Origin of the sequence: Cutibacterium equinum (genome assembly GCF_028021195.1) — a bacterium.
In the GTDB taxonomy this organism is placed as follows: Bacteria; Actinomycetota; Actinomycetes; order Propionibacteriales; family Propionibacteriaceae; genus Cutibacterium; species Cutibacterium equinum.
Map to the genome: position 1 here is coordinate 1,896,882 of NZ_CP115668.1, position 230,686 is coordinate 2,127,567.

194 protein-coding genes, 8 tRNA genes, 6 pseudogenes and 3 riboswitches (2 of these 211 only partly in view) are annotated in these 230,686 nt (G+C 63.0%); of the genes and pseudogenes, 73 read left to right on the forward strand and 135 right to left on the reverse strand.

Annotation, left to right across the window (positions count from 1 at the left end; genetic code table 11):
• The 9 genes from O6R08_RS08645 to O6R08_RS08685 form a co-directional block, all read right to left on the reverse strand.
• Positions 1-865, reverse strand: the 5' portion of a protein-coding gene (locus O6R08_RS08645) for an LCP family protein (protein WP_271417759.1). It extends 332 nt beyond the left edge of the window; the window shows 865 of its 1,197 coding nt (coding positions 1-865); its start codon is at positions 863-865; its stop codon lies beyond the left edge, outside the window.
• A 125-nt stretch (positions 866-990) separates the two neighbouring features.
• Positions 991-2,256 carry an aminotransferase class I/II-fold pyridoxal phosphate-dependent enzyme gene (locus tag O6R08_RS08650; protein ID WP_271417760.1) on the reverse strand — a complete coding sequence of 422 codons (1,266 nt, stop codon included), beginning with the start codon at positions 2,254-2,256 and terminating at the stop codon, positions 991-993.
• Positions 2,257-2,358: 102 nt separating this feature from the next.
• Entirely contained in the window at positions 2,359-3,489 is a 1,131-nt protein-coding gene (locus O6R08_RS08655) for a UDP-N-acetylmuramate dehydrogenase (protein WP_271417761.1), read from the reverse strand.
• Positions 3,486-3,902: a MaoC family dehydratase gene (locus O6R08_RS08660; protein ID WP_271417762.1), complete on the reverse strand. Its 417-nt coding sequence runs from the start codon at positions 3,900-3,902 to the stop codon at positions 3,486-3,488. The genes O6R08_RS08655 and O6R08_RS08660 overlap by 4 nt, the downstream gene beginning before the upstream one ends.
• Positions 3,899-4,327 carry an FAS1-like dehydratase domain-containing protein gene (locus tag O6R08_RS08665; protein WP_271417763.1) on the reverse strand — a complete coding sequence of 143 codons (429 nt, stop codon included), beginning with the start codon at positions 4,325-4,327 and terminating at the stop codon, positions 3,899-3,901. Before O6R08_RS08665 ends, O6R08_RS08660 begins: the two co-directional genes overlap by 4 nt.
• Positions 4,328-4,443: 116 nt before the next feature.
• Complete coding sequence (gene rpmG, locus O6R08_RS08670; RefSeq protein ID WP_271417764.1) at positions 4,444-4,614, reverse strand: 50S ribosomal protein L33; 171 nt, start codon at positions 4,612-4,614, stop codon at positions 4,444-4,446.
• A 56-nt stretch (positions 4,615-4,670) separates the two neighbouring features.
• Positions 4,671-4,745: transfer RNA gene (locus tag O6R08_RS08675), tRNA-Met, on the reverse strand.
• A gap of 63 nt (positions 4,746-4,808) precedes the next feature.
• Positions 4,809-4,881: transfer RNA gene (locus O6R08_RS08680), tRNA-Thr, on the reverse strand.
• 205 nt (positions 4,882-5,086) lie between these two features.
• Positions 5,087-5,167 (reverse strand) — tRNA-Tyr (locus O6R08_RS08685).
• A 173-nt stretch (positions 5,168-5,340) separates the two neighbouring features.
• On the opposite strand from O6R08_RS08685, the gene O6R08_RS08690 reads away from it, so the two are divergent.
• Positions 5,341-6,234 (forward strand): exodeoxyribonuclease III, encoded by an 894-nt coding sequence (locus tag O6R08_RS08690; RefSeq protein WP_271417765.1) that lies wholly within the window; start codon positions 5,341-5,343, stop codon positions 6,232-6,234.
• A 1-nt stretch (position 6,235) separates the two neighbouring features.
• Here the strand turns inward: O6R08_RS08690 and O6R08_RS08695 are convergent, their stop codons facing one another.
• A complete protein-coding gene (locus tag O6R08_RS08695) occupies positions 6,236-7,171 on the reverse strand; it encodes an enoyl-CoA hydratase/isomerase family protein (protein ID WP_271417766.1) in 936 nt (311 codons plus the stop codon).
• Positions 7,172-7,360: 189 nt separating this feature from the next.
• Here O6R08_RS08695 and O6R08_RS08700 point away from each other — a divergent pair, with 189 nt between their 5' ends.
• Genes O6R08_RS08700 through O6R08_RS08710 form a run of 3 tightly spaced genes read left to right on the forward strand, consistent with a single transcriptional unit; the run spans position 7,361 to position 9,956 of the window.
• Complete coding sequence (locus O6R08_RS08700; RefSeq protein ID WP_271417767.1) at positions 7,361-8,281, forward strand: metal ABC transporter substrate-binding protein; 921 nt, start codon at positions 7,361-7,363, stop codon at positions 8,279-8,281.
• Complete coding sequence (locus O6R08_RS08705) at positions 8,278-9,018, forward strand: metal ABC transporter ATP-binding protein (RefSeq protein WP_271417768.1); 741 nt, start codon at positions 8,278-8,280, stop codon at positions 9,016-9,018. Before O6R08_RS08700 ends, O6R08_RS08705 begins: the two co-directional genes overlap by 4 nt.
• On the forward strand, positions 9,015-9,956 hold the full coding sequence (locus tag O6R08_RS08710) for a metal ABC transporter permease (RefSeq protein WP_271417769.1): 942 nt from the start codon (positions 9,015-9,017) through the stop codon (positions 9,954-9,956). Before O6R08_RS08705 ends, O6R08_RS08710 begins: the two co-directional genes overlap by 4 nt.
• On the opposite strand, the gene O6R08_RS08715 is transcribed toward O6R08_RS08710, so the two are convergent.
• Both O6R08_RS08715 and mptB read right to left on the reverse strand, forming a co-directional pair.
• On the reverse strand, positions 9,857-10,537 hold the full coding sequence (locus O6R08_RS08715; protein WP_271417770.1) for a metal-dependent transcriptional regulator: 681 nt from the start codon (positions 10,535-10,537) through the stop codon (positions 9,857-9,859). The genes O6R08_RS08710 and O6R08_RS08715 overlap by 100 nt on opposite strands.
• Positions 10,538-10,553: 16 nt before the next feature.
• Positions 10,554-12,137 carry a polyprenol phosphomannose-dependent alpha 1,6 mannosyltransferase MptB gene (gene mptB / locus O6R08_RS08720; RefSeq protein ID WP_408640158.1) on the reverse strand — a complete coding sequence of 528 codons (1,584 nt, stop codon included), beginning with the start codon at positions 12,135-12,137 and terminating at the stop codon, positions 10,554-10,556.
• Between the two features lie 167 nt (positions 12,138-12,304).
• Between mptB and O6R08_RS08725 the strand changes: the two genes are divergently transcribed.
• The 6 genes from O6R08_RS08725 (at position 12,305) to O6R08_RS08750 (ending at position 22,132) form a co-directional block, all read left to right on the forward strand.
• Entirely contained in the window at positions 12,305-14,257 is a 1,953-nt protein-coding gene (locus O6R08_RS08725; protein WP_271417771.1) for a 2-oxoacid:acceptor oxidoreductase subunit alpha, read from the forward strand.
• Between the two features lies 1 nt (position 14,258).
• Positions 14,259-15,338 (forward strand): 2-oxoacid:ferredoxin oxidoreductase subunit beta, encoded by a 1,080-nt coding sequence (locus O6R08_RS08730; RefSeq protein ID WP_271417772.1) that lies wholly within the window; start codon positions 14,259-14,261, stop codon positions 15,336-15,338.
• Between the two features lie 353 nt (positions 15,339-15,691).
• Positions 15,692-15,807: riboswitch (cobalamin riboswitch) on the forward strand.
• Positions 15,808-15,974: 167 nt separating this feature from the next.
• A complete protein-coding gene (locus O6R08_RS08735; RefSeq protein WP_271419334.1) occupies positions 15,975-18,188 on the forward strand; it encodes a PKD domain-containing protein in 2,214 nt (737 codons plus the stop codon).
• The gene (locus O6R08_RS08740) at positions 18,185-18,748 is read left to right on the forward strand and encodes a hypothetical protein (protein ID WP_271417773.1); all 564 of its coding nucleotides are present in this window, start codon (positions 18,185-18,187) and stop codon (positions 18,746-18,748) included. Before O6R08_RS08735 ends, O6R08_RS08740 begins: the two co-directional genes overlap by 4 nt.
• A gap of 60 nt (positions 18,749-18,808) precedes the next feature.
• Positions 18,809-18,924, forward strand: a riboswitch (cobalamin riboswitch).
• Between the two features lie 263 nt (positions 18,925-19,187).
• Entirely contained in the window at positions 19,188-19,760 is a 573-nt protein-coding gene (locus O6R08_RS08745; protein WP_271417774.1) for a hypothetical protein, read from the forward strand.
• Positions 19,761-19,797: 37 nt separating this feature from the next.
• A riboswitch (cobalamin riboswitch) is annotated at positions 19,798-19,934 on the forward strand.
• 218 nt (positions 19,935-20,152) lie between these two features.
• Positions 20,153-22,132 (forward strand): M13 family metallopeptidase, encoded by a 1,980-nt coding sequence (locus tag O6R08_RS08750; RefSeq protein ID WP_271417775.1) that lies wholly within the window; start codon positions 20,153-20,155, stop codon positions 22,130-22,132.
• Between the two features lie 66 nt (positions 22,133-22,198).
• Here O6R08_RS08750 and O6R08_RS08755 read toward each other — a convergent pair whose 3' ends face one another.
• The 25 genes from O6R08_RS08755 to O6R08_RS08875 all read right to left on the reverse strand — a co-directional run bounded on the left by O6R08_RS08755 (position 22,199) and on the right by O6R08_RS08875 (position 47,618).
• The gene (locus tag O6R08_RS08755) at positions 22,199-23,425 is read right to left on the reverse strand and encodes an ABC transporter permease family protein (RefSeq protein WP_271417776.1); all 1,227 of its coding nucleotides are present in this window, start codon (positions 23,423-23,425) and stop codon (positions 22,199-22,201) included.
• The gene (locus O6R08_RS08760) at positions 23,422-24,042 is read right to left on the reverse strand and encodes an ATP-binding cassette domain-containing protein (RefSeq protein WP_271417777.1); all 621 of its coding nucleotides are present in this window, start codon (positions 24,040-24,042) and stop codon (positions 23,422-23,424) included. The genes O6R08_RS08755 and O6R08_RS08760 overlap by 4 nt, the downstream gene beginning before the upstream one ends.
• Position 24,043: 1 nt before the next feature.
• Positions 24,044-24,922: a hypothetical protein gene (locus tag O6R08_RS08765; RefSeq protein ID WP_271417778.1), complete on the reverse strand. Its 879-nt coding sequence runs from the start codon at positions 24,920-24,922 to the stop codon at positions 24,044-24,046.
• A 234-nt stretch (positions 24,923-25,156) separates the two neighbouring features.
• On the reverse strand, positions 25,157-25,744 hold the full coding sequence (locus O6R08_RS08770) for a hypothetical protein (RefSeq protein ID WP_271417779.1): 588 nt from the start codon (positions 25,742-25,744) through the stop codon (positions 25,157-25,159).
• Complete coding sequence (locus tag O6R08_RS08775) at positions 25,741-26,409, reverse strand: ImmA/IrrE family metallo-endopeptidase (RefSeq protein ID WP_271417780.1); 669 nt, start codon at positions 26,407-26,409, stop codon at positions 25,741-25,743. The genes O6R08_RS08770 and O6R08_RS08775 overlap by 4 nt, the downstream gene beginning before the upstream one ends.
• Before the next feature lie 68 nt (positions 26,410-26,477).
• Positions 26,478-26,807, reverse strand: coding sequence for a helix-turn-helix domain-containing protein (locus O6R08_RS08780; protein WP_271417781.1), 330 nt, complete (start codon positions 26,805-26,807; stop codon positions 26,478-26,480).
• Between the two features lie 126 nt (positions 26,808-26,933).
• Positions 26,934-27,476 carry an LURP-one-related/scramblase family protein gene (locus O6R08_RS08785; protein ID WP_271417782.1) on the reverse strand — a complete coding sequence of 181 codons (543 nt, stop codon included), beginning with the start codon at positions 27,474-27,476 and terminating at the stop codon, positions 26,934-26,936.
• A gap of 47 nt (positions 27,477-27,523) precedes the next feature.
• Positions 27,524-28,351, reverse strand: a complete 828-nt coding sequence (locus O6R08_RS08790) for an HpcH/HpaI aldolase/citrate lyase family protein (protein ID WP_271419335.1) — start codon at positions 28,349-28,351, stop codon at positions 27,524-27,526.
• Between the two features lie 135 nt (positions 28,352-28,486).
• Complete coding sequence (gene cobF, locus O6R08_RS08795; protein ID WP_271417783.1) at positions 28,487-29,269, reverse strand: precorrin-6A synthase (deacetylating); 783 nt, start codon at positions 29,267-29,269, stop codon at positions 28,487-28,489.
• Positions 29,270-29,308: 39 nt separating this feature from the next.
• Positions 29,309-30,283 (reverse strand): polyprenyl synthetase family protein, encoded by a 975-nt coding sequence (locus O6R08_RS08800; RefSeq protein ID WP_271417784.1) that lies wholly within the window; start codon positions 30,281-30,283, stop codon positions 29,309-29,311.
• Positions 30,284-30,473: 190 nt separating this feature from the next.
• Complete coding sequence (nuoN, locus tag O6R08_RS08805) at positions 30,474-32,090, reverse strand: NADH-quinone oxidoreductase subunit NuoN (protein ID WP_271417785.1); 1,617 nt, start codon at positions 32,088-32,090, stop codon at positions 30,474-30,476.
• Positions 32,087-33,580: an NADH-quinone oxidoreductase subunit M gene (locus tag O6R08_RS08810; RefSeq protein WP_271417786.1), complete on the reverse strand. Its 1,494-nt coding sequence runs from the start codon at positions 33,578-33,580 to the stop codon at positions 32,087-32,089. Before O6R08_RS08810 ends, nuoN begins: the two co-directional genes overlap by 4 nt.
• A gap of 17 nt (positions 33,581-33,597) precedes the next feature.
• Positions 33,598-35,484 (reverse strand): NADH-quinone oxidoreductase subunit L, encoded by a 1,887-nt coding sequence (gene nuoL, locus O6R08_RS08815; protein ID WP_271417787.1) that lies wholly within the window; start codon positions 35,482-35,484, stop codon positions 33,598-33,600.
• A gap of 10 nt (positions 35,485-35,494) precedes the next feature.
• On the reverse strand, positions 35,495-35,794 hold the full coding sequence (gene nuoK / locus O6R08_RS08820; RefSeq protein WP_271417788.1) for an NADH-quinone oxidoreductase subunit NuoK: 300 nt from the start codon (positions 35,792-35,794) through the stop codon (positions 35,495-35,497).
• Complete coding sequence (locus O6R08_RS08825; RefSeq protein WP_271417789.1) at positions 35,791-36,651, reverse strand: NADH-quinone oxidoreductase subunit J; 861 nt, start codon at positions 36,649-36,651, stop codon at positions 35,791-35,793. Before O6R08_RS08825 ends, nuoK begins: the two co-directional genes overlap by 4 nt.
• The gene (nuoI, locus tag O6R08_RS08830; protein ID WP_271417790.1) at positions 36,648-37,223 is read right to left on the reverse strand and encodes an NADH-quinone oxidoreductase subunit NuoI; all 576 of its coding nucleotides are present in this window, start codon (positions 37,221-37,223) and stop codon (positions 36,648-36,650) included. The genes O6R08_RS08825 and nuoI overlap by 4 nt, the downstream gene beginning before the upstream one ends.
• A complete protein-coding gene (gene nuoH / locus O6R08_RS08835) occupies positions 37,223-38,545 on the reverse strand; it encodes an NADH-quinone oxidoreductase subunit NuoH (protein ID WP_271417791.1) in 1,323 nt (440 codons plus the stop codon). Before nuoH ends, nuoI begins: the two co-directional genes overlap by 1 nt.
• Positions 38,542-40,980: an NADH-quinone oxidoreductase subunit G gene (locus O6R08_RS08840; RefSeq protein WP_271417792.1), complete on the reverse strand. Its 2,439-nt coding sequence runs from the start codon at positions 40,978-40,980 to the stop codon at positions 38,542-38,544. Before O6R08_RS08840 ends, nuoH begins: the two co-directional genes overlap by 4 nt.
• Entirely contained in the window at positions 40,977-42,311 is a 1,335-nt protein-coding gene (gene nuoF / locus O6R08_RS08845) for an NADH-quinone oxidoreductase subunit NuoF (RefSeq protein WP_271417793.1), read from the reverse strand. The genes O6R08_RS08840 and nuoF overlap by 4 nt, the downstream gene beginning before the upstream one ends.
• The gene (gene nuoE, locus O6R08_RS08850) at positions 42,308-43,087 is read right to left on the reverse strand and encodes an NADH-quinone oxidoreductase subunit NuoE (protein ID WP_271417794.1); all 780 of its coding nucleotides are present in this window, start codon (positions 43,085-43,087) and stop codon (positions 42,308-42,310) included. The genes nuoF and nuoE overlap by 4 nt, the downstream gene beginning before the upstream one ends.
• A complete protein-coding gene (locus tag O6R08_RS08855; protein ID WP_271417795.1) occupies positions 43,084-44,385 on the reverse strand; it encodes an NADH-quinone oxidoreductase subunit D in 1,302 nt (433 codons plus the stop codon). Before O6R08_RS08855 ends, nuoE begins: the two co-directional genes overlap by 4 nt.
• On the reverse strand, positions 44,385-45,215 hold the full coding sequence (locus O6R08_RS08860; RefSeq protein ID WP_271417796.1) for an NADH-quinone oxidoreductase subunit C: 831 nt from the start codon (positions 45,213-45,215) through the stop codon (positions 44,385-44,387). The genes O6R08_RS08855 and O6R08_RS08860 overlap by 1 nt, the downstream gene beginning before the upstream one ends.
• A complete protein-coding gene (locus tag O6R08_RS08865; protein ID WP_271417797.1) occupies positions 45,212-45,769 on the reverse strand; it encodes a NuoB/complex I 20 kDa subunit family protein in 558 nt (185 codons plus the stop codon). The genes O6R08_RS08860 and O6R08_RS08865 overlap by 4 nt, the downstream gene beginning before the upstream one ends.
• A 90-nt stretch (positions 45,770-45,859) precedes the next feature.
• Positions 45,860-46,243 carry an NADH-quinone oxidoreductase subunit A gene (locus tag O6R08_RS08870; protein ID WP_271417798.1) on the reverse strand — a complete coding sequence of 128 codons (384 nt, stop codon included), beginning with the start codon at positions 46,241-46,243 and terminating at the stop codon, positions 45,860-45,862.
• A 97-nt stretch (positions 46,244-46,340) separates the two neighbouring features.
• The gene (locus tag O6R08_RS08875) at positions 46,341-47,618 is read right to left on the reverse strand and encodes an NAD(P)/FAD-dependent oxidoreductase (protein ID WP_271419336.1); all 1,278 of its coding nucleotides are present in this window, start codon (positions 47,616-47,618) and stop codon (positions 46,341-46,343) included.
• Positions 47,619-47,953: 335 nt separating this feature from the next.
• Between O6R08_RS08875 and O6R08_RS08880 the strand changes: the two genes are divergently transcribed.
• On the forward strand, positions 47,954-49,135 hold the full coding sequence (locus O6R08_RS08880; protein ID WP_271419337.1) for an isochorismate synthase: 1,182 nt from the start codon (positions 47,954-47,956) through the stop codon (positions 49,133-49,135).
• A gap of 74 nt (positions 49,136-49,209) precedes the next feature.
• Here the strand turns inward: O6R08_RS08880 and O6R08_RS08885 are convergent, their stop codons facing one another.
• Positions 49,210-50,943 carry a DUF6297 family protein gene (locus O6R08_RS08885; RefSeq protein WP_271417799.1) on the reverse strand — a complete coding sequence of 578 codons (1,734 nt, stop codon included), beginning with the start codon at positions 50,941-50,943 and terminating at the stop codon, positions 49,210-49,212.
• A complete protein-coding gene (locus O6R08_RS08890; RefSeq protein ID WP_271417800.1) occupies positions 50,940-51,593 on the reverse strand; it encodes an ABC transporter ATP-binding protein in 654 nt (217 codons plus the stop codon). Before O6R08_RS08890 ends, O6R08_RS08885 begins: the two co-directional genes overlap by 4 nt.
• Here O6R08_RS08890 and O6R08_RS08895 point away from each other — a divergent pair.
• From O6R08_RS08895 to O6R08_RS08905, 3 genes are all read left to right on the forward strand, one after another.
• A complete protein-coding gene (locus O6R08_RS08895; RefSeq protein WP_271417801.1) occupies positions 51,583-52,368 on the forward strand; it encodes a demethylmenaquinone methyltransferase in 786 nt (261 codons plus the stop codon). The genes O6R08_RS08890 and O6R08_RS08895 overlap by 11 nt on opposite strands.
• Positions 52,365-54,116: a TM0106 family RecB-like putative nuclease gene (locus O6R08_RS08900; RefSeq protein ID WP_271417802.1), complete on the forward strand. Its 1,752-nt coding sequence runs from the start codon at positions 52,365-52,367 to the stop codon at positions 54,114-54,116. The genes O6R08_RS08895 and O6R08_RS08900 overlap by 4 nt, the downstream gene beginning before the upstream one ends.
• Before the next feature lie 131 nt (positions 54,117-54,247).
• Complete coding sequence (locus O6R08_RS08905; RefSeq protein WP_271417803.1) at positions 54,248-56,035, forward strand: ABC transporter ATP-binding protein; 1,788 nt, start codon at positions 54,248-54,250, stop codon at positions 56,033-56,035.
• 1 nt (position 56,036) lies between these two features.
• Here O6R08_RS08905 and O6R08_RS08910 read toward each other — a convergent pair whose 3' ends face one another.
• Complete coding sequence (locus O6R08_RS08910; protein ID WP_271417804.1) at positions 56,037-56,912, reverse strand: 1,4-dihydroxy-2-naphthoate polyprenyltransferase; 876 nt, start codon at positions 56,910-56,912, stop codon at positions 56,037-56,039.
• Positions 56,913-57,118: 206 nt separating this feature from the next.
• Here O6R08_RS08910 and O6R08_RS08915 point away from each other — a divergent pair, with 206 nt between their 5' ends.
• From O6R08_RS08915 to dhaM, 4 genes are all read left to right on the forward strand, one after another.
• On the forward strand, positions 57,119-58,396 hold the full coding sequence (locus tag O6R08_RS08915) for an MFS transporter (protein WP_271419338.1): 1,278 nt from the start codon (positions 57,119-57,121) through the stop codon (positions 58,394-58,396).
• Between the two features lie 91 nt (positions 58,397-58,487).
• Entirely contained in the window at positions 58,488-59,489 is a 1,002-nt protein-coding gene (gene dhaK / locus O6R08_RS08920; RefSeq protein WP_271417805.1) for a dihydroxyacetone kinase subunit DhaK, read from the forward strand.
• A complete protein-coding gene (gene dhaL, locus O6R08_RS08925) occupies positions 59,477-60,130 on the forward strand; it encodes a dihydroxyacetone kinase subunit DhaL (protein ID WP_271417806.1) in 654 nt (217 codons plus the stop codon). The genes dhaK and dhaL overlap by 13 nt, the downstream gene beginning before the upstream one ends.
• The gene (dhaM, locus tag O6R08_RS08930; RefSeq protein WP_271417807.1) at positions 60,127-60,558 is read left to right on the forward strand and encodes a dihydroxyacetone kinase phosphoryl donor subunit DhaM; all 432 of its coding nucleotides are present in this window, start codon (positions 60,127-60,129) and stop codon (positions 60,556-60,558) included. Before dhaL ends, dhaM begins: the two co-directional genes overlap by 4 nt.
• 94 nt (positions 60,559-60,652) lie before the next feature.
• On the opposite strand, the gene O6R08_RS08935 is transcribed toward dhaM, so the two are convergent.
• Entirely contained in the window at positions 60,653-61,111 is a 459-nt protein-coding gene (locus tag O6R08_RS08935; RefSeq protein ID WP_271417808.1) for a deoxycytidylate deaminase, read from the reverse strand.
• A gap of 87 nt (positions 61,112-61,198) precedes the next feature.
• Positions 61,199-62,182 (reverse strand): cation diffusion facilitator family transporter, encoded by a 984-nt coding sequence (locus O6R08_RS08940; RefSeq protein ID WP_271417809.1) that lies wholly within the window; start codon positions 62,180-62,182, stop codon positions 61,199-61,201.
• A 77-nt stretch (positions 62,183-62,259) separates the two neighbouring features.
• On the opposite strand from O6R08_RS08940, the gene O6R08_RS08945 reads away from it, so the two are divergent.
• From O6R08_RS08945 to O6R08_RS08955, 3 genes are all read left to right on the forward strand, one after another.
• Positions 62,260-63,225: a lactate/malate family dehydrogenase gene (locus tag O6R08_RS08945; RefSeq protein WP_271417810.1), complete on the forward strand. Its 966-nt coding sequence runs from the start codon at positions 62,260-62,262 to the stop codon at positions 63,223-63,225.
• 133 nt (positions 63,226-63,358) lie between these two features.
• Positions 63,359-64,324 carry a lactate/malate family dehydrogenase gene (locus tag O6R08_RS08950; protein ID WP_271417811.1) on the forward strand — a complete coding sequence of 322 codons (966 nt, stop codon included), beginning with the start codon at positions 63,359-63,361 and terminating at the stop codon, positions 64,322-64,324.
• Between the two features lie 49 nt (positions 64,325-64,373).
• Positions 64,374-65,876, forward strand: coding sequence for a patatin-like phospholipase family protein (locus O6R08_RS08955; protein ID WP_271417812.1), 1,503 nt, complete (start codon positions 64,374-64,376; stop codon positions 65,874-65,876).
• 60 nt (positions 65,877-65,936) lie between these two features.
• Here O6R08_RS08955 and O6R08_RS08960 read toward each other — a convergent pair whose 3' ends face one another.
• Together O6R08_RS08960 and O6R08_RS08965 are read right to left on the reverse strand one after the other, a co-directional pair.
• Entirely contained in the window at positions 65,937-66,716 is a 780-nt protein-coding gene (locus O6R08_RS08960; protein WP_271417813.1) for an HAD-IIA family hydrolase, read from the reverse strand.
• Between the two features lie 132 nt (positions 66,717-66,848).
• Positions 66,849-66,922, reverse strand: a tRNA-Lys gene (locus O6R08_RS08965).
• Positions 66,923-67,380: 458 nt separating this feature from the next.
• Between O6R08_RS08965 and O6R08_RS08970 the strand changes: the two genes are divergently transcribed.
• The 5 genes from O6R08_RS08970 (at position 67,381) to O6R08_RS08990 (ending at position 70,447) form a co-directional block, all read left to right on the forward strand.
• Positions 67,381-68,802 carry a C40 family peptidase gene (locus O6R08_RS08970; protein ID WP_333907888.1) on the forward strand — a complete coding sequence of 474 codons (1,422 nt, stop codon included), beginning with the start codon at positions 67,381-67,383 and terminating at the stop codon, positions 68,800-68,802.
• Positions 68,803-68,970: 168 nt separating this feature from the next.
• A tRNA-Glu gene (locus O6R08_RS08975) sits at positions 68,971-69,043 on the forward strand.
• Positions 69,044-69,408: 365 nt separating this feature from the next.
• A tRNA-Asp gene (locus O6R08_RS08980) sits at positions 69,409-69,482 on the forward strand.
• 60 nt (positions 69,483-69,542) lie between these two features.
• Positions 69,543-69,616, forward strand: a tRNA-Phe gene (locus O6R08_RS08985).
• 249 nt (positions 69,617-69,865) lie between these two features.
• Positions 69,866-70,447 (forward strand): hypothetical protein, encoded by a 582-nt coding sequence (locus O6R08_RS08990; RefSeq protein WP_271417814.1) that lies wholly within the window; start codon positions 69,866-69,868, stop codon positions 70,445-70,447.
• A 112-nt stretch (positions 70,448-70,559) separates the two neighbouring features.
• On the opposite strand, the gene O6R08_RS08995 is transcribed toward O6R08_RS08990, so the two are convergent.
• The 10 genes from O6R08_RS08995 to purL form a co-directional block, all read right to left on the reverse strand.
• Complete coding sequence (locus O6R08_RS08995) at positions 70,560-71,486, reverse strand: carbohydrate ABC transporter permease (RefSeq protein WP_271417815.1); 927 nt, start codon at positions 71,484-71,486, stop codon at positions 70,560-70,562.
• Positions 71,486-72,382, reverse strand: coding sequence for a carbohydrate ABC transporter permease (locus O6R08_RS09000; protein ID WP_271419339.1), 897 nt, complete (start codon positions 72,380-72,382; stop codon positions 71,486-71,488). Before O6R08_RS09000 ends, O6R08_RS08995 begins: the two co-directional genes overlap by 1 nt.
• 169 nt (positions 72,383-72,551) lie before the next feature.
• Positions 72,552-73,856 carry an ABC transporter substrate-binding protein gene (locus tag O6R08_RS09005; protein WP_271417816.1) on the reverse strand — a complete coding sequence of 435 codons (1,305 nt, stop codon included), beginning with the start codon at positions 73,854-73,856 and terminating at the stop codon, positions 72,552-72,554.
• 146 nt (positions 73,857-74,002) lie between these two features.
• Positions 74,003-74,959, reverse strand: coding sequence for an alpha/beta hydrolase (locus tag O6R08_RS09010; RefSeq protein WP_271417817.1), 957 nt, complete (start codon positions 74,957-74,959; stop codon positions 74,003-74,005).
• Between the two features lie 15 nt (positions 74,960-74,974).
• Complete coding sequence (locus O6R08_RS09015) at positions 74,975-75,178, reverse strand: DUF3073 domain-containing protein (RefSeq protein WP_271417818.1); 204 nt, start codon at positions 75,176-75,178, stop codon at positions 74,975-74,977.
• Positions 75,179-75,312: 134 nt separating this feature from the next.
• Complete coding sequence (purM, locus tag O6R08_RS09020) at positions 75,313-76,380, reverse strand: phosphoribosylformylglycinamidine cyclo-ligase (RefSeq protein WP_271417819.1); 1,068 nt, start codon at positions 76,378-76,380, stop codon at positions 75,313-75,315.
• On the reverse strand, positions 76,377-77,864 hold the full coding sequence (gene purF / locus O6R08_RS09025) for an amidophosphoribosyltransferase (protein ID WP_271417820.1): 1,488 nt from the start codon (positions 77,862-77,864) through the stop codon (positions 76,377-76,379). Before purF ends, purM begins: the two co-directional genes overlap by 4 nt.
• 69 nt (positions 77,865-77,933) lie before the next feature.
• A complete protein-coding gene (locus O6R08_RS09030) occupies positions 77,934-79,181 on the reverse strand; it encodes an MFS transporter (RefSeq protein ID WP_271417821.1) in 1,248 nt (415 codons plus the stop codon).
• Between the two features lie 182 nt (positions 79,182-79,363).
• The gene (locus O6R08_RS09035) at positions 79,364-80,707 is read right to left on the reverse strand and encodes a dipeptidase (protein WP_271417822.1); all 1,344 of its coding nucleotides are present in this window, start codon (positions 80,705-80,707) and stop codon (positions 79,364-79,366) included.
• A gap of 69 nt (positions 80,708-80,776) precedes the next feature.
• Entirely contained in the window at positions 80,777-83,035 is a 2,259-nt protein-coding gene (gene purL / locus O6R08_RS09040; protein ID WP_271417823.1) for a phosphoribosylformylglycinamidine synthase subunit PurL, read from the reverse strand.
• A gap of 140 nt (positions 83,036-83,175) precedes the next feature.
• Between purL and O6R08_RS09045 the strand changes: the two genes are divergently transcribed.
• Complete coding sequence (locus O6R08_RS09045; protein WP_271419340.1) at positions 83,176-84,474, forward strand: MFS transporter; 1,299 nt, start codon at positions 83,176-83,178, stop codon at positions 84,472-84,474.
• 36 nt (positions 84,475-84,510) lie between these two features.
• On the opposite strand, the gene pepN is transcribed toward O6R08_RS09045, so the two are convergent.
• Positions 84,511-87,045 (reverse strand): aminopeptidase N, encoded by a 2,535-nt coding sequence (gene pepN, locus O6R08_RS09050; protein ID WP_271419341.1) that lies wholly within the window; start codon positions 87,043-87,045, stop codon positions 84,511-84,513.
• Between the two features lie 236 nt (positions 87,046-87,281).
• On the opposite strand from pepN, the gene relB reads away from it, so the two are divergent.
• The 3 genes from relB to O6R08_RS09065 all read left to right on the forward strand — a co-directional run bounded on the left by relB (position 87,282) and on the right by O6R08_RS09065 (position 89,280).
• Complete coding sequence (gene relB / locus O6R08_RS09055) at positions 87,282-87,503, forward strand: type II toxin-antitoxin system RelB family antitoxin (protein WP_271417824.1); 222 nt, start codon at positions 87,282-87,284, stop codon at positions 87,501-87,503.
• 248 nt (positions 87,504-87,751) lie between these two features.
• Positions 87,752-88,663, forward strand: a complete 912-nt coding sequence (locus O6R08_RS09060) for an MFS transporter (RefSeq protein ID WP_271417825.1) — start codon at positions 87,752-87,754, stop codon at positions 88,661-88,663.
• Complete coding sequence (locus tag O6R08_RS09065; RefSeq protein ID WP_271417826.1) at positions 88,633-89,280, forward strand: hypothetical protein; 648 nt, start codon at positions 88,633-88,635, stop codon at positions 89,278-89,280. The genes O6R08_RS09060 and O6R08_RS09065 overlap by 31 nt, the downstream gene beginning before the upstream one ends.
• A gap of 31 nt (positions 89,281-89,311) precedes the next feature.
• Here O6R08_RS09065 and O6R08_RS09070 read toward each other — a convergent pair.
• A pseudogene (locus tag O6R08_RS09070) lies at positions 89,312-89,748 on the reverse strand (hypothetical protein).
• Between the two features lie 304 nt (positions 89,749-90,052).
• Between O6R08_RS09070 and O6R08_RS09075 the strand changes: the two are divergent.
• Together O6R08_RS09075 and O6R08_RS09080 are read left to right on the forward strand one after the other, a co-directional pair.
• Positions 90,053-91,405, forward strand: a complete 1,353-nt coding sequence (locus O6R08_RS09075; RefSeq protein WP_271417827.1) for a dihydrolipoyl dehydrogenase family protein — start codon at positions 90,053-90,055, stop codon at positions 91,403-91,405.
• Between the two features lie 136 nt (positions 91,406-91,541).
• Positions 91,542-92,495, forward strand: coding sequence for an N-acetylglucosamine kinase (locus tag O6R08_RS09080; RefSeq protein WP_271417828.1), 954 nt, complete (start codon positions 91,542-91,544; stop codon positions 92,493-92,495).
• Positions 92,496-92,625: 130 nt separating this feature from the next.
• Here O6R08_RS09080 and purQ read toward each other — a convergent pair whose 3' ends face one another.
• Both purQ and O6R08_RS09090 read right to left on the reverse strand, forming a co-directional pair.
• Entirely contained in the window at positions 92,626-93,300 is a 675-nt protein-coding gene (purQ, locus tag O6R08_RS09085; protein WP_271417829.1) for a phosphoribosylformylglycinamidine synthase subunit PurQ, read from the reverse strand.
• Positions 93,301-93,302: 2 nt separating this feature from the next.
• Positions 93,303-94,496, reverse strand: coding sequence for a phosphoribosylaminoimidazolesuccinocarboxamide synthase (locus tag O6R08_RS09090; protein WP_271417830.1), 1,194 nt, complete (start codon positions 94,494-94,496; stop codon positions 93,303-93,305).
• Positions 94,497-94,630: 134 nt separating this feature from the next.
• On the opposite strand from O6R08_RS09090, the gene ahpC reads away from it, so the two are divergent.
• The 3 genes from ahpC (at position 94,631) to O6R08_RS09105 (ending at position 97,821) form a co-directional block, all read left to right on the forward strand.
• Positions 94,631-95,194 (forward strand): alkyl hydroperoxide reductase subunit C, encoded by a 564-nt coding sequence (ahpC, locus tag O6R08_RS09095; protein ID WP_271417831.1) that lies wholly within the window; start codon positions 94,631-94,633, stop codon positions 95,192-95,194.
• A gap of 95 nt (positions 95,195-95,289) precedes the next feature.
• Positions 95,290-96,864 (forward strand): alkyl hydroperoxide reductase subunit F, encoded by a 1,575-nt coding sequence (gene ahpF / locus O6R08_RS09100; RefSeq protein WP_271417832.1) that lies wholly within the window; start codon positions 95,290-95,292, stop codon positions 96,862-96,864.
• A gap of 6 nt (positions 96,865-96,870) precedes the next feature.
• Positions 96,871-97,821 (forward strand): hydrogen peroxide-inducible genes activator, encoded by a 951-nt coding sequence (locus O6R08_RS09105; protein ID WP_271417833.1) that lies wholly within the window; start codon positions 96,871-96,873, stop codon positions 97,819-97,821.
• Between the two features lie 512 nt (positions 97,822-98,333).
• Here the strand turns inward: O6R08_RS09105 and purB are convergent.
• The 6 genes from purB to O6R08_RS09135 form a co-directional block, all read right to left on the reverse strand.
• Positions 98,334-99,767: an adenylosuccinate lyase gene (purB, locus tag O6R08_RS09110; protein ID WP_271417834.1), complete on the reverse strand. Its 1,434-nt coding sequence runs from the start codon at positions 99,765-99,767 to the stop codon at positions 98,334-98,336.
• On the reverse strand, positions 99,764-101,086 hold the full coding sequence (gene purD, locus O6R08_RS09115; RefSeq protein ID WP_271419342.1) for a phosphoribosylamine--glycine ligase: 1,323 nt from the start codon (positions 101,084-101,086) through the stop codon (positions 99,764-99,766). Before purD ends, purB begins: the two co-directional genes overlap by 4 nt.
• Positions 101,087-101,174: 88 nt before the next feature.
• The gene (locus O6R08_RS09120; RefSeq protein WP_271417835.1) at positions 101,175-101,828 is read right to left on the reverse strand and encodes a CE1759 family FMN reductase; all 654 of its coding nucleotides are present in this window, start codon (positions 101,826-101,828) and stop codon (positions 101,175-101,177) included.
• 1 nt (position 101,829) lies between these two features.
• Positions 101,830-103,026 carry an LLM class flavin-dependent oxidoreductase gene (locus O6R08_RS09125; RefSeq protein ID WP_271417836.1) on the reverse strand — a complete coding sequence of 399 codons (1,197 nt, stop codon included), beginning with the start codon at positions 103,024-103,026 and terminating at the stop codon, positions 101,830-101,832.
• Between the two features lie 86 nt (positions 103,027-103,112).
• Positions 103,113-104,399: an adenylosuccinate synthase gene (locus tag O6R08_RS09130; protein ID WP_271417837.1), complete on the reverse strand. Its 1,287-nt coding sequence runs from the start codon at positions 104,397-104,399 to the stop codon at positions 103,113-103,115.
• Positions 104,400-104,568: 169 nt separating this feature from the next.
• Positions 104,569-105,540, reverse strand: a complete 972-nt coding sequence (locus O6R08_RS09135; protein ID WP_271417838.1) for a GNAT family N-acetyltransferase — start codon at positions 105,538-105,540, stop codon at positions 104,569-104,571.
• A gap of 69 nt (positions 105,541-105,609) precedes the next feature.
• On the opposite strand from O6R08_RS09135, the gene O6R08_RS09140 reads away from it, so the two are divergent.
• Positions 105,610-106,344, forward strand: coding sequence for a FadR/GntR family transcriptional regulator (locus O6R08_RS09140; RefSeq protein ID WP_271417839.1), 735 nt, complete (start codon positions 105,610-105,612; stop codon positions 106,342-106,344).
• 72 nt (positions 106,345-106,416) lie between these two features.
• Here the strand turns inward: O6R08_RS09140 and O6R08_RS09145 are convergent, their stop codons facing one another.
• The 8 genes from O6R08_RS09145 to O6R08_RS09180 form a co-directional block, all read right to left on the reverse strand.
• A complete protein-coding gene (locus O6R08_RS09145) occupies positions 106,417-107,106 on the reverse strand; it encodes an N-acetylmannosamine-6-phosphate 2-epimerase (RefSeq protein WP_271417840.1) in 690 nt (229 codons plus the stop codon).
• Positions 107,107-107,139: 33 nt separating this feature from the next.
• The gene (locus O6R08_RS09150) at positions 107,140-108,105 is read right to left on the reverse strand and encodes a dihydrodipicolinate synthase family protein (protein ID WP_271417841.1); all 966 of its coding nucleotides are present in this window, start codon (positions 108,103-108,105) and stop codon (positions 107,140-107,142) included.
• Positions 108,102-109,007, reverse strand: coding sequence for a DUF4862 family protein (locus tag O6R08_RS09155; protein WP_271417842.1), 906 nt, complete (start codon positions 109,005-109,007; stop codon positions 108,102-108,104). Before O6R08_RS09155 ends, O6R08_RS09150 begins: the two co-directional genes overlap by 4 nt.
• A 143-nt stretch (positions 109,008-109,150) precedes the next feature.
• Complete coding sequence (locus O6R08_RS09160; RefSeq protein ID WP_271417843.1) at positions 109,151-109,975, reverse strand: ABC transporter ATP-binding protein; 825 nt, start codon at positions 109,973-109,975, stop codon at positions 109,151-109,153.
• Positions 109,972-112,023, reverse strand: coding sequence for a dipeptide/oligopeptide/nickel ABC transporter permease/ATP-binding protein (locus tag O6R08_RS09165; RefSeq protein ID WP_271417844.1), 2,052 nt, complete (start codon positions 112,021-112,023; stop codon positions 109,972-109,974). The genes O6R08_RS09160 and O6R08_RS09165 overlap by 4 nt, the downstream gene beginning before the upstream one ends.
• 1 nt (position 112,024) lies before the next feature.
• Complete coding sequence (locus O6R08_RS09170; RefSeq protein ID WP_271417845.1) at positions 112,025-112,990, reverse strand: ABC transporter permease; 966 nt, start codon at positions 112,988-112,990, stop codon at positions 112,025-112,027.
• A 157-nt stretch (positions 112,991-113,147) separates the two neighbouring features.
• Entirely contained in the window at positions 113,148-114,794 is a 1,647-nt protein-coding gene (locus O6R08_RS09175) for an ABC transporter substrate-binding protein (protein ID WP_271417846.1), read from the reverse strand.
• 130 nt (positions 114,795-114,924) lie between these two features.
• The gene (locus tag O6R08_RS09180) at positions 114,925-115,440 is read right to left on the reverse strand and encodes a DUF3151 family protein (protein WP_271417847.1); all 516 of its coding nucleotides are present in this window, start codon (positions 115,438-115,440) and stop codon (positions 114,925-114,927) included.
• A gap of 100 nt (positions 115,441-115,540) precedes the next feature.
• On the opposite strand from O6R08_RS09180, the gene O6R08_RS09185 reads away from it, so the two are divergent.
• The 3 genes from O6R08_RS09185 (at position 115,541) to O6R08_RS09195 (ending at position 119,568) form a co-directional block, all read left to right on the forward strand.
• Positions 115,541-115,717, forward strand: a complete 177-nt coding sequence (locus O6R08_RS09185; protein ID WP_271417848.1) for a hypothetical protein — start codon at positions 115,541-115,543, stop codon at positions 115,715-115,717.
• 119 nt (positions 115,718-115,836) lie between these two features.
• Positions 115,837-117,699: a translational GTPase TypA gene (typA, locus tag O6R08_RS09190; RefSeq protein ID WP_271417849.1), complete on the forward strand. Its 1,863-nt coding sequence runs from the start codon at positions 115,837-115,839 to the stop codon at positions 117,697-117,699.
• A 1,515-nt stretch (positions 117,700-119,214) separates the two neighbouring features.
• Positions 119,215-119,568 (forward strand): L,D-transpeptidase, encoded by a 354-nt coding sequence (locus tag O6R08_RS09195; protein ID WP_271419343.1) that lies wholly within the window; start codon positions 119,215-119,217, stop codon positions 119,566-119,568.
• Positions 119,569-119,810: 242 nt separating this feature from the next.
• Here the strand turns inward: O6R08_RS09195 and O6R08_RS09200 are convergent, their stop codons facing one another.
• From O6R08_RS09200 to O6R08_RS09240, 9 genes are all read right to left on the reverse strand, one after another.
• Positions 119,811-120,173: a biotin/lipoyl-containing protein gene (locus O6R08_RS09200; protein WP_271417850.1), complete on the reverse strand. Its 363-nt coding sequence runs from the start codon at positions 120,171-120,173 to the stop codon at positions 119,811-119,813.
• Positions 120,174-120,188: 15 nt separating this feature from the next.
• A complete protein-coding gene (locus O6R08_RS09205; protein WP_004809241.1) occupies positions 120,189-120,431 on the reverse strand; it encodes a hypothetical protein in 243 nt (80 codons plus the stop codon).
• A gap of 26 nt (positions 120,432-120,457) precedes the next feature.
• Positions 120,458-122,032, reverse strand: a complete 1,575-nt coding sequence (locus O6R08_RS09210; protein WP_271417851.1) for an acyl-CoA carboxylase subunit beta — start codon at positions 122,030-122,032, stop codon at positions 120,458-120,460.
• Between the two features lie 15 nt (positions 122,033-122,047).
• Positions 122,048-123,541, reverse strand: coding sequence for a methylmalonyl-CoA carboxytransferase subunit 5S (locus O6R08_RS09215; RefSeq protein WP_271417852.1), 1,494 nt, complete (start codon positions 123,539-123,541; stop codon positions 122,048-122,050).
• A gap of 86 nt (positions 123,542-123,627) precedes the next feature.
• On the reverse strand, positions 123,628-125,763 hold the full coding sequence (locus O6R08_RS09220; RefSeq protein WP_271417853.1) for a hypothetical protein: 2,136 nt from the start codon (positions 125,761-125,763) through the stop codon (positions 123,628-123,630).
• Positions 125,760-126,419 (reverse strand): ABC transporter ATP-binding protein, encoded by a 660-nt coding sequence (locus tag O6R08_RS09225; RefSeq protein WP_271417854.1) that lies wholly within the window; start codon positions 126,417-126,419, stop codon positions 125,760-125,762. Before O6R08_RS09225 ends, O6R08_RS09220 begins: the two co-directional genes overlap by 4 nt.
• A 248-nt stretch (positions 126,420-126,667) precedes the next feature.
• Complete coding sequence (fbaA, locus tag O6R08_RS09230) at positions 126,668-127,693, reverse strand: class II fructose-bisphosphate aldolase (RefSeq protein ID WP_271417855.1); 1,026 nt, start codon at positions 127,691-127,693, stop codon at positions 126,668-126,670.
• Between the two features lie 109 nt (positions 127,694-127,802).
• Positions 127,803-128,393, reverse strand: coding sequence for a hypothetical protein (locus O6R08_RS09235; protein WP_271417856.1), 591 nt, complete (start codon positions 128,391-128,393; stop codon positions 127,803-127,805).
• On the reverse strand, positions 128,390-129,022 hold the full coding sequence (locus tag O6R08_RS09240; RefSeq protein WP_333907889.1) for a TrmH family RNA methyltransferase: 633 nt from the start codon (positions 129,020-129,022) through the stop codon (positions 128,390-128,392). Before O6R08_RS09240 ends, O6R08_RS09235 begins: the two co-directional genes overlap by 4 nt.
• 113 nt (positions 129,023-129,135) lie before the next feature.
• Between O6R08_RS09240 and O6R08_RS09245 the strand changes: the two genes are divergently transcribed.
• Positions 129,136-129,864, forward strand: coding sequence for a VTT domain-containing protein (locus O6R08_RS09245; RefSeq protein WP_271417857.1), 729 nt, complete (start codon positions 129,136-129,138; stop codon positions 129,862-129,864).
• Between the two features lie 85 nt (positions 129,865-129,949).
• On the opposite strand, the gene O6R08_RS09250 is transcribed toward O6R08_RS09245, so the two are convergent.
• Positions 129,950-130,417, reverse strand: a complete 468-nt coding sequence (locus tag O6R08_RS09250) for a hypothetical protein (RefSeq protein WP_271419345.1) — start codon at positions 130,415-130,417, stop codon at positions 129,950-129,952.
• 111 nt (positions 130,418-130,528) lie between these two features.
• The gene (locus O6R08_RS09255; protein ID WP_271417858.1) at positions 130,529-131,320 is read right to left on the reverse strand and encodes a spermidine synthase; all 792 of its coding nucleotides are present in this window, start codon (positions 131,318-131,320) and stop codon (positions 130,529-130,531) included.
• A gap of 208 nt (positions 131,321-131,528) precedes the next feature.
• On the opposite strand from O6R08_RS09255, the gene O6R08_RS09260 reads away from it, so the two are divergent.
• Positions 131,529-133,760: a LamG-like jellyroll fold domain-containing protein gene (locus tag O6R08_RS09260; RefSeq protein ID WP_271417859.1), complete on the forward strand. Its 2,232-nt coding sequence runs from the start codon at positions 131,529-131,531 to the stop codon at positions 133,758-133,760.
• Between the two features lie 84 nt (positions 133,761-133,844).
• Here the strand turns inward: O6R08_RS09260 and clpB are convergent, their stop codons facing one another.
• The 7 genes from clpB to O6R08_RS09295 form a co-directional block, all read right to left on the reverse strand.
• Positions 133,845-136,418 (reverse strand): ATP-dependent chaperone ClpB, encoded by a 2,574-nt coding sequence (clpB, locus tag O6R08_RS09265; protein ID WP_271417860.1) that lies wholly within the window; start codon positions 136,416-136,418, stop codon positions 133,845-133,847.
• A gap of 230 nt (positions 136,419-136,648) precedes the next feature.
• Positions 136,649-138,013 carry an ABC transporter substrate-binding protein gene (locus O6R08_RS09270; protein WP_271417861.1) on the reverse strand — a complete coding sequence of 455 codons (1,365 nt, stop codon included), beginning with the start codon at positions 138,011-138,013 and terminating at the stop codon, positions 136,649-136,651.
• A 98-nt stretch (positions 138,014-138,111) separates the two neighbouring features.
• The gene (locus tag O6R08_RS09275; protein WP_271417862.1) at positions 138,112-139,011 is read right to left on the reverse strand and encodes a carbohydrate ABC transporter permease; all 900 of its coding nucleotides are present in this window, start codon (positions 139,009-139,011) and stop codon (positions 138,112-138,114) included.
• On the reverse strand, positions 139,008-140,033 hold the full coding sequence (locus O6R08_RS09280; protein WP_271417863.1) for a carbohydrate ABC transporter permease: 1,026 nt from the start codon (positions 140,031-140,033) through the stop codon (positions 139,008-139,010). The genes O6R08_RS09275 and O6R08_RS09280 overlap by 4 nt, the downstream gene beginning before the upstream one ends.
• 244 nt (positions 140,034-140,277) lie before the next feature.
• Complete coding sequence (locus tag O6R08_RS09285) at positions 140,278-141,027, reverse strand: HAD-IIB family hydrolase (protein ID WP_271417864.1); 750 nt, start codon at positions 141,025-141,027, stop codon at positions 140,278-140,280.
• A gap of 654 nt (positions 141,028-141,681) precedes the next feature.
• Complete coding sequence (locus O6R08_RS09290) at positions 141,682-142,626, reverse strand: fructose bisphosphate aldolase (protein ID WP_271417865.1); 945 nt, start codon at positions 142,624-142,626, stop codon at positions 141,682-141,684.
• Between the two features lie 29 nt (positions 142,627-142,655).
• Positions 142,656-143,165 carry a flavin reductase gene (locus O6R08_RS09295; RefSeq protein WP_271417866.1) on the reverse strand — a complete coding sequence of 170 codons (510 nt, stop codon included), beginning with the start codon at positions 143,163-143,165 and terminating at the stop codon, positions 142,656-142,658.
• 211 nt (positions 143,166-143,376) lie between these two features.
• On the opposite strand from O6R08_RS09295, the gene O6R08_RS09300 reads away from it, so the two are divergent.
• The 4 genes from O6R08_RS09300 to O6R08_RS09315 all read left to right on the forward strand — a co-directional run bounded on the left by O6R08_RS09300 (position 143,377) and on the right by O6R08_RS09315 (position 148,585).
• The gene (locus O6R08_RS09300) at positions 143,377-144,567 is read left to right on the forward strand and encodes a sensor histidine kinase (protein WP_271419346.1); all 1,191 of its coding nucleotides are present in this window, start codon (positions 143,377-143,379) and stop codon (positions 144,565-144,567) included.
• Between the two features lie 30 nt (positions 144,568-144,597).
• Positions 144,598-145,272 carry a response regulator transcription factor gene (locus tag O6R08_RS09305; protein ID WP_271417867.1) on the forward strand — a complete coding sequence of 225 codons (675 nt, stop codon included), beginning with the start codon at positions 144,598-144,600 and terminating at the stop codon, positions 145,270-145,272.
• 155 nt (positions 145,273-145,427) lie between these two features.
• Positions 145,428-146,165, forward strand: a complete 738-nt coding sequence (locus tag O6R08_RS09310; protein ID WP_333907890.1) for an ABC transporter ATP-binding protein — start codon at positions 145,428-145,430, stop codon at positions 146,163-146,165.
• On the forward strand, positions 146,162-148,585 hold the full coding sequence (locus O6R08_RS09315; RefSeq protein WP_271417868.1) for an ABC transporter permease: 2,424 nt from the start codon (positions 146,162-146,164) through the stop codon (positions 148,583-148,585). The genes O6R08_RS09310 and O6R08_RS09315 overlap by 4 nt, the downstream gene beginning before the upstream one ends.
• Before the next feature lie 51 nt (positions 148,586-148,636).
• On the opposite strand, the gene O6R08_RS09320 is transcribed toward O6R08_RS09315, so the two are convergent.
• Positions 148,637-149,017, reverse strand: a complete 381-nt coding sequence (locus tag O6R08_RS09320; protein WP_271419348.1) for an NUDIX hydrolase — start codon at positions 149,015-149,017, stop codon at positions 148,637-148,639.
• A 139-nt stretch (positions 149,018-149,156) separates the two neighbouring features.
• Between O6R08_RS09320 and O6R08_RS09325 the strand changes: the two genes are divergently transcribed.
• Positions 149,157-150,530, forward strand: coding sequence for an amino acid permease (locus O6R08_RS09325; RefSeq protein ID WP_271417869.1), 1,374 nt, complete (start codon positions 149,157-149,159; stop codon positions 150,528-150,530).
• A gap of 74 nt (positions 150,531-150,604) precedes the next feature.
• Here O6R08_RS09325 and O6R08_RS09330 read toward each other — a convergent pair whose 3' ends face one another.
• The 6 genes from O6R08_RS09330 to dnaK all read right to left on the reverse strand — a co-directional run bounded on the left by O6R08_RS09330 (position 150,605) and on the right by dnaK (position 157,933).
• Positions 150,605-152,182: an aspartate:alanine exchanger family transporter gene (locus O6R08_RS09330; protein WP_271417870.1), complete on the reverse strand. Its 1,578-nt coding sequence runs from the start codon at positions 152,180-152,182 to the stop codon at positions 150,605-150,607.
• 262 nt (positions 152,183-152,444) lie between these two features.
• A complete protein-coding gene (locus O6R08_RS09335; protein WP_271417871.1) occupies positions 152,445-153,488 on the reverse strand; it encodes a zinc-binding dehydrogenase in 1,044 nt (347 codons plus the stop codon).
• 171 nt (positions 153,489-153,659) lie between these two features.
• The gene (locus O6R08_RS09340; protein WP_271417872.1) at positions 153,660-154,121 is read right to left on the reverse strand and encodes a heat shock protein transcriptional repressor HspR; all 462 of its coding nucleotides are present in this window, start codon (positions 154,119-154,121) and stop codon (positions 153,660-153,662) included.
• Between the two features lies 1 nt (position 154,122).
• Complete coding sequence (gene dnaJ, locus O6R08_RS09345) at positions 154,123-155,265, reverse strand: molecular chaperone DnaJ (protein WP_271417873.1); 1,143 nt, start codon at positions 155,263-155,265, stop codon at positions 154,123-154,125.
• Positions 155,266-155,356: 91 nt separating this feature from the next.
• Positions 155,357-155,995 (reverse strand): nucleotide exchange factor GrpE, encoded by a 639-nt coding sequence (gene grpE, locus O6R08_RS09350; protein ID WP_271417874.1) that lies wholly within the window; start codon positions 155,993-155,995, stop codon positions 155,357-155,359.
• Between the two features lie 90 nt (positions 155,996-156,085).
• On the reverse strand, positions 156,086-157,933 hold the full coding sequence (dnaK, locus tag O6R08_RS09355; RefSeq protein WP_271417875.1) for a molecular chaperone DnaK: 1,848 nt from the start codon (positions 157,931-157,933) through the stop codon (positions 156,086-156,088).
• A gap of 249 nt (positions 157,934-158,182) precedes the next feature.
• Between dnaK and deoC the strand changes: the two genes are divergently transcribed.
• Complete coding sequence (deoC, locus tag O6R08_RS09360) at positions 158,183-158,857, forward strand: deoxyribose-phosphate aldolase (RefSeq protein WP_271417876.1); 675 nt, start codon at positions 158,183-158,185, stop codon at positions 158,855-158,857.
• A 428-nt stretch (positions 158,858-159,285) separates the two neighbouring features.
• Here deoC and O6R08_RS09365 read toward each other — a convergent pair whose 3' ends face one another.
• The 4 genes from O6R08_RS09365 to O6R08_RS09385 all read right to left on the reverse strand — a co-directional run bounded on the left by O6R08_RS09365 (position 159,286) and on the right by O6R08_RS09385 (position 165,808).
• Positions 159,286-160,005 (reverse strand): ThuA domain-containing protein, encoded by a 720-nt coding sequence (locus O6R08_RS09365; protein ID WP_271417877.1) that lies wholly within the window; start codon positions 160,003-160,005, stop codon positions 159,286-159,288.
• Positions 160,006-160,162: 157 nt separating this feature from the next.
• On the reverse strand, positions 160,163-161,788 hold the full coding sequence (locus O6R08_RS11340; RefSeq protein WP_333907891.1) for an FHA domain-containing protein: 1,626 nt from the start codon (positions 161,786-161,788) through the stop codon (positions 160,163-160,165).
• 178 nt (positions 161,789-161,966) lie between these two features.
• Positions 161,967-164,618, reverse strand: coding sequence for a pyruvate, phosphate dikinase (gene ppdK / locus O6R08_RS09380; protein ID WP_271417878.1), 2,652 nt, complete (start codon positions 164,616-164,618; stop codon positions 161,967-161,969).
• A 305-nt stretch (positions 164,619-164,923) separates the two neighbouring features.
• Positions 164,924-165,808, reverse strand: a complete 885-nt coding sequence (locus O6R08_RS09385) for a pyruvate, water dikinase regulatory protein (protein WP_271417879.1) — start codon at positions 165,806-165,808, stop codon at positions 164,924-164,926.
• A gap of 80 nt (positions 165,809-165,888) precedes the next feature.
• Between O6R08_RS09385 and O6R08_RS09390 the strand changes: the two genes are divergently transcribed.
• The 4 genes from O6R08_RS09390 to O6R08_RS09405 all read left to right on the forward strand — a co-directional run bounded on the left by O6R08_RS09390 (position 165,889) and on the right by O6R08_RS09405 (position 170,453).
• Positions 165,889-166,890: a class I SAM-dependent methyltransferase gene (locus O6R08_RS09390; RefSeq protein WP_271417880.1), complete on the forward strand. Its 1,002-nt coding sequence runs from the start codon at positions 165,889-165,891 to the stop codon at positions 166,888-166,890.
• Between the two features lie 78 nt (positions 166,891-166,968).
• A complete protein-coding gene (serB, locus tag O6R08_RS09395; protein ID WP_271417881.1) occupies positions 166,969-167,826 on the forward strand; it encodes a phosphoserine phosphatase SerB in 858 nt (285 codons plus the stop codon).
• Positions 167,827-167,842: 16 nt separating this feature from the next.
• Positions 167,843-168,661 (forward strand): aldose epimerase family protein, encoded by an 819-nt coding sequence (locus tag O6R08_RS09400; RefSeq protein ID WP_271417882.1) that lies wholly within the window; start codon positions 167,843-167,845, stop codon positions 168,659-168,661.
• Positions 168,662-168,938: 277 nt separating this feature from the next.
• Entirely contained in the window at positions 168,939-170,453 is a 1,515-nt protein-coding gene (locus O6R08_RS09405; protein WP_271417883.1) for an acetyl-CoA hydrolase/transferase family protein, read from the forward strand.
• A gap of 333 nt (positions 170,454-170,786) precedes the next feature.
• On the opposite strand, the gene O6R08_RS09410 is transcribed toward O6R08_RS09405, so the two are convergent.
• Positions 170,787-173,249, reverse strand: coding sequence for an immunoglobulin-like domain-containing protein (locus O6R08_RS09410; protein ID WP_271417884.1), 2,463 nt, complete (start codon positions 173,247-173,249; stop codon positions 170,787-170,789).
• 236 nt (positions 173,250-173,485) lie between these two features.
• On the opposite strand from O6R08_RS09410, the gene O6R08_RS09415 reads away from it, so the two are divergent.
• Positions 173,486-174,076 (forward strand): hypothetical protein, encoded by a 591-nt coding sequence (locus O6R08_RS09415; RefSeq protein WP_271417885.1) that lies wholly within the window; start codon positions 173,486-173,488, stop codon positions 174,074-174,076.
• A gap of 166 nt (positions 174,077-174,242) precedes the next feature.
• Here the strand turns inward: O6R08_RS09415 and O6R08_RS09420 are convergent, their stop codons facing one another.
• From O6R08_RS09420 to O6R08_RS09435, 4 genes are all read right to left on the reverse strand, one after another.
• On the reverse strand, positions 174,243-175,169 hold the full coding sequence (locus O6R08_RS09420) for an NADP-dependent oxidoreductase (protein ID WP_271417886.1): 927 nt from the start codon (positions 175,167-175,169) through the stop codon (positions 174,243-174,245).
• A gap of 94 nt (positions 175,170-175,263) precedes the next feature.
• The gene (locus tag O6R08_RS09425; RefSeq protein WP_271417887.1) at positions 175,264-176,664 is read right to left on the reverse strand and encodes an amidase; all 1,401 of its coding nucleotides are present in this window, start codon (positions 176,662-176,664) and stop codon (positions 175,264-175,266) included.
• 31 nt (positions 176,665-176,695) lie between these two features.
• On the reverse strand, positions 176,696-177,703 hold the full coding sequence (locus O6R08_RS09430) for a LacI family DNA-binding transcriptional regulator (protein WP_271417888.1): 1,008 nt from the start codon (positions 177,701-177,703) through the stop codon (positions 176,696-176,698).
• A gap of 19 nt (positions 177,704-177,722) precedes the next feature.
• Positions 177,723-179,051, reverse strand: a complete 1,329-nt coding sequence (locus tag O6R08_RS09435) for a glycoside hydrolase family 16 protein (RefSeq protein ID WP_271417889.1) — start codon at positions 179,049-179,051, stop codon at positions 177,723-177,725.
• Positions 179,052-179,234: 183 nt separating this feature from the next.
• Here O6R08_RS09435 and O6R08_RS09440 point away from each other — a divergent pair, with 183 nt between their 5' ends.
• The 7 genes from O6R08_RS09440 to O6R08_RS09470 all read left to right on the forward strand — a co-directional run bounded on the left by O6R08_RS09440 (position 179,235) and on the right by O6R08_RS09470 (position 186,939).
• On the forward strand, positions 179,235-181,322 hold the full coding sequence (locus tag O6R08_RS09440; RefSeq protein ID WP_271417890.1) for a glycoside hydrolase family 36 protein: 2,088 nt from the start codon (positions 179,235-179,237) through the stop codon (positions 181,320-181,322).
• Positions 181,319-182,629 (forward strand): ABC transporter substrate-binding protein, encoded by a 1,311-nt coding sequence (locus O6R08_RS09445; protein ID WP_271417891.1) that lies wholly within the window; start codon positions 181,319-181,321, stop codon positions 182,627-182,629. Before O6R08_RS09440 ends, O6R08_RS09445 begins: the two co-directional genes overlap by 4 nt.
• A gap of 5 nt (positions 182,630-182,634) precedes the next feature.
• The gene (locus O6R08_RS09450; RefSeq protein WP_271417892.1) at positions 182,635-183,537 is read left to right on the forward strand and encodes a carbohydrate ABC transporter permease; all 903 of its coding nucleotides are present in this window, start codon (positions 182,635-182,637) and stop codon (positions 183,535-183,537) included.
• Positions 183,534-184,349, forward strand: a complete 816-nt coding sequence (locus tag O6R08_RS09455; protein ID WP_271417893.1) for a carbohydrate ABC transporter permease — start codon at positions 183,534-183,536, stop codon at positions 184,347-184,349. The genes O6R08_RS09450 and O6R08_RS09455 overlap by 4 nt, the downstream gene beginning before the upstream one ends.
• 266 nt (positions 184,350-184,615) lie before the next feature.
• Entirely contained in the window at positions 184,616-185,239 is a 624-nt protein-coding gene (locus O6R08_RS09460) for a hypothetical protein (protein WP_271417894.1), read from the forward strand.
• Between the two features lie 169 nt (positions 185,240-185,408).
• Positions 185,409-186,389: a hypothetical protein gene (locus O6R08_RS09465; protein ID WP_271417895.1), complete on the forward strand. Its 981-nt coding sequence runs from the start codon at positions 185,409-185,411 to the stop codon at positions 186,387-186,389.
• 476 nt (positions 186,390-186,865) lie between these two features.
• Positions 186,866-186,939 (forward strand) — tRNA-Gly (locus O6R08_RS09470).
• 36 nt (positions 186,940-186,975) lie between these two features.
• Here O6R08_RS09470 and O6R08_RS09475 read toward each other — a convergent pair.
• From O6R08_RS09475 to O6R08_RS09485, 3 genes are read right to left on the reverse strand one after another with little or no spacing between them, the layout of a single operon-like run.
• Positions 186,976-187,515, reverse strand: a complete 540-nt coding sequence (locus O6R08_RS09475) for a hypothetical protein (protein WP_271417896.1) — start codon at positions 187,513-187,515, stop codon at positions 186,976-186,978.
• Positions 187,512-188,486: a nucleoside hydrolase gene (locus O6R08_RS09480; protein ID WP_271417897.1), complete on the reverse strand. Its 975-nt coding sequence runs from the start codon at positions 188,484-188,486 to the stop codon at positions 187,512-187,514. Before O6R08_RS09480 ends, O6R08_RS09475 begins: the two co-directional genes overlap by 4 nt.
• 33 nt (positions 188,487-188,519) lie before the next feature.
• The gene (locus tag O6R08_RS09485) at positions 188,520-188,702 is read right to left on the reverse strand and encodes a hypothetical protein (RefSeq protein ID WP_271417898.1); all 183 of its coding nucleotides are present in this window, start codon (positions 188,700-188,702) and stop codon (positions 188,520-188,522) included.
• Between the two features lie 136 nt (positions 188,703-188,838).
• Between O6R08_RS09485 and O6R08_RS09490 the strand changes: the two genes are divergently transcribed.
• Entirely contained in the window at positions 188,839-189,252 is a 414-nt protein-coding gene (locus O6R08_RS09490; protein WP_271417899.1) for a hypothetical protein, read from the forward strand.
• A gap of 141 nt (positions 189,253-189,393) precedes the next feature.
• On the opposite strand, the gene O6R08_RS09495 is transcribed toward O6R08_RS09490, so the two are convergent.
• The 5 genes and pseudogenes from O6R08_RS09495 to O6R08_RS09515 form a co-directional block, all read right to left on the reverse strand.
• Positions 189,394-190,008 carry a virulence RhuM family protein gene (locus tag O6R08_RS09495; protein ID WP_271417900.1) on the reverse strand — a complete coding sequence of 205 codons (615 nt, stop codon included), beginning with the start codon at positions 190,006-190,008 and terminating at the stop codon, positions 189,394-189,396.
• Positions 190,005-192,524, reverse strand: a pseudogene (locus tag O6R08_RS09500) (phage/plasmid primase, P4 family). The gene O6R08_RS09495 and the pseudogene O6R08_RS09500 overlap by 4 nt, the downstream one beginning before the upstream one ends.
• Positions 192,521-192,919, reverse strand: a complete 399-nt coding sequence (locus O6R08_RS09505; RefSeq protein ID WP_271417901.1) for a hypothetical protein — start codon at positions 192,917-192,919, stop codon at positions 192,521-192,523. Before O6R08_RS09505 ends, O6R08_RS09500 begins: the two are co-directional and overlap by 4 nt.
• Positions 192,919-193,368: a DUF7768 domain-containing protein gene (locus tag O6R08_RS09510; protein WP_271417902.1), complete on the reverse strand. Its 450-nt coding sequence runs from the start codon at positions 193,366-193,368 to the stop codon at positions 192,919-192,921. The genes O6R08_RS09505 and O6R08_RS09510 overlap by 1 nt, the downstream gene beginning before the upstream one ends.
• Positions 193,365-194,150, reverse strand: a complete 786-nt coding sequence (locus O6R08_RS09515) for a phage antirepressor (RefSeq protein ID WP_271417903.1) — start codon at positions 194,148-194,150, stop codon at positions 193,365-193,367. The genes O6R08_RS09510 and O6R08_RS09515 overlap by 4 nt, the downstream gene beginning before the upstream one ends.
• A 181-nt stretch (positions 194,151-194,331) precedes the next feature.
• On the opposite strand from O6R08_RS09515, the gene O6R08_RS09520 reads away from it, so the two are divergent.
• Entirely contained in the window at positions 194,332-194,469 is a 138-nt protein-coding gene (locus O6R08_RS09520) for a hypothetical protein (protein ID WP_271417904.1), read from the forward strand.
• 11 nt (positions 194,470-194,480) lie between these two features.
• Here the strand turns inward: O6R08_RS09520 and O6R08_RS09525 are convergent, their stop codons facing one another.
• The 8 genes from O6R08_RS09525 to O6R08_RS09560 form a co-directional block, all read right to left on the reverse strand.
• Positions 194,481-196,442 carry a DNA polymerase gene (locus tag O6R08_RS09525; protein ID WP_271417905.1) on the reverse strand — a complete coding sequence of 654 codons (1,962 nt, stop codon included), beginning with the start codon at positions 196,440-196,442 and terminating at the stop codon, positions 194,481-194,483.
• Positions 196,443-196,520: 78 nt separating this feature from the next.
• Positions 196,521-196,721, reverse strand: a complete 201-nt coding sequence (locus O6R08_RS09530; protein WP_408640104.1) for a hypothetical protein — start codon at positions 196,719-196,721, stop codon at positions 196,521-196,523.
• A gap of 13 nt (positions 196,722-196,734) precedes the next feature.
• A complete protein-coding gene (locus tag O6R08_RS09535; protein ID WP_456298774.1) occupies positions 196,735-197,262 on the reverse strand; it encodes a DUF2815 family protein in 528 nt (175 codons plus the stop codon).
• 50 nt (positions 197,263-197,312) lie between these two features.
• Positions 197,313-198,449, reverse strand: coding sequence for a DUF2800 domain-containing protein (locus tag O6R08_RS09540; protein ID WP_271417907.1), 1,137 nt, complete (start codon positions 198,447-198,449; stop codon positions 197,313-197,315).
• Positions 198,442-198,858 carry a hypothetical protein gene (locus O6R08_RS09545; protein ID WP_271417908.1) on the reverse strand — a complete coding sequence of 139 codons (417 nt, stop codon included), beginning with the start codon at positions 198,856-198,858 and terminating at the stop codon, positions 198,442-198,444. The genes O6R08_RS09540 and O6R08_RS09545 overlap by 8 nt, the downstream gene beginning before the upstream one ends.
• Positions 198,855-199,109: a hypothetical protein gene (locus tag O6R08_RS09550; RefSeq protein ID WP_271417909.1), complete on the reverse strand. Its 255-nt coding sequence runs from the start codon at positions 199,107-199,109 to the stop codon at positions 198,855-198,857. Before O6R08_RS09550 ends, O6R08_RS09545 begins: the two co-directional genes overlap by 4 nt.
• Positions 199,106-199,729 (reverse strand): sigma-70 RNA polymerase sigma factor region 4 domain-containing protein, encoded by a 624-nt coding sequence (locus O6R08_RS09555; protein ID WP_271417910.1) that lies wholly within the window; start codon positions 199,727-199,729, stop codon positions 199,106-199,108. The genes O6R08_RS09550 and O6R08_RS09555 overlap by 4 nt, the downstream gene beginning before the upstream one ends.
• 303 nt (positions 199,730-200,032) lie before the next feature.
• A complete protein-coding gene (locus O6R08_RS09560; RefSeq protein WP_271417911.1) occupies positions 200,033-200,176 on the reverse strand; it encodes a hypothetical protein in 144 nt (47 codons plus the stop codon).
• Positions 200,177-200,397: 221 nt separating this feature from the next.
• On the opposite strand from O6R08_RS09560, the gene O6R08_RS09565 reads away from it, so the two are divergent.
• Genes O6R08_RS09565 through O6R08_RS09595 form a run of 7 tightly spaced genes read left to right on the forward strand, consistent with a single transcriptional unit; the run spans position 200,398 to position 210,648 of the window.
• Positions 200,398-201,252 (forward strand): NBR1-Ig-like domain-containing protein, encoded by an 855-nt coding sequence (locus O6R08_RS09565; RefSeq protein ID WP_271417912.1) that lies wholly within the window; start codon positions 200,398-200,400, stop codon positions 201,250-201,252.
• Complete coding sequence (locus O6R08_RS09570; RefSeq protein WP_271417913.1) at positions 201,249-201,473, forward strand: helix-turn-helix domain-containing protein; 225 nt, start codon at positions 201,249-201,251, stop codon at positions 201,471-201,473. Before O6R08_RS09565 ends, O6R08_RS09570 begins: the two co-directional genes overlap by 4 nt.
• Positions 201,466-203,430 (forward strand): site-specific DNA-methyltransferase, encoded by a 1,965-nt coding sequence (locus tag O6R08_RS09575; protein ID WP_271417914.1) that lies wholly within the window; start codon positions 201,466-201,468, stop codon positions 203,428-203,430. Before O6R08_RS09570 ends, O6R08_RS09575 begins: the two co-directional genes overlap by 8 nt.
• A 16-nt stretch (positions 203,431-203,446) precedes the next feature.
• Positions 203,447-206,101, forward strand: coding sequence for a DEAD/DEAH box helicase (locus O6R08_RS09580; RefSeq protein WP_271417915.1), 2,655 nt, complete (start codon positions 203,447-203,449; stop codon positions 206,099-206,101).
• Positions 206,102-206,123: 22 nt separating this feature from the next.
• A complete protein-coding gene (locus tag O6R08_RS09585; RefSeq protein WP_271417916.1) occupies positions 206,124-207,059 on the forward strand; it encodes a HamA C-terminal domain-containing protein in 936 nt (311 codons plus the stop codon).
• On the forward strand, positions 207,052-209,706 hold the full coding sequence (locus tag O6R08_RS09590) for a DEAD/DEAH box helicase (protein WP_271417917.1): 2,655 nt from the start codon (positions 207,052-207,054) through the stop codon (positions 209,704-209,706). Before O6R08_RS09585 ends, O6R08_RS09590 begins: the two co-directional genes overlap by 8 nt.
• A 9-nt stretch (positions 209,707-209,715) precedes the next feature.
• The gene (locus O6R08_RS09595; RefSeq protein WP_271417918.1) at positions 209,716-210,648 is read left to right on the forward strand and encodes an AlbA family DNA-binding domain-containing protein; all 933 of its coding nucleotides are present in this window, start codon (positions 209,716-209,718) and stop codon (positions 210,646-210,648) included.
• A gap of 513 nt (positions 210,649-211,161) precedes the next feature.
• Here O6R08_RS09595 and O6R08_RS09600 read toward each other — a convergent pair.
• Together O6R08_RS09600 and O6R08_RS09605 are read right to left on the reverse strand one after the other, a co-directional pair.
• A complete protein-coding gene (locus O6R08_RS09600; protein ID WP_271417919.1) occupies positions 211,162-211,638 on the reverse strand; it encodes an N-6 DNA methylase in 477 nt (158 codons plus the stop codon).
• Positions 211,604-212,143 (reverse strand): type I restriction-modification system subunit M N-terminal domain-containing protein, encoded by a 540-nt coding sequence (locus tag O6R08_RS09605; RefSeq protein WP_271417920.1) that lies wholly within the window; start codon positions 212,141-212,143, stop codon positions 211,604-211,606. Before O6R08_RS09605 ends, O6R08_RS09600 begins: the two co-directional genes overlap by 35 nt.
• 494 nt (positions 212,144-212,637) lie before the next feature.
• Between O6R08_RS09605 and O6R08_RS09610 the strand changes: the two genes are divergently transcribed.
• Positions 212,638-213,114: a cupin domain-containing protein gene (locus O6R08_RS09610; RefSeq protein ID WP_069102387.1), complete on the forward strand. Its 477-nt coding sequence runs from the start codon at positions 212,638-212,640 to the stop codon at positions 213,112-213,114.
• 219 nt (positions 213,115-213,333) lie between these two features.
• On the opposite strand, the gene O6R08_RS09615 is transcribed toward O6R08_RS09610, so the two are convergent.
• The 6 genes and pseudogenes from O6R08_RS09615 to O6R08_RS11460 all read right to left on the reverse strand — a co-directional run.
• Positions 213,334-213,978, reverse strand: a complete 645-nt coding sequence (locus O6R08_RS09615) for a TetR/AcrR family transcriptional regulator (protein ID WP_271417921.1) — start codon at positions 213,976-213,978, stop codon at positions 213,334-213,336.
• Positions 213,975-215,768 carry an ABC transporter ATP-binding protein gene (locus O6R08_RS09620; protein ID WP_271417922.1) on the reverse strand — a complete coding sequence of 598 codons (1,794 nt, stop codon included), beginning with the start codon at positions 215,766-215,768 and terminating at the stop codon, positions 213,975-213,977. The genes O6R08_RS09615 and O6R08_RS09620 overlap by 4 nt, the downstream gene beginning before the upstream one ends.
• Complete coding sequence (locus O6R08_RS09625; protein ID WP_271417923.1) at positions 215,765-217,585, reverse strand: ABC transporter ATP-binding protein; 1,821 nt, start codon at positions 217,583-217,585, stop codon at positions 215,765-215,767. The genes O6R08_RS09620 and O6R08_RS09625 overlap by 4 nt, the downstream gene beginning before the upstream one ends.
• Entirely contained in the window at positions 217,582-218,175 is a 594-nt protein-coding gene (locus tag O6R08_RS09630) for an MptD family putative ECF transporter S component (RefSeq protein WP_271417924.1), read from the reverse strand. The genes O6R08_RS09625 and O6R08_RS09630 overlap by 4 nt, the downstream gene beginning before the upstream one ends.
• On the reverse strand, positions 218,172-219,659 hold the full coding sequence (locus O6R08_RS09635; protein ID WP_271417925.1) for an ABC transporter ATP-binding protein: 1,488 nt from the start codon (positions 219,657-219,659) through the stop codon (positions 218,172-218,174). Before O6R08_RS09635 ends, O6R08_RS09630 begins: the two co-directional genes overlap by 4 nt.
• A gap of 623 nt (positions 219,660-220,282) precedes the next feature.
• Positions 220,283-220,444, reverse strand: a pseudogene (locus O6R08_RS11460) (energy-coupling factor transporter transmembrane component T); the annotation flags it as partial.
• 114 nt (positions 220,445-220,558) lie between these two features.
• On the opposite strand from O6R08_RS11460, the gene O6R08_RS09645 reads away from it, so the two are divergent.
• The 3 genes and pseudogenes from O6R08_RS09645 to O6R08_RS09655 all read left to right on the forward strand — a co-directional run bounded on the left by O6R08_RS09645 (position 220,559) and on the right by O6R08_RS09655 (position 223,210).
• The gene (locus O6R08_RS09645) at positions 220,559-221,956 is read left to right on the forward strand and encodes a tetratricopeptide repeat protein (protein WP_271417926.1); all 1,398 of its coding nucleotides are present in this window, start codon (positions 220,559-220,561) and stop codon (positions 221,954-221,956) included.
• Between the two features lie 166 nt (positions 221,957-222,122).
• A pseudogene (locus O6R08_RS09650) lies at positions 222,123-222,359 on the forward strand (transposase); the annotation flags it as partial.
• Positions 222,360-222,526: 167 nt separating this feature from the next.
• On the forward strand, positions 222,527-223,210 hold the full coding sequence (locus tag O6R08_RS09655) for an EcsC family protein (protein ID WP_271417927.1): 684 nt from the start codon (positions 222,527-222,529) through the stop codon (positions 223,208-223,210).
• Positions 223,211-223,236: 26 nt separating this feature from the next.
• Here O6R08_RS09655 and O6R08_RS09660 read toward each other — a convergent pair whose 3' ends face one another.
• Together O6R08_RS09660 and O6R08_RS09665 are read right to left on the reverse strand one after the other, a co-directional pair.
• The gene (locus O6R08_RS09660; RefSeq protein WP_271417928.1) at positions 223,237-224,508 is read right to left on the reverse strand and encodes a threonine/serine exporter family protein; all 1,272 of its coding nucleotides are present in this window, start codon (positions 224,506-224,508) and stop codon (positions 223,237-223,239) included.
• 212 nt (positions 224,509-224,720) lie between these two features.
• Positions 224,721-225,551, reverse strand: a pseudogene (locus O6R08_RS09665) (IS481 family transposase); the annotation flags it as partial.
• A 144-nt stretch (positions 225,552-225,695) separates the two neighbouring features.
• On the opposite strand from O6R08_RS09665, the gene O6R08_RS09670 reads away from it, so the two are divergent.
• A complete protein-coding gene (locus O6R08_RS09670; protein ID WP_271417929.1) occupies positions 225,696-227,339 on the forward strand; it encodes an IS1634 family transposase in 1,644 nt (547 codons plus the stop codon).
• A 387-nt stretch (positions 227,340-227,726) separates the two neighbouring features.
• On the opposite strand, the gene O6R08_RS09675 is transcribed toward O6R08_RS09670, so the two are convergent.
• The 3 genes and pseudogenes from O6R08_RS09675 to O6R08_RS09685 form a co-directional block, all read right to left on the reverse strand.
• Complete coding sequence (locus O6R08_RS09675; protein WP_016666486.1) at positions 227,727-228,236, reverse strand: GNAT family N-acetyltransferase; 510 nt, start codon at positions 228,234-228,236, stop codon at positions 227,727-227,729.
• Between the two features lie 566 nt (positions 228,237-228,802).
• A pseudogene (locus tag O6R08_RS09680) lies at positions 228,803-229,261 on the reverse strand (ABC transporter permease); the annotation flags it as partial.
• A gap of 84 nt (positions 229,262-229,345) precedes the next feature.
• Positions 229,346-230,686, reverse strand: partial view of a dihydrolipoamide acetyltransferase family protein gene (locus tag O6R08_RS09685; protein ID WP_271419351.1) — the 3' portion only. The gene runs 69 nt beyond the window's last position; 1,341 of the gene's 1,410 nt are visible here — the last part of the coding sequence; its start codon lies beyond the right edge, outside the window; the stop codon is at positions 229,346-229,348.

A 230,686-nucleotide genomic window follows, 5' to 3' on the forward strand; every position in this document is an offset into this window, starting at 1 on the left:
TGGCGGCACGGTCCACGTCGCCACGCTTGAGGGACTTGCGCTCGTGGACGTAGGCCAGGGCACTGTCTCCCTCGAGGGTGACGTTACCCTTGTCGAAATGGTGACCCATGCTGTCGAATTCCTGCGGGTTGTAGACCTGGATGCCGCCAACGTCCCGGCTGAGAGTCTTGAACCCGTTGAAGTCGATGACGACGCCGTGGTCCATCTTGACATCGGTCAGCCCCTCGAGCACCTGGATCGCCAGGGGCATGCCACCCCATGAGTACGCGGCATTGATCTTGGCCTTGGAATCCTTCTTGACGACGTCATTGGCCGGGATCGTCACCCACATGTCACGCAGGAAGCTGATGAGGTAGAGCTTCTCCCGGTTGGCGGGAAGGTAGGCAACCATGAGGGTGTCAGAACGACCACGATCCCATCCGCGGGAGTCCGAACCGACGAGGACGAAGGTCTGCGCACCGGTCTCGACCGAGGGGGGACGGGTACCCTGCACCGCCACCGGGGCGCGATTGACCTTCTCCATGCCGACATTGACCGACCTCAGGTAGTAGGCGACGACGCCGACGACGATGAGCAACAGCGCCAGGACGATCGCCAGGAAAACCTTCGGCCAGCGTCGCTTCCGCTTGACCGCCGTTGCAGATGCCACACTGTCCTCGTCGTCAGGGCGCTCCTCGAAGAGCTCGTCGACGGTCGCATCCTCCGTGTCCGGGTCGTAACCGCGCCGCCCAGCGGTCGGCTCAGCGTCCTCGGCCGGAAGTCCACGCCGAGGTGCGGCGCTGGCGTCAGGGTCGAAACCGTGGTCGCCCTCGACATCATCCGGGTCGTCGAACAGGTTGAGTCCGTCGTCGTCAGCCACGGGCATGCCCCTTCCTGCAACATACAGCAGACTAGTTGGCCTTCAGGATACGCGACGCCACGGCCCCACACACGTCGTGAGATTGTGCGGGGCCTTCCCAGCGGGAGTTCCCAGATCGGGACCAGGCGTGCTCAGGCGGTGAGGAGTTTGTCAGCGGCTGCCAACAGGACACAGGTCGCCACGCCTTCCATGGCCTCACGTAGCTCGTCCATACCGGGGAAGGACGGTGCGAGTCGGATGGTGCGATCGTGGGGGTCATGGCCCAGCGGGTGGGACGCCCCGGCCGGGGTGAGGGAGATGCCGGCCTCTTTGGCCAAGGACACCACACGGGCAGCCGTGCCATCCATGACGTCGAGGGTGACGAAGTAACCGCCGCTCGGGTGAGTCCAGGTGGCGACGCCACGACCGCCCAGACGGTTGGTGAGAATGTCATCGACGAGGGCGAACTTCGGGGCCAGGATCGCCCGGTGAGCACCCATGAGCTTGCGGACACCCTCGGCGTCCCCCAGGTACTTCGCGTGGCGCATCTGATTGACCTTGTCAGGGCCGATCGAGCGGATCCCCGCGTGGTCGAAGTACCAGTCCAGATTGGCCTTCGAGGAGGCCAGGAAGGACACACCGTCGCCGGCGAAGGTGATCTTGGACGTGGATGCCAGCTCGAAGACGCGATCCGGATTGCCAGCCTCCTCGGCCCACTGCAGCACCGGCAGCGGGGCAGGCTCGGCGTCGGTGAGGTGGTGCAGGGCGTAGGCGTTGTCCCACCATATGCGGAAATCGGGGGCAGCAGGCATCGACATCAGGGCGCGGACGGTCTGCTCGTCGTAGATGACGCCGTTGGGGTTGGCGTACATCGGCACCACCCACATGCCCTTGACCGACGGGTCAGCAGCCAACCTGGCGACCTCGTCGACGTTGGGGCCATGCTCTCCCAGTTCCACCGGGATCATCTCGATGCCGAGGTGCTCGCAGATAACGAAGTGGCGGTCATAGCCGGGGACCGGGGCGATGAACTTGACGTTGCGGCCAAACCACGGCTTCTCGCCAGCGATGCCGTGGACGACGGCGTACATCGCGAGATCGTGCATGATCGACAGGCTCGAGTTGTCGGCGGCGATGATGTGGTCGACGTCGACCCCCAGCAGCTCACCGAAGATGCGGCGGATCTCGGGCAGTCCGCGTTTGCCTCCGTAGTTGCGGATGTCCTGTCCATCCTCGGCGTGAGCAGGCACATCCATCGTCAGCAGGTCCGCGTTGAGGTCAAGCTGTGCCGAGGAGGGCTTGCCGCGGGTGATGTCGAGACGGACACCACGGGCGACGAGCTCAGCATGCTCGCTGCTGAGCTGCTCGTGTAGGGCGGACAGGTCATCATGGGACAAGTCGGTCAGCGGAGTCGTCATAGATCAATTCTGACCCTTGGGCCCACCACCACGACAGGCGACCCTCCAAACCACGCCAGGCGCGGTTGGAGGGTCGTCAGTCTGATTGGGTATTCGCCGCCCTCAGATGGTGCACCCGACGAGGCGCGGCTCGGGCACCAGGGTGATGCCGTATGCCTCGCGCACTCCGTCGATGACGGTGCGCGCCAGAGCAGTGAGGTCGTCGGAACTGGCTCCGCCGCGATTGGTCAAGGCCAGAACGTGCTTGGTCGACAGGCTGGCCGGGGCGCCGTGGCGAACCGCGAACCCCTTGCCGAAACCAGCGTGGTCAATGAGCCATGCTGCGCTGGTCTTCACCCGACCATCAGGCTGGGCAAAGGCGGGGGCGCCGTCGGGGACAGCATCGGGGGCCACCAGCGGGTTGGTGAAGAAGGACCCGGCACTCCAGGTGTCGTGGTCGTCAGGATTGAGGACCATACCCTTGCCATTACGCAGCGCCAGGACCGTCCGGCGAACCGTGGATGTGTTGACCCGCTCCCCCGGCTCGACCTCCAGACGGCGCGCCAACTCGGCGTACCGGACCGGCAACGACCGGGTACCGAGGTTGAACTGCATCGTGACGTCCAGGACGACGTAACGGTCTGGCTCCGCCTTGAACCGGCTGGAGCGATACCCGAAGCCGCACTGGTCGGCGGTGAAGGTGCGCTGGGTGTCATCGACGCGGTCCCAGGTTCGCACCCGGGCGATGAACTCGCTGACCTCGACACCATAGGCACCGACGTTCTGGATGGGCGTCGAGCCGACCAGACCGGGGATGCCGGACAGGAACTCCGGGCCTATCCACTCCTGCTCGATGGCATGGACGACGAAATCGTCCCAGACCTGACCGGCGGCAACCGTCGCGAGAGCACCACCGCACGAGGACACCTCGGCAGACAGGCCCGAGGTCGCGACGCGCACGACAGTGCCGTCGAAACCGTCGTCACCGACCAGGACATTGGAACCGCCGCCGAGCACGAGGCAGGGCTCGCCGCGTCGATCACAATCCCGGACGGTCTGCAGCAGTTCGTCATTGGTCGTGGCAATGACGAGGTGACGCGCCGGACCACCAACCTTGAACGTCGTCAGCGGGGCGAGGGGGAGGCCGTCGCCTCCGTTGAGGGTGGGCGTGGCGCCGATCGCCTCATGGTGGATGGTGCTGCAGGCCTCGGTGGGATCGTCGTCCTCGTAGGGGCCGATCACAGTGGTACTCACCGCTCCTCCTGCTTGACGACGACCTCAACTCGTCCGAGCACGGATTGTCCGCCGCACGTGACGTCAACACCGAGGGTCGCGGTGTCGTCGGCAACCTTGCGCACCGTGGCAGCGACCTCGATACACGACCCCTCCTTGGTGTCGGGCACGAGCACCGGGCGGGTGAAGCGAGCTCGCTGGGCCACCACCCGCTCGGGTCCCCCGACCCATTCGATGACGGCTCCCAAGGCTGCCCCCATCGTCCACATGCCGTGAGCGATGACACCGTCCATGCCAGCCTCTCGGGCAGCACGGTCGCTGTGGTGGATCGGGTTGAAATCCCCCGACGCACCGGCATAGCGAACCAAGGTGGTCCGGGTGACGCCGATGGTGCGCGGCCCGAATGTCTGACCCTCGGTCAGGTGCACGCTCATGCAGTGGCCTCCGGGCGGGTGTGCCACAGGGTAGAGGTGGCGTTGCCCAGGTGCTCGCCATTGACATGATCCAAGGAGACGTCAATACCGATGATGTCTGTGTTGCCTCGAGTACGAACTGAGGTGATCTTGAGGGTGGATGTCACCTCGTCTCCCTTGTGGAGCGGGCGAATCCAGTTGAAGGACTGATCGGTGTGGATCATGTGCTCCAGCTCGAGACCAAGCTGCTCGTCATCGAACAAGGCCTCCCACGCCCGGGACGCCAGAACCATGGCGAATGTGGGCGGGGCAATGGGGTCGTCGCCCCGGTAGGCCGGAGCAGTGTCACCCAGAGCAGTGGCAAGCTCCCGAATCTTCTCTGCAGTAACAAGGTAGGGCTCTGTCGTCGGATACGTACGCCCGACGTCATCAGGACTGATCGGCATGTGGTTCAGGCTATCCCAGACCCCCGACGGAACAGAACCCCCGAGAACGAACAACACGACGAGGGGCCACCAACAGGTGACCCCTCGTCAAAGATTGTTGGGTTGACGACCCGACGTCAGCGGGTCTCGCGATGGGCGGTGTGCTTGTGACAACGCGGGCAGAACTTCGCCAGCTCCATGCGATCAGGATTGTTGCGGCGATTCTTCTTGGTTATGTAGTTGCGCTCCTTGCACTCGGTGCAGGCGAGCGTGATCTTCGGGCGAACGTCGCCGGACTTCTTGGCCATCTTTCCTACTTTCGAGCCGTGTGGAGTGTGCGCTCCCGAGTTTTCCCGGTTTGTTTTGGTAGCGGAGGCGGGAATCGAACCCGCGACACAGCGATTATGAGCCGCTTGCTCTACCCCTGAGCTACCCCGCCATGTGATCCTCGACGCCCGTTCAGGCCTTGCCCACCGGGTACGTGGGGCCGATTCACACTCAGAGCCCCCAAGCAGAATCGAACTGCTGACCTTCTCCTTACCATGGAGACGCTCTGCCTACTGAGCTATAGGGGCAACGAATGAGAAAACTACACGAGCTTCGGATCGTTGGCAAATCGTAACCCGACTCTCCTGATTCCCGTGATGACACCCCCGTCGGGGATCGGTTTTCAGGCCAATCGGGCTGTCGCACCTCGGATGTTTCCCTGACCGAACACGTCGATCACGGACCCAGCCGTGGCACAACCAACCCCCAGGTCCATCCGACCCGGGGGTTGTGTGGCAGGTGTTGGATTCGAACCAACGTAGGCGAACCGACGGTTTTACAGACCGCTCCCTTTGGCCACTCGGGCAACCTGCCTCACTGGCGCAAGCCAGCGATCGAAGATCATAGCAGGCATGTCAACGGCGTGACCAATCGAACCTGTCGACCAGCCCGAGAAGGGCCAGCGAGGAGGACTCACACACCGCGACGAGCGACGCCGCAGCCACCGTCACGCCGCCACGTCGTACCCCTGTGACAGACTCTGGCCCATGCGCATCGCCAGCTTCAACGTCAACGGCATCCGAGCCGCCCTGAAACGGGGATTCTCCAACTGGATGGAGGCCCGCGACTGCGACGTCATCGGCCTGCAGGAGGTGCGCTGCCGTCCCGCCGATCTTCCCGAGGGCGCCTTCGGAGATCATCACGTCGCATGGGCGCCAGGTTCATTGGCCGGACGCAATGGCGTCGCCCTGCTCACCCGCACCGCGCCGGCTGAGGTGAGGTCCTGGGGCACCCACCTCGTCATGGCTCGCGGCCAAGCGCCCGATCTTGAACAAGCCCGCACCGGAAACACCGACGGACTTCCCGCCGAGCTGCTTCCCTTCGCTGACGAGGGGAGATATGTCGAAGTCGATCTGGCCGAGGCGCCCCTCACCGTCGCCTGCCTGTACCTGCCCAAGGGAGCCACCCCGGACCCCAAGGACGAGAAGTCGTTGGCGAAGCAGGCCCGCAAGATGACCTTCCTCGCCGGGTTCCGCGAGCACCTGAGCACCCGCCGCCAAGAGTGCGAGGCTCAGGGGCGTCACTTCCTCGTCATGGGCGACTTCAACATCGCCCATGAGAACGCCGACCTCAAGAACTGGAAGTCCAACCAGCGCAACGAGGGATTCCTGCCCGAGGAGAGGCAGTGGTTCGACACCATCGTCTCCCCCGAAACCCTCGTTGACGTCGTGCGAGCCCAGCACCCCGACGCCGACGGCCCCTATTCCTGGTGGAGCTGGCGTGGCCAGGCTTTCGCCAATGACGCCGGCTGGCGTATCGACTATCACCTGGCCTCACCGGGATTGGCGAACAAGGCCGTCGCGGCCACGATCGACCGCGACCCCTCCTACGACCAGCGCACCTCCGACCACGCGGCTGTGGTTGTCGACTACGACCTGTGAGTCACGACGGGTCGAACATGGCCTCGACGCGGCGCACGGGCACGTCAGCCACACTCTTGTGGGACCAGTGCGGGTTGCGGTCCTTGTCGACCAGTTGAGCCCGCACCCCCTCGCAGAAGTCCGAGTCGCGCATGAAGGAGCGCCCCAGGGCGCGGTCGGTCTCCAGCACCTCGGCAAGCCCTGAGGCGTCCTCGGCCTTGATGACGGCTGCCAGGGCGACCCCCACCGACAACGGGCAGCGAGTCGCGATCAGCTCGGCTGCCTGGCGTGCGGCATCTTCCGGGTGATCGGCCAAGCGGCGGCACACCTCGACCGGGTCGTCGGTGTTGTAGCACTCCTGAATCCACACCGCGTCGCAGGCAAGCTGAGACGTCTCGGGATCGACGTTGACGGGGTTGCCGGCAGCGTCGACGACCTCGTCCACCAGACCGGCCCACAGCGCTGAGACCGCGTCGATGGGGGCTCCCGTCATGGCCAGGTGGCGCCCGACAAGGCGCGGAGCGCGCGACAGCTCAAATGACGCCCCGACGTCGGGCCACAGGCCAATTCCCGTCTCCGGCATCGCCAGGACGAGATCCTCGCGCGCCTCAACCCGTTCGAGGCGAAGGGCCAGGCCGAGCCCCCCACCCATGGAGATTCCGTGCAGATGCGCGGTTCCGGTATGGACGTCCGCGATCGCCGCATCGACGTCGTACTCGAGATTCAGCCAGTCGCCGGCGGCGTCGGGATCCTCCAGAGCCAGCGAGCGAAGCTCGCGGATGTCAGCCCCGGAGCAGTAGCCGCGCTCCCCCATACCGGACAGATCAATACTGCGCGGCGAATCCTCGACGGCCTCCTCGATGGCCACCAGCATCTCGCCGGACAGTGAATTGATGGCTCTGGGACGATCCAGGGTGATCGTCACATCGTCACTACCGCTGATCTTCACCTCATTCATGGCCCCAAGCCTGCCACCTTCCCGAGTCATCGCCCACACACGCTGGGCGCGGCATGCGTTGTCCGGCGGCAGCCTTCATGCCGCGTTTCCTGCGCACGTCACAGTGACAGGAGCTCTGGTGAAGATGTACTCTCAACTCGAACTTCGGGCGCCCGAACTTTTGTGTTTCCCCTTACCATGGAGGTCTCCATGCATCGCTCCCCTCGCGCCATCGCCGTCGGCCTCGTCGCGGCAGTCGCGCTCGCCCTGACCGGCTGCGGCTCTGCAAACCCGTCGAAATCCCACGACAAACCGGTCGTCCTCACCACGTTCACCGTGCTGCAGGACATCGCGCAGAACATTGCCGGTGACGACCTGACCGTCGAGTCGATCACCAAACCCGGCGCCGAGATCCACGACTACGAGCCCACCCCCGACGACATCAAGAAGGCCTCGAAGGCCGATCTCATCCTCGACAACGGGATGGGTCTGGAGCGCTGGTTCCAGAAGTTCGTGGAGTCTGCTGACGTCCCGCACGCCGTCGTCTCCGAGGGAGTCGAACCGATGAACATTGCCGAGGACGAGTACGCCGGCAAACCGAACCCGCACGCCTGGATGAGCCCGAAGAACGTGCAGATCTACACCGACAACATCGTCAAGGCCTTCAGCAAGCTCGACCCGGACCATGCCAAGGACTACACCTCCAACGGGGATGCCTACAAGAAGAAGTTGCAGAAGATCACTGACGACATGACCGACCAGTTGTCCGGCCTGCCGCGCAATGAGCGTGCCCTCGTCACCTGCGAGGGTGCCTTCTCCTACCTGGCTCGCGACACCGGCCTGACCGAGAAGTACCTGTGGGCCGTCAATGCCAATCAGGAGGGCACCCCGAAGCAGATCGCCTCGGCAATCGACTTCGTCAAGAAGAACAAGGTGCCTGCGGTGTTCTGCGAGTCCACGGTGTCCCTCAAACCCATGAAGCAGGTCGTCAACTCCACCGGGGCAAAGTTCGGCGGCACCCTCTACGTCGATTCCCTCTCCCAGGCCGACGGACCGGTCCCGACCTACCTCGACCTCATGAGCTACGACGCCCGCACCATCACCACTGCCCTCACCGGAAAGGCGTCATGACCGGAGGCGTCGAGGTCCGCGACCTGTCGGTGCGATACGGGGACGTGGTAGCCCTGTCCGACGTCACGGTTTCCGTCGCACCCGGCAGGGTCACCGGCCTCATCGGGATGAACGGATCGGGCAAGTCCACCCTGTTCAAGGCGATCATGGGGATGGTTCGCCCCGAGCATGGCCAGGTCCTCATCGACGGCGACTCCCCCACCGCAGCTCGCCGTCGCGGCATCGTCGGGTACGTCCCGCAGTCCGAGGACGTCGATTGGTCGTTCCCCGTGTCGGTACGCGATGTCGTCATGATGGGCCGCTACGGCCAGCAAGGGTTCACCAGGCGGCCACGCGCCAAGGATCGCGACGCGGTGGCGGACGCCCTGGAACGGGTTGAGTTGGCCGACCTGGCAGACCGTCAGATCGGCCAGTTGTCGGGGGGCCAGCGCAAACGTGCCTTCGTCGCCCGTGGTATTGCCCAGGGCGCCCGCGTCATGCTCCTCGACGAGCCCTTCGCCGGGGTCGACAAACGCAGCGAGGCGACGATCGTGCGACTCCTGCGCGACCTTGCCGCCCAGGGAAACACCCTCATCGTGTCCACCCACGATCTCCACGCGCTGCCTGACCTCGCCGACGATGCCGTTCTCCTGCTGCGCACCGTCCTGTTCCATGGTCCGGTCGCAGAAGCCCTACGACCAGAAAACCTCGCGTTGACCTTCGGAGTTGACGTCACCGAATCCGAGAGGATGACATGAACGCCTTGGTATGGCTCACTGAACCGTTGAGCTACTCGTTCATGGTGCGAGCACTGACAACCAGCGTCGTCGCGGCCGTCGTGTGCGCCCTGCTGTCATGCTGGCTCGTGCTGGTGGGGTGGTCCCTCATGGGCGACGCCGTCTCTCACGCCGTGCTACCTGGGGTTGCGCTGGCCTACATCTTCGATCTGCCCTTCGCTCTCGGCGCGGTGGTCTTCGGATTCCTCGCCGTCCTCCTCATCGGGGTGGTCCGCGGCACCAGTCGAGTCAAGGAGGACGCCGCCATCGGGATTGTCTTCACGACGATGTTCGCCCTCGGACTCATCCTCATCTCGACGACGCCGAGTCAGACCGACCTCAACCACATCATCGTCGGCAACGTGCTGGGCATCTCACACGGCGACATGATTCAAATCGCCATCCTGGCCGGCATCAGCCTGCTCGTCCTGCTGCTCAAACGCCGGGATCTCACCCTGTATGCCTTCGACCCCGTCCACGCCCACGCCATCGGCTTGTCACCGCGATTCCTCGGGGCTCTCCTGCTCGGGATGCTGGCGCTGACAGCCGTCGTCGCCCTGCAGATCGTCGGGGTTGTGCTCGTCGTGGCGATGCTCATCATTCCGGGAGCGACGGCGTACCTGTTGACCGACCGCTTCTCCCGGATGCTCGTCATCGCGCCGAGCCTGTCAGCGCTGTGCACGGTGGTCGGTATCTATCTCAGCTATTGGTTCGACGTCTCCCCCGGCGGTCTGGTCGTCGTGGTGCAGGGCGTGGCGTTCTTGCTGGTCTACCTTTTCAGCCCGCGCCACGGCATCATCACGCGGGCACGGCACCGCGGTCAGTCTCGTGGCTCGACGCTGACCCAGACGGCGTCAGTGGCCGACCGTCCCAGCGCGATGACCCGATCAGCCACGGTCACCTCGATCGAATCGGAGTAAGGGGCCCCCGGACGCGGCTCCAACACGGTGCCGACGCCGATCCCGCATTCCGCCAGGAATTGCAGCAGACCCGGGTCGCTGTCAGACACCCGCTCGACGCGCACGGCCTCTCCGGGGCCCACGGTCGACAGTTGCATCGCCCCGTCGGGATGTTCAATGTCTCCGGTAGGGCTGGGGATCGGGTCGCCGTGGGGGTCCTTGACAGGGTGGCCGAGCAGTTCGTCGATGCGCTCCACCATGAAGTCTGAGACGACGTGCTCGAGGGCGTCGGCCTCCTCGTGAACCTGGTCCCAGCGATACCCCAGGGTTTCTGCCAGGAAGGTCTCAATGAGACGGTGACGGCGCACCATGGCCACGGCGTGCCGGGCACCTTCGTCGGTCAGGGCGACTGACCCGTATCGGGTGTGCTGGAGCATCCCCTGTTCGGTCAGTTTTCGCACCGCCTCGGAGACGGTCGAGAGACGCACACCCACCTTGCTCGCCAGCATCGAGGTGCTGACAGGGTCGTCAGACCACTCCTGGAGACTCCAGATCGCTTTGAGGTAGGTCTGAGAACTCGCGGTCAGAGTGGTCACAGACATGGCAGTAGGATATCGGTCACAACTCCTCGTGGGCTGTGTGTCGATGTGGAACGTGGACATCCTTGTGCGTCCACCCCTGCCCCAGACTGCGTTCATGCCAGACCAGCCGGGCTGCCAGCACGAGCACGAGGGCGACCCCCAGGGCGACCGCACTGTTGCGCCACGACAGGTTGACCGCGTCGAAGGACAACAGGATGACGGTGGTCCACACCGCCGGACGCACATACCGGGCAGCGTCGTCGATCAAGGGCAGCAACAGCGCCCCCCAGAGCACGTACCAGGAGTGCAGGGCGGGTGCGCACAGTGCGACGACGAGGAATCCCAGTGCCAGGAAGGACAGCGGTTTGCGTGGCAGCAGGCGGATGGCCAGGACGACCAGGAGCACGCCCCCCACCAGCACGCCAATCGCCTGCGCAATGGGAATGACGGCAGCCGCTGCCTGGTGAGCCCCGAAGACCCCCAGAATCATGCGCACCCCCAGGCCGACGAGGGTGAACGGCGAGACCGTCAGCACCATGCCGGGAACATCGACGGCGTGATACCAGCCAAACCCCAGACCTGAAGCCCACGAGATACCCGCGAACACCGCCACCGAGATCCCGAGCGACCCCACCGCTCGTCCCAGAGCTGGGAAGAGGTCGCGGGGACGCCAGGACTCCATGGGATGAGCGATGAATGGCAATGCCACAGCGACCATGAAGGCCGGCTGCTTGACGGCCGCCGCCGCTCCGACGAGGACGGCTCCAATCAGCCACGACCAGCTCGTCATGCACGCCAGCCACAGCCCGATGATGACCAGCCCCATCATGAGGGAGTCATTGTGGGCCCCTCCGATGAAATCGACGACGAGGATCGGGTTGAGGGTGGAGAACCAGGCAGCAAAGTGCGGATCACGACCGATCCTGCGCGCCACCCGCGACATCAACAGGCCAAGGGCGATGACGCCGAGAAGGGCTGGGACCCGCATGAACACCGCAGACCAGTAGGGATTGTCGCCGGTGAGGTGGACGATCAGGTGCTGCACGGCCAGTGCCAGCGGACCGTACGGGGTCTTGGTGTATCGCCATTCCTGGGCCACCTGGTCGGCAAAAGCACCCGGCAGCAGACCTGGGTAACCCTCGTAAGGACTGATGCCGTTCTCCAGCAGCCACCCTTGGGCAGCGTAGGAGTAGGCGTCGTGGCTGAAGATGGGCGGGGCAAGCAGAAAGGGCAGACCCCACACGCCGAGGACGGCCCACGGGTGCAGCCCGGCTCGAATCCCCGGACGAGGCTTGCCATGGCGACGCAAATGTCTGCCACGCGGCTCGGCGGCATGGTCGCTGGGTCCTCGACCGGGACGCAACCGAAGCCAGGAATCCACCACCAGACCGACGCCCACGAGGACGAGCAGGGTTCCGACGATGCGCCAGGTCGGGCCACGCAGCCCAGCTTCATCGAGGCGGGACCACCACGGTGAGTTCAGTGGCAGGTAGGCCGGGGTGAGGGACCCGGCCGTGATGAGAGTCGTCCCGACCAGACCCTCCAGGACCGCCCGGGACCGCCATGCATACAGGTAGGCAAACCACGTGATGCGGATTCTTCGACGACAGCTCACCCCCAACTTCACCGGGCCATCCTACCGGCTGTGGCATCGAGCCAGATCAGCGGAGTGGACAGGCGCTCAACCCGAGACGAGGGCCAACGTCGATGAGCGCATTCGATCCTCAGTTGGGCGATGGTAGCGTTAGAAGCCGGTTCCGAAGCTTCCGGACGCGCATCGCGGTCCACGTGACACGTCCCCAGCGGAGTTCCGCGACGAGAAAAGAGGTCAGAGTGCCTTCCAGCGACACGGCACATCACACCACTGACGAGCGAGAGGTCGAGTCCCTCGACCGAGTCGTCATTCGATTCGCCGGCGACTCCGGCGACGGCATGCAGTTGACCGGTGACCGCTTCACCGCCGAGTCCGCCATTCATGGCAATGACGTCTCGACCCTGCCGAACTTCCCCGCCGAGATTCGTGCCCCCCAAGGCACCATCCCCGGCGTCTCGAGCTTCCAGGTGCATTTCGCCAATTACGACATCGCCACCCCAGGAGACCAGCCTGACGTGCTGGTCGCCATGAACCCGGCTGCCCTGGCCGCCAACCTGCGCGATCTTCGCCGCGGCGGCCTGCTCATCCTCGACTCGGCCGAGTTCACGACGAAGAACCTCAAGAGGGTCGGCTATGACGAGGATCCGCGCAACGACGGCACCCTGGAGTCCTACCAGGTCGTCGAACTGGACCTCACAGGTTTGGCCGTGGCCGCCGTCGAACCCTTCGACCTGGGTCGCAAGAACTCCGAGCGAGCCAAGAACATGTTCGCCCTGGGCCTGTTGACCTGGCTGTACGGACGCCCGCTGAGCCCCTCCGAGAAGTTCCTGGCCAGCAAATTCGCGTCCAAGCCAGAAATTCGCGACGCCAACATCGCCGCTCTCAAGGCCGGGCACGCCTACGGCGAGACCTGCGAGCTGTTCCGGGTCCGCTACGAGGTGGCACCGGCACCGATGCCCAAGGGCACCTACCGTCAGATCACCGGCAACCTCGCCACCGCCTACGGCCTCATCACCGGCGCCAACCGGGCCGGGTTGCAGCTGTTCCTGGGCTCCTATCCGATCACCCCGGCCTCCGACATCCTCCACGAGTTGTCCAAACGCAAGGCCCACAACGTCATCACCTTCCAGGCCGAGGACGAGATCGCCGGGGTCAGCTCCGCCATCGGCGCATCCTTCTCTGGTTCCCTGGGTGTGACGACGACGTCGGGGCCTGGCATGAGCCTCAAGGCCGAGGCCATCGGCCTGGCCGTCATGACCGAGTTGCCGCTCGTTGTTGTCGACGTGCAGCGTGCTGGCCCGTCCACCGGTATGCCGACCAAACCCGAGCAGGCCGATCTGTTGCAGGCATTGTTCGGTCGCAACGGCGAGTCGCCTGTCCCGGTGCTCGCGGCCAAGTCCCCGTCGGACTGCTTCGACACCGCCCTGGAAGCCTGCCGAATTGCCGTGACCTACCGCACCCCGGTCATCATGTTGTCCGACGGCTACCTCGGCAATGGTGCGGAGCCGTGGAAGGTTCCAGACCTCGACGAGATTCCGCGCATTGACCCGAACTTTGCTACCGAGCCCAACGCCACCGCCGCCGACGGCTCGCCGCGGTTCATGCCGTACCTGCGCGATCCGGAGACTCTGGCTCGTCCGTGGGCTCTGCCCGGCACCAAGGGTCTGGAGCATCGCATCGGCGGTCTGGAGAAGTCGGCCCGCACCGGAGCCATCTCCTACGACCCCGCGAACCACGAGGACATGGTCGCCACCCGCGCGGCCAAGGTGAAGGGCATCGCCAAGACGATCCCCCCGACCATCGTTGATGATCCTTCCGGCGACGCCGAGGTTCTGGTGTTGGGGTGGGGGTCCACCTACGGCCCGATCACCGCTGCGGTGCGTCGGGTTCGTGCTCGCGGCCTGTCCATCGCCCAGGCCCACGTGCGTCACCTCAACCCGCTGCCCGAGGATCTGGGCGACGTGCTGCGCCGCTACCGCCATGTCGTCGTCCCCGAGATGAACACCGGCCAGTTCGCCATGCTGCTGCGCTCGACATACCTCGTTGACGTGCACACGATTTCGCGAGTGCGCGGACTGCCGATCTCCCCTGTGGATTTGTGCGAGGAACTGTGCCAGTACTGCAACGACGAGACCAAGGAGGCCTGAGATGACTGACATCACCACCGAGGATCGTCCCGCCGGACTTGCCGGTGTGCCCCTGGCGATCGAGCCGCTGAAACGTCGTGACTTCGCCTCCGATCAGGAGGTCCGTTGGTGCCCCGGCTGCGGCGACTACGCGATCCTGTCGACCTTCCAGGGGGTGCTGCCTGATCTTGGCATCGCCAAGGAGAACGCCGTGGTCATCTCCGGCATTGGCTGTTCCTCGCGTTTCCCGTACTACATGAACACCTACGGCATGCACTCCATCCACGGCCGTGCCCCGGCCATCGCGACGGGAGTGGCGGTGTCGCGCCCGGATCTGGCCGTCTTCGTCATCACTGGTGACGGCGATGCCCTGTCCATCGGCGGAAACCACCTCATCCATGCCATGCGACGCAACGTCAATCTGACGATCCTCATGTTCAACAACCGGATCTACGGCCTGACGAAGGGCCAGTACTCCCCCACCTCGGAGGCTGGGAAGGTCACCAAGTCTTCCCCGATGGGCTCGATCGATGCCCCGTTCAACCCGCTGGCCGTGGCGCTGGGTGCCGGATGCTCCTTCGTGGCCCGCGCCGTCGACTCCGACCGCAAGCATCTGGCCCAGGTGCTCACTGCGGCCGCCAAGCACCGCGGCACGTCGTTTGTCGAGATGTACCAGAACTGCCCGATCTTCAATGACGGGGCCTTCGACGACTACAAGGGGCCTGAGGCCAACGAGCATCTCATCCGTCTGGTTGACGGCGAGCCGGTGCTCCTCGGGGCCGATGGTTCTCGCGGTGTGGTCCGCGACCCGGTCAGTGGCGAGCTGACGGTAGCTGACGTCGCCGAGGTGGGTATGGACCACGTGCTCGTCCACGACTCCCACCGGGCTGACCCGTCGCTGGCCTTCGAGCTGGCTCACTTGGATGACGGCTTCGTCGTCAACCAGACGCCGGTTGGTATCTTCCGTGACGTCGAGCGTCCCACCTATGACGACCAGGCTCGCGCCCAGGTCAAGCTGGCTGCCGGGGACACCACCGACCAGGAGTCCCGCGACGCCGCACTGGCCACCTTGCTGGCCGGAAACGACACCTGGCAGGTCTAGGGCTGCGCACTGACCGGGGACGTTCTCGATGATCTGCGCAACGGACGATGATCCGCTGATATCTCGAGACCTCTGCTGCCGCCAAGCTCATGGTCGCAGAGAGTGAATCAGCTGTCTTGATTGACGAGATCGACCGTTCACGAAGGTGTCCCTGTATCTCATCGAACTAGCGCAGTTCAGGCATGCAGGGCTCCTCGTCGGCCAGAACCTGCGCTCACTGGACGCGTTGCATCTGGCTACTGCCATAGACCTTGGCGTTGTCGCACCCTCGTGAATCCCCAACGGCCGAGACATAGGAGCCGACTCATCATTCCAGTGCGTCTGGAGTAGTGTGTTCGCTGTCAGCTTGGTTGATGGGTTGATGCCTGGGTGGTCTGGGGAAGCCGGTGGGATTCCGGCGCTGTCCCGCAACCGTATCCATGCCGCAAGGTGTGGGAGTCGGAATACCAGCCGCATCGGGGTTTGGTTGTTTGTTCCGTCGTGGATTGCGGATTGATGCCGACGTGTCACGCCTGTGTTGCTCTGTTTCCTCGCCGGAACGTTTCCGCGAAGGAGCGAGACATGACCATACAAACGACGACGAGGCATAGGCGAGTGGTGGGCTCGCTGGTGGCGATTGCGGTGGCGGCTGGCGCGATGGGGGCCCCGGTTTCGGCTCAGGCGGGTGGACCTGGCACCTATACCAGTGAGGCCCAGAAGGCGGCTGGTTACATCGATAGTCACAGTGGTGACCTGACGAAGGGTGATTTGGGTCTGGAGTTGGATGGGGCTCTGGCGTTGATTTCTGCTGGTAAGACTGATTCTCCAACGTTGGCCAAGGTCAAGGATGACATCAAGGCCAAGGGCCCGACGTATTGCACCGATGTGAAGGTGGGTGCGTGTGCGAAGCTGACGATCACCTTGTTGGCGGCTGGCGAGTCGACGACCTATGGCGGGTTCGACTATGCCAATCCAGTGACCTCGGCGACTGAGTTCAAAGAACATCCGATGCATCAGGCGTTGGACATGATTGCGTTTGAGCGGTTGGGTAAGCCGATCCCATACGACTTGTTTAAGTCGGTGATCGATTATGCCTTTCATGGGCTGCCGGAGTATGTCGCAGGGCGTGTTAGTACTGATGGGGTCATGTTGACCGCGTTGTCTCATGTGGTGGCCACGTCGGATCAGCAGAAAACGTTGGCGGCCGCCAAGGCCAGTCTTATGGCACGGTTGGATGCCGCCAAGGTGGGTGATGCTTGGACTTTTTCAGGTGAGGGGAATGTGCGGGCGACCACGCGTGTGGCCCCAGGGCTATATCGGGCTGGTGATGCGGGCCACCAGGATCAGGCGGTCAAGGGTCAGGCGTGGCTTGCCAAGCAGCAGAAGGAGAACGGGTCATTCCCGGGTGCTGTGGTTACCCCTGCTTGGACAATGATGGCGACAGTCCAGGCGGTTCCGGCGTTGTTGGGGCTTCAGTCCTTCGACAATATTGGGGCGTATCCGGCTGGCCCGGTCTCGGTTGACGGCGGGGCGTGGACGCCGCCTCGCCGGTTGATGAAGATGACTGTGCTCGGGGACTCCTACTCGGCAGGTAACGGCACGTTGAAAGATGGGTATCCGGCTGACGGGTCGTATCGCAGCCCTAAAAACTATGGGTTTGTGCTCATGCGGAACTTGAATCGGGAGTTTCAGGCTGACACCACGTTTCAGACGGATGTGCGGGCTTGGAGTGGCGCGCGAATTGCTACCGGAGATCACAATATTGTCGGCCAAGCCGATACCATGGATCCTCACACGAGCGTGGTTCTCATGACCGCTGGAGGCAATGACCTAGATTTCAGCAACGTCGTCGAAAACTGTTTCTTGGAAGCAGCCCATTCGGCAAACCATTGTGGTGACTCGGTTGATGCGGCGCGCAAGAAAATTGATGCCACAATGAAGAACACCACGACGCTGCTGTCGCATGTTCAAAATCGATTAGCCGATCCCGCTGATACACGCGTCATACTGATTGGATACCCCTACCTCATTTCCGCAAACCGTGACACTCCGGGCAGTGACTTACCTTCCACTCGGGTACGCGCCGCCGAGGACGAGTTCACTGCCCGCCAGGCCGCCACGATCAAAGCCTGGAATAAGACCCACGCCCTGAAAGTGATCTACGCCCCCACTACCACACTCTTCAATACCCACGAACCCCGCCCATCCATCGCCTCCATCGGCTCCATCGGCCTGCAGAATGACTACCGATGGATTAACGGCCTTTTCGAAACGGCAGGAAGACTCGGAGACGACGGGAAAACCCACGCAGATCAAGTACCGCCTAGCGACGAGTATAAGCCGAATTTTTATCATCCGAATGTGATTGGTCATGAACAGATTGCTGGGATGGTCCATAATGCGCTCCTCTTCAGGAAGGCCAGGAGTGTGGAAAGCCTGCCAGAGAGCGTTGCGCAATTGGCTGCAGTGCCGGGGGTGCGGATGCGTGCTGCCGTGGTGGGTCAAAGCCGGGTCAGCCAGGGCAGTCGGTTAACGTTAGACGCTTCATCGTCGTACACGGCTTTCGGCCATATCCGGCGCTGGCAATGGGACCTGGATGGCGACGGCCACTACGAAACCACCACCCGCACACCTGAGATTAACCGCACTCTCACCCGATTGGGCAAATATCATGCTCGCCTTCGTATTACTGACGACAGTGGCGCCAGTGACACTCTCACGTTCCCTCTCGAGGTTGTTCGGCGCAGTGAGGATATCCCTGGTACTCGACATACGTGCCCCACGACGGCTAATCACGGTCAATCCAGCCTGACTGATGATGGTTTCGCAGACACCTACAACCCCGACACCACCACGAAGGCACCGCGATGACCACCCACGACAGCACAACCGAAGAGCAATACCGCCGCGCGCCTACTGATGGCCTCGTCATTGGCGCCATTGTCGGAGTACTTTGGGCATTGATAATTCTTGTAGGTCGAATATTTTCATGGGAGAACGAAGAGTTCATTGCCGCCTTGGGCGGGAAGAAGTATGTCTTGGTCACGTCGCTGATATTCCCAGCGATCGGGTGGCTCACTGGACTATGGCAAAAGGCTGCAATATCTCGATACCACGGGGCGCACTATAAACTCAGAGTCAAAGCTATCACCGCTGTCATGGCAATGCTTTGCGGCGTGATCCTGTGTTGCAAAACTATTTATTTTGAAGACTTTGGGGAAGTCAAGGAGGAGATCATCTGGATTTCTGTTGCGGCTGTGGTGTTCTTGTTGGCAGGTTGGATTCTTGGTGCGGCAAGTGTAGCCTGGAGGGGCGATAAGTATTTTCGTGTCGAAATGAGTGTCATCGCAACCATCACCCTATTTACATCTACTATAGCATGGGTTTTTGTAGCCGGCACGATAGATATGATGTTTTTCTTTGAGTTTTGATGAGTGTGGGTATTGCACAACACTGTTGCGATTAGAGCGTAATATTAATATAACGTGATGGAGAATTAATGCCCAGGTGGCCTAGGGAAGCCGGTGGGACTCCGGCACTGTCCCGCAACCGTGACCATGCCGCAAGACGTGGAAGTCGGAATACCAGCCACATCAGGGTGAGGTTTGTGGTTCCGTCGTGGATTGCGGATCAACACCGACGTGCCGCGCCCGTGTTACCCCATTTCCTCACCGGAACGCTTTTCACGAAGGAGCGAGACGTGACCATACAAACGACGACGAGGCATAGGCGAGTGCTGGGCACACATCGAGCCCACCTTCGTGTCACTGATGACAATGACACCAGTGACACTCTCACCTTCCCCCTCAAGGCCACCCACGATGACACAGGACACACCCGCAACCCCCACGCCACCACGAAGGCACCGCGATGACCACCCACGACAGCACAACCGAAGAGCAATACCGCCGCGCGCCTACTGATGGCCTCGTCATTGGCGCCATTGTCGGAGCACTTTGGGCATTGATAATTCTTGCAAGTCGAATATTTTCATGGGATCAATTAGAGCTTATTGCCGCCTTGGGCGGGAAGAAGTATGTCTTGGTCACGTCGCTGATATTCCCAGCGACTGGATGGCTCACTGGACTATGGCAAAAGGCTGCAATATCTCGATACCATGGAACGCACTATAAACTCAGAGTCAAAGCTATTACCGCTGTCATGGCAATGCTTTGCGGCGTGATTCTGTGTTGCAAAACTGATTATTGTGAAGGCTTTGAAGGCTTTCCGGAAGCCAAGGAGGAGATCGTCTACATTTCTGTTGCGGCTGTGGTGTTCTTGTTGGCAGGTTGGATTCTTGGTGCGGCAAGTGTGGCTTGGAGGGGCGATAAATATTTCCGTGTCGAGATGGGTGTCATCGCAACCATCACCCTATTTATATCTACTATAGCATGGTATTTTGTAGCCGGCGCGATAAATTTCGTGTTTTTCTTTGAGTTTTGACGGGTGTGGGTATTGCACGGCGCTGTTGTGATTAGAGCGTATATTCATATGACGTGGTGGGGATTGATGCCCAGGTGGCCTGGGGACGCCGGTGGGATTCCGGCGCTGTCCCGCTGCCGTGTCCATGCCGGAAGGCGTGGACGTCGGAATACCAGCCGCATCGAAGATAGGTTCTTGGTTCCGTCGCGGGATTGCGGATCAACGCCGACATGTCACGCTCGTGTTGCCCCGTTTCCTCGCCGGAACGCTTCCACAGAGGAGCAAGGCAAGGCAGTGGAATCGACCACGACAGTATCGGAGACGCCTGCGACCCCCACACCACCACGAAGGCACCGCGATGCCGCCTCATACAGAAAAGGTCATGACGTCATGGCCCCCGCTATTGTGGGATCATGACGTCAATCTCACTGTTCAGTGACCTCGACCCGAGCATTGCCGCCGGTCAGGACTTCTACCGACATGTCAACGGCACCTGGATCGACCAGGCAGTCATTCCCGACGACCGCGCCGGTGACGGCCCGTTCTACCAGCTCGACGACGAGTCTCGCGAGGCCGTCCACCACATCCTTGAGGACTTGGTGGACGGCAAGGGCGAGGACATCCGCGACAAGGCGACCGAGCACGAGGTGGAGGTCGCCGTCGAGCTCTACCGCCGCTATATGGACGTCGACGCCGTCGAGAAGGCCGGGGCTGAGCCGCTGCGTCCTCTCTTTGCTGAGATCGACGCCATCTCCAGCGTCGTCGACCTGGTGACCTTCCTCGGCAAGGCCGAACGGCGGGGCATCACGGGACTGTTCGACGCTGGCGCCGAGTCCGACCCCGGCGACCCCACCCGCGAGGTGATGTGGATCGCCCAGGCCGGGATCGGTCTGCCTGACGAGGCCTACTACCGCGACGAGGACAAGGCCGAGATTCGCGACGCCTACCTGCGTCACATCCAGGCGTCCTTCGAGCTGGCCGGCTTCCCTGACGCCGAGCAAGCTGCCCGCACCGTCATGGACTTGGAGACCCAGATCGCCTCCCACCACTGGGACCGCGTCCGCTGCCGTGACTTGCAGGCCTCCTACAACCCGACCACCTTCGCCGAGTTCGACGAGGCTCACCCCGGCCTGCACCTGGAGGTCTGGCGCAGCACCGCCGACATGCCGATGACGGTCGTCACGAACCTCATCAACGCTGAGCCGTCCTTCTTCGACGGCGTAGAGACCCTCCTCACCGACGAGCGCATCGACCAATGGCGCACCTGGGCCACGTGGCAGGTCATTCGCTCCTACTCGGAGGTCCTCAGCTCCGACTTCGTCGAGCGCGACTTCGATTTCTACGGCCGCACTCTCAACGGCACCCCGGCCCTGCGTCCGCGCTGGAAGCGGGCTGTCGATTTCGTGCAGTCGGCCATGGGAGAGGCGATCGGCAAGATGTACGTTGCCCGTCACTTCCCGCCGGCCTCCAAACAGCGAATGGACGAGCTCGTCACCAACATCCTGGCCGCCTACCGGGAGTCCATCAGCCAGCTGGACTGGATGGGTGAGGACACCCGCAAGGAGGCTCTGGAAAAGCTGGCGAACTTCCGACCCAAGATCGGCTACCCGGATTCCTGGCGTGACTTCTCCGGCCTGCAGGTCGGCCCGGGCAACCTTGTCGACGCCGTTCAGGATGTCGTCTCCTTCGTCGTGGACCACACCATCGAGAAACTCGGCAAGCCGGTCGACCCCGACGAGTGGATGATGTTCCCCCAGACGGTCAACGCCTACTACCACCCGCTGCGCAACGAGATCGTCTTCCCTGCGGCGATCCTGCAGCCGCCGTTCTTCCATCCGGACGTCGACGACGCCGTCAACTACGGCGGTATCGGCTCTGTCATTGGTCACGAGATCGGTCACGGCTTCGACGACCAGGGCTCGACCTGCGACGGCAAGGGTCTGCTGCGTGACTGGTGGACTGCCGAGGATCGCGCCGCCTTCGAGGAGCGCACCAAGGGTCTGGTCGACCAGTACAACGAGTTGGTGCCCAAGCAGCTGGGCCCCGACGGCCCCCACGTCAACGGCGAGTTGACCATCGGTGAGAACATCGGTGACCTTGGCGGTGCCGGCATCGCCTTCAAGGCCCTTCAGATTTCCTTCGACGGAAATGAGCCAGAACCCATCGACGGCCTGACCTGGCAGCAGAGGTTCTTCCTGTCCTACGCCTCGATCTGGCGCGGGGTTCTGCGCGACGAGGCTGTCCGTCGCCGGATCGCCACCGACCCGCACTCCCCCAGCGAGTTCCGCTGCAACCAGATCGTGCGCAACATCGACGCCTTCCACGAAGCCTTCGGTGTGACCGAAGACGATGAGATGTGGCTGGACCCCGACAAGCGAGTCACCATCTGGTGATGACGAAGCCCCTGGTGAGGGATGCCCCCGAGTTCGGCTGACTCGGGGGCATCCCCCGTCTCCACGTCACTGTGAGCGCAACAGCTCGTAGGGTTTGTGTGATCTCACCGAGGCAACAGTGCGCGGCAGGCACCCCAGAGGCACCCCGACGACAAGGAGAAGCGGGAACCACGCACCCTGCTTCAGCACATCGGGCAATGGCACCAAGGTCATCGCCACCGGCCCCAGGTGCACACCGGCGGCCGTCAATGCCATCGCTGCACCACACAGCACCAGTCCCACAACAACGATGGCCAGCGCCATCACCACGCCCAGCAGAAAAGCCTCCATTTCAAGGCAGCCGAGAATCCACTCTCCGGAACGGCCGAACGCCTTGAACACAGCAATCTGAGAACCGCGCTGGCGAGAAATCGTCGAACCAACACTCACGCCAAGCACCAACGCCGACAAGCAGATGACGACGATGAGGACGATCTGCATCCGCTGAGTATCAGAGGTCATCTGATCGGCATATCCGACCACATCGGCCTGACTGGTTGCAGCAAACCCTGCCTGGCTCAACTGCCGATGGACATCCGCGACGTGGGCACGTGAATCTGCCTCGACATAGGCCCTCGAAACGCCCTGCTTGTCAAAGGCTTGCGGAGACATCCCTGCGTTGGCGGCCTCCCACTTCTTGGCGTCCTCAACATTGATGTAGACCGTGTCGGGACCGTCATTGTTCGGACGGCTGGAGTCATAAAGGCCAACAACCTTGAGTTTCGTCGGGACGGCCTCAGCTTCCGACGCTTTCGTCTTGCGCTGATAGGAGACGTTGATCGTCGTCCCCAACAAGGCTTTGAGGTCACGGCCATTCACAGCGTCGGGAACAATGACCTCCCCGGACCGCAACGGCCTTGTGCGACCGTCAAAGGCCACGGTGACCGGTGGCACGTCGGGGATCTGTGCCGTGGCCCACACGATCTGCGGCAGACCATTGTCGTCATCGCAGAGCAGCCCGGCCTGCGACCACTCGTAAAACCCGGCCACATGGTTCATGGCCATGATCTGCTGACGAGCTGCGGCGTCAATCGGACCGTTGGAACCACGCCCAGAACTGTCGACGACGACGTAGTTGAGCCTCTTGCCGACATCGGCAGCGTCGATCTGGTCACGCACATGTCCTGCGACGATGGTGTTCATCGCCAAGACGCATCCCCCCAACAATGCCAGGATGACGATGAACCAGCGTTGTCGAGGCAGACTGGAGCGTCGTAGAGACACCCAGGCGTGACGCGGCGCTGACATGCTCATCGTGTTGCCTCCACCTCGACGCTCAGGTGTGGCAAGTCAGTCGGTTGGTGCGAGGCCATGATGATGGTTCCTCCGTCGTCCAGATACTTCTGAAGCAGTTGTTCCACGGCCAACCGATTGTCGTCGTCGAGAGATGCCATCGGCTCATCGGCGAGCAGCACTGCGGGTTGGGACGCCAACGCCCGAACCACAGCCACACGCTGCTGCTGTCCGCCGGACAAGGTGTTGGCCTGCTGATCGGACAGGTCTGCCATGCCGCAGGACATGAGTAGCCGGCTCGCCACCTCGGGATCGGCACAGAGCGCAGCATTCTCGAAAACCGTCAGGTACGGCGTGAGGAAAGGGTATTGGAACGCGTATGCCACCAGATCAGCACGTCGGGCGTCGCTGGGGTCCAGGTCATCGCCATCGTGAGTGATGGTGATGTGCCCGCTGGAAACGGGTAGCAGGCCACCAATCATCGCCATCATGGTCGATTTTCCCTGTCCAGATGCTCCCTTGATGAGACACGCCTGGCCTGCCTCGACAGTCGCATCGGCGCAATGAATCGTGCAGCCTCCACGCGCAGAATCCCCCGAGGGGAATGTCTTGGTCACTCCTTGCCACGAAATCGTCATGTCACCACGCCCAATTGCCGGAGTACCTCAGTAGGTAGGCCGATTCGATACTGCACTTGTCCTTGACCGGTTCTCCACCGTATATCGTTGCCGGGCCGAGGTCTTTTCGCGGACATGGTGCACCAGAGAGTCTGTCGCCGATGCGCTGCAAATCAGAGCGAGGCAATGCGGAAACGGTGGTCGCGGCTGACAAGGCCGTCGCGATGGTCGTACTCGGGCCGGTGTAGGTGCCGACATGGCGCAAATACCCGTCCGAGATCGCCTTCCACCCCGATTTCTCGACGTCCTCAGCGTTGACGAACACGTCAGCATTGGCCAGCGCCTGCATCGCCCAGCGAGCGTCCTCGGAGGATGCCGTGTAGTCGGTCACCGTGACCTTCCACGGTGTGAGGCACACCCCTGCGTTGGACAGGCCGATCTCCCGCCTCATCCTCGCGATCGGTAGGTCCGTCTTCACCGTCTTCTTCGTGATGCAGCCCTTCGGCAGGCGAGTGCGCTTGTCGACTTCGGATTTCTCCTTGTCGGACAACGCGTGAAGGGACTTCAGGGATGACGCCGCCATGAGTTGGGTGATGTGGGTCTGCCGGTTGCGTCCGCCTTTGAGCAGGTAGGGGCGCAACGCCGCGACGAGATGATCGTGAGCGTAGCCGTCGTCGTCAGGTAACTCGTGACCATCCATGAGCCGCAGGTACTCATATGTACTCTTGAGCGTCCCATTGGCCGACGCTGCCGCTGGCTCGCGAATGAGAGAGTTAGCGGGGCTGAGGACCGCCCCGAGGTCATCGACAACGGGTGCCTGCGGATCATCGTGCCGAGAGCAGGCAGTAGGCACAAGCAGCATCACCGCTGCCATGCCCGCCAGGAATCGCTGAAAAGACATCGTCTAAAACGATATGCCCCACCAGGCCCACCTTGACAAGGCCCCCGCATGATGGAGAAGGACCGTGACTTTCATAACAGCGGGTACCCGTCATCCACCGGGTCGGGATGCCCACTGGCCCCGCGACGCGATCGCCTCGGCTGCACGAGCCGCCAACATGCGCATCGGAAGGGCGGTCGTCACAGGAGCACGACCCGCACTCCCCCAGCACACCAAGGCCTTCCCCCACCAGGATTAGGACCCGCCCTGCCAGCGCTTTCTATAGTCATTGACGAGGGCATCGTAATCCTTGGCTTTCCGCCCCACTCCATGCCCATCATTGAGCAATGCGGCTAGGTACTGTCTGGCTTGGGCGTGGGTGATGCGACCTTTGATTTCAGCGAAGGCAAGAATGTCCGCCGTCGTGAATACCTTAATCCCTCGCCGTGCGGCTCGGTCCTCGGCATCATGGTCATCAGTCAGAAAAATCGACCTTCCCGCGTGGCCCTCAATATTCGAGAACCTACTCTCAATAATCGCGATGGTCTCAGCCTCTCCCATATGCTTCCGGTGATTGCTCCGCTCCCCTGGCTTTCGCATTCCGTCAGCAATATTGGCGGCATTGATAAGTTCGGCGGGAGTAGGCCGGAGTGGTTCTCCAAAGATGGAACCCCAACTTTTCATCTCCGCCAGCCCTTCATATCTGGCACTTCTACCGCATTCTTGCCAGACCGATTCAGTCCATCGGCCCTGCCCCAGGGTGAACCATTCGACAATGTCGTGACGGCCCAACACGGTGAAGTTGATGAGGACCGTGTTGTCGGGAAATACGAAGGTGGTCATGGCAACTCGCGGAGCAGAACAGTCACATCCTCGTCGCTTGGCCCAGTATTGGGTTCTGCAAGGCCGAGGTCCTCAACAGGAACATCCATCGCCCATGCCAAGGATTCCGCAGGAGCTCGCCCGGTGACGACTGCGTGTTCGAGGTCAGACAGCAAGGTAGCAGGTAGCATCCTGGTTGATGCTGCATCGCGGCGCCGAGTAATCGGATCGGGACTGACATCACAGCCTGCCCAGTGATGGCGCAGAAATGCGAACGTGTTTTCCGTCAGCGCGTTCTCAACCCCACCACAAGGGGTTATGCCCAAAAAACCTAACCTGTTGCTGAGTGCGTCATTCGAGATCCCGAGATCCCACACCAGCTGTGCCACTGTGGACAAATCCACCGTAGCCCAGTCAACTCCTCTGACGACGTCCTCGGGCATGAGTAGCTCGGCAGCAAAAGCGTTGGCGGTTTTCTCCTCCTCGCCGCCCCGGTCGACTTGATGCATGTGTCCCGAGAGGATATGCCCGAGCTCATGGGCTAGCGAAAAGTTCTGGCGGAACCACGACACTGTCCGTTGGACGACGATAACGTCACGTTCTGGCAAATGCAGGGTGTACGCGGCACCGTTGATGTCGAGGACGAGAACGTCGATCCCGAGATTCTCGGTGATGCGTGCGGCCATGTCGTGGCTGTATCCTTCCCCGAGGATCTCACGCACCTGCACCGGGGACATTGCCCTGTGCACCGATGTCACCGGTATGCCTGCCGATAGATCAGGGCGATGTCCTCCAGGACCTGACGGTCCGCATCCATTGCGTCAGAGCTCCACTCCCGGCTTGCAGCGTCATAGCGATGCCGGGCCGCAATGGCCGGGGCGTCTTCTTCGCCAGTCACCAACCAATTCATCGACACACCGAGGGTCTCTGCAAGGTCAGCAACTTCGAGAGCCGAAAACTGGCGATGCCCCGACAAAGATTTCGAAAACTTCGACGGCGACAGCCCAATCGCGTTGGCGACCTCGATTTGGGACCGTCCATCCTGGTCCACGGCCTGGCGGGCTCGCTCACTGATCTCGCTCATACCATGCAGCATACCAGCGTGTTTCGAAAATCGAAACACAGCGAGATTGGCATCACTCCTTCGCCTGGAGCACGTGGCCGGAACCAGCCGCTGAGCACAACCATCCTGTCAGGACGACGAGCTACGCTAGCGCTCCTTGGCGTTCATGAGGTTGAACCCGATCATCGCGCCGATAACCACAGCCCGATGCATCGGAGAGGACCCCGGCGCAAACGTCATGGCATAGTTACCCCGTCTCATCATCAAGTCCTTCGGCGAGCCGCCCCGCTTCACGAAGGCAAGCACGCCGCCCTCACCCTCAACCGTGAATTCAGTCTTCGATCCGTCACCGCGCAGCACCAGACGCTCCCCCGTGACCACCTGTATCTCAATCTTGGGCTTGGACAGCGTGTATATCTGGCTCAGCTCGGCGATCTGGGAACCGTCGGGGCCAAAAATCGACATCCGGTCGCGTCCCAGATTGACCGGGTCCACAACCTTGAGCACCAAGGTGCCGTCCAACTCGCACACATCGAGTTCACGACCGCCCATAAACAGATGTTTGACACCGCTTCCGAGGGTCACCACCCGTCCCACAGGTTGACCGTCCGGAGTCTCGATCGTGAATTCAGTGGTGCGGATAGACTTTAACTGCCGCATGAGAATCTGGTCATAACTGAGCAGGTTCATGGGTCACACGATACCCAACCCTCACCAGCCCCACGTCGCATCCAGCATCATCCCCGCGACGCGATCGCCTCGGCCATCGCCAGTGCGCGTCGGGCAGTCTCGACGTGCAGGTTCTCGATCATCCGACCCCGGTAGGTGACGACCCCGGAACCGTTGCCGTTCTCCCAAGCCTCGATGATGCCGCGGGCCTCCTCGACCTGGCCAGCGTCGGGGGCGAAAACCTCATTCGCCGGGGCCACCTGGCCCGGATGAATGAGAGTCTTGCCATCAAATCCCATGAGCTGAGCCTCGCGGCACTGGGCGGTGAACCCATCAACGTCACGAACGTCGTTGTAGACCCCGTCGAGGATGACAACCCCGGCTGCACGAGCCGCCAGCATGCACATCTGGAGGGCGGTCGTCACAGGGGCACGACCCGGAACGTGGGAAGCGCGCAGCTCCTTGGTGAGGTCATTGGTGCCCATGATGAGCACGGCAAGACGATCGGAGGCCTCGGCGATCTCGAGGCAGTCAAGCACCGCACGCGGGGTCTCGATCATGGCCCACAGCTTGATGTCCTCGCTGGCCCCAGCAGCCTCCATGTCGGCGACGATGGTGCGAACCTGCTCAGCCGAGCCGACCTTGGGGACGGCGATCGCGTCAGGACCAGCGGCGACGGCAGCCTTGATGTCGTCGTGGTACCACTGCGTGTCCATCCCGTTGACGCGGATCGCGACCTCCCGGTACCCGTAGGGGTGCCCCTCGACAACCTCGGCGGCGCGCTGCCGGGCCTCGACCTTGAGGTCGGGTGCCACGGCGTCCTCCAGATCAATGATGATGCCGTCACAGTCAAGGCTGCGGGCCTTCTCCAAAGCCCTGGCGTTGGCTCCGGGCATGAACAGAACGGATCGACGGGGACGCAGTGCACTATCCATGTGCCCCATCCTGCCGCACACACCACGGGTGCAGTCGGTCGGGTCGGCATGTTCAGGTGGAGTCCGCCCCATCTGAGCGTGGTTGAAAGGCGCCTGTCAGCGGCGGCGCAACAGGTAGGTGTCGAAGACCCATCCCAGCCGCTTCTCAGCCTCGGCGCGGGTGGCCAGAATCCCGTCGCGGACCTCGGCCAGGTCGCCACTGATGAGAATCTCGTCGGGTGTGCCGATATAGGCGGCCCAATAAATGTCGATACCGGTCGGGTCGATGAGGCTGAAGGTCTGACGACCATCCAGCATGACGATAACGTCGTCAACCCCCTCGGGCATACCGTCGGCCAGCAGACGAGCCGGGGAAATCTGCAGGGCTCGGCCCTGACGGTTGAGCGGAATCTGGTGGCGGGAGGCCAGGGACAAAGAACTCGAGATACCGGGAATGACGTTGAGCTCGATCGGCACTCCCCCGTCGGCGTCAACAGCCGCGATGAGCTTCTTGACGATGGCCAGGGTCGACTCGAACAGACCTGGATCACCCCACACCAGGAATCCACCACGCTGACCGTCGGCGAGGTTGTCGGCGACGGCGTGGGTCCACTGGTCAAGGCGCTGACGACGCCACAGGGCGACGGCTTCCTTGTAATTCTCGGCGGTCTGCCAGGGGCGCGGCGGGTCCTGAAGCTCGACGATGCGCAGACCGTCGGCGTCGGCCTGCGGACGATGTCGGCGCAACACCTGGCGCCGGAACTCCACGAGGTCGTCGACGTCATGCTCCTTGAGGACGACGAAGAGGACGTCGAGGTGCTGGATGGCGTCGACGGCGGCCAAGGTCAACCAGTCCGGGTTGCCGGGGCCGATGCCGATGAGGTCAAGATGACGTGACACGATGCCTCCTGAAAATGGCGGTTTCGCACGTGCTCCTGGTCAGGACGAACGGGACACGACTTCGTCGCACAGTTCCATGAGGGCCTGCTTGGCCTCCCCGTCAGGAAGCGGTGCCAGATGGGCGCGAGCTCGGTCGGCGCGCCGCTGAATCTCGACGCGGGCCTCCTCGATGACGTGGTTGGCGCGCAATTTCTCGAGCACGTCGGCCAGTATCGCGTCGTCAGACAGGTCGGCGTCAAGCATCCTCTTGAGCTCGGCGTCGGCCGGGTCCTCAGATGCCCGCAGCATGAGGGTCGGCAGGGTCGGGACCTTCTCGCGCAGATCAGTGCCGGGGGTCTTGCCGGTGGCCGTCGAGGTGATGTCGATGAGGTCGTCAGCAAGCTGGAAGACCTCGCCAATGTCCTCGCCAAACCGCTCCAGGGCAGCAATGGTCTCGGGGGAGGCATGGGAGACCATCCCACCGGAGACGGCGGAAGCGGCGATGAGGGAGCCGGTCTTGTCAGCCACGACCTTGAGGTAATGAGCCAGGGGGTCCTCCCCCTCGGAGGGGCCACGGGTCTCGGCGATCTGGCCCTGCACCAGGCGGGAGAAGGTCTTGGCCTGCAGGCGCACGAAGTCGACGCCCAGCCCGGCCACGGCCAGGGATGCGCGGGAGAACAGGTAGTCACCAACCATGATGGCCACGGAGTTGCCCCAGCGCAGGTTCGCAGAAGGAGCACCGCGGCGCTTGGACGCCTCGTCCATGACGTCATCGTGGTACAAGGATGCGACATGGGTCAGCTCCATGACGACAGCGGCGCGCACCAGATCGTCGTCGTCGACCTCGTCACCGAACTGGGAGCACAGCACCACCAACAGCGGACGGAACCGCTTGCCACCTGCGGAAATGATGTGGTTCGCCGCCTCGGTGACAAATGGCGTGTCGGCGCCGGCCTGACGAGTCAGCTCGTCCTCAATGAGGGCAAGTTTCGCGGTCACCAGACCAGTGAACTCGCTGCTGGCGCTGTACGACACGGTTCTCCTCTTCTGACCGGGCCTGTGCTCGGTACTCGTCCGGCCGTCGTCTCTCCATGACACGGCCATACTCCACACTACTGGTTGGACGGGCCTCACGTCTTGCTGAAATGTGGTTGAGACCATCCACAGTTGCGACAAGGCCAGGGTCGCGACCTTTCTGGACGGCGACCCCGGCCCCGTGACTAACTCAGCGCAGGAAAGTGCTCGCCTGGTTGAACAGATCGATGATCGGCTGCGGAGCAACACCCATGACGACGGTACAGACCGCGCACATGATGAGCGTGATCCACCCCGCAACGGACGGATCGGCGACCTCGACGGGATCGTCCTCCTCCTTCGGGTTACCGAAGAACACCACGACGATGATGCGCAGGTAGAAGGCCGCCGCCACGAGGGAGAACAGCACCCCCACAAGCACCAGCCAGGCGTATCCGCCACGCCATCCGGCCAGGAAGACCACCAGCTTGCCGGTGAATCCCGCTGTCAGCGGAATACCAGCGAAGCTCAGCACGAAGATGACGACGAGAACACCGAACCACGGGTACTGACGGCCCAGACCAGCCCAGGAGTCGATCTCGGTCGACTCACCGCCGGCCCGACGCACCATGAGGATGAGCAGCCAGAAGCCGATCGAGGACAAACCGTAGGCCGTCATGTACACCAGCACCGAGGAGACCGAACCGGTCTGTCCCGGGGCCATCCCGGTCTGGATCGTCCAGGCGCCGACAATGCCCACCAGCACGAACCCGGCGTGGGCGATGGCGGAGTAGGCCAACAGACGCTTCATGTCTGTCTGGGCCAGGCCGACGACCGCGCCGACAGCCATGGATGCCACGGAGACCACAGCGAGGATGATCTGCCAGTCCCACCTCATCGCTCCCAGGCCGACGTAGAGCACGCGCATCAAACCGACGAGGGCGACGAGCTTGGTGGCCACCGCCATCCAGCCACTGACCGGAGTCGGGGCACCGGTGTAGACGTCAGGGGTCCAGGATGCGAACGGAACCGCGCCCACCTTGAACAGCAGTCCGACGGAAACCAGCACCATGCCGGCGACCATGAGCTTCGACGAACCCACCTGAGTGACACCCACCGCGGCGATGGCATCCAGCTTGAAACTGCCTGCGCAGCCGTACAGCAGCACAATGCCGTAGAGGAACAGGGCCGAGGACAGCGCACCCAGCAGGAAGTACTTCAGTGCGGCTTCCTGGGACAGGAGTCGACGACGACGCGACATCCCCGACATCAGGTACAGCGGCAAGGAGAAGATCTCCAGGGCGACGAACATCATGATGAGGTCGTCGGCGGCGGCGAAGCACATCATGCCCAGCACCGCAAACATCAACAGCGGGTACACCTCGGTGTGTTCACGATGTTCCTGCTCGGCCTTGGCCTCCAGGGGAGAACCAGGCACCGAGGATGCGCTGGCGACGAACGCGGTCTGGGTGCCACCCGCTCGCTCGGAGAAGAGCACCACGGCGCCAAGGCTGGTCACCAGCAAAAGCACCCAGGTAGCCAGGGTCGGACCATCAAGGGCCAGGGTTGACTGACCGGCGACGATCCGGGTGTCCTTGGCGATCATGGACAGCGTCGAGGCGATGGCCACACCGAGGGTGGCGACCGTCAGGATGATCTGGGTCGGGCGACGAGGCGAGCGGGGCACGAAGGCCTCCACCAGCACCGCCAGGCAGGCGCCAGCCATCAAGGCGAAGACCGGAGTCAGTGGGCCGTACTCGATGTGCGGGGCCGCGACGTCCAGGGGCGCCACAGACCCGAGCGCGGGAATCAACAGGACGGGATTCACTTGAGGCCCTCCTTGACAACGGGTGCCGGATCGGTGGCGTGAACCTGAATCATGGTCGCCGTGGCCGCCGGCTCAATGGCATGCAGCATCGGCCGCGGGAAGAAACCGAAGACCAGCAGCAGGATAATGAGCGGGGCAAGGACCAGCTTCTCCCGACCATCGAGGTCGCTCACCTTCTCGGAAACTCCCTGCACCGGGCCGGTCATCGTGCGCCGGTAGGTCACCAGGACGTAGACCGCAGCCAGCACCATGCCAATGGTGGAGACGGCGACGTACACCGGGTGACGCGACCAGGCACCTGCCAGGGCCATGAACTCGCTGACGAAGTTTCCCGTGCCCGGCAGCGACAGGGTCGCCAGCCCGGCAAAGAGGAAGGTGCCTGCAAGCACCGGGGCGACCTTCTGGACCCCGCCGTAGGCGTCGACCTTCGCCGTCTGGCCGCGACGCACCAGGAATCCGAGCACCAGGAACAGTGCCGCGGTGGAGAAGCCGTGGTTGAACATGTAGAAGATCGAGCCTGTGATCGAGGTCGTCGTCAGGGCGAAGATGCCGATGACCATGAAGCCGAAGTGGCTCACCGAGGTGTAGGAGACGAACCTCATGAGGTCGCTGGAGGTGGCGGCCATCATGGCGCCCCACAGCACCGAGATGATCGCCAGGGTGAGCACGAACGGGGTGGCCCACTCCGAGGCAGCCGGGAACAGGCCGAGACACAGCCTCAGCATTCCGAAGGTGCCGATCTTGTCGAGCAGACCGACGAGCAGAGAGGACGTCCCAGCGGTGGCCTGTTCGGCGGTGTCAGGCAGCCAGGTGTGTACCGGAACCATCGGGGCCTTGATCGCGAAGGCGATGAAGAAGCCGACGAACAGCTCCTTGCCGATGGCCCCGGAGAAGTCCACCGTGGCCAGGTCGCTCAGCAGGAAGGACCCGCCGTGGACACCGACGCCGATGACGGCGAACAGCATCACCAGACCACCAGCCAGGGAGTACAGCAGGAACTTCATGGCGGCACGACCCCGTCGCGGACCTCCCCATCCGGCGATGAGGAAGTACATCGGGATGAGGGTGGCCTCGAACATGAGGTAGAACAGCAGGACGTCGGTGGCGGCGAAACAGTAGATCGCCAGTCCCTCGAGCATGAGGGCCAGGCCGAAGAAGGCTCCGGTTGACCAACGGGCCGTCTCGTCGTCACCCACGTGCCACTCGGCGAGCAACACGACTGGGACGAGGATGACAACCAGCAGGATCATCGTCAGGGACAGCCCGTCGCCACCCAGGGCGTACCAGGCACCGATGGCGCGAATCCAGCGGTGGGTCTCAGCCAGATCAGTGCCATTGACGCCACGGATGAAGGCGTAAACGCCCAACACGAGGGTCGCCAGGGAGAACACCATGCCGGTGGTTCGGGCCGCGGCCCCGCGCATCATCATGGTGATGATGCCGCCGACGATCGGCAGCAGGGCGATCACGGTGAGGATCGGGAAAGACATGTCAGCTCCTCCTGCGCTCAGGCCATCCGGCCCAGGACGACGACGAGTCCGACGACCAGCACGCCGACGACCATCATGAGGCCGTAGCTACGCACGTAACCGTTCTGGACCTTGCGGACGATCTGGGAACAGGCCGTGGTGACCGAGCCTGCGCCGTTGACCAGACCGTCAACGACCGCACGGTCGAAGCCCTTGACCCCACCGGCCAGCCAGCGTCCCGGCTTCACGATGACGACGTCGTTGACATCGTCGCCGAACAGGTCGTGACGACCAGCGATGAGCAGCGGATCGCGGGTGGCAGGCTCCTCGCTCGGCACGTCGTGACGGTTGAGCAGCCAGCCAGCCAGGATGCCGAGGATCACCACGACGAGGGTGATGATGCCGATCACGCCCATGTGCCACATGCCGACGTGCTCGACCTGGGCACCGGTGGCCGGGGCCAACCAGTCACCGATCCAGTTGTTCATGAAGGCACCTGCGAAGATCGACAGGATGGCCAGCACGATGAGCGGGATCGTCATGGTGGCTGGGGACTCGTGCGGGTGGACGTCCTCACGCCACCGCTGGGATCCCAGGAAGGTCAGCACCATGAGGCGGGTCATGTAGTAGGCGGTGATGCCGGCACCGATGAGGGCCAGCACACCGAACACCGCACCCTTGTCGAAGGCGGCCTCGATGATGTGGTCCTTGGAGAAGTATCCCGAGGTGCCGGGGATGCCGATGATCGCGAGGTACCCGCAGGCGAAGGTCCAGAAGGTGACGGGCATGACCTTCGACAGTGCACCGAAGTGGTACATGTCGGTGTCGTCGCCAGTACCGTGCATCACCGAGCCAGCCCCCAGGAACATGTTGGCCTTGAAGAAACCGTGGGTGATGAGGTGGAAGATCGCCAGGGCGGCACCGGCCGGGCCGAGGCCCGCAGCCAGCATCATGTAGCCGATCTGGCTCATCGTCGATCCGGCGAGAACCTTCTTGATGTCCTTCTTGGACGAACCGATCCAGGCACCGAACAGCAGGGTGACGGTACCGACGATCGCGACGGCCAGGGAGGCCGTTCCCGTCTGGGCGTAAATCGCATGGGAGCGCACCACCAGGTAGACGCCAGCGGTGACCATCGTCGCGGCGTGGATGAGGGCCGAGACGGGGGTCGGGCCCTCCATGGCGTCCAGCAGCCACGCCTGCAACGGAACCTGAGCCGACTTGCCACAGGCAGCCAGCAGCAGCATGAAGCCCAGCAGGGTGGCCCAGGTTGACGTCAACCCGGATGCCTGGGCCGAGACATCGACGAAACGCACACTGCCGAACTGGGCCAGCATGGTGAAGATCGCCATCGTCAGACCAAGGTCACCGATGCGGTTCATGATGAAGGCCTTGTTACCTGCCCGGGCAGCGGCCGGACGACCGAACCAGAAGCCGATGAGCAGGTAGGAGGCCAGACCGACTCCCTCCCAGCCGACGAAGAGGATGAGGTAGTTGTCGGCCAGCACCAACGTCAGCATCGCGGCGATGAAGAGGTTGAGGTAGGCGAAGAAACGACGCCGATCAGTGTCGTGGGCCATGTACCCGATCGCGTAGATGTGGATCAGGGAGCCCACGAAGGTGATGAGCAGGACGAACAGGATGGAGAGCTGATCGACCAGCAGGCCCACCCTCAGATCCCACGATCCGACGTCAATGAACTGGTAGACCCCCACCTCGACGGCGCGGGAGGAAGCATCGCGGCCCAGCAGGTCGATGAAGAGGACCAACCCGATGACGAAGGAGACGATCGGGGCCAGGGTGGCCAACAGGTGCCCCCAGGCGTCGCTGCGGCGCCCGAGCACCAGCAGCAGCGCGGCGACGACCAGCGGCACCGCGATCATGAGCCAGGCCACGTTGAACAGGCCAGTTTCCAGGACAGTCACGGTACCTCCCTCAGAACTTCAGCAGGTTGGTGTCGTCGACCGAAGTCGTGCGACGGGAACGGAAAATGGTGACGATGATCGCCAGACCGACGACCACCTCGGCCGCCGCCACGATCATCACGAAGAACGCCCCGACCTGTCCGTCGAGGGAACCGTAAACGTGGGAGAAGGTCACCAGCGCGAGGTTCGCGGCGTTGAGCATCAGCTCCACCGACATGAAGGCCACCAGGGCATTACGCCTGGTCAGGAAGCCCAGAATGCCGATGGCGAAGAGGATCGCCGAGAGCACCAGGTAGTCATTCGGATTCATTCGAGTTCTCCTTGTGCCTCGTGGCGGGCGGCACTGATCGAGGCGAAGGCCCGATGAGTCGGAGCCTTCAACTCCCCGGCGTCGATGATGGCGCCGCGAGTGGCCAGTGTTCCCGAGATCGAATCCTGGGCGACCGTGCCGTCAGGTAGCAGGGCGGGAGCACCGATCTGGTTGGAGCGGGCGTATACGCCGGAGTTCGGGCGAACGCCGGGATGGGCACCGTGCTCGGCGTAGGCAGCCATGCGGTCGGTGAGCCGTTCACGCTGGGACTTCTTCTCGTCAGCCTCACCGTGGGCCAGCACCATGGTGCCGACGGCAGCGGTGATGAGCAGGGCCGAGGTGGCCTCGAAGACGATCACGTACTTGGTGAACACCAGTTCGGCGACGGACTTGACGTTGCCCCCGCCAGCGGCGTTGGCATCGTGCAGCCCGAGCGGCTGATCGGTGCCGAGCACGCCGGTGGTCACCGCATTACCGACAGCCAGGATGAGCAGTGCCAGGAAGGCCAGCGCGGCAATGATGGACGCCACCTTGTGACCCTTGAGGGTCTCCTTGAGGGAATCTGTGGCGTCGACGCCGACGAGCATGACGACGAAGAGGAACAGCATGAGGATGGCGCCGGTGTAGACGATGATCTGCACCACGAAGAGGAATGGCGCCTCCTGACTGGCGTATTGGACGGCCAGACAGATCATGACGACGGCCAGCGACAGGGCCGAGTGAACGGGCTTCTTGGCGAAGACCATCACCAAGGCCGCCAGCACCATGATCGGGGCCAGCAACCAGAACGCCCACTGGGAGGCCGTCACCATCGGGACGAGCCCGCTCGTGGGAGCCGAAAGCAGGAACGCCGTCATCGCCCTGCCCCCTCATCGTCGCGCTGGTCGCGCTGGGCATCGGCGGACGGGCCAGTTCGCACGTCATCCTGACCGGAGGGAGGCAGGCCGTTGAAGTAGTCGTCCTCGTCGTCACCCAGACGGCGCGGATGGGGCGGGGTCTCCATACCCTCCTTGAGCGGGGCAAGCAGCTCATCCTTGGTCCAGATGTGCTTGGCGCGAGTCGTGTTGGCCATCTTGAAGTCGTTGGTCATCGTCAGGGCACGAGTCGGGCAGGCCTCGATGCACATTCCGCACAGAATGCATCGCAGGTAGTTGATCTCGTAGACGCGGCCGTAACGCTCACCGGGCGAGTAACGCTCCTCGTCGGTGTTGTCGGCACCCTCGACGTAGATGGCGTCAGCCGGGCAGGCCCAGGCGCACAGCTCGCAGCCCACGCACTTCTCCAGCCCGTCAGGCCAGCGGTTGAGCTGATGGCGGCCGTGCATGCGCGGCGGCATCGGCTTTTCCTTGCCCTTCTCCGGGTATCCCTGGGTGAAGGGCTTGCGGAACATCGTCTCGAAGGTGATCCCGAATCCTGACCAGGCTCCCATCACAGACCTCCGTTCTCGTCGTGGTCTCGTCGCGCCACCGAGGTGGCCGTCGCGGCCCCCGCCAACGGGGCCTGGACCTGATGTGGCAATGGCGGCACAGGATAACCGCCCGCGAAGGCGTCGAAGGGTTCCTCACTGGCCGCCTCGGACTCGGACTCGTCCTTGCCTCCCGCGAACGCCCAGATGAACAGGGCGACGACGATGACGCCGACGATGACCATGAAGATCGGGTTGCGACCCCAGCCCTGGTTGAGGACGGTTCGCCACGCGGCGACCAGCAGCACCCACCCCAAGGACACCGGGATGAGAACCTTCCAGCCCAGATCCATGAAGTGGTCGTAACGGAACCTCGGGATGGCAGCTCGTACCCACACGAAGAAGAAGATGACGAACTGGGTCTTGAGGAAGAACCACAGCAGACCCCACCATCCGGAATCGATGACACCGAGGTAGTTGAGCGGCCACGGGGCGCGGTAGCCACCCAGGAACAGGGTGGTGCAGACAGCCGACAGGGTGGCCATGTTGATGTACTCAGCCAGGAAGTACATGCCGTAGGGGAATCCGGAGTACTCGGTGATGTAACCACTGACCAGCTCCGACTCGCACTCGGGCAGGTCGAAGGGCAGACGGTTGGACTCACCGAACATCGTGATGACGTAGATGATGAAGCTCGGGATGAGCAGCAGCCAATAATGCCCGGCGATGTGGGTGTCGAATCCGCCGACGACCAGATGGCTGGCCTGGGACTCCACGATCGCAGACGTCGACATGGACCCCGAGAAGATGAACACCGTCACCAAGGACAGGCCCATGGCGACCTCGTAGGAGATCATCTGGGCGCTGGAGCGCAGCGAGCCGAGCAGGGAGTACGTGCCTGCCGACGACCACCCGGCCAGCACGACCCCGTAGATGCCGATGGACGCCACCGCGAGGATGAACAGCACAGCCACCGGCACGTCCGTGATCTGAAGTCTGGTGGTGTGGCCGAACATCGACACCTCACCACCGAGCGGAATGACCGACCAGGACGCGAAGCAGGCGATACCCGCGATCACCGGCGCCAGATTGAAGACGATCTTGTCGGCACCCTTGGGGGTGAGCATCTCCTTGAAGATGAGCTTCAAGCCGTCACCGACGGCCTGGAACACACCACCGGCCCACGCCGAGTTCATGATCGGGCCGATGCGGTTCTGCATCTTGGCCAGCACGCGGCGCTCGAACCACACGTTGAAGATGGTCCAGGCCAGCAGGATCACGAAGAGGATGACAACCTTGACGATGATGAGCCACACCGGGTCGATGGTGGCCTCGAGGGGACTCATGCCACACCTGCCTCTCGGGAAGTATCGGATTCAACGGCACTCAGCGAGACGACGGTTCCGGGAGCGTCGGGGACGGTGGTGCGGGCCTGAGGAGAGGTCGAGTCGCCTCGCAGCGACGGGATCCACACCGCCTCGGCCGACATCGTCGTGTCGATCTTGACCGGAAGTCGCAGGCTGATGGGCCCGGAAACGTCGATGAGCTGTCCGTCGGTCACGCCGAGTTGACTGGCTGTCAGCGGGCTGACGACGGCGACGGGAGCCGGGGCGGTCGCCAGCAGGGCGTCGGCACCGGTCAGGCTCGCCGATCCCTCCAGAAGCTGCCGCCAGGTTTCCACCACACGGCCGACGGAACCCGGCTCGACCATGGGGGTCTGTGGCACGATCGGGGAGGTCGACTCCATCTTCGGGTGCCCGCCCTGCCACTGGCCGAGGTCCCGCCAGGCCTTGTGAGCCTGGGCGACGGTGGCCAGCCCGGAGGCCGATCCCAGTTGCGAACTCAGGGCGTCGAGGACGCGAATCTCGTTCATCGGGGTGGCAGCCTGCTTGTTGACCACGCGCACTCGGCCGGGGCGATGCTCCCAGTTGAGGAAGGTTCCCGAGGTCTCCTCGAGCAGGCACACCGGCAAGACGACGTCGGCGCGTTCGGCAACCTCGGAGAATCGCTGTTCCACCGAGACCACGAAGCCGCAGTTCTCGACGGCTTCACGGGCCCCTGTCGGATCAGGCATGTCAGCCAGTTCCACACCGGAGACGACGAGGGCCGAGAGCTTGCCGTCACGGGCTGCAGCCAGCATTCCAGCGGTGTCGAGGCCGGGTGTGGTCGGCAGGTTGTCGACCCCCCAGGCGGCCGCGATGTCCACGCGAGCCTTGGCGTCGTCGACAAGACGCCCACCGGGCAACAGCTGCGGCAGCAGACCAGCCTCGATGGCGCCGATCTCACCGGCACGGCGAGGCACCCACGCGACGCGCACCGTCGAGTCGAGGGCGGCGATGGCCGAGAGGGTCCCAGGCCGGGTGGCGGCCCTCTCCCCCACCAGCACGATGGTTCCCTCACCGATCATGCCGTCGGCGACCAGTTGTTCCACGACCTGGGGCTCCTGGCCGGGCAGGCAGCGGGCCAACTCGGCCCCCAACTTCGCCGAGCCATTCGACAGGTGAGTGCCGACCACGGTGACGGCAACCTTCTTGCGTCGCCACGCCTTGCGCAGCCGCAGGAAGATCATCGGGCACTCGTCCTCGGGCTCCAGGTCCACCAGGACGACCCGCGAGGCCTTCTCGAGGTCGGCGTAGGTCACCGACTCCTCGAGGCTGCGTCCGGCGACCGTGGCAGCCAGGAAAGCGGCCTCCTCGGCCGAGTGGGGACGGGAACGGAAGTCGACGTTGTTCGTGCCGAGCACGACTCGTGCGAACCGGGACCAGGACAGGCAGGTCTCCACCGGGAGGCGTCCACCGGCCAGGACGCCGACGCTGGTGCCAGCCTCCTTGAGTCCGGCGGCTGCCGCCTGCAGAGCCTCAACCCAGGACGCCTTCTCCAGGACTCCGTTGCGGCGTACCAGCGGGGTCGTCACTCGGTCGTCACCACGGCCGTAGCGGAAGGCGAAGCGGCCCTTGTCGCAGTTCCATTCCTCGTTGACCTCGGGCAGGTTACCGGCGTTGCGACGCTTGACCTCGTAGTGACGATGGTCGGTGCGCAGCTGGCACCCGGCAGCGCAGTGCTCACAGGTCGTCACCGTCGAGACGAGATCGAAGGGACGAGAACGGAAGCGGTACTCGGTGCTGGTGAGAGCTCCCACCGGGCAGATCTGGATGACGTTGCCCGAGAAGTAGGAGTTGAAGTCGTCACCCTCGTAGGCCCCGATCTGGGAGACGGCACCCCGCTCCTGCAGGTTGATGAAGGGATCTCCGGCGATCTGGTCGGCGAACCGGGTGCATCGCTGACACAGCACGCAGCGCTCGCGGTCCAGCAACACCTGGGCCGAGATGTTGATCGGCTTGGGGTAGGTGCGTTTCACCCCGCCGTAGCGGGACTCGCCGCGCCCGTTGGCCATGGCCTGGTTCTGCAGCGGGCACTCGCCGCCCTTGTCGCAGATGGGGCAGTCCAGCGGATGGTTGATGAGGAGGAACTCCAGCATCCCCTCCTGGGCCTTGCGGGCCATCTCGGAGCTGACCTGGGTCTTGACGATCATCCCCTCGGCCACCGGCATGGTGCACGAGGGCTGTGGCTTGGGGAAGCCACGGCCATTTCCGGCGTCGGGGATCTCGACGAGGCACTCGCGGCAGGCACCGGCCGGATCGAGCAGCGGGTGATCGCAGAATCGGGGGATGGCGGTGCCGATGGACTCAGCAGCGCGGATGATGAGGGTTCCCTTGGGGACACTGACCTGCTGACCGTCAATGGTGCAGGTGACGAGTTCGACGGGCTTGTTCTCGCTCATGCTCCGGCCCCCTCCAGGACTCGGCGGTCGGCATCGGTGAAGGTCGAGCTGCGCTCGTAGGGCAGGTACTGCCAGGCGGGGATGCCACGGCAGCCGGCCTCGAACTCCTCGCGGAAGTGGCCGATCGCTCCTCGCAGACAGCCCACGGCACCGTCGGCCAGGGCGCAGAAGGAACGACCGCCGATGTTGTCGGCAATGTCCATGAGCTTGTCGACGTCACCCTCCTGGCCCTCGCCGGCCTCGATGCGACGCAGCATCTGGACGACCCACCAGGTGCCCTCACGGCACGGGGTGCACTTGCCACAGGATTCGTGCTTGTAGAACTCCAGCCACCGCAGCGTGACGCGGACCACCGAGGTCGTCTCGTCAAAGCATTGCAGCGCCTTGGTGCCCAGCATCGACTTGACCCCCATCATTCCCTCGTAGTCGAGCGGGGTGTCGAGGTTGTCCGGGGTGAGAAGCGGGGTCGAGGAACCACCGGGGGTGAAGAACTTCAACTCGTGGCCCTCACGCATGCCGCCGGAGATCTCGAGCAACTGGCGCAAGGTGATGCCCATCGGGGCCTCGTACTGGCCAGGGTGGGCCACATGGCCTGACAGGGAGTACATGGTGAAGCCGTCAGACTTCTCAGTGCCCATCGACTTAAACCATTCCTTGCCATTGCGCAAGATCGACGGCACCGTCGAGATGGACTCGACGTTGTTGATGACCGTCGGGCTGGCGTACAGACCGGCGACAGCAGGGAAGGGAGGACGCAGACGCGGCTGGCCACGGCGTCCCTCCAAGGAGTCCAGCAGTGCCGTCTCCTCACCGCAGATGTAGGCACCGGCACCGGCGTGGACGACGATGTCGAGGTCGTAACCGGAACCGAGGATGTTCTTGCCGATGTATCCGGCCGAGTAGGCCTCGCGCACCGCCTGCTGAACACGGCGGATGACGTGGAGCACCTCGCCTCGGATGTAGATGAAGGCCATCTTCGCCTTGATGGCGTAGGCGGCGATGATGACTCCCTCGACGAGGGTGTGCGGGGATGCCATCATGAGCGGCATGTCCTTGCAGGTGCCCGGCTCGGACTCGTCACCGTTGACGACCAAGTAGGTCGGGTTCGGGTTGTCCTTGGGGACGAAGGACCACTTCATGCCGGTGGGGAATCCGGCGCCACCACGGCCACGCAGGTTGGCGTCCTTGACCAGCGAGACGACCTCGTCTGGCTGCATCGTCAAGGCCTTGCGAAGTCCGGTGTAGCCGCCTTGACGCTCATAGTTGAGCAGCTTCCAGCTACGCTCGTCGTCCCAGTTGGCCGACAGAACCGGAGTCAGCGGATCGGTCACTTCTCCTCCTCCACGGGCTCAGGAGCGGGCAGGTTGTTCGGGTCTGGAGCCTTCCAGCCGTTCTTCTTGGCCAGTCGCACACCCTGCAGGGATGCCTCACCGGCGCTGGGGCCCTCGTCGGCCCGGCCGTCGGGGAAGCCTGCGAGCACTCGCTCGGCCTCACGCCAACTGGTGATTTTCGCACCGCGGGTGGAGTGGACCTCCTCGTCGCGGGCCAGGGCGTCGAGGATCTCCTCGGCGCGGATCGGGGTCATGTTGTCCATGTACTCCCAGTTGACCATCATGATCGGGGCGAAGTCACAGGCGGCGTTGCACTCCAACCGTTCGAGGGAGAACTTGCCGTCGGGAGTCGTCTCACCCTCCTTGATGCCGAGCTTCTTCTCGACTCGGGCGAGCACCTCCTCACCACCCATGACGGCGCACAGCGCGGTGGTGCACACACCAATGTGGTGCTGGCCGGCCGGATGCTTCTTGTACATGGTGTAGAAGGTCGCCACTCCGGAAACTTGGGCGGTGGTGATGCCCAACACCTCGGCTGCGGTCTCGATGCCGACCGGGGAGACACGCCCGTCCACCGACTGCACCAGGTGCAGGATCGGCAGCAGGGCCGAGCGCGCATCGGGATAGCGCGAGGCAATCTGGCGCATCTCCTCGATGGTGTGCTCGTCGATGTTGGTGGAACGGTCCGACTGGTCGACTCCGCCGCTGCCCGAGAAGTCCGAGTGGAAGGACTCGACGTAGGGGTATCCCAGGTTGACGGGTTCGCGATCGCTCATCGGTCGACTCCTCCCATGACGGGGTCCAGGGATGCCAGGGACGGCACCACGTCAGAAAGCATTCCGCCCTCGCACAGGGCGGGCAGGGACTGCACATTGATGAATCCGGGGTCACGCAGGTGAGACCGGTAGGGACGCACGCCGCCGTCCGAGACGAGGTGGCAACCCAGCTCGCCGCCGGCACCTTCGATGGCCTGGTAGACCTGACCAGCGGGCACCCGGAATCCCTCGGTGACGATCTTGAAGTGGTGGATGAGGGCCTCCATCGACTCGCCCATGATGTGGCGAATGTGCTCGTTGGAGTTGCCCTGGCCGTCGGGGCCCAGCGCCAGCTCTGCCGGCCAGGCGATGTGCGGATCCTCCACCATGTGACGATCACCCTGGGTGTCCTCGAGGCGTTTGAGGCACTGCTTGAGGATGCGCACCGACTGGTCCATCTCCTCCAGGCGAATACGGAAGCGTCCGTAACAGTCGCAGGTGTCCCAGGTCGGGACGTCGAAGTCGTAGGTCTCGTAGCCGCAGTAGGGCTGGGTCTTGCGCAGATCCCACGGCAGGCCGGTGGCACGCAAGGCCGGGCCGGTCACGCCGAGAGCCATGCAGGTCGACAGGTCGGCGTAACCGATGCCCTTGGTACGGGCCTTGAAGATCGGGTTCTCGTTGCAGAACAGGCCGATCTCGGGCAGGTACTTCTCCATGCGCTTGATGAGGTCACGCAGCTGGTCCAACCCGGTCTCGGGCAGGTCAGTGGCAACACCGCCAGGACGAATCCAGGCATTGTTCATGCGCAGTCCGGTGACGGCCTGGTTGAACTCCAGGATGATCTCGCGCTCCCTGAGGCCAACCTCGGCCACCGAGGATGCGCCGAGCTCCAGGCCGCCGGTACCCACCGCGATGAGGTGGGAGGACAGGCGGTTGAGCTCGGTGATCATGACCCGCAGAACCTTGGCCCGCTCCGGGACGTCGTCGGTGATACCCAGCAGCTTCTCGACAGCCAGGCAGTACACCAGCTCGTTGAAGAAGTTCGCGACGTAATTGCATCGCGTCATGAAGGTCACACCTTGGGTCCAGGTGCGGAACTCCATGTTCTTCTCGATACCGGTGTGGAGGAATCCGATACCGACGCGAAGGTCAGTCACGGACTCGCCATCGAGCTCGATGATGAGCCGCATGACGCCGTGGGTGGACGGGTGAGACGGCCCGAAGTTCACGACGACGGTCTCGTCGCCCCGCTCGGCAGCCTCGTCGACGATCTGGGCCCAGTCGCCGCCCTGGGACAAGTACTCGTGGTTCTCGCTCATCAGTTGTAGCTCCTGCGCTGGTCCGGCGGTGGCACGACAGCACCCTTGTACTCGATCGGGATGCCACCGAGCGGGTAATCCTTGCGCTGCGGGTGGCCGACCCAGTCGTCGGGCATGAGGATGCGAGTGAGGGCCGGGTGGCCGTCAAAGATGACGCCGAACATGTCCCAGGCCTCGCGTTCCTGGAAGTCCACGTGCGGATAGACCGACACGATGCTGGGGACGTGGGGCAGGGAGTCGACGTCGCTGTGACCGGTACGCACCATATCCTCCTGTCCGGGGTCAGCCAGCGCGACCTCGAGGCGGATGCGACGGTTGTGGGTCATCGACAACAGGTCATAGACGACGTGCATCTCGCGACCGGCCATGTGCGGGTAGTGCACACAGGTCAAACACGAACAGCTCTCGAAGCGCAGGGCCGCGTCGTCACGCAGGGCCTTGACGAGCTCGAGCAGCTTGTCGGGACGCACGAAGAAGGTGATCTCGCCGCGATCAACGAGAGTCAGGCCGTCGGAGAACCCTGGGACGAGCTCCTCCATCCGGTCGGCGACCTCGTCAAACCAGCCACCGTAGGGACGCTCGGAATTGCCCGGCATCTCGACGGTGCGCACGATGCCGCCATAGCCAGAGGTGTCGCCAGGGCCGGAGGTTGCTGCCCACATCCCCTTGCGGGTGTCGATGCGGCGATCCTCCTGGGTCCACTCAGCCCCCTTGGCCGGGGTGTGGGCCTGGTCAGGATTGCCGGCGTCAAGGAAGTTACGCCCGTCGGGAATACGGTCCCCGGAGTCCGAGCCACCGGCGGCACCACGCGGGGTCGGCTTGTCACTCATCGCATGAGCCCCTTCTGCTCGAGGGTGGTCGGGGCCTCGATGGCCCGCTTCTCCTTGGCGGCCTCAACCTCGGACATGTGGCCCATGAGCGGCCAGTGCTGAATCTGCTCACGAATCTTGAACACGGCGTCAATGAGCATGTCGGGGCTGGGTGGGCAGCCTGGCAGGTAGACGTCCACCGGGACGATGTGGTCACAGCCCTGGACGATGGCGTAATTGTTGAAGATGCCGCCCGAGGAAGCGCACGCGCCCATCGAAATGACCCACTTGGGTTCAGGCATTTGGTCGTAGAGCTGACGAACCACCGGAGCCATCTTCTGGCTCAGGCGGCCCGAGACGATCATGAGATCGGCCTGACGGGGAGAGGCACGGAACACCTCGTGACCCCAGCGGGCGGCGTCGGCACGCGGGCCGCCATAGGAGATCATCTCGATGGCGCAGCAGGCCAGGCCCATCGTCAGGGGCCAGAACGAAGTCTTGCGCAGCCATCCGACGATGGCCTCCATCGAGGTCATCACGATTCCAGCTGGGACATCGGCGTCGTACTCAGCCATCTCGTGCGTCCTTCCTTTCAGACGTTGACTGACGCGGCAGCGGGCCGCTCGAACGTTGATGGGGTGCGGCTCACGAGCCGCGACCAGAGATCAGGTCCAGTCCAGGCCACCACGGCGGCGAATGTAGAGGTAAGGGATGAACACCATCACGACGAACAGCACCATCTCGACCAGGGCAAAGACCCCCAGATGGTTGAAATCGACGGCCCACGGGTAGAGGAACATGATGTCGATGTCGAAGACGATGTAGAGCATCGCGACGACGAAGAACTTCACCGGAAACTTTCCGCCACCAGCCGGCTGTGGCGTCGGCTCAATGCCGCACTCATAGATTTCGTGCTTGGCGCGGTTGGGTCGCTTCACCGCAAGAAGGACGTTGACTGTGATCGTCGCGAGCACGAAGATCGCACCCAGGATGATCATCCCCACCAGGGGAGCGTATCCGTTCATCTCACCACCTTTGGTCAGCACCATTGGCTCTGACCCTACGACTCCCGTTTGACAATCGGGTACTTTGGGTACCCTAAGTCTTGATCATGTGTCGTCAGACGGACATCGGCGGCCACTGAGCTCACACTGACGGGGCAATCCTCGTCAGAACGTTGATAATACGATCGTCCACGTCTCCGCCCCGGGAATCTGTGAGATTTGCCAATAATTTGTTGACGAACTTCATGAGTCGACGACGCGGGAGGCCGTAGGTGGTGCAGATCTTCATGACCCGTGGGTCCCCGATGAGCCGCACGAAGATCGTCCCGAGACGGTAGTAGCCACCGAAGCTCTCCTGCAGCGCGCGGGGGTACCCCTGGAGCGCCTTCTCGGCTGCCGGCGTGCCGTGGCCACGGTAGTGAGCCTCCGCAATGGCATCAGCAGCCATCTCGCCAGCCTCCATGGCGTAATCGATGCCCTCCCCGTTGAAGGGGTTGACCATGCCACCGGCGTCACCCACCAGCAACACACCATTGAGGTAATGCGGCTGACGATTGAAAGCCATCGGCAGCGCAGCGCCTCGGATCGGCCCCTCACGGTGCTCCTCGTCGAGGGTCCACTCTGCAGGCATGTGGGACAGCCAGCGCTTCATGAGACGGCGGTAGTCAGTTTTGCCGAAAGCGTCAGAAGAGTTGAGCATTCCCAAACCGATGTTGACCGTCCCGTCCCCCTCGGGGAATGCCCAGCCATATCCGGGCAGCAAGTCCGAGGCATGCGGCGCGCCGTCCCACAGCTCCACCCAACTCTCCAGATGCTGTGACTCCGACAGCGGGGAACGGTAGTAGGCGCGCACCGCCACACCCATCGGACGGTCGTCGCGCTTGCGCAGACCTATGGCCAACCCGAGGCGGGAGGAATTGCCGTCAGCAGCGACGACGACGGGTGCCGAGTACACCCTGTCGTCGTCGGTACGCACCCCGCGGACACGGCCGCGCGGGTCAAGGATCGGCTCGGTGACATTGGCGCCCTCAACCAGGGTGACACCCTGGGACTCGGCGTGGCGAGCCAGCCTCTCGTCGAGGACACTGCGACGACACACCATGCCGAAGTTTGGGTAATCGGAGAGTTCGGGCCACGGAAGGACGAAGGGGGCGATGCGTCCACCATGGATCCGCAGCCCCTCGGTGTGCTTCCATCCGGCTTCCTCGGACACGTCGATGCCCAGTCGGATGAGCTGCTTGACGGCCCGAGGGGTGAGGCCATCACCACAGACCTTGTCACGCGGGAAGGTCGCCTTCTCCAACAAGGTGACGTGCAATCCCCTGCGGGCAAGGTGTGCCGCAGTGGCCGAGCCACCAGGCCCAGCACCGACAACGACGACGTCGGACTCGATCTGGCTCGTCACGTGGGCCCCTCCTATGGAAACCAGGAAATCGCGCCGGGATCCCGGCGATGTGCACCGGTGAGTCTAGACGGTGAAGCTCGCGTGCAGCTCCGCCCAGTCTCCGGAGGCTGACTGGGCGAGGAGAACGTGAGGGCCACCGACGGCGCTGGCGGCTGGTTGGGTCCGCCCCGAGGCCCCACCGGCCGTCCGTTGTCCCTACCGCGAACGCGAAGACCTCCGACCCGCCGTGGACAGCGCACACAACACGGCACGCCCTCAGTTATTCTGCGGAGGTGATCCTCAACCCAGGTTCCACCCGCCTACGCGCTCGCACCGTCTCGATTCCGGACCCCGGACCGCTCGAGACCTACATGACACCCCACGACTCGGTGTGCTTCCTGCACCGCGATTACGGCATGGTCGGCCTGGGAGAGATCACCCGTTTCGAGACCGACTCCCCTACTGCGGCCGACGTCTGGTGGGAGGCCCTGTGCGACGATCTCGAGCACGAGACCGAGATGCCCGGTGCGGAGGCGACGGGCCCGGTTGCCTTCGGGTCCTTCACCTTCGATCCCGACCGCTCATCATCTCGCTCGGTCATGATCGTGCCGCAGACAATCATCGGCCGCTGGCCTGGCTACTCCTGGTTGACCCAGCTGTCCTGGGGATCGGTTGACGAGGACCCGCCTCGCCCGCAGCCCGCGCCGCCGTCCCCCACCGCAGTGACGATGCACGACGGCGTTGTCACTGCGCAGCAATGGCGTCTCATCGCCCAACAGGTCCAAGACATCATGGGCCCTGACGACCTCGAGCAGATCGTCCTCATGCGCGACCTCGAGGCCAAGGCGGCCTCACCCGTCGATCCGCGATGGATCGTCGAGACCCTCCACAGCCGCTTCCCCCATGCGTACACCTACCTCGTCGAGGGTTCTGTGGGCGTCACGTCAAAGCTCACCGTCGGCGTCAGCAAATCCTTGGTCAGTTCCCGAGTTCTGACGCACTCCCCCGCCACCGACGAGAACCACGAGGTTCTTCTCGCCGCCCTGCAAAACGAGGGCCCGTTGGCCGCACACCATGCCGAGATCGTGGAACGCACCTGCGAGAGCCTGGCCCAGTTCTGTGACACCCTCCACATTCCCGACTGTCCGGGGGCGGTGTTCACCGAGCGGTCCAACTACCTCGTCAGCGACGTCACCGGCATCCACTCCCCCGACCAAGGGTCCTGCCTGACCCTCGTCGACGCCCTGTGCCCGCCGGCATTCGTCACCGGTCTGCCACCCCACCGTGCCCAGTTCGTCCTCGCTGAGGTGGAGCACGTTGATCGCGGTCGCGTCTCGGGACCGACCGGATGGGTGGATTCCTTGGGCAATGGTCAATGGGTGACCGATTGTCGGGGCGGTCAGATCGACGGCACCGACCCGTCGGTCGTCCACATCTTCTCCGGCCACCCCATCGGCCATGACGACGACACCGAGATCTTGTCGCGTGCGACCGAGCACAGCATCGATCTGCTACGCGAAATCTTCACGACAACCAGCCAGTCACACTCCTGACGGCGGCGCTGGGGTGGCGAGACGGCGCGTCCCAGCGTGTTCTGCGGGGCCGACGACGAAAACCGTCACCGTCGTCACCGACGTTTACGCTCGATGACCTTCTTCTCGACCTTCTCACCGCGGGCCTCCGCGCGAGCCTCAGCCAGTTGACGCTGGGACTCCTCACGCATCTCCGCCAGGTCCTGCTGGTTCATGCCTCCCATGCGCAGGAACCCGAACACGATGACGGCAATGAACACCGACACCCACGGCGACCATCCGAGCACCACCGGAATCGTGACGAGGGCAACCATGTCGAAGCCACGAATGAGGTTGAACATGAGGCCTGGAGGCATGGCACCGGCCTGGGTGGCAACCATGGGCGAGGAGTAATCAGCCGGCTTGGCGCTCACCCAGCGGATGGCACCGGCCAGGCCAGCGGCAGCCGTCACCAAGCCGTACATGATCGCCTGCCCCCACGGACGAGAGGTCGTCGAGCCAACGCCATGAAAGGCCGGGATGACCGCGATGGCCCAGATGACCGCCGCCACTGCGGGAACCACCGACGCAGCCGAGATGACCTGACTGGTCGTGAACGGAAGGCAGCGCACCAGACCCTTGCTGCGCGTCAGCACACGCAAGCTGGTGAAGAACGGAATAAGGGCAGCGACGAGCACCAGCGCTGACACCGGGACCGTCAACGCCCCGAATCCCAGGGCTGACACGGCGTAGGGCACCACGGCCGTCACGACAAGGGCGAACAGCGGCTTGGGGAAGCGCATGAGGCGCTGCACGTCGCGCCACACCAAGGCGCTGAGCCCTTCCCCGCGTCCACGGGTAGCTCGGACCTGACCGCGCTCAACGGCCTCGCGCTCCTGAAGGATGTCGCGGATGAGGGCGAAGTCAAGGGCGAAGGCCGCACCCTGCATACCCGATGCCAGCGAGCCGCCAGCCATGAGACGAGCTCGTCGGATTCGATTGAGGCGCATCCGGGCGATGACGTAGCAGACGACCAGCAGCACCGCGCCGCCACCGGCGACCGCCCACGCGGATGCCAGGTTGTCATCGGTGGACATCGGCACTGCGTACCAGCCAGACGCCGTCGATATGACTCCCAGCAAGACCGCCAGACCGGCCAGCCCAGCCAGGGCCTCCACGATCTTGACCGGCCAGGTGCGTTCTGCCCCCTGCTCGGCGGCTGCGAAGGAGACAACACCGGCCGCTCCCAGCGCCGTCGCGACGGTCCAGGCAATGACGGCCTTGCCGGAGGCACCAGTCAGAGCGGCCACCAGCGCACCCAGGACCCCACCTCCGATCACCGAGACGAGCACAGCAACACGCAGACGCTTGGCCAGGAATCTCGCCCGGCTGATCGGCGCATCCATGAGCCAGAAACCCTCTGCGGCCGAGGCGAGCACCGGACCGAAGATACGGGCAGCCACGAGGGCGAAGGCCAGGACACCTGACAGTGCCGCCCACGGCAGCAGGCCACGGGCAGTCTGGCATCCCGTCGAGGTACAGCCGGATGCCTGACCCTGGGCCTGCACGATGAGGCTGATGATCATCGCGAGCACGACGACCAGGGAGAAGACGAGCACATAGGCATCCCCCAGGGCCTGCCAGATGTTGCGCGTCGTGCGACCCCTGCGCCAGTCACCCATGAGCAGGGCGAGCTGACGTTCATCGGCTTGGCCGGCGAAGAACTCGTCGGGGCGATGGGTGATGACCAGTTCCGGGTCGGGAACGGCTACCGCCTCCACCGTCGCGGCCTGGGCTGGCTGCGGGTTCTTGGGACGGGGCTTGGAGTGCTTGCTGGTGCGCCGACTCATCCGCGCGGGCCTCCCAGCTCGACGATACGAGCGCCCAGGGCCTCGACGAGGGCCGGCTCGTGGCTGGCCATGATGATCGCCAGGCCGTGTTTCATTTCCTCGCGCAGCCTCTTGCCGAGCCAGGCAACACCCTCGACGTCCAGCCGGGCCTCCGGCTCGTCGAGAACGAGGAGTTTGCGGGGACGCACCAAGGCTGTCGCCAGGCCCAGCCGGCGTCGCTGGCCAGATGACAGGGTGCCGGGCAACTGGCCGGACTGCGGGACGAGCTGGACTTCTTCGAGCACCTCGTCGACGAGGGCGTCGGCGTCAACGAGTCCGTGGGCGCGGGCCAGCAGATCAAGGTGTTCGACCACCGACAGGTCGGGGAAGAAGTCCAGGTCGTCGATGACCGTGGCAACATTGCGACGAAACTCCGGGTTCGTCTCGGACACTCTCTTTCCGAGCACCTCGATCGTGCCCGAGCTGGGACGATCCGCTCCCACCAGCATCCTCAACACCGTCGACTTGCCGGCGCCGTTGCGGCCGGTGAGTGCGACGGCCTCGCCCTCATGGACGGTCAGAGACAGGTGGTCAACGATGGTTCGGTCGCCATAAGACTTCGAGATGTCCTTGACGACGAGGACAGTGGAGCGGGATGCCATGCTGGCCATTCTCCCGCACCGTCGAGGCCGACCCCAAACTGTGTGGAAGACTGGGCGCGTGTTGACGACCCGAGCCACCCTTGACAAGCACCACGCCGATGTCGCTTCCATGTTCGACGGGGTGGCGCAGCGCTATGACCTCATGAACCAGATCATGACGATGGGAGCTGTCGACACTTGGCGCGACCTCGTCGTCGAGGCAGTGGAGCCACAGCCAGGCCAGGTCATCCTCGACCTGGCAGCCGGAACCGGCACCTCGTCGGCCACCTTCGCTGCCCGGGGGGCACAGGTCTACCCCACCGACATCTCCACCGGAATGCTGGCGGTCGGCAAGCAGCGTCAGCCCCATCTGCACTTCGTCGCCGGGGACGCCACCTGCCTGCCCTACGCCGACAATTCCTTCGACGCGGTGACGATCTCCTACGGTCTGCGCAACGTCGAGGACCCACACCAGGCCCTGCGCGAGATGTTGCGTGTCACCAAGCCGGGCGGACGGGTCGTCATCTGCGAGTTCTCCTACCCCACCTGGGCACCGTTTCGCCACGTCTACACCAAGTACTTGCTCGCCGCCATCCCGGCCATGGCGAGGTTGGCCTCCTCGAACCGTGACGCCTACGACTACCTGGCCGAATCGATCCTTGCCTGGCCCGACCAGTCCCATCTGGCCGACATGATGGCCGAGGCCGGCTGGCAGGCCATCGCGTGGCGCAATGTCTGTGGTGGCGTCGTCGCCCTGCATCGTGGGTGGAAGGGCAGTGACCAGAAGGAGGATGTCCTGAGGTGACGGCCTCCTCCCCGATCCTCCTTGATCCTTGGGCGGCGCGTAGCTGCCCGGTCAAGACTCAGAACGCCTACGACCCGGCCCTGTCCCCACCGGTCGGGGATCCGCGCGACGACGAACTCTTCACGGGGGCCGAAACCCATCTGAGGGCCATCGGTGACGCCCTGGCCGCCGTTCCCAACGCCGTCGACCTGCGTTCAGGCGCCGTGAGTGTGGCAGGTCGACGCAGTGCCACCCGCCAAGCCATGGACGCTGGAGCACCCGTCATCGTCGGCCCTGAGTTGCCATCGTCACCCCAGGGTCACCGCACCGGTTCTCCCGACGCCCTGGTGCTGGCTGGGACACGTGCCGACGGTGGGCCTGGTTACCTGCCGGTCATCGTCAAGGACTACCCGGTCCTGGAGAGCCACCACACTCTGGCGGAGTTCACGTGGGTGGCCCCCCTCAACGACCCCGATCCTCGTCACGCCCGGATGTCACTGGAGCAGACTTTCCGCGCCGGTCGGGAGCGCGCCCTCATCCAGGCCGCCCATCACTGGCGGCTGCTGGAGGATCTGGGCCTGGTCGCCACTCCTGACGAGTGCCCGGACCATCGTCGTCTCGTGGGGGTGGTCGGCAACGACGAGATCGGGATTCTCGATGACGCCCTGGCCGTCTCCTGGCTTGATCTTGACCACAAGTTCATTCGCACCTTCTCCCGCTCGGCGGCCTCGAGGTGGCGTCGGCGCAGCGTGCTGGACCGCTATGACCACGAGCACACCTTCCGGGTCTCGGTGGCCGAGCACGCCCTGGCTGGTGGTGAGCCCATGGTCACCCCGATCGTGGTGCGTGAGTGTGAGTCCTGTCAGTGGTGGACCGTCTGCCAGCCGCGTCTTGACGATGCCGATCTGTCCCTACGTATCTCGAAGGCTCCGCTGGATGTCCGGGAGATCTCGACCTTGCGTCGCCTCGGGGTGGCCACCGTCGACGACCTGGCCGACGCCGATCTGGACGAGTTGCTGCCGGCCTACCTGCCAGAAGTGCAGCACCGTCCCCGCCCGGAGCAGCGACTGCGAGCCGCCGCCCGCCGCGCCCGTCTCATCCGTCGAGGTGTGCTGCTGGAACGCAATGACGAGGGCCCCATCGAGGTGGCCTCCTCCCGTCTGGAGATCGACTTCGACATCGAAACCTCCCCTGATGGCAGGGTTTATCTGTGGGGTTTCGAGGTCAGTGATCCTGAGCACCTGCTCGACTCGACGACCGGCGACGAGCCCTATTACGTCGCCTTCAGCGAGTTTGCCGACATGGATGACGATGACGAGAACGAGCTGGCGGCCCGCGCCATCGCCTGGCTCGACGCGGTGGTGTCGGCCCACCCGGAGACGATCGTCGTCCACTACTCCGACTACGAGATCGTCCACCTGCGCCACTTCGGACATGCCTGTCAGGATGAACAGACTCGAGACGCCGTGCGTCGGCTGCTGGACTCGGGATGCTTCGTCGATCTGTTCGCCACCGTCAAGGCCCATTTCTTCGGGGTCGACGGGATCGGGCTGAAGGTCGTTGCCAACGCTGGCGCCGGGTTCACCTGGCGTGACCCGGACCCAGGCGGCCTCAACTCCCAGACCTGGTGGGACCTGGCCGTCCATGACCCCGATCCGCAGGTCCGTCAGTCCTCCAAGACCCGGGTCATGGAGTACAACGAGGACGACGTAAAGGCCACCCTCGCCGTTCGCCGTTGGCTCGTCGAGAAGTTTTCCGGGCAATCCTGACCGCCTGTTCGCGCCACGGCGTCACGACGGTGACGATCGGCATGTGCGGGCAGAGATGATCCCGGTCACACAAAGCGATACCGTTTAGTTGACACGTCCCCGATCATCTCGAAACTCTCGTCTGGAGACCCATGCGTTCTTTGACACGAATCCTTCGATTCACCTCGCAGCTGTGGAAGTTCTACCTCGGGGTCGTCATCTCGGCTGTCATCGTCGCCCTCACCCAGTTGGCAGTCCCCTTCGTCATTGCCCGGGCCACTGATCTCGCCGTGGCGGGCGTGCGCGGCAACGATCATCACATCCGCGACATCATGGTGCTCGCGGTGGTCATTCTCGTCCTCGATGTCGTCAACTCCCTGCTCACCAACGTCAACGGTTGGCTGGGTGACATCATGAGCGCAAAGATGCGCCAGATCCTGTCGACTCGCTACTTCACCAAACTCATGGAGCTGCCGCAATCGTGGTTCGACGAGGAACTCACCGGGTCGATCACCTCCAAGCTCACCCGATCGATCACCAACGTCACCGACTTCGCCAAGGCCTTCTCGAACAATTTCTTCACCCTGCTGTTGACGACGGTCGCCATCCTCATCATTTCGGCCATCTATTACTGGCCGCTGGCCCTGCTGTTGGCCATCGTTTTTCCGATTTACGTCTGGCTGACGGCCTTGACCTCACGCAACTGGCAGACCCACCAGGACGTCATCAACCACCACATCGACACCGCCGGGGGACGATTCCAGGAAGTCGTCTCCCAGATTCGCGTCGTCAAGTCCTACGTCACCGAGGCCAGCGAGCAAAAACAGTTCAATGACCACTATGACGCCACCGTCGAGGCCACTCGACGCCAGTCCAACCACTGGCACTTCATGGACACCGTGCGGCGGGTGGTCCTCAACGTCATCTTCTTTGGTATCTACGCCATCATCTTTGTCCGAACTGCCAAGGGATATTTCAGCGTCGGCGACATGATCCTGCTCATCCAGCTCATGATGCTGGCCCGCCAGCCGGTGCAGATGATGAGCTACATCATTGACGTCGCCCAGCGCGCGGTGGCCGGGTCGAAGGACTACTTCTCAGTCATGGAGACCCGCCCGGCCCACGTGCCGCAGGTCGCGACGACGGCCATCCGTGAGCCCGAACCGGGTATTCCGATGATCTCCTTCGATGACACCGTCTTCAGCTACGACGGCGCCAACCGGGTCATCGACCACGTCACATTCGACGTCAATCCCGGCGAGAAGGTCGCGCTTGTGGGCGAATCTGGGGGTGGAAAGTCCACCCTGGTGAACCTGCTACTCGGCCTCTACCCGGTCACCGAGGGCACCGTCATGGTGGCCGGAAACGACATCTCCCAGGTCGCCCCCGAGGCCCTGCGACGCCGTATCGGCGTGGTCTTTCAAGACCCTGCCCTGTTCTCCGGGTCCATCCGGGAGAACATCGCCTACGGCACCGAGGCCACCGACGAGCAGATCCGCGACGCCGCCCGACGCGCCTACGCCGACCGCTTCATCCAGCGATTCCCTCAGCAGTACGACACCCTCGTCGGGGAGCGCGGCATCAAGCTGTCGGGTGGCCAGAAACAGCGCATCTCGATTGCCCGGGCGCTGCTCAAGGATGCCCCCATCCTCGTCCTCGATGAGGCCACCTCGGCCCTGGACACCAAGTCTGAGCGCTGGGTGCAAGCTGGTCTGGAATCCCTCATGGCCGATCGCACCAGCCTCATCATTGCCCACCGTCTCTCGACGATCTCCAGCGTTGACCGGATCGTCACCCTGGATGCCGGTCGCGTCGACGAGATCGGCACCCCGGCTGAGCTGGCCACATCCGGCGGGATTTACGCCGAATTGCTCGCTCTACAGGCCTCCAGTTCGAAGGCCGACCGCAAGCGGCTGGAGCGCTTCGGCATCAAGCTGTAACTCAGATGAGAGCCGCGACGAACAGACCTATCGAGCCCACCAGCTCGGCCAGGCCAGTGTTCTTGAGAACCGGCACGAGTGCCATTCCGGTTGTCCTGGTGACCATGGCCTTCACCGGGGAGACGAGCAAAGCGATCATGAGCAGCCCCAGCAGGGCCCACCAGGTCGTCAAGGCCGCGACGACGACGACACCGACGCAGGCCAGGAACACCAGAGCGAGGTAGCAGACTCGGGTTCCCTGAGGCCCCAGTTTGGTGGCCAGAGTGCGCTTGCCGCTGATGCGGTCCCCGTCGATGTCACGCAGGTTGTTGGCTACCAGTACCGCGCACGCCAGGAAACCGATGAGGCTGGCCGTCACCCACCCAGCGGCACCAACGTGATCGGTCTGGACGTAGATCGTGCCACCGACGGCCACCAATCCGAAGAAGACGAAGACGAAGACCTCCCCCAGCCCGGCATATCCATAGGGGTGAGATCCTCCGGTGTAGAACCAGGCCGCGAGGATGCACGCCAGGCCCAGGATGAGGAACCACCAGTGCCCGGTGATGATGGTGATGACCAGACCAGCCACCGCCGAGACACCGAAACACCCGAAGGCTGCAGCCTTGACGTGAGAGGGCTCGGCCACCCCGGACCCGACCAGCCGCAGCGGACCGACGCGATCCTCACCGTCGGAGCCGCGAATGCCGTCGGAATAGTCATTGGCGAAGTTCACCCCGATGACCAGCCCCAGGGCCACCACCAGACACAGCGCCGCCAGCCCCCAGCGCGCACCGCCGGTAGCGATGGCGATCGCGGTTCCGGCGAGCACCGGCGCGATCGCGGTGGGAAGGGTGCGCGGACGCGCCCCCTCGAGCCATTGGGCTGGTGTGGCCATGGACAACTCCTAAAGTGGACGGTGAGGACGTGACCGTGACGTCATGACGGCGCTGCACCGCAGACGCCCCGGAGCATGCGCCACCCGCGACGATATCGCCGCTGCACGTTCAACCTCACATCAGCAGGAATTACGGAAACGGTACATACTTTCTGGTATCCCCACACATCCCATCGACCTTGGCAGGAGCCTCTTCCGTGAGAACCATGTTCGCCAGCCTGGCGGTTCCGAACTATCGGATCTACTTCTCAGGCTCCCTCATGACGAACATGGGACAGTGGATGGCCCGTACCGCCCAGTCGTGGCTGGTGCTGGTCATCCTCACCCACGGCAACGCAGCCATGCTGGGCTGGGTGATGGCGGTGAACTTCGCCCCCATCCTCCTCATCACCCCGTGGGCCGGGGCCCTGGCTGACCGGATGTCCAAGCGCCGCATCATGGTGGCCGCCCAGATCGTCCTGGCCATTGACGCCGCGATCCTGTCGGCCCTCGTGCTCACCGGGGCCGTCAAACTATGGATGGTCTTCGTCCTGTCAGTCATGGACGGTATCGCCGGGGCCTTCTACAGCCCTGCTGCTCAGGCCTTCGTCTCCGAGCTCGTGCCACGAAAGAACCTGCCCAACGCGGTGAGCCTCAACTCGGCCTCCTTCAACGGGGCCCGCCTGCTCGGACCTGGCCTGGGTGGACTACTCATCGCCGCCGTCGGCGTCGGCTGGGTCATGGCCATCGACGTCGTCTGCTTCATCGGGTTCATCACCACCCTGCTGTTCATCAAGGCTGAGCGTCTCTACACCTCCCCACCACCGGCGGAGAAGGCCCGAGTGCGCGACGGTGTCCGCTACGTCAGGCGTCGCCCCGACCTCGTCATCCTGCTGGCCATCGGGTTCATGATGGGAACCTTCGGCTTCAACTTCAACATCTCCGATGCCGTCATGGCGACTCAGGCCTTCGGCAAGGGGTCTGGCGAGTACGGTCTGCTCGGGTCCCTCATGGGTATCGGCTCGATGGCTGCCGCCCTGGGATCGGCTCGACGCAGGCCCCGGCTGCGTTGGGTCGAGCTCGCCTTGCTGGTTTACAGCGTCAGCATGGGTCTGTCGGCCCTGGCCCCGAACTACGCCACCTTCGCCGTCCTCAAGATCTTCGTCGGCTGGGGGGCCATCTCGACCCTCATCACCGCCAACGCCATGGTGCAGACCTCGGTCACCCCGCAGATGCGCGGGCGCGTCATGAGCCTGTGGGCGACCCTCGTGATGGGCGGCACCCCGTTCGTCTCCCCCATCGTCGGATGGATCGGCAACGCCGTCGGTCCGCGCGCCACGGTCGCATGGGGAGCGATCAGCCTGGGCATCACCTTCATCGTCATCACCGCCGTCATCATGCACAACGACAAGATCCGGGTCGTGTTTGATCCCTCCAAGCGGGCACCGTGGCTGCGTCAGGTACGTGGCAAGGTGACGATCGACTACGTTCAGCAGACGAAGTGAGCTATTGACTCGTCCAACACCACGTGAACACAGTCCACCATTTACCCAAACCCGTCTGGAAAACCGTGGTCAAGATGGTTCACTGGGTGCCATGAAGAAACTCATCAATGCTGTTGAGGATGTCGTCGTTGATTCCCTGCGTGGCGTGGCGGCCGCCCATTCTGATTGTCTGAAAGTCGATCTCGAACACCGCATCGTGCTGCGCGCCGGCGGCCCGGTCAGCGGGAAGGTTGGCCTGGTCTCCGGTGGCGGGTCCGGCCACGAGCCGATGCACTCGGGCTATGTCGGTCGCGGAATGCTCGACGCTGCGTGCTGCGGCGAGGTGTTCACCTCCCCGGTTCCTGACCAGATTACCGAGGCCACCAAGGCCGTTGACGGTGGTGCTGGCGTGCTTCACATCGTCAAGAACTACACCGGCGACGTCATGAACTTCGACATGGCCGCCGAGATGGCCTCGATGGAGGCCGGCACCCGCGTCGAGTCCGTCGTCATTGCTGACGACGTTGCCGTGCAGGACTCCCTGTACACCGCCGGTCGCCGTGGTGTCGGCCTGACGGTCCTGGCTGAGAAGATCCTTGGTGCCGCAGCCGAGGAGAAGCGCGACCTCGACGCCCTGCTCGAGTTGGCCAGGCGGATCAATGACGGTGGCCGCTCCTTCGGCGTCGCCCTCACCTCCTGCACCGTCCCGGCCGCCGGCAAGCCCACCTTCGACCTCGGCGCCGACGAGATGGAGTCCGGCGTCGGTATCCACGGTGAGCCCGGCCGCGAAACCGTCAAGTTGGGGACGGCCGCCGAGGTGGCTGCCCAGATCGTCGAGCCCATCCTCGCTGACCGCGATTTCACTGGGTCCCCCGTGATCGCCATGCTCAACGGAATGGGTGGAACCCCGCTCATCGAGCAATACCTGGTGTGGGGAGAGGTCGCCAAGATCCTCGAGGGCAAGGGCGTCACGGTAGCCCGCACCCTGGTCGGCAACCACATCACGAGCCTGGAGATGGCAGGATGTTCCTTGACCTTGCTCTCCGCTGACGACGATCTCCTGACGTTGTGGGATGCCCCGGTGGAGACTCCTGGACTTCGATGGGGATGCTGATGCCTGAAATTACTGCCGCGACCGTGTCCGAGTGGCTCAAGGACTACTCGGCGGTCATCTCGGAGCACGCGAATGAGCTCACTGACCTGGATCGCCAGATCGGTGACGCCGACCACGGTTCGAACATGGCCCGCGGAATGAACGCAGTTGCCGCTCTCGACCCGCAGTCGTTCAGCAGCGCCTCCGAGTTGCTCAAGAAGGCGGGAATGACGCTGGTGAGCACCGTCGGTGGTGCTTCCGGTCCGCTGTACGGCACGTTCTTCCTGCGTCTGTCGACGGTCATCAAGACCGACGGCGAGCCCACGGCTCAGCTGCTTGCCGATGCCCTCGATTCGGGTCTGGCCGGCATCGTGGCGCGCGGCAAGGCTGAGGTGGGCGACAAGACCCTGGTTGATGCGCTGTCTCCCGCCGTTGATGCCGCCAAGCAGGTCGCCGCAGACGGTGGCTCTGTCGCCGACGCCCTTGCCAAGGCGTCCACGGCTGCCGATGAGGGCCGTGATTCGACCATCGAGATGGTGGCTCGTCGCGGCAGGGCGTCCTACCTGGGAGAACGAAGCAAGGGACACCAGGATCCCGGAGCCACGTCGATGGCCCTGCTCGTGGAGTCCGCTGCACGCTGCCTGTCAGGAGGTCAGTCATGAGCGAGCCGAACCAGGGAGTGGGCATCGTCATCGTCTCCCACAGTCGGGCGCTGGGACGAGCCGCAGCCGACCTGGCTTCCCAGATGCTGCCCGGCCCGGAGACTCCGCCCATCGAGGTTGCCGCAGGCCTCGACGAGACCACCCTGGGCACCGACGCGGCTGCCGTGAGCGCCGCCATCGAGAAGATGGGTAGTTGTGACGGAATCCTCGTGCTGGTGGATCTTGGATCAGCGATTCTGTCGGCTGAGATGGCCCTGGAGTTCCTCGATCCGACGATCGCCAGCAAGGTGACGATTTCCACCGCCCCGCTGGTCGAGGGGGCTGTCGTCGCCGCTGTCATGGCGTCGACGGGAGCCGAGTTGGAGGTCGTCGCCGCCGAGGCGGAAAAGGCTCTGGAACCGAAAATCTCCCAGCTTTCCAACGACTGAGCGCGTACTCAAACGTAACGGTGGTGTCCGGGTTTTCTGGACACCACCGTTTCCATGATGTGAACGCAGCCGAGGGCTGTGGGGCCGCACACCGTCACAACTGCCAGTCGACCAGCCCGTCCGCGTCGAACTCGCCGGCAGGCCACACCGCCCTCACCACGCCGGCAGCCGCGAGCGCCTTGCGGCATCCCGGGCAGGGCTTGTCGGTGACGTAGGCCGTCGCCCCGACGGTGTCTCGGGTGGCGAAGAGTAGGGCATTGACCTCGGCGTGGATGGCGATGCAAAACCCTGGCGAACCGGGAACGTCGTAGTCGGAGAAGGCTGGCACCTCGCCATATCCCAGCCGACCGCGCGGGCAGGCTCCCTCCAAACAGTCCGGACGACCGGGAGCGGCACCGTTGTAGCCTGTGGCGATGATGCGGTGCTCGTGGACGAGGAGGGCACCGACGCGACGGCGGGTGCATTTGGCCCGGGCCGCGACGGCCTCAGCTATACCCAGGAAGTACTCGTCCCAATCAGGCACCGTCACAACCTCGCCGTTGACCTCAGCCATGGGGGCTCCTCTCGCTCGTCGATCATCGTGGGTCTGCCAGAGATGTGTGTTCGACCATGACTGACCCTAGACCAGCCGTCCACGGACTCAGACGTCCATGTCCTCATAGGACCGGGGGTCCTCGATCGGCTCCAAGTGGCCACTCACCCGCATTTCAGGCCATTCGGCGAGGATGTCGTCAATGAGATCCTCCATGGCGTCATGGCCCTGCTTGACCGTCCAGGACCCCGGCACGAGCATGTGGAACTCGAGGAAGCGTCGGTACCCGGCCTCCCGAGTGCGCACCGCGTGGAATTTGATGTGGTCGTTGGAACGGGCGTCCAGGAAATCCCGAATCGCCTGGTTGTCCTCCTTGGGCAAGGAGACGTCGAGCAGGGCCGTGCCGGACTGGCCGACGAGCCTGGCGCCGGTCACGAGGATGTTCACGCCCACCCCGAAAGCGACGATCGGGTCCAGGCGTTGCCAACCGGTCAGCCAGACCAGAGCGACCCCGACCAGAACCCCAACCGAGGTCCACACGTCGGTCAGTAGGTGCTTCCCATCGGCGATGAGGGTCATGGAGCGACGCTGCCGACCATTCTTGAGCAGCACCCACGCGACCACCCCATTGACCAGCGAGGCCACCACCGAGACCAGCAAGCCGATCCCGGCGTCCTCGATGGGCTGGGGGTGGAGGAATCGCTGAATCGCGGTGTAGATGATGACCGCAGCCGCGATGAAGATCATCATCCCCTCGGCACCGGCGGAGAAATACTCGGCCTTCGAGTGCCCGAAGTGGTGATTCTTGTCCGGCGGACGGATCGAGACCTTGAGAGCGATCAGGGCGATGATGGCGGCGACGAGGTTGACGAGGGATTCCGCAGCATCCGAGAGCAGCCCCACCGATCCAGTGATGCGCCAGGCGAGGGTCTTCAGCAGGATCGTCACAGCGGCCGCAGCGATCGACAGCCATGCGAAACGACTGAGGTCTTCTGGTGGCTGGTGTCGCGGGGGCGCCTCGGGGATGTCGGGAATTGTCGTCACCCACGCATTCTGACAGCCCACACGGTGTTCTTGACAAAGGACGGTCAACGGCGAGATGCCACGTCGATGAATCGGTCAAGGTGCATCATGGATGGACACCACGAGGACGATCTAAGGAGTTCACAATGCCGATCAAGCCGCACAAGTTGGGGATCATCGGAGTCGGTCGAGTTGGAGAAGCGGTGCTCTTCGATGCCATGGCAAGTGGGATCTTCGCCCGCATCGTCCTCATCGACACCAAGGAGGGGCTGCCTGAAGGCCAGGCACTCGATCAGCATCACGCGACTGCCGTTCCCAATATGCCCAACACCACGGTGATTGCCGGCGACTACGACGACCTGACCGACGCCGACGTCATCGTCATCGCCGCTGGGCCGTCCATTGATCCGGCCAAGGGTCCGGCCACGGGCGCCGATCGCCGAGAACTGGCAGCCACGAATGGCCGGATCATGCGCGAGGTCATGACCGAGATCACCAAGCGCAACCATGACGCCGCCATCATCATCTGCTCCAACCCGCTGGACGCCAACGTCCACATCGCCAGCACTGAGTTCGACCACCCGCAGGGGCTCGTCATGGGCACCGGCACCCTCTTGGACTCGGCGCGGATGTGCCGAATCATCGCAGACCACGTCGGGGTGAACCCAGAATTCGTGCGCGGCTACATGATCGGCGAGCACGGCCCGTCGGGATTCCCCCACATCAGCGGGGTCAACGTTGGTGGGGTCAGTTTCGAGGGCCTTCCGAGGGTTTTCGGCGTCGATCCGCTGGACCCCGACGACATCGCCACCCGCACCAACAATGGCGGAACGGATGTGTTCAACCTCAAGGGCTGGACGAACGCCGGGGTTGGGCAGGCCGCGATGACGATCGCGCGAGCCATCGTGCGTGACGAGCGGTCTCTCTACCCGGTCTGCACCACCCTGCACGGCCAGTACGGCCACGACGGCGACGTCTCCATGAGCACACCGTGCATCATCGGGGCCCGCGGCGTCGAGCAGATCGTCGAGGTACCCCTGAGCGAGTGGGAGCAAGGGCACCTGGCGACGACCATCCAGGCCATTCAGGACACCGTGGCTATCGCGTCTTGACGCTGCTGGAACAGCGCACAGAGCCACTGCAGTCGTCGCGACGGGACAGGCCGTCACGAAATTGAAACATCCCCGGTAGATGATGGACGCCGTTGGTGCGTAGTGCACCAGTCGACGACTGCAGGAGGTCCCCATGCCCATCAAGCCGCACAAGCTCGCGATCGTCGGGGTTGGTCGCGTCGGTGACGCCGTGCTCTCAGATGCCATGATGAGCGGCCTTTTCGGTGAGATTTGTGTCATCGACGTCAACGAGGACATGGCTGCCGGTCAGGCTCTCGACCAGCACCACGCCACCGCGCTGCCGAACGTCGCCAACGTCAACGTCTACGCCGGCAACTACGACGACGTGTCCGACGCCGACATCATCATCGTCACGGCTGGTCCCTCCATCACTGCTGGCAAGAACGGTGCAACCGGTGCCGCGCGCCGTGAACTGGCCGCCACCAACGGCACGATCATCCGGGCCACCATGGCGCAGATCACCAGCCGTAACCACGACGCGGCCATCATTATCTGCTCCAACCCGCTGGATGCCGTGGTTCACATCGCCAGCACCGAGTTCGACCATCCTCAGGGGCTGGTTCTGGGCACCGGGACGATCCTTGACTCGGCTCGAATGTGTCGCGTCATCGCCGACCATCTCGGGGTTGATCCGGACTATGTGCGCGGATACATGATCGGCGAGCATGGCCCCTCTGGTTTCCCGATGTTCAGCGGAGTCAACGTCGGCGGTGTCGGCTTCGACGGGCTGGCAGAACTGTTCGACGTCCCTCCGCTGGACCGCGACGACCTCACCGAGCGCATCAACCACGCCGGCATCGCCGTGTTCAACCTCAAGGGCTGGACGAGCGCCGGCATCGGACACTCGGCCCTGACGATCGCTCGGTCCATCCTCCTCGACGATCATGCCGTCTACCCGGTCTGCACCACCCTGCGCGGCCAGTACGGCCATGACGGCGACGTGTCCATGGGCGTGCCCTGCGTCATCGGGGCCAAGGGGGTCGAGAGAATCCTCGAGGTGCCGCTGGATGGCTGGGAGCGGGAGCACCTGGACACCACGATCAAGGCCATCCAGGAGACCATCGCGGCTGCCTCCTGACAGGGCCCATCACGCCATGAGGGTTGACTACGGCCCGTAGGATCGAGGCATGGAACTCCCCTCATGGCTCGGCATTCCCACCCTCCCCTTCGGACTCGGAAGCCGGACTCCCCAACAGGGGCTCGTCCTTGCCGGAGGCGGGTCCAGAGCCTCCTTCCAGATGGGGGCACTGCGACACCTCTATGACGTCGTCGGCATTGCTCCGACCGTCATGGTGGCGACCTCGGCCGGGTCAATCGTGGCCTGCACGCTGGCCCAGTGGACCGATCCGGACCAACAGGCGGCTGCACTGCGTCGATTGGAGACGATGTGGCTGGAGATGACCGACCAGACCGACATGTTCACCCCACGCGCATGGTTTTCCCGGTTGTTGGAGAAGGGTCCGGAATGGATGTCCCTGCTCAACCGAGAGGCCGCCAAACCCAAGAGTCCACGCCCGTGGATGAGCCTGCCCTTCCACCACGGCGAGGAGGAGACGAAGGTCCCCGACCCGGCAGAACCGGTCGCCGGCCGTGACGACGACCGCCTCACCGGCCAGGCGTGGACCCTGGAGATCGCCACCCGTGACGACCCGATTCCCACCGATTCCTGGACGCCGGGCGTCGTCTTGCAGGTGTTGTCCGCCCTGTCGCGGTTGAGTCTGGATGGCGGCGACATTTCCACCATCGTGCGTGGCGCCGAGGCCTCGGGATCGACCTACCGTGCCGGCCCCATTCTGGCCAAGCTCCTGGATCGCAACTTCTTCAAGTCGGAGTTGCTGGCCACCTCCGGGATGTCGATCCGTCTTGCCACGGTGGCCCTGGAGTCCGGGGAGCTGCGCTACGTGACCGAGTCCGGCGAGCTCGTCGACCGGGACAACAACCCCATCGGCTCCTCGACCTTTGACGTCTCCCGTGGGGTGCTCGCATCGTGCTCGATTCCTGGGGTGTTTCGTCCGGTCGACCTTGACGGGGAGCACTATGTTGACGGCGGCCTGCGCGAGAACGTGCCCGCGGAGATGGCCATCGGTCACCTTGGCGTCACGAACCCCTACGTCATCACCTGTTCACCGCAGGGAGCCAGCAGGGAGTCTGATTTCGGGTCGCGCAACATGCTTGACCTGGTGACCAGATCGGTGTCGATCCTCACCGACGAGACCGAGCGCGATGAGGTCGCCTATGCCCGCAACGCCGGTGCGGTTGTCATCGGCCCGGAAATCTCGGTCCATGACTCCATGACGGTTGATCCCGGTCTGCTGCGCATCAATCGCGACTACGGCTGGATGTGCTCGGCCGAGACTCACGTCAAGGCCAGCTCGCAGGACCACGAACTGGTCAAGAATGCGGTTCGCACTCGAGTGCGTGGCTGGGAGTTGGAGCAGGCCTGGCTCAAGGAGGAGGCCACCCGCGACGAGATGACCCAGATGCAGCACGTCAAGGATCATCTGCGCGAGGTCGCGGCTCGAATGCCCGCTGACCTGGCTCCTGAGGGGATTGAGACCTGGGGGTACGTCCTCGAGGGACACGGGCACCCGGCAGCTCCCGAGGACGTCGTCATCCCCTGGCAGGTGTGAGGGGATGACGCGACGACGGCGGCTCCTCAGCGCGCCGCCGTCGCAGTGTCAGATGACCACTCAGATGAGCTCGTGAAGGTCCGCCACCGAGTCCAGAATGATGTTCGGACGGTAGGGGAACTGGTCGACGTCCTCACGCTTGGTGATGCCTGACAGCACCAGGACGGTCAACAGGCCTGCCTCCATTCCGGCAACCATGTCGGTATCCATCCGGTCACCGATCATGGCGGTCGTCTCGGAGTGGGCCTCGATGCGGTTCAAGGCCGAGCGGAACATCATCGGGTTGGGCTTTCCGACGATGTACGGCTTGTGCTTCGAGGCAGCCTCGATCATTGACGCGACGGCACCCGTGGCGGGCAGCGGGCCTTCCTTGCTGGGGCCGGTGGCGTCGGGGTTGGTGCAGATGAACCGTGCGCCGTCGACGATGAACCGGACGGCCTTGGTGATGGCTTCGAAGGAGTAGGTGCGGGTCTCACCGAGGACGACGTAGTCGGGGTCGGTGTCGGTGAGGATGAATCCGGCTGCGTGCAGGGCTGTCGTCAAGCCTGCCTCACCAATGACGTAGAGGCGGGCGCCGGGGTGCTGGTCAGCGAGGAAGTGCGCCGTCGCCAGCGCGGAGGTCCAAATGTTGTCCTCCGGCACCGTCAGGCCCGAAGCCTGCAACCGGGCGGCCAGGTCGCGCGGGGTGAAGATGGAATTGTTGGTCAGGACCAGGAATCGCTTCGAGGTGTCGACCCATCGATTGATGAGATCGCTGGCGCCAGGAACCTCGTGGTTCTCGTGGACGAGCACGCCGTCCATGTCGGTCAGCCAGCACTCGATGTCTGCAGGATCTCTCATGAGGCCAAGGTTACCGAGCGGGAGGCTTGCACAGGACGGATGGGTGACAACACGCACCTCTCTGCACGCGCCGACCGGGTGGCGCGGCACGATGGCCACGGCATGGCGATGATCGGACGGGCTGTGAACGGGTGCCCCCACTGGGACTCGAACCCAGGACCCGCGGATTAAAAGTCCGCTGCTCTAACCAACTGAGCTATGGAGGCCCCCTTAGTGTAGCGAAGGCCCCATGGTGGTGCGAGACTGGCCCGATCCAGCCGATTCCCGAGATTGAGTCCAGCACGCCTCGCACCAGACCTGCCCTCAAAACGTCAACCAGTACTTCAGAGTTGGCAGAAAACTTGAGAGTCCTCATCCCCGACGACGAGGCTCTTCGACGCCCGGACCAGTACCAGCGGAATAACCCCTAGTCAAAGCGCATTTAGGGACCCTCCTCAACGCCAGTGACGCCCAAATGACAACTTTGAGATTCTCAGCCCTTTCTCGGTGTGTCGCGTTGACGTCAGCCGAAAACCCCTTCCCAACAAGTGGACGAATTCACTTTTGCCGCCTTGAATGGCGTTGTCACGAGAGGTGTTCCTGGTTGGGTCGGTGGACGGATCCGGGGAAGAGCCAGGAGCTCCTCGAATGAAGGCGGGTCCACACGCCGAAAGGAGTCAGTCCCATGGGTGTAGTGCGCCCGCTTCGGGCCGGGGTCGCAACCCTGGCCACCGCTGGTCTCGCCGTCGGCGCCAGTCAGATGTTCATTGCCCAAGCAGAAGCCGCCCACAGTTCAGTGGTTGCTCGAGTGTCTGCTCGCACCGCTGTCAACATCAGGTCGCAGGCACGCGCGGGTTCCACGATCCTGGGTGTCCTCGAGAGGGGCCAGCAGCTCAACCAGATCGGCACCCCGGTCAATGGATGGGTGCCCGTCGCCTACCGCGGCCACACTGCCTACGTCGACCACCACTACCTGACCTCGGTGGCATGGCATCAGTCCTCCTCCACTCCCTCTGCATCGACGTCGTCGATCGGCATCGCTCAGGCCACGACCTACGTCAACGTTCGAGCCGGACATTCCGTCCACTCCTCCAAGGTGGGCCTGCTGAGCCCGGGCCAGAAGGTCGGCATCACCGGCCGGACGTCCCAGGGATTCAGCGAGGTCGTCTACAACGGCACCCATCGCTGGGTGGCTTCGCGCTACCTGAGCACCACCGCCAACAAGCCGGCCCCCAAGCCCGCAGCCAAGCCGTCAACATCCACGACGATGTACACCACGGCCAACCTCAACCTACGCAACGGCTCCTCCATGAGCGCCTCGGTCATCACCTCCGTGCCACGCGGCACAGCCCTCACCACCACCGGACACAAGTCTGGAGTGTGGACCCAGGTGACCCACAACGGACGCACCCTGTGGGCCTCCAGCAAGTACCTCACCACCACCGCCGCAGCCAAACCAGCCCCCAAGCCGGCTCCCAAACCCGCAGCCAAGCCGTCAACATCCACGACGATGTACACCACGGCCAACCTCAACCTACGCAACGGCTCCTCCATGAGCGCCTCGGTCATCACCTCCGTGCCACGCGGCACAGCCCTCACCACCACCGGACACAAGTCTGGAGTGTGGACCCAGGTGACCCACAACGGACGCACCCTGTGGGCCTCCAGCAAGTACCTCACCACCACCGCCTCAGCCAAACCAGCCCCCAAGCCGGCGCCCAAACCCGCACCCAACCCTTCAGTTTCGCCCAGTAGTGCCCGGGCCGCCATTGTCAACTTCGCCAAGGCACAGGTGGGTAAGGTCTACATTTGGGGAGGCGAGGGCCCCAACGGCTTCGATTGCTCCGGCTTGGTGATGAGGGCGTACGAGAAGGCTGGAATCAACCTGCCCCACTACTCAGGGTCACAGATCGAGCGTGGTCATCGCATTTCCATGGACGAAATGCAGCCGGGAGACCTCTTCGCCAAACCCGGTGGCGGTCACATCGCCATCTACGTCGGCAACGGGCAGATAGTGGAAGCTGCGAACCCTCGTGCTGGAGTGCGCCTCACCTCCATCCGTTCCTCGTTGTACCCACTTCGCATTAATTCGGACATCCTCAACTGAACCACCACAACGCCGGCAACCCTGAAACGGGGTTGCCGGCGTGTGTCATTTCTTGGGTGCCAGAACCCCGTCGGTCGGCATTTCGCGCCGACGATTTCTCGTCTGTGACGTGCCCCAGATATGATGGCCCAGATCGACAGACGGCCGTCAAGGATGTGCCTTCGTCGAGTCCCGGTCGTCCAGAGGCCTAGGACACCGCCCTTTCAAGGCGGCAACGCGGGTTCGAATCCCGTCCGGGATACCCCCCAAGACCCCGTGTCACCTTCGATACGGGGTCTTTTCCATGCCATGCGGGCCTCATTGTCGCCCCCGCCCTCCTTGTCCTGGCCTGCCATCGCATTGGTCATCGCGAGACCCGAGAACCCTCGACGGAGATGTCGCCGTCAGCCGCGTGGGGTCCACCGCGCACCAGCACCGCCCGAAATCTCCAGCGAGTTCACTCTCGGTGAACACGCCACCCTTCCAGATCAACCCCCAGGGGGCCCGCAAAACACCTAGTCACAGCGATGTTCCAGCCCGCGTTCGCAGTCGATTTCCCTTCTGTCTCGAACTCTTGCTATATTTCTCGAGTTGCCTGAGGCAACGGTCCGGGCTCGAACGAGTCAAGGCCCCGTAGCGCAGTTGGTTAGCGCGCCGCCCTGTCACGGCGGAGGTCGTGGGTTCAAGTCCCATCGGGGTCGCCGAAGCGGTGATGGATTCATCACCGCTTTCGTGTTCATGAACCCTTTCGTGAACACGATGGCCGGGTAGCTCAGTTGGTAGTAGCGTTCGCCTGAAAAGTGAAAGGTCACCGGTTCGACCCCGGTCCCGGCCACTCGCAGAAAACAGTTTCTGCGTTACTGTGAGCCACCGGCCCGCATTTCACCATCAGTAGGCCCGCCAGGTCCTTTGAGTAAAGGGGTGTTAATTGTCCACATCCGAGAACCGCCGCGCAACGAGCAGGCGTACCGTCCTGGCTTCGAGCGCTTGGGCCGCTCCCGCTGTCCTGGCAGCAAACGCCCTCCCCGCATTCGCAGCTAGCAACCCCTCGACCCCTGAGTACTATCTGGGTTCCAGCGGTTCGATGGAGTACAGCTGGGACTCGGCTCAGCACAAACCCACGGCCGTCACTTTTACCAGTAACGTCAGCGCACCGGCAGGCGACGGCTACATCATGCCCCGCGGCTTCAACGTGCTGTACAAGGCAGGTTCCGGTAAATCCACCACCGCAACCCTCACGGGCCCCCTGTACTACTACGTGGCGGTACCCTCCAACCTGGTTTCGAGCTTCCAACTCGTCAACGCGTCCACATCACAGTGGGATGGGCCGGCCCTGGTGAAATCCAGGGTGACCCGATACTCATTCTTCGGCCCCAACAAACCGGTCACCAACCTGGCTAACGGTGCCTACGACGGCCTGTGGAATGTCTACCGCCTCACCTTCAAAGGTTCGAACACGAATACCACTGCGCTCATGACCACAACCTCGGAGCCCTCGTCGTGGCCCGGAAGTACCTTCACTCTCGTCGGGAAAGACGCTCCCGTTGTCGATGACGCTAAAGTCCCCTACTGGTGTGGCGCCGTCGGGTCCTTCACGACTGGAGACGGCGTCTCTGCAACCATGATCGGTAGCGTTATCCCGAAATGGACTAAGCCAGGTCCCTGAGAGGTGGGGTCGATGAGCTGACCCCCCCCCGGATTCCTCTGAAAACACTCAACGAGGGGCAGGCGACAACTCGCCTGCCCCTCGTTGCACCTCTGGGAGATTCGTCAGCGAATCACTTCACCGAACCACTCATGAGACCAGACACGAAGTACTTACCCAAAGCGATGTAAACCAGCAGGGTCGGCAGGCAGGCAACGAGCACACCCGCCATGATCTGCGGATAGTTCGGATTCTGCCCTGACGCCAAGGCGTTGAGGCCGAAGGTGACCGGGCCGTTGTTCTGGTTGGTCAAGAACAGCGCGAACAGGAAGTCATTCCACGCGCTGGTGAACTGCCAGATAAGGGTCACCACGAAGCCAGGAATGGACACCGGCAGCACAATCTTGGCGTAGGTCGAGATCGTGGCAGCACCGTCCACGCGGGCCGCCTCGATGATCTCCGAGGGCACAGCAGTGGCGTAGTAGTTGCGGAAGATCAGCGTGCAGATAGGGATGCCGTAGACCACGTGGCACAAGATCAGGGTAGGAATGCCGGCAAACCACGGGGCTCCCTGCTGAATGTCGAGCATCATGCCCGACAGCGGAATCATGATGGCCTGGTAGGGAATGAACATTCCGAACAGGAACAGCACGAAGATGACGTGCGATCCGGGGAACTTCCACTTAGCGAAGACGTAGCCGTTGAGAGACCCCAGGATGGCCGAGAGGATCGCTGCCAGCACTGCCATGACGAGCGAGCGTCCCATGGCAGGGGCCAGGGCATCCCAGGCGGCCTGCCAGCCTCCCACGGACCACACCCGCGGCAATTTCCATGCCGTCGACTGATCGTAGCCAGACGGCGTTTTGAAGCTCGTCACGAGCAGGGCGTAAGCGGGAGTCAGCACGAGCACTGCGAAGAACACCAGCAGCACGTAGCGGACTGCGCTCCAGGTCTTCTGCGCCGGGGTACGACGGCGACGGCGCTTGGGCAGGTTGGCAAGGTCCTCGCCGGACAACGGCGCGGAGAGAGAGCCCTCGACGGGAACGACGGAGCTGGACATCAGCGTCCTCCCTTCTCGGTGCGGTTGGTGTAGACGAGATACGGGACCACGACGACAGCCACGATGACCAACAAGATCGTCGCGTTGACGGCTGCGGCCGTCGGATTGTTGAGCTGGAACATCTGGGTCCACATCAAGGTGGCCGGCACCTCAGCGGTGTAGGAGCTCTGACCGGCAATGGCGTAAATGAGGTCGAACATCTTCATCGACATGTGGCCGACGATGATGAGGGCGCTCAGTGCGATCGGCGAGAGCTGCGGGAAGAGCACGTTCCAGTACAACTTGAACTCCGAGGCGCCGTCGACGCGAGCAGCCTCACGCTGATCCTCCGAAATCCCCCGGAATCCGGCCAGGAAGAGGGCCATGATGTAGCCCGACAACTGCCAGATCGCAGGGATCGCCATCGCCGCCATGTTGAACTTTCCGGACGAATACCACGACGACTGCAACCCCGGCATCCCCAGATGGACGAAGAGCTGGTTGAGACCAGTGGCCTGACCATCCTTGGCCGGGGACAGCAACCACCGCCAGATGACACCGGCAGCCACGAAGGAGACAGCCATCGGGAACAGGAACACCGAACGGAAGAACCCTTCGCCATTGACCCCGCGCTCCAGCAGGAGTGCCCACAACAGGCCAAAGATCATCGTCCCGGCGACGAAAACCACCGTCAGGACCAAGAGGTTCCACATGGCGTGCTGGTAGCGGTCGTCGGCCAACAACTGGGAGTAGTTCGCCCAGCCACCGGGTGCCTTGATGCGTCCCGACTTGGTCTTGACACGAGCCAGCGACGTGAAAACAGTTTTGCCGATGAAGCCGTAGACGAAGATACCGACGAGAATGATGGACGGTAGTACGAGGAGGAAGCTCGGAAGCCAGCGCTTCACTCTTTTCATCATGAAATCTCCCGATTCTGGGGGTGAAGAGCACGACACAGTGCCCTGACGGTGGGCACGAGCCCCTGGCGCAGTCTCAGTGGCGATGAGGCGTCAGGAGCAGTGCGTCCGGGGCGGTGTGGGGCCCGCGAGCGCGGACCCCACACCGGTCACGCCGACATCGGACGGATCACTTGCCGTACTTGTCGTGGGCGGCCGCCAGCGCGGAGGCCAGGTTGTCGGTGTTCTTGTCCTGGTAGAACTTGCTCATCGCGGTGTTGACCTCCGAGCTCCAGGCCAGGGAGACGGCAGCACCGTGGGCAACCGAGGAGACGATCGGCAGCTCCTTGAAGTCCTTCATGGCGTCCTGCTGGTACTTGCTGAATCCGTCCGGCTTGACGTCGGTACGTGCCGGGATGGACCCCTTGATCTGGTTGAAGGACTCCTGAGCCTCGGCGGAACCGACGAAGCGCAACCAGTCCTTGGTGGCCTCGGGGTTCTTGGTTCCGGTCGGCAGGGTGAAGGAGTCGGCCAGGAAGTCGTAGACGATCTCCTTGCCGGGGACGGCGAAGGCGGTGTAGTCGGTGCCGTACTTCTTGCCCTTCATCTCGAACTCGGCGACGGCCCAGTCGCCCATGACGTTGTAGGCAGCCTGGCCCGAAGCAACCATGTCGGTCGCCGCCGGCCAGTCGTCACCGTCAGATGCGGTGTTGGTGAAGGTGAGGACCTTCTTGTAATCCTCGATGGCCGACTTGACCTCAGGGCTGTCCCACGCCCCTTCCGGGGTGAACAGCTTGTTGTAACCGTCAGCACCCAGATCGGCAGCCAAGATGGACTCGAAAAGTTCGGTCTGGGTCCACGTGCCACCGATGGACAGCGGGGTGGCAACACCGGAGGCCTTGACCTTCTCCATATCGGCGATCCAACCCTTGACGTCGGTCGGGGTCTCGGTGACGCCAGCCTTCTTGAGCAGGGCCGAGTTGGCCCACACGACGTTGGCGCGGTGGATGTCGACCGGCACCGAGTAGATGTGGCCGTCCACGGTCAGACGCTCAGTGAGGGACTTCGGGAAGACCGACTCCCCGCCGAGCTGCTTGATGATCTCGTCAACGGCGTCGATCTGCTCGTTGTCGATGTAGTCGGTCAACTCAGCGCCGGCGTGACCCTGGAAGGAGCCAGGAGGGTTGCCGTTCTTGAGATCAGAGGCCAGCTTGGCCTTGGCGTTCGAGCCAGATCCACCAGCGACGGCCAGGTTCTTGAACGTGTCGTTCGGGTATTTCTCGGCGAACATCTTCTCCAGGGCCTGCAAGCCCTTGGCCTCGGAGCCGTCGGCCCACCAGGTGAACACTCCGACCTCGCCACCGGCACCGCCAGCCTTGGGGGTCGACGAGGACGTCGTCGACTCGTTGCTCTCGCTCTCCTCAGTCGTCGAGCTGCAGCCTGCCAGGACCAGCATTGATGCCATCGCAAGGGCTGCGATCTTCTTCGCGTACATTCCAAACCTCCATGTGGTTCGGTCAGACCCCATCCCCCGGCCTCGGTGCCGCGGTGTTGATCTGCACCTGCTGGGCGACGGTGCCCAGCAGGAAAAGTGTGACACAAAAATGTTAACGGCGCCCAAGAAAGTCGGGATGTGTGCCGTCAGGCCAGATATGCGCCGACCCAACGCTTCATCTCAGCGAAAACACTGGCTCGCACCGAGGGCGCCGACAGCACCAGGTCGTGCAGTCCACCGCGGACACGGACCAGGGTGAGGTGACGTCCCAGATTGACCGAGGCACGTGCCAACCTGTCGACGTCGAGAACGGTGTCAGCCGACGACATGGACGGCTTCCACGTCGTGGACAGATCGCTGCGATCCGAGATGAGTACCAACACCGGGACGTCGATGTGAAGGCCTTGAGCCACCTTCTGGTGACCGTCGAGGATGGCAGCCAGCCAGCCGGCACGAGTCACGAATGGTGCCCATGCCGGATTCTTCATCTCGGGAATGTCCCATTCCCCACCGAACTCGCGACGGATACTGCGGCCAAAGTTGTCCCGCGACGCAAGGGGCAGCACGGTGGTGGGTTCACCGATGCGAACCGTGCGAGCCAGTGGACCAGCCACGGCCCGGGTGAGGAAGGAGCCCTGCAGATCGATCCACGGGGAGTTGAGAATGATCCCGTCGACACGTCCTGGGTGACGTGAGGCCCACAACGGGACGGTAAGCCCTCCCGTGGAGTGACCCATGATCGTCACCGAGTCGTGGTCAGCGCCCAGCAAGGACACCGCCGCGTCGATCTCCTCGTCGTACTCGGCGAGGTCACGCACCCAGCCCGCCATCTGGCCTGCGACAAGATTTCGTCCGTACCGACGCAGGTCGAGCCCCAGGAAGTCATATCCCCAGCTCTCCACCGCCTCGGCAAGGTGGGCTTGGTAGAAGCAGTCTGACCAGCCGTGGACGTAGAGCATTGCGCGACCATGACGTGGCTGGTGACGACGCACCACGCTGGCAGTCAGGAGTCCGTCGGGGTCTCCGACGGCCTTGGCTGCATGTGGCAGCCCGATCCGGGCATATTCGAACCCGTCGATCAGGGGGTCGTTGAGCCACCTCATGGCCGCACGACTGGCTCAGTCGTCCTCGCCGTAGTGGGCGTACTTCTCGGCAAGATCGGCGTACTCGTCAGACAGGCCGTCCTCGTCATGAGGATCCTCCTGCTGCCGATTGTCGCCTCTTAGCTCTCGCTCCAGTGACTCGAGATCCATGTCCACCGAGCGATACTTCAGATCGCGGGCAACCTTGGTCTGTTTCGCCTTTGCACGGCCGCGCCCCATGTGGGTCGACCCCCTCGCTTCTCAATAGCGGCTTTGCCGCCCAAAATCATCAACTGTCGTGGGGCACAGGCTACCCGAGCGAGGACCCTGGTACCAAAGTGGGCCATCGCACGTGTCACATTCGGGTCGACGATTTAGCTGCGAGGATGGCTCGAAACCAGCACCGCCCCAGGGTCGTCGGGTCCGCCACGACGGGAGACATGACCGCATTGCCATGCGGAAAGACCGCGCTCTGCAAGCAGCGCAATAGCCTCAGAGATGTTCGCCTCTGGCATGACGACGACCATTCCGACACCCATGTTGAGGGTCGCCTCGATGTCAGGCTGCGAGACCTCACCCACCTGCTCGACGAGGGTGAAGATCGGGGCCGGGGTCCAGGTGGACCGGTCGACGGTGGCGACGAGATCGTCAGGAAGGACGCGGGCGAGGTTGTTGGCCAGACCGCCACCGGTGACGTGACTCATGGCGTGGACCTCGACCTGACCGATGAGGGCCAGCAGATCAGCCGCGTAGACGGTGGTGGGCTCCAGCAATTCCTCACCGAGGGTGCGCCCCAACTCGTCGACGTGACGGTCAAGGCCCCAGCCGGCGTCGGCCAACAGGACCTTGCGGACCAGGGAGTACCCGTTGGAGTGCAGTCCCGAGGAGGCAACGGCGAGCAGGGCGTCACCCTCCTGGACTCGCTGCGGGCCAAGGATTGCGTCGTACTCGACGGCCCCCGTGGTGGCTCCTGCGACGTCGTACTCGTCGGGAGCCAGCAAGCCGGGATGCTCGGCCGTCTCGCCACCAAGCAGGGAGCAACCGGCCTTGACGCAGGCGGCAGCAATGCCCTTGACGATGGACGCGATCCGGTCAGGGTCGACGTGCCCGCAGGCAATGTAGTCGGTGACGAACCAGGGTTCCGCCCCCACCACGACGAGATCGTCGACGAGCATGCCGACCAGGTCGAACCCGATGGTGTCGTGGACGTCCATGGCCTGGGCGATGGCGACCTTGGTGCCGACACCGTCAGTGGAGGTGGCCAGCACCGGGTGACGGTACTTCCCCAGTGCGGAGGCGTCGAAGAAACCCGCGAAGCCACCCAGGCCGCCGAGAACCTCAGGTCGGCGGGTGGCGGCCACGTGGGCCTTCATGAGGTCGACGGCACGGTCTCCGGCCTCGATGTCGACCCCGGCACGGGCGTAGGCGGACTCGTTGCTCACTGCTTCTCCTCATCGGGATCGGTATGGGTGGCATCGGCGACGACGTCTCGGGCGGACTCGGGCACCTGCACCGGATAGACGCCGTCGAAGCAGGCCCGGCACAGGTTGTCGGCGTCAACATGGGTGGCTCGGATGAGACCCTCCAAGCTGACGTAGCCCAACGAATCAGCACCGATGGATCGGCAGATGTCCTCGACCTCCAGGCCGGGGGCGATGAGCTCGGCGCGGGTGGCGAAGTCGATGCCGTAGAAGCAGGGCCATTCCACCGGCGGGGAGGAGATACGCACATGCACCTCGGCAGCCCCGGCCTCCCGCAACATTCTCACCAGCTGACGCTGCGTGTTGCCGCGCACGATGGAGTCATCGACGACGACGACGCGGCGTCCCTCGATGACGTCGCGCAGCGGGTTGAGCTTGAGACGGATGCCCAGGTTGCGCAAGGTCTGGGAGGGCTGGATGAAGGTCCGGCCGACGTAGGAGTTCTTGACCAGACCCATGCCGTAAGGGATACCGGACTCGTCGGCGTAACCGATGGCAGCCGGGGTGCCGGATTCGGGCACCGGGATGACGAGATCGGCGTCGACGGGGTGTTCCTGGGCCAGGATCTTGCCGATCTTGACGCGGACGTTGTGGATACGTCGTCCGGCAATGACGGTGTCGGGACGGGCCAGGTAGACGTACTCGAAGATGCAGCCCTTGGGGCGGGCCTGACCGAAGCGACTGGTACGGAGGCCGGCAGCGTCGATGGCGATCATCTCGCCGGGCTCGATCTCGCGGACGAAGGTGGCACCGACGATGTCGATGGCGGCGGTCTCCGAGGCGACCACCCACCCGCTGGAGAGGCGCCCCAACACCAGCGGCCTGATGCCCTGCGGGTCGCGGGCGGCGCACAAGGTGTGGTCGTCCATGAAGACGAGACTGAAGGCCCCCTTGAGGTGGGGCAGCACCTGGGCGGCGACCTCTTCGAGGGTGCCGTCGTAGGTCGTCATGAGGGCAGTGACCAGCGAGGTGTCGTTGCTGGAGTCCATCCGGTCCTTGTGAGGGACTTTCGTGTTCGGCGCGCGCTGGGCTATCAGGGCCTCGAGGGCGTCGGTGTTGGTGAGGTTGCCGTTGTGGGCCAGGGCCAGCCCGCCACCACTCTGACGAGAGCGGAAGGTCGGCTGGGCGTTGTCCCAGACGCTGGCACCCGTCGTCGAGTAGCGGGTGTGCCCGACGGCCATGTGTCCCTGCAAGGAGTTGAGGGTGGCCTCGTCAAAGACCTGGGAGACCAGTCCCATGTCCTTGAAGACCATCATTCGGTCCCCGTCCGACACCGCCATGCCAGCGGATTCCTGGCCTCGGTGTTGCAGGGCATACATGCCGAAATAGGTGAGTTTGGACACCTCCTCACCGGGGGCATAGATCCCGATGACGCCACATGCGTCCTGGGGTCCGTGGTCCTGGGGATCGAGGTCTGCGGTAAGCCTTCCGTCTGAGCGTGGCACCAGGCCACGGTACCGCATCGGGGCCCAAGGTGGCTGCCCAACAGGTTTCAGGAGGCTGGCAGACTGCGCTCAGCCCCTGACCGGGGTCACCTTGCGGGCCACCGAGACGGCCAACAGGCTCGCAGCGACACCGACGCCGAAGGTCACCGCGTAGGCCGGGGTGGCACCTCCCCAGTCAGCAAGACGTCCCGCCAGCGTTGTCCCGAGGGCATAACCAAGGCTGGTCATGGACGCCAAGAGGGTCATGACGGTGCCAATCCGTCCAGCAGAAGCCGTGCGTTCTGCAACGCTGTAGAGGGTGATCATGTACGGGGCTGCAGCCATGCCCAGGATGATGAGGACCGGGACCAGCGGCCCGAGGTGATCGACGGCCAGCAGCGGGGCAGCGAACAGCGCCAGGCCCAGGGCGAAGAGTTTCCACCGTGCCACCAGGTCGAGGCGTCGGGCCATCCTCGGCAGGGCCAGACCGGCGGCCGCACTACCGACCGACAGCAGAGCATGAAGGAGACCCGCCATTCCGGGTTGTCCCGCCTGCGTGGCAAGACTGGTCGTACCGGTCTGGACGGACCCGAAAACCATGCCGATGAAGATCATGCCGACGCAGGTGGCCAGCACACCAGCGGTGAGCAGTGGACCGGGGGCACGACGATCCTGCGAAGTCGACTCCCCCGCGCTACCCTTCCCACCGCCATGCCCTTCGACCAGCTGTGAGGTCGGGTCCAGGGCGAACCAGCTGCCCAACACCAGCAACATGACACCAGCGACGACCAGAGCAGGGACGGGACCAGCAAGCACCGCAAGGAGACCGACCAGGGCAGGCCCGATGGCAAAGGATGCCTCGTCAATGGATCCCTCCCAGGCAAACGAGGTCTCCAGCACCCCCGCCTGGATCGTGGGGTTCTCGGCTGCCATGGCGCGCCAGCGGACCCTCGCCATGGTGCCGATCTGGGGCAGGAAGAATCCCGCCACCCCGCCAATGGCGGCCACGATCGGCCATGCGGCTCCCATTGCGCCGGCCCATCCCTCACCGATCAGGGCGAAACCAGCGACGAGGGACTGCACCAACAGCACCGTGCGCTGACCGTGACGGTCAGTCAGGGCACCAAAAATGGGCGAGCCAACGGCAATGGCCAGGGCGACGATCCCTGCAGCTAGACCACCGGGACCCAGACGTCCTGACACGAGTGGGCTGGAGACAAGTAACAGGGTGCCCAGTTGGCTCATGGCCAAGGGCAGGCGGGCCAGGGCGGAGACGGTGACGAAGGTGCCGCCGGGCAAGGCGAACAAAGTTCGGTAGCTCACAGAGCCAGAGAACATGGGCAGACCTCTCGATGACGCGATCACGGGCTGTCCGCGTCTACCCACCCTTCTGACGCGGGCCCCGGTGATCGTCACTGCGACCGGGGATACTCCCGCCGGACGTCCCGGGCCCTGCCTACCGGCACAGCCGATGGCAGGGCCATTCTACGCGGGAACGCCATCGAGTGAAACCGTGCAGGTCACTGAGCCAGGCCGGCGAGCATGAGAGCCTCGGTGACGATGGCCTTGCGGAAGTCACCCAGGTGCAAGGACTCGTCAATACCATGCATGCGCGAATCCGGGTCGGTGACGGCCGTCACCAGGACGGTGGCCTGCGGGAAGGCGTTCTGCAGGTCGGTCACCAGCGGGATGGCACCGCCAGTGCCCATCTCGACAGGCTCGTGACCCCAGGCCAGCTTGAAGGCCTCGTTGGCGACCTCGGCCTTGTCACCGGTGAAGGGGACGATTCCCGGCTGACCGAGCTGGCCGCGGGTCACCGTGACGTGAGCCCCGAAGTCGGCGTGGGACTCCAGGTGTTTGGCGAGGGCCTCCATCGCCTCCCCGGCGTCCTGACCAGGGGCGACGCGCAGACTGATCTTGGCCCGGGCACTGGCCGGCAGGATGTTGATGGCGTCCTTGACCGGGGTGGCGTCGATGGCGACGACGGTGACCGACGGCTTGGTCCACATCTTCTCGACGGCACGCCCCTGGCCAACCCACTGCACCCCGTCGAGGACACCGGTCTCCTCACGCAAGCGATCCTCCGGGTACTCCAACTCGGGGCCCGCGAACCCCTTGAGCCCCTCGACGGTGACCTCGCCGGTCTCGTCGTGCAGGGTGGCGATGAGGCGGCACAGGGTGGTCAGGGCATCCGGGACGATGCCACCGAACTGTCCGGAGTGCAGCGCGTGGTCGAGGGTGGAGACCTCCACAACGCAGTCGACGACGCCGCGCAAGGTGGTCGTCAGGGACGGCACACCCTGGGTCCAGTTCACCGAGTCGGCGATGACGATGACGTCAGCAGCCAACTCCTCCTTGTGGTTGGCGATGATCGCCTCCATGGACGGGGAGCCGACCTCCTCCTCACCTTCGACGAAGAGGGTGACGCCGACCGGGGGCTTGCCGTCGAAGGCCCGGATGGCAGCCAGATGGGCAGCAACGCCACCCTTGTCGTCAGCAGTGCCACGGCCGAAGAGACGCTCACCCTTGGTGGTGGCGACGAAGGGGTCGGTGTGCCACTCGTCAAGATTGCCGGTGGGCTGAACATCACCGTGGGAGTACAGCAGGACGGTGGGCTTGCCCTCGGGGGCAGGCCAGTGGGCGATGACGGCAGGCAGGCCGTCATTCTCGGTGATGACGGTGACGTCGGCGGCGCCAGCCTCCTTGGCGGCCTGTGCGACGAAATCGGCTCCGGACCTCACGTCGTCAGGCTGCTGTGAACTGATCGACTGCACCGCGACGTGACGAGTCAACTGGGCGACGGCATCGTCGAAACCAGCGTCAACCTTGGCGGACAGATCGTTGAGAACATGAGAAAGATCCATGTTCAAAGTCTACGGCTCCCGGCCCGTCCCACCGTCGAATCGTGACGGCAGGACGGCCACGGTCCGGGGTCACTCCCCCATGGCAGTCGGGATCGGCTTGCGCCAGGTGCGCTCGATCTCGTCGAGGGACAGGGTGAACAGCCCGTTGACCTCGAACTCGTTGTGGTCGATGACCTCACCGATGCGAGCGACCGGCACGCCGTGCTCCTGGCACAACTCCTTGAACTCGCCGTACTCGCTGCCGGACAACGAGACGACGGCGCGGGCCGGGGACTCCGAGAAGAGCATCACCGACGGCTCCCCCTCGGGCAGTGTGACCGACACACCGAGTCCGCTCAGCAGGGAGCTCTCCACGAGGGCCTGGGCCAGACCACCGTCGGACAGGTCGTGGGCACTGGACAGCAGACCGCGCTCGGCAGCCGCCACCATCACCGCAGCGAGGGCCTTCTCGGCTTCCATGTCGGGCATCGGGGGCATACCGCCGAGGTGGCCGGCGTGGATGACATCGTCGTAAACCGACCCGCCGAACTCGCACTTGGTGGTACCGAGCAGCACGACGGCGTCGCCACCATGGGCGAAGGCCGAGGGGATGCGGGTGCGAACGTCGTCAATGACACCGAGGACACCAACCAGCGGGGTGGGCCGGATGGACTCCTCACCGGTGCGGTTGTGCAGGGAGACATTGCCACCGGTGACCGGCACACCGAGCTCGCGGCAGCCGTCAACCAGGCCAAGGACCGTCTCGTCAAACTGCCACATGACGTCGGGGTCGTACGGGGAGCCGTAGTTGAGGCAGTCCGTGACGGCCACCGGGGTCGCGCCGCTGACGGCGACGTTGCGGTAGGCCTCGCACAGGGCAAGCTGAGCGCCCAGGTACGGGTTGAGGGTGGTCTGACGACCATTGGCGTCCAGGGACAGCGCGATGCCGAGGTTGGTGTCCTCGTCGACACGGATCATGCCGGCGTCATGGGGCTGGGCCAACACCGTGTTGCCGCGCACGAAGCGGTCGTACTGGTCGGTGATCCAGGAACGATCACACAGGTGGGGAGAACCAACCAGGGCCAACAGGGCACCAGCCAGGCCCTCTCCCGAGTTGTCACGCGGAAGGTCGTTGGCGTCATCCCGATTGATCTCGTCGATCCACCACGGACGGGCGGAGGGCATGTCAAGCACCGGGCCATCGTGGGCGACCGTGCGCGGATCCACGTCGACGATCCGCTCACCATGCCAGTCAATGTGGAGACGCCCGGTGTCGGTGACCTCGCCGATGACGGTGGCGGCCACTCCCCAGCGCTCGCAGATCTCCATGAACGCGTCGAGGCGGTCGGGACGCACCACGGCGGCCATCCGCTCCTGGGACTCGCTCATGAGGATTTCCTCGGGAGCCAGGCTCGGGTCGCGCAGCGGAACGCGGTCAAGTTCGACGTGCATGCCGCCGTCACCGGCACTGGCCAGCTCCGAGGTGGCGCACGAGATACCGGCTGCACCGAAGTCCTGCAGGGCCTCGACGACGCCAGCATTGAACAGATCAAGGGTGCACTCGATGAGCAACTTCTCCATGAAGGGGTCGCCCACCTGGACGCTGGGCCGCTTGGACTCCCCTTCAGCGGCGAAGGACTCGGAGGCCAGGATCGAGGCTCCACCGATGCCGTCACCACCGGTAGCGGCGCCGAAGAGGATGACGAGATTGCCCACACCGGAGGCCTTGGCGAACTGCAGGTCCTCGTGACGCAGCACGCCGACGCACAGCGCATTGACCAGCGGGTTGCCGTAGTAGGTGGGATCGAAGAGGGTCTGGCCGCCGATCGTCGGCAGGCCGAGGCAGTTTCCGTAGTCGGCGATGCCCGAGACGACACCGGGCAGGACGCGGGCGGTGTCGGGGCGGTCGAGAGGCCCGAAGGCCAGCGCATTCATGACGCCGACCGGGCGAGCACCCATGGCCATGATGTCGCGGACGATGCCACCGACTCCGGTAGCCGCACCCTGGTGGGGCTCGACGTAGGACGGGTGGTTGTGGGACTCGGCCTTGAAGGTGACGGCCAACCCATGGCCGATGTCGACGACGCCGGCGTTGTCACCAATACCTGCCAGCAGCGGGCCGAGCGGCGTGCGCTGGGGCAGGTCGCCAAAGCGTCGCAGGTACTTCTTCGACGACTTGTACGAGCAATGCTCCGACCACATCACCGAGTACATGGCGAGTTCGCCACCGGTGGGGCGGCGTCCCAGGATCTCCCGGATGCGCTGGTACTCGTCGACGGACAGCCCCAATTCGGCCCAGGGCTGTTCGACGTCAGGGGTGCGGACGGCGTTCTCAACTGTGTCTGCCACAGGACAAATCTAGCCGCTGTGTGGCGTCAGCGCCGCCCCGGCCACGTATCTCAATGGACTCAACCCCAATCTTGGGCGAGAAGAGTCTTACCATGAGCCGAGTGAGTACCACCCCATCAAGCCCTCGTCGCCGCAGTGCCATGACGTGGGTGGTGTGGATCACCGCAGTCATCGCATACGGATGTGCTGTCATGCAACGCACCTCCTTGGGCGTCATGGGGCTGACGGCAGCCGACCATTTCAACGCCCCCGCATCCGTCGTCGCCACCTTCATGGTGCTGCAGCTCGCGGTCTACGCCGTCCTGCAAGTCCCGGCTGGGGTGGCCGTCGATCGATGGGGGTCACGAGTTGTCATCACTGCCGGATCAGCCCTGATGGCCCTTGGGCAGGTCTCCATGGCTCTGGCCGGGAGCGTCGGTGGGGCCATGATGGCCCGCATCTTGGTGGGATGTGGAGACGCCTTCATCTTCGGCTCTGCCGTGCGTCTGGTGCCTGCCTGGTTTCCGTCTCGTCAGATCCCGTTGATGACGCAGCTCACCGGTCTGTTGGGCCAGTTCGGACAGGTCGTCTCGGCTGTCGGCCTGGTGAGGATGGTGAACAGCCAGGGCTGGCGTCTGACCTATCTGGTCGCGGCGGCAGTGGCGGTAGCGGCCACCGTGCTGGCTGTTCTTCTCATCCGTGACTTCCCACCCGGAGTCGAGCCGGAGCGTACCGACGCCAACTTCAAGCAACTCCCCCGTCAGGTGGCCGAAGTCGTCAGGCATCCCTCGACGAGGTTGGCCTTCTGGGCGCACATGTCATCCAATTTCGCCGGTATCGTCTTCTCGCTGATGTGGGGAATGCCCTACCTCACCCATGCTGAAGGTCGATCAACGGCGACCGCCTCGACCCTCATGACGGTGTACGTCGTCGCGAACGCCGTCTCCGGTCCTCTGGCAGGCATTCTCACCAGCCGCCACCCGATCCGACGCGGCACTCTCATCGAGGGCATGATCGGTATGTCCGCGCTGGCCTGGTTGGTCGTCCTGGTGTGGCCGGGGCATGCACCGCTGTGGCTGCTCTACGTCCTGGTCATCTGTCTGGGCGTTTCCCTGCCCGGTGGAGGTGTCGGGTTCGACGTGGCGCGAACCTTCCAGCCCGGCAACCGTCTGGCGACCGCAACTGGTGTGGCCATCACGGGCGGTTTCCTCTGCGGTCTGCTGGAAATCGAGATCATTGGCCTACTGCTCGACGTGTTGTGCCCCGGCGGCCACTACACCCTCGGCGGCTTCCGTTGGGCCATGGCAACCCAGCTCGTCTTCTTCGCCATCGGTCTGACTGGCTTGCAGGTCAACCAGCGCCGTCTCTACCGGATCATGATCGACCAGGGCGTGACGGTGCCGACGTGGCGCGAGGCCCTGGCGCGACAGTGGCGGGTCGTCCGGCAGCGTCGCCGCTGAACAACCCGCCACGAGCAGGTGCAACCTGGTTGCTTGTCAGGCGTTGTAGTCACGGGCGGTCTCGGCGCGCGAGGCCGTGTCCCGACTCTCCTTGACCATCCGCATCAGGCCACCGGAAGCCGAAGGATGGCTGACCAGCCAGCGATCAGCAGCCGCGGCGACGTCACCGTCGGGGAAGAGCCCGACAACCAGACGCTGGGCCATCTCGATGGGGAACTCCTGCCAGATTTGTTCGAGGTCGTCGAAGTAGGAGCCGTTGAGGCCGGCAAAGGTCTCGGATCCCAGCGGGGTGCGCAGACCGTCGAGGAGGGCCAGGCAGTGCTCGTTGGACAGCTCGCCAGGGGTGCGCAGGCGACGGTAGGCCTCCTGCTTGGCGGCATCGTCGGGACGAGCGGTCAGGGCAGCCATGTGGTGGGCGACGCCGGTCTTGGTGCGGTCGCGTTCCAGCTCGGCATCCAGGTCCTCGACGCTGGCCTGTCCGAGGGCTGCCAGGGCCATCCAGGCCTGCCACCTCAACTCAGGGTCGACAACCAAACCTGTGACGTTGCCGTCCAGGAGTCCACGAACCCGATCGGCCGAGTCCGGGTCGGCTGCCGACAGGGTGAGCGCGTGGCGGGCCCAGATACGCTGCAGGTCGCTGCCGGGCTCGGACCCGTCGAGTCCCTGCCAGGCGCGGGCGGCCTCGGCCCCACGAGCGGTGTCGCGGGCAGAATCGGGAAGGTAGTTCTCGACTGCCATCCGTGTCTGCTGCAAGACGGTGGTGAGGATGGCCGGCTCGGTCTCCTTGGGGCCATGCTGGGCAGCGGCGTCGAGGTAGTCCTGGACCTTGAGCTTGGCGTCACGCACCGCGTTCCACAGCATCGACCAGACCAGGGCGCGGGCCAGCGGGTTCGACAGGCCGGACAGGTGGGCCAGCGCGGTCGCCGTCCCGGTGTCTCCCAGACGCACCTTGGCGTAGGTGAGGTCGTCGTCGTTGATGAGGACGAGATCCGGGGCGGGCTTACCGACGGCCTCACGCACCGGAGTGCGCGGGGAGGACAAGGTGACATCAATGAGGTCGGTGCGCACCAGATCGTCTCCCTGAAGGGAGTACAGGCCGACGCGCAGGGTGTGGGGGCGGTTGACGTCACGACCCGTGCGCACGTCCAGGGAGTCACGCACCACGGTGAGTTCCTGGACGGTCCCGTCGGTGACGGTGAGCTCGGGCAACAGGACGTCGGGGCCGGCAGTCTTGAGCCAGGCATCGACCCAGGAGGTCAGGTCGCGCCCGCAGGCTTTCTCGAGGTGACGGATGAGGTCGTCGAGGGTGGCCGAGGAGAAGGCCAGTTCGCGGAAGTAGTGGCGTGCCGCGCTGAAGAACTTCTCGACGCCGACGTGGGCGACAAGCTGCTTGAGCACCGACGCTCCCTTGGCGTAGGTGATGCCGTCGAAGTTCTGACGGGCCGCCTCCAGATCGACGATGTCAGCGACGATGGGGTGGGTCGTCGACTGCTGGTCGGCGGTGTAGGCCCAGGCCTTGCGACCCACGGCAAAGTTCGTCCAAGCCTCGCGATACTGTGTGGCGTTGACCGAGGCGTGGGCTCCCATGTACTCGGCGAAGGATTCCTTGAGCCACAGATCATCCCACCACTTGGGGGTCACGAGGTCTCCGAACCACATATGAGCCATCTCGTGGAGGATGGTGTTGGTCCGGGCGGCAAGCTCGGAGCGAGTTGCCGGGCCGCGGTGGATGTAGTTCTCGGTGAAGGTCACCAGGCCCGGATTCTCCATGGCGCCCAGGTTGTACTCGGGCACGAAGATCTGGTCGTACTTGCCCCACGGGTAGGGGTAGCCGAAGGCATCGTGGTAGAAAGCCAGGCCCTGCTTGGTGATCTCGAAGATCGCCTCATCGTCGACATACTCGGCCAAGGAGGCACGAGCGAGGATTCCCAGCGGAATGGATTCTGAGCCGTCACGGGAGTGCCATTCGTCCTCGAATCGCACGTACGGGCCAGCGGCGATGGCGGTGAGGTAGGTCGACATCCGCGGGGTCAGGGCGAAGTCGTGCAGGATGCCGTCTTCCTCCTCCCGGGTGTCCTCATGGACCTGGTTGGAGATGACGCGCCATCCCTGCGGTGCGAGGACGTCGAAGTCGACGTGGGCCTTGAGGTCGGGCTGCTCGAAGACCGTGTACATACGGCGTGAGTCGGCGGCCTCGAAGTGGGTGTAGAGGTAGACGTTGCCGTCAGCCGGGTCAACGAAGCGGTGCAGACCCTGGCCGGTGTGCTGGTACGGCAGCTTGGCGGTCACGACGACGAGGTTCTTGCGGCGGGTGTTCAACCCGTGAAGCTGGATACGTGAGCCGTCGTACTCCGGCTCGACCTCCTCATCGTTGACGATGACCGACTCAATCTCGCCGTCGAGCAAGTCCAAGAAGGTGTCGGGCTCCTTGGTCGAGAATCGCACCCTGGTGCTGGAGGTGAAGTGGGTGGCCCCATCAGCGTCAGCACCACGCACGTCGATGCGGACGTGGTATCTCTCGACCGTGATGATCTCAGAGCGGTGACGGGCTTCCTCGCGGGTCAAATTCATCGAACTCACACCACCAGACTAAGACAGTGACACGAGCCGTGAGCATCCAGAGGCAGTATTCGTCTGGATGGAGCGGTTCTTCGCGTTGAGTGCGGCCTGGCGAGTGGAGGCCTCCTGCGATGAGGAACGTGCACCGCTTTTAGCCGGGCACGTCGACGACTGGGCGCACAGGGCAGACAGCACCCACCCCGCGTAGCACAATGAACTACACAGTTATCAGGGGCAGAGGTGACGTCATGGGTTTTTCGATCCGTTTAACCGACCACGAGCGTCGCGTAGCGGACGCCTACGCCCGCCTGCACTCGCAGTCTCTGAGTGAGGCTTTCAAACAAGCTCTGTTCGACCGCATCGCCGACGAGTTCGATCTACAAGTAGCACGCGACGCACTCACTGACTACGCCAACGACAACTACCAGTCTCACCCCATCAGCGAGCTATGGGACGAATGTGACCTATGACCTGGCAGATCGAAACCACCAGCCGGTTCGATAAAGAATTCAAAAGACGGGGTGGTGCGGTGTTCTCATGCTGCGTGACGAACGACCCACAGAACAGCCGACAACCCGTCAACACCGGCGACTCGACCATGATCGTCAACGCACCCAACACAACGACAAAGAGCCGGTACCATTGCGCCACAGGTCAACTGCGAACACAGATCGATCAGGTCAACCGCACCCCTCTTCTTCATTGTTAGGAGGTAGTATTGAGTACGCGTAAATCTGGCATGTTTATTTCTATAGCTGTCATCACCCTTGAACTGATTGGCGGCATGCAAGTCTATCTCAACCAGTTGATTTTGCCCATCCATGCAAAGGATTTGAACAGCCAAAACCTCTACGGCGTGATTCTCGGAGTTTCATCTGTTGCGACTATGGCTGGACTGCCAATAGGCGCCGCTGCGATCAACCGGATGCGGTTGTCCAAGCTTTTGGTGAGCGCCACTCTCGCACTGGTCTTGGGGGCGCTGACGAGTGCCCTTGCGCCGAACATTGTCGTTTTCATGATCGGGTCAGCCATACGAGGCTTAGCTGGTTCCATTCTCGCGATGACGTCGGTCGGCGCAGTAGCACTCGGATTATCGGGACGGGCACGACAGCTTACACTGGCGTTCGCTTCGGCCAGCTGGGTAATCGCCTCTGTGGTTGGCCCAGCCTATGCCGCTTGGGTCACACATCTGTTGTCGTGGCGGTGGGCGATGCTGCTCTACCTGCCCTTGCTCTTGGTCGCCAGATTTGTCATCGCTTTTAACCTGGAGTCCGAGGACAGCAAGAAGGACACTCCAATTTCATACGAGGCCCTCGCTCTCATCGTCGTCGGCGTAACCGCCACCATACTACCCCTGAAGGGGATAGCTAAGGTTATTTTACTCCTCATTGGCATTGCACTTTTGTGGCGAGTTGCTATTTTGCTGATGCCTGAGCACACCTTCTCTCGGAGAACGCCGCGAAGAGCCGCCTTGGCTGGCATGTTTTTCTTAACTGGGAGCTATTTCTCCGCTAATGAACTCGTCGGTTTGACAGCACACGACATTTACCACGCCAATGCCGAGTCGCTCGGCTATATCCTTACAGGAGGTGGCCTCGCATGGGCTTTGCTCGGGTTTTTTGCGGAATGAAGCCCGCGAAAAGCCTGCGTGTCTACCGGAGGAGATCCATCATCGGCTTGACCTTGTTAATAGCCTCTGCTCTCGCGATCAGCTTGCTGACCTTGGACAAATGGCACCTCTCCCACCCGACATTGTATTTCGTAGCGCTGTGGACAGTTGCCGGCATAGGCATGGGACTGACCTACCTTGACACGCTCAACATCTTCTTCGAAGACCCAGATATTCCCGACGGAATCACCATTGAAGAAATGGCCAGCTCGTCAGTTATTGTTGAATCACTGTCTTCAACGATGTTCATCCCACTGACCTCGTCAATTGTCGCAATGGCATTCACCAACAATCAGCTCACATCCAACATTCCTTACGGAGTGTCTTGGTCCATCGTCCTCGTTTTTGGCGGTCGCCGCCTTATATTATCTCAGGCGCGTACGACCTGCGAATCTCACATAAGATTCCCTGATTTTCCGTCAAGACTGCGTGTGATTTGGTCGTTTTTGGCCCATCCCGATCGACAGCGTAATTGGGGTCTAAACCCGCCCGCTTCGAGTAGAAAGCGGGCGATGTCGACCAGACACCTGGGGACGGCTGCACCTCGAACCGATCGGGTGTCTCGTGTTCACGGTTGACGAGTACGAGCCGGCGGCCAAGAAAGCAGCATCACGGCAACTCAGCCAACGATTCCTCGGGGCAGTCAACCTGCTGGACCGTCACCCCATGGGCCACGTCGTAAACCCGACACGCGACCGAGGATGCCGATTTCCCCCGTCAGGTGGCAGAAGAGAGCCTGACTCCACATGCCTGTATAAGTCGACACGAAACCGGGTCCCCTCACGACTACGCACAACCCACCGGTCGACGACGTTAACATCCGGCGGGTTGGTCTCGTTGAACCATGTCTGCGCGGCGTCCGCACGCTCACCGGGCGAGGGAAGCCCCCACGAGTCCAACTCTTTTCGCAGCGCACGGGGCACGGCAACGTCGGCGCTATTTGCTGCTTGCTCATCCGCCTCAGATTGAATCGTGCTGCAACCCGCCACACCGAAACAGAGCAAGACACACGAAGTCATGACGACCACGAACCGAGGACTCCTCATCGGCTCCTCCTCAGTATCGAGCGAGTCAAAGAACATTACCCCTGCCGATTTCTTAGAAGAACACGCTGACCCGGATTTCCCCGTCCGAGGACGTACATATAATCCGCGTCATTTCTATTACCTGGGAAAACACATCACCGTGGCCATCAGAAAAAGAAGCCGACATTCATACCAGCACGCATCGGCATCCATGCGCGCTACGCGAAAAGCGGCTGACCGGGCCGAGCACCGTGACACGATGGCATTAGTCGGCGATGCGATGGGCCACCGACCACCAATCGCGTACACACCGTAAGGAGTACCAGTGTCGAACACAGAGCTCACGGTCGATGTTCTGGTCATCGGATGGGGCAAAGCCGGTAAGACGATCGCCGGACGCCTCGCCGGGGAGGGCCGCAAAGTCGCCCTCGTCGAAAAGTCACCACAGATGTACGGCGGCACCTGCATCAACATCGCCTGCGTACCCACCAAGGACCTCATCGACTCAGTATCCAAGCGCGATGGTCGTGACCCCATCTCCTACTTCGCCTCGGCGGTCGCCGACCGGGACACCCTCATCGCCAGGCTGAACCACGCCATGCTCGAAGACAAGGTGCTCCTCCTTGACGGGGTGGCCAGCTTCACCGGGCCTCACAGCGTGGCAGTCTCTGGTGGCGACGAGGAAATCGCCGTGCACGCCGAGACGATCATCATCAACACTGGAGCCCACCCAGCGACCCTCCCGATTCCCGGCGCCGATGGCCCCCGAGTCCACGACTCCACCACGATCCAGCACGTCGATCCCCTGCCGTCACGGCTCGTCGTCGTGGGTGGTGGCTTCATTGGGCTCGAGTTTGCCCAGATGTTCGCCCGATTCGGCTCCCACGTCACCCTGCTCGAAGCCGGCGAAACCTTCGCCCCGGCTCTGGACTCCGACGTCGCCGACCGCGTTCGCACCATGCTGGACAGCGAAGGGGTCACCATCGTCACGGATGCGCGCGCCACCTCGTTCCACGACACCGGCGACCACGTTGACGTCGTCACAGGCGGCCAAACCTTCACCGCCGATGCTGTGTTGGTCGCAGCAGGCAGGCTCCCCGCCACTGAGGACCTCCACCTTGAGGCCGCCGGAGTGGCCACTGACGAGCGCGGTTACATCACCGTCGACGACCAGCTACGCACCACTGTCGATGGGGTCTACGCAGTCGGTGACGTCAATGGCGGCCCACAGTTCACCTACGTCTCCCTCGACGACAACCGGGTGCTGTGGGACACCCTTCACGACGGTCCGCGTCGTCGCAACGATCGGGTGGCCGTCCCGACGACGACCTTCCTCGACCCGCCGCTGTCCCAGGTGGGCATGACGATGCGCCAAGCCCGACAGTCCGGTCTCAACGTCCTCGTGGCCACCAAGGACGTCGCCACGATCGCCGCCATGCCGCGCCCCAAGATCGTCGGGCAAACCGAGGGCCTCATCCGAGTTCTCGTCAATGCCGACGACCACACCATCCTGGGGGCGACCCTGTGGTGCATTGATTCGCAGGAACTGGTCAACCTCGTCGGTCTGGCCATGCGGCTGGGAGCCCGCTACGAGACGCTGCGTGACGGCATCTGGACCCACCCGTCGTCAACCGAGGCCTTCAACGAAGTGCTCGGGGCACTCGCAACTCTCGACTGAGACACCGGCGACGTTCACTCCCCCCTGGGCCGTGAACTTCCCTGTTCGCCCCTGTTCGCCGTGTTTCGGTCGGACATCGTGATCATCCCGGGTGCTCTGATGGGCACGCGGCGCCCTGTGCCCATACCCTGATGACATGAGTGATGCCGTGCGCAGTGAGTCCTGTCCCGTCCTCGCCGTGGACGCCGGACAGTCCAGTACCCGTGTCCGCTGCGAGCCGGGCCCATGGGGTCCGGGGTGGATGGTCACCTCATCAGGTGTGCGAACCGCCCTCCCCCTCGCCCCGCAGTTCGCGACCGTCATGGCTGACGTCGTGAAGGCCCACCCGCAGGTCATGGGGTCAGACTGCACCGTGGCCATCGGATCGTCGGGAGCCCGCGATGACGAAGACCCCGCTCCTGTCCTGGAGGCCCTCAAACCCTACGGCGTCGCTCGGGTGCTGCTGGCCCATGACTCCATCACCTCCTACCTCGGCGCCCTGGGCGACCAGCTCGGTGTTGTGACGGCAGCGGGAACCGGGGTCATCACGCTGGCCGTCGGCCACCACAATGTCGCCCGTGTCGACGGCTGGGGTTACGTCATTGGCGATGCTGGGTCAGCGTTCTGGCTGGGCCGTCACGCCCTCGATGCCGTCATGCGCGCCCACGACGGCCGTGGCGAACAGACAATCCTCAGCCAGACCATAGGCGGGGACTTCGACGACATCGAGGCCGCTTACCTGGAACTCCACGCCGATCCCCTCATGGTCTCGCGCATCGCCGCCTACTCCGCCAAGGTCACCGCTGCGGCGGAAGAGGGCGATCACGTCGCCCGCGACATTTGCGTGCGCGCGGCTCATGAGTTAGCCCATTCATCGCTGACCGGGCTGCGTCAGACCCATCTGGGTGACGAGGACAGCCCTGCCGTCGGCCTGTTGGGCGGCGTCATGAGGTCTCCCCTCATCCATGCCGCGATCCTCGAGGAAATCTCGGTGGCCATGCCGGGGGCGCGCATCGTCACGCCTCTCGGGGAGGGACTTGACGGGGCAGCAGCCCTGACCAGCGTCAGCCCCGATTCCCCGCTCGGCCAGCGCATCCACGTCGCGCAGTGACGAGACTGTTCGGCGCAGCACAGTTTTGACGACCCTGCTGTGACGACCTTGCCATGACAACACGACGACGGGGTGACCCATGAGGTCCACCCCGTCGCACCACATGCCCGGAAATCCCGGACACCACGTCTTACAGCTGCGCCGACAAGAACGTCAGCAGGGACCGGAAGAATCCCAGCCCATCGGTGCCAGCACCCGTGAGTTCCTCGACGGAATGCTCCGGGTGTGGCATGAGACCGACAACATTGCCCGACTCATTGGTGATGCCGGCGATGTCGTGAACCGAACCATTTGGGTTGGCGGTATAACGGAACACGACCTGATTGTTGGCTTCCATGGCCGCCAAGGTCTCAGCGTCAGCCACATAATTGCCCTCACCGTGCTTGGCTGCGATGCGAATGCGCTGGCTGGGAGAGAAGGCGCAGGTCCACACGGTGTCGACGCTGGCGACCTGCAGTTGCTGCACCGAGCAGTGGAAACGCCGTTTCTCGTTGCGCATGAGGGTGCCAGGCAACAGGTGGGACTCACAGAGCACCTGGAAACCGTTGCAGATGCCGAGCACAGGAAGACCAGCGTCCACCGCACTGCGGATCGACGACATCACAGGCGAAGCTGCAGCCAAGGCTCCCGCTCGCAGGTAGTCACCGTAGGAAAAACCACCCGGAAGGATGACGGCGTCAACCCCGGCCAGATCCGTCGAGGCGTACCACAACGGGACAGGCTGGGCCCCGGCCAGGCGAACGGCCCTAGCGGCATCCTGGTCGTCAAGGGTGCCGGGGAAGGTGACGACTCCGATACGTGCCATCGTCAGTCCTCCACGCGCACGTCGAAGGACTCGATGACGGTGTTGGCCAACAACTCGGAGGCGACCTGACGAATCTCGTCGAGACGGCCCTCCAAGCCCTCACCGGTAATTTCGAAGCGCTTGCCCTGGCGCACGGTCAGGCCATCATGACCGAGTCGGGCGAGGACCGATGTGATGGCCTTGCCCTGGGGATCAAGGATCTCGGGCTTGGGCATGACATCCACCACTACACGTGACATGGCACCAATCTTATCGGCACTACGGCGATCCGGCTCGTCGGGGACGTCGACTGCGCCAGGAACAGTGCCATCGGCAGCGGTCTCATCGTCGGGCATGTGGCCGCCGGTCAGACGCGCCCACGCCTCCTCGTAGCGGCGGCTGGTGGCCTCGACGACCTCCTCGGGCAAGGCTGGAGGCTCCTCGTCGCTGGTGCGATCCCAACCGGACTCCTGGGCCAGCCAGTCCCGCACGTACTGCTTGTCGAAGGAGTCAGCACCCTTGCCAGGCTGCCAGGTCTGCGCGTCCCAGAAACGCGAGGAGTCAGGGGTGAGGACCTCGTCAGCCAGGACGATGGTGCCGTCGGCACGACGACCGAACTCGAACTTGGTGTCAGCGAGGATGATGCCGCGCTGGCGTGCGATCTCCTCGGCGCGCTGGTAGATCCGCAGCGAAAGGTCATGCAACTGGGCGGCGACCTCAGGGCCGACGAGTTTCACCAGATGCAGGTAGTCGATGTTCTCATCGTGCTCGCCCTGGTCAGCCTTGGCAGCCGGGGTGAAGATGGGCTCCTCGAGTCGGGACCCGTCCTGCAGCCCGTCGGGCAAGCTGATTCCACACACTGCACCAGTGCGCTGGTACTCGGCCCAGCCGGAGCCCGTGAGGTAACCCCGCACCACGCATTCGACGGGGAACATCTCGAGTTCCTCGACGACCATGGCCCGTCCGGCGACCTCTGCGGGGACGTCAAGACTGACGAGATGGTTGTCGACGATGTCGGCGAGTTGGTCGAACCACCACAGCGACATGTTCGTCAGGATGGCTCCCTTCCCGGGAACACCCGGGGTCAGGACGTGATCGTAGGCGCTGATCCGGTCAGTGGCGACCATGAGAAGGCGGCCCGGCTGATCGGGGAGGCGGTAGAGGCGACGGACCTTGCCCTCAGCCAACAACGGGAGATCGAGGTGCGGAGTGACCATGGGGGCATCATGCCACGGTTGTGGGCCTTGATGACGCGCAGCGCCCCAATTCTTGCCCGCAATAGGCGTTACCTATAATGAACCCCCTAGCTGATAGGTTCGAGCTATCTTGCCATCGACCAGAGAGGACTGACATGAGTCTCATCAACACCAAGATCCTCCCCTTCACGTCCAACGCCTTCCGCAATGGGGACTTCATTGAGGTCTCCGACGCCGACATCAACGGCAAGTGGGCCATCTTCTTCTTTTACCCCGGTGACTTCACCTTCGTCTGCCCGACCGAGCTGGGTGACCTCGCCGACCACTACGAGGAGTTGCAGGGGCTAGGCGTCGAGGTGTTCTCGGTGTCCACCGACTCGCACTTCGTCCACAAGGCATGGCACGCCGACTCCGAGACCGTCGGCAAGGTCAACTACACGATGATCGGCGACCCGAACCTCCAGCTGACGCGCAACTTCGACGTCGAGCGCGAAGGAGCCGGACAGGCCGACCGAGCCACCTTCCTCGTCGATCCCGACGGCGTCATCCAGTTCTACGAGCTGACCGCCGAGGGCATCGGGCGTAACGCCACCGAGCTCGTCCGCAAGGTCAAGGCTGCCCAGTACATCTACACCCATCCGGGCGAGGTCTGCCCGGCCAAGTGGGAAGAGGGATCCGACACCCTCACCCCGTCAATCGACCTGGTCGGCAAGATCTGATCCGACCCGAGCATCTGTCGCAGGGGCAAACGTCCCTGCGACGGATCCCCGGACCGGCACATTCACGTCCCCCACTTCCCCCATCCAGGAGAACCATGCTTGACAGCGCCCTGACCACCCAGCTCAAGACCTACCTCGAGATGGTGCGCGAGCCCATCATCCTGGTGCCCTCCCCCTACCGGGGAGACGACGCCACGAAGTCGTCGAAGTCAGCTCAGATGGACGAGCTCCTTGCCGAGATCGCCGCCCTTTCGGACAAGGTGAGCGTCGGTGAGCCCGTGGACAATGAGCGCACCCCGTCCTTCGCCATCACCCGACCCGGTTCCCAGATCGATGTCCGCTTCGCTGGTCTGCCGATGGGCCACGAGTTCACCTCTTTGGTGCTGGCTCTGCTCCAGGTCGGCGGCCACCCCGTCAAGGATGAGCAGTCCCTCATTGACGCGGTGCGCGCGGTCAAGGGCGAGCACCATTTCGTCACCTACATGTCGCTGACCTGCCAGAACTGCCCGACGGTGGTGCAGGCCCTCAACGCGATGGCCGTCCTCAACCCGAATATCCACCACACGGCCGTCGAGGGTGGCACCCACACCGACGAGGTCGAGGCCAAGGGAATCGCCTCGGTGCCAGCCATCTACCTTGACGGCGAAGACTGGGGTTCAGGCCGCATGGACATGGCCGAAATCCTCGAACGTCTTGACGCCGACGCGGCTCAGGGAGCCAAGGAAAACCTGTCCGAGCGTGACCCCTACGACGTGCTCGTCGTCGGCGCTGGTCCTGCCGGTGCTGCGGCTGCCGTTTATGCCGCCCGCAAGGGCATTCGCACCGCGATGGTCGGGTCTCGGATCGGCGGTCAGGTGCTCGACACCGAGGCCATCGACAACCTCATCTCGGTGCCTCACACCACTGGCCCGAAACTGGCCGACGCCTTGCGTGCCCACGCCAACGACTACGACATCGACATCGTCGAGCGTCAGACCGCTACTGGCCTCGAAACCGCCGACGGCATGACGACCGTGCATCTGACCGACGGCGACCTGCGCGCCCGCTCGGTTGTCCTCGCGACCGGCGCGCGCTGGCGCAACCTCGGCGTTCCTGGCGAGGAGGAGTACCGCACCAAGGGTGTGACCTACTGCCCACACTGCGACGGGCCGCTGTTCAAGGGCAAGAAGGTCGCCGTCGTCGGTGGCGGAAACTCCGGCATCGAGGCAGCCATCGACCTGGCCGGTGTCGTCGACCACGTCACCGTCGTCGAGTTCCTTGACGTTCTCAAGGCCGACGACGTGCTGCTGCGCACCCTCAAGTCCCTGCCGAACATCGACGTCATCACCTCGGCTCGCACCACCCAGATCGTGGGAGACGGCTCCAAGGTGACCGGACTGGAGTACGAGGACCGCACCAACGGTGAGACCAAGTCCATCGAGCTGTCTGGCGTCTTCGTCCAGATCGGCCTGCTGCCCAACACCGAGTGGCTCGAGGGTGCTGTGGAGCGCACCGGACGCGGTGAGATCGTCGTCGACGAGCGCGGCACCACCTCGGTGCCGGGCGTATTCGCTGCCGGTGACTGCACGACCCAGCCCTACAAGCAGATCATCATCTCGATGGGTGCTGGCGCGACGGCGGCTCTTGGGGCGTTCGATCACCTCATTCGCCAGAACCCCACGCAAAGCTGACCTCGCGTGAACCTTCGTGATCTGAGGTACCTCGTCGCCCTGGCCGAGGAACACCACTTCGGCCGGGCAGCGGCGTCGTGTGGCGTCAGTCAACCGACCCTGTCGACGCAGGTTCATCGGCTCGAGACCGAGCTCGGTGTGCCGCTGGTCGTCAAGGCGGGACGACGCATCGAGATCACGCCGGTGGGCGAGCGTATTGTTCAGACCGCTCGGGAAATGCTGGTGTTGGCTGACGACATTCGGACCTTGGCCTTGGACGAATCGAACCGGGCGACCCACCAGCTTGGGGTTGGGGTTTTCCCCACCCTGGGGCCGTTCCTGCTGCCCCGCGTCATCGCCCGTTTCGACCAGCACGACCCCGGTGTCAACATCCACGTCGTGGAGAAACGCACGGCTCACTTGCTGGAGGCCGTCCACCGAGGGGATCTTGACGTCGCCGTGGTTGCGGCTCCTGTCACCGACGAGACACTGACGGTGATTCCGGTCTTCCGTGAGGAGTTCCTGTTGGTGACAGGTGTTGACGACGAGTTGGCCCATGACGAGGGGCCTATCGATCCCCGTGGCATCCCCACCGATGGACTCATCCTGATGTCGGAGGGGCACTGTTTGCGTGACCAAGTGCTCGAGGTGTGCAGCCCGTCGCATCCAATGCCATCGGATGGTCTGTCGGCAGGGTCGCTATCGACGATCCGCGAGCTGGTGTCAGTGGGGGCCGGACGAACGCTGATGCCACGCAGTGCGGTGTCGGCGCCCAAGCCGAAGGACCCCCGCATCGTCATTCGGGAGTTCACCCCGCCTCGACCCCACCGCGACATCGTCGTGTGCGGCAGGCCTGGGACGATGGCACGTCCATCGGTCCTCGCCCTGGTCAACATCTTGCGGAGTCTGCCCGGCGATATCGTCGAGCCGCTGGGAGTCGATGGGGCGACGCTTTGCTCCCATGGCCTGGGGAACTGAGGGTCCTGGCCTGGTTGCATTCCCCGACCCCGTAGACTTCCCCCGGTCTGATCGCACTCCCCCTTTTCGCACCTGCGCCAGTTGTGCCCCACCTGCGCCAAAAAATCTGGCGCAGGTGGGGCACAACTGGCGCAACTAGGTCAGTGCAGCAGCCGAGGAATGGATGGGCTGCATAGTTTCGGCGCAGGTGGGGCACAACTGGCGCAGGTAATAGGGGTCGGGACCGTCTATAGCAGGGTCGGGACCGTCTATCGCGGGTGAGGGTAGTCGGTCGCGGAGTGGGGATGATCTAGTGAGGATGATCTATAGCGGGCGAGGGCCGTCGGTCGCGGAGTGGGGACCGTCGGCACCGCGACAACGCCCCCATCGTCCTCAGTCTCAGCCCGGACGCGCCCTCACCCCGTGGCCCCGTCCCCAGGCTCGTCCCGGAGCTGGCCGTGGGACAAAGATCGCGGCGGACACGTGGTCCGCCGCGATGCACCGTGTGACCCGAGATCACCCAATCCGCACGGTCACAGCACCAGCCCAGGCAGGTAGCTGGCAGCCTCCGGGTACTCCCGGACGATGTCCTCAACCTTGGCGCACAGCGCCTCGACCTGATCCTGAGCCCCACCGGTGAGATCCAACGGCGAGGAGACGAGACCGCGCAACTGCTCCTTGGTCAGCGGGATCCGCGGGTCGGCAGCCAGACGGGCGAACAGATCGTTCTCGGTCGTGCCGGTCTCACGCATCTCCAGGGCGAGGGCCACGGAGTGTTCCTTGATGGCCTCGTGGGCGTCCTCACGACCGACTCCGGCGCGCACGCACGCCATGAGGACCTTTGTCGTCGTCAGGAAGGGCAGGTAACGCTCCAACTCGGCCTCGATGACGGCCGGGAAGGCCCCGAACTCGCCCAGGATCGTCAGGAAGGTCTCGAAGGCCCCGTCGATGGCATAGAAGGAATCCGGCAGGGCGACACGGCGCACCACAGAGCAGGAGACGTCCCCCTCATTCCACTGCACACCAGCCAGACCCGTGGCCATGGTGAGGTACCCGCGCAACACGACGAGGAAGCCGTTGACTCGCTCACACGAGCGGGCATTCATCTTGTGCGGCATGGCCGAGGACCCGACCTGGCCAGGCTTGAACCCCTCAGTGACGAGCTCGTTGCCAGCCATGAGGCGGATCGACGTCGCCAGGTTCGACGGCCCCGACAGCACCTGTACCAGGGTCGAGATGACCTCAAAGTCCAAGGACCTGGGGTAGATCTGGCCGGTCGAGGTCAGTACCTGGTTGAAGCCGAGGTGATCGGCGACCCGACGCTCCAGCTCGTCAAGCTTGGAGGCGTCCCCGCCGAGCAGGTCGAGCATGTCCTGAGAGGTTCCCATCGGCCCCTTGATCCCGCGAGCCGGGTAGCGCTCGATGAGCTCGTTGACGTGATCCCACGCCACCAGCATCTCGTCGATGGTGGTCGCAAACCTCTTGCCCAGGGTCGTCACCTGGGCGGCAACGTTGTGGGACCGACCAGCGATCGGCTGATCCGAGTACTGGGCAGCCAGTCGGGCCAGCTGGTTGAGGGTGGCGACCATCCTCTCGCGCACCAGCTTCAGCGACTCCAGCACCTGCATCTGTTCGATGTTCTCGGTGAGGTCGCGGCTCGTCATGCCCTTGTGGATGTGCTCATGGCCGGCCAGGGCGTTGAACTCCTCGATCCGCGCCTTGACGTCGTGCCGTGTGATGGCCTCACGCTCGGCGATCGAGTCCAGGTCGACCTTGTCGAGAACAGCCTGGTAGTCGGCCAGCACCTGTTCGGGATCGTCGCCTCCGAAACTGACGCCGAGGTCCGCCTGGGCCTCGAGGACGGCCAGCCACAGCCTGCGCTCGGCACGGATCTTGTTCTCCGGGGTCCAGATGGAACGCATCTGCGAGGACGCGTAACGGGTGGCAAGGATGTTGGGAACGCTCATGAGTTCTCCCCGTCGGTCGGGTTACTGGGATGGGTTGCGGGTTGGGGCGTGAGTCCGTCGGTCATCTCGTCATCGGCCTCGAGCTCAGCTGCGCCAAGGGCAATGTCAGTACGGTGGAATCCGCCGGCCACCTCGAGCTGGTCGACCCTGGTGTAGGCATCGGTTCGGGCTCCGGCAAGGGTCTCCCCGTGACCGAGCACGACGAGGACACGGCCACCGCTGGTGACCAGCCCGTCGCCCTCGATGCGAGTACCGGCGTGCAGGACGTCCTCGTCGTCGACCGGGGCAACGACTCGGCGTCCCTTCACCGGGGATGCAGGATACCCCTCACTCGCCATGACGACACCGACAGCCGCGCCACGACGGAAGCGCAGCCCATCGACTCCCGACAGGTCACCACGGGCGGCCGCCAGCATGATCTGCGCCAGCGGGGACTCCACCATGCTGAGCAGCGGCTCGGTTTCCGGATCACCGAAACGGACGTTGAACTCCACAACCTTCGGACCCTCCGACGTCAGGGCCAGGCCCACGTACAGCAGGCCCATGAACGGGGTGCCGCGATCATTCATGGCTGCCAGCGTCGGGGAAATCACCGTCGTCGCCACCGTCTCGACGAGGTCGTCGGGCGCCCAGGGCAGCGGTGTGTATGCGCCCATACCGCCGGTATTGGGGCCGACCCCGCCATCGCCGACCCGCTTGAAGTCCTGGGCCGGTTGCATGGGAAGGGCGCGCTGCCCGTCGCAGATCGCGAAGAGGCTCACCTCGGGGCCGTCGAGATACTCCTCGACGACCACCTGGTGGCCAGCCTTGAGGCAATGCTCGGCATGAGCCAGGGCCTCGGCACGGTCATCGGTGACGACAACTCCCTTGCCGCCTGCGAGCCCGTCATCCTTGACGACGTGGGGAGCTGCGAATTCGTCGAGGGCTGCCCCCACCGAGTCAAGGTCACCGCAGGATCGAGAGGCGGCAGTGGGAACCCCCGCAGCAGCCATGACCTCCTTGGCGAAAGCCTTCGAGCCCTCCAGTCGAGCAGCTTCGGCGCTGGGACCGAAGCAATCGATCCCGGCGTCACGAAGGGCGTCCGCCACCCCCGCAACCAGTGGGGCCTCCGGGCCGACGACGACAAGATCGGCGCCGACGTCGCGGGCAAGGGCGACGACGGCGCCCTTGTCGCATGGGTCGATCGGATGGTTCGTGGCGAAGGATGCCGTCCCGGGGTTACCGGGAGCGACATGGACGGCAGCAACCTGTGGGTCACGGCGGCACGCCAGGGCGAGGGCGTGCTCGCGACCACCAGACCCGAGGACGAGAACAGTCATGCTGGACACAACCACAAGCGTAGAGGGTCACCACGACAGGTTGACGCCGCCACCGCCCCGGCACGCAAGACGGACGCAGAACCGCCCGTCAGTGGCCCAGAGCGTTGAGCATGTCCTCGAACTCCTCGACAGGGCCGAGGCCATCGTCGAGGTCGGTGTGAGAGGACTGGCCTGGGACGGGTTCCTCGTTGCCGCTGTCACCCTCGTCGCGTCCCGGAGTGTTGGTCCCACCGACGAGCAGTCGGGTGAAGGCCCGGGCTGCCCGGTCGATGCGTCGGTCCAAGGCTGACGGGTTTCCCCAGTCCTCCGTGGCGGCGAACACCGACACGGGCGAGACGAGGGCGTGGTGGTAGTGCAGTGAGGCGACGACGTCGCGGTCCATGACGAGGCTGTGACGGGCTGTCCCTCCGGTGGCCCCCACGAGCATCGGCTTACCCTCCAAGACCCCCTCATCGAGGACTTCGAAGAACAGATGGAACACCGCGGCGGCATGAGCGTTGTACACCGGGGTCACGACCACCAGCCCGTCAGCACCGCTGATGGATTCCTGAGCCTTCGTGACGCTGGCTGATCGCACCCCGGTGAATTCGGCGTTGAGAAGGTCGTGGCCCAGATCACGCACCTCAATGACCTCAACCTCAGCATCGGAAACCTGCTGAGTGATCTGGGAGACCAGACGGTCAACCAGCATTCGGGTCGAGGAGGGCTGTCCCAGTCCTGCACTGATGGCAACAATCTTCATGTCAGTTCCTGTCCGAGGTTCCCGTCACCGCGTCGCCAGGGGTGAAACGGTACTCGTCGCTGTGCTTGCCCTGAGCCGCCACGAGGGACTCATGGGTGGGGGCATCCGGGATGTCAGCGGGGCGACCCTCCGCGAACCCCTTGCGCAGCTCCGGAAGGATCTCGCCCAGCATGTCCATCTGCTCCAGCACCGTCTTGAGCGGCAGACCCGCGTGATCGATGAGGAACAGCTGACGCTGGTAGTGACCGACGTGATCCTTGAACGACAACGTCCTCTCGAGGACCTGCTGGGGCGACCCGACGGTCAACGGGGTGGCCGAGGTGAACTCCTCCAGGCTGGGGCCGTGGCCGTAGACCGGGGCGTTGTCGAAGTAGGGACGGAACTCGCGCACGGCATCCTGGGAGTTCTTTCGCATGAAGAACTGGCCTCCCAGTCCGACGATGGCGTCTTCAGGACGGCCGTGACCGTAGTGGGCGTAGCGAGCCCGGTATCGCTCGATCATGCGCTGCGTGTGGTCCATCGTCCAGAAAATGTTGTTGTGGAAGAACCCGTCACCGTAGTAGGCGGCCTGTTCGGGGATCTCTGGGGAACGAATTGAGCCGTGCCAGACGAAGGGGGCCACGTCGTCGAGGGGACGCGGGGTCGACGTGAACGACTGCAACGGAGTGCGGAAGTTCCCGCTCCAGTTCACGATGTCGTTGCGCCACAGCTGATGGAGCAGGTCGTAGTTTTCCAGGGTGAGCTTGATGCCGTCGCGGATGTCACGGCCAAACCAGGGGTAGACCGGGCCGGTGTTGCCCCTGCCCAGCATGAGATCGACACGCCCGTCAGCGAGGTGCTGGGCATAGGCGTAGTCCTCGGCCAGACGCACCGGGTCGTTGGTGGTGATGAGGGTGGTCGCCGTCGACAGGATGATCCGCTTGGTCATCGCAGCGAGGTGGGCCATGAGGATCGGCGGATTGGCGGGAGCCACGAATGGCGGGTTGTGATGCTCACCGGTGGCGAAGACGTCCAAGCCGATGTCCTCGGCCTTGCGGGCAATGGTGACGGTGTTCTTGATGCGTTCGTGCTCGGTGGGGGTCTGGCCTGTCGTGGGATCGGTCGTCACGTCCCCGATGCTGAAGACGCCAATCTGGACGGGAACCCGATCGGCAGGGGCGGGGGTGTGTTCGGCGTGAGGCTGGGCGTCTGTGCTCATGAGGGAACTCCTATCGACTCAGGTAGTTGACATGACACCTACCATAACGTCACATCTCCCCCGTGTGTTCCCGTCAACGGGAAAAATCAGTCAATGAGGTCGTTGATGAGGATCGACTCGTCGCGTCCTGCCCCCACGCCAATACCGGAAATCCGAGTACCGACCAGCTCCTCGAGACGACGCACGTACGCCTGACAGTTGCGCGGCAGATCATCGAAGGAACGAGCCGTGGAAATGTCCTCACTCCACCCGTCCATGAACTCATAGACAGGCTTGGCGTGGTGCACATCAGACTGGGTGACAGGCATGACGTCAGTGCGTTCGCCGTCGATGTCGTAGGCCACGCAGACCGGGATGCGATCCCAGCCAGACAGCACGTCGAGCTTGGTCAGGAACAGATCAGTGACCGAGTTGATCATGACAGCCTGCTGCACCAGAAGGGCGTCGAACCAGCCACAGCGACGCGGACGCTTGGTGGTGACGCCGTATTCGCCACCGTCACTGCGCAGTCGCTCACCATCCTCGTCGAACAGCTCCGTCGGGAACGGGCCTTCACCGACACGGGTGGTGTAGGCCTTGGCAATGCCGACAATGCGGTCGATACGGGTCGGCCCGACACCGGAGCCGGTACAGGCACCCGCCGCGATCGGATTGGACGAGGTGACATAGGGGTACGTGCCGAAATCGACATCGAGATGATGAGCCTGGGCGCCCTCGAAGAGCACGACCTTGCCGTCGTCGAGGCCCTTGTTGAGGACCCGGGCGACGTCGACGACGTAGGGACGGATGCGCTCGGCGTGGGCGAGCAGATCGTCGGCAACACGCTGCGGATCAATGGAGCGACGGTTGTAGATCTTGACCAGGATCTGGTTCTTCTGGTCCAGGGAGGCCTCGACCTTCTGACGCAGGATCGACTCGTCGAAGAGATCCTGGACGCGAATACCCAGGCGATTGATCTTGTCGGAGTAGGCCGGCCCAATACCGCGGCCAGTCGTGCCGATACGACGTTTCCCGAGGAAGCGCTCGGTGACCTTGTCGAGAGTCTGGTGGTACGGGGTGATGATGTGCGCATTGGCGCTGATGAGCGGATGGGGAATCTCAACGCCGCGCCCTCGCAAGGCGTCAATCTCATCGGCGAGCACGTCAAGATCGATCACGACTCCATTGCCGAGCACGGCCGTGGAGTTCGGGTTCAGCACTCCGGAGGGAAGCAGATGCATGAAGAACTTCTCGCCGCCGACGACGACGGTGTGTCCAGCGTTGTTACCCCCTGAGTACCGCACGCAGTAGTCGACGCGCTCGGACATCTGGTCGGTGGCCTTGCCCTTGCCCTCGTCACCCCACTGGGTACCCATGACGACGATTCCAGGCATCTGTTCCTCCTTATTCCTCGCACCAGTGTGCGGGTTGCCTCCGGTTGCGCGGGCACATGCCGATGCACAACCTGGCACATTTTACGTGGTCGCTACGACAATGACGGCGCCGGACCGGGCAGCGGAAGGTTTCCCCACGTCGGGTGGGCGTGCGTCGTCATGACGTCGATCAGGCCTCGGCCGCCCCGCCCTCACTCGTGGTCCGTTCATCGACATCGTCACCCTCAGAGGGCAGGACCGGGATCTCCAGCAGAATGAGACTTGCCCCTTCGAGAGGCAGACGCGAGGACAGCGGCCCGAAGTGCGGATCGCTGCGGTGCCCGTCAAAATTGACGCGCTTGTAACCGGCATCCTCGGCCCAACTGATGACTGCCGACATTGCCGAGGCGACGGCAGCGTCGCCGTCGGGGGTGTCGGCCTGCACCGTCTCTGCGACCACGGTTGGGTTCTCATCGACGAAGACGAAGGCGACCGCTGCCGGCTGGCCATCGATGAGGGCGACTCGGGTAGCTTCGGCGTCGAGGTCCTCAAGTTCCTGACGCAGGGCCTCGTGGGCGGCCTCACTGTCATCAACCGGTGACCAGGACTCGTGCATCCACACGTAGATCTGTTCCCACAGCGTCTCGAGCACCCCAGGGGCCAGCGTGGCACCTGAAATGGCCCCACCCGGACCCAGACTCACCTCTGCGAGGGACTCAATGGCACGGCCGAAATGGCGGCGCGGCAGCTCGAAAGGCGAGCAGTACGCATAGACCTCACCACCCAGGGACATGATGAACTTCTCGGCGTCGGAACCGGCGATGGCCTTGGTCGCCAGGGGACGATCCACCCGCTGCTGGATCTGGCGCACCAGCCGGGTACCGATCAGACGCCCTCGGGAGTCGGGATGGACCTCGACGTCAATGAATCGACGGGTGCGGTGAACCACCGCCAACCACGACACTGCGTACCCAACAATTCGGTTCTCGTGGAGAGCCACCCTGGCGACGACGTCCGGACGGTCGATGAGATCAATGAGGGCGCCAGGTTCTCCGAAGGTGATCACCGTGACGTCTTCGGGCCGCATGTCGCGGAAAACAACGTGCTCGCTCATGTCGCACTCCTGAGTCTGGGGACGCCTTTGACGTCGCTGTGTCTCCATTCTTCCGCCTTTTGCGCGCTCGCGTCGACCAAGGGGTTAATCCGGTATCGCGATCATGGCGATCATGAGATGATTAACGGCATGTCAGATGAGAAGGACGCGGTCCATCTAGCCGATACCCTCAATCCGGCGGCACAACGGATGTTCGAGTGGATTCTGTCCTCGGATCTGACTCCGGGAGATCCGATTCCGATTGAGCAGGATCTGGCGACCCAGTTTGGAATGGCGCGGGGCACGGTCCGTGAAGCAGTGCGTGAGCTGCGGGCCTTGGGGATCATCGAGGTGCGTCGCGGTCTGGGAACATACCTGTCAACAGCCTCCGCGTCGACGATTCGTCCGGGGCTCGTCTACCGCAGCGTCAAGCAGATCAGTCATGGCGATGACGGCACGAAGGATTTCACGGGACTACGCGAGATGGTGGAGGTGCGTGCGCTCATGGAGTGCTCGCTCATCGCCGAGGTCACCGGTCACATCAGCGCCGAAACTGGACATGCGCTCCATGCCCTTGCGGCGCGAATGGACGACCCGAACGACTCTGCCGCCGCCGATCGTCACTTTCACCGGCTGCTGTACGCGGAGACGGACAATCAACTCGCTCGCGAGCTCATCGACGTGTTCTGGGACTCTCTCAACCTTGCCGGTCTCAGACTGCCGCCGACCAACACCGTCAAGGCAACTCGTGCCGCCCACGACCTCATTGCGGACTGTGTGGTCGGCAACGACCCGCAGGCCAGTCGCGACGCCATGTGGGACCACTTTGACGCCATCCGGGAGCGGCTTGGCAGAGCCGCCAACCAGCAGTGACACACCCACAGCGACATGTTTCGAGCATGGCGAGTAGGGCCCGCCTGATGGCGAGCCCCCTGCGATGATCACTCACGACAGAGCGGCGCTGAACCACCCCGTGATCGACGTCGGATGGGTGATCGCGGTCCCCACGACGACGGCATGGGCGCCCAGATCCATCGCCCGGCGAGCTTGGTCCGGGGTGTGGACACGACCCTCAGCAATGACAGGACGACCACCGTCGAGCTTGTTCACGAGGGTCTCGATGACCTCGTAGTCGGGCCCGTCAGTCTTGGGACGTTCCCCGGTGTAGCCCGACAGCGTGGTGCCGATGAGATCAGCCCCCGCCTCAGCGGCGAACAAGCCGTCGTCAACCGAACCACAATCGGCCATGACGGCGACGTCGTACTCCTCTTTGAGGGCCTTGATCGTCTCAGCCAATGTCAGTCCATCAGCGCGATCACGCCGGGTGCCGTCGAGGGCGACGATGTCAGCCCCGGCAGCTGCCACGCAGCGGGCGTGACGCAGAGTTGGGGTGATGTAGATGCCCTCGTCGCCCTCTTTCCAGATGCCGACCACCGGGACACTCACCCGCCCCTTGACAGCAGAGACGTCGGAGAGCCCCTGGGCGCGCACCGCCACCGCTCCCCCGGCCTCGACGGCCGCGGCCATCTGGGCCATCGTCTCGGGGTGACGCAGCGGTTCTCCTGGGTAAGCCTGGCATGAAACCACAAGTCCTCCAGCCATGGAGGCGATGATCGTGTCGGTGAATGCGCTCATGGTTGAATCCTCCTCAGATCAAGGTCGCGCCATTCACGCCAACTGGCCAACGCGACGCAGTACCTCGGCCACTCTCTCGACGTTGTCACCGGTCAGGGTTGGCAGCGGCACGCTCATGGTGTTGGTCTCAATGATGCCCAAAAGCTGCATGGCCGTCTTGAATGCCCCCACACCGGCGGCGGGACCGACGACACCCTGGGGTGCAAACGCGATCTCCATGAGCTCGGCGGCCTTGTCCTGTTCGGCGCGCACCGTCTCCCAGTCGCCTTGACGGTAGGCCTTGTACATGGTGACGTAGGGGGCCGCGTCGACGTTGGCCAGACCGGGGACGACACCGTCAGCACCCGACATGAAAGCTCCGTCGACGACGACCTCATGACCAGTGAACAGGGACAGCGGAGACCCAGCAGCACGGTTGGCCAGGGCGAGGCGACGGAAGGAGACGTCGTCAGCCGAAGAATCCTTGCACCCAGCGATGACCCCCTCACGGCCCAGTGTGATCATGAGGTCGACGGGGACCTTGACATGCACGCACACCGGGATGTCGTAGACGAACAATGGCAGGTCGGTGGCCTGGTGCAGGGCGCGGAAATGGTTCTCGATCTCGGTCGGGCCGGTGATCGCGTAGAACGGCGCTGTAGCGACGACGGCGTCAACCCCGATCTCCTCGGCCTGGCGGATGTGATGGATGACGCGCAAGGTCTCGGTGTCGATGACACCGGCGAGCAGCGGAACCCGTCCATTGATGATCCGCTTGGCCTCGCCCAGCACCCGGCCGCGCATCTCGTCGTCGAAGAAGGCGACCTCGGAGGTGGAGCCGAGGACGAACAAGCCATCGACCCCTTGGTCGATGAGGCGATTGATGAGTTTCTCGTACGACGGCACGTCAAGATCGCCATCAGCCGTCAACGGGGTGACGACGGGGGGAATGACTCCGTGGAACTTCGTGATCATGGTGTTGTCCTTTGTGGGGGTTGTGAGTGGTGTGGTGGGTGTCATGCCGACGCCATGGCGTCGTGGATATGGGTGATCATGGCCAGTCGCTGTTCGACGTTGGCATCGGCGGGGGTCTGGATCTTGATGCCCTGGTAGGACTGCAACCCTCGGGCAGCTGCCATGAAGGAGCCGACGAGATCAGTCGTCAACAGGCTGGTGGGCTCGTCATCGTGAAGGGGAAGATGCGCGTCTCCCCAAGCCGGACCATATTGGGTGGCCTCGGGGCCAGCTCCTGAGACCATGAGGCCGCCGAGCAGACCGGAATCAGCGAGCCGAGCAGCTTGACGGGCCGGCACATGAGGATCATGGGACTCGACGACGCTGCGCCCCCAGTTGATCGTCACGTGCATCCCCCCGCCACCCACGGCTGCAATCTCGTCGTCCAGGCTGAGAAACTCCTTCTCCCCCGGGCCAACTCCGCCAGCCGCGTCGCAGTGCTCAATGACGCCAATGAGATCAGCGTCTGCGAAGAGGCTTGAGAGTTCGGCCAGGGAGGCCTGGAGTGCAGTCGGCTCGGCATGGTTACTGGGTGCCGAATGGATCTCGACGAAACGGACGACTCGGTGGCCGACCATCTCATGCAAGGCCTGCACATCGGCCACCAGGCCGGTGATCCACCTCATGGCCCGCCGGCGACCCTCCTCCTCAGGTGAGGCGAGCCCGAAGTCACGATCATGGGCCAGACGACCCATCGTCCCTGGAATGGCCGTCACGACGCACTGGGTGAACCGGTCGCCCAACTGGTCTGCCAGCCAGCGCGGGTCGTCGTCAAGACCGTCTCGATACGGGATCTCAATACCGTCGACCCAGCCAGTCTCGCCGAGCTCCCGGTAGAAATCCTCCCGAGCGGCCGTGGCACGCGGCATCGCAGCGTACGCGCCGACGATCGTTGGAACCGTGTTCATGTCATCTCCACTGCATTGTTGGTTCGTCATCAAAGATCACGCTGCTGACCGCTGGTGAGGTCGCGCGCCGTTGGGAGGCCGAGTCGGTCCTGCACAGGCCGCCTTGAAGCGGCTACCGCACCAACCGTCCGACCGTCTCACGGTCAGGTCACCAGCAGGGACGGGACCGCTCCTAGCAACTTCCTCGTGTACGGGTCCTTCGGGTGGTCGAAGATCTCTTCGGTATCAGCCAGCTCCAGAATTCGTCCCGAATACATCACGGCGATCCGGTCTGAAATGTGGCGAACCGTGTTCATGTCATGGGAAATGAACACCAGCCCCAGTCCGAGTTCATTCTGAAGATCATCGAAGAGATTGAGGATCTGAGCCCGCACCGAAACGTCCAGTGCAGAAGTCGGCTCGTCAGCGACGATAATGTCGGGGGCAAGGGCCAACGCCCGAGCGATCGCCACACGTTGACGCTGACCACCAGAAATCTGGCGGGGCAACACGTTCATGACCGACGACGGCAGACCAACCATGCCGAGGAGGTCGCGCACTCGGTCCTCTCGTTCAGCCTTGCCCCCGATACCGTGGACGTTGAGGGGATCCATGAGAATTTGACGGATTGGAAGCCTCGGGTTGAGCGCCGTTGCCGGGTCCTGGAAGACCACCGACACGGCACGTCCGAAATTCTTGCGGTCACGGGCGTGCCTACCACGCGGTTTCCCCCGGAAGAACACCTCCCCAGACGTCGGTTTTTGCAGACCAACCATGACTCGCGCTGTCGTCGTCTTCCCACAACCGGACTCACCGACGATCCCCAGCGTCTCGCCACGATGAACCGAGAGGTTCACTTTGTCCATGGCACGCACCTTGGACGGATGGAAGAGTTTGCCGCCACGACCTCGATGGATCACCGAGACATCACGGAGCTCGATGGCCGGGGTGTCTGACTCGGATCGGCGAGCAATTGCTGTGTCAGTCATCGAACGACCTCCTCGGCCTCGGGGTGGCATGCCCACGAATGGGTCGTGCCTGCCACGGTCTGCATGGTGGCCTTGACGTCTCTGCCGATCTCTGGGTGGGAGGATCGCGGAGCGAACCGGTCGCCAGCCACGAACTCCGATGGTGGAGGCACAACACCGGGAACCTGATGCAGACGCCCCCGTCCAGCCTCAATGGACAACACCGATCCCAGCAAACCACGCGTGTATTCGTGCCGAGGATCAGACATGACCTCGGTAGTGGTTCCAGTCTCGACGACCTGCCCGGCGTACATCACTGTGATGCGGTGGGACAACTGGGCGACGAGGGCCAGGTCATGGGAGACGAAGACCATGGCAAAGCCCAGTTCCTCGCGCAGCTTGTTGAGCAATTCCACCACCTGCTGCTGGACCGTGACGTCCAGAGCTGTCGTCGGCTCATCGGCGATGAGTAGTTGAGGATCACGAGTCAGTGCCATCGCGATGAGAACTCGCTGACGCTGTCCGCCGGACAATTCGTGCGGGTACGACTTCAAGGTGCGCACCGGGTCCAAGCCGACCATCTCGAGCAAGTCCTTGGCGCTGCGTGTGCCCCCACGCTTGGTCAATTGGGCCATCTGGGAACGGATGAGCATCGACGGGTTGAGGGCGCTGAGGGCATCCTGATAGATCATGCTCATCTCGTGGCCGCGCAGGGCATTGCGCTGTGCGGGAGACATGTCCAGTAGTTCCTGACCGTCGAACATGATCGAACCGCGGATGTCAGCAGTCTTGGGAAGCAGCCCCATGATTGCAAACGAGCTGATCGACTTTCCGCACCCAGACTCTCCGACCAATCCCATGGTCTCTCCGGGCCGTACCGCGAAAGAAACCTTGTCGACAATGTCGACGTCGCCGTGAGCCTGCGGGAACGCAATAGAGAGGTCCTTGACTTCCAGCACCGGCTTCTTGGCCGCAAGTTCTGCGGGCAGGACAGGTCGGTCGCTACGAGCCGTCTCTGAGCGTCGCAACTGGGCCAGACGATCCTGTAACTGCGCCTCGGAGCCGCCACGAATGACATGGACCGCAGAATCACTGCGGGTCTGAGCATCGTCGTCCTCGACTTCGCCTGCCTCGTCGGTGATGCCGACGCTCTCCACCGGATCCGCGACGCGCACTCGCGGTGGCGGAGCGACCATGGCGTCGGTCAGCCCCTCGGAGAGCACGTTGAGGCACAACACCGTGATGAGGATCATCATGCCAGGGAAGAAGGTGGGCCACCACGCGCCCGATGAAATGATCGCTTTGCCGTCAGCGAGGATGTTGCCCCACGACGGGGAAGGCGGCTTGATGCCGGCATTGATGAAGGACAACGACGCTTCGAAGACGATCGCGTCGGCGACCAGAACAGCCGCGAACACCAGCACCGGGGCCAAAGCGTTGCGGGCGACCTGGGTAACGATGATCCACCAGGTCGGTGCTCCCATCACGCGGGCCGATGCCACGTAGTCCTCCCCGTATTGTTCGAGGACATTTGCTCGAACGACACGGGTGAGCTGAGGAATGTAGAGGAAGCCGATAGTGATGATCAGCAGTGGTATCGATGGAAGCGACTGGGAGAACACGGCCACGAACACGGCTGCCAGGGCGATGCCCGGGAAGCTCATGATGATATCCATGGTCCGCATGAGGATCTCAGAGACGACCTTGCCGCCAGTTGCAGCGATCGATCCCAGGACAACGGCGATGGCCAGCGCAAACAGAGTCGCTCCCAGGCCAATGATGAGTGATCCCCGAGCCCCGTACAACACGCGGGAAAAGATGTCGCGACCGGAGTTGTCGGTGCCGAACCAGAAATCCCCGTCAGGCGCATGGAAAGGGAAATTGATGCCGTCAACGACAGTCGGCTGCGAGAGACCGGTCTGGGTGGGGCTGTAGCGAGCCAGCACCGGGGCGAAAATCGCACCGAGGGCGACAATGCCCAAAATCACCAGACAGATGCGGGAGCCGACCGACAGACGACCAAATCTCAGGCCAGGACGTTCCAACTTGCGGGTGAGTTCGCGTCGCATGTCATACACTCCTGATCCTCGGATTAACCAGTACGTAGAGCAGGTCGACCACGATATTGATGATGATGAAAGCGATGGCGACCGTGAGGGTCACTCCCTGTACCAGAAAAATGTCGTTGCGAGACACTCCGTCGAGGATCAACTGACCCATGGCCTTGATGTTGAAGATGATCTCGATGATCACGGCACCACCCATGAGATAGCCGAACTTGAGGCCGACCACCGTCAACGGGTTGATCAGGGCGTTGCGCAATACATTGCGGGCGATGACGGTGTGGTAAGGAATCCCTGAACCGATGGCAGTTCGCACGTAGTCCTTGTCGAGTTCCTCGACAACGGAGGTGCGCACCACTCGCGTCAGCGAGCCGGTCACTGGAACCGCCAGTGCGATGACAGGCAGGGCAAGCGAGTTGAAGTAGGCGGCCGGGTTCTCCGACAACGGAATCCACGATGAGACAACTGCGGGGAAGGTACCGCTGCCTCCCGGAATGTCGCCGAGCCACTGAATCAACAGGATGGCCAGCCAGAAAGACGGTGTCGCAAGACTGGCGATCGACACGATACGGATGAGCTGGTCGGGCCAGCGGTCACGGTAGAGGGCTGCGATGACACCGAGGATCGTCGAGACGATGATCGCGATGAGCAGGCCCCACACCGTCAGCTGCAAGGTGATGGGGAAGGCCCTGCTCACCATGTCGACAACGGGGGTGCCACCCGAAGTGGTCCCAAGATCGCCGTGCACCATTCCGACCAAGAACCGCCCGTACCTGACAAGCAGTGGTGAATTGAGCCCGTTCGTTTCCCGGTACTGCGCCAGGGCCTCCGGAGTCGCTGATTCTCCCAGCGCAAGGATCGCGGGGTCTCGTGGCGAGAAGGACATGACGATGAAGACGAGCAGGACCACACCGAGCACCATGATCGGCAGCGCGATGAGTCGTTTCCCGATGACTCGAAGGAGATTCGACATCAGTGTCTCTCCAAGGGGTGAGGATTGGGGTCAGTAGAGGCGTGACCGTATGCCGGGCACGCAGTGACGACGAGATCGTCGAAGATGGCCGGGGCGACTGCGGGCGCCATGACGCGGCGTCTCGGCAGCCTGCCCCGGCACGAGTCGATGGTGGCACTCACTTGGTGGTGGCGACATCGAGGAAGTCGAGTCCGGTGAGGGATATCGGCTTGAAACCAACCAAGGACTTGCCGTCCCATGCCGTTGGAGTCTTGCGATGGAAGAGCGGGTAGAGCGGGACGTTTTCGGCAAGGATGTCGAAGCATTCGTGCCAGCCATTCAACTGCTCGTCGCCGACGGCTTGGGCGGCTTTCTCCAAGGTCTGGGTGAACTTGTCGTAGCCTGGTTGACCCTTCCAGTGCATGCGGGCGTCGACCCACACATCGCCGGCGTACCACCAGCGCATCAGGAGATCAGCGTCGGCACCGAAGACCGAGGGATCGCCAGGGGCCAGAAGAACGTCGAAGGAATCGGGCTTCCCGGTAATTTCGTTATAAACGTCAGCCGACTGCTTCTGGTCGAATTCGACTGTGACTCCAGCCTCCTTGAGGGAGTCAACGAGAATGTTCTCGATGGCTTTCATCCAGTCGTGGTCAGTGCCCATGACGCGGAATTTCTTCAACCCGGTCTCGTTGAACAAGGACTTGGCCTTCTCCAGATCACGGTCGTAGACGGTCTTGGCCTTCCGATAAGCAGGATGGCCATCCTGTACGAAGCTGGTGGCCGGAGTTGCCTGTCCAGAGAGGCCGACCTTGCAAGCTTTCGCGACGTCCATCGCGTACAGGACAGCCTGACGGTTCTTGACGTTGTTGAAGGGGTTCCCGGCCGAGCAGTTGAACATCGCGAAGGCCAGACTGAAGCCCTGTTGAGAGGCTTGCTCGAAACCACTGGACTTGACGCTGGGAATCTTGGTGTACGGCAGCGAATCGATGGCCTGGACACTTCCCGAAGTAAGGGCATTGGTGCGCGCATCGGGGTCCGGCATGATGTTCCAGACCATTTTCGCGGCTTTGGCCGGACGGGGGCCGTTGTAGTGCTCGTTCTTCTCGAACTTGAGACTACCGCTGGAACCGTTATCGGTCATCTTCCAGGGGCCAGTGCCGACAGGATTGGAGTCAAACTTCTTCTGATCCTTCTCGACGATGGCCTTGGGGACGATCTTGAAGGTTGCGAGGCGGTTGGCCAGCAGCTCCTCGAAGGGGAACTTGAGCTTGATGACAACGGTCGAATCATCTTTCTTGGTAATCGAGTCGATGACGAATCCGCTGAATTGGCTGTACAACGAGTTGTTCTTGGGGTCCATGACCCGTTCATAACTGTAAACCACGTCGTCGGCCGTGACCTTGCTGCCATCAGAGAAGGCTGCTTTGTCGCGCAGTGTGACCTCGTAGGTCTTCTCGTCGATCTTCTTCGGCTTGTCGTCGGCAGCCAAGGCAGCGTAGGCCTTCGTCGGGTCGGTAGCCTCGATCTCGTAGAGCCCTTCGAACGTGTGCCAGTTAGCAGCCACGGTCAATGCTGCCGTCGTCGTCATTGGGTCATAACCGTTGGTTCCAAGCTCGTAGGAGATGCCAGCGGTGATGGTCCCGTCGTTCTTTCCTGCCCCGCCCGACGACTGCCCTCCGGCGCCACCGGTCTTCTTGTTCGGGTTGTCCCCACCGCATGCCGACAAGCTAGCGGTCAGACCTGCGGCTGCCGCGATAGCGCCGCTCAACTTCATGAATCCCCGGCGGTCAACGTGGTTGCCCGGCCCGATAGGAGTGATCATCGTCGAAGCCTCCATGTACAAGGACATCCAACGTTGGATGTCCGACTGCTGGTAAGCATAACACCAGCATCGTATCCATGGGAAACACGCCGAGGCCCCCTGAGAGCCAGCGCTGTCGGCGCTCAGGCACCTACTCCTGATCACCGTCGGAGTGCTCGTCGTCCACCTCGACGTCAACAGCACCGTCGGATGGCACCTCGTCGCCACGAAGCGCCCGCCACGCCTCGACGCTCAACTCGCGCAGCAGGGTGTCGGCGTCGTCGGACTCGTCACCAAATCCCAGACGCTCAGCCGCCATCGCGAAGGCATGGAGGCACCGGAAGACCCCCTGGTTGGGCAGGTATCCCCAGTCGACAGCCTCCTCGCCGTCCCATCCGGCGTCGCGCAGCTGTTCCAGACCAAGATCACGTCCCGTGCGCGCATAGGCATAGGCAGCGACATCGGCAGCGTCAGTGCCGCTCAGCAGAGACCCCTCGGCCAGCAGGGCCCAGCACAGAGTCGAGGACGGATGCTCCTTGACGACCGCCATGAACTCGTCTCGTCCCCGCTTGGCAAGTTTGCGAATGGCCGGGTCCGGCGGCAAGTGCACGCCGTGGTCCTGTATCTCGATCTCAGCGGTCGGATCGGTGTTCTGCTCCTCAGCCATGGTTCCAAGCCTAGGGCGAAACGCATGACGGCGCTCGTTCAGGTCGCACACCAGGGTGTGTGGCATAAACTTGATGCAGCAAAAGGAAAGGATCACGACCATGTGCCGACCCGTCAAGTGTGACGTCTGTGGCAAGACAACCTGGGCCGGATGTGGCCAGCACATCGACCAGGTCAAGGCACAGGTGCCGCCCTCCCAGTGGTGCGATGGCCACCACACTGCCGCCGAGAAGTCAGCCGCCACGTCACCGCGTCGCCGCTTCAGACTGTCGCGCTGACCCGCTCATTCGTAGCTCGCCCCTGCCCTGACCTACACTTCACGGTGGCGCGTTTTCGTCCGCCGACACCCCGCGGCCTCGTCGCGGTGTCCCGTCCTCGATCTGAACCGGAGTTCTGCATGCCCGTACGCAAGGATCTGCGCAACATCGCCATCGTGGCCCACGTTGACCACGGAAAGACCACACTGGTCGACGCGATGCTGTGGCAGTCGGGAGCCTTCCGCGAGGGCGCCGACGTCGAAAAGCGCGTCATGGACTCGATGGACCTCGAGCGCGAGAAGGGCATCACCATTCTCGCCAAGAACACCGCCGTCAAGCACGTCATGAGCGACGGCGAGGAAATCACCCTCAACATCATCGACACCCCCGGACACGCCGACTTCGGTGGCGAGGTCGAGCGCGGCCTCGAGATGGTTGATGGCGTCATCCTCCTCGTCGACGCATCCGAGGGTCCCCTCCCCCAGACCCGCTTCGTGCTGCGCAAGGCCCTGGCCAAGAAACTCCCGCTCATCCTCGTCCTCAACAAGGTCGACCGCTCCGACGCCCGCATCGACGAGGTTGTCGAGGAGACCTACGACCTGTTCATGGATCTTTCCGACGACGACGACACCTCCCTGCTCGACGTCCCCGTCGTCTACGCCTCTGCGAAGGCCGGACGCGCCTCTCTCAACAAGCCCGAGGACGGCGGGATGCCCGATTCCCCCGACCTTCAGCCGCTGTTCGACTGCATCCTCGAGAACATCCCGGCACCCACCTACAAGGAAGACGGGGTGTTGCGCGCCCATGTGACCAACCTCGACGCTTCCCCCTACCTCGGTCGTCTGGCCCTGTGCCGCGTCGTCTCCGGAGAGATCGTCAAGGGCCAGACGGTGGCTTGGTGCAAGCGCGACGGTTCGGTGCAGAACGTCAAACTGTCCGAGCTGCTCATGACCGAGGCCCTCGAGCGAGTCCCCGCCGAGAAGGCTGGCCCCGGTGACATCGTCGCCATCGCCGGCATCCCCGACATCACCATCGGCGAGACCCTCTCGGACCCCGAGAACCCGGATCCGCTGCCCCTCATCCACGTCGACGAGCCGTCGATGTCGATGACCATCGGCATCAACACCTCGCCGCTGTCAGGCCGGTCCGGTGACAAACTCACCGCCCGTCTCGTCAAGGCCCGCCTCGATCAGGAACTCATCGGTAACGTGTCCATCAAGGTGGCCGACACCGATCGTCCCGACATGTGGGAGGTTCAGGGCCGCGGTGAGCTGCAGCTGGCCGTCCTCGTCGAGCAGATGCGCCGCGAGGGATTCGAGCTCACCGTCGGCAAGCCGCAGGTCGTCACCAAGACCATCGACGGCAAGCTGCACGAGCCCTTCGAGCGGGTCACCATCGACGCCCCCGAGGAGTTCATGGGGGCCGTCACCCAGATGATGGGCCTGCGCAAGGGCCAGATGATGCACATGGTCAATCACGGTTCCGGCTGGGTGCGCATGGAGTTCATCGTGCCGGCTCGCGGGCTCATCGGCTTCCGCACCGAATTCCTGACCCAGACCCGAGGCCAGGGCATCATGAACCAGATCTTCGAGAACTTCCAGCCGTGGGTGGGCGAGCTGCGCACCCGTCAAAATGGCTCGATGGTCGCCGACCGTCAGGGAGTCGTCACCTCCTACGCCCTGTTCAACCTGCAGGAGCGCGGCACAATGTTCGTCTCCCCCGGCGAGGACACCTACGAGGGCATGGTCGTTGGCGAGAACTCCCGCCCCGACGACATGGACGTCAACCCCACCAAGGAAAAGCACCTCACCAACGTGCGCTCCTCCACCGGTGACGAACTGGAACGCCTCATTCCGGCCACCAAACTCTCAATGGAGCAGCAGCTGGAGTTCTGCCGTGAGGATGAGTGCCTCGAGGTCACCCCGGACGTTGTTCGTATCCGCAAGACTGAGCTAAACGCCCACGAGCGGGCCAAGGCTCGCACTCGCGCGAAGAACAGTTGATGAACCCCTGACCAGATGGCCGTGGCGTTGCAGTTGCCCCTGACTAGGCAAGCTGCAGCGCCACTGCCATATCGCACCAATTGCACCGCCCCCAGGGGGCCGGTAAACCGCGTCGAGGCGTCGACGAAAAGGCGTATTATCCTCTCGCCCACATTCTCGAAAGGTGTTTGATCCATGCAGTCCTCCCGCGCTGCCAGTCTGGCAGCCGCACTGGCCTTATCTTTGTCCGCCGGGATCGTCGGTACTGCTCATGCGGAACCCACCACCCCTCCCACCACCACGGATTCCTCTTTGCGTCCCGCATCGCCCGCTCGCGTTTCTGAGGATCCTGCTGCCCCGGTGACGACGTCTGCCCCCGAGGAGAACTCCCCGTCAGAGCCAACTCTTTCTTCCAAGGCAACCTCATCGGCCACTGAATCGGAAACGCCGAGCGCACCGGCCACCCCGAAGACCTCCGCAACATCGACGCCCCATGAGACAGTGCGCACAGCCGTGCGATCGGTCCAGGGCGAGCAGCCGACGTGGATCTACATCGCTACCGACCTGCGCACCGGCGCCTCGACCTCCTTCCGCTCCATGGGGAAGATCCAGGCAGCCTCCCAGGTCACCATCCGGGGCGACGAGCGCAACGGCTGGACCCCGGTCCTGTACCACGGTAAGAAGGGCTGGATTCCCACCAACACCATGACGACGACCCGCCCGCAGTCGATGTGGATTTACGTGTCCTCCGACCTGCGCACCGGCGCCTCGACCTCCTTCCGCTCCATGGGACACACCCGTGCCACGGCCGCCGTCATCCGCCGTGGCCCGAACAACCACGGCTGGGCCCCGGTCCTGTACCAGGGCAAGCAGGGTTGGGTGCCGGCCAGCACCTTGACGACGACCCGCCCGCAGACGATGTGGGTGTACCTGTCCTCCGACCTGCGCACCGGCGCCTCGACCTCCTTCCGCTCCATGGGACACACCGCCTCGACCCACGCCCTGGTTCGCCGTGGCCCGAACCGCAACGGCTGGATCCCGGTCCTGTACAAGAACACTCAGGGCTGGGTTCCTGCCAGCACGGTGACGACCTGGCACCCGCAGACCCAGTGGATCTACGTCGAGACTGACCTGCGTACCGGCGCCTCGAACTCCTTCCGCTCCATGGGACGCACCCATGCCACGACCGCCATGGTCCGACGTGGCCCGAACCGCAATGGCTGGGCCCCGGTCTTTTACAAGGGCAAGCAGGGCTGGCTGCCGGGCCACACCGTCACTTCCACCCGTCCGCAAACCTTCTGGGTGAAGAAGAACCAGACGATGCGGGCTGGCGCCTCGACCTCCTTCCGCTCCATGGGCACCGCCTACCAGGGCACCCGCGTCGTCCGTCGCGGCCCGAACCGCAACGGCTGGATGCCAGTCGTGTTCAACAAGATGCAGAGCTGGATCCCGGTCTCGGCGGTGTCCTCCCGCCCCGTGTCGGTGCCGGTGAGCCTGCCGATCAACAACTCGGGCGCTCATCTTGACCGTCGCTGCATGACGGGGACCGTCATCTGCGCCTCGAAGAGCCAGCGCAAGCTGTGGATGGTTCAAAACGGGCGCATCCTCATCACCTTGGACGCTCGCTTCGGACGTCCCAGTATGCCCACCACCGAGGGCGTCCACACCGTGTACTGGAAGGACAAGCATCACGTGTCGGGCATCTACGGATCCCCGATGCCGTACTCGATGTTCTTCCACAATGGCGAGGCCATCCACTACTCGTCGGACTTCTCCCGTCGTGGATGGAATGGCGCCTCTCACGGCTGCATCAACATCCGCAACATGAACGGCCTGAAGTGGCTGTGGGACCACACCCCGACTGGTCGCAAGATGATCGTCTTCAAGTGATCTGAATCACGAACGGCCCGCCTCCTCGTGAAGGCGGGCCGTTTTCACGTCCTCGGGCAATCACAGGGCGACGACGGCCGGTGCTGGCCCAGTGTGTCCACGAGCAACGCTGGCCACGCAGCCACGAGTTCCCTCCGACACATGACACCGGACACAGGACACCGGACACCGGACACAGGACACACAAAACAGTGGCGCCGCACCCGAAGGTGCGGCGCCACTGTGGTCTTGCGTACCGGGGGTCAGCCCAGAGCCACCAGGCCCTGGCCACCCTGGACGGCGTCACCGACAGCCACCAGGATGCCCTTGACGGTGCCATCGGCCGGGGCGTTGATCTCGGTCTCCATCTTCATGGCCTCGAGGGTCAGGAGCACCTGACCAGCCTTGACGGCGTCACCCTCAGCCACGAGGATCTTGGCGACGGTGCCGGCCAGCGGGGCGGGAACCTCGCCCTCTCCGGCCTTGCCAGCGCCACCACCGGAGGTCTTCATCGGGCCACCGGAGCCGCCTCCAAACAGAATCGGCGCCATCGGCGTATTAGGGGTCTTGTCAACGTCAACGTCCACGTCGTATGCGACGCCATTGACGGTCACCTTGAGCTTCATGTCAGTTTCTCCAGGTCAACGAATCGAATGGTTCTGCTGAGCCCTGCGTCCCTGACGGACCCAGGTCTCACTCGGGGCGAAACGGACGGCCTGAACCTTTCCGTCGTTGCCCAGGTAAGCCGAAACGGCGGCGCAGATGACGGCGAGCACGTCCTCAGGAACGTCCTTGCTGGTCTTCTTGAGCCGGGAAACCTCGGCCTCCAGCGCCGCGAGTCGCTTGTTCAGCGTCTCGATGACGAGTTCATTGTTCTCACTCATCTTGTCCTCCCATCAGCCTTGTTCACTCAGCACGGCATGACGCCGTGCTTCTTGGCCGGACGGGACTGACGCTTGGTGGCGTAGATCTCCAGTGCGGCGGTGATCTTGCGACGAGTGTCGGCGGGATCGATCACGTCATCAACCTGTCCACGGGCGGCAGCCACGTAGGGGGTGTTGAAGGCGTTGCGGTACTCCTCGATCTTGGCAGCACGGGTGGCCGCGGGATCCTCGGACTCCTTGATCTGACGACGGAAGATGACGTTGGCAGCGCCATCGGCACCCATCACCGCAATCTCGGCGCTCGGCCAGGCGTAAACGGCGTCGGCACCCAAGTCACGGTTGCACATGGCCAGGTAGGAGCCGCCGTATGCCTTGCGCAGCACCACGGTGATCTTCGGGACGGTGGCCTCGGAGTAGGCGTACAGCATCTTCGCACCGTGGCGAATGATGCCGCCGTACTCCTGCTGGACACCGGGCAGGAAGCCAGGAACGTCCACCAACTGCACCAACGGGATGTTGAAGGAGTCGCAGAAGGTGATGAACTCGGCGGCCTTGTCGGAGGCGTTGATGTCGAGGCAGCCCGACATGACCTTCGGCTGGTTGGCCACGATGCCGACGGTCCGACCGTTGACACGGGCGAAGGCGGTGACGATGTTGGTCGCCCAGCCTGCCTTGACCTCGAGGTAGTCGCCCCAGTCGACGATCTTGGCGATGACGTCGCGGACGTCGTAGCCCTTCTTGCCATCCAACGGCACGATGTCGCGCAGTTCAGGCTGCGGGGAGACGTCGTTGTTGGGGTTGGAGATCTGGGCGTCCTCGGTGTTGTTCTGCGGCAGGAAGCTCAGCAGCTTCTGCGCGATGAGCACCGCGGCGTCGTCGTCCTCAGCCACGAAGTGGATGTTGCCCGAGGTGGACATGTGCGCATCGGCACCACCCAGATCGTCAGCACTGACCTCCTCGCCGGTGACCGACTTGATGACTCCAGGCCCCGTGATGAACATGTGGGCCTTCTTCGTCATGATGATGAAGTCGGTCAGGGCCGGGGAGTAGGAGGCGCCACCGGCGCACGGCCCGGCGATGATGGCGATCTGCGGCACGACGCCCGAGAGCTTGACGTTCGCGTAGAACATCTTGCCGTAGCCCGACAGCGAGTCGATGCCCTCCTGGATTCGGGCGCCGCCCGAGTCGTAGAAGAACAGGAACGGGGTGCCGGTCAGCAGGGCCTGCTCCATCGTCTCGACGACCTTGATCGACTGGGTCTCACCAGCGGAACCACCCATGACGGTGAAGTCCTGGGAGGCGACGTGCACCGGGCGACCGTGGATGGTCGCGCGTCCGGTGACGACACCGTCGGCGGGAACCTCGGCCTTGTCCATGCCGAAGAGGGTGGTGCGGTGCTTGCGGAACGCACCCACCTCGTCGAAGGAGTAAGCGTCAACGAGGTTGTCGATGCGCTCACGGGCAGTTTGCTTGCCCTTCTCACGCTGCTTCTCGAGTCGAGCCTCGCCGCCGCCGACCTCCACGTTGTGGCGCTCGTCGGCAAGCTGCTCGATTCGGCCGGCCATGGTGTCGGCCAGCTTGATTGGTTTCTTCTCAGCCATGGTTGGCGATCATCCTCACGCAGGCTCGACGGTCACCTGGTGGCTGTTGCCACCAACCGTCACGTTGTAGTTGACCGGTCCGGTGATGCCGGCAGCGCCGGTGCCCTCCGCCTCGGCCTTCATCTGAGCCTCGGTCATAGCGACGCTCTTCGGGCCCTCCGGGCGCTCCTTGAAGAACTTCGGGGCAACTCCCGGGAACAGGGCGTTGGTGAGGACGTCCTCGTCGGTGCCGTCGAAGCCCTCAAGGCCCTTGGCCTGCTCAACCAACTGATCCCACTCGGGGTCGAGCAGGTCGGCGGGACGGCAGTCGATCGGCTCCTTGCCGGTCTGCTTCTTGGCCATCTCGACAATGTCGGGGTTGAGATCACCAATCGGCTTGCCGTAGTAACCAAGCATGAGGTCAGCGAACTCGGCGGTGAGGTTCTTGTACTCGCCGTTGCCCATGAGGACGTTGAACACAGCCTGGGTTCCCACGATCTGGGACGACGGGGTGACCAGCGGCGGGTAACCGGCATCCTTGCGGACGCGCGGCACCTCCTTGAGGACCTCGTCCATGCGGTCGCCAGCGCCCTGGGCCTCGAGCTGGGACTCCATGTTGGACAGCATTCCGCCGGGGATCTGGGACTGGAAGATGTTGGTGTTGACCAGGGTCTTCGACTCGAACCTCTTGTACTTGGGACGAATCTTCTTGAAGTGGTCACGGATCTTGAGGAGGCGATCCATGTCGAGGTCGGTGGTGTACTCGGTGCCTTCGAGCATCTCGACGAGGGACTCGGTCGGGTTGTGGCCCGGGCCCAGCGACAACGAGGAGATGGCGGTGTCAACGACGTCGACACCGGCCTCGATGGCCTTCTGCAGGGTGACCAGGGTGACGCCCGTGGTGGAGTGGCAGTGCAGGTTGATCTGCACGTCGGGGTGGTTCTCCTTGATGCCCTTGATGATGTCGAAGGCGGGCTGGGGCTTGAGGAGGGCTGCCATGTCCTTGAAGGCGATCGAATCAGCACCCATGTCGATGAGGCGATCGGCCTGCTTGATGAAGCTCTCCGGGGTGTGAATCGGGGAGGTGGTGTAGCAGATGGTGCCCTGAGCATGCTTGCCGGTCTTCTTGACCGCAGCCATGGCGTGCTCGAGGTTACGCGGGTCATTCAGTGCGTCGAACACACGGAACACGTCCATGCCGTTCTCGGCCGACTTCTCGACGAACTTGTCGACGACCTCATCGTTGTAGTGACGGTATCCCAGGAGGTTCTGGCCACGCAGCAGCATCTGCAGCCGGGAGTTCGGCAGCAGCTTGCGGAAGGTGCGCAGACGCTCCCACGGGTCTTCGTTGAGGAATCGGATGCAGGAATCGAAGGTAGCTCCACCCCAGCACTCAACGGACCAGAAGCCTGCAGCATCGATGTCGGCACAGGCATCGACCATGTCCTCCATGGCCATGCGGGTGGCAAGCAGGCTCTGATGCGCGTCGCGGAGCACGAGCTCGGTAACGCCAATCTTTCGCGGACTCATGGCTCCATGATTCCACGTGAGGACCGAGCGCGGACCAAGTGGGTCGGTATTTCAAAGTTGAACAATGTTCAGTCGTTGGCGTTCAGTCATGGCCTCGATGCGCGCTGGGCCCACCACGACGCGACCAGCACACCGATGAGGCTGACGACCACCAAACCGAGGGCGATCCCGAGCAGCATCCCGAGCCGGTACACCGTCACACCCATACCCATCCCGATCATCGCGAACAGCACCGCACCGGCGGCACCGACGGGAACACCGACGAGGATGGGCAGGGTGACGCTCCACAGGTGGGTCCGTGCCGCCTCCGTCGGGGTCAGGCCAACCGGCAGTAGGTTCCTCTCAGTCCACGTCGCCATGATCGCCTGATCACCCAGCTCGCGCAGGATGACGACCGAGCCGACGAGGACCGCGCACCCCAGGCCAAGGGCGAACCAGTCGGTCCCCGGATGCCGGTACTGCTGTACACCCATGACTTTCGTGACGTTGGGCGCAGCCAGACCGTCGACGGCTCCGAGGACATCAACGTCGCGGTTGCCTCGAGGTGCGCTGACGAGAACTCGATCAGCGGCATGCCGACCAGTCCCAGCGCCCAGGATCGCGTCGACGGGGGCGTCCTTGACGGTGGCCCGGGAGGAATCGCAGCGCACCATACCGGTCGGTGCGCCGGTGAGCTGGCCGAACTGCTCACAGGTGAGCCCGATCGCGGTCGCGACCACGGGCTGGGTCACCTCGTCGGGATCGTCGGGACCGACTGCGGCCACCGACATCCCGCGCGCCCGCAACTGTCTAGTCACCTCGGTCACGTCTGTGGGGTGAGGGTCCTGCCAGCGCAGCATCCACACCTCACGCGATGAGTCCGGGAGCTCGAGAGCCGGCGGTTGGGCTGTGCCGAGGAACAGGGCGGAGCCCGACCCCAGGAGGAACATCAACGCCCCGATAATTCCCCCGACCCGGGTGAGCCCTCGTACGCTGCCACGCAGGCGCCGGCAGGCAAGCCACAGGGCAGGCGACCCCGCATTCTCGAGTCTGCGACCAATGATCTCCACGAGCCCACCGACACCCGACGGTAGGGCGACAAGGCTCAGGCCGCCTCCGACGAACAAGAGGATGACCGACAAGGAGGACGCGAACGCGTCAGAGATGAGGAAGGTCACTGCCGAGCCGAGCATCATGATGACAAATCCGCTCGTCAGCAGGAGGATCGGCCACCTTGTACGGCCTCGGTGGACCGTATGACGACGCCGCAAACCTTGACGATCGCGGTCTGGATCGACCCCGATCACCGATGCCAGCACCGTGACCACCTCGACGACGACCAGGACGAGGACGGCTGCCGCCCATGAGGCTCTGAAACCGTTTGGTAACAGTTCGGCGTCAACCAGGGGAAGGTCCCGGATCCCCGAGATCACAAGCAGCCATGCGATACCGCCGACCATCGCGCCGAGGAAGGCCAGGACACCGTTCTCGGCCGCCAACAGAAGCCGAATCCGACCGACCCGAACCCCCTGACGCCACATGCCGTCGATCCGGCGGTCCCGCTGCGGGGAGAAGGATCTCACGGCCCCGATCATGACGAGGACCCCCGGCAGCGCCAGCAGGACGAGGCCGCCCCACCCGGCGACCTGGCGGGTCGGCATGTCCAAGGTCGTCTCCACCCAGGGGTACCGATCCCCCATCGTGTGGTATCCGGAGATCATGACGTCGGCGGTAATGTGGCGACCCAATGGCGGACGCGCGATGACGTACGCCTCACTGCGGGATGCCAAGGCGTCGTCGCCGATCGTCCCACCCGGGCCGGTGCCCACCGTCGACGCGCGAAGCCCGAAGTCCTTGGCAGCCAAGCCATGTCTGACGATGCCCGGCGAGACGACGGCTGTTCCGGGGGCAGGCAGCCGGGAGAGGCCTGGGGGCACCAAGGCGGCGTCGTTCTCATGTCCGGCACGTGGCTCGATCCATATCACCGGCACCTGCCCCAGCCCGGCCTCGACGGGCAGGGTTGTCGTCAGGGCCGCAGCCTCGAGCTCTTTCGAATCGGCCAGGACGGGATGACGAGCCTCGACGTGGTCGCTGACCGTGTTGCCGATGGTCATGAGAGCCGAGGCTGCGAGCAGGGCGACGCTCGCCACAGCGGCAGCAAGCACCATCGCGATCTGATGCCAGCGGTGCGCGCGATGTCGGGAGAAGGCGAAGAGGGCGGCGGTCCGCAGGAAGGTACTCATCGGATCACTGACAGGTCAACGTTCCGGTCACAGCGATTGACGACCCGGGCATCATGGGTGGCAATGATCGCGGCCAATCCGCGAGCTCTCACCTGGTCCACCATCGTCTCGGTCACAGCGTCAACATGCGCCGGGTCCAGATTGGCAGTGGGTTCGTCGGCCACCAGGACGTGGGCCTGCGGCCGGCAGAACGCCCGCGCCAACGACACCCGCTGCGCCTCACCACCCGACAGGTCGGTGGTCCTACGGTGCGCCAAGTGCTCAATGCCGACTCCAGCGAGGCACTCAGTGGCCTCGTGAAGGGCCCTCGAGCGCTCCACTCCGTCGAAGATGCGCACCAAGGCGACGTTCTCGACAACCGTGAGCTCGTCCATGAGATAGGGGTCCTGGTTCGACACCCCAATGTGGCGGCGTCGCACGTCGGCGCGTTGTCGACTCGTCGATGTGGAGTCAAGGACCGTGCGGGCGATCGTCACCCGGCCAGCAGTGATCCTCCGCAATCCGGTGACCAAGGAGAGCAGGCTCGTCTTACCCGACCCGCTGGGACCGGTGAGGGCGATGATCTCCCCGGGCTCAATGCGAAGGTCGAAGGAGTCGATGAGCACCTCCTCACCTGGGCAGACGCGCAGACCCTCAATGACGACGGCATCAACCATTGGCACTCACCCCTTGCGTCAGCCCCTCCCATGACGACGCGAAAGTAGCATGACGCCGTGCCGCAAACCACGACCCACCAGCCGTGTTAACTGAGCGTTCAACGATTCATCCCTCGTCGTCGCCCAAGCCTTGGTCTCGAGGTGTCGGCCCAGCCGTGCCGGAGCACGAAAAATCCCGCCTGGCAAGGAAACCACCCCCACAGGGGCGGAAACCTCGCTGGGCGGGATTTTCCTACCTATCTCAGGTCTCAGGCGTTGACCGAGGTGCCCTTCGAGCCAAGACGCTCACAGGCCTCGATGACGCGGGCAGCCATGCCAGCCTCAGCCTTCTTGCCCCACGAGCGCGGGTCGTACATCTTCTTGTTGCCGACCTCACCGTCAATCTTCAACATGCCGCTGTAGTTGGAGAACATGTGATCGACGACCGGACGCGAGAAGGCGTACTGGGTATCGGTGTCGACGTTCATCTTGATGACGCCGTAGGACACCGCGTCAGCGATCTCCTGAGCGGTGGAGCCGGAGCCACCGTGGAAGACGAGGTCGAACGGCTTGTCCTTGCCGTACTTCTTGCCGCACTCGTCCTGGATCTCCTTGAGGATCTCCGGACGCAGCTTGACGAAACCGGGCTTGTAGGCGCCGTGGACGTTGCCGAAGGTGAGGGCGGTGATGTAGCGGCCCTTCTCCCCCAGGCCGAGGACCTCGAGGGTACGCATGCCGTCAGCGACGGTGGTGTACAGCTTCTCGTTGATCTCGCCCGTGACGCCGTCTTCCTCGCCACCAACAGCGCCCACCTCGATCTCGAGGATCAGCTTGGCCTTCGAGGTGCGCGAGAGCAGCTCCTCGGCGATCTGCAGGTTCTCCTCGACCTCGATGGCCGAGCCGTCCCACATGTGGGAGTTGAACAGCGGGTCCTGGCCCTTGTCGACACGCTCCTGCGAGATGGCGATGAGCGGGTTGACGTACTTGTCCAGCTTCTCCTTCTGGCAGTGGTCAGTGTGCAGGGCCACGTTGACCGGGTAGTTCTTGGCGACGACGTGGGCGTACTCGGCCAGAGCAACCGCACCAGTCACCATGTCCTTGACCTTCTGACCCGACAGGTACTCAGCGCCACCGGTGGAGATCTGGATGATGCCGTCGGAACCAGCCTCAGTGAAGCCCTGAAGGGCAGCGTTGAGGGTCTGGGAAGAGGTCACGTTGATGGCCGGGTACGCGAAGCCCTTTTCCTTCGCGCGATCGATCATCTCGCCGTAAACCTCGGGTGTTGCGATGGGCATATTGGGCCTTCCTGTATGAACTCACGATGACGAAAGCCCATTCTTCCGCATTTCCCCAGTGATGTCAGTCCGGGTACTCGGCGCGCTCACAAGTGCTGCGCAACGGGCGTCAGTCGGCGGTGTCAACCCCCGCGTGTTCTATGCGTACCCGACCCTCGGAAGCCGTTGAGACTGCGGCGTCAATATCGGCTAGTGGGCGATCCAGCCACGACAGCGGAACCTCCCACTGACGGCCGTCGACAGCGCGGACGACGAGCCCAGGCCCCGATCCCACCGACGAGCCACCCACCTTGATCGACGCCATGTCCTTCCAGTCGATCTGGTCCATGGCCGATGTGGCCGAATCACCCTTTCCGGTGCGCAGCATCCGTCGCAGCCCCAATCCATCGGAGGTGACGATGAGGGCTGGCCCTTCCCCGACGTCGAGGAGGTCCTTGCGCGCGGCGTGCAGGCGAAGATTCTGGATGACGAAGAGCACCAGGAACAGCACCACCCAGGCGCCGAGCATCCACATGACGGTGGACAGTTCAAAGGCGTCGGCGGCCAACGCCCACAGCAGGCCGCCGATGATGACGACGACGAGGGCCTGTACAGCCAGGCGGAATCTCGTCGCGTGGTGGTGGGCAACCCGGGAGGCACTTGGTACTGGATTGAACGTCACTACCAGCCGTGTTGGGTCCTCAGTGGGTTGTGTGCTCATGGGACGAGCCTAGGGGGTCTCGGCCTCCCAGGTCTGTCGGTGGGTGGGTTTGGAGCGTCGCGCCACTGGGTCGTCCAGGCGTACATGGCGATCGCGGCAGCGGCCCCCGCATTCATCGACCGCGTCGATCCGTACTGGGTGATGGCGACCAGATGGTCACACCCCGCGACGACCTCGTCGGTCAGCCCAGGGCCTTCTGACCCGAAGACCAGGCAGCAGTCCTGGGGGAGCTGTGCGGTTTCCAGCGGCACCGATCCAGGCAGGTTGTCCACGCCGACCGGGGTGACGCCGTGCTCGTCAAGCCACGCCAGGAAGGTGGGGACGTCCGGGTGATGGTAGACGTGCAGGTACCGATCGGTCACCATCGCACCGCGTCGATTCCAGCGTCGTCGTCCCAGAATGTGCACAGCCGCAACGTTGAAGGCATTTGCAGTACGCACCACGGAACCGATGTTGAAGTCATGTTCCCAGTTCTGGATGGCCACGTGGAGCCGAGAACGCTGGGCGTCGAGGTCAGCGACGATGGCCTCCATCGTCCAATATCGATACCGGTCAATGACATTGCGTCGATCCCCTGACGCCAACAATTCCCGATCGAGTCTTGGGTCATCGGGCCACGGTTCGGGCATCGGCCCGACTCCTACGACTGTGGTCGTTTTCTGGCCGGGAATCTCCAGTGAGGGGGCCTGGGCGAGGTCATCGTCGGTCTGGGCACACACGAACCAAAGATAGTCTTGACCCCATGCCGAGTCTCCTCATGACCCTCCCCGCCCTGCTCACCCCCGCCTGGATGGACCCCCAAGCCATCATCGAGGGCGCCGGTGCTGCAGCCCTGTGGATCGTCGCGCCGATCGTCTTCGCAGAATGCGGCCTGGCCGTGTTCTTCATGCCCGGAGACTCCCTGCTCTTCGCCCTGGGGATGTTTGCCGCCGTGGGCGTCAACTCCTCCGCCCCTCTGGTCCACTACGGACCTCCGGTGACGACCCTCATCATCGTCAACCTCGTCCTCATCATCTGCGCCATCGCCGGAAACATCTGCGGTTACTGGATCGGCTACGTGGTGGGCCCCAAGCTCTTCCGGGAGCGGGAAGGGTTCATGGGCAAGGTGTTCTCGCCCAAGCACGTCGACACCACTCACGACTTCTTCCGCAAGCACGGGTCAGTGGCCCTCATCCTGGCCCGCTTCGTGCCGATCGTGCGCACCTTCGTGACGATGATTGCCGGTGTGGGTCGGATGACCTTCCGCAAATACATCAGCTACACGGCCATCGGTGGCGTTCTCTGGGTGCTCATCGCCGTCCAGGCTGGGTACTTCCTGGGGCAGATCCCCGTCATCCGAGACAACTTCGAGGCGGCGCTACTCCTCATCATCGTGGTGTCGGTGCTGCCGATGGTCTTCGAGTGGCTCAAGGCCCGCCGCAAGGGCCAGGCCAGTCGTCCTCAGTCGGCGGAGCGTTCCAGCGTCGAGTGAGGTTGTCGTGACGAGGAAGGGCTGGTGCACATCATGCTGACCAGCCCTTCTCTTGTTCACTGGGTCGGGTGTTCGTGGGGTTCGCTCACCGCGCTGCGGTCTGCCACGGCTGCGTCTGTCCCGGCTCAAGCCAGCCCCCTTCCGGAGGGTTGGCAATGGCCTTGTCTCGCTCGGCGATGGCCTTGATCCACGTGTTGACCGGACCGCTCCACACGGTCACCAGCACTCCCATCACCATCATGACCCCGAAGACATCGGGATTGGACGCGAACTCGTTGCCTCGCGCCAACGTCCACATCCACAACAGGGAGACCGCCGTGAAAAGGTAACGGTCAATGGCATGGCCGCGACCCATCGTCACCGTGAGAACACAACCCGCCAGCGGGATGAGCAGGTATTGCGCCCACGTACCCGATTCCAGGCCCAGGGTGAACGAGTCCATGGGCCCGTCGGGTGCGTTCCGGCGCCAGCCCCACATGACACAGACGAATAAGATCCACAATGCCGAAATGCCGATGACGACAACCCGCGCCAACACTATGGCCGTCGGCATGGCTGGAGCTACCGGCAGGTGACCGTACTCGGGCTTGTTGTCAGGGCTGGAAGTGGCCATACCGCCATCATGTCACCAGGCACAGACGCCGACGACGGTCAGGCACGCGACTCAGGAGAAGAATGTCGCTCCCCCTGGTGGGCCGGGAGAGGGCTCGACGTCATCGTCACGGAAAGGCTCGGTACCCGCAAGAAGCTTCGTCAGGGAATCTCCACTGATGAGCCGGAACGGGAAGGCGGCCCCGCTACAGCGTCGCGTCAGCTCCTGGGTGTGCAATGGCCCGTTCGAGCCAGCCAGGATGATATTGCCGTAGCGACGCCCCTTGAGGGTCGAGGACTCTGCGGCCAGACAGACGTTGGAGAAGGCTTCCTCGGCTGCCCTGACGACCCGTTTGGTCCAGGTCAACGGGGCCGAGTCAGCCAAGTTCGCCACGACGATGCCGTCAGCGTGCAAGATTCGCAACACGTCGGTGAAGAACTCGACGGTGACGAGGTCAGCGGGCACCCTGGCGCCATCGAAGGCGTCCAGGATGACGACGTCGGCGAAGTCCTCGCGCATCGCAGCGACCCCTGACCGTCCGTCCACGGGGCGCACCTTGATGCCACAACGAGGCGGGAGAGGAGCCTTGAGACGCACTTCCTCAGTGAGCTCGACGTCGGGTTCACAGACGATTTGTGGACTCGTCGGCCGGGTGAACGCCACGTACCGTGCCAGACACATTCCCGCCCCGCCGATGTGAATGACGCGCATCCTCTCCCCCGCCGGACGGTGGAGGTCGAGGTGGTCTGCGATGCGTTCCATGTAGTCGAACTCGAGACGGGTGGGGTCGTCAGGGTCGATCCAGGACTGGTCGGCGCCACCGATCCGCACGATCCATGCGCCAGGCGTGTCGGGATCAGGCACGAGGCGATCGTGCCGCTGGTCGGGGTCAGGGGCAAGCACGGACTCGACCCTATCGAGGCGGTCGACGCACATCACACCCGCACCGACTGTTCGCCCTCTCGTATCCCCGCGTTCACAAGGCCGTGGGACCAACGTCTCGCCCGTCTGGTCAGATCAATGGCGGGGCTGTGACGCAGTGTCCAGCCATGAGTGTCGAGGAGCCATATACATGTCGTCGATCAGTCGTCGCAACCTCATTCTGGGCGGGGCCGCCATCACCGTGGCCGGGGTAGCCGTCCACAAGGGATGGCCAGCCAACGCCGCCCCCTACACCACCACCGGAACGGTCGAGGATGGCCCCGGCATCCGTGGCTGCATCGCCCTGCTGCCCGACACCCAGTTCTACTCACGCTACGGCGTCGCCGACGCCGACCTGTTCACCAAGCAGTACCCCGGACTCCCCAACCCGTATGACTGCCAGACGAAGTGGATCGCCGACAACACCAAGACCTACCGGATCGAGATGACTCACCACCTGGGCGACGTCGTCGACCAGTCCGGCGATGGCCATGAGGACCAGTTCGTCGTCGCATCCCGTGCCATGAAGATTCTGGACGACGCCAAGGTGTCGTACTCGGTCATCCCGGGCAACCACGACGTCGCCGACGACTTCAGGTACTACCGCACGTGGTTCCCGGAGTCTCGCCAGAAGTCGTCGCCCAGCTTCAAGGCCATGGGCCCCAGCGGACTGTCCAACTGGCACTCGTTCTCGGTCGCCGGAGTGCCGATGATGGCGGTCAACGTCCCGTGGGGCTCTGACACCGCCGACCTCGACTGGGCTGAGTCGGTGCTCAACGCCCACCCGACGGTGCCGACCATCATCACCACCCACCAGATCATCGACATCTCGCCGGAGGGCACCGCCCTGTCGACCGCCTTCGGCGAGCGCATCTGGGATCGCCTCATCAAGACCCACAACCAGGTGTTCCTCACCGTCAATGGCCACCACCACGGGGCGACGAACCGCATCCTCAAGAATGACGCCGGTCAGCCGGTGTTCCAGCAGCTCCTCGACTACCAGATGGCCTACCAGGGTGGCAACGGTCTCATGGCACTCATGGAGTTCGACTTCACCCACAACCAGCTGTCGCAGACGGCCTTCTCGCCGTGGGTGCCGCTCAAGGGGGACAAGGCCAACTCCCTGGACCGCGCCCTGCTCGAGGGTCCCGGCGACACGTGGTCAACGCCCTTTGACTTCGCATCCCGGTTCGCATCCTTCGGCGCCGACTTCCACCCGACCGGCGAGGTTCCCTCCGCCACCAAGGCGCTTCGTGACCATCTCCGGGAGGTCTTCACCCCGATCGCCGAATTGCCGCTCGTGCCCCCGGCTGACGATCAGGACTACCCCCAGGTTCCCGGCACCCTGGCCCACTGGCGACCGATGTCGGTCGACGGGAAGCTCATCGAGAAGGACATCACCGACAACGGCAACGACATGACGCTCATGGTGGCCGGAGCCGCCCCGAACTCGGCCGCCCTCGTCGACGATCACATGAACTTCTCGTCCGGTATGCAAGCCATCAAGTTCACACCGGCATCGAAGGGCAACTTCTCCTACTTCGCCACGAGCAAGGACGCCCCCCTCAACAAGGAACACTTCGAGAAGGGCTACACCTTCGAGACCTTCATCAACATCGACAAGGACTACAGCGACCCCAACCACTGGAGCGCCTTCGTGACCCGAGGCGGCAAGCGCGGGGACCTGCCGAACTTCAACGTCCCCGGCGCTGATGACAGTGATCTGGAAGAGCCGCCGATGTCGGGCGCGATCTCCAGCCTCAAGGAGATCCAGTGGGCGTTCACCGACATCGCCGAGGTGGGTATGGGCTACTCGAACTGGTCCGGCGACGTCGACCTGGGCAAGTGGTACCACATTGCGATCGTCGACGACCCTGCCCAGGGCTCGGTCTTCATGTATGTCAATGGCGTTCCCATGCTGCGCAACCAGTACGGCGCCAAGGGCCAGGCTCACGGCATCAACGGCTTCGACGACCTGCCGTGGATCATCGGAGGCAGCATCTATGACAACGCCATGGACAAGGGCTTCTTCGGGCTCATCGGTGAGATGCGCTTCATCGACCATCCGACCACGGCTGAGCAGTGGCTGACGGCGCGCGCCAACAAGCCTTCTGCCACTCCGAATCCCTCCTCGACGCCGACCTCGACCCCCACCGTAACACCAACCTCGACCCCGACCTCGACCGGGACGCCGTCGTCGACCCCCACCGGAACACCGACCTCGACCCCCACCGGAGCCGGGAAGCCGTCGGGAGCAACCCCCTCGACCACCCCGTCGGGAACGACCCCCTCGGCTGGAATCTCGGTGACCAAACCGTCGATCCGCCCGAGTCGCCCGGGCCGCACCCTGCGTCCGCCGAGGTTGCCACGCACCGGCCGCTGATACCGGAACGTCACTGACGCGTGGGGGGTTGGGCTGCACACTCGCGGCCCAACCCCCCACGGGTTCATGGAGTCGGCTGACCCCTCATCGGCTCGTCAGGCCGTCGGAGTCCGTGGCGACATCGAAGGTGATCGTGTCCCCATCGTGCACCTGGCCGGAGAGCACCTTGCGGGCCAACTGGTCCTCGATGGTGGTCTGGATGAGTCGACGCAGCGGTCGCGCGCCGTAGACGGGGTCGAATCCAGTCATCGCGAGCCAGTCCTTGCCGGCGTCAGTCACTGAGACGGTGATCCTGCGCTCGCCCAGCCGGGCGTTGAGCTTGGCCAGGTTGGTGTCGACGATCCGCGTGAGATCGGCGGTCGTCAACGGATCGAACATGACGATGTCGTCGAGCCGATTGAGGAACTCTGGACGGAACGCTTGGCGCACCGCACCCATGACGGCGTCGTGCTTGGCCTTGTCGTCGAGAGTCGCCTCCGAGAGGAACTGCGAACCCAGATTGCTCGTGAGCACCAGGATCGTGTTCCGGAAGTCGACGGTGCGACCCTGGCCGTCAGTGAGCCGCCCGTCGTCAAGGACCTGCAGCAAGATGTTGAAGACATCCGGGTGGGCCTTCTCAACCTCATCGAGCAGGATGACCGAGTAAGGACGGCGCCGCACAGCCTCGGTGAGCTGACCGCCCTCCTCGTATCCGACATAACCCGGAGGGGCACCGACCAGACGCGAGACGGAGTGCTTCTCCATGTACTCGCTCATATCGATACGCACCATCGCGGTCTCGTCGTCGAAGAGGAACTCAGCCAGGGACTTGGCCAGCTCGGTCTTGCCAACGCCGGTCGGCCCCAGAAAGAGGAAGGATCCGGTCGGACGATTCGGGTCCGAGATGCCCGCCCGGGAGCGGCGCACCGCATCCGAGACCGTCGCGACGGCACGATCCTGACCAATGAGGCGTTCGTGGAGGCGTTGTTCCATGTGAAGCAGCTTTTCCTGCTCGCCCTGCATCATCCTGCCGACGGGGATACCCGTCCACGAGGACACGACCTCGGCAATGTCGGAACTGCCGACCTCCTCGGGGACCATCCGCGGGGTCTGTTCCTTGGCCTGTGCAGCCTCCTCCATCTCCTTCTCCAGGCCGGGGATCTGGCCGTAGAGAATCTCGGAAGCCTTCCCGAAGTCGCCCTCGCGCTGGAACTTCTCAGCAGTGGTGCGCAGCTGATCAATGCGGGATTTCAGCTCGCCAACCTCGTTGAGGCCGGCCTTTTCGGCCTCCCAGCGAGTCTCGAGTCCTCGCAGGGTCTCCTCCTTGTCAGCCATCTCGGCGCGCAACCTCTCGAGGCGCTGCTTGCTGGCCGGGTCCTCCTCCTTCTCGACGGCGAAGATCTCCATCTTCATGCGGTCAACCTCGCGGCGCAGGGTGTCGATCTCCTCCGGGGAGGAGTCGATTTCCATGCGCAGCCGCGACGCAGCCTCGTCAATGAGGTCAATGGCCTTGTCAGGTAGCTGTCGGGCAGTGATGTACCGGTTCGACAGACTGGCCGCAGCGACGAGGGCACCGTCGGTGATGCGCACCTTGTGGTGGGCCTCGTAACGCTCCCGCAGACCACGCAGGATGGCGATGGTGTCCTCCACCGAGGGTTCACCGACGAAGACCTGCTGGAAACGACGCTCGAGGGCCGGGTCCTTCTCGATGTGCTCGCGGTACTCGTCAAGGGTGGTGGCGCCGATCATGCGCAGTTCGCCACGAGCCAGCATCGGCTTGAGCATATTGCCCGCATCCATCGCTCCTTCGCCCGACGCTCCGGCACCGACGACGGTGTGCAGCTCGTCGATGAAGGTGATGATCTGCCCTTCGGCCTCCTTGATCTCGTTGAGGACAGCCTTGAGGCGCTCCTCGAACTCGCCGCGGTATTTGGCGCCCGCAACCATTGACGACAGATCCAGGGAGACGACGCGGCGTCCCTTGAGGGAGTCGGGGACGTCACCGGCGACGACACGTTGAGCCAGCCCCTCGACGACGGCTGTCTTGCCGACGCCGGGTTCGCCGATGAGAACCGGGTTGTTCTTGGTGCGGCGTGCCAGCACCTGGACGACGCGGCGAATCTCCTGGTCGCGGCCAATGACCGGGTCGAGCTTGCCAGCGCGGGCACGCTCGGTGAGGTCGACGGAGTACTTGGCCAACGCCGACTGGCCGCCCTCGGACCCCTCCGAGGTGACGCGACGATCGCCACGTCCCTCGTTGAAGGCGGCCGCCAGGGAATCGGGTTTGAGACCGAGATTCGCCAAACCACTCTGGACGTCAGATGGAACCGCCGTCAGGGAGATGAGGAGATGCTCGGTGGCGACGAAGGAGTCTCCCATGGCCTGGGCGCGATTCTGGGCGTCGGCGATGACCCGGGCAAAAGCGCCTGAAAGCTGCGGCTGGGCGACCGATGCCCCCGAACTCGACGGCAGGGCGCGCATGGCGGTGGTGGCAACGGCGTCGACTTGTTGCGGATCAATTCCCAAACCAGCCACGAGTGGGCCGACGGTGTTGTCCGCGATCGTGAAAAGTGCGTGAAGAAGATGCGAGGGCTCCACGGACGGGTTCCCGTGGGCCAACGCGTGCCGGGTGGCGGCGGTGACCGCGTCACGGCTCATCGTGGTGAGATTGGTGTCCATAACCTGCCTCGCTGAAGTTGAGTAGCTATGACTCAAGTATGAACCTTCGTGAGCCACAGTCAAGTGGGTTGAGTCTCAGTGGCTCAACTTTGCTGTGAGCGGATGCAACCTCGTCAATCCCCCGGTATTCCGGCGTCAGGGGCGACAACACGAGCGACGCCGCACCCGAAGGCGCGGCGTCGCCGGTTGTCATCGGATGATCGACGGTCTGGTCAACCGCCGCATCGCGATCACAGGTGAGGCTTCACCTGGGTGTTGTAGATGTTCTCGAGGGTGGAATGCAGCTTGGTCATGGCCGGCTTCAGCTCAGCGCCCTGCTGGATGACCGAGGCGACGGCCTTGGCGATCTCCTGGTCGCCACCGGGCAGGAAGACGCGGGCGTAATCCTGCGGACGGGTGACGTCGAGCTGCTTGATGGCCTGACCGATGAGCGGGTTCTCCTTGAGCAGGGCCGAGGTGTCGGCGTCGTTGCACACCGGCATGTAACCAGTGGCAGCGGAGAAATCGACAGTGTTCTGAGCATTGGTGAGGAAGCCGATGAACTTGGCGGCAGCCAGCTGCTTTTCCTTGCTGGAGCGAGAGCAGATCGCCACGCCGGCGCCACCGGTCGGGCACACCGGCTGCTTGGCGGCCGGGCCACCGGGAAGGAACCCGACGCCCACCTCGAACTTGTCACCGACGGCCTTCTGAACGCCGACCAGCGAGCCAGTGGAACCAATGGTGGCCGAGCAGGCTCCAGCGGCCATGTCGTCAGTGGACTCATTGGAGGACACTCCAGCCCACTTGTCCTTGAGGACGGCGTCGCGGACGACCGTCAGGGCCTCGATGGACTTGTCGGAGTCACAGGTGATCTCGAAGGAGTCCTTCTTGGACCAGCCGCCGCCGTAGCCCCACAGCATGTTCTGCAGGGTCCAGCCGGCGTAGTCGGTGACCGAGGGGAACTGGTAGGCGTGCTGGGCGCCGGTCTTGGCGTCCTGCAGCTTCTTGGCCCAGGTCTTCCACTCGTCCCAGGTCTTGGGGGCGCGGTCAGGCAGACCTGCAGCCTTGAAGTGGTTCTTGTTGTAGTAGAACAGCGGCGTCGAGCGTGAGAACGGCAGGGCGTACAGGCTGTCCTTGTAGCGGTAATCGTCGATGAGGCCCTTGCGATAGGCCGAGACGTCGACCTTGGCAGCCTTGAGCAGGTCGTCCAGCGGAGCGATGGCGTCCTGCATGTAGTAGCGGAACCACCACACATCAGAGCCGATGACGACGTCAGGGGTGTCCTTGCCGGTCAGAGCGGTCTGGAACTTCTGCGCCACCTCCTCGTAGGAGGAGCCGGCCGGGACGATCTTGACCGAAATACCCTCCTTGGCCTTGAAGTCGTCGCAGATCTTCTTGGTGACGTCACCAGATCCGCCGGGGTTGTTGGTCCAGAAGGTGATCTCGCTGGCGGGCTTGACGCCGGAGTAATCAACCTTTTCGGCAGCCTTGGAGCTTCCCTTGTCGGAGCCGCTGACGGCAGAGGGGCCCGAGCATGCAGCCAGGCCGAGGGTTCCGGCCCCGAGGGCCGCCATGGTGAGCAGCCGCCGACGGCTGATCGAGTTGATGTCGGACACGATGATGTTCTCCTTGTGAATCGAGTCGAGGGCGACACGGAATGGATGGAAATTCGCGCCGGAAGAATGCCGGCAGCGTCACGGGGTCAGGAGGCAGGTCACTTGACCGCGCCCTGGGTGAGCCCGGCGACGAGGTATCGCTGGAGCAGGACGAAGATGATGAGCACAGGCAGGATGACGAAGACGGCACCGGCCATGAGGACCGGGTAGACACCGGCATCGGAGTCAACGGCCTGCAGGGCGGTCAGACCCACCGGGAGCACCATCCGAGAGGTGTCGGAGGTGATGACCAACGGCCAGATGTAGTTGTTCCACTCATCGACGATCGTCACCAGGGCGACCGTGGCGATGGCGGGAGCTGACATCGGAATGACCATGCGAAACAGTCGAGTCATGTGGCCCGCACCGTCGACCTCCGCAGCCTCCATGACCTCACCTGGCAGGGAGAGGAAGTGCTGTCTCAACAGGAACGTCCCGAAGGCCGTCCCCAGACCGGGAAGGATGATGCCCCAGTAGGTGTTGACTCCCCCCAGCTCGGAGATGAGGACATAGTTCGGCACCAGGGAGACCTGGGCGGGAACCATGAGGGCGACGAGAACCAGGATGAAGATGATCTTGCGTCCGGGAAAGTGCAGGAAGGCGAAGGCATAGGCGCTGGAGCAGGCCAGTACGAGCTTGACCGTCGCGCCGATCACGGTGACGATCACGGTGTTGACGAACAACTGCGGGAAGTCGATCGCCTGGGATGCCTGCCGGTAGGCGTCGAAGCTCCAGTGGTGGGGCCACCAGACGACATTCTGGCCGACGATCTCGGAGGGTGTCTTGAACGATCCCAGCACCATCCACAGCAGTGGCAGGACGACGATGAGCGCGGCCAGAATCATCGGCAGATAGCCGGTGAAGGCCTTGGAGAGGCCAGACTCGGCTCCCACGACCGACTCGTCGACCTTGCGAGATCGACGGATGTCGGCGCGGCGAACGGCTGCATTCAGGCTCATGAGTAGTGCACCCGCCTTTCGAGGAAGCGCATCTGGATGACGGTGAGGATGAGCAGGATGACGACGAGGACCGTCGACTGAGCGGCCGAGTAACCGGCGCGGTTGTACGTCCCGAAGGCCTGGATGTACGAGGAGTACATGAGGGTCGAGGTGCCCTGCCCCAACGGGGTCATGATCTTGATGATGTCGAAGGCCTGCAGGGAGGACAGCATCGTCGTCAGGGTGAGGAAGAAGGTTGCCGGGGACAGCAGCGGCCAGACCACCGAGTGGAAGGTGCGGCGACGAGATGCGCCGTCCAGGGCTGCTGCCTCGAGCAGGTCGCGTGGCACTCCCTGGAGCGCGGCCAGGTAGATGACGGCACAGTAGCCGAGGTTCTTCCAGACGTAGACGATGATGACCATCACGAGGGCCAGGTGCGGGTTGTTGAACCACTGCGGCACCGGCAGGTGCATTCCTCGCAGGATCGCCGAGAGGACGCCGGTGACGGGGTCGAAGATGAACATCCACACCATGCCGATGCCCACACCGGACAGGACGTAGGGGGCGAAGACGACGGCTCGGGCGATATTGCGTCCCACCAGTTGACGGTTGAGGACCACGGCCAACCCCAGGCCGATGAACAACGACAACCCGACCGTCGCGACGGTGAATATGAGGGTCGTCGTCAAGACGGTGCCGGCGTCGCGAGTGAAGAACTCCACGTAGTTCTGAAAACCGACCCAGGTGGCATTGGTCGAGCCAAGAGTCCAGTCAAGGGCCGAGTAGTAGATGTTGAGGAAGAATGGCCGGTAAACGAACAGCGCAATGAGAATCGCATTCGGGGCCACGAAGGCCAGGAAGAGCAGGGCCTCCCGTCGCATTCTGCGGTTCGGGCGGCGCTTGGGCAGTCTTTGCGTGGCCGTGGACTCAGCTGGTGACGTGGTCACAGACCTGGGCTGCGGCGCTGAATCCGGTGACGGCGACACCACCACCCCAGACGACGTCGCGCCCGCCGGCATGGCTTCGTCGACTCGGATGTTCACCGGTCCTCCTCAGGGTCTCATTGCCGCTTTCTGGCAGGCGGCACCGGGAAGGACGGTAGAAAAGCGAGATGTCGTCATCTGGATGGTCAGATAGCAACACCGAAACCCCAAGATGAACTCTTGTACCACATTGTGGAAAAGGTCACGAATACGGCATCCTTACGAACCATAAAGGGGTTTCCATGTGGTGCTACAACACCGTTCAATGATCGTCGAGAACGGTGTCGTCAATGCGTGAACCGGGTCAGTCAGCCAATAACTTTTCGAGTTTGTCAGCCGTATCTTCCCAGTCAGTGACGGCCACGCAGGGGATGCCCATCGCCTTGACCGGATAGTCGTTGCCGTGCTCGTCGAGACGGTCACCGTAGAAAAGGACATCCTCCTTGGCCAGGTTCGTCATCTCCAGCAGCTTGCCCATCCCGAAGGACTTGTCACGACCGACGCGAGTGATGTCGACAGAGGTGGACCCGCCGGCACGCACTTCGAGGTCAGGAAGTTTCGCCGCGACGGCCTCGCGCAGCGTGAGCTTCTTCTGGCCACTGGGGTCCCATGCCTTCTTGGCGTCAACAGGAGCCTGCTGACCCAGGGCGGAGAAGGTGATCTGAGATTCACGGTCCTCCAACACCGGACCCCAGGTGTGCTCCTCCCAGAATCCCAGGTCCCGGGCGCAGGTCTCGACGGCCTCGGTGGCACGGGACTTCTCGTCGTCGGTCAAGGCCTCGATGTAAATGCGCTGCCATTGACCGTCAACATAGCGGTAGTACTGGGTGCCACAGGCGGGCAGCAGGTGCAGCCGATCGACGTGGGATGCGTTGACGTCGTCCAGAGCCTCGATGACCTGGGTATGGAACTGGCCAAACTGGCCGCCGGAGATGACGCAGACGCTGACACGGTCCAAGAGCCGCGAAAGGATGCGCGCCATGGGTTCGGGCAGACGGGACTTCGAGGGGGCCAGGGTGTCGTCAAGATCGAATGCGACGAGTTTGGGGATCACGGTTGCACTGTACAAGGCGGCTGGGTTCGTGCACCAATGATGACCCCGTTTTCAAGGCTGTTTGCTGCCAATGGCGGGCCCGGGATTCGGGAGGGTTCCGCAGTGTTTCGGGGTGTTGGTGTTTCGGGGTGTTTCGGGCGCGGAGGGGGTGGTCCTGCGCCAGTTGTGTCCCACCTGCGCCACTCAACCAGTCCCCCGGCCACCCAAACTCCCCTACCCCCGCCTACCTGCGCCAGTTGTGTCCCACCTGCGCCACCCAACCAGTCCCCCGGCCACCCAAACTCCCCTACCCCCGCCTACCTGCGCCAGTTGTGTCTCACCTGCGCCAAAAAAGTTGGCGCAGGTGAGACACAACTGGCGCAACTGGATCAGGAACTGCCGACGCGGGCACAGCTGGGCTCGGAAACTGCTGGGGCCTGCCCCGGGACGCGGCAAGGCAACGGGAAACCCAACAGCGGCCGCGACTGTTCCAGTTTGCCCCCGGGATGCGGCAAGGAACCCACAGCTCATCCAGCAGCAGACGGCTTGGATGTTTGCCCCGGGACGCGGCAAGGCAGAACCTGGCGGCATTAAAACGACGTCACTGCTTTCGACGTCCGGACACGGCAACGGGCCCGCGAGGTTCCTCGCAGGCCCGTTTAGCACGATGACGGCTCAGGACACCGACGCAGCGTAAATCGAATCGATGGAGGCGCGTAGAGTCTCGTCGAACTCCTCTTGAGACTGGCCGTGGCTGAGTCCCTCGGCGAGGGCACGCGAGAAGCTCGCAATCAGTCCGTGGTTGCGGGCCAGTTTCTCGTTGGCCTCCTCACGGGAGTAGCCACCGGACAGAGCAACCACCCGAAGAACCTTCGGATCGGCGATGAAGTCGGCGTACAGGTCATCAGTCGTCGGGATCGTCAGCTTCAGCATGATCCTGGCGTCGAGAGGCAGAGCGTCGATGTGCTCACGGATGAGACCGTGCAGCCTCTCCTCAGCCTTCTGCTTGTTCGGGGCGTGAATGTCGACCTCGGGCTCAAGAATCGGGACCAGGCCAGCGGCGCGGACCTGCTCACCGAGTTCGAACTGTTGATCGACGATCTTCTTGATGCCGTCCTGGTCGTCGTCAAGAATGACCGAGCGCTCCTTGGTGCCGAAGATGTGTTTGTCCTCGACAGCACGGTGAAGCAGCTCGTCAAGACCGGGAATCGGCTTCATGACGCGGACGTGGGACTCCTCGTCGGCCAAGCCCTTGTCAATCTTGAGGAAGGGGACGATGCCCTTCTCCTGCCACAGGAAATCGGCGGTGGGGATTCCCTCGATCTCACGATCCATCGTCATCTCGAACAGAATCGCGGCGAGAATGTGGTCGCTGGTGAAGGACGGGCTGGTGATGATCCTGGTCCGCATCTGGTGGACCAGATCGAACATCTTGTCCTTGTCGTCGCCGTAGACCTCGGGCTCGATCCCGTACGCCTTGAGGGCCTTCGGGGTGGAACCGCCAGATTGGTCCAGAGCGGCAACGAATCCAGGCGTGGTGCCCATACGTTCAGTCTGTCGGGCGCGCGCATCAGTAGCTGTCATGGCGACATCTCCTTCGATTTCGATGACACCATCCAACGTACCTGAAAAAGCGGGTCAGACAAGGTCTAGCGAGGTATTTCGTACCACCCTCGCGCCATCCTCACCAGACCGGGAGCGCCACGGTTTCCGCTGTCGATGCGATCAATGGTGACGGCGACGAGGGTGGCCGATCCGGTATCAACCATCGTCTGCACAAAACCGTGCAAAACCGGACCTGGGGTTTTCAGTTGAGGCGCCCCCTCGGCGCTGGTTGTCCACTCGGTCCCGACGAAGTGGTCTCCGCCGGGTACCGCGAACGCATCTGCTAGATCGGTTCGGTCCGCATCAAGCATGTGGACGACCACACGAGACCCTTCTTTGAGCGCAGCCAGGGTCGTCGAGCGGTTACCCATCGACACCGAGACGACGGCCGGTACGACCGACACCGATGCCAGGGAGGAGACAGTCAGCCCCTCTGGGCCAGCCTCGCCCATCGTCGTCAGGATTGCCACACCTGCGGGGTGCCCGCGAAACGCGGTCGCCAGATCAGTGGCCAATTCGTGGCTGGGGCTCGGCGTGGGGTTCGGCGTCGTCACGCCCTGAGTCTGCCACTGACATCCCGAATGACGCCACATCGTCTCACCCAGGGATGATCGACCCGGTGCTCGTCGAGAAAAATCGGCCGACGGAAGGATGCGTCTCCTCCGGCGCAGCCGTAGGGTCGGGAGGGTGAGCAGTACACCGGTCCTCGATCGTCGTCCCCCGGGGCGTTTGCGTCGTGGCTACCGGTGGTTGCATGCGCGTCCGATGATCCTCGACTCGGTGTTCGCATCCGTCGTCGTGGTGGCGATCTCGTTGGTCTGGATCGAGCAAGGTCATGTCAGCGAGCACAAGACGTGGATGCGTGTACTGGTCCTCGTCGTGGCAGTTTCGTGGGTCTGGGCACGGTCCAAGCCGGAGATCACGGCGTCAGTACTGGTCGCCTCGCATCTGGTGCAGCTTGCCGTGACGACCGACCCGTGGCCCCAGAACGCCCTGGTTCCCATCATCGTCTACCAACTCTCGCTGAAAACTGACAGACCACGGCGCAGCTTCTGGTGGGCGTTGTGTTTCATAGCCCCGATCGCGGCGGCAGTGAGTTGGGGATTCGATCCCACATCCGGACTGGACACGCGCACCAAACTGGTGCAATCCGCCATCACTGCGGTCGGGTGTATGGCGTGTTGCCTGGCAGCTTGGTTCGCCGGAAGCGCGGCTCGGGATCGTCGCCAGACCATGGAGGCGTTGCGTCAGCGAGCCATCGACCTGGAACGCGAACGCGACCAGAGCATCAAGCTGGCCACCCAGGAGGAACGCGCCAACATCGCCCGGGACATGCACGACATCGTCGCCCACTCCTTGTCGGTCATCGTGGTACAGGCCGATGGAGGCTCCTATCTCGCCCACCACGAGGAGGTCGGTGACGCGGAGACACGCCTTGCAGCCAGCGGGCAGGCCCTCGACACCATCGCCTCGACCGCCCGCCACGCCCTTGACGAGACTCGGCGCCTCGTCGGTGTGCTACGCGACGATGACTCCACCCCCGAGCTGGCCCCCACCCGAGGCCTTGACGACATTGCCCATCTCGTTGACGAGATGAAGGGCGCACTGTCCATCGACCTGACGATCGAGGGCGACCCAGAATGCCACGAACCCCTCTCCCAAGGTGCCGAACTGGCGTGTTACCGCATCGCCCAGGAGGCCCTCACCAACGCCCTCAAGCATGGCGGCCCGAACACCAGTGCCCAGGTCATCGTCAGTCACCATCCCGACGACGTCACCTTGGAGATCCTCGACGACGGCCGCGGAGCCGGCGTGCACGGTATCAAGAGCGCTGACGGTGCTGGCCACGGTCTGGTGGGGATGCGTGAGCGAGTGTCCGCCTGGGGTGGCACCCTTGACGTGGGGAGTCGCCCAGACCGTGGGTTCCGCGTCCACGCCGTCATCCCCACTCACTGACCACCACGTCGAGTTCTCAAGGACCACGCCATGCCCGACCCCATCAGACTCCTCCTGGCCGATGACCAGCAGATGGTTCGCGCCGGATTCCGCCTGGTCCTCGACGCCCAACCCGACATGTCCGTCGTCGGTGAGGCCAACAACGGCGTCGAAGCCGTGGCCCTCGTCGATGAGCTGTCCCCCGACGTCGTCCTCATGGACATCCGGATGCCCGTCCTCGACGGCCTGGGTGCCACCGAGAAGATCATGACGACCCATCCTGCGGCCAGGATCCTCATCCTGACGACCTTCGACCTCGACGAGTACGTCCATGCCGCCCTGCGTGCCGGGGCGTCCGGATTCATGCTCAAGGACGCCGGCCCCACGGAACTGCTGGCCGCCATCCGCGCGGTCCACGACGGCGACTCGGTTGTCGCACCCTCAGCCACTCGTCGTCTCATCGAACGTTTCATCCCTCGTCAGGGGGAGACAGCCGTGACGATGACCGACCCCAAACTCGTCGATTCCCTGTCCGACCGGGAGCGCGAGGTGCTTATCTGCGTCGGCGAGGGACTGACGAACGCCGAGATCGCCGAGCGGCTCTACCTGGCCGAGACCACCGTCAAGACCCACATCGGCCACATCCTGGCCAAGCTCGGCCTGCGTGACCGGGTGTCGATGGTCATCACCGCCTACGACGCCGGGCTGGTTCGACCCGGCCGGTGACCATTCGCGCGTGAGCAAGCTCACCACGATCCTTCCGTGGACTGGCAGCATCCTCCTGTGGTAGGACGGCCCGAACCACTCCCGGGACTGATGTGTGACGAGGGAGAACACCCGTAGCGTCAACGGTGTTGTTGAACCTCGACACAGGAGTTTCCATGTCTGCCTCGTTGACGGCCGCGTCGACCACGTCCTCGACGACCACCCCCAGTGCGGTCCGTACCCTTGACCTCACCAAGACCTACGGTTCCGGGGCCACCCTCGTGCGGGCACTGCGCTCAGTGACCCTCGACATCCCGGCCGGGCGCTTCACCGCCATCATGGGAGCATCGGGGTCGGGCAAGTCAACCCTGCTGCACTGCATGACGGGTCTGGACTCCCCCACCTCGGGGCGGGTGTGGATCGGCGACACCGAGATCACCCACCTCAACGACGACGCCCTCACCCAACTGCGTCGCGACCACGTTGGATTCGTCTTCCAATCCTTCAACCTCATGCCAACGCTGACGGCCGCCGACAACATCACGCTGCCGTTGCGGCTGTCCCACCGCAAGGTCGACAAGGAGTGGTTCGACCACATCACCGGGATGCTCGGCCTCACCGAGCGTCTGCGCCACAAGCCGTCGGAACTGTCGGGTGGCCAGCAGCAGCGCGTCGCCGTCGCCCGTGCCCTGGTGACTCGCCCGGACGTCATCGTCGCTGACGAGCCCACCGGCGCCCTCGACTCGGAGGCCAGCGACGACCTGCTCGCCTTCCTGCGCCACTGCGTCGACGATCTCGGCCAGAGCGTCGTCATGGTCACCCACGACCGAGACGCGGCTTCCCGGGCCGACGACATCGTCACCGTGGCTGACGGCCAGGTGTCGACAGCTCCCCGTCAGGAGGTGCTGGCATGATTCATGAACGTCGTCGTCTCGTACCCACCATGATCGCCGTCATCATCGGGGTGGCCTTCGTGGCCAGCACCCTCATGTTGATGGATTCGATCAAGGCGTCCACGCTGCGGACTCAGGCTGCAGCCGTCGGGGATGCCGCAGTCGTGGTGACCGCCAAGGACCGGAGCAAGCCCATTCCCCAGGCCACTGTCGACAAGGTCGCCAAGGTCGAAGGTGTGTCCTCGGTGGAGGCCACCCGTAACATCTTCCTGCAGCGCACCGACAACGGGCAATCCGCCTATGTGTCGGGCCATCTGGTTGCGCCCCACCCCGACATCGTCAAGGGGCGCGCCCCATCTGGCCCCGACGAGGTCGCCGTCAACCAGAGCAGTGCGGACAACCATGCCGACGTCGGCTCGACGATCACGGTCAACGACATGTCCCAGGAGAAGGCCAAGCCAGTCACCCTCACCGTGGTGGGCGTGCTCAACCCGAATGCTCGGACCACGAACACCCCGACCTCCCAGGAGATCTATCTGCCTGCCGCCACCCTGGCCCGCATCAGTGGCGAGTCCGGAGCGGACGTGCTGTACGTGAACTCTGACCGTCGCGCCGCCCAGGTCGTCGAGGACGTTTCCGCGGCCACCGGCTCCATCGCCACCGTCCGTACCGCCGACGAGGAGCGGGCCTTCCAGGCCGAGCACGCTTCCCAGGGGTTCGCAGCCATGACGATCTTCATGGGCGCCTTCGCCGTCATCGCCCTGGCCGTCGCGGCGATGGTGATCGTCAACACCTTCACCATCCTCGTCGCCCAGCGCACTCGCACCCTGGCTCTGGCCCGCTGCATCGGTGCCACCCGTAAGCAGGTACGTCGCTCGGTGCTCAGCGAGGCCCTCACCGCCGGTCTCATCGGATCGGTGGTCGGGACGGCTCTGGGGGTTGGTGTCACCAAACTCATGCTCATGGGCCTCAAGGCTGCCGGCTCCCCCGTCGACACGTCGGTCAGCGTCACCGTCATGTCGTGCGTCATCCCGATCGCTGTCGGAGTCGTCGTGACGACCTTGGCCGCCCTGCGACCGGCACGTCGCGCCACCAAGGTCGCCCCGGTTGCGGCCCTGCAGCCCATGACCGAGACTCCCACCCGCAGGATCGGACGGGTCCGCATCGTCCTCGGCACCCTGCTCTTCCTCGCCGGCGCGGCCCTCGTCATCGCCTGCGCCACCGCTGACATGGAGACCAAGGTCGCCGTGCTGTGCGGGGTGGCCGGTGGCTTCATCAGCTTTGCTGGCGTGCTGGTGCTGGCCCCCGTCCTCATTGGCGCGTTGACCCGAGCCATCGGAGCAACCCACGTCGGTGGGGTCCCAGGTGAGCTGGCCGTCGAGAACACCCAGCGCAACCCGAGCCGCACCGCCACCACGGCCTCGGCCCTGCTCATCGGAGTCACCCTCATCGCCACCGTTGCGACGGGAGCTGCCACCGGGCGGGCATCCGTCACCGAGGTCATGAATAGCCAATTCCCCGTCGACGCCACCGTGGAAGGCCAGGGTCCCCTCGACGCGGCGACCATCCAGGACGCCAAGAAGACCAACGGAGTCGCCCAGGTTGCCACCGTCACGACGCTGACCGGGACCGTTGAGGGAGGCGGGAATGCCAAGGAGACGATCGTCCGGGGAGTCTCACCGGAGTTCTCCAAGATCGTTCGTGACCAGTCGGCCACCAAGGGTCTCGACGGCGCTCACGCCGTAGGCTCCGTGCCAGGTGTCTCTGACGGGGACAAGATCACCGTCACCGTCAACGGCAACAAGGTTGATCTGACCTTGGTCGTCAAGGGTCGCGATGATCAAGGCATCGTCGTCACCCAGGACGTCATGACCAAGCTGGCCCCCGAGGCCAAGCCCACCCAGATGCAGGTCCGCTACAACGATGGCGTCGACCACTCCAAGACCACCCAGGCCCTGTCCAAGGCGATGTCGGCCCATCAGGGAGTGACGGTCACCTCGACGGCAGACCAGAAGGCTCAGATTGACAAGATCATCAACACCATGCTCGGCATGGTCGTCGGCCTGCTGGTGATTTCGGTCATCATCGCGATGGTGGGTGTCGCCAACACCCTTGGCTTGTCGGTGGTGGAACGCACCCGAGAGATCGGATTGCTACGAGCCCTCGGGCTGACGCGCAGGCAGGTGCGGTCGATGTTCGGCAAGGAGGCACTCATGCTCTCGGGTATCGCAGCGATCCTTGGCATCGCCCTGGGTATCGGGTACGGCATCGCCGGGTCCCACGCGCTGTTCGACTCGATCATGACTGTTCGGACATCCGTGCCGTGGCTGCAAATGCTCGCCGTGGCCGTCGTGGCGGTGCTGGCCGGATGGCTGGCCTCCGTGATCCCTGGTCGCCGGGGAGCCAAGATCCGCCCCGCCGTCGCACTGGCTGAGGAGTGAGATCAGGACTGGCTGAGAAATGAGATCAGGAATCTGACGACACCGTGAGGTTCACAGCAGGCCTCGCTGTTGCAGAGCCGGGATGACCCGCTCGAGCAGCAGCGGGGCCTGTCTGGCGTCGTCGTGGCAGTGGTCGAGGTCGGTCCACTCGTATTCGACGATCTCAGAGTCGGGGACCGGTTCGGGCCAGGAATCCCGCCAGTGGCACAGGTAGACCGCGCAGCGGATACCGTCGGCGTCGCGGTTGGCGGCGGGGGCGTCGAAGGTGCCCAGATGGGTGAGGTCAGCCGGGTCGAGGACGAGGCGGGTTTCCTCGCACGCCTCACGAATGGCCGCATCGAGAGGGGTTTCGCCGGGCTCGATCTTTCCGCCGGGGAGAATGACGTGATCGGCTCCTCGTTTGCGGACGTTGAGGCATGTTCGGCCTCGCATCAGGCACACGGCGGACAGGTTGAAGATCACCTGGTCAAGGTACCGACTGTTGCCGTCATTGTCGCATCTGGTCTGCGGGAGTGCTCACTTTGTGGTCACCGTCACCTTCTTCCCGCGTCCACCCCCTAGACTCGCCGCCATGACCGAACCCGATCAGCAGCTGCACCGCAGTCTGCGCAACCGACACATCCAGCTCATCGCTCTGGGTGGCGCCATCGGAACCGGCCTGTTCTATGGAGCTGCCGACTCGATCGCTGCCGCCGGCCCCGCCATCGTCCTCAGTTACCTGGTGGGTGGCGCGGTGATCTATCTGATCATGCGCGCCCTCGGCCAGATGAGCGTCCACCACCCGACCTCGGGTGCCTTCAGTGAGTATGCGCACCGATGGTGGGGGGACCTGCCCGGTTTCATCTCCGGCTGGAACTACTGGTTCAACTACATCTTCGTGTCGATGGCCGAGCTGTCGGTGGTCGGAATCTACGTCAACTACTGGTTCCCGGCCATCCCCCGCTGGCTGTCGGCGGCTGTCCTGCTCGTCATCGTGACCACCGTCAACCTGCTTCACGTCCGCGCATACGGCGAGGTGGAGTTCTGGTTCGCCATCATCAAGGTTGTCGCCATCGTCGCGATGATCATTCTGGGCCTGTGGATCATCCTCTTCGGATCGCCTTCCACCCCGGCGACCGGATTCGCCAACATGTGGCGAAACGGCGGGTTCATGCCTCACGGAGTTACCGGGATGCTCGTCGGCATCATCGTCGTCATGTTCTCCTTCGGCGGCACCGAACTCATCGGCATCACTGCCGGGGAGGCCGAGGACCCGAAGCGCTCCATTCCGAAGGCCATCAACCAGGTCGTGGCACGAATCCTGATCTTCTACGTCGGGGCCCTCATCGTCATGTTAGCGATCGTCCCGTGGACCAAGATCGACGGCACCGCCAGCCCCTTCGTCCAGATCTTCGACCTCGTCGGGGTCCCGGGAGCGGCCGCCATCCTCAACCTCGTCGTACTCACCGCGGCGATGTCGGCGTACAACTCCGGGCTCTATGCCAATGGCCGGATGCTGCACGCCCTGGCCCACCAGGGTGATGCCCCCAAGGTCCTCGGCAAGGTCAACAAGGCCGGTTCCCCGTGGGTCGGCGTGCTGGTCTCCAGTGCGGTGACGGCCATCGCGGTCGTCATCGTCGGGCTGCTGCCGGAGCAAGCGTTCATGTACATCATGTCGATCGCCACGATCGCCGGCATCATCAACTGGGCGACGATCGTCATCACCCAGATGCTCTTCCGTCGCCATCTGGACCCCGCAACCCGAGCCGAGCTGACCTTCCGGATGCCAGGGGCCCCGGTCACCAACTGGATCGTCATCGCCTTCCTGGTCCTCATGATCGTCGTCATGTCGATCATGCCGCAGTATCGGATCGCCGTCGTGATCGGCCCGATCTGGCTGGCCGTCCTGACGCTGGGGTGGTGGCTGTCGCGTCGCCACAAGCAGACGGACTCAGCCACAGCCTGAGACAGGTACCCGTTGACACGACGAGGGCCGGTCGGTTGCACAACCGACCGGCCCTCGTGTGTCCTAACAAGATCTCACACCAGGACGATGACCTGCACCAGCAAGATCTTGACGATGGTTCCCAGCGCGAACAGGGCACCATAGGCCGACTCGATGCGCTCGTCGTTGACCAGCGAGTTGGCGTAGCTGAGGATGGCCGGCTGGCCCACGAAACCAGCAAAGGCGCCGGTGGCACGCTGGGCCGACAACTTGTTGAACCAAGCCGCCGCGATGACGATCGCACCGCCGAGAACCAAGGTGATCGCCGAGACGCCGACGACTGCCAGGCCCGTCCAACTGATGGCCTGGGACAGGAAGGCCGGGCCCGACGCCAGCCCGACACAGGCCAGGAAGAGCATGAGACCCAGCTGACGCAAGATCGCGTTGGTGGCGTGCGGCAGTTGCCAGCGAATCGGGCCAGTACGGTGCACCGCCCCCAGGATCATGCCCATGACGAGCGGTCCGGCAGCGGCCCCCAGCTCGAACTGCAGACCGCTGGGCAAGGCCACCATGAGTGCACCGAGCAGGAGACCAAGGGCCGCACCCAGCCCCAGGGACAGGGCATCGACCTGGGAGACGCGGGCCTCGGAGTCGCCGAAGAGGTCGGCGGCGTCGGAGAGGCGGTGGGCCGGCACCACACACAGCACGCGGTCGCCTGGTTGTATGACGATGTCGTCGCGGGCCAGCATGTCGAGGTCGCCACGGCGCACTCGGGTCACCTTGCCGCTGGTACGCCCACGCACGTCGATGCTGCCGAGAGTGTGGCCCACCAGGGCCGGGTTGGACACCACGAAGCGGCGATAGTCGATCTCGTGGCGTTCGTCGGTGAGGGTGCGATCCGAGACGTGTCCAAGGTGTTCGACGGCACGGTCGACGTCGTCAGGGTTACCGATGACAAGCACCTGGTCGCCGACATGGAGGTCGTCGTCAGGGGTGGCCAGCCGCATCTCGCCGTCGCGCAGCAGGTAGGACATGCGGATCTGGTCGTCGTTGAAGCCGGGGGTCTCGCGGATGGAGGTCTCGCGGTCGACGACCGTTGACACCGAGGTCAGTCCGGCCTCAGCCATGGAGGTGTTGTCCTTGGCGGCCGGCCAGTGTCGTTTGGCGACGAGGGCGACCATGATGAGTCCGACGACCACGCCGACCGGATAGGACAATGCGTAGCCGACGAGGGTGTCCCCGGCGCCGTGGGTCGCCGTCGATGCGGCGTCAATGGCTGGCGAGGTGAGAACACCGGCGTACAGCCCTGCGACGTGGGCCGGGCTCAGTCCGAACACTCTGCCCAGCCCGAGCCCTGCTGCGGCCATGGCGGCCAATCCGACGATGCCGGCGAGCATGAGGCTCCACTGACGTTTCAGGTCAGACAGGAAGGTTGATCCAGCAGCCAGGCCGACGGTGTAACAGAACAGCACGACGCCCAAGCCCTTGATCATCCCCAGGTTCTGACCGAAACGCGGGTCGAGGGCACCCACGACAAGCCCCATGAACAGGGCTCCGGCAGCGCCAAATCTCAGCGGGCCGAACTTGATCTGACCCAGCAAGGCACCAGAGGCCAGAACGATGAGGATCGTCAGCAGTTGATGCGTGGCAAGGAAGTCGGTCAGTACTGTCATGAAACTCCTGACGTCGTGCCAGCGATCCCGCCCCGATGGCGGGATGCGTCATCGCGGCAGTCCCGGCATGTCCGGGGCTCAACCCTTGGATTGTAGGACCTTGCTGTGACACTGAGATGAGAGTGTGGCTTCAGGCCCGGCCACAGCGACGCCCCCGTCGTGGCCCTGACGTTGCCTTGAGACGGGGGTGCCGTCGCGACCCATCGCGACGGCACCCTGTGCGTTGAACTGTGCTTTTACGTATGCGTGACGCCTGGGGACGTCAGGGCTTGACGAGGATGCGGATCGGGTTGCCCTTGTGGGACTCCAGCTCCTCGATGCCGCTCTCGATGTCCTTCAGCTCGATGACCCTGGAGATCGACTCGGAGAGGTCGAGGCGGTGGTAGGACAGCATCTCGGCGAGCATGGCGATGTCCTGCGACTTGTAGCCGAGATGGCCCAGAACCTGCTTGCGGTGCAGGTTGAAGTCGAGGAACGGGCCAGCGTCGATGTCCTGGGCGGACAGACCGACGGAGACTGCCTTGCCGTCGACGTCGAGGGAGTCGACGCAGGCGCGCAGGGTGGGCTTGATACCGACGGCGTCGAAGGCGACGTCGATCATGCGGCCGTTGGTGATGTCCTCGATCTTCTGCATGAGCTCGGGGTCGTCGCTACGCAGGGTGTGGTCGGCACCGAGTCGCTTGGCACGCTCGAGAACGGCGTCATTGAGGTCGATCGCGATGACGGGGACGCCACCGGCCAGCTTGGAGAGCTGGACGAGGTGGGTGCCGACACCACCGACGCCCCACACGGCGACGGCGTTGCCCATGTGCACCTTGCCGGTGCGCACGACAGCGGCGTACGGGGTGGAGACGGCGTCAGCGAGCAGGGCAGCCTGGTCCATCGGGACGTTGTCGGGAATCTTCGTCATGCCGGAGGCCTGGGCGATGTGGTACTCGGCCCATGCGCCGTCGTAGGCGAAGGCCATCAGGTTGAGGTCCAGGCAGTCGGTGAAGGCGCCACGGCGGCACTTGCGGCATGTCAGGCAAGGACGGCCAGCAGACGGGATGACGCGATCACCCTCCTTCCATCCGGTGACGCCGGCACCCAGTTCGACGATGGTGCCGGAGGCCTCGTGGCCCTGGGTCACGACAGGGCGCCGGGGAGGGAACGCACCGCTGATGAGGCTCAGGTCGGAGTGGCAAATACCGCAGTAAGCGACCTTGATGAGCACCTCACCGGGACCGGGGTGCGGGATCGGAATGTCCTCAAGGGTGATGGACCGATCCGCGGCGTGGAATCGTTCAGCAAGCATGGTTTCTGTCATCTTTGATCCCTTGTCAGGGCGTCGACCTCGGTGCCGACGCTACTGAGATTCAGGGTAATACGAGTGAGACCATTCAGCATGCAAACGTCAGGTCAGGATGTGTGTTCTCTCACACTGGCCGCCACATGACGTCGAGAGTTTGGCCATGAGCGCAACCGCTACCACGGGCTGTCAGCCACGGTGGGCAGGCAGTGCCAATTGGGCGTGGACGACCGTCCTACCCATGTGGACCCGTCCGGTCGGCTCGGCGGTGAACACTCGCGGGTCCTCGCTGCCCTCGAACCTGGCTGCCTGCATCCCACGCACGGTGTCGGTGAGCTGCTCGACCTGGTCTGACAGTTGTTCGATACGACGCTCCATCAGCAGGATGCGTCGAATACCGTTGAGGTTGATCCCCTCTTCCTGGGACAGGTGCTGGACCATCCGCAGGGCATCGACATCACGCATCGAGTACCGACGGCCCCGCCCGCGGGTGCGCTGCGGGACGACCAGCCCGAGCCGGTCGTAGGTGCGCAGGGTCTGTGGGTGCATCCCTGCGAGCTCGGCGGCCACCGAGATGGGGAAAATGGCGGCGGTCTTGTCGATCACCGCCAGATCGACGGCCTCGGACAGCTTCCTGCTGGGCCGTGCCATGTCACTTCACCTCCCACGGCCTCGGGTTGGGCTGCCGGACGGCGTCACGGAACCTCTCCAAGGCGTGTCGGGCGTTGTCGTCGAGCGTGTTGGGGATGGCAATCTCGACGGTGGCGAGGACGTCTCCCTTGCTGCCGTCGGAACGCGGCACGCCACGGCCACGTACCCGGAAGGTCCGACCGTTCGGAGTGCCGGCAGGGATGCGCAGCCGAACGGGGCTTCCCGTCAGGGTCGGTACCTCGACCTCGGCGCCGAGCACGGCCTCGGCGAAGGTCACTGGCACGTCAATGGTGAGATTGTTGCCATCACGTCCGAAGATCTCGTGCGGACGCACTGCCACCTTGACGTACAGGTCGCCAGCCTGGCCACCGTTCTCCCCCGGGGAACCCTTGCCCTTGATACGGATACGTTGGCCATCCTCCACACCGGCCGGGATGCGAATCTGCATGGACTTGGTGGACTTGGCGCGACCCGATCCGTGGCACACCTGGCACGGATCCTCGACGACCATGCCGCGCCCGTGGCAATCCGGGCACGGTTCAGTCATCTCGAACACGCCACCGGCCGAGGTCGCGTGCATGCCCGAACCCTGGCAGGTCGAGCACACTCGCGGCACGGTTCCGGCCTTGGCGCCGGTCCCACGGCACGCCTGACAGGGGGCCTGGGAGACCATGTCCATGGTGACGGTCGTCCCGGAGATGGCGTCGTCGAAGGAGATCGTCGTCTCCCCCTCGACGTCAGCTCCTCGACGGGCTGCCCTGGTGGTGGTGCGGCGTCCGCCCGTGGAGCCGAAGAGGTTGCCGAAGAGGTCCCCGAAGCCGTCCCCGTTCGAGGCAGTACGGATGAAGTCCTCGACGTTGACGTTGGGCTGGGCACCACCACGCGGGAACCCGAACTTGCCCGCTGCTCCGAAGAGGCTGCGAGCCTGGTCGTATTCCTTGCGCTTCTTGGGGTTCGACAGGACGTCGTTGGCCTCGGAGGCCTCCTTAAAACGGGCCTCGGCAGCGTGGTCGCCGGGGTGGGAGTCGGGATGGTTGTCCAAGGCGATCTTGCGGAACGCTTTCTTGATCTCCTCGGGCTTGGCGTCCTTGGAGACACCGAGAACCTTGTAATAGTCCTTCTCGGCCCAGTCTTTGGCACTCATCGTGGTCCTCCCTCCCTGGTCATCGTGAATTCTTCGGGTCGGTGGTCGTGACCGACCTGGTCAATGGTGTCAGCCTGCTAGAGGTATCGCCTCAGTCAGCCTCGGGGATCTGCTGACCCGGCTCCTGCGACTCTGCCGGTGTGGCGTTCGGGTCAGGATCGGAGACCGCCACCCGCGCGGGGCGCAGCACTCGCTCACCAAGCTTGTAACCGGGCTGCATCACTTGGCTGACCGAGGTGACTGTGGCCCCTTCCAACGGCATCTGCATGAGAGCCTCGTGCAGATTCGGGTCGAAGGCGTCACCCACCTCACCGAAGCTGGTCAGACCGTGGGCGCTGGCCACCTTCTCCAACTCGTCGACGACGAGCTTGAAGCCACCCTCGACCTCACCGTGCTGGCGAGCCATGGCAATCGAGTCCAGAACCGGCATGAGGTCGGTGATGACCTTGTCGACGCCGGACTGACGCGACAGAGCACGATCCCGGTCGACGCGCCTCTTGTAGTTGACGTACTCGGCCTGCAGACGCTGCAAGTCCTCGGTGCGCTCGGCCAACAGAGCCTCGAGCTGGTCCTCCCGGGACAATTCCTCGGGAGCCGGCACGTCGTCAGTCGCCTGGTCGGCGTCGATGTCGACGCCATCGACAATGTCAGCGAAACGCTCGTCGACGCTCTCGCCAGCCTGGTTGTCGTCGGCCTGGCCGTCGTCGGGATTGACGTTGTTGTCAGTCATGTCTTCCTCCACGTGGGTGCCGACCGCCGGGCCGTCATGAGTGGCGACCCGGCGGTCGATGCGGGATTTGGGATCAGGCCGTGACCTCGGTCACTTCTTGTCGTCCTCGTCGTCGACGATCTCTGCATCCACGACGGTGTCGTCGCCAGACTCAGAGGTGGCCGACTCGGCGCCCTCACCCTGCGGGTTCTGGGCCTGCTGGGCGGCAGCGTAGATCGCCTGGCCCATGGCCGACGCCTTCTGGTTGAGGTCGTCCATAGCGGCCTTGACCTCGTCGTCATTGTCGGTGCCCTTGAGGGCCTCCTTCAACGTGGCGATGGCCTCGGTCACCGGAGCCTTGGTGTCCTCGGGGATCTTGTCGGTGTTCTCGTCGAGCAGCTTCTCGGTGCGGAAGGCCAGGGCATCGGCCTCGTTGCGCATCTCGACAGCCTCGCGACGCTTCTTGTCGGCCTCGGCGTTGGCCTCAGCCTCCTTGACCATGCGATCGATCTCATCCTTGCCCAGGGCGGAACCGCCGGTGACAGTCATGGACTGCTCCTTGCCGGTGGCCATGTCCTTGGCGTGGACGTGAACGATGCCGTTGGCGTCGATGTCGAAGGACACCTCGATCTGCGGGATGCCACGCGGGGCGGGCATGAGGCCGGTCAGCTCGAAGTTGCCCAGCGGCTTGTTGTCGCGGACGAACTCGCGCTCACCCTGGAAGACCTGGATCATCACCGACGGCTGATTGTCCTCGGCGGTGGTGAAGACCTCGGAACGCTTGGTCGGGATGGTGGTGTTGCGCTCGATGATCTTCGTCATGACGCCGCCCTTGGTCTCGATACCAAGGCTCAACGGGGTGACGTCGAGCAGCAGCACGTCCTTGACCTCGCCCTTCAGCACACCGGCCTGCAGGGAGGCACCGAGAGCCACGACCTCATCAGGGTTGACGCCCTTGTGCGGCTCCTTGCCAGCAAGCTCCTTGACGAGGTCGGAGACGGCGGGCATACGGGTGGAGCCACCAACGAGGATGACCTCGTCAATCTGCGAGACGTTGAGGCCGGCGTCCTTCATGACAGCGTTGAACGGGGTGCGGCAACGCTCGAGAAGGTCGGAGGTCATGCGCTGGAACTCGGCGCGGGTCAGCTTCTCGTCAAGGTGAAGCGGGCCGGCAGCACCAGCGGTGATGTACGGCAGGTTGATGTGGGTCTCCGAGGCCTGCGACAGCTCGATCTTGGCACGCTCGGCGGCCTCCTGCAGACGCTGCTTGGCCATCTTGTCGGCGGACAGGTCGATGCCATTGGCGTTCTTGAACTGAGTGACCAGCCAGTCGACGATGCGCTGATCCCAGTCGTCACCACCGAGGTGGTTGTCACCGTTGGTGGCCTTGACCTCGAAGACACCGTCGGAGATGTCGAGCAGGGAGACGTCGAAGGTGCCACCACCGAGGTCGAAGACCAGGACGGTCTGCTCCTTGTCGGCCTTGTCGAGGCCGTAAGCCAGGGCAGCAGCGGTGGGCTCGTTGACAATGCGGTCAACGGTCAGGCCAGCGATCTCGCCGGCCTCCTTGGTGGCCTGACGCTGGGCGTCGGAGAAGTAAGCCGGGACGGTGATGACGGCGTTGGTGACCGGCTCACCGAGGTAAGCCTCGGCGTCCCTCTTCAGCTTCTGCAGGATGAAGGCGCTGATCTGCTGGGGCTTGTAGCTCTTGTCATCGACGCCCATCGTCCAGGACTCGCCCATGTGGCGCTTGACGGAACGGACAGTGCGGTCGACGTTGGTGACGGCCTGGCGCTTGGCGACCTCACCGACGAGGGTCTCCCCGGAGTTGGTGAAAGCAACCACCGACGGGGTGGTGCGAGCGCCCTCGGCGTTCGGGATGACGGTGGGCTCGCCGCCCTCGAGGACGGCGACACACGAGTTGGTGGTTCCGAGGTCGATACCGACTGAACGGGCCATGGTTGATTTCCTCCTGATGGACGAATGTTCTAAGAAAGCATCAACGTGAGTGACTTCAACTCAACCTTAGACCCTGAGTCACGGGCACTCAAGTTGATGACGGCATCATTGGCGATGATGTTGAGTTCACCAGACTCAACCTGCTGTGGGCAGCGTCTATTCCCACATCTGTACCGGCCGTCTGTACCGGCCGTCGGAGACAAGAATCCCGGGTAGGGTGAATGCACTTGTTCAAGAGAAGGAGCTGGCATGTCCTCTACCCGCCCGTCTGCCACCGCGCTGGCCAGCATGATCGACCACACCCTGCTGACCCCAGAGGCCACCCATGACGACGTCGCCACCTTGATCGCCGAGGCCAGGGAATACGGGACGTGGTCGGTGTGCGTGTCCCCGTCGATGCTGCCGCTCAACGTCGACATGGGGGATGTGAAGCTGGCCGTGGTGTGCGGGTTCCCGTCGGGCAAGCACACCAGCGCGGTGAAGGCCGCCGAGGCTCGTGACGCCATTGCCGCCGGTGCCGACGAGGTTGACATGGTCATCAACCTCGGCATGGTCAAGGAGGGACGGTGGGCGGACGTCACCGCTGACATCGCCGCCGTCAAGCAGGCTGTCCCGGACCCGAAGATCCTCAAGGTCATCATTGAGTCGGCCGTGCTCACCGACGACGAGATTGTTCGTGCGTGCAAGGCCGCTGAGGGGGCTGGCGCCGATTTCGTCAAGACCTCGACGGGATTCCATCCCAAGGGCGGGGCGAGCGTCGAGGCCGTCGCGCTCATGGCCAACACTGTCGGTGGTCGTCTGGGGGTCAAGGCTTCGGGCGGCATTCGCGATTACGAGACGGCCTGCGCCATGGTCGAGGCCGGTGCCACCCGTCTCGGCGTCTCGTCGACCGCCAAGATTCTCGCGGGAGCTCCCCAGGCGTGACGATGTGCGCGCCAAGGTCGCACTGATGGCTGGGTCGGATCCTCGGGTCCGGCCCTTGCCATGTCCGGGAGCCGGCGACGGAGTGCCCTGGACCCCGTGGTGTGCCGACGCCACCGTCCCCTGCCACCTGCGCCAGTTGTGCCCCACCTGCGCCCTGGATCGAGCTGGTGTGCCGACGCCACCTGCGCCAGTTGTGCCCCACCTGCGCCTCCCCACCAACCCCAAACCACGCCCCCAACGCCCAACCCCTGCCACCTGCGCCAGTTGTGCCCCACCTGCGCCAAAAAATCTGGCGCAGGTGGGGCACAACTGGCGCAACTGCGTTTTGCAGGGGAGCAGGGGGGAAGAAGCGGGACCAGGGCCAAGATGGCAGCAGCCAAGATCGGCCGAGGCCAAGCGAACGAGCGGGAGCTACCTCTGAACCCGCCTCAGACCGTCTGGGGCTGCGGGTTCACCTCAACACCCGCCGCAGCAGATTCGCGTCGCTTCCAATTCAGCAACCACGACACCTCGTTGCACAACAACTGACGTCGCGACGGCGAGTAGTACGACCTCGACGAGTGGCCCAGTCCGTCGTAGACGACGTTGTTGCCCATCACCCAGCACATCACGTGGAACTCCTCGCCGGTTTCATGAAAGAGCAACGGGTTGGCGAGCGAGTTGATGTCCAGGTTGCAGTAACGCTCGTCATAAGCGATCACCTGATCGACACCGCGCAGGATCGGGTGATCCGCAGCCTCCGGAACCGGTTCGAACACGGCGTAGGAGCGCTCCGGATGTCCGCTGGCCCCCAGCACCCACGCACCTCCGAGGATGGCCGGCCACAACTCCCAGTCACAGAAGGTGTTGCATGCGGTGTGCAGGCCGAGGATCGGTTTACCGGCCTCGTGGTGCTCACGGACCTTGTTGTGGGCGCGGGACCACTCGGGCATGTAGTCCCATCCCTCCTCCGGGTCACCTCCGCCGGTATTGACGATGAGCAAGTCCGCGTCATCGAGGTGGTCCAGGGCTTCCGGCTCGGAACGCCTCACCTCCACGTGATGACCACGCTCGGTCAAGATCTGAGAGACGGCCTCGGAGGTCGCGTCAAAGTCGTGAATCTCGTCGGCGTAACGTCCAGCCCCCGACAACACGAGAATGTGTCCCATCGGACTTCCTTCCTGATTCTGGGTGGACCCAATAGATCACAGTAGGAGACTAACCCGCCGAGAAGGAACTCGTTCATGTGGGAGCTCTCGACGGCACTGACGACGACAAGGACCCCCACGATTCCTCGCGGGGGTCCTGATGTCTGGCGGGCTCGAGTCAGCCTTGGTAGGCCTCAATGGTGATGATGACGCCGTCACCCAGATCGACGGAGTCACCGATGGCCAGGTCAATCGTCTGCCCACTGTCCAGTCGCAGCGGCTCCTGGCCGATGCGGCGAACGACGGTGCCGTTCGTGGAATGCATGTCGGTGACTTCGATCCCCCACTGGCCGGGAGCGAATTTCACGTGGGTACGACTGATGTCTTGTCCAGGCGACGGAACGCGCATGACGTCCTCGCCATTGTCAGCTCGCGGGGCGCGACCGGCGAGAACGGCACCCTTGAGGTGAGCGACCTCTCCGGTCGTCGAGACCAGGGTGGCAGCCGCAGAATCTGACGGCGAGGAGAGTCGTCGGATCGTCGAAGCGGACGCGAAGCGCCAGTCCCCGTTGTACCGCGACTCGCCGTGAGGCTGCTCCGACGAGGCGGGCTGCTCCGAGGGCGCTGTCTGCTCAGGCTGCTGGGGTGCCACCACCGGAGCGAGGGCGGAGACGTCGTCGGGCTCGGACTGGACCCCCACCGGCTGAGTACCGGTGTGGAGCTCACCACCGTCGGCAAGCCCAGGCGCCTCGTCGCTCCCCAGGTCCTCGTCGAGGGGGCGGATTGGCGCCATGTCCTCATCAGCAACCGCAACCTCGACGGATTCCGGCTCGGTGACTCGGGCCGGGACAAGGTCCACGGGCTCCTCGGCATCCGGGGCGGCATCGTCAGCACCGGTCGTCGCGTCCTCGCCGGAAAGGACAGATTCCGTCGGAACCGGAATCCCCGTCGGTGCGACCTCAGCAACCGGGTCGGGGACCACAACCGGGTCGGGGACCACAACCGGGTCGGGAATCTCGCCCGGGGCGGGAACCTCGACGAACCCGGGACCTTCCGCCTCGGCGGGCTGACCCTGATGATCGGTGAACTCGCGAGCTTCCGAGCCGCTTCCTGACTCGTCGAGCTTCTGCTCCTCAACCTCAGCGGCCCACGGCTTCTGGTCCTCAGGCTCAGGAGTCCACGGCTTCAGATCATCGTCAGGCTCGGGAGTCCACGGCTTGAGATCAGGCTCGGAGGCCCACGGCTTCTGCTCCTCAGGCTCGGGAGCCCACGGCTTGAGAGCGTCCTCAGAACTGGCCAACACCCTCGGACGGCGAACCTTGTCGCCCTCCTCGACGACGAAGGGCTCGACGTTGCCCGTCGCGTCAATGATGATCTTGCTCGCCTGAGCCACGCCCAACAGCAGCGGCATCGTCAGCCTCTGCTCGACCTGTTCCATCTCGACGACGACGGTCGACGGATCAAGCTTCTTCTCGCTCCACGTCAGCAGACCCTCGCCGTGATTGACGACCTCACCGGTGGAGGCATCCTTGACGACGATCTGGCCGCGGGCCATGGAGTACATCTCCCCGTCAACCCAGAAGAACAGTCCCAGGCTCGGCATCTGCGCCAACCCGATGGCCGTCAACGTCTCCACGAGTGACTGGGGATCAGTCGCATCGGCCACCTGCTGCCAGATGGACGACACCAAGCCGGAATGACGCGGGGCAGCCGGCTGCATGACGACGAGGCTGCTCGGCCCGGCCAGCACCACCCAGGAGCCAGGGGTGTAGGTGGCACGCCAGGCGCCGAAAGTCTGGGACATTGACCCTCCAGAAGTCGAGGCACGGTTGGGGCCATTATTCCGCGCACACGGCCACGAAGTCGACAAAACTCCCCGATCGGACGTGGATCGGGGGTTCTGGACAGACATCGTGCGGCCCCTCCACCGCAATGGAGGGGCCGCACGATTCACGTCAAGGGCGAAGTGACGTCCTCAAACTTCACTTCTCCTTCTGGGAGATGACGGCCTGAGCCGCAGCGAACCGAGCAACCGGGACGCGGAACGGCGAGCAGGACACGTAATCGAGCCCGGTCTTGTTGAAGAAGTGGATCGATTCCGGATCGCCACCGTGCTCACCGCAGACACCCAGATCCAGCTTCGGGTTGGTCTTGCGGCCTTTCTCGACAGCTCCGGCGACGAGCTGGCCGACGCCTTCCTGGTCGATCGAGGCGAACGGGTTGTCCTTGAGGACCTTGGTGCGCAGGTACTCGGTGAGGAAGCCGTTCTCGGCGTCGTCGCGGGAGATGCCCAACGTCGTCTGGGTCAGGTCATTGGTGCCGAAGCTGAAGAAGTCGGCGACCTCGGCGATCTTGTCGGCGATCAGGGCAGCACGCGGCAGCTCGATCATGGTGCCGATCTTGACGTCGACCTTGGTGCCGGCCGCCTCGCACTCCTCGTCAATGGCCTTCTGGACGATACGGCGATGGGTCTCGAGCTCGATCGGGGTGAAGACCAGCGGGATCATGATGTTGATCTGGACGGTCTCGCCCTCCTTCTTGAGCACCGACAGGACGGCGCGGATGATGGCGCGGGCCTGCATGTCGGGGATCTCCGGGTACAGCATGCCGAGGCGGCAACCACGGGTACCGAGCATCGGGTTCTGCTCGTGCAGCTTCTTGACCTGGGCCAGCAGACGACGCTCTTTGTCGAGCTCGTTCGGATCGGCGCCCTGGTCCTCCATCTTCTGGACCTTCAGGGACTGCTCGACGAGGTTCGGCAGGAACTCGTGGAGCGGCGGGTCAAGCAGACGGACGGTGACGGGCAGCCCCTTCATCGCGGTGAAGATGCCCTCGAAGTCGGCCTGCTGCATCGGCAGGATCGTGTCGACGGCGGCCTGGCGCTCCTCCGGGGTGTCCGCGGTGATCATCTGGTGCATGGCCGGCAGACGATCGGCACCGAAGAACATGTGCTCGGTACGGCACAGGCCGATGCCCTCGGCGCCGAGTTCACGAGCCTTGGCGGCGTCGGTGGCGTTGTCGGCGTTGGCCTCGACGCCCAGACGGCGGATGTCGTCGGCCCAGGAGAGGACCTCCTGGAAGTCGGCGTTGATCTGCGGCGGGGTGAGGGGAAGACCAGCAGCGAAGACTTCACCGGTGGAGCCGTCGAGGGTGATCATGTCTCCCTCGTGAATGACGGTGTCACCGATGGTCAGGGTGGCGGCCTTGGCGTCGATCTTGATGCCACGGGCACCAGCAACACAGGGCTTGCCCATGCCACGGGCAACCACGGCGGCGTGGGAGGTCATGCCGCCGTGGGCGGTCAGGACGCCCTGGCTGACGATGACGCCGTGAATGTCGTCAGGGGTGGTCTCGAAGCGGACCAGGACGACCTTCTCGCCCTTGGCGCCGCGCTCGGCGGCGATGTCGGCGTCGAAGACAGCCTCACCGACGGCGGCACCGGGCGAGGCCGGCAGACCCTCGGCGACCGGCTGCTCGGAGTGGTTCGGGTCGATGGCCTCGTGCAGAAGCTGATCGAGCTGAGCGGGCTCGATCCGCATGAGGGCCTCTTCCTTGCTGATGACACCCTCGTCGACGAGGTCGCGAGCCACCTTGAGGGCAGCAGCGGCGGTGCGCTTGCCGTTACGGGTCTGCAGTAGGTAGAGCTTGCCGTTCTCGACGGTGAACTCCATGTCCTGCATGTCGCGGTAGTGCAGCTCCATCTTCTTCATGGTGTCGATGAGGTCGTGGTAGGCCTCCGGCAGCACCTGCTCCATCTCGGCGAGGGAGCGCGGGGTGCGGATGCCGGCGACGACGTCCTCACCCTGGGCGTTGACGAGGAACTCGCCGTAGAGCTCCTTGGCGCCGGTGGCGGGGTTACGGGTGAAGCAGACGCCGGTGGCCGAGGTGTCGCCACGGTTGCCGAAGACCATCTGCATGACGTTGACGGCGGTGCCCAGGTCGTCGGGAATCTTGTTGGCCTTGCGGTAGACGAAGGCGCGCGGGTTGAGCCAGGACCGGAAGACTGCGTCGACGGCACGCATCAGCTGCTCACGCGGATCCGTCGTCCAGTTGCCACCGAGCTGCTCGTTGGACAGCGTCTTGAAGGTGTCAACCAGGCCCTTGAGGTCATCGGCGGTCAGATCGGTGTCGGAGTCGACGCCCTTGTTCTCCTTGAGGGCGGTCAGGGCGTCCTCGTAGATGTGGGCGTCGATACCCTCGACGACCTCGCCGTACATCTGGATGAAGCGGCGGTAGCAGTCCCATGCGAAGCGCTCGTTGCCAGCTTCCTTGGCGACGGCCTCAACGGTGTCGTCGGAGATACCGAGGTTGAGGATCGTGTCCATCATGCCGGGCATCGAGATGACGGCACCCGACCGAACCGAGACGAGAAGCGGCTTGTCGACGTCGCCCAGGCCGCGTCCGGTGCGCTCCTCCAGACGCTTGAGTCCATCCCACACCTGGGAGTCGAGGCCTTCTGGCCACTCTCCCTTCCTCGTCATGGTGTCCACGCAGGCTTCGGTGGTGACGGTGAAACCGTCGGGCACCGGGACGCCGAGACGCATCATCTCGGCAACTCCTGCGCCCTTGCCGCCGAGCAGCGGCTTCATCTCTGCGCTGCCCTCGGACAAGTCGTACACGTAACGGTCGGTCATGACTGATCTCCTTCGATCTGTGTCAGCCTGTTTAGCGATTCACGGCGTTCGGACCCGTGCGACTGCGCAACGAGCCCGACACCCGGCCCTATCGGGCCGGACGTCGTCATTCTCTCACGCTCGCGGGGCATTTTCACGGGGCAGAGCGATCAAGAATGACGAATACTTACGCGCGCACCAGGATCGTCACAACAGAATATGACTTCCCATCTTTGATGCACTGTCTCCCAGCAAACAACCGCCCGCTTGATCGAAAGCGTCAAGTCCACGGGGTCTAGCGGGGTGCCGCTCCGGTGCCACGAGTGTCAGGGCCGGGTGCGATAGGACCCCGCCGGTTTGCGCAGCCTCGTCCCGGCTGTCTTGGCTCGCTGGTCGACGACGTCGATGACCTTCGTCGCCGACTCCTCCAGGGCCAGGCCGGTGGTGTCGATGATGGGGCATCCCAGACGGCGTTGAATCTTGCCCACCTCGTCGAGTTCGTCGTAGATCGCGGCAAGGTCTGCGTAGCCGTCCTCATTGCCGAATCCGCCCAGCCCACGGACGCGACGGCCACGGATTTCCAGCAGCCGCTGGGCGTCGATCGTCAGGCCGACGATGCGCCACCGATCGACGGCGGCCAGTTCGGCTGGCGGGGCGATACCGGGGACGAGCGGGACGTTGACGGTCTTGTAACCCAGGTAGCCCAGGTAGATCGACAGTGGGGTCTTGCCCGAGCGGCTCACGCCGACCAGGCAGATGTCGGCCTCGGTCAGCCGGTCGGGGATGGCGCCGTCGTCGTTACGGACCGCGAACTCCATCGCGGAGATGCGGGTGAAGTAGTCGGCCTCGACACCCACGGGACGGCGCGGTACGGCGTCCGCGTCGAGGCCAGAGGCCTCCTCCATCGCCTCGAGCATGGGGCCCATGAGGTTGACCTCGCGGATACCCATTTCCTCGCATGCATCAGTGACCATGTCGCGCATGTCGGGCAGGACAAGAGTGTGTACCACGCACACCCACTGCCCTGCTTCATGGGATTCCTCTACGGCTTCCAAGGCCGCAACCATGTCCGGGACGGTGCCGATCATCGGGTGGCGCACGATGTGCCAGTGGACCCCCTCGAACTGACTGCGCGCGGCGCGAGCCAGACGAACGGCGGTCTCACCCGTCGAATCGGCGATGACGTGTATTTCCAGGGGCGACTCTGCCATGTCGTCATCCTAGGCTGCGGGCGGGCCGCAACGGCTGGGGACATCACCGTCGAGGTCACGTGGTCTGCCAGACTGCCATCATGGACGCTGCCACCTTGGACCCCGTTGACGAGCTCATCGTCGCCGAATCACCGCAGGCTGAGGCTGTCTGGGTGCTGGGACGCCCTGGCCTGGTGCCACTCGCTGGCGAGCACGCCACCGCATGGTCTGACGACTGCCGCGACCTCGCAGCGATTTCGGAGGGTCGCCGCCGCAACCCCCTGACCGCCAAGGACTGCACCACCCCGGTGGTCTGGATGGGCCTGCCGACCAGCCTCGACGCACTCGATGAACTCCTCGGCGCGCTGTGGCGGCTCCTGGGACCCGACGCCCACATCGTCGCCGGCGGACGCATCAAGCACATGTCCCGGTCCATGAATGACGTCGCAGCCCGTTGGTTCGATGACGTCCACGCCAGTCTCGGGGTGCGCAAGGCCCGTGTGCTGCACTTCTCGTCTCCCCGACAACGCCCTGCCATCACTGGCGAGTGGCCGCGCACCAACACCGTCAACGGGTTGACGATCCGGGCCCACGGCGGGGTCTTCCACACCGCAGGCCTCGACGCGGGGACGTCTCTCCTCCTCGACCACCTCGACGCCATCGCAGCCGACGTCACCACCGAGGTCGTCGACCTGGGATGCGGCAACGGCGTCATTTCCGCTCACCTGGCACACAGGCTCCCCCACGCCACCGTCCACGCCACCGACGTCTCCTGGCAAGCCGTCGACTCCACCCGTCTCACCGCCGAGGCGAACCGATTGCGCGTCATCACCCATTGGTGCGACGGACTGTCAGACCTGCCCGACGGCAGTGTCGACGTCGTCGTCACCAACCCGCCCTTCCATCGTGGCTCCGCCCAGGATCACGCCCCGACCCTGGCCATGCTGGCCGACGCCGCTCGCGTGTTGCGGCCCGGGGGCACTGTGTGGTGTGTCTACAACAATCACCTGCCCTGGGCGTCCCATCTGCGGCGCACAGTCGGGCCGACCCGCCAAATGGCGCGAAACCGTCAGTACACGGTCACGCGGACTGTCCGGGCGTAGGTGCTGTCCGGGCGTAGGTGCTCGCGCCAAAGAGCAGAACTGTCACCGAACGCCCCGAAATCCACCTACCGTGGTGTCATGAGTTCTCGCGTCATCCTCGTCAGTGACGATCGCCCCAGCCTCCGCTTCCCCGGCAGTCTGTTGTGGCCCGATGCCGCCTGTATGCGCGGCATTCACACTGGTGACTGGGCCGCCCACATTTTCGAGTACGCCATGTCCTTCGAGGGCAATATGACGCAGGTGCGCGACATGGCCGCCTCCCACGGGATCGGTGTGCTGCATCCCCACGGCCTCCTGGCCAGCGAGCCGCCGGGGCTCATCGTCTGTGACGTCGACTCCACCATCACGCGCACCGAAGCCATCGATCTGCTGGCCGAGTGCGCCGGAAAGGCCGAGGAGGTCAGCGAGATCACTGCCCGGGCGATGGCCGGACAGCTCGACTTCGCCCAGTCCCTCCACGAGCGCGTGAGGTGTCTGGAGGGTCTGCACGTCGGAGCCCTGGAGGAGGCTCGCAAGGCCACCGTCGTCACGCCTGGGGCGGCCGAGCTCGTGGCTGCTGCACACGAGGTCGGGGCGGCTGTGGGCTTGGTCTCGGGGGGATTCACGGCCCTCGTCACCCCACTCGCCGAACAGATCGGCGCTGACGTCACGGCTTCCAATGAATTGGAGATCGTCGACGACCATCTCACCGGTCGGGTCGTCGGGGACATCGTCGATCGGGCTGCCAAAGCCGCCTGGCTGCGTCGCTGGGCCGCTGAACGCGAGGTCCCCCTGGAACAAACGATTGCCGTGGGAGACGGGGCCAACGACCTCGACATGTTCGCCGTTGCCGGGATGGCGATCGCCTTTTGTGCCAAGCCCATTGCCGTCGAGGCGGCACGAAACACCATCCGGTGTGAGCGGATCGACGCAGTTCGCGCAGTGTGGGCGCGATGACCACGATCATAGGACCATGACCAATCTTCTCGGGAACCTTCACAGCGCTCATGACGGCACGTGGCAAGTGGCCGAGCACGGCTGCCAGGTGTTGGCATGGCAGGCCGACGACAAGCCCGTCATCTGGTTCGACGCCGCGCACACCGACGAGTCCGACGCGGTCATCCGGGGAGGTATCCCGCTGTGTGCTCCGTGGTTTGGTCACGGACCCAACAACGACCAGGATCCCCAGCACGGCCTGGCTCGCCGCACAGACTTCCAGGTGACGGCGGCAGAACCTTTTGCAGAATCCTTTGCAGAGCCCTTTCAGGTTGTGGGAACCGCCGAGACCGATTCCATCGAGATTCGCCATGAGGTCGTCATGACCGACACCCGCCTGAAGATGACGCTCACGCTCACCAACCGTGACGACCAGCCCCGCACCGTCGAGGGAATGTGGCACACCTACCTGCGTGTCAAAGACGCCGAGCAGGCCCGCGTCCGGGGGGTGAAGGGAGCCGACTGGCACAATTTCGCAACCGGTGACAAGGGGTTCTTCGACGCCGGCGAACTTGTCATGGCTCCCGACACTGACACCGTCCTCCAGGGAGTCGGGCCGGAACTGACCCTCGTCGACCCGGCGTGGGGACGCGAGATTCATCTGGCGACGACCCATTGCCCCAGCGCGGTGATCTGGAACCCGCGCTCCTCGTCGGGAATCGGCGACAGCCCGACGGCCCGGGCCTGGCGAGACTTCGTGTGCGTCGAGACCGGTGTGTGCAAGGACAACGCCATCACCCTCGAACCCGAGGGGGACCTCGTCCTGACGACGACGATCAGCGTCACGACCTTGTGATCATGGCCCTGGTTGGACGCCCCACTGCGCGTCCGACAAGGGGTGTCTCAGGCTCGTCGTGCACAGGTGTGCGAGCGCGCCACGTTCCCGAGGAACAGCAGTGCGATTACGGACCCAATAGGTAGGGGTGCCCCATCCCACACCCAGCTCCCCCCTATACAGTGTTGTCAAGGTTTCGGACCGCCTTCACCGGGGACGAAACAGTCTTTCTTCGACGGTTCATGGGTAGTGCCGTGTGCCGTCACCGACAACCAGCCGCACGGCGGCAGGAGGACAGATGTCAGAGCGGATTGCCAACGCAACCCATCGTCAGAAATTGATGAGCGCCGAAGACGCGGCTGCCCTCATCAATGACGGCGACCAGATCGGATTCGGTGGATTCACTGGGTCGGGCTACCCCAAGGCGCTTCCGGGCGCACTCGCCAAGCGCATCAAGGAATCCCACGATCGAGGCGAGAAGTTCACCGTCAACGTGTTCACCGGAGCCTCGACCGCTCCTGAACTGGATGGCGCCCTCGCCTCCGTTGACGGCATCGGCTGGCGCATGCCCTACCAGTCCGATCCCCAGATGCGTAACAAGATCAACGACGGCACCTCTTTCTACACCGACATCCACCTCTCCGAGGCCGGCATGATGGTGCGCGAGGGATTCTTCGGCAACATTGATTTCGCCATCATCGAGGCCGCCAAGATCACCGAGGACGGGCACATCATCCCCACCTCTTCCATCGGCAACAACAACGTGTGGGTGGAGAAGGCCGACAAGGTCATCGTTGAGGTCAACTCGTGGCAGTCCGAGGATCTCGAGGGCATGCACGACATCTACTACGGCTTCGCGCTGCCCCCGAACCGCGTGCCGATTCCGATCACCCACCCCGGAGACCGCATCGGCGAGAAATACTTGCGCATTCCGCAGAACAAGGTGGTTGCCGTCGTCGAGACCTCCGATCCTGACCGCAACACCCCGTTCAAGCCAATCGACGACGACTCCCGCAAGATCGCTGGCTACCTGCTGGACTTCTACGACAACGAGGTCAAGCAGGGGCGTATGCCGAAGAACCTGCTGCCGCTGCAGTCGGGGGTCGGCAACATTCCGAACGCCGTTCTCGACGGGCTGCTGCACTCCGACCTGGAGCACCTGACCTCCTACACCGAGGTCATCCAGGACGGCATGATCGACCTCATCGACGCCGGCAAGCTTGACGTCGCCTCGGCCACTGCTTTCTCACTGTCGCCTGAATACGCGCACAAGATGAACGAGAACGCGGCCTTCTACCGCGAGCACATCATTCTGCGCCCGCAGGAGATTTCGAACCATCCCGAGGCGATCCGTCGTCTGGGTGTTGTCGGTGCCAACGGCATGATCGAGGCCGACATCTACGGCAACGTCAACTCGACCCACGTCATGGGCTCGCGAATGATGAACGGTATCGGTGGGTCCGGTGACTTCACCCGTAACGCCTACATTTCGGCCTTCGTGTCCCCGTCGACGGCCAAGAACGGCGACATTTCGGCGATCGTCCCGATGGTCTCGCACGTCGATCACACCGAGCACGACGGCATGGTCATCATCACCGAGCAGGGCATCGCCGATCTGCGTGGTCTGGCTCCGCGTCAGCGCGCGCCGAAGATCATCGAGAACTGCGCCCACCCGGACTACCGTCCGATGCTGATGGACTACTACGAGCGTGCGCTGCGTGACTGCAAGTTCAAGCACACCCCGCACCTGCTGAGCGAGGCCTACAGCTGGCACACCCGGTTCCTCGAGACCGGCACCATGAAGATGAACTGAGCGCCTAACCTCAATTTGCTGCCCCCGGACCGTCCTGGTCTGGGGGCAGTTGCGTGTGGGCAGAGTTTTCTACCTCCCCACCGGTCGAAGCGGCGGTTTTTGTCAGCCCGGGGATGACCTCAACCCCCACAGATCCCCAACCCCCACCGAGCTGACGATTTTCGTCAGCCCACGGTGGCGTCGAGCAATGGAATTGACCCGGGCCTACCCGGCATGATGATTTTCGTCAGACACGCACAGGCCCGGCCACCCTGAGGTGGCCGGGCCTGTTGGTATCCCCGGTGCCGCTTGGAACTCCAGGAGAGTCCCTCACGGCACCGCGTCAATCATCGATCACACACCGGTCTTGGGCAGAGCCGCCGGGCGGTAACCCTGGCCAGCGGAGCCACCACTCACGACGACGCTGCTCGAGACAGTCGCGGGTGCAGCACTCGGGGTGCTGGCGGAACCGCTCGGAGACGGGCTGGCCGACTCGGACTCACTCGGGGCCGGAGACGCAGTGGCCGACTCACTCGGGGCCGGGGTCGCCGACTCAGAAGGAGACGGGGTCGCCGACTCGGACTCAGACGGGGCCGGAGTCGGAGACGGGGTCTCCTTCTTCTCGACCACGGTCACCTTGCGAACGGCCTTGGCAGTGTTTCCAGCCTTGTCGGTCACCTCGTAGGTCACCTCGTAGTCGCCGAGCTGAGTGGTGTCGACATCTCCGTCAACCTTGATGTTGGCGGCATCGATGTCACCGTCGAGGTCGTCGGCGACGCTGACACCGGCCATCGGGTCGAAGCTGGCACCCTGCTCAACCTCGGTGTCCTCGACACCCTTGAAGGTCGGAGCGGTCTTGTCGACCTGGTACAGGGTGACCTCGTCGACCTTCTCGACCGGGCCGTCACTGCGGACAGCCTGGGCGAAGGTGGAGAAGGTGATCTTGTCGTTGCTGACCTTGACCGCGGTGTAGTTCGGGGTCATCGTCTGTGCGTGCACCGAGACGTACTTGTAGACGTCGTCCCAGTCGGTCGGCTTCTCGTCGTAGAACTTGGAGCCGGAGCCGGAGTTGGCGGTGAGGTAGAAGCCCTCGCCGTCCTGCGGGTGGTACTCGCTGAGGGCCTTGTCATCGGTGCGGTCGGCGTCAACCGGGTTCACCTTCGGGTCGATGAGGTGGGCGCGGGTGTAGACGTGATCATGGCCGTTGAGGACACCGGCGAAGCCGAGCTCGGAGACGACCGGAATCATCTTGCGCCATTCACGGATGTTCTTGTCACGCGAGTGCGAGGCGTTGGAGAACATGTTGTGGTGCTGGATGACGAACTTCCAACGCACGTCAGGATCCTTGCCGTGCTCGGCGTCGATCTTGCGCAGGTACTCAATGTGACCGTTGGCGCCGTCGTAGTTGAGGTCGTTGGAGTTGATGTTCACGAACAGGATGCCGTTGAACTTGAACCAGTAGTCGCCGTTGGCCTGCTCGGGGTTGCCGGCACCGTACTGCTTGTCAACGTTCGGGCGTCCGAAGAAGTTCTCGTAGATGGGCGAGATGTCGTGGTTGCCGATCGTCGTCACCAGCGGCTGGGTGCGCAGGATGTCGGGGCGGTAGAAGTTCTCGTACTGGGTGCCGAGGACGTCGTAGTCGTCGAAGCCGTTGATCTGGTCACCCAAGGACAGCAGCATCGACGAGTTCGGGTAGGCCTTCTGAGCGCGCTCCATCGTCTTGACCCACCAGTCACCGTGGATGTTGGGGTCCTTGGTGAAGCGTCCGCTGGCGCCGATCTGCGGGTCACCGACCATGAGGAAGGTGAAGTCCTTGGTCGGGTCCATCGAGTCGGTGGTGAAGGAGTAGGTCTTGCTCCAGCCACGCTCGGATCCGGCGCGGTAGACGTACTTGGTGTTGGGCTTGAGGCCCTTGACGTCGCTGCGGTGGAAGACGTAGTCGGAGAACTGCTCCTTGTCGATGGTGGAGGTGGAGGCAGGCTCGTCGGCGATGAGCTCGGTCGGGAAGGGATCGTCGTCCTTGGCCGGGGCGAGGGCAAGCTGCAGACGCTCCTGCTCGGTCTCATCGGAAACCCAGGTGAAGATGCGATCATGCTGGTCGCTGCCGATCTGCATCGACAGTTCCTTGATCGTGGGGGCCTGGGTGGTCGAACCCAGAACGACGTCCTTGTCGACGGCGAACCAGATGTCGGAGCTGGTCGGGCGGCCATTGTGGACCTCGACACCGATGACGTTCTTGCCCTCGACGAAGGGCGAGCCCTCGATTGCGGCGTCAGCCAGGTTGAAGGTCTGGGGAGCGGACTTGTTGGAGCCGCCGTAGGAGTTCCAGGCCTTGATGTCCTCGTCGTCAGCACCGGCGATGCGCTTGCCGTTGACGTAGACGGTGATCGAGTCGTCGTAGCTGAGGACGCCGGACAGGGCGGTGCTCTGGGCCTGGTCGGCGGTCAGGTCAACCTCGGTACGGAAGAAGAACCCGGGGATGTTCTCGTTACCGCCGGGCAGGTACTGGTTGAGCAGGACGGTCGGGGTGTGCTCGCTGCTAAGCGGGGCGAGCTTGCCGCGCTTGGCACCGAACTTGCCGGCGTCGGTCTTCCAATTGGAGCCAGGGTTGAAGTCGGTAGTTGCCCAGGCCGTACCGTCGGACGGCTCGGTGCCGTCGTCGAGGTAGGTCCACGTGGTGTCGGGGGTGAGCAGGGTCTTCGATTCGGATGCGGCCTGCGAGGTCGGCGCGAGACCGACCATCGACGCGACGGTGACGACCGCCGCGAGCAGGAACGCGCTGGCATTCCTGCTACGTCGCTGTGACACAAGATCCATGTCTGAATGTCCTCACGGTTGATGGGTGCAGACGATCCTTGCCTGCACCTTCATCGTCAAGGAGAGCTCTGAACTCGACAGCCCCAGTAGGCCAAGGTTCGGTAACGAATGAATGAAACATCCATGAACAACATCGCATTTCAGGGGTCGACCCGCTTGACAAGAGGATTCGACAATTGTAAGGAAACCGAAGGTTCATTGCAGCGCTCCTCGTCGCCCCCCTACCATGATCAACCGTGAGGACACGTGGAGTTCCGGTGCGCATCGCTGTCGCAGGTGCGATCGTTGTGGCCCTGGTCGGCTGTTCAGACCAGGATGCCTCCAACCATGCGACGACTCCGGTAGCCAATGGGACGACGCCGGCGATTGTCGCGCCCACCAAGACTCCATCCAGCGCCAAGACCCCCTCAGTGACCGCCGAAAACGCCTCGGTGACCTACGAGAGCGTCCTCGTCACGCTCACCGGGACATTTCGTGATCCCAACCATCCCTGGCACCTGGACGACAGCAAGGTCGGATTCACGCCGTCGGGGTCGAAGTGCGCATACCGGTCCGTGACGTGGACGACTGACGAAGGGTTGGAACCCCTGCTCAAGGCTTCACATTGGGAGGGCAATATTGCCTACTCCGTGCAGGATCGCCTCGACGAGGTGGGGTTCTTCGAGCAACAGGTGGACGGTACGACGGTCCATGCGACCGATGAGTCCGGGGCCACGTTGATCATGACGTCGAAGGCGTCAACGACGTCGATGCACATCGAGACGACGGTCCCCAAGTCGGGCAGACCGTCGTGCAAGGACTTCCCGGTCGACATCCCCGACCCGTGATCTGAGGCTTCGTCGCTGGCATTGGTCCTGCTGGGCGGTGCCGTGACCTTTCCCATCCGAACGGTGCGCAGAAGGCAACAAGCCGGGGTTGGTTGGCATCCTCGCAGCGTCAGCAGTGGTCCCCGGTAGATACGGGGGACCACTGCCGTTCATGGACTGACGATGATCAGATTCGAACGATGACCTTGCCGCGCACGTGACCGCCGCGCAGAAGTGCGACCGCGTCTTGAATGTCATCGAGGGAGAACACCTGCTCGATCGGCAGCATGACGTCGCCTTGAGCAACGAGATCGGCGATGCGAGCGAGAGCACCCTCGGTGGCCCGGGCTGCGCCGGTCTCGCGGACCCCGGCCGGGTAGTCATCTCCGCCTGCAATGACCCCGATCCGCTCGGGCGAGACTCCGAGGGTGACGGCGGCTTCGGCCGTGTCGGCACCATGAAAATCAAGGGCTGCGGTGACACCGTTCGGGGCAAGCTCGCGGACCCGGTCGACCAGTCCCGGACCGTAAGTGGTGGGGAGAGCACCCAGGCTGCGCAGGTACTCATGGTTCTTCTCAGACGCAGTACCGATCACCGTGGCACCGAGGCGGGAAGCCAGCTGGACGGCGATCGTTCCGACCCCGCCAGCGGCTCCACCGATGAGAACGGTGTCGTCTTTGGTCAGACCGATCGTCGTCAACGACCCGTCTGCCGTCTTCGCGACAACGGGGAGCCCAGCTGCCAGCTCCTCGGAAAGCTTGTCCGGTGTGTGCAACAGGGACTGTTCGGGAGTGTCGATGACGACGTACTGGGCAGCCGCCCGACCTAGTCCGGTCTGTCCAAAAACGCGATCACCGACGGCGAATCCCTCGACGCCCTCACCGACCTCATCGACGGTTCCTGCCATGTCCAGGCCGAATCCTGTCGGCTCATTGACACCGAAGGCAGCCGCCATCTGCGCGTTCGCTGCCACCTTCCAGTCGAGTGGGTTCAAGCCCACTGCCGCAACACGCACCCTGACCTGTCCGGGACCGGCATGGGGCTCTTCTTCCTCAACGACGGTGAGGGTGAAAGGGTCCTCAAATTTGGCGAGCTTCGCATACTTGTTCGTCATGTCAAGGAAACGCGACAGACAGCGAGATATTCCGCAACACGGTCGGCAGCGCATCCTGTGGCGCGACGGATGGTGCGCGCCCGCTCATGGATTGTCAGCAAGTCGACCCGCCCTGGGCCCGTTCCAACGCACATCCAAGTTGCAGCACCGTAGCCTCGTCGTACATTCGACCACCAATCATGATGCCGATGGGCAGCTCAACACCGTCGATCATTGCGGTGTGCAGCGGCACGCTCATCGCTGGACGCCCAGTGATGTTCCACAGGCTCGTCCACGGCGTGAAACGGCACTGGGCGTCAAAGTCGGCCGCCGGGTCGTCGTCATTGCGCAATGCCCCGACAGGTAGGGGTGGTTGGGCGAGGGTCGGACTGACGATGGCGTCGAATTGTTGCCAATGCTGTGCCACGCGGCGAGCCACCATCTGGATACCGGCCAAGGCCTCAGCCAGCTCGATTCCAGTGCGACGTCGGCCCCGGTCGCGCAGCCACCTCGACAGTGGGGTGCAGAACTCCTCGCGTTCGGGTGGCACCGAAATCGCGGCGGCCCCCACTTCCCACACACACTGGAAGGACTCCCATTCAGCACGGCCAAAAGGGGCGGTCGTCGGCTCGACGATGTGGCCCATCGACTCCAAGACGCCAGCCGTTTGATCCAGGGCCGTCATGATGTCGGGATGCACCTGAGTGTCAGTGATGACCGGTTCCCGCAGGATCCCGATGCGTAGTCGTCCGGGGCCGCGGTCACACACGGACAGGAAGGACTCCGTTGGCGACGGGGCGAAGTAAGGGTCCCCCGGCCACGGCTCGCAGAGCACGTCAAGAGCGGCAGCGGTGTCGCGCACTGTACGGGTCAGTACTCCGCCGCTGACCAGACCGGGGCCGTCGATCCCATAGGGCCCAAAGGACACCCGGCCTCGACTGGGCTTGAGGCCGACGACCCCGCAACATGACGCCGGGATACGTATTGATCCTCCGCCATCGGATCCTTGGGCGATTGGCACCTCTCCAGCCCCGACTGCGGCCGCCGCGCCACCTGAGGATCCTCCCGCCATCCGCGTGTGATCCCACGGGGTGACGGTGGCGTCCCGACCGTCCGGCTCGGTGTAACAGGGCAGTCCGAACTCCGGCGCAGCCGTTGTCCCTATCGGGATCGCCCCGGCAGACTTGAGCCGAGTGACGATGCCGTCGTCGTGGTCGGCCACGGATCCTCCGACAGCCCTGCTACCGACGTGGCGCGGCGCGCCATCAAGAGAGTCGAGGTCCTTGATCGGGCAGGGAACGCCGAATAACGGGCCCGGACGAACCTGCTCGGTGTCAAGTTGACGCTGAAGTTCACGGGCCGTGTTCCGGGCTCCGTCGTCGTCGATCCACGTCCACGCATGGCATTGGTCGGCGTGAGCGGCCTCCAACGCAGCATCCACAACCTCAAGGACTCCGAGTTCCCCAGCGGCGATGCGGGTGGAGGTTTCCAGCGCAGTGATTGGCTCCATAGTCATGGTCGTATCACAGACGGCATCACAAGCTGGATCAGTCTTCGGTCGGAGGACACGCAGATGCCCGGACGATGAGCTTCGTAGGAATCTCGACAGTTCCGATCGGGTCTTCTCCCAGGGCAAGACGGGCCGCTGTTTCTCCCACGGCCGCAAAATCAAGCCGCACCGTCGTCAGCGCTGGCCGAGTAGCCACTGAGTGAGGATGGTCATCCATGCCGACAACCGAGACATCTTCGGGGACCCGCAGCCCCAGCCGATCCAGCCCTGTCAAGAGCCCGAGGGCCACATCGTCGTTTCCACACAGGACAGCGGTCACCCGATGTGCTCGCACCGCCTCTGCAACGTGCATACCTGTCTCGACCGACCACCCAGTCGCCAACGGTTGAAGTGGTGGGAGCCCTCGGGCAGACAGGACTGCGCGCCATCCCGCGCATCGTGGATCGGGGTGTCCTGCAGGAGGCACTCCGACATAGGCAATGCGACGGTGACCCAAATCAGCCAGGTACTCGGTAGCTCTTACTGCACCTGCATGATCGTCGGTCCACGCCCGGGACCAAGGTTCCCCCTCCTCGGGTCTCCCTCCGGCAATGGCGACCGGAAGGTCAACGGGCAAGCCAGGCAAGAGGGCCACGCTCGGGGAATCGAATTCGAGGACGACGACTCCGTCGGCTCGAGCATCCAAGGCACATTGCACAGTGGAACGGCACCGCGCTGGCGATCCCGCCAACACATGCAAGGAGGTCTCGACCTCGAGGTCCAGGGCCGCGCTCAGCACACCCGAGAGTGTCGCCCAATAGCCGGTGCGACCGATGTCGGAAACGAGGACATGCAAGCGGGGAATGTCAGGGACTGCACGCCGATAGCCAAGGTCGGCGGCCGCAGTGAGTATCTCTTCAGTGGCCTGTGGAAGGGCACCCTCAGCGCCATTCTGACGTGCCAGAGCGCGAGACGCCGTCGCCAAGGAGACGCCGGAACGCTTGGCGACGTCAGCCAACCGCGGAGGCCACCAAGGCCTCCGCACCATGGACGGATCACGTTCCATGCACCGGACGATACCGGGTTCATACCCCCGACCTCGTCAGGCGCGTCCACGGGAGGTCGCGGCGCGACGAGGCCCCATTCGACACTGTTGGGACAGAGCGATCCGGGGTGGACGGCGCTGGTGCCGATGAGCTGCGGACGGGCGATGAACCTGTCTCGGTGAGCATCCAGACCGCCGCTGGGTCTCCATCAACACCCTCGATCACCCGACTGTCCGCGACGATGATCGGCAAGCCGGTGAACTTTGAGTGCAGGGTACGCCCCGAACGACCCGCAAGCAGGTGCCAGCGATTGAGGCTACCCCCGGCATCCGACGTCGTCAGACGGCCCGACCCGACGACGACCTCGTGCTTCCCGGCCTCGGTGTCGACGCCGAGGACCGCACCGTCAGGTGTCGAGAGACTGTAGGTGCAGTCGTCGTGTCGAACCACACGCCACGTCTGAGGCTGCGCCTGCAAGGTGGGAGCACCGTCGTGGGATACCAAGAATCTCCCGTCCGCACTAGTCAACAGGTAGTCGCCAGATTCCAATGCCGGATTGGGAGCGTACCAAGTGCGGACGTAGTCGATGTCGAAAGTAGCCGGGAGCTGACTGGCAACGGGGGTTCCCAGGTGACCCTCAAGACTGAGAACCATGTGCCGCGACATCCGCCACAGCGAAGAGTCACCAGGATTCGTCTCCCAGGCCAAATGACGGTCAAAATAGAATCGGAGTCGACCGTCACGGCGTTCGACTCCGTAGGTGTGGAAGTCGCGCGAAATGTCGACACCCACCGGGTAGGAGTAGCCCCCAAAGCTTCGGTGAGTGGTTTCCGTGTTATCTGGCCAGACATGGGTCGCGATGTTCATCTTCGTGTGGTCAAAGGTTTCCTCGATGTCAAGCTCTGGGTTTGGCTCGGCACCCGCAAGCAAGGAGGGGCCACCGTCGAGAGCAGACGACTGCATCCAGATGGCCGACAACACGTTGGCGGCAGAGGGCAAGGCCTTGGCGCGCACCTCGACATAGGTACACAGGCCCGGCACGTCAAAGACCGACTCGACGGCGCTGAATGTGTAGGAAAAGGTGTCAATCTGCTCAGCACGGGCAGCTAGACGGAGCTGTCCGTCAGAAAAAGACACATTCGCGTCTCGAAAGAGACCTTTTCCCGAATGCGGGTACCACAGACCGCGATGCCACTGGGAGGAGCTGCGAACTGGATCGGTGAATTCGTCTCCAATATTCAGGAGGGTCCAGCCAGTGAGGTCAATGTCGGCGTCGGCGGCAACAGCTCTGCCGTGACCAACAACCACCGAAGCTGACGCAGTGAGAATGGCGGCTCCTAAAACTGATCTACGCGTCATGAGTGCCATGTGTGCTCCTTTGCAACAGTGCCCCCGCAACGGGATGACACGCAGCCTACGACACATGGCCACGATTGCGAGGACGACGTGAAAACAGCATTTTCACGGCGTGTGGACGACTCGTCTTCCGAATCCTAGGGTGAACGGCATCACGAACGACGGCCAGTGTCGGCCAACCAGGAGTTCACCACCATGCACGACGTCATCCACGGCAGCGAACCGTTCCGGTTCACGACAGCCGCCGACCAACCGATCGGGTTAGCAGTCGGAGCCCTCGACGACGCGGTGGCCCTTCCTCTCGTCGAATGCCTCACGCTCGAACACGGCCGATCCTTCGTCGATCACCGACTCACCCAGACTGCGGTGGGGTCCGGCCTACGCCCCGTTCGCCGCGAACCGCTCGAGTCACCGTGGCCCGGAACCCGCATCATCCAGCATGATCCCGTATCCGGGCTCACCGTCACCGTCGATCTTTGGCACCCCACCCCAGCGACCGTGCACGGGCGAACGACCGTACGCAACGACGGCAAACTCCCGGTCCACCTCACGGCCGTCTCTGTGATGTGTGCCAGCTTGCTGTCTGGGGCCAAGCTCGATGACCTCGATGTGCTTGTGGCACCCAGCGCATGGATGGCCGAGCAACGGTGGACCCATCACCTCCTATCCGATCTTCTCGTCTCCGTCGGCACCGAGGTGCACGGCGAATCTCCACGCGACCGCTTCGTCCTGTCCTCGGAATCCGGTTGGTCATCAGGGCGTTGGGAACCGGTGGGCTTCGTCACTGATCCGGCTTCCGGACGCGCCGTGGGCTGGCAGATTGAGCACAACGGCGGCTGGACCGTCGAATTAGCCCGGCGTTCCTCGACCCTCGGCATTTGCCTCTTCGGGCCGACCGACCTTCAGCATCACTGGATGCATCAGCTCAACCCGGGAGAATCTTTCACCACCCCCACGGTGTCGTTGGTGGTGTCCGATAACGGCTGGCAGGGCGCGGTGGCCGAACTCAGCACATACCGCCGCGTGTTGAGAGGCAACCCGGACGCAGCCCCGATCGTCTTCAACGACTACATGAACACCCTCATGGCTGATCCAACGGCCGAGCGTCTCTCGACCCTCATTCCGGCCGCAGCTCGCACCGGAGCCGAGGTGTACTGCATTGACGCCGGATGGCATTCCGACGCCACAGACTGGTGGGATGACGTTGGCCGCTGGGAGCCCTCGGCCCGCCGATTTCCTGGTGGCCTGCGTCGCACACTCGATCTCATCGTCGCCAACGGCATGACGCCGGGGCTGTGGATTGAACCACTGGCGGTCGGTCTCCGCAGCCCCCTGGTCAACGATTTACCACCGGCGGCTTTCATGCGTCGCGCCGGGATTCCCATCGTTGAACAGAATCGGTTGCGTCTGGATATGCGCAATCCACAAGCTCGTGCTCATCTCGACACGGTTATCGACCGCATGGTCAGTTACGGAATTGGCTATCTCAAACTCGATGACAATTTTTCTGTCGGTTCTGGCCCCGATGAGGACGCGGATTCTCCTGGGGACGGTTTGCTGGAGCACTGCCGCGCTTGGGCTGCCTGGCTGGCCGACCTACCACGTCGCCACCCCGGGCTCGTGGTTGAAAACTGTGCATCTGGGGGCATGACCACCGACTACGCCCTGTTAGCCCAAGCGGCCGTACAGTCCACATCAGATCTCCAGGATTCACTCCGCTACCCGCCCATCGCCGCGAATGCGCCGATGACGGTTTTGCCCGAACAAGCCGCCAATTGGGCTTACCCGCAGCCGAATATGGATGACGAGGAAATCGTTTTTACCGTCACGACCTCCTTGGCAGGCACCTTCTACCTGTCCGGCCATGTCGACCGCATGAACCCTCACCAGCTCGCACTCGTGCAATCAGGCGTGGAGGTGGCAAAGACCTTGCGGTCAGATTTGACCAGCCACATCCCGTGGTGGCCACATGGCCTTGCCAGCTGGGACGACGAGTGGGTCGTCACCGGGCGTCGAGAAAAGTCGTCTCGCGACGGGGTGATCATCGTCTGGCACCGCCCGAGCAATGGATCGACGGTTCTCGAGCTACCGGACCTGGCTGGGACACGGCTTGAACCCCTGTATCCACCAGCTGCTCTGGTTCCCGATGTGGGAATTCACGTTACTGACTCATCGGGCTCGCCTCGGCTGAGTTGCCCCTCCCCTCAACCAACCGGCCGGGTCTTCCGCGTCCGGGACCTTCACAATTGCGTCACTGACGTCGCAGAAATGGAGAAGAAATGAAACATACCCTCAAGGCCGTCGCGATAGGTGCCGCCGCGGCATTGTGTCTAACAGCCTGTTCCGACCCCGGTTCAGGCTCATCGCAGTCCTCAGAGCCACAATCCTGGCCGTCAGCAACCGCCAATCTCGACGGTGTTGAGTTGACGATGTGGGCTGCCCAGTCGTCGGCGTCGATCCCCAAGCAGGTCGCCGCGGACTTCAGTAAGGCCACCGGGGCGAAGATCAAGATCGTCACCATCCCCGATCCCTATGAGCAGGGTGTCCAGACGAAGGTCGCCACCGGAGACGTTCCGGACCTGGCCATGTGGCAGCCGACGACATCCATGCTCACGAGCCTGGGAGCCAAAGAGCATCTGCAGGTGCTCGATAATGCCCCATGGGAGTCGAATACTGACAAGAACGTCCTTGCTGCCGGCGGTTCTCTCGACGGGCACCGCTACGCGGCCTTCGTCTCAGCCCCCTCGGTCATGGGTGTCTGGTACAACAAAGAGATCTTCGCCAAGAATGGCGTCCAGGTGCCAAAGAATTTCGACGAGATGCTCGCCACCGCCAAGAAGCTCAAGGCCGCCGGTCAGACCCCGTTCTACGAGATGGGCGGAGAGTGGTGGGCCTCCCAGTGGGCAGTCCAGGTGCAACTGGCCGACGCCGCCAACAGCGGGCTGTGGGACAGAGTCAACAAGAACGAAGACAAGTTCACAGGCGCTGAGATTCAGGGTGCCATCAACACCTACGACACCATGATCAAGGACGGCCTGTTTAATTCGGACATCAAGACCGCAACTTTCAATGACCAAGCCCAGGCACTGCTCGACGGAAAAGCAGCCATGGCCATTCAGGTTACGAGCCTGTTGGGCAACATGGCAGCCCATGCAGACACCGCCACCCTCGACAAGAAGATCGGATTCTTCCCGATCTCCAAGTCGAGCACCCTCGCTACGTCAATCCCCGACCAAACCAACGCCGTAGTCGCCTTCAAGTCAAAGGACACAAAAAAGGAGGCTGCAGCACGTCAGTTCATCACCTACTGGCTATCTGACGGCTACGAATCCTTCGTCAAGGCACAAAACACCGTGTCCATCATCAACGGTGTTGACACGCCTGATTCCGTACCCAAAGCCCTCATCGATTCGAACGACACCCTCAAGGACTCTGTCGGCTCAATGCAGTCTCTCGCCATCGCTAATCCCGACCTGGCCAAGAACCTTGGTGACATGATCGCCGGCACGAAGACTGCCGCTCAGGTGGGTTCAGAGACTCAGTCCCAGTTCGCCCAACTCGCCAAGGCAATCGGCGCGAAGGGGTTCTGATCGGTATGTCCTCGTTGGCAGCCGCACCGCGACACGGCAGTGCAGATAAGTCGCATCCCTGGGGATTCGTCGTACCCGCGTTCGCCGTGCTCGCGGTGTTCTTCCTCACACCAACGATTTACAACTTCATCTACGCTTTCACCGACTGGTCGAGCTTCAAGACGACCATCAATCCGGTGGGGTGGAGCAACTTCGCCGATCTCATCGAATCAGGGAGCTTGCGGAAATCCCTCATCATCACTCTGATTTACGCAGGTGGCGTGGCCGTCCTGCAAAATCTGTTCGGCCTGATGCTGGCCGTAATGCTGGAGCGCGACACTCTCGTCAACAAGATCGTCCGGGTGATCTTCTTCATCCCCGTGATCCTCTCAGCACTAGCGACTGGTTACATCTTTCAAGCGTTGTTGCGCCCCAACGGAGGGCTTAACCAAATGCTTGGAATGCTCACTGGCACTCCAGTAGAAATCTCCTGGCTGGGATCGACGACGTGGACTCTGTTCGTGTGCATTGTCATTCATGCATGGAAGTGGATGGGCATGTCGATGCTCGTCTACCTGGCCGGACTCAAGACGATCGATGCCCAAGTGCTTGAAGCGGCACGCATCGACGGGGCGTCACGGTGGGCAACCTTCCACCAGATCCGCCTGCCTCTCATTGCCCCAGCGGTAACGTTCAACGTCGCCACCGCCCTACTCGGGTCGATGAACTCCTTCGATATCGTCCAGGCGACGACGGGCGGAGGCCCCGGCGGTTCCACCGAACTGTTCAACCTCTTCATTTACCGAACCTTCGGCCAGGGGCTCTACGCCCAGGCGACGACGATGAGTCTGGTGCTCTTCATAGCTGTCGTCATCTTGGCATTCCCTGTGATCGGGATGCTTCGTCGCCGCGAGGGAAAGATGTCATGATCAAACGCATCATTCAACCAATTTGCGCGGTCTTGCTGGCTTTAGTCGTTGTCGGGATACCTCTGTGGACGGTCGTCGTCACCGCAGGCAAATCGCAGACTGAAGCGCTCACCCCGGACATGTCGCTGCCGCAGCACTGGCAACTATGGGCCAACATCTCCACTGTCATCGATCAGACAAGGATCGGCTGGGCATATCTGGGCTCGCTGCTCCTGCTCGTTCCCTCAGTGGTCATCGTCTTGATCATTGGATCAATGGCATCGTGGGTATTAGCTCGACGTCAAGGCAAGCTCGTCTCGGTGATCTACGCTATCGGAATTTCGGGAATTATCCTGCCTCCAGCAGTTGTCACCCTGGTGTTGCTGTTACGCCAGCTGGGATTGGCTGGCCACGCGATCGGCATGATCTGCGCTTATGTCGGAATGTACCTGTCGACGGTGATTTTCTTCGTCACAGGGTTCATCCGCACCATACCCGAATCCCTCGAGGAGGCGGCCCGCATCGATGGAGCTGGACCGATGCGCGTCTTCGTGACGGTCATCCTCCCCTTACTGCGACCAGTGCTGGCAACGGCGACCATCCTCATCAGCCTGTACGTGTGGAACGACGTCTTCTATGCCTTTTTCATCGTGGGAGGTCGGATGGACACCCTGCCACTTAATCTGTTTTCAGTCGCCAGCGCAGGAGTGCACCTCAACAACTGGCATTTGATCTTCACTTACGTACTGCTCATGAGCCTGCCGATTGTGGCGCTGTTCATCGTTTTCCAGCGCAGCATCATTTCGGGCATTACCTCGGGGGCGGTCAAGTAGCCCCAATTACTGCCTGTCACTGTCGACCATCGTCGGCCCATGGTCGACAGTGACAACGAGTGCCCCGCTCGCGGCGACTGTCGTTGCAAGGTCGTATGCCCCCGACGTTCAGGTGCCGACAAGGCACACACACATGCGCACGGGCCTAGTCTCTGTAGCCGCACCCGTTGACTGCGGGCGCAGACTCACCCTCTTGCTGTCCCTGCATGAGGTTCACGCAATTCACCACTGCGTTTAAGCTGGTGTTCGAGACCACCAGGAGGATCGTGACCGAACAGCCCGCACACCCGCAGCCCCGCCACGGAGAATCGGAAGACGCGTCAGCGCGCGCCGACGATACTCAGCCGGTGCGCGCCAGTGCCGAGACGATCGGCACCCTTCCCCCTCCCGACGACGTGGAGACCCAGACGAAAACCTCGGCCACATGGGGGCACGTCGCCGCTGGTTTGTATTACGTCGCAGCCGTGGCTGCTGCGGTCGCCTTGGTGGTGGCGTGGTGGCAGTCGATCCACATGGCCACCTTCATCGAGGCGACCCACCTCATGACGTGGACCCACCCGAGACCGGGATCGCTGGCGTCGGTCCTGCTGGCGACTGCGATGATGTGCATCGCCGCAGCCATGGTGGCCATGCCGGGAATCCTTGCGGTCAACACCTGGCTGGGACGTCGCTGGGTGCGATGGGGAGCCATCGGCGGCGTCGTGGTCGGATGCGCCGCCGTGACCCTGAACTGGGTGGCGTGGATCGCAATGCCGTTCCTCGTCGCTGCCGGGGCCATCGTCTGGTTGCCCCCGGTGCGCCAATGGATGGATTCGCGGCGCCCGGCACCGCCCGAGATACGCCGCTATGACGCCCCGATCACCTACGGACGCATTCCGCAGCATTACTGACCAGCTCGGCGCGGGGGTGAGTCATCTCGCAACGAGGGCATGCACTAAGGTAAGCCTTGCCTTAGGGCAGATTCAGGCATCGTTCAATGGCTGCGCGCCAGCTTCCCAAGCTGAACACGCGGCTTCGATTCCCGATACCCAGTCTATGTGACTCATAAAGGAGTTGGTAATGAAATTACGGTACACAGTATCGGTAGCCATAACAATGGCGCTAATGTTCGCATCACCGGGAGTGGCGCACGCAGACAGTACGGGCAATTCTTCTGAAATGCCAACGACTCAAACTATCGATCAGGCATCTTCATATGAAGGAATTGACACATCAATCAACCAGAGCCTGGCCACGTCAAGAAATGATATTTTGACTTCAACAGAAGCAGGAACAATCCGGATTTCCAATAATGACGGCCGGGCGACAGTAGAAAGCAACTCAGGATCTCTGGTGATCGAAGACTCAAATGGAGAAACCCTAGGCACAGATGGCCGCAAACTCGCGAGAGTCAACGCATCGAAATCAAATAATGTCACCTATGCCGCCACAGTGACCGATACAGGGAACATCCGCGTCTACAGTATAATAGGCGACCATAGAGCACCAGAAAGCTACTCTTATTCTTTTCCTGACGTGGATTCAATTGTTCTTGATAGCGAGACTGGCACTGCTTTTCTTTTCAAATATACCGGCGGTGAGCCTGAACTTGTTGGTGGTGTAGACACACCATGGGCTCGAGATGCAAGCGGAATGAGAGTTCCCACACATTTTGAAGTCCGAGGAAATACCCTAATCCAAGTCGTCGAACACAAGTCAAGGGCGTTTACTTATCCCATCACCGCAGACCCATCATGGTGGAATAATACAAAGAAATGGTTAAAAAAGACAGGGTCAAAGGTCGCCAGCAAGGCAAACTCCGCTGCCAGCAGAATCAAATCCGCCGCCAAGTGGCTTGGCCCGAAAGCAAAGTGGCTTCATGGCAAAACTTGGCATCCAGGAACCAAAACAGTCGCACGCAAAGCGGGCCGATTTCTCGTGAAAAAAATCGGGCCCGGTGGACTCGCATTATGTGCGATCGGAGGCACTTGGGCTTGGTATAGATCCGATGCTTCTGGATGGGTCCGAGTCGGAGATGCGGTAGCGGGGTGCATCATATGAAGAAGTGGCTTCGTTTCATATGGGACCTCATCGGTGTCTCGTTTGTTTGCCTGCTACTGACAACGAAAACCACCCATACTCTTAACTACTGGAAGATCTCCGCAGGTCTGGCTCTGGCTTTAATGCTCCCAGATTTCATCAGCCTGCTACGAAACGACGAACCCCAAGACAAAGACAAAGGTCAAGATGAAGACAAAAGCCAGGAATAGACCCCGATTAGAATAGTCGATTCTTTCCGATATTAATGCCCTCCCGGTTGCCATGTTCATACCGTCCTTACCTACTCGTTCACCGTCAAGGAGAGGTCTGAACGTGGCAGCCGGTACCAAGTCAGGCCGGTCACCATGTCCAGACCTCCCGGTCGCCCCCGGCCACCTACGGATCCACTCCGCAGCGTTACTGACCCGGTCGACCGGGGATGAGTCGCCTCGAGGCGACTACATGCGCTAGACTGTCCCAAGTCCCTTCAGGGACATGCGGGCGTAGCTCAATGGTAGAGCGCCAGCTTCCCAAGCTGGACACGCGGGTTCGATTCCCGTCGCCCGCTCCATTTTTGGCAGGCGCAACATTTCGTCCTTGGAGCCTACTAACGGTCGGTCAACCAGTCAGGATGGTCGCGTCGTACGTCTTGAATGATCTGGGAATACTCCCCGCTGTACTCGTCGGTACTTATCGCCATGGCAACCGGCATCGGAACAAATCCGAGCGCATGGTCGGAATCGTCGGCAAACTCAACCCGCGTCATTGTGACCGATGATGTCCTGCGGTACATCGCGATGTTGTCTGGGAAGACACGTATGACGTAATAGGTCTCATCGTCCTTGGTGAACGACCCAGCTTCGTCCGCAGTCATGGAGCTCACAATCAGGGCGACGAACCCTACAAGGCAGCTCAATCCCAACGCAGCCACAATGGCGACGATCCGCAAGATACGCCACTTCTTCGTGCGGGTCGGCATGCGCACGCACTCCACGACGACTTCGACAGCAAGGATGACAAGACACAGATCAACGACGGCGAGCTGACTGTTATTGACAACCGGGATGAACCGATGGAACGACCTCGCCACCACGATGGCCGCGGTGAGGACCATTGAGATCCCGGCTGCACATCGCAAGTACTTCACTCGCCAGACCTCACTGTCAACCCCTCCCGCAAGGTCGAGATGAGGTGCTCGATGAACCCCTCGGCGTCGACGTCACACAGCAGATCAACATTGGGCTCCTTGCCCCACCGCCCCAACTCGTCGCCCACAGTCTGGCCACGGGTCAACGTCCCGGCCAACTCGACGTCGACGGCCAGCGGCCGAGTCCGCGCGAACCGACCCGTCACCGCATGGGCCACGACGAGCGGGTCGTGCAAATACGCGCACCATCCCAACCCGTCAGCCTGGTGAAACTCAAAGTAGAACCGCAGCGCGTCAGACAGGACGGCAACAACTGGATGGTCTCCCAGCTCCGCCACAGCCTGACGGTGACCCTCGTCCATCCGGATGACCTCGGTAGCCTGCAAGGCCCCGAGCACGAGCCGCCTGGATGCCTGGCCCCACGCCTCGAAGATCTCGTGGGCAGCTTCCGGGTCCACCGCGATGTTCCACTCGCTCGTCGGGCCGGTGTTGCCACGGTAATTGATCGCCCCACCCATGACGTGCAGCCGTTTGAGCAGTCTCGGTAGTTCCGGCTCCTCCCGCAACGCCAGGGCCAGGTTCGTCAGCGGTCCGGTGACGATGCCAACCAGCTCCCCGGGGTATGTCCGGGCAAGATCAACCCACAATTGCGCGCCGGTGCGCTCATCGGGGCGACGCCCGCACTCCCCCACCTGAGCATGACCAAGGCCGTGGGGTCCATGGGTCTCCTCGGCGGTCATCATCGGCTCGACCAGCGGCTGGTCTGCCCCGCGTGCCACGGGAATATCGGCCCCGAGCAGAGCGGTGAGCCCCAGGGCATTGCGCAGCACGTCGTCTTGACCGACATTGCCAGCCGTTGTCACCACCCCGACGGTCTCGACGTCGCTACGGCAGGCCAGGTAGGCCAGCGCGAACGCGTCGTCAATCCCAGGGTCGCAGTCGAGCAGAACCGGCATAGAGCGTGTCAGCATGGCGTCAGAATAAAGCCCCGGCAGCTTACCTGGTCAGTCACCCACCCAGAAGCCGTTGTTCCGGTGCGAATGACCGTCACGTTGACGACGCTGCCCCCTCGCGGCCGACGCCAGCGACAGGTCCATGACCTCGACGCTCTCTAGCAGTTCGGGGTTTGTGTCCGGACCAGGGAGGAAACCGATGGACTCGGCGTCACTGATCTCCATGTCTGCCATGGCGATATACTGTGTATCATCCTCAGATCGCCCCGGACCCGGCTTGCTCTTGAGCCGGTTTGGAGGACACTTGGCCGTGGTGAGCGGGCTCAGCAGCGAAGTGCTAGCGGCACTGAGGAACGAGTGTGAGGAAGTCATGACCGTTGAGGAGAAGGAACCGTCCCGCGCCGAGAGGATCCTCGCGGGCACTGTCGCGCTGACGCTCTACATGGCCGTGGCGTTCGCAATTGTGGCGATCTTCACTGGTTGGCGCTGGGCCTTGAAGATGTTTATCGGTGTCCTGCTCATCCTAATTCCCGGCAAAGTCTTGCTAGAACTGGTTGGCGAGAACCGAGTATTCCCCCGTGGCGACGGTAAATCGGGCCAAACACGAACCGAGCGTTTGGCCATTCTGATGGCCTTCCTTGCCGCATGGGCTCTCATCGTCCTCGCCCTCACCGCCCTCATACAACCGTGGCATGGCGCTGTCGGCGAGATGGCGTGGACCATGGCGATCGGGATCGTCACGATCCTTATCCAAGAGATCGGGGGCACCAAGAAAAAGTCTTAGTGGTCCTCATGATCACGGTGATGGGAGACGCCAACGCGCGGTGCGCACGTAGCTAGCCGTTTTGGGGGGCTCAGTCTTCGAGATCAACGTCGCGGACGCCCAGGCCCAGGAACCGCTCAACGTGGGCCTTGAGCTTGTCGATCACCCGGCGCTTCTTGTCGTCATGTCCGCCGTCGCGCGAGAAGCGGGAGACGGGCTTGAAGATCCGCGTGATCGCTGTGCCAGAGGTGGTGAGCACGCCGTTGCGCAGACGCTCGTTACGTACAGTTTCAACACCTGGTGGTACAGAACCTTTTCGCTGCTCCTGATGTCACGGATACGTTCGAGGAGTTCTCGCCAATAAGTCCCGCCGCCCAGCTCCTTGAGCCTGGCGTCATCCATCACGAAACCCTTGACGAGGTACTCGCGCAGTCGCTCCGTCGCCCAGATCCTAAACTGCGTGGCCAGCAGGCTCTTCACCCGGTAACCAACCGCGATAATGAGGTCAAGGTTGTAGAAGGGGACCTCGCGCGCAACCTGGCGTCGCCCCTCAAGTCGAACCTGTCGGAAATTCCGACAGGTTGTTTCCTTCGAAAGCTCCCCCTCTGCGTAGATGTTTCTGATGTGCTCCACGATGTTCTCCCTCGATGTCTGGAACAACTCAGCGATCTGCTGTTGGCTGAGCCAGAGGGTCTCGTCAACCAACTTCAGCTCGATGGCCGCCGACCCGTCATCTCGGCGGTACAGCAAGATCTCCCCTCCAGGTGTCTCGCTCATTGGTTCTCACCCTCCAGGTCGGCGACGATCTCGTCGATGGCGGCCCGCAACTCCGCCTGACGGGCGACGATCCGCTTGATCTCCGCGTTCAGCGCGACGATGTCGACCTCTTCGCGAGTGTCCTCCGGCTCCACATAACTGGAGACCGCGATGTTGTAATTGTTCTCTGCGATCTCCTCATTGCTCACCAGCTTGGTGACGTAATCGACGTCTGCCCGGTTCGTGAACCACTCCAAGATCTGCGCCCGATTCTCTTCAGTGAGCTTGTTCTTGTTGCCGAACCGTTTGAACTGGTCTGAAGCGTTGACAAACAAGACACTGTTGTCCGCCTTGGACTTCTTCAACACAATAATGCATGTACCAATAGTGGTACCGAAGAACAGATCATCGGGCAACCGATACGCCTGATACAACTCGCCCGCCCGCTCCGACAGGCCGTCGTCGATATCGCAGTGGGCGTCGAGGAACTGGGCGAACCAGTTGTTCTCCTCCCGATACGCCGCCGATGCCGCCACCACCCGCGCCGGAGCGGTCAGGTGGTAGTTCTCGGCGTGGATGAGCCGGGCACCTTCCATGATCCACGCCAGGATTGCTCCGCCAGCCGTGCGGTAGAGGCGGTCGGCGTAGTTCTTGATGTCGCTACTGCCGTCGATTTTGGCTTCGAAGGGGATGACGATCAGCCTGCGCCAAATACCCGCGTCCATCGCCCCCACCCTGGGCAAATGATTCGTGTACAAAATGAGGGTGTGGGAGGGGGTGAAGGCGAAGGGTGCCTTGTATTTCTTCTCCGCATAAATCTGGTCAGTCGACGCGAGCTGTTTGACCACGGAGGTTGACATGCGCACGCCTTCCTCTGACTCGGCGGAGATGATGAGGCGTTTGCCTTTCGCTTCGGCGAGTTCGGGTTTGACGTTGCGCATCCCACCGATCGTGAGCACGTCAGCGCTCATGTTGCCTGCGTAGGTGCCGAGTACTCTGGCGATGGTGTTCCAGAACGTGGATTTGCCGTTGCGTCCGTCGCCGTAGGCGATGACGAGGGCTTCGACGAACACTTGCCCGATCGCGGCCAACCCCACAATCCGCTGCACATAGTCGATCAGCTCGGTATCGCCTTGGAAGAACACGTCTAGGGCTTCGGCCCAGATCTCGGCACCCTCGCTGTTGGGGTCGAGGCTGGTTTGCTTGGTCGCCAGATCGGCTGGGTCGTGGTCGCGCTTGCTGGCCTGCCCGACGCGTAGGTCGTAGGTGCCAGATGGGGTGTTGAGCAGATAAGGGTCCGCGTCGAGCTGCTCGGGGCTGGTGAGCAGCATCGGGCGAGCCTCTTTCAGGCAGTTCGTGATCGACCGTGACTCCCGCCGTTTCAGCGCATAGGCCGCATACACACGAGCGTCCTCAAATGCCGCGAATGCGTCGCGTTGGGCTTGGGTGAACATGCCTTGGGCTTTGGTTTTGGACATGGAGGCGAGCACCATGTCGGCACCGGTCGTGGCCATCTGGTCTTTCGCGTCCTCGAGCAGGGCGTGTGCTTCGGCGAGTTGCCGTTCGGTGAGTTCCTGAGCAACTGCCTGGGCTGCGGGCGCGGATTCGTACCAAACCCCTGCGTAGTAGACCAGCCAATCGGTGGCCTCCGAATACCGCAACGTGTCAGGATATGCCGCTTTGAGGGCTTGGGCTTGGCCGACATCGCTATAGTCCCCGGGCCGCACCGACTCCAGGCTGGCCTCGTACTCGTCGGGCGGCAGATAGCCCGGCTCGGACTCAACACCCTTCGCGAACCGGGTGGCTGAGCGCCAGATCGACTCGACCTCCGCTTCTGGCAAGGGTGGGTGGCACCGGGCGGCTTTGCGATCAAACAGCGCCCGCGCCTCAGCCGTCATGCCGAGCCGGATCAACAGCTTGCCTGCAAACCTGGACAGGGTGGCGTTTCGCGCCCCTTCCTCGATAATCTGCGTGCCCTCATCCCACTCAGTAAACAACTGCTCATCGAGGGCATCGGCCAGCTACTGGTCAATCAAGACCTCGCCTTCATGGGAGGTGACCTCAGGTGTGGGGTGGCCATAAATGAACCGGCCCGCATCCAGAGCCTGCGTATCAAAGAACCCGAACCGGGCAGCAAGACGACGTTTCAAGCCCGCATACTCATTCGCGTCCGTCACTGGCGTGATCGGAAAATAGGCGTGGAAACGCGGCCGCTCCGACAGGACGCCTTTTACCCGCATGTGGTTACGTGACGTGGCGGTCATGAACGCTACCCCCGGTAGCTGTCCGGCAAGAGCCTCTGGGGTGACCCACTCGTCGGGGTCCTCGGTGTGGTCGTTATCAACATCCATCACCAGACAGTCCGAGGTCACGAAGTTCGCACTCGATCGTTGATTGTGCTCATACTGGGCGGCAACGTGGTCATACCTGGCGGCTTGTTCCAGCCCTGCCGGTTCAGTGATGTCATGGCGCTGGGGATAGGTTGTATTCAGTTCCCTCCCAGCCCCGTGAGCTGTGTAGAGCGTCACTGTTCTCATCGCAGATCACCCCTGGTTGATTGAGCTTGAAGAGTGTCGGCAGCGAACCGGAGCACCTTGATGAGCGTGGCGAGCTCGTCATCGCCGTAACCGACAATGTCCAACGTGTGGGAGCGTGGATCGTGTTTGATCATGAAAGTGCCGCAGCCTTCTTCCGCAGATCGCAGATAGGGTCGACTGCCATGCCCACCGTCACCACCGTGGAAACCGTTCGTGCCAACGGTGGCGGTCATGATCGAACAGCCCACTGATGTCAGTTGCTCACAGGCAAGCACCCGCCCATCAACCACGGCCCCAATCGAGGTGGTGTCATCATCAAAGTTCACACGCCACTGGGCGCGGTTAGCTTCTTCAATACGCTCTTGACGTACAACGTTTCTCACATGGTTACTCATCAGATGCTGACCTCCTCAAAATCGGCCGAAAAGTACTTCACGGGTAGGTCGAGGTGGTGTGCCCACTCGATCTCGGCACGCATCCCCGCCGACACCCGGGCGGTGTACACCCAGATCGCCTCACACTTGGACAGCAGGACCCGGTTGAAAAACATCGCCAACTCCCGCTCAGCAGGATCCTGGTCGTTCATGAATTGGGGGTAATGCAGGTGCGGAGCCAACGGAATCTTGTTAGACGCGACCGCATGCGCGCAGAACGTGCGCGCCACCTCCACGTTCGCGTCCACGTCACCTGAATAGGGCGAGCAGATATACACCAGGGGCCGGTAGCCGTACTCGGCGCGCTGCACGTTCTTGAGCGCTTTGAACGCTGTGGGGTCCGGGTAGCCCTCGGTGTTGCGGGGCGAAAACCCCACGTCCAGGCCGGTCAGAATCGCAGTTGTCGTCATGCGGCGTCACCACCGTTCTGTTCGATGGAAGGCAGGATGCCGAGGCGGTTCTTGAGCTGGTCGTAGATGAACAGTCGGCCCTTCTGTGTCCAGTAGGTGTGGATCTTGGCGTGGTTGCCGTCGTTGATGACGTGGGTTTTCGTGTCGGTGTAGCCGTTTCCCGCATGACCCGCATACAGCAGCCATACGCCTGATTGCTTGTATTGGATACCGAGCTCGTGCAGCAGCTGGTTGAGCTTGCGGCCCGAGAGTCCGTAGTCCTTGGCGATCACGGTGATCGGTAGCGCATCCTTGGACTGGAGCACCATGTCGTAGTAGGACAGTTTCGGTTTCGCTTCGGCCAGGGCTTGAGCTTGCGCGAGATTCTCCAACGTCAATTCAGCGGTCTTGCGGCGTTCGGCGACGTAGGCGTCGAGCACTTTGAGCAGCGCTTCGGGGTTAGTGACCAGCTCGTCGGTGGCATAGAGGCCGTGGCGTCGAATCGATGGCAGCACCTCGTGGGTGACCCAGCGTTTGAACGTTTTCGCCTCGGGTTTTCGTGACGCCATGATCAGGGCGTAGAGGCCGGGCTCGTTGACACACCACGTCGGGCCGCCGGAGAACCCTAAGTTGAACTTAGCCTTCTCATCATCATCATCGAGGCGTGATACTGCAACCGAGGGGTTCGACAGCTCGAGTGCCTGGCAGATGTCAGCGGCGATGAACCACGTCTCATCATCGGCGCTGACGCTTCTCACTTGCCCGAAACGCTCGTGAGCGAACGTCTGGATCGTGTTGCCCATAACAGGCTCCTGTTCTGAGAGCCCGTTAGACGAAAGTTGCACCGGCTGGTGCGAGTGGCTCTCAGCAGAAGGCCAGAATCAGCGCAAGAGTTAACACTCCACACCCGAACGCCGGAAGATCGCTTATTTTCCCGGGTATACCCCGTCGACCCAAGCCACGAAGCGGGCGAGGATCACTGTCATGGATCGACACACTGTCATGGCAGTGTTGGATTTGATGGACGACGAGATGATCTTCGAATGGTCCTACCGGCTACGCACCGATACTCGCCCCGGTGCTGCCGAGTTGTATGCGCTGGTGCGGGAATATTTGGAGTAGGCCTACGCGGATTAGTCTTTGCGGTAGAACTCGCACTCATACCCGTCTGCCGCGAGCGGCAACCCGGCTGCCCAATCTGGTGCGGTGGACATGAGGGCACAGATTTCGTCGACGGTGGCGGTGGTGGTTTCGACGACGATTTCGTCGTGGACGTGCATGACGATCCAGTGCCCAGCCTGGCTCACTCGGTGCATGCCGTAGACGAGTAGGTCGCGGGCGATGGCTTGGACGATATTCTCAGTCAGCTTGCCACCATAGGTCTCCAGAGTGCCCCATTTCCGTCCGGTGGAGATACCGTCATAGAGGATCGAGGTGCCACCGAAACGGTTCTCACCCAGGCGGGGCTTCACATACGCCAGGCGTCGCCCAGATGGCAGCTCGATGAAGAAGATCCCGGACTCCACCGTGAACCTCAGCGGCCCAACTCGGGTGGGCTGACGGGTCGAGATCACGTCGATCGCAGCGGAATTGATCTGCGCCCAGAGGTCGACGATGTTGGGGTTGGCTGCCCGCCACGCATCCACCAACGGCTGCAACTCGTGTTCGGCGAGCCCCATGCGTAGGGCACCCATGGCTTTCAGCGCCCCTGCCGCGCCGCCGAATCCGCAAGCGAGAACTGCAATTTTTCCTTTCTGCCGCAGATCGCCGTTGACGCCATGCTTTTCGACTGGCACGCCGAACATCCTGCTCGCGATCTCGCAATACAGATCCTTGCCTTCCTCAAACGCTTTGAGGGTTGTAGTTTCTCCGGCGAGCCAAGCGATCACCCGGGCTTCGATCGCCGAAAAATCCGCAACCACGAAGCGGTGCCCCTCGCCTGGGATGAACGCGGTACGGACCAACTGGGAAAGCGTGTCAGTCACCGACGGATACAGCAGCTCAATTGCGTCGAAGTTTCCCGTCCGCACGAGCGCTCGGGCCTCATCGAGGTCTGGGAGGTAGTTGCGGGGCAAGTTCTGAACCTGAACCAAGCGGCCCGCGAACCTACCGGTTCGTCCTGCACCGTAAAATTGGAGGAAACCCCGCCCGCGCCCATCACGCCCGGCGACGTGCTGCATCGCCTCATATTTCTTGACTGAGGACTTTGCGAGGTCGCCTCGCAGCTCCAACGCCTCGCGAACCGTGCCGGTGGCTGTTTCCAATGCTGCTGCGACTTCGGTTTTGGTCAGTGAGGTCATGCGGCAGCCGTGGGTGGCGAGCCATTCTTTGAGCTGGATCGGCGAATTGGGATTCTCTAACCCCGTCAATTTCTGCGCCCGCGCGAGCGTGGTGGCGCGGTGTTGCCGGTCGCATTCCACAGCCTTATCCACAAGCACCTTATCCAGCAGAATCCCCGCGTCGTTGATGGTCTGGTCGAGTGTGTAGATGTCCCACTCGGCCTCGGGCAGGGGAAAGGCTGCGAGCCGCTCGTGAATCGCGAGTTCAACTTCCACGTCGCGGCGGTTATAGGCGGTGAATGCTTCCCACCCGGCAGGATCCGATGAGGGCGGGTTCCGCGTTGTCCCACCATTTAACACCGTAGGCTTCGCGGGAGTGCAGAATTGGGTGATGAGCTTCCTGCCCGCCGCATCCTTCCGAACATCAAGATTCAGCACGGTGGCAACCTGCTCGAGGCTCATCGGCAACCCCACGTAGGCCGACCACACCATGGTGCACCGCCACTGCGAGGGATCCAGAAAGGTGTGTCCTACCATCAGCTCTGGGTGGTGGCGGTGCAGCCAGGCTGAGAGACAGACCCGTTCGAAGGCCGCGTTGAACGCCCATTTCGTCACGCCCGGATCCACCAACGCCTCCACCACCTCGCCCGGTAGCGCCTCACCCGAGGCCAGGTCAATGACCTGGACGGGGCCACCGTCGATGGAGTAGCCGAATAGCAGAATGTCGAAGTCAGGGTGTTCGGCATACGGGTAGACCCCGGATTTGTTGAGATTGACGGGACTAAAGGTCTCGAGATCGACGAAAAGCTCATGCACGGTAACGGCTCCACAATGGGTTAAGGGCCGGGAGAACACCCACAGTGGTGGATGTTCTCCCAGCCAAAGGTTGATGATTTATGGGTTGGCGGGCGTGCGGTACTGCTCTCGCTGCGCATCGGCATCAGCCATGAGCTGGTCGATGCACTTGCGATCTTTACGGATCTCGCGCTTCTCTCTGAGCCAGTGGAAGAACCACGCACCCCAGAACGGAATGACCACATACACCAATACGGCCAAAGTGATGGCGTTGAAAACGTCCCACATCATGACGATCACGCTCCCTTTCCGGCTAGTTGAGGAAGTCGTCGCTGGCAGCGAAGACCCCGAAGTCGTCCGCAGCGCTGATGCGGTTGCCGCCGAGCGATTCGCCGTCACGCAGCTTCTGGATGTTGCCCAGCCCGCAGGCGATACCCCGGTTGCCGTTCGTGTTGAACGCATAGAAGGAGACGGAGACGCGGGCGTAGCAGCCCGAATACACCTCGGACGCGTCCAAAATCGGCTGCAGATCGGCGCCAACGACCTGGGGTGGCGTGGTCGAGTTGGCGTTGACGAACATCGCGTTCGCATACGCTTCGTCGTCGCGCTCGATATCGCCGTCACGCAGCGGCAGCTTGAGCGCGGCCTTGTTCGGGCGCTTACCACCAAACTTGCCAATCCCGGCATCGATCGCTGCGTCGATGGCGCGTTCGATCTTGGCCAGGGTCTCGGTGTCGGACTTCGGGATGATGAGCGACACGGAGTACTTGGGCTTACCGCCCTGAATCGACTTGGCTTCGAAAATGTTGGCGTAGGAGAGGCGGACCTCATTGGTGACCACGCGGGTCAGATTGGTTGTAGACATACTTGTCTTACCTTCTTTCTTCGTTGTTACTTGATTTCGCTGAATTCGTCTGTTGCTGACTGGATGTCCAGTGCGGGCCTCTTGTCGGATTCGGGAACCAGGGCAGGTTTGCCTGCCGGTTTGACGACGAGGTCACCGAGGAGTTCGGTGAACCGTTTCTTGCCGAGCTGCTTCTCGAGGGCGGTGATGGTTTTGAGCTTGCGCTCGTAGATATCAGTCACCCCGGCAGCCTCAGCGGCCTGGGCGACGGCTTGCTCGTTGGCGTATTTGCGAATGGAGCGGCCTTCGACGAGCTTGAACCCTGACCAGGTCTTGCCCTGATTGACCGCTAACGACAGTGCGTAGGCTTCGACGTCCGCCGCCCAGGCCTTCAGTTGCGGCAACTGGGCCAGCACGGCCGCGATCTCGGCGTCGTCGAGCTCAGCTGGAGGGGCAAACTCGTGCCGCGCCAGTGCGAGGTTGACCTCGGCTCTCGTGCGGCAGGTTGGGTTGAGTTTGCAGAACCGGCACCACTCACCAGAAGCAAACTCGCCGTTACCACGGGCTGCGAGTGCGGCGGTTGGTTTCACCACCTGCTCAGCCCACGCCTCCAACTCCGCCACGGTGACGTGCCAGGTGGAGATGTTGCCCCTGCGCGGCTGGAAGATCGTCACCGCAACCTCGTCGATGTCATAGAGCGACCCGAACGCGTTCAGCGCACCGAGGGCGTAGAGCATCAACTGTGGGTTGTGCTCGGCCTCGACCAAGACCCCCTGGCCGTATTTCAGGTCGATGATCTGGAGCATGGGTTCGGCGATGATCACGGCATCCCCAGTCCCAAATCCACCCGGCACCACGTGGGAGAAGTCGAGGCGTTGCTCGATGAGTACGGTCGGATCCGCACGTGTGGCACGCACATCACGCAGCCGTTCTTGGATGAACGCCACATAGTCGTCGGTGAGCGCTTCCATTTCGTCGTCGATCCACTCCGAGACCGGCTTGATCGTTGGTGAGTCGTGGAGGGCGCGGCGTAGCTTCCACTCCGCCAACCCGTGCGCCACCGTGCCCTGCTCGGCAACCGCCGACGACGACTCCGGAAGCCCAGCCTCCAACCGTGCTGAGGGCGGGCAGGCCAGCCAACGGTGTGCACCAGAAGCACTGAGCATCGCGTGTTGGTCAGGCATCGGGCATCGCCTCCGCCCGCTCCAACAACCACCCATACTTGGCCGGATCGACCTCGGACAGCTTGCCTGCACCCGCCGCTTGGATCAGTTCGCGCACCTTGGTGGTGTGACCAGCCTGCGAGAGACGTGCGAGTACGGCGCGCACCTGCTCAAGCGTCACCGGCTCCGGTTCCTCAGCCTTCGCAGGCTCTGGGCTGGTCTGTTGGTGGGTGGTGTCGTACTCCTCGGCCGCATCCTCGAGAGCTGGCTGCGCCAGCTGGGCAGCCGCGATCGGACGTGTGCCAGGCATGCCTGCGTGGTCTTCGAAGTTCTCCCAGGCGGATTCTTCGATTGCTTGGGCGAGCATCGTCGCCCCTTCAGCAATCCGGTTCAACGCGGTGATGTACCGGTTGGCTTTGGTGATGTTCATTGCTGATCACCACCACGGGTGGCGCCGACTGCGCGGGCCAGGGCCAGGAGATTGTCATCGGCGGCGTTGGCGATGCGGACTTCGACTTCGGTGGTGTCGGAGCCGGGCAAGATGATGGCCATCTTGTGGCGCGGTGTCGCGGTGCCGAAGATGTGGCGCAGCAGGCGCTTGCTGGCTCGGATTTCCTTGGTTGAGATCGTCGCCTTCGGATCGGGCTTCTTGCCGACCCGGAGCTTGAGCTTGGTACTCATCGGTTCTTTCCTTCCTGAGCGCCACGCTGTGTGTCGCTCAACTGAAGGCCAGGAACCGACGAAGAGTTAACACCCACCTCCCTAAGCCTGTGGATGAGGGTCTCTTTTACTCGCTTCAATGCCTGTGAAACGGCCGCCTTGTTCACTCCACGCTCGACAGCGACCTGGGTCGCCGGGCGGCGCTCTATCAGGATCGCGATCGCCACCGCGCGCTGCACCTCTGGCAGCCCGTCGATCAGGTCGTGCATCAAAGCCATGAGGGCTTCGCGAGTGCGTTCCTCTTCGGCAGCGAAATACTGGTCCTCTGCCGAGGCCGTGACATAGAGGTCTTGGTTGCCGTGGGCGTTCCACACCTCCCAGGAACACAACACATCCTTGTTGCGGTCTTGCCGCCACAGCGTGTGCCACGCGTTGTACTCATCGCGCCCGAGCTCGGTGACAATGTCTTGGGCGGTGCGCGGCTGGAGAGTTGACGGGTCGTCGGCTGCTTGTTGGCGCTGTTTGAGGTCGGTGGCGATCATCGCCGCCACTTCCTCAGGTGAGGCTTCCAAGTCACGGTCGATACGTGCCTTCGCGCCGGTGTAGTTCCTGATGGGTTCTGATGTAATCGTGAGCTTCATGGCTCCTCCGCATTCGTTGCGGAAGACCCAGTGCTCAGGCCGGGATAGGATTCACGAGAGGAGAGCGTTCAAGGCGGATATGACGACGGGCACCCCACCTGCTGCGCTGATGGCAGCGAGGCGAGGTGCCCGTCAGGCCTGAACGGGGTCTCCCAAGTGAAATTGATTGACAAATAGGTCTGCTGGCTTAGCTACAGCCGCAGAGAAGGTGTGCTGACCGGCCAGCTACCGGTACGAGACGGCCAGCAATGAACAAGTGGTGGACTCGGCGCTGTCGACACGCAGACGAACCAACCTCAGGGGCTACTTGCCCTTCTTCGACGGACGTGCCTGCGCCAGAGCCGACGCCGCGACCGACTTCGTCCTGGCAGACGAACGCCCGTCACGCAGTGCAGCCGACGCCTTGCGCGCAACAGCCCGCGACGTTTGCTTCGAGTTCCTCGCCATGGTGATCACCTCCTCCTGCTCGATCCGATTCACCCGTGCCGGGTGCGTGTTAGTGAGCGTTGAAGCGTGGTCTTGTGAGACAATGAAGGGGTCAAACTGAGTCTCAAAGGCCGTGATCTGCTCACATGTTCATTTCACGACATCGTTTTTGGACTCAACGGCTCGAAAACTTGGACTGGATGGACTGGTTCTTGGACTGATCGGCAAAGGAGCGCACAGCGATGACCCTTCGTAGCTTCTGCACAGCCGTTTACAAACGAAACGGCAAAGTCACAAGCCAGACGAAATTTGCCCAAGCGCTCTTTTCAGCGTGCGGATCGTCCTATCAGGTCAGCGATGATTACGGCCCGAAGTTGTTCAAAAGGGAAGCTCCGCTTGACCCAGATATCCGGTCAATGTTCCCCAAGCCAATCGACCGCGAGGCTCTTCGAGATTTCCTTCAAGACCACATCACTCCCGGGCCAGGGCAGCGCAAGGACGTTCAAGACCGCATCCGCGAGATCGCCGAGAAAACGGGGCTCGGCGGAAGGGGACAAGTAGACCAGGCTGCGTTCTTCTTGGCACTAACAGACTGGCTGAACTCGATCATTCACACCCCAGAAAACACTGAACGACTCCTTGACCACTACCTTCGGCGAGTCAATGGGGGTGTCCCCGACGATCAAGCGATCTATCAGCCGCCACCCCGCCCCGGCGACAAAGTAGACGTCTTGTACCCGCCCACGCAACAGGATTATCGTCCGGCATTCTGGGGCGGATTCGAACACCGATGGGTCATGAAGAACCTTGGACACGAACCATGGGTAGGGCGAACTCTTGTCTGCACAAACCCAAAAGACAATGGAATACGGCCAGCAGCAGCGGTGATCCCTATCCCGGATAGCGCACCGTCGAAAAACAACCTCATAGAGATCAGAGCACAATTCACTGCACACGGACGCGAAGGAAAAGCCACCAGTGAATGGCAGATGCACGACGAGAGCGGAACGAACTGCTTCCCCGGATCTTCGAATCAATTCAACGTGGAAGCGACCGTCGTCAACCCGAATGTCTCCATCAACGGAGGGCGCAGATGACAGACCCCTTCGAACCATGGGTCACGATGAAAGACGTCCAGGAGCATTTAGGTGCCCGCAGAGAAACGATCACCCAATGGATCGGGAAACGAAATATGCCCGCCTACAAAGTAGGCAGGCAATGGAAATTCAAACTCAGTGAGATAGACGAATGGGTTCGCTCCGGCGGGGCAGCAGAAACAGACGTAACAAGGCAGAAAGAGGAGGGCGCAGATGCCTGAACTGACATGGGTAGGCAAAGACAAAGTCATCACCCACCACCTCGACGTGCCCTACCGCGTCCTCGACCGCCAGTACTCCTTCGACGAGACCGGCCAACACAATGACAACAACGGCTCCGAGAACATGATCATCCATGGCGACAACCTCGAAGCCCTCAAAGCCCTACTGCCCAAATACGAAGGCAAAGTCGACTGCATCTACATCGACCCTCCCTACAACACCGGCAACGAGGGCTGGGTCTACAACGACAACGTGAACGACCCGCGCATCAAGAAATGGCTCGGCGAAGTCGTCGGCAAAGAAGGCGAAGACCTCAGCCGCCATGACAAGTGGCTCTGCATGATGTACCCACGCCTGCGGCTGCTGCACCGGCTGCTGTCACCGACCGGGGTCATCTTTATCTCGATCGACGATAACGAGGCGGCACCACTGCGGCTCATCTGTGACGAGATCTTCGGTAACCGGTGCTTCGTCGCCGATATCTGCTGGCAACGCACCTACTCCACACGAAACGATTCCAAAGGCATCCCGGCCGAGGTCGAACACCTTCTCGTCTTCTCCAAACAGCCCGGATGGAACCCAAACAAGCTGGAACGCACCGAAGACATGGATTCGATCTACAAGAATCCCGACAACGATATTCAGCCTTGGACCAGCTCTGATGCTTTCGCGCCTGGTGCGGCAACTCACCAAGGAATGGTGTACGCGGTCCAGTCTCCATTTACAGGGGAATTCATTTATCCTGCACGTGGTCGATGCTGGACATTTGAACAATCTGAAGTTCTTCGGCTGATGCGGGGTTGGACTGAATACGAGCTCCGTGATCTCGATGACGCAGAGAAGAGGGCTGAAGTGTGCGGCATCCCTGTCGCTGCCGTTAAGCCGGACGTGCTCGGAATTGTTCTGAGCAAACCCTTGGACGAGGCCCGTGCGGATGCCCAGGCAGTGATGGATCGCGGGCAGTGGCCACGCTTCTACTTCACTAAGGGTGGATACGGAGGAGTTCGACGCAAAACCTATCTCGATAGTGTTGGAGGTCTGTTGCCAACAAATTTCTGGCCCTATGACGTGGCCGGGCACACAGACGAGGCAAAGAAAGAGGTTCGCGCGATCTTTGACGGCCGGGTGGCATTCGATACCCCGAAGCCGACTCGGCTCATCGAACGGATCCTGAAAATCGCAACCGAGCCCGGTGACCTAGTGTTGGACTCGTTTGCAGGCTCTGGCACAACCGGTCAAGCCGTGCTGAACGTCAACAAGCAAGATGGCGGAGAGCGCAGATTCATTCTTGTCGAACTCGGCGACTACGCCGATACGGTGACTGCTGAGCGCGTTCGCCGCACGATTCACGGGTTCAAAGACACACGTACCGAAGAGCACGTGCTGTTCGAGGAGAAACTGACTTTGAGCGCGTTGCGCAAGGGCGAGAACCTTTTGGCGGAGGCCACGGAAATTTTCGAGCAGGCACGGGGCAACTACACGAAAGTGCTGCGGCCGAAGATCGTCACAAAAGTTACCGGCAAGTCAGGCTCATCCTTTGTTCAAGTGGTTGCACGACAGGAGCACGAGGACGATGTTTCGGGTACCGGCGGCAGCTTTTCCTACTACGAACTTGGCTCCCCACTACTTATTGGTGGCGACCTGAATCCTGAGGTTCCGTTGGAGCGTGTGCGTGAGTACATCTGGTTCACGGAGACTGGCCAGGCATACGAGTCAGGCTCGGCCGATATTCATGCTGACTTCCTGGGGCGTTCTGTTACCGGGGTGGCGTATTTCTTTGCTTTTGATGCCGAGGCACCGACTGTGCTTGATCGGGAGTATTTGGCGTCAATCCCGGCGGAGTGTGCGGCTGAGGCGTATGTGATGTATGCCGATACGTGTGTGCTGTCTGAGCAGGAGTTGGCGGCGCATTCGATCACGTTTAAGAAGATCCCTCGGGATATCACCCGCTTGTAAGGCCAGGAGCTCGATCATGGAATTGAAGAAGTATCAAAAGCGTGTGATTGCCGACCTGACGGACTACCTTGCGCAGCTGAAGGAGCACTCGTCACTGAGCGAGGCGTTTACCGCGTTTTGGGAGTCACGCCAGATCCCTGTTGGTAGGGATGGTATCCCTGGGTATCAGAACATCATCGATGAGGTTCCGCATGTGTGTTACAAGGTGCCCACGGGTGGTGGTAAGACGTTCTTGGCGTGTGCGTCGGTGAAGCCGATTTTTGATGCGTTGCCGCTGGTGCGTCGCCGGGCGGTGGTGTGGCTTGTGCCGTCCGATGCGATATTGACCCAAACGTTGGCAGCGTTGAAGGATCCGCATCACCCGTACCGTCAACGGTTGAATGCTGACTTCACTGGCCGCGTGGAGGTCTACTCGAAGGAGGAACTGCTGGCCGGGCAGAACTTCAGCCCCGCTACGGTGGCTGAGCAGTTGTCAGTGATGGTGCTGTCGTATGACTCGTTCCGCTCGGCAAATAAGGAAGGCCGTAAGGCGTATCAAGCTAACGGCAATCTGGCACCGTTCGCGACTGCGTTGGGTGCCCCGGAGCAGCCGATCGAGAACGCTGATGAGACTGCGCTGTTCCAGGTGATTAATCAGCTCAATCCGGTGGTGATCGTGGATGAGTCGCATCATGCCACGAGTAACTTAAGTACCGAGATGCTGGTGAACTTCAACCCAGCGTTCATTCTTGATCTGACAGCGACACCGAAGAAGCAGTCGAACATCATCTCGTACGTTGATGCGTTGGCGTTGAAGAACGAGAACATGGTCAAGCTCCCGGTGATCGCCTACAACCGGTCTTCGCAGGCTGAGGTGGTCACGGATGCGATCGATCTGCGACAGTCACTCGAAACCGCAGCCGCCCAGCAACAAGCTGCGGGTGGGCGCTATATTCGCCCGATCGTGCTGTTCCAGGCGCAACCGAAGACCGGCGAGGATGCCACGTCATTCGAGAAACTGCGTGACAAGCTGGTAGGCACCGGCATCCCGGCCGAGCAGATCGCTATCAAGACGGCAAACATCAACGAACTCAAGGGTGTGGATCTGCTGAGCCCTGAGTGCGAGATCCGCTATATCATCACGGTCAATGCGCTCAAGGAGGGCTGGGACTGCCCGTTCGCCTACATTTTGGCGTCCCTTGCGAACAAGACCAGCCAAGTGGACGTGGAGCAGATCCTGGGCCGTGTGCTTCGCCAGCCTCACGCCGCCCGGCAGCGCAACCAGCTGTTGAACATGAGCTACGTATTGACCTCATCGAATGATTTCAGTGCCACGCTCGAACAGATCGTTGCGGGCTTGAATAGTGCAGGGTTCTCCAGGCGCGACTTCCGTGCCGCAGACGAATCGGTACTTGATTTCACCCCAGGGTCAACCGCGCCAGCTCCTCAACCGCAGCCCGGGAAACCTGTGGATGAATCCGTAACTGCTGACGAAGATTTCCTCGATTTCGATGAGAACGATGTCGCCTCCGGCCTGGAGCAGCGAGGCACGGCTGCAGGCGAGACAGCCGAGCCTGGTGACGCTCATGCCGGGTTGGCGTCGATGCTCGAGCACGCTGCACAGCAAGGAGCTGATTATGAGCATGAGGCAGAGCAGGCGGCGCAGCTTGGTGATGTTTTTGTTCCCTCGGATTTGGAGGACACTGTGGACACTACGGAAATGATCGCCGACTACCGTGACGAAGTCTCCGAGCTGAAGATTCCGCAGTTTGTTATCCAGACTCCTCCGTCGGTGTTGTTCCCAACTGGCGGTGACGGGGTGGATCTTCTGCGCAATGATGCGCTTGCCGCAGACTTCGTGCTGCGCGATAAGGACATTCAACTCGACCTGACGATCGCTGACGAGCAGATGTACAAGATCGATGTGAAGAAACAAGCTGATGTGCCGCGCGCGTTCCGCATGAGTGCCTCTGACCAGAAGATCATGCGGGAACACTTCAGCAGGCTGAGTGTCGAATCCCAGAAACGCAACGCTGCCGAAGCGATCTATGAGCGCCTTAAGCCGATCAACTCTGTCAACGATTCCGACCTGCGTTCCTACATCGGGCGGATTGCCGACAACTTCGGGCCTGAGGATCTGTTGACCTACCAGGAGCGGCCGAACGCTGTGGCCGACAAAATCCGCGACAAGATCAAGGGGCTGTTGGAGGAGTACAAAACCAAGAAGTTCTATGACGCGATCGAAACCCGCCACATCGACATTCGATACACCTACAATCTGCCGGTGGTGATTCAGCCCATCCACTCGACCTCGCTGATCGGCGGTTCGCTTTATGAGGCCGAAGACCAGATGAATAAGGACGAGACGGAATTCGCCGCCCGGTTCTCAGGCATGGAGAACGTGCGGTGGTGGCATCGCAACATTGAACGAAAAGGCTTCGCAATCAATGGCCCGTTCAACCACTACCCGGACTTCATTGTGATGACCACCAGCGGCACCGTGGTGATGGTCGAGCCTAAGGGAGAACAGCTCAAGAACGATGACTCCAGGCGCAAAATCAAGCTCGGCAACAAGTGGGCCTCGCTAGCAGGTAACCAGTTCCGGTACTACATGGTGTTCCAAGACGGTGTTACACCGCTGGAAGGTGCACTGAACCAGTCGCAGTTCTTCTCGATCCTCGAGCAGCTCTAAACCGAAAGAAGGGCGTGAGTCGATGGACGCAGGTGACCAGTTGAGCATGTCGTTGTCTCGCACGTCAAGAGACAGCGGCTTCAACGCGATCTTCACCGAGGTCAGCCACCCTCACACGCTCGGATTGAAGAATGCTGAACAACTACGCTTGTTCCACCTCGCGGTGCAAAACAGTCGGTTCTCTCACCGAGATCTGATCAGCTTCCTACGTCTAAATTTGGGACGTTACGTGTTTTCCCGAGCCGAAATCGCCGACTACACAGTCACTGATAGGACTGAGCTGATCGTCTACGACGCTGCCGGACGAATGGGGACCCAAGACAGCGGACAAGGACTCGGGGAACTCATGCTCTACATCCTGCTCGAGCAGGTCCTTAATGCACCGAAGGTATTAAGCAAGATTGAGCTCAATCAGCAAGCCGGGCACACGCGTAGCCGCTGTGATGCCATCCATCTGCTTACCCCCGATGGTGGCACCCCGGTGAGCAGTATCGTCTTCGGAACCTCCAGCCTGAGCGGAGACATCCAAGACGCAATTGACGACGCCTTTGACAAGATCGTGCAGATCGAGACGAACTCAGCAACAGAATGTCAGCTGGCTGAAGAACAGGTGTTCACAACCTTCCTCGACTCGGGAACAGCCAAGACCATCAAAGAACTTCTGATCCCGCAACCTGGCGGGGCTGTTTCTTACGACAGTTCCTACGGAATCTTCCTCGGCTACAACCTTGGGCTCCTACCCGGCAATTACAGCAACGACGATTACCGGCATCAGTTGGACTGGAAAATGGGCCACGATATCGCCCACCACGCCTCCTATATCGCCAACAAGATCACAACCCTGAACCTAGGCACACACGCCTTCTACGTCTACGTCCTCCCATTCGACGACAGTGACACAGATTCCGTTTCGATCATGGACGCCGTGCTGCAGCGAGGAGGTAAGACCAGTGGCTGAGACCCCTGTCAACGTTGGGGAGCTGGTCTTCAACGATATTGACTCTAATGGCTTTCTCCAGCAGCTTTACGCCAACCTGCTCTACAACTACGGTCTTTACCGGCTCCGACTTCCGAAGCGTGAACCCTACGATGTTGATGTGGAAGCAGCTCTGCGGTTTGCCGACCTGCTGTCAAAATCCACCCATCCTGACAATCGCGACACCCACCGAGTGTGGGCGCAAGAGATCGCACTGCTGTGCCAGATCCTTTATCCAAACGATCCACTCACGCAGGCTTACGTTCCCGCCATCTTCACCACACTGGGCAACTACCCAGGACTACGCCAATTGGGTGTGACTGCAGATACCGGCTTCCTTGATACAGCATTTAACGCTTACCAGGCCCAGTATTTGACGGTTCCTGGGGATCCCGCAATGAAGTTCTTCGTCCCTCAAAAGAAAATCTACGAGCGCCTGACCGACGGCAAGTTCTCGTTCTCGGCTCCCACCTCGTTGGGTAAGTCCTTCATCATGCGTACCTTCATCACGAACCAGATCAAATCCGGGGTCAAGGAAAACTACGCGATCATCGTGCCTTCCAAGGCGCTGATCAACGAGACCCGTTCAAAATTGATCGCCGATCTTGGAGAAGATCTCGAACGGTACGACTACCGTATCGTCAGCGCCGCCGGGGACATCGTGCTCGAAGGCGACCATCATTTCATCTTCGTCCTCACCCCAGAACGACTGCTCTACCTCCTGATCGGCAAACCCTCGATCGAGTTCGCCTACGTCTTCTTTGACGAATCGCACAAGCTCTCAGGCAAAAACAGCCGAGCACCGTTCTACTACCAAACCGTCACAATCCTTCAACACCGACCCAAGCCACCGCACTTTATCTTCGCCTCACCCAACATTCCCAACCCAGAAATCTTCCTCAGACTCATCAACCCCGAAACTGGTGAAAGCGAAGCCAACGCAATTGCAACCCAGTATTCACCAGTCGTGCAGTTCAAATACCTTGTCAACCTGTATGACGATACGATCTCCAGCTACAACGACTACACCCAAGAATTCAGCCACCTGGCGTCCATCGAACGCCCGGGAACCACTGCTGCGGACATCACTCGATTTGTTGGCGAATCGTCACGGCGGTTGAACAACCTTGGCCAAACCATCGTGTTCCACTCAGCCCGTCAGCGCGCGGTGGACGCCGCCCGAGAATACGCCGAGGGGATGGCAAACCTCAACGACGAGGACCTCGACGCGCTCGCCAAAGACATCGAACGCGATGTCCATGAGGACTACTATCTCAGCGACCTGATTCGTAAAGGCATCAGCTACCACATCGGCTACCTCCCACCAGCGATCCGAGAACGCATTGAAGGCCTGTTCCGCGAAGGAAAAATAGCGACGCTGTTTTGCACCAGCACGCTACTCGAAGGAGTCAACCTCCCAGCCGACAACCTCGTCATTACAACGAACAAGATCGGCCGATCAGGCATGACACCAGTCGATTTCAAGAATCTCATCGGCCGCGTTGGACGCATCGAGTTCAATCTCTACGGCAACGTCTTCATCGTCGTCGGCCAAGACCTCGCTGACGAGCAAAAGGCGAAGGAACTCTTGCAAGCATCCGTGCCCACGCAGAAGCTCTCCATCGAAACCGACTCCCACATCATCAGCAACAGGATGAAACAAGATGTCGTCAATGATCTCCAAGAAGGAAAGATCGAGTTCACCAAGGGAAATGAGACCTACGAACGCTACGACATGAAACGAAAGTTTGGCCTCATGCTGCTGCGCGACATCACCACCGGCCGTCAAAGCCTAGTTCGTGAAGAATTCTCCGACTACCTCAACGAACAAACCATTAGCAGAATTCATACTGCCTTTGCACAACGAGAAACCCAACAAGATGATGACATCAACGTTTCCGTTGACCAAACAGAATCCTTAGCCGACGCCATCAAAGCCGGACTTAAATATCCACAAATCTCTCAAGACGGCAAGTTCGACTACGACACGACGCTGGCTTTTCTGGAAAGGCTCGCCTCAATTTTCAAATGGCGGATCTATGACCCAGAGACACTAGGCAAAACAGCACGCGGCAGCAACCAACTCACCCTGCTGCGCTGGTACACAGTCTTACTCACCCAGTGGATGGAAGGCCACGGGCTTCGCTCAATCATGAACCGCGCCCTCGACTACCATCTAAGGCAAGGAACGCTCTACATCGCTGGAAAGGGCGAAATCCGGTACGAAAACACACTCCAGCATCGCAACATCGTCATCAGCGAAATTCTCAAGGTACTCGAAGATGTGATCCTGTTTAGCCTGTCTAACTATTTCCTGAAGTTCTCCAACGAATACAAGAAAGTCCATGGTGTCGAGCAATTCAAAAACGACTGGTACGAATACGTCGAATACGGTACAACGAAGCAAGAAACCATCCTGCTCCAACGACTCGGATTCACCCGTGAAAGCGCCACCTACATTCGTACCAACATTTCTAACGCACTCATCCTTCACGAGGGAACTCCCTACTTGAACCCCCTCCTCCTCGAAAGTACCAACATCAACGTTCGCAAAGAAGCCAACGAAATCCGTTACAACGTGCCTGAAGCGTTCTCGCTCCCAAGTAGCTACTTTCCGCACCATAACTAAGGCATAGACATGGCAACATCTGCTCTCCACCGTGAACTTGGAGTACCGGCACGCACGCCCGTGACCTATGAGCTTCTTTGTAAACTCGCTGAGCACGGCGTCCGCGAGCAATCTGACCTCGACTTTAAACAAACGCTCTACCACCCGAAGAACGAGAAGGATAAGCGAGAACTCGTCAAGGACGTGTGCGCCATGGCTAATTCCGGAGGTGGTTGGATCATCTGTGGCATAGCCGAAGACGACAGTGCCGCCGCCCATGCCCCTGGAGTCAACCTGGCAATAACGAGTGAGACAGATGTACACCAGCTTCTAGAAAGCCGACTTGACCCACCAGTGACTGTTGACATCCGTATCTACGAAAGCGCGAACCGAGATACAACTCTCGTAGCTCTACGCGTTCCTGATTCTCCAAATAAGCCACACTTAGTGCGAGCTACGAAGACTGACGGTCAAGAGCTTGTGGACACAAGAACTTTTCGAGTTCCACTTCGAAAAGGCGCAAGTACAGTCTGGCTAGACGAAAGGACAATTCGCAGTCTGTATCGCAAGAGCCTCAGCATCGCCGAAGAAACAGAAGCCCTGAAAATTCACCGCCTTGAGGAACTTGCAGCTAAGGCTGCCGATGAGTTCCCTGGTGTCGCGCTTGCGCTAGTGCTCAGCCCCCACGACCCGCTTTCGGGAAAACTCAACAAACAAGAGGTTCAAAAGCTACTCCAGGATGTCGACTCGGATAGATTCACGCTGAACCAAGGATATTCCTCCCTGCACGGCATATCTGGATCGCTAATCGTAGGCGATCGTCGTTACATAGGTAAACAATCTTCTAATCGCCGTCACAGACTCGGAACTGCATGCTCGCCTCGTCCCACATGGCGAAGCACCCATCATCATCCGCAGAAACGAAGGCGCCTGGGCAAGCAGTCTTCTTCGCCCCCGAAATGAATCGATGCCTATTAAGCATTTCAGAACCATCACCCACACTCTTCAAGCCAGCCCGACACCAGAGGAAGAGCACGAAATCCTCACTGACCTCATCGCCGAGGTGCTTAACCAGGGCGGCATCGAAACGACGCGCCTACTCCAGCCGCTTCAGCAACACGAAGAATCAAGCCCCTCACCTAGAACTCAGTAATGCAGGCACCAAACCACACCCGCCCGCCACTCCGTGCACAGCCTGAGAGGCTGAAAGCGCGGAGGACGGGCTGGTAGAAGGCTTCTTCACCCCAGCAGTCGCTAACTCCGCGCCTCGCATCCGTCAGCGAACCGTATGAGGTCACCGCATACCTTTTGATGGCTCAGGTACCGGCCTCTGTACTGGGTGCACTTCACTGATCCAACTCAGGCCATTTCGCCGAACTTGCCCCCGAGACCGCGCTTCAAGATGGGACCCGAAAGATCATCGGCTCCCGAGGAATCCGCTTCAGTTTCGCCTTTTCGCTGGTAACAGCGCATTTCCTACGTCGCTAGAGCCCAGTCGCGCACACTACGATTTTGTATCAACGTCTGAATCCAACGTTTGGAGACGATCGCCTCGAAGGGTTCGTCGTCCCAGTGCGCGGGATCGATGAGAGTGTCGCCGTGGGCGAGGTTGAACTTCTCGTAGTTGATGTCATGCAGGAACATGTTGATGCGCGCGAGGTTGTACGTCGTCAGGTTGATCTCTTGGCCGAAGAACCCCTGGCGGACGTTTTCCTTGCCCAGCACCTTCGCGAATTTCAGCAGCAAACCACCGGACCCACAGGCCGGGTCATAAACCTTGTTGACCTCCGTCTTGCCGACGACGGTAATCCGCGCCAATAGCTCGGACACCTCCTGGGGTGTGTAGTACTCCCCACCGGACTTACCGGCCTGGGATGCATACATCGCCATGAGGTATTCGTACGCATCGCCAAACAGATCAATAGTGTTGTCGGCAAAGTCGCCTAACGGCATGTCCCCCCACCGCGTCGAGCAACTTGACCGACTTGGCATTCCGCTGGGCGACGGTTGACCCAAGCTTATTGCTGTTCAGATCGAAATCTGCGAACAATCCCTTGAGGTCGTCCTCGCTCTCCGTGCCCAAAGCAGAACCCTCAATGTTCTTGAACACCCGCTCAAGAGTCTCGTTGAGGTTCACATCTTGCGCCGCCCTGGCACGCACGTTGCAGAACAGCTCCGACGGAAAGATGTAGAACCCCTTCTCCTCCACCGTCGACTGCATGCCGTACACCGCCATCTCGTCGGAGAAGGTGGCGTAGTCGAAGTCGGCGTCCCCGGCAGCCCGCTCCTGCTCGTTGATGTAAGCCGTGAGGTTCTCGGAGATGAACCGATAGAACAACGTTCCAAGCACATAGGTCTTGAAGTCCCACCCATCCACAGAGCCGCGCAGGTCGTTCGCGATCCGCCAGATCGTTTTATGCAACTCAGCACGCTGATTCTCGGAAATCGCAGGCGACATCGGCATCCTCTCGACATGGGCCATTAGGTGAACGGTATCGCCTGCCTCCGACAAGAATCACAGCCAGGTGCCGGAACAGATCCTGCGGACATCTGCCCATGCCGACTGGCACACTCCTCGCAGGATCACCGGCGAGGCCGTCACGCTCGACGGCCCGGGACACTGCGCACAGTTGCCCTGCACAGGAGTCCTGGGCGACACCGTCATCACGAGTCGACGTTGCGGATAGCCCGTGCCCACCGCCAAGCATACGGACAGGCTACCCTCAAATCATTTCCCATAACACGAGGACGCCATTCTTGGTGCGTCGTACTTCAACGTCACCACATTCATCGTCACCGTTCCGACGATCGCCTTTTCCCACTATTTTTATCGTGTAGAATGGATCAAACATGGTTGTGAGACAATGGTCGCCTTACCGATGCCAACCCATCCGTCCAGGACGGCCAACGACCCACACCACGGCACGAATACCCGGAAAGGAAGCGTCGACCATGAAGATCAACGACAACGGACCCAAGCCAAACGCCTTCGACATCGAGACCGCGACGAAGGAGAACACGAACTACCGCACCACCGCCTGGACCGGCAAATACCTGCAGGTCACCCTCATGTCCATCCCGGTGGGAGAGTCCATCGGCCTGGAGGCTCACCCCGACACCGACCAGTTCCTGCGTCTGGACTCCGGCAAGGGCCGCTGCGTCATGGGACCGGCTGAGGACCAGCTCGACTTCCAGCAGGACGTCAGCGACGGCTGGTCCATCCAGGTCCCGGCCGGCACCTGGCACGACGTCATCAACACCGGCGACGAGCCGATGCAGGTCTACGCCATTTACGCCCCGGTTCACCACACCCCGGGCATCGTCCAGGAGACCGCCGCCAAGGCCGAGGAGGACGAGAAGTCGGGCGTCGACGTCCCGCCCGAGTGGAGCGTCCAGCCCGACAAGACCGCCGACGATCTGCACGCCTGAGAAACACCATCCGTCCAGACCAGGCCGTCGCCCTCATTGGCGACGGCCCGGTCTCTGGTGCAACGACTTGCCAAGGCCATGCGAACCATTGTCACTCCCTCGCCCATCACGAAGAAGAATTCCACCGCCCTGGGCGATCGGTGTCGTCACCGTCGACTTGTCGAAGGCAGGATCGCGAGATGAAGCCGCGGGAGGAGGGATCGAGCGCTGGACTCACGATCACTTCTGCGGGGTAGACCCGGGAAACAGCCCGTGCTCCATCCCCGCAATGATGAACTCAATCTTGAGGTCCAAGTTTCCCCGCGCTCCCATCGACTGCACCCCGAAAACATCCGGCTGACCGTCCGTCATCTCCCCGATCCTCTCGATGCCGGTCCGTCCTCCTTCATCAGCAGTCAGATAGGGCTGGATCGACACAAACGTCTCCAAGACGGTGTCCCCGACGAAGTCGAGCGCGAAAGCAGCTCCCTCGACTCCTCCGGGAATGCCGAGGTCCGCCAGTGTGTGCACAATCGTCGTGATGAAAGGCATGGCTGCCCCAAAGGCCTCTGGCTGAGTGATAATCACCCGAGGGGCCTCTGGATAACCCTCGAACAACTCCCACTGGCGGTCGACGACCTGGCGCAGCGCGTCCTGCCAACTAGTGACATCGGGATCGGGTTCGATGTCCACCACGATTTCCGCGAGTGCAGCCCATTGCAATTCCTGACGAGAACTGAACTCCCGGTACAAAGCGGTGGCCTTCACCCCGAGACGATCAGCGACAGCCCTCAGGGTGAAGGTCTCGATGCCCTCGGCCAGGGCCGCGTCAATCGCCTGACGTCGCGTGAACGCAGGCTTGCGACCTGGCCGTTTACTGATCACTCACGGCCCACGAGCGACCACCCCTCGGCCCGCTCTCGGGCATGCCACAGATCAGCGTAGACACCGCCGCTGGCAATGAGGTCGTCATGGGTTCCCACCTGGCAAACCCTACCGGTGTTGTCGATGACGACGATGCGATCCGCCGAACGGATGGTGTCGAGCTTGTGGGCGATCACGAGGATCGTCGAGGACTTGCGCAGCTGGGCCAGGGCGGCCTCGACGTGAGCCTCGTTCTCAGGATCAAGCGCAGAAGTGGCCTCGTCAAACAGCAGGATCGGCGCACGTTTCAGCAAGGCGCGAGCCACCGACACCCGTTGCCGTTCACCGCCCGACAGACGTCGACCACCCTCACCGACGCTGGCGTCCCATCCGCCCGGAAGACGAGCTGCGATCTCGTCCACCCCGGCAAGAGCCGCTGCCTGACGTACCTGCTCGTCGGAGGCGTCCGGGTTACCAATACGAATGTTCTGAGCCAACGTGGAGTCGTAGAGGTAGACGTCCTGGAACACCATTGCGAGCTGACTCATGAGCTGCTCGGTCGTCTGGTCACGCACGTCCAGTCCGCCCACACGCACCGTCCCCGAACCGACATCCCAGAACCTCGCGGCAAGCCGGAACAGAGTCGTCTTACCAGCCCCCGAAGGACCGACGATGGCCGTCAGACCACCGGCGGGAGCAGTGAAGGTGACGTCGTGGATGACGGGGTGATCCTTGTGGTAGCCGAAGGACACGTCCTCGAAGGACACTTCGCCGGGAGCGGAGAGCTCGCCCGGGTGCGCAGGCTCGGGAAGCACCTGTGCCGAGAGGATCTCGTCAACCTCGCCCACCGGCTTGCGCGATGTCTCGACCGCCAGTGCTGCCGCGACGACGTCCTCCAACACCTTGGCATACCGCAGCGCAACGCCGACGAAAGCCACCGTCGCAACCGGGGCGAGAGTGCCAGCGTTGCCCATGCGAGCAGCCAGCACGATGAGAACAACCGCAATCGACTGGGCACCCAGGCCCGACAGGAAGTTCGCCGCCACTCCGAGACCCAATTTCTTGCGAGCAGAGCGCTCATTGGCCCGCCGAGCATCCCGAAGTGGCTCGTAGTCCCCGGCACGCCCAGCAGCCCTCAGCACCGGCTGGGTCTCGCAGAACTCGACAATGCGCGCCGCCAGTTCTTGCTCGGTTGGCTGGGAGACCGATTCGCCGCGCAGCCACAAAGCCCTCGCCGCGACCAGGATCAGATACATCACAGGTATCGAAATGAGCAGGGACAACCCCAACTGCCACGACCAGAACCACGAGAGCACCATCATGACGACGGTCGTCGCGGCACCACGCACCAGTGGAGCGGTGAAATGTGCCAACCCCTCACCCAGGTGCATGATTCCTTGCGTGAGAAGACGGGACAGCCGCGCGGGGAAACCCGACCGGAACCATCCCAGTGGCAGGCTCGCCACCTGGTCGCCAATGCGCACGCCGAGCTTCTGGATGACGTCCATCGCAGCCAGATAGCCCACCGTCGACTGGAAATACACCACGACAGCCCCGACGATGGCCAGCGCGGCAAGCACCCACACCCAGCCCTGCCAGGTCAGACCCATGGACGGTTGCCCTGACACGAATGCCGTGATCGTCGGGATGACAGCGAACAGGCCGAACCCCTCAAGGACTCCCTGAAGGCCTGCCAGCCACAAGGAGCGATGGAATGCGTCAGCCCCTTGTTTGGTGAGAAGGGGGCGGAAAGTCTCGAGGAGAAGAATGTCGCCCGCCCAAGACAGGCGCGAATGATTCGTCGTGGTCATCGGGTCGTTCCTTCCACATGTCGTCCCGCCGCAAGACGTGCCCAGTAGGGCTGGTCCGCCAATTCCTCGGCGGAACCGCAAGCTGCAACGCAACCTTTCTCCATGACGCAGATGACGTCGGCTCCGGCCACCGACTCGGCGTGATGGCCGATGGCCAGCACTGTGCGGCCCCGGGCCAACCCCGCCAGGGCCTGCTGAATCTCCGCCTCGCAGTCAGGATCGGTGGCTGCCGTCGCCTCATCCAGCACGAGAATCGGCGCATCGGCCAGCACCGCGCGAGCAATGGACAACCGCTGCTTCTGGCCACCCGAGAAATCAGTGTCTTCACCTAAGACAGTGTCGAAACCCTTCGGCAGGGCGTCGATGTCGTCAAGGATCTGGGCGGCCCGAGCGGCCTCGCGCACTTGGGCATCGGTGGCGTCGGGACGGGCCAGGGTGATGACATCGCGAATGGGCCGACGCTGCATGTACGAGTCCTGGAGAACGAAGGACACCAACCGGTAGAGGTCATTCTGGGCAAGATCTTTGAGGTCGACCCCACCAATGCGCACCGCCCCGGAATCTGGGTCACGGAATCGTGCGAGCATCGTCGCCAGGGTCGACTTGCCCGACCCCGATGGCCCGACGAGAGCCGTGACAGTCCCTGGACGCAGCGTCAGGTTGACGTGGTTCAACGCCGGAACAACGCCGTCGGGGGTGTGGTAGGACACGCTGACGTCGTCGAAGGTGACCGTCATGTCGTCAGGAATCCGAGCGCTGACGTCTGGATGACTGATTTGATCAATGGACAGCACGTCCTGCAGACGCAGAGCCGCATTGCCGGCCTGCTGGTAACCCCATGCCATATTGCCCAATACCTCAATGGTGCGAGGCAAGACCAAGGCGATGAGTGAACAGGTGAGGACGTCGGTGACGCCCACCCAACCGGCCTTGGCCATGAGCAATCCGAACCCCAGGTTGATCGCCATCAGGGCTGCCACAGAGATCACCGACAAAGACAAGGCCGACGCTTTGATGAGCGGGCCACACCAGTCCCAGTAGAACCGGGCGAACTCCTGACATGCCTCGGTGAAGCGACGATGGGCCTTGCCGGTCTGTCCGAAATTCTTGACGACGTGGATTCCCTCCGTCAGTTCGATCGCTGAGGAAGAGATGTCGGCGAGTTTGTCGTCCATCTCGGCGGTCTTCGTGCCCATGTCCCGCATCGCCACCCACTGCAACAGGGCGTACATCGGGAAAGTGGCAATCGAGAGAAGTCCCAGTCTCCAGTCCACGACAAAGGCATAGACGAACAGGACCAGCGGAATCCCCACGGCTGCGGTCTGCTCGACCGGCGCGTGTGCGACAAGCATGTGGACCTGAACGGTGTCGTCCTGAATAGCCTTACGTACCCGACCGGTCGACGACGAACTGAACCAGGCCAGTGGCGCCTTCGAGATCCGGTCGATGATGCGGTCCTGGAGGATGTTGCGCAGCTTGATGTCAGCGATATGGGTGATGACGAGGGCCAACACGTAGAGCACCGCCTGGAGGCAGAAGGCCATCCACACCACATTGGCGGCGTGGGTGAGCGCCTCGTGGTCGACATGATCACCCAGCAAGATCGCGCCAAGTTTCGTCAGCGCAATGTAGGGAGCAAGCGCGACGACGCACGAGACCATGACGACGATCCGCGCGATGAGAACGTACCCGCGGATGGGCTTCATGATCGCCGACAGGGCCTTGCTGCCGGCGCGGTGCTTGGCCTGGTAGTCGTTGGTTTCCGCCGATGCGCCGGCGCCGGGAGGCACCTGGGAGGACGTCGTGGTCTCGCTCACTTCGTCAGTCCTGCCCGCTGGAAGTGCTTACGACCGACCTTGATGCCCAACCAGCCACCGACCAGTCCCAACAGGAAGATGACGACGGTCCATCCCGCCACCAGTCCCGGGGTGAAGAGTGCGCGCATCTTGGTGGCGTAGTCGGGGCCCATCTGCTTGGTGATTGTGGCGTAGTACTCGTCGGCGTTCACGAGCATCGGGATGAGGGGAACGATCATCCACAGCTCGAACACGGCGTAACCGAGCATTGCGCGGCTCATCGTGAGGCGGTTGCTGCGCCCGGCATTGGTGATGATGAGGTCAGAGAGGAATCCGAGGACTATTCCGGCCGGGATCATCCAGATGGTGTGGCCCGGGGTCATACCGAGCCCGACGAGTAGCCCGGTGATCGTCATGGTGCCCATTTTCGGCACCCGCGCGACCGACAACATGAGGATGATGCCACCCAGCAAAATGCCCAGGATCCAACCGACGAACATGAAGGCCGGACCAGCGAGACCGACCATGCCGCAGGCGTAGAAAACAACGAAGAAGACCACCGCGAAGATGGCGACACTAACCAGGTCACGAGTTGTCAGACGGTGTTTCATGATTGTCCTTTCAAAGTGTTGATGTTGACCAGGTAATCCCCACACCGGGACATGAGCTCCGTGTCGTGGGTGATGACGATGACGACCTTCCCCGCGGCCGCGAGTTCACCGACGAGGCCGGCGATCGAGGCGAGGTGACGAAAATCGACACCCGAGGTGGGCTCGTCAAAAATGACGACCTCCTTGTCCTGGGCGATCGTGGCGGCGATGACGAGGCGCTGGGCCTGACCACCGGACAGTGACAAGGGATGACGGTCACGTTGACCGGCCAGGTCGAGGCGCTCCAGGAGCTCTGGGACGTTGGCGGCGTCTCGTCGGCGCGGGTCCAGGCCGACGGTGACTTCCCGCTCCACCGACTCGCTGAACAGCTGACGGCGGACGTCTTGCATCACCATCCCGCACGATTTCTGTCGCCTCGCCGCGCTCCAAGGACCTCTCATGCCGATGCGGGCGCCCGGCGGGGATTTTTCGAGCCCGCAGATGAGTCGGGCCAGGGTCGACTTCCCCGCACCATTGGGGCCGGTGAGGATCGTCACAGCCCCGGCGGGGAAGAACAGGGAGTCGATGTCGAGAATCGTCGGCTCGCCCCGGTAGGAGAAGCACATGTGCTCGACCGTCAGCCCGGTCGACAGTTTTGTGCAGCCGGCGTCGCTGGAGGTCCCTGCCGCCGGGGGCTCGGGTAGATCAACCCGGGTGAGGTCGAGGCAGCGAAGGCCCCGCTCGACCCGTTCCACATCCGTCAGGCCAAAAAAGTCGTCGCCAGTCATGGTCTCGACGACCCGGCCGTCGGAGATGCGGTGGACCACGTCAACGAGTCCTCGAAACAGGTGAAGTCGATGCTCGGCGATGACCAACGTTTTCCCGGCCGCCTTCAGCTGGGCGACCAAGTTGCGAAAATCGTCAATCCCCTGGACTGAGAGGTTCGAGGTCGGCTCGTCGAAAAGGAGCAGGTCGACGTCGGTGACCAGGGCGCAGGCACAGGCGACGCGCTGCAACTCCCCTCCCGAGAGTGTGTCGAGCCGCCTATCAAGCAGGTGTGCGATGCCGGTCTGATCGACCGCCCGAGTTACAGCGTCGCGGATTTGGGACGGGTCGACCCCGTAATTCTCCAGCCCGAAAGCCAGCTCGGTTCGCACGCTGGGGGTGAAGAACTGGGTGCGAGGATTCTGGAAGATCATCGCCGAGGTGCGCCCGACGTCGTGGAGCTCGACCCCGGCCACATCGGTGCTGTCCACCTCAACCCGGCCACGCAGGGTGCCCTCGTAAAACTTCGGGACCAGACCATTCATCGTCCTGAGCAAGGTGGATTTCCCCGATCCCGATGTCCCGACGAGCAACGTCAGGGTTCCAGGCTGAATCGTCATGGTGATGCCCTGGAGCTGCTCGACGACCTGTCGGTCGGGAACCGGGGCGTCGTCGAACGGGGACCCCTCGAACTCCGGAACCGGATACGAGTAGGAGACGTCGGTGAGGCTGACGCTCATGCGATCACCTCGACCACGCGCCAGGCAATCAACGCGACCAAAACCGTCAGCACCACGGCGTCACCGACACGGAAACGACTCGGGTCCAGGGTGGACCGGGATTTTTGCGCACCCAAACCCTTGATGATGGCTGCGGCGGACAGCTCATCGGCAATCCGCGCGGCCGAGGCCAGGAACGGGATGATGACGTACTCCCCGGTACGCACCGGGTGGCGCATGGTCAAGCGGGCACCGGGTCTCAGGCCCCGCAGGGTCATGGCCTGGACGATCGCCCGCAGCTCGCACACTGCCATCGGGAAGAACCTCACCACGACCATCACCGGGACCTGCACAACCCTCGGGGCGTGCATCTGGGTGAGGACTGAGCCGACCCGGGTGACGTCGAGGACCTTGATCGCCGCCACTGCCGAGCCGAAGACTCCTGCGAAGCGGAACATCCAGAAGGCGATGAAGACCAGAAACGCGGAGACAGCCGAGCGCCACAGGGTCGGGAGGGCGAAGCAACAGAAGACCCACACCAGGACGAAGACCAGCCACCCGATCCACGTCTTGGGCCGGGTCGTGAGTGCAAGCGACACCGCGACGACGCCGAGACAGGCCAGTACCAGGGACGTCGACCCCGATCCCATGAGAAGGACGTTGAGGACGATGACGTAGAGGAACAGTGTGCGAGGGTCCACAGCGCCGTGAAGCCCCCGCGTGCGGGGCCGATGGGTGGTGGCCAGCGCGCTTCCGGCCGTGACGCGGGCACGCGGGATCGAGGGGATGTCACCTTGGGCGGTCAAGGTCACCTCGTCACAATTCATAAGGTTACCCTAACCCATTAGTTATCACCGTTAACAAATCAGGGTCAGCCCGGGTGTCCGCTACAGTTCGTTCATCAATACTGAGGGGGATTCATGAGCGATTTTGGGATTGCTGAGGCGGTTGCTAAGTATCGCGGGATGCTTGCTGACCAGCGTCGAGTTCTGGGCGAAGACCATCCCAACACACTAACGACTCGAAATAACCTCGCCATGTCTCTTGGGAAGATGGGGCGGGTCGATGAGGCGGTTGCCGAGTTTCGTGGACTACTCGCCGACTGCACACGTATTCTTGGTCCGGACCATCCCAACACACTGACGACTCGAAATAACCTCGCCATGTGGCTTGAGGAGATGGGGCGGGTCGACGAGGCGGTTGCCGAGTTTCGTGGGCTACTCGCCGACCGGCGTCGAGTTCTGGGGGAGGACCATCCCAACACACTAACGACTCGAAATAACCTCGCCATGTCTCTTGGGAGGACGGGACGGGTCGACGAGGCGGTTGCCGAGTTTCGTGGACTACTCGCCGATCAGCGTCGAGTTCTGGGCGAAGACCATCCCAACACACTAACGACTCGAAATAACCTCGCCATGTCTCTTGGGAGGACGGGACGGGTCGACGAGGCGGCGGCCGAGTTTCGTGGACTACTCGCCGATTGCACACGTATTCTTGGTCCGGACCATCCCAACACACTGACGACTCGGAATAACCTTGCCATGTGGCTTGGGGAGATAGGGCGGGTCGATGAGGCGGCGGCCGAGTTTCGTGGGCTACTCGCCGACCGGCGTCGGGTTCTGGGGGAGGACCATCCCGACACACTGACGACTCGTAATGACCTTGCCATGTGTCTTGGGAAGGTCGGACGAGTTGATGAGGCGGCGGCCGAGTTTCGTGGGCTACTCGCCGACCGGCGTCGGGTTCTGGGCGAGGACCATCCCGACACACTGACGACTCGTAATAACCTCGCCGGATACCTTGGGGAGATGGGGCGGGTTGACGAAGCGGTTGCCGAGTTTCGTGGGCTACTCGCTGATCAGCGTCGGGTTCTCGGCGAGGATCACCCCGACACCCTTGCTACCCGCAGTAACCTTGCCGCATGGCTTGGGGAGATAGGGCGCGTTGACGAAGCGGTAACTGAGTGTCGTGGGCTGCTCGCTGACCGGCGTCGGGTTCTGGGCGAGGACCATCCCGACACACTGACGACTCGTAATAACCTCGCCGGATTGCTTGGACGTATGGGGCGGGTCGATGAGGCGGCGGCCGAGTATCGTGTATTGTTCGCCGACTGCACACGTATCCTTGGTCCGGACCACCCCATGACGCTGAGTATTCGCAATAATCTCGCCTCATATCTTGGGGAGATGGGACGCGTTGACGAGGCGGTAGCCGAGTATCATGTGCTGTTCGCCGATTGCACACGTGTTTTTGGTGCGGACCACCCCGCTACCCTTGATGCCCGCGACAACCTCACTGCGTTGCAAGAACGTATGTAGTGTCGTCAACAACCTGCTTCGCTTGGTCAGTCGACTCAGCGGTGCACGGGCCGACAGTTTCCCGGTCGGTTAGCGCCTGCTGCGTGCCAGACCAGTGCCGACGCCGCCTCCACCAAGCCTTGCACGGCCGAGCGCGGATGCGCACGGTCATCGATTCCCTGGCCCGGTCCCAGCACCGTTGAGCGAACTCATCACCCTGGGCCGCACGCTCAACAGGCGCGCTACTGACATCCTCGCATTCTTCGACCGGCCCGGCACCAGCAACGGCCCCACCGTAGCGATCAACGGCCGCCTCGAACACCTGCGAGGCACCGCCCTGGGCTTCCGCAACCTGACCAACTACATCCGCCGATCCCTCTTGGAAGCCGGCGGATTCAGACCCCAACTACACCCTCGATTGTGAAGAGCCACCAAATCACGCGGACACACCAAGAGACAGAAGCGTCACGCCAGGTGACACTTTTCACGCTCCGTGTGTCGACCATGGACGCTCGTGACATGAGGACACGTCACAGGAGTCGTCCTGCCCGACGACTATCCTGGGTGTCAGTTGACCGAGAGGAGACCCCCGTGGGAATCGGAAGCAATATCGGCAAGGCACTGCTGTCCCAGGCCCCCGACATGGCGCCCGGTGCGGCCGTCTCGATGCTGCGCAGCATCTTGGGATTCGCCATCGAGGGCGGCAATGGGCTGCCGGGAGCACGTCAGGCCGCAGGTAAGACCCTCACCAAGTCCGACGGAAACGTCGAACAGGCCATCAACTCCCTGGTCAACCAGCACATCGCCATGGCCGGAGCGCAGGGATTCGTCTCCAATCTCGGCGGCATCGTTACCCTGGCCGTGACCATCCCCGCCAACATCTCTGGCGTCGCAATCGTCCAGGCCCGCATGGTGGCGACCATCGCCCACTTGCGCGGCTACGACCTCGACGACCAGCGCGTCCGTACCGCCATCCTCGCCACCCTCCTGGGGCAGCGCGAGGTTGACAGTCTCATCCACGACAAGACGATCCCGACGACGCCGATGGGTATCGCGACCGCCCCGGTCAGTGACGCCGATCTGGAAAAGACCGTCGCGCGTCACCTCATCAACGTGCTCATGGGCCAGGTCGCCGGCAAGAAACTACCGGTCTTCGTCTCCAAGCGCGTGCCGGTACTGGGCGGTGGAGTCGGAGCCACCACGGACGGATTCACCACCTGGAGCGTCGCCCGTTACGCCCGCAAGCAGTTCCCAACCCGCCGTCCGCGCAGCTGAGAGCGACCCCGCTCGGCCCGAGTGCGTCAAAAGGTCTGCCGACGACGCGCTCCGGGCCGACGTGTGCGGCTGCGATGAATCAAACTGACAGCCCGCGCGGCCGTGGTGCCCATGAGCAGACCCAACGCGATCGAGCCGATGATCCCCGCAGATTCCAGCGCAGTCGCACCGGCTACTGACGTTCCCGCCCCGAGCTGGGTCAGGGACACCACCCCCAAGGATCCCGGAACCAACAACCAGAAGCTCGGCAGGAAGAGCACCAGACGGGGTAGCCGCGGGCGATACATCTCGATCACCGACGATGCGAAACTCGCCACGAACGCGCCCAGCAGTCCCCCACCCCAGGTGGCCCCGGCGACCGTCTGACCGATGATCTGGAAGGCCAGGGTGGTGGCCAACATGAGCGCGACCCACGGAACAAGATGCCTGGGTATCGACTCCATGAGGCTCATCCCCGCAGTCAGGAGCAGGACGCCGAGGAATGGCACCCACAACCCTGACCAGGGCACGATCTGGTTTCCCAGTTGATCGACCGGGACTTTCATCAGCCACGCGGCGACGAGCACACCCGCGGTGAACATGGCCAGCTGTGCGGTACCAAATGCCAATCGTGACGTACCCGCCATCATCGCCCCTGCCGCCAGTTCCGCCACACCAGTGACGATGAGAGCGCCGGGAAGCAACACCGCGATCGGTGGCAGCAGGCTTCGCAGCGGACCCTCGATGAGTCCGAGCCGGGCAGCCCAGAAGGCACACAAGGCGACGACAAAGGCCGCCAGGAACGGTGTGAGGACGGCCAGGGCTTTCCTCTTGCCAGACAACCACATGAATCCGGCGGTGATCTGGCCCGCCAGCACAGAGAACAGCACGCTGGGCCACAGCGGCTGCAGCACCAGGGCGATACCGGAGGAAACGCACACCATGCCGCCGTGCAGCCCCAGGCGTGGGTAGCGCGGCGGAATGGAGCGCAGACTGCGCAGTTGCTCGAGAGCCTCGGCCGGTTCGATGGTGCCGTCGAGGAGTTGCTGACGGATACGGGCGGTGGTGGCGCTCTGGTCCAAACGGATGGTTCCTTCCACCGATTCGAAGGTTGAAGGGGCCCCACCTCCCAGACTCACCACGACCCCGGTGGGCCAACCCTGCACCTGGACGTCGGGGCATCCCAGATAACGACCGACGCGGCGGGTGTCAGCCTCCACCTCATGCACCGGCTGGCCCCCGGCGATACCGGCTGCGGCCACGTACGCCAGCAGTCGGCGGACGCCTTGTTCGTCGAGCTCGTCCACTCCAGATCCCATCGTCGATACCGTCGTCAGGGTCAATCGTCGCGCACCTTGGGCCCTTTGGCACGCCCGTGGCCGAACATCAATTCACCGGTCAGGGCCGCAGAGATTTCACCCCGCCCAGCCCTCGTGCATAACCGACAACCCCGAGGAGGGCACAGACGGCAGCACACACCACGGCCACAACAGACACCCCCGCACACTTCCCTCGACGGCAGCTGTTTGTCCTAGGTGTAATCGCCGGACAGGTTAGGTACGCGGTCAGCGGGTGATTTGCCTTTGAGCGCGGTGTGTCCGCGGTGGTGATTGTAGTGGTCCAGCCGGCCGGGGAGTTCGGCCAGGCGGTCGGTCTCGCTGGCGTAGGGCCGTGCGTAGGCCCACTCGGGGACCAGGGTCCTGTTGAACCGCTCGACCCTGCCGTTGGTCTTGGGCGTGTAGGGCCGGGTGTACTTGTGCGTGATGTGGGTGTCTTTGAGTGCCTTGTTGAAGGCTTTGGACCGGTAGCAGGAGCCGTTGTCGGTCAGGACCCGCTTGACGGTGATGCCCTGGCTGGCGAACCAGGCCTGGGCCCTGGTCCAGAACCCGGCGGCGGTGTCCTTGCGCTCATCGCTGAGGACCTCGACGTAGGCCAGGCGGGAGTGGTCGTCGACGGCGTTGTGGATGTAGTGATACCCACCCCCGCTGGCGGATCAGCCACGGTTGCGTACTCCTTGGGCGCGTCCGACCATGCGGTGGCCGCCGCCGTCGGGGATCCGGCCCAGCTTCTTGATGTCGACGTGGACCAGCGAACCGGGGGTGTCGTGTTCGTAGCGGACGGGTGTGGGCTGGGCGCGTAGCCGGGCGCCGGTGGCCTTGTCGATCCAGGTCAGGGGTGGGCATCCGTAGCGTTGCAGGATCTTGCCGACGGTCGAGACGCTGAGGTGCTGGTGGCGTAGGTGGTAGGCGATGCGTGCTGGGCCCCACTGGTGGGTGATGCGCAATCCCACCACCCGTCGTTGCGTGCGACGGCAGACCCGTCGGGGCTGGTAGTGGGGTCGGCTGGAGTGATCACGCATTCCGGTAGCGCTGTGCCCAGCGTTGGGCCTGACTTGATGCAGTTTTTCGGGGTTCGGTCGGGTGTGTTGGTCTGGCTACGGGTTTCGTGTTCGATCGTGGCTGTTTTGGGTCACTAAGACGGTCCTGGGGGCCGTATTGTGGGGGTCATGACCTATGTCCGGACGGTCCGCACGAGTTCGGGTGCGGTGGCGGTCCAGATCGCTGAGAAGCGACGGGGCAGGCGCATCATCGTGGAGCATGTGGGCTCGGCTCACAGTGACGAGGAACTGGCGGTACTCAAGACCACTGCCCGGGCCAGGATCGAGCAGTTGAGCGGCCAGGAGCCCTTGGACCTGGGCGTGGAGATCCCGGTTGCGGTCGAGGAGTCGTTCACCGAGCCCGTGGTCCAGGACAGGTTGACCGGTGAGGACTCTGGACGCCATGAGAGTTCAGCGCTTGCCAGGCCTGCGCAGGTCGTCTCGACGGCCTCGGACCTGTTGTGGTCTGTGCTGGACAGGGCCTATCGCCGCCTGGGATTCGACGCGGTTGCCGATCAGGTGTTCGAGCAGGTCGTTGTGGCCTGGATCGTCGAACCCACCTCGAAACTGGCTGTCGGGCGGGTCCTGACCGGTTTGGGTCAGGACCCGCCGCATCACACCACGATCTACCGGCACCTGGCTCGTGCCCAGGACCGCGACTACCGTGCCGTGATCACCGATGCCTGCCACCGGTACTCGGCCGGTGGCGGGGAGGTGACTCTGGTGCTCTATGACCTGACCACCCTGTACTTCGAGGCTGAGAACGAGGACAGTCTGCGCAAGGTCGGCTATTCGAAGGAACGCCGGGTTGATCCCCAGATCGTGGTCGGGCTCCTCGTGGACCGCTGGGGCTTTCCCCTCCAGATTGGCTGTTTTCCCGGCAACAAGGCCGAGACCACGACCCTGATCCCGATTGTTGAGGCCTACCGGTCGGCCCACGAGATCGCCGACATGGTGGTGGTCGCAGACGCCGGCATGCTGTCGGCCTCCAATCTGGAGGCCCTGGACGGTGCGGGTCTGCGGTTCATCGTGGGATCCCGGTCGGTAAAGGCCCCCAGCGACCTGGCCGGCCATTTCCACTGGAACGGCACGGCCTTCGATGACGGGCAGATCATCGACACGATCACACCCCGCACAGCGAGGAGGAAGACCTGCCACCCTCGCAGCAGACGGGCCGAGCCGGTCTGGGATCCAGCCGGGTCCACCGATAGCTGGCGGGCGGTCTGGCAGTACTCCCGCAAACGGGCCGTGCGGGACTCGGCCACATTGACGGCTCAGGAGAACCGCGCCAAAGCCGTGGTCGACGGTGACAGACCGGCCCGCAAGCCACGGTTCGTCAGCGCATCGGCGAACGGCTTGTCCTTGGATCACAAGGCGATCGACCGGGCCCGCCAACTGGTCGGGTTGAAGGGATACGTGACCAATATTCCAGTATCGGTGATGACTCCGGTCCAGGTAATCGGGGCCTACCACGACCTCTGGCACGTCGAGGACTCCTTCCGCATGGCCAAGTCCGACCTGCGGGCCCGGCCCATCTTCCACCGGCTCTCTGACTCCATCGAGGCCCACCTGACCACGGCATTCGCCGCCCTGGCAGTCTCGCGTTACCTACGACAGGTCACCGGCCTGTCGGTCAAACGGATCGTCCATACCCTCGCCCCACTACACTCAGCGACCCTGGAGATCAACGGCTCGCTTCACACCATCAAGCCCCAGACCACACCCGAGGCCCGCGCCATCATCAACGCGATCGAGTCCGATGCGGGGCACTAAGCCAATGCAACAAGTCAGGTAGGAATGCTCACTACTTGAAAGAGCCCCCCTATCGGCAGCGCGAGGAACGCCACGGCGCGCAGCACGTTGGCGGCCGTGATGACGGATACTCGATTGTGACGATCGGCAACTACGCCCGCGAAGAGCCCGAAAAGGACCAATCCCGCGGACTCGGCCGCGGTCACGGCGCTCGCCTGCCATCCAGTTGCGCCAAGGGCGCCCACCGCGATGAGTGGCAGGGCAACGTCGGCCACCCCCTGCGAGAGCTCTCCGAGGCCGGAGGTTGCGGCTACCCGCCAAAACACACTTTTCGGAATTCTGGGTGTGGTAGTCATACATCTCTCTTCACTAGCTTACGGTCCGCCATGGATGGGATCGAGTGATGCTTCACCCGCCGAGCTTCATCTCGACGAAGTCGTATTCCCCGCCATTGGTCACCTGCTTGAAGTAGCGAATAACTTTGAACCCACTGGCCTCATACACCTTGATGCCCCGCAGATTAAATGACGCGACCGACAGGCGAATCTCCACGCCTGGGTATTCCTGGCGAATCCTCGCCAAATTGCACCTCATGAAGTTCCGCCCCAAACCGGCGCCGGTAAGGTCGGGGCGCATCCCTAGCCCAATCTCCAAACCATCGCCCCCTTCCGGAAAAGCTCCGGAAAGGAAACCGATAAGTTGACCGGCCTGCCGCACTTGAAGGAAGAATTCCGGCCACAGCTCGGGAGTAACGAATTCACGATAATCCCCGGGATCCGCCGTCATGTCATAGAAATCATAAGGAGGCGGGTATTTCCAATCATCCGCAATCTCTCGTGCGGTTGCCGCGTCCATAGGCATGTATACCAGGTCTTGATTGACCTGATCACGTACCACTAGGGGTGAACCTTGGCTCATTTTCTCTCCTGTGAGGGCGAAGGGAACAGATCCATCATGAGGCTAAGTGGGTGCAGGAAACAACGCTGATCGCTGCGTGGTCTCGCTGCAGCAAGACTTCGATATCGGCAGAACACGACCCGTCGGGGACGGAGGGGATATGGATACCATCTCGGTGGCGAGGAGCCGGATCCAAGGAATCCGGGCATCAGCCTCCACCACCGAGAGGTGGACGACGGGCGTTTCGTCGGCCGCCCCGGTGGGGCTCGACCTTCGCAGCTGAGCCGATGCGACGTCGAAGCTCCAGCTCTCGACACGGTGGCGATCACCGCCCCCCTGTAGCGGCCGGTAGGTCGCCACGCACATGCTTGACAACGGGCAACGTTCTCGCGTCATGTGCCTTGCCCCAGCGCTGCAAATGCTAGCGGAGCCGCTCGTACAACGCTTCTGGCGGACACGAGAACTCCAGCCGCCACCCGCCGGGAGCCACGGTTGCTCGGTCCGCCGATTGGGATGAGGACGAGGCCACGAGGGCGCTCCCGTCAGCAACCTGTGACGACGTCTCGCCAAACCCCGCACTGAGGTCTAGGCGGCATGACGGACACGACGCGCTGAACGGGTTGCGCGTAGGACAAGGCGAGACTGCGATGTGGCGGCATGACGCACACCCGTACGTCTTCGTGTGACGAACACTCGAAGGCCAGTGGCGCATCGCGGAACAACGGCACTGGCATGACGACCCCCAGGGCAGCGATGATGAGCGGTGGGGCGACCAGGGCCACACATGGCACCACCCGACGCCACGTAAAACCGCCGGAGCGAACCGTGGACCAACGGCTGGCAGCCAGGATGCACGAGACGAAGACGATGCAAAAGAAGATGGTGCGCATGGTCACGGCCGAGGCCGTGGCGGTGTGGTTGCCACTCGGCTCTGCCATGTCCATGGACCACGCGAAGGCCACCGAGCCATACCCGGTGTTGGCAAAGAGATTCTCGTTGACAAGGACCGGTATTCCGACCACAGCGATGCACACAACCGGCGCCACGGCGCGAGACGATCACGCCCGAAAAACAACCTCGTCCGCGGTGAAAACACCGCACTGGCATCCTCGGCCAGTGGCGAAGGTCGATCAGTACAGCATTGCCGAGGCCGGGTCCGAGAGAATCTCCGCAACGTCGTGGAGGAAGGTCGAGCCCTCCTCGCCGTCAATGAGTCGGTGGTCGAAGCCGAGACTCATCGTCGTCACCCACCTGGGCACGACCCTCTCGTCGTCACCGGTCCCGACGACCCACGGACGACGCGCAATGGCACCGAGAACGAGGATCGCCGACTCTGTTCGATTGACGACCGGAGTCCCGGCGTCAAGGCCGAACACCCCAACATTGGTGATCGAGAAGGTGCCGTCGGTGTAGTCGGCGGGCTGGAGCTTCCCCTCCTTGGCGATGGCGACGATGCGGGTGATCTCCTCCGCCAGCTCGAGCATCGTCATGTCCTGGGCGTTACGCACCACCGGCACCATGAGGCCACGCGGGGTGGCGGCGGCGATACCGAGGTTGATCTGGTCGCGGAAGACGATCTGTTCGGTGGCGTCATCCCAGCGGGCATTGACAACCGGGGTGCGTCCCATCGCCAGACACACCGCCTTGCACCAGACCGTCAGCGGGGAGACGCGCAGCCCCTTGAAACGACGATCAGCACGCAGCCGATCGACCAACTCCATCGTCGGGGTGACGTCACAGGTGAGGAAGGCCGTCACGAGGGCCTTGGTATCCAGCGAGTCCTTCATGGCCTTCGCTGTCACCTTGCGTACCCCATGCACCGGCACCTTGCGGGTGTGGCCGTCAGGTTCGGTCGGAGCACCACCGAGGAGACGACGAGCCGTCACCGACAAGGCCGCGAACTCCGCGTCACCAGCGCCGACTCCGGCATCACGAGCACCGCCCTGCCCAGCCTCGGCAGCCGCCTTGACGTCACTCCTGGTCACTGCCCCCTGCGGGCCGGTACCCGTCACACTCGACAGGTCAATACCGAGGTCGGCAGCCAGGCGTCGAGCCGGGGGCTTGGCGAGAACATGCTCGGTGCGGTCCATGCGTGGCGGATCCTGGCGGGCGGGCTGCTGGATCCCCGACGACTGCTGCTCGACAACAGGCTCGACGTCTGCCTTCTTTTCAGGTGCCGGCGCAGGGACATCCGTCGAGGTCTTTTCGGGCGCCCGCTGCGCCGACACTGCGGCACCGCTGCGACGACGACGCCGACGTCCAGAATCCTGAGTGACGTGGCCGACGAGGAACTCCGGTTCATCCTCACGCTGATCGTCAGAACCGTCGTCGATCGTCACCAAAGGCTCCCCGACCGCGACCGTCTCGCCAGGCTCAGCCCACAACTTCGCCACGGTTCCAGCGAAGGGACTGGGCAGTTCGACGATCGACTTGGCCGTCTCGACCTCGCACAGCACGTCGTTGATCTTGAC

Excerpts from the sequence above, each read along its gene's own strand:
- O6R08_RS08650 (WP_271417760.1), bottom strand. The coding sequence starts at position 2,256 with ATGACGACTCCGCTGACCGACTTGTCCCATGATGACCTGTCCGCCCTA.
- O6R08_RS08660 (WP_271417762.1), bottom strand. The coding sequence starts at position 3,902 with ATGAGCGTGCACCTGACCGAGGGTCAGACATTCGGGCCGCGCACCATC.
- O6R08_RS08665 (WP_271417763.1), bottom strand. The coding sequence starts at position 4,327 with ATGCCGATCAGTCCTGATGACGTCGGGCGTACGTATCCGACGACAGAG.
- rpmG (WP_271417764.1), bottom strand. The coding sequence starts at position 4,614 with ATGGCCAAGAAGTCCGGCGACGTTCGCCCGAAGATCACGCTCGCCTGC.
- O6R08_RS08690 (WP_271417765.1), top strand. The coding sequence starts at position 5,341 with ATGCGCATCGCCAGCTTCAACGTCAACGGCATCCGAGCCGCCCTGAAA.
- O6R08_RS08695 (WP_271417766.1), bottom strand. The coding sequence starts at position 7,171 with ATGAATGAGGTGAAGATCAGCGGTAGTGACGATGTGACGATCACCCTG.
- O6R08_RS08700 (WP_271417767.1), top strand. The coding sequence starts at position 7,361 with ATGCATCGCTCCCCTCGCGCCATCGCCGTCGGCCTCGTCGCGGCAGTC.
- O6R08_RS08705 (WP_271417768.1), top strand. The coding sequence starts at position 8,278 with ATGACCGGAGGCGTCGAGGTCCGCGACCTGTCGGTGCGATACGGGGAC.
- O6R08_RS08710 (WP_271417769.1), top strand. The coding sequence starts at position 9,015 with ATGAACGCCTTGGTATGGCTCACTGAACCGTTGAGCTACTCGTTCATG.
- O6R08_RS08715 (WP_271417770.1), bottom strand. The coding sequence starts at position 10,537 with ATGTCTGTGACCACTCTGACCGCGAGTTCTCAGACCTACCTCAAAGCG.
- O6R08_RS08730 (WP_271417772.1), top strand. The coding sequence starts at position 14,259 with ATGACTGACATCACCACCGAGGATCGTCCCGCCGGACTTGCCGGTGTG.
- O6R08_RS08735 (WP_271419334.1), top strand. The coding sequence starts at position 15,975 with ATGGGGGCCCCGGTTTCGGCTCAGGCGGGTGGACCTGGCACCTATACC.
- O6R08_RS08740 (WP_271417773.1), top strand. The coding sequence starts at position 18,185 with ATGACCACCCACGACAGCACAACCGAAGAGCAATACCGCCGCGCGCCT.
- O6R08_RS08745 (WP_271417774.1), top strand. The coding sequence starts at position 19,188 with ATGACCACCCACGACAGCACAACCGAAGAGCAATACCGCCGCGCGCCT.
- O6R08_RS08750 (WP_271417775.1), top strand. The coding sequence starts at position 20,153 with ATGACGTCAATCTCACTGTTCAGTGACCTCGACCCGAGCATTGCCGCC.
- O6R08_RS08755 (WP_271417776.1), bottom strand. The coding sequence starts at position 23,425 with ATGAGCATGTCAGCGCCGCGTCACGCCTGGGTGTCTCTACGACGCTCC.
- O6R08_RS08760 (WP_271417777.1), bottom strand. The coding sequence starts at position 24,042 with ATGACGATTTCGTGGCAAGGAGTGACCAAGACATTCCCCTCGGGGGAT.
- O6R08_RS08765 (WP_271417778.1), bottom strand. The coding sequence starts at position 24,922 with ATGTCTTTTCAGCGATTCCTGGCGGGCATGGCAGCGGTGATGCTGCTT.
- O6R08_RS08770 (WP_271417779.1), bottom strand. The coding sequence starts at position 25,744 with ATGACCACCTTCGTATTTCCCGACAACACGGTCCTCATCAACTTCACC.
- O6R08_RS08775 (WP_271417780.1), bottom strand. The coding sequence starts at position 26,409 with ATGGCCGCACGCATCACCGAGAATCTCGGGATCGACGTTCTCGTCCTC.
- O6R08_RS08780 (WP_271417781.1), bottom strand. The coding sequence starts at position 26,807 with ATGAGCGAGATCAGTGAGCGAGCCCGCCAGGCCGTGGACCAGGATGGA.
- O6R08_RS08785 (WP_271417782.1), bottom strand. The coding sequence starts at position 27,476 with ATGAACCTGCTCAGTTATGACCAGATTCTCATGCGGCAGTTAAAGTCT.
- O6R08_RS08790 (WP_271419335.1), bottom strand. The coding sequence starts at position 28,351 with ATGCCCGGAGCCAACGCCAGGGCTTTGGAGAAGGCCCGCAGCCTTGAC.
- O6R08_RS08810 (WP_271417786.1), bottom strand. The coding sequence starts at position 33,580 with ATGTCTTTCCCGATCCTCACCGTGATCGCCCTGCTGCCGATCGTCGGC.
- nuoK (WP_271417788.1), bottom strand. The coding sequence starts at position 35,794 with ATGAATCCGAATGACTACCTGGTGCTCTCGGCGATCCTCTTCGCCATC.
- O6R08_RS08825 (WP_271417789.1), bottom strand. The coding sequence starts at position 36,651 with ATGACGGCGTTCCTGCTTTCGGCTCCCACGAGCGGGCTCGTCCCGATG.
- nuoI (WP_271417790.1), bottom strand. The coding sequence starts at position 37,223 with ATGGGAGCCTGGTCAGGATTCGGGATCACCTTCGAGACGATGTTCCGC.
- nuoH (WP_271417791.1), bottom strand. The coding sequence starts at position 38,545 with ATGAGTCCCCTCGAGGCCACCATCGACCCGGTGTGGCTCATCATCGTC.
- O6R08_RS08840 (WP_271417792.1), bottom strand. The coding sequence starts at position 40,980 with ATGAGCGAGAACAAGCCCGTCGAACTCGTCACCTGCACCATTGACGGT.
- nuoE (WP_271417794.1), bottom strand. The coding sequence starts at position 43,087 with ATGAGCGATCGCGAACCCGTCAACCTGGGATACCCCTACGTCGAGTCC.
- O6R08_RS08855 (WP_271417795.1), bottom strand. The coding sequence starts at position 44,385 with ATGAGCGAGAACCACGAGTACTTGTCCCAGGGCGGCGACTGGGCCCAG.
- O6R08_RS08860 (WP_271417796.1), bottom strand. The coding sequence starts at position 45,215 with ATGAGTGACAAGCCGACCCCGCGTGGTGCCGCCGGTGGCTCGGACTCC.
- O6R08_RS08865 (WP_271417797.1), bottom strand. The coding sequence starts at position 45,769 with ATGGCTGAGTACGACGCCGATGTCCCAGCTGGAATCGTGATGACCTCG.
- O6R08_RS08870 (WP_271417798.1), bottom strand. The coding sequence starts at position 46,243 with ATGGTGCTGACCAAAGGTGGTGAGATGAACGGATACGCTCCCCTGGTG.
- O6R08_RS08880 (WP_271419337.1), top strand. The coding sequence starts at position 47,954 with ATGACACCCCACGACTCGGTGTGCTTCCTGCACCGCGATTACGGCATG.
- O6R08_RS08885 (WP_271417799.1), bottom strand. The coding sequence starts at position 50,943 with ATGAGTCGGCGCACCAGCAAGCACTCCAAGCCCCGTCCCAAGAACCCG.
- O6R08_RS08895 (WP_271417801.1), top strand. The coding sequence starts at position 51,583 with ATGCTGGCCATTCTCCCGCACCGTCGAGGCCGACCCCAAACTGTGTGG.
- O6R08_RS08890 (WP_271417800.1), bottom strand. The coding sequence starts at position 51,593 with ATGGCCAGCATGGCATCCCGCTCCACTGTCCTCGTCGTCAAGGACATC.
- O6R08_RS08905 (WP_271417803.1), top strand. The coding sequence starts at position 54,248 with ATGCGTTCTTTGACACGAATCCTTCGATTCACCTCGCAGCTGTGGAAG.
- O6R08_RS08910 (WP_271417804.1), bottom strand. The coding sequence starts at position 56,912 with ATGGCCACACCAGCCCAATGGCTCGAGGGGGCGCGTCCGCGCACCCTT.
- O6R08_RS08915 (WP_271419338.1), top strand. The coding sequence starts at position 57,119 with ATGTTCGCCAGCCTGGCGGTTCCGAACTATCGGATCTACTTCTCAGGC.
- dhaK (WP_271417805.1), top strand. The coding sequence starts at position 58,488 with ATGAAGAAACTCATCAATGCTGTTGAGGATGTCGTCGTTGATTCCCTG.
- dhaL (WP_271417806.1), top strand. The coding sequence starts at position 59,477 with ATGGGGATGCTGATGCCTGAAATTACTGCCGCGACCGTGTCCGAGTGG.
- dhaM (WP_271417807.1), top strand. The coding sequence starts at position 60,127 with ATGAGCGAGCCGAACCAGGGAGTGGGCATCGTCATCGTCTCCCACAGT.
- O6R08_RS08935 (WP_271417808.1), bottom strand. The coding sequence starts at position 61,111 with ATGGCTGAGGTCAACGGCGAGGTTGTGACGGTGCCTGATTGGGACGAG.
- O6R08_RS08945 (WP_271417810.1), top strand. The coding sequence starts at position 62,260 with ATGCCGATCAAGCCGCACAAGTTGGGGATCATCGGAGTCGGTCGAGTT.
- O6R08_RS08950 (WP_271417811.1), top strand. The coding sequence starts at position 63,359 with ATGCCCATCAAGCCGCACAAGCTCGCGATCGTCGGGGTTGGTCGCGTC.
- O6R08_RS08955 (WP_271417812.1), top strand. The coding sequence starts at position 64,374 with ATGGAACTCCCCTCATGGCTCGGCATTCCCACCCTCCCCTTCGGACTC.
- O6R08_RS08960 (WP_271417813.1), bottom strand. The coding sequence starts at position 66,716 with ATGAGAGATCCTGCAGACATCGAGTGCTGGCTGACCGACATGGACGGC.
- O6R08_RS08970 (WP_333907888.1), top strand. The coding sequence starts at position 67,381 with ATGGGTGTAGTGCGCCCGCTTCGGGCCGGGGTCGCAACCCTGGCCACC.
- O6R08_RS08990 (WP_271417814.1), top strand. The coding sequence starts at position 69,866 with ATGGAGTACAGCTGGGACTCGGCTCAGCACAAACCCACGGCCGTCACT.
- O6R08_RS08995 (WP_271417815.1), bottom strand. The coding sequence starts at position 71,486 with ATGTCCAGCTCCGTCGTTCCCGTCGAGGGCTCTCTCTCCGCGCCGTTG.
- O6R08_RS09000 (WP_271419339.1), bottom strand. The coding sequence starts at position 72,382 with ATGAAAAGAGTGAAGCGCTGGCTTCCGAGCTTCCTCCTCGTACTACCG.
- O6R08_RS09005 (WP_271417816.1), bottom strand. The coding sequence starts at position 73,856 with ATGTACGCGAAGAAGATCGCAGCCCTTGCGATGGCATCAATGCTGGTC.
- O6R08_RS09010 (WP_271417817.1), bottom strand. The coding sequence starts at position 74,959 with ATGAGGTGGCTCAACGACCCCCTGATCGACGGGTTCGAATATGCCCGG.
- O6R08_RS09015 (WP_271417818.1), bottom strand. The coding sequence starts at position 75,178 with ATGGGGCGCGGCCGTGCAAAGGCGAAACAGACCAAGGTTGCCCGCGAT.
- O6R08_RS09030 (WP_271417821.1), bottom strand. The coding sequence starts at position 79,181 with ATGTTCTCTGGCTCTGTGAGCTACCGAACTTTGTTCGCCTTGCCCGGC.
- O6R08_RS09035 (WP_271417822.1), bottom strand. The coding sequence starts at position 80,707 with ATGGATCTTTCTCATGTTCTCAACGATCTGTCCGCCAAGGTTGACGCT.
- O6R08_RS09045 (WP_271419340.1), top strand. The coding sequence starts at position 83,176 with ATGACGTGGGTGGTGTGGATCACCGCAGTCATCGCATACGGATGTGCT.
- pepN (WP_271419341.1), bottom strand. The coding sequence starts at position 87,045 with ATGAATTTGACCCGCGAGGAAGCCCGTCACCGCTCTGAGATCATCACG.
- relB (WP_271417824.1), top strand. The coding sequence starts at position 87,282 with ATGGGTTTTTCGATCCGTTTAACCGACCACGAGCGTCGCGTAGCGGAC.
- O6R08_RS09065 (WP_271417826.1), top strand. The coding sequence starts at position 88,633 with ATGGGCTTTGCTCGGGTTTTTTGCGGAATGAAGCCCGCGAAAAGCCTG.
- O6R08_RS09080 (WP_271417828.1), top strand. The coding sequence starts at position 91,542 with ATGAGTGATGCCGTGCGCAGTGAGTCCTGTCCCGTCCTCGCCGTGGAC.
- purQ (WP_271417829.1), bottom strand. The coding sequence starts at position 93,300 with ATGGCACGTATCGGAGTCGTCACCTTCCCCGGCACCCTTGACGACCAG.
- O6R08_RS09090 (WP_271417830.1), bottom strand. The coding sequence starts at position 94,496 with ATGGTCACTCCGCACCTCGATCTCCCGTTGTTGGCTGAGGGCAAGGTC.
- ahpC (WP_271417831.1), top strand. The coding sequence starts at position 94,631 with ATGAGTCTCATCAACACCAAGATCCTCCCCTTCACGTCCAACGCCTTC.
- ahpF (WP_271417832.1), top strand. The coding sequence starts at position 95,290 with ATGCTTGACAGCGCCCTGACCACCCAGCTCAAGACCTACCTCGAGATG.
- purB (WP_271417834.1), bottom strand. The coding sequence starts at position 99,767 with ATGAGCGTTCCCAACATCCTTGCCACCCGTTACGCGTCCTCGCAGATG.
- purD (WP_271419342.1), bottom strand. The coding sequence starts at position 101,086 with ATGACTGTTCTCGTCCTCGGGTCTGGTGGTCGCGAGCACGCCCTCGCC.
- O6R08_RS09120 (WP_271417835.1), bottom strand. The coding sequence starts at position 101,828 with ATGAAGATTGTTGCCATCAGTGCAGGACTGGGACAGCCCTCCTCGACC.
- O6R08_RS09125 (WP_271417836.1), bottom strand. The coding sequence starts at position 103,026 with ATGAGCACAGACGCCCAGCCTCACGCCGAACACACCCCCGCCCCTGCC.
- O6R08_RS09130 (WP_271417837.1), bottom strand. The coding sequence starts at position 104,399 with ATGCCTGGAATCGTCGTCATGGGTACCCAGTGGGGTGACGAGGGCAAG.
- O6R08_RS09135 (WP_271417838.1), bottom strand. The coding sequence starts at position 105,540 with ATGGAGACACAGCGACGTCAAAGGCGTCCCCAGACTCAGGAGTGCGAC.
- O6R08_RS09140 (WP_271417839.1), top strand. The coding sequence starts at position 105,610 with ATGATTAACGGCATGTCAGATGAGAAGGACGCGGTCCATCTAGCCGAT.
- O6R08_RS09145 (WP_271417840.1), bottom strand. The coding sequence starts at position 107,106 with ATGAGCGCATTCACCGACACGATCATCGCCTCCATGGCTGGAGGACTT.
- O6R08_RS09150 (WP_271417841.1), bottom strand. The coding sequence starts at position 108,105 with ATGACACCCACCACACCACTCACAACCCCCACAAAGGACAACACCATG.
- O6R08_RS09155 (WP_271417842.1), bottom strand. The coding sequence starts at position 109,007 with ATGAACACGGTTCCAACGATCGTCGGCGCGTACGCTGCGATGCCGCGT.
- O6R08_RS09160 (WP_271417843.1), bottom strand. The coding sequence starts at position 109,975 with ATGACTGACACAGCAATTGCTCGCCGATCCGAGTCAGACACCCCGGCC.
- O6R08_RS09165 (WP_271417844.1), bottom strand. The coding sequence starts at position 112,023 with ATGCGACGCGAACTCACCCGCAAGTTGGAACGTCCTGGCCTGAGATTT.
- O6R08_RS09170 (WP_271417845.1), bottom strand. The coding sequence starts at position 112,990 with ATGTCGAATCTCCTTCGAGTCATCGGGAAACGACTCATCGCGCTGCCG.
- O6R08_RS09175 (WP_271417846.1), bottom strand. The coding sequence starts at position 114,794 with ATGATCACTCCTATCGGGCCGGGCAACCACGTTGACCGCCGGGGATTC.
- O6R08_RS09180 (WP_271417847.1), bottom strand. The coding sequence starts at position 115,440 with ATGGCTGAGGAGCAGAACACCGATCCGACCGCTGAGATCGAGATACAG.
- O6R08_RS09185 (WP_271417848.1), top strand. The coding sequence starts at position 115,541 with ATGTGCCGACCCGTCAAGTGTGACGTCTGTGGCAAGACAACCTGGGCC.
- typA (WP_271417849.1), top strand. The coding sequence starts at position 115,837 with ATGCCCGTACGCAAGGATCTGCGCAACATCGCCATCGTGGCCCACGTT.
- O6R08_RS09195 (WP_271419343.1), top strand. The coding sequence starts at position 119,215 with ATGACGGGGACCGTCATCTGCGCCTCGAAGAGCCAGCGCAAGCTGTGG.
- O6R08_RS09200 (WP_271417850.1), bottom strand. The coding sequence starts at position 120,173 with ATGAAGCTCAAGGTGACCGTCAATGGCGTCGCATACGACGTGGACGTT.
- O6R08_RS09205 (WP_004809241.1), bottom strand. The coding sequence starts at position 120,431 with ATGAGTGAGAACAATGAACTCGTCATCGAGACGCTGAACAAGCGACTC.
- O6R08_RS09210 (WP_271417851.1), bottom strand. The coding sequence starts at position 122,032 with ATGGCTGAGAAGAAACCAATCAAGCTGGCCGACACCATGGCCGGCCGA.
- O6R08_RS09215 (WP_271417852.1), bottom strand. The coding sequence starts at position 123,541 with ATGAGTCCGCGAAAGATTGGCGTTACCGAGCTCGTGCTCCGCGACGCG.
- O6R08_RS09220 (WP_271417853.1), bottom strand. The coding sequence starts at position 125,763 with ATGAGTACCTTCCTGCGGACCGCCGCCCTCTTCGCCTTCTCCCGACAT.
- O6R08_RS09225 (WP_271417854.1), bottom strand. The coding sequence starts at position 126,419 with ATGGTTGATGCCGTCGTCATTGAGGGTCTGCGCGTCTGCCCAGGTGAG.
- fbaA (WP_271417855.1), bottom strand. The coding sequence starts at position 127,693 with ATGCCCATCGCAACACCCGAGGTTTACGGCGAGATGATCGATCGCGCG.
- O6R08_RS09235 (WP_271417856.1), bottom strand. The coding sequence starts at position 128,393 with ATGAGCACACAACCCACTGAGGACCCAACACGGCTGGTAGTGACGTTC.
- O6R08_RS09240 (WP_333907889.1), bottom strand. The coding sequence starts at position 129,022 with ATGCCCGAACCGTGGCCCGATGACCCAAGACTCGATCGGGAATTGTTG.
- O6R08_RS09245 (WP_271417857.1), top strand. The coding sequence starts at position 129,136 with ATGCCGAGTCTCCTCATGACCCTCCCCGCCCTGCTCACCCCCGCCTGG.
- O6R08_RS09250 (WP_271419345.1), bottom strand. The coding sequence starts at position 130,417 with ATGCCGACGGCCATAGTGTTGGCGCGGGTTGTCGTCATCGGCATTTCG.
- O6R08_RS09260 (WP_271417859.1), top strand. The coding sequence starts at position 131,529 with ATGTCGTCGATCAGTCGTCGCAACCTCATTCTGGGCGGGGCCGCCATC.
- clpB (WP_271417860.1), bottom strand. The coding sequence starts at position 136,418 with ATGGACACCAATCTCACCACGATGAGCCGTGACGCGGTCACCGCCGCC.
- O6R08_RS09275 (WP_271417862.1), bottom strand. The coding sequence starts at position 139,011 with ATGAGCCTGAATGCAGCCGTTCGCCGCGCCGACATCCGTCGATCTCGC.
- O6R08_RS09300 (WP_271419346.1), top strand. The coding sequence starts at position 143,377 with ATGATCCTCGACTCGGTGTTCGCATCCGTCGTCGTGGTGGCGATCTCG.
- O6R08_RS09305 (WP_271417867.1), top strand. The coding sequence starts at position 144,598 with ATGCCCGACCCCATCAGACTCCTCCTGGCCGATGACCAGCAGATGGTT.
- O6R08_RS09310 (WP_333907890.1), top strand. The coding sequence starts at position 145,428 with ATGTCTGCCTCGTTGACGGCCGCGTCGACCACGTCCTCGACGACCACC.
- O6R08_RS09315 (WP_271417868.1), top strand. The coding sequence starts at position 146,162 with ATGATTCATGAACGTCGTCGTCTCGTACCCACCATGATCGCCGTCATC.
- O6R08_RS09320 (WP_271419348.1), bottom strand. The coding sequence starts at position 149,017 with ATGCGAGGCCGAACATGCCTCAACGTCCGCAAACGAGGAGCCGATCAC.
- O6R08_RS09325 (WP_271417869.1), top strand. The coding sequence starts at position 149,157 with ATGACCGAACCCGATCAGCAGCTGCACCGCAGTCTGCGCAACCGACAC.
- O6R08_RS09330 (WP_271417870.1), bottom strand. The coding sequence starts at position 152,182 with ATGACAGTACTGACCGACTTCCTTGCCACGCATCAACTGCTGACGATC.
- O6R08_RS09335 (WP_271417871.1), bottom strand. The coding sequence starts at position 153,488 with ATGACAGAAACCATGCTTGCTGAACGATTCCACGCCGCGGATCGGTCC.
- O6R08_RS09340 (WP_271417872.1), bottom strand. The coding sequence starts at position 154,121 with ATGGCACGGCCCAGCAGGAAGCTGTCCGAGGCCGTCGATCTGGCGGTG.
- dnaJ (WP_271417873.1), bottom strand. The coding sequence starts at position 155,265 with ATGAGTGCCAAAGACTGGGCCGAGAAGGACTATTACAAGGTTCTCGGT.
- grpE (WP_271417874.1), bottom strand. The coding sequence starts at position 155,995 with ATGACTGACAACAACGTCAATCCCGACGACGGCCAGGCCGACGACAAC.
- dnaK (WP_271417875.1), bottom strand. The coding sequence starts at position 157,933 with ATGGCCCGTTCAGTCGGTATCGACCTCGGAACCACCAACTCGTGTGTC.
- deoC (WP_271417876.1), top strand. The coding sequence starts at position 158,183 with ATGTCCTCTACCCGCCCGTCTGCCACCGCGCTGGCCAGCATGATCGAC.
- O6R08_RS09365 (WP_271417877.1), bottom strand. The coding sequence starts at position 160,005 with ATGGGACACATTCTCGTGTTGTCGGGGGCTGGACGTTACGCCGACGAG.
- O6R08_RS11340 (WP_333907891.1), bottom strand. The coding sequence starts at position 161,788 with ATGTCCCAGACTTTCGGCGCCTGGCGTGCCACCTACACCCCTGGCTCC.
- ppdK (WP_271417878.1), bottom strand. The coding sequence starts at position 164,618 with ATGACCGACCGTTACGTGTACGACTTGTCCGAGGGCAGCGCAGAGATG.
- O6R08_RS09385 (WP_271417879.1), bottom strand. The coding sequence starts at position 165,808 with ATGGCAGAGTCGCCCCTGGAAATACACGTCATCGCCGATTCGACGGGT.
- O6R08_RS09390 (WP_271417880.1), top strand. The coding sequence starts at position 165,889 with ATGGACGCTGCCACCTTGGACCCCGTTGACGAGCTCATCGTCGCCGAA.
- serB (WP_271417881.1), top strand. The coding sequence starts at position 166,969 with ATGAGTTCTCGCGTCATCCTCGTCAGTGACGATCGCCCCAGCCTCCGC.
- O6R08_RS09400 (WP_271417882.1), top strand. The coding sequence starts at position 167,843 with ATGACCAATCTTCTCGGGAACCTTCACAGCGCTCATGACGGCACGTGG.
- O6R08_RS09405 (WP_271417883.1), top strand. The coding sequence starts at position 168,939 with ATGTCAGAGCGGATTGCCAACGCAACCCATCGTCAGAAATTGATGAGC.
- O6R08_RS09410 (WP_271417884.1), bottom strand. The coding sequence starts at position 173,249 with ATGGATCTTGTGTCACAGCGACGTAGCAGGAATGCCAGCGCGTTCCTG.
- O6R08_RS09420 (WP_271417886.1), bottom strand. The coding sequence starts at position 175,169 with ATGACGAACAAGTATGCGAAGCTCGCCAAATTTGAGGACCCTTTCACC.
- O6R08_RS09425 (WP_271417887.1), bottom strand. The coding sequence starts at position 176,664 with ATGACTATGGAGCCAATCACTGCGCTGGAAACCTCCACCCGCATCGCC.
- O6R08_RS09430 (WP_271417888.1), bottom strand. The coding sequence starts at position 177,703 with ATGGAACGTGATCCGTCCATGGTGCGGAGGCCTTGGTGGCCTCCGCGG.
- O6R08_RS09435 (WP_271417889.1), bottom strand. The coding sequence starts at position 179,051 with ATGGCACTCATGACGCGTAGATCAGTTTTAGGAGCCGCCATTCTCACT.
- O6R08_RS09440 (WP_271417890.1), top strand. The coding sequence starts at position 179,235 with ATGCACGACGTCATCCACGGCAGCGAACCGTTCCGGTTCACGACAGCC.
- O6R08_RS09445 (WP_271417891.1), top strand. The coding sequence starts at position 181,319 with ATGAAACATACCCTCAAGGCCGTCGCGATAGGTGCCGCCGCGGCATTG.
- O6R08_RS09450 (WP_271417892.1), top strand. The coding sequence starts at position 182,635 with ATGTCCTCGTTGGCAGCCGCACCGCGACACGGCAGTGCAGATAAGTCG.
- O6R08_RS09455 (WP_271417893.1), top strand. The coding sequence starts at position 183,534 with ATGATCAAACGCATCATTCAACCAATTTGCGCGGTCTTGCTGGCTTTA.
- O6R08_RS09465 (WP_271417895.1), top strand. The coding sequence starts at position 185,409 with ATGAAATTACGGTACACAGTATCGGTAGCCATAACAATGGCGCTAATG.
- O6R08_RS09480 (WP_271417897.1), bottom strand. The coding sequence starts at position 188,486 with ATGCTGACACGCTCTATGCCGGTTCTGCTCGACTGCGACCCTGGGATT.
- O6R08_RS09485 (WP_271417898.1), bottom strand. The coding sequence starts at position 188,702 with ATGGCAGACATGGAGATCAGTGACGCCGAGTCCATCGGTTTCCTCCCT.
- O6R08_RS09490 (WP_271417899.1), top strand. The coding sequence starts at position 188,839 with ATGACCGTTGAGGAGAAGGAACCGTCCCGCGCCGAGAGGATCCTCGCG.
- O6R08_RS09495 (WP_271417900.1), bottom strand. The coding sequence starts at position 190,008 with ATGAGCGAGACACCTGGAGGGGAGATCTTGCTGTACCGCCGAGATGAC.
- O6R08_RS09505 (WP_271417901.1), bottom strand. The coding sequence starts at position 192,919 with ATGAGTAACCATGTGAGAAACGTTGTACGTCAAGAGCGTATTGAAGAA.
- O6R08_RS09510 (WP_271417902.1), bottom strand. The coding sequence starts at position 193,368 with ATGACGACAACTGCGATTCTGACCGGCCTGGACGTGGGGTTTTCGCCC.
- O6R08_RS09515 (WP_271417903.1), bottom strand. The coding sequence starts at position 194,150 with ATGGGCAACACGATCCAGACGTTCGCTCACGAGCGTTTCGGGCAAGTG.
- O6R08_RS09520 (WP_271417904.1), top strand. The coding sequence starts at position 194,332 with ATGGATCGACACACTGTCATGGCAGTGTTGGATTTGATGGACGACGAG.
- O6R08_RS09540 (WP_271417907.1), bottom strand. The coding sequence starts at position 198,449 with ATGCCTGACCAACACGCGATGCTCAGTGCTTCTGGTGCACACCGTTGG.
- O6R08_RS09545 (WP_271417908.1), bottom strand. The coding sequence starts at position 198,858 with ATGAACATCACCAAAGCCAACCGGTACATCACCGCGTTGAACCGGATT.
- O6R08_RS09550 (WP_271417909.1), bottom strand. The coding sequence starts at position 199,109 with ATGAGTACCAAGCTCAAGCTCCGGGTCGGCAAGAAGCCCGATCCGAAG.
- O6R08_RS09555 (WP_271417910.1), bottom strand. The coding sequence starts at position 199,729 with ATGAAGCTCACGATTACATCAGAACCCATCAGGAACTACACCGGCGCG.
- O6R08_RS09560 (WP_271417911.1), bottom strand. The coding sequence starts at position 200,176 with ATGGCGAGGAACTCGAAGCAAACGTCGCGGGCTGTTGCGCGCAAGGCG.
- O6R08_RS09565 (WP_271417912.1), top strand. The coding sequence starts at position 200,398 with ATGACCCTTCGTAGCTTCTGCACAGCCGTTTACAAACGAAACGGCAAA.
- O6R08_RS09570 (WP_271417913.1), top strand. The coding sequence starts at position 201,249 with ATGACAGACCCCTTCGAACCATGGGTCACGATGAAAGACGTCCAGGAG.
- O6R08_RS09575 (WP_271417914.1), top strand. The coding sequence starts at position 201,466 with ATGCCTGAACTGACATGGGTAGGCAAAGACAAAGTCATCACCCACCAC.
- O6R08_RS09580 (WP_271417915.1), top strand. The coding sequence starts at position 203,447 with ATGGAATTGAAGAAGTATCAAAAGCGTGTGATTGCCGACCTGACGGAC.
- O6R08_RS09585 (WP_271417916.1), top strand. The coding sequence starts at position 206,124 with ATGGACGCAGGTGACCAGTTGAGCATGTCGTTGTCTCGCACGTCAAGA.
- O6R08_RS09595 (WP_271417918.1), top strand. The coding sequence starts at position 209,716 with ATGGCAACATCTGCTCTCCACCGTGAACTTGGAGTACCGGCACGCACG.
- O6R08_RS09600 (WP_271417919.1), bottom strand. The coding sequence starts at position 211,638 with ATGCCGTTAGGCGACTTTGCCGACAACACTATTGATCTGTTTGGCGAT.
- O6R08_RS09605 (WP_271417920.1), bottom strand. The coding sequence starts at position 212,143 with ATGTCGCCTGCGATTTCCGAGAATCAGCGTGCTGAGTTGCATAAAACG.
- O6R08_RS09610 (WP_069102387.1), top strand. The coding sequence starts at position 212,638 with ATGAAGATCAACGACAACGGACCCAAGCCAAACGCCTTCGACATCGAG.
- O6R08_RS09620 (WP_271417922.1), bottom strand. The coding sequence starts at position 215,768 with ATGACCACGACGAATCATTCGCGCCTGTCTTGGGCGGGCGACATTCTT.
- O6R08_RS09630 (WP_271417924.1), bottom strand. The coding sequence starts at position 218,175 with ATGAAACACCGTCTGACAACTCGTGACCTGGTTAGTGTCGCCATCTTC.
- O6R08_RS09635 (WP_271417925.1), bottom strand. The coding sequence starts at position 219,659 with ATGAGCGTCAGCCTCACCGACGTCTCCTACTCGTATCCGGTTCCGGAG.
- O6R08_RS09645 (WP_271417926.1), top strand. The coding sequence starts at position 220,559 with ATGAGCGATTTTGGGATTGCTGAGGCGGTTGCTAAGTATCGCGGGATG.
- O6R08_RS09660 (WP_271417928.1), bottom strand. The coding sequence starts at position 224,508 with ATGGGATCTGGAGTGGACGAGCTCGACGAACAAGGCGTCCGCCGACTG.
- O6R08_RS09670 (WP_271417929.1), top strand. The coding sequence starts at position 225,696 with ATGACCTATGTCCGGACGGTCCGCACGAGTTCGGGTGCGGTGGCGGTC.
- O6R08_RS09675 (WP_016666486.1), bottom strand. The coding sequence starts at position 228,236 with ATGAGCCAAGGTTCACCCCTAGTGGTACGTGATCAGGTCAATCAAGAC.